Source organism: Murdochiella massiliensis (assembly GCF_900059565.1).
Taxonomy (GTDB): Bacteria; Bacillota; Clostridia; order Tissierellales; family Peptoniphilaceae; genus Murdochiella; species Murdochiella massiliensis.
This window is the reverse complement of sequence record NZ_FIZW01000002.1, coordinates 805,657-1,036,342: the sequence shown is the minus strand read 5'-3', so window position 1 is coordinate 1,036,342 and position 230,686 is coordinate 805,657. Positions and strand designations below refer to the sequence as shown.

The window sequence follows — 230,686 nt, the reverse complement described above, 5'->3', positions numbered from 1 at the left end:
ACTACATCGACGTCACTGACACGATGATTGACGAGGCAAAGGATGGCATGGAGAAAATGGTAAATTTTTGAAGTGGGGACAAAAGTGGGGACAAAGCGAAAAAATACGAACAAATGTTCAAAGGAAAAACCGCCTGAAACCATTGATTTCAAGCGGTTTTCTTCATCATCGGAGTGACAGGATTTGAACCTGCGACCCCTTGTCCCCCAGACAAGTGCGCTACCGAACTGCGCTACACCCCGTAACGTTCCTATTATAGCATAAACTTCTCTTTTTGGCGCAAGAAACACATTTCCCTTATGGTTCCCTGTTAGAATGCGAAAGAAATAGGGAAATGTAAAGGATGTGGCGCATGTTTTCCTTTTCCGGAAGCGCCTCTGACCGCTTTAGAGCCTATGGTCGATATAGAGCCCATTAAATCGCCCCTTTGATAACCCTTTATAGTGTAAGGAAGGTAAGAATGAAACTGATTGATATCATTGGAAATACAAAACTGATTCAGCTGCAGCACATCGGCGGCGGAAGAATTTATGCCAAATTGGAGAAAACCAATCCCGGCGGCAGTATTAAAGACCGTCCGGCTTACTATATGATTCGCGATGCCATCCAGAGCGGCGAGCTGAAACCCGGAATGACCATTGTGGAACCGACGTCGGGAAATACGGGCATAGCCCTGGCGCTCATCGGAAAGCAACTCGGTTATGCCGTGGAATTGTATATGCCCTCGTCCATGTCGAAAGAACGCGTCCGCCTTATGCGCTCCTTTGGCGCCAAGGTCGTGCTGACCACCGAAGGAGCATTGCAGGGAGCCGTCGACGCCGCGAAAGCGAGAGTCGCTGAAGGAAATGCCTATATGCCGGATCAATTCTCGAACCCCTCCAACCCGAAAGCGCATTATGAAACCACAGGGCCGGAAATTGCGAAGGCCTTGCCCGACGCCGCGGCTTTTGTTTCCGGATTCGGTACCGGCGGAACCATTTCCGGAACGGGACGGTACCTGAAAGAGCATATTCCGGGCATCAAAATCTTCGGTTTGGAACCAAAGGAATCGCCTCTCGTGAGCGAAGGACATGCCGGCACCCATAAAATTCAGGGCATTTCCGGCAACTTTGTGCCTAAAAATTTAGACAAAAGTCTGTTGGACAAGATATACTCGGTGGCAAGCGACGATGCGATCGCGATGGCTCGCCGCCTGGCGGCAGAAGAAGGTCTCTCCGTCGGCATCTCCTCCGGGGCGAATGTCGTCGCTGCGCTAATGGCACTGAACGAAGTACAAGGAAACGTCGTAACGGTTCTCCCCGATTTGGGCGAGCGATACCTTTCCACGGCGTTATTTGAAGAGGACTGAACATGAAAAATAGAGATTGGAAAGAGGAAGCGGAATACATCATGGCCTTGGATCCGGCATGCCGTTCCATCGAAGAAGCCACGAATTTGTATCCCATCACCGATGCGCTCAGCAGCTACGATATTGCCCACGAATTTTATTTGCGCGGCGAGTTTTATGAAGCGCGACGCATTTCCCAAAATGCGCGCAACCGTACCGGCATTGAAATTCATCCCGGCGCAGAAATCGGTCGCTGCTTTTTCATTGACCACGGCATGGGCGTCGTCATCGGCGAAACCGCAAAAATTGGCGATTATGTGCACATGTATCACGGCGTCACCCTGGGTGGTGTGGAATCCTACGACGGACAGCGCCATCCCATCATTGGCAATCACGTGCTCATTGGGGCAAATGCCACGCTTCTTGGACCGATTCATATCGGAGACGGTGCAAAAATCGGTGCCGGCGCTGTCGTGATGCAGGATGTTCCGGCCGGAGCAACGGCGGTGGGTGTACCGGCGCATATTCTGCCTGCCAAGCCGCAAGCGGATGCGCCTGCGGCGGATCGCTGCACGGCGCCGCATCATGACCGGGCGGCAAAAGAGGAAACAACGCCAAAGGAGCAACAATGAAAACCGATCAATCTCCTCTTTCGACGGAGAAAAAACCGTTAGACGTGGCCTATCCTGACGAAGGCGCGCATCCGCAGGCGATTTTTCTTCGCTTAATAAAAGGCGTCCTCGTCGGTATCGGCGCGATTTTGCCCGGGCTTTCCGGTGGTGTGCTTTCGGTCATTTTCGGCATCTATCAGCCGATGATCGCGTTTCTGGCGAATATTCGTCGCGAATTTATGCGCAATGTGCGCTATTTCCTTCCCATCGGTCTTGGCGGCCTTCTCGGCGTTTTTCTTTTTTCGATTTTCGTTGAAAAAGCATTTGGCCGATATTCCGCGCAATTTGTATGCCTGTTTTTAGGCTTTGTCATCGGGACATTTCCGAGCTTGTATCGACAGGCGGGAAAAGAAGGGCGCTCTTCGTCGGATCGCATACTACTGGCTGTCTGTGCGGCAGCAATTTTTCTGCTCATGTCGTTCGGCTCCCGTCTCCCGCAGGTTACACCAAATCCGTTGGTATGGCTTCTTTCCGGCGTCCTGGTTGCCTTCGGCTTTATCATCCCGGGCATGAGCCCCTCCAACTTTTTGATCTACTTCGGCCTGTATGACAAGATGGCGGCCTCCATAGCGGCCTTCGATTTCGGCATGCTCATTCCGTTTGCCGTCGGTGCCGTTCTTTGCATTTTCCTCTTTTCAAAAGTGGTCGCCTGGCAATTTCGTCATCACTATGCCCCGATGTTTCATATCATCTTAGGTATGGTGATCGGCTCCACGCTGGGTATTTTCCCGGCAATCATTTTTCCCGCACTAACCCCGGCAGGACTTGCCGCGGCAGAGCTTAGCCTTCCCATTGCCATTCTTTTTGGCCTCGGTATGCTCATCGTCGGTGTAGGGATCAGCTATCAATTCAGTAAACTGGAAGAAAAGGTGAATTATGAACGATGAAACACGATTTGCGGTATTGATTGACGCGGAGAACATCTCGCCGAAATATATCCAGGTCATTTTTGATGAAGTCTCTAATTACGGCGTTTCCACCTATCGTCGCATTTACGGCGACTGGACCAGCACTCGCAACAACCGCTGGAAAGAAGTGCTTTTGGACAATTCCATCACACCAATTCAGCAATACAGCTATACGGAAGGCAAGAACTCTTCCGATTCGGCCATGATTATTGACGCCATGGATATTCTCTATACGCTTTCTGTAGACGGTTACGTCCTGGTCTCCTCCGACAGCGACTTTACGCGCCTTGCCTCCCGTCTTCGTGAATCCGGCATGACGGTCATCGGCATGGGGGAAAGCAAAACGCCGAACGCCTTTATTTCGGCGTGCAATACGTTTAAGTATTTGGATATTCTTTTTGCTTCGCTCGCCAATGCGGAGGAGGAAGAAGAAAACCACGAGGAGACGAAAACGACCAAAGGGAAGTCGAACCGTAGCGCTGTTTCCGCGCAGGAACGCATGACGACACCGGCCAAAACAGAAGAGAAAACGGCATCGGCGGAAAACGGATCCGCCTCAGCATCAGCCAAAGGTGCCACCGTTCTCAGCCGCAAGGAATGGAAAAAAGATCATGCCCAGACGACAACCGCCAAGCGAAACGGAAAGCGCGAAGTCCCTCGTCCGCAGACGACCCTTCTCTCTGTACGTAAGGCGTTGCGCAGCATTGTACGTGAAAACTCGGATGAAGAGGATTGGATCTCGTTAGCGAATTTGGGCAACCAGCTCTCCAAGCGCTTCCCCGATTTTGACGTGCGAAATTACGGCCACCAAAAATTGGTAACCTTCATTGAGTCCTTCCATGAATTTGAAGTCGCTCACCGACCGGTATCCGAATTCGGTAATAAACAGCTCTTCGTGCGCCTGCGCAAGGAATAAGTTGCATGTGATCGACGGCACATTCGACTGCGCCGTTAAACTCGCTTCATCCACCCAAAAAGTTTGCCGGCGGTCTCTCCGGCAACTGCATTCGGCAGCCTTTTTTCTGCATTTCATGGAGTTTTACCAAAAGAAGATTGATGTCTGTGGAAAGCATTTTGGCCATCGTCACAATGTCGTAGCCTTCATTGGACAGGGCCTGCACCTCTTCTTCGTCCAGTAACAGGTGCGCCGCAAAAACATTCGCTTCGTACTCTTCCCGCTCGCTCATATTGAGCAGCGTAAACGGTACCAAGTCTCGCACGCCGTCCTCTTCTCCTTCGTGAAGAAGCGTATGCCCCAACTCATGCGCCAGAATAAGACGACGGCGAGGCTCCTCGAGCGAAGCATTCAAAAAGATGCAAGGCTTCCCGGCAATACGCGCCGCCATTCCGCCAAGCTGATGAAAATCGCTGCGTTCGTAAAGGCGAATGCCCATCGCGCGCGCAATCTCTTCCGGATCATTGCTCTGGTATTCGATTTTCAGGCGCTTTACGCATTCTTCAATCGACATTTTCATTCGCTTTCTACCAAAAACGATCGCTCCTCGAGCGGTCGTTCGTTTTTTCAGTTCTCTTTTCGCGCATCCCAATATGCTTCCTGCAATGCACGCATAACGGCATCCTTATCCTCTTCAGAAAGCGATCCGCCAGAAAACATGGCGCGCGCTTGACGAAGAAGACGAGACACTTCCTCTTCCTGTTCCATGGCGGAAGATGCCTTGGCAAAGGCGGATTCCTCTTCATGTTCGGTATAAAGATAATTCACATCTACCGAAAACAAGGTTGCCAACGTTGCATATACCTTTCGCTGTTTGGGATAACTCTGCCCCCGTTCGTAGCTGACTACGGTACGCGTCGAAACATGCAGACGTTCTGCCAGTTCTTTTTGCGTCCAGCCCTGTTGTTCGCGCAGAGCTTTCACTTTTTCTCCGAATGTCATGCGTTCTCCTTTCCATAGGAATCTTATCTTCTTCTTTTTCTTGACAAGCGAAGATTATTTTCCTATACTGGTTCTGCATTAGGAAGATGATCTTCCTTTATTGTATGCGTTTCCCCTGCACTGTCAAGAATCTCCTTGCGATTGCCGGTTTTCATCATCGGAAAAGAGGAAAAACGATGCGCCGTCAAATTCTTCATGTGGACATGAACAGCTTCTATGCCTCCGTCGAACAGGCTTTTGATCCATCCTTGCGTGGAAAAGCGGTGGCCGTCACCGGAGCTGCCGAAAAACGCCATGGAATTATTTTGGCCAAATCTCCCGAAGCCAAAGCAAAGGGTGTACAAACCGGTGAAGTCATCTGGAAGGCTAAACAAAAATGTCCCGAGCTCATTACGGTCGAAGCGAACTTTGAACGCTACCAGCTGTATTCCCGTCTTGCCCGAAGCATCTATCTGGAGTATACCGATCGCGTCGAGCCCTACGGATTGGATGAATGTTGGATGGACGTATCCGGCTCTTCACGGCTCTTCGGTGACGGTTGGAGCATTGCCGCAACCATCCGTGAGCGCATTCGCCGAGAGCTCGGCGTGACGGTATCCATCGGTGTAAGCGATAATAAAATATTCGCCAAGTTAGGCAGCGATCTGCGCAAACCCGACGCCCAAACGCGCCTGGATGCTTCCAATTTTCGTGCGTGCGTATGGCCCCTTCCCGTGAGCAACCTGTTCTTTGCCGGCCGACAGACAACCAAAGCCCTGCTCTCCTTCGGCATCACGACGATCGGCGAATTGGCTAACGCCGATACGCAACTTATCGCCCACCGTTTTCACCGAAACGGCATCAAACTGCAAGAAGCTGCGCGAGGAAGGGACACCGCCCCCGTTCTTCCCTACGGTGTGCGGCCGATCGCTAAAAGTATAAGCTGTGGCACCACCTTCACCCGCGATCTCTACACCGAGGCGGATATTTCCGTCGCTCTGCTTGATCTGGCAGATCACGTGCAGTCTCGCTTGGTGGACGCCGGTCTCAGCGCCGAGGGGCTTGGCGTATGGGCGCGCGATCGCCGACTTATCGTTACCCGCGCCGCCGGTTCCCTCCCGTATCCGACACAGAGCGCACAGACCCTTGCACGCTGTGCCATGCCTTTGGCCAAGTCTCTTTTTGATCCGCGGATTCCGCTTCGTTCCCTTACGCTTTGCGCCACCGCCCTCCGTCCGACCAAGGAATCCGTGCAGACGTTGCTGTTTTCAGATATTCAGCAACACGATAAATGGGAACGTGTGGCAGATACGGTGGAAGAATTGCGTGCACGCTATGGAAGGCATGCGGCCGGACCGGCTACGCTTTCATCGTTTGCGCTGGCGGATCTGGATACCCCGCGGGCACCTATGCCTCTTTATCTTTCCCTCTGTCACGCTTTACACGACACAAGAGATAAAAACAGATTGGGATATTTTTATTCAGCGCATGAAACAAAGGCCGGATAACACCACATCGAGGAAAAATGCGGTAAGATAACAAAGGAAATACAAAAAGAGAGAAATCGTCGTTGCCGGACGAGGCGATATGGCTATGCCATACGGTCGAAGCAAACGCGTTTCGCAGAAGAAAACCGAGCGAGAGGAGTCCGCTGTGATTTATACCGTAACTTTAAACCCTTCCGTAGACTTTATCCGTCGCATAGAGAATATGCACATCGGTGAAATTAATTATTCCACCGATGACCGGATGTCCGCAGGTGGTCGAGCCATAATGGTCTCCCGTATGCTACATAGGCTAAGCATTCCCACGACCGCCACCGGCTTTGTTGGTGGACACACCGGCTCCTATATCGAAGAAGAGTTGGATCGGGAAGGCATTTTACACGATTTTATTCGCACGCAAAGCAACACACGACTGAATTTATCTCTTTTTGTGGATGATGTCGAAACACGCATTCTGGGACGCGGTGGGGAAATCCGATCGGAGGAAATCAACGATCTGCTCTACTATCTTTCCCGCATTCGCGAAGGTGACTATCTGGTTGTCGCCGGATCGCTTCCCCCGGGAATGTCTACGGATATTTATGAGCGAATGTTCGAGATCGCTACGGTGAATGGCGCCACCTTTTTGCCCATTATCTCCCCCGAACCGTTAAAACAGGCGCTGGTAAAAAAGCCACTCTTAATTGCGCCGACCATGAATGATCTTCGTGCGCTCTTTTCCGTCGAGGAAATCAGCGCCAAGGAAGCGGTGGACTACGCTAAACAGCTTCTTTCCGAAGGTGCACAGAATGTGCTCATTAATCGCGAACGCATGGGATCACTTTTTGTTACGGGCGATGGCGAGGTGTATCAAGCCGAAGGGCCGGAAGGGCCCATCGTTTCGGCGACCTATACCAATATGGCGCTCATTGCTGGCTTCATCGGCAACTATATGCGCACAAACGACGCAAAAAAAGCGTTTCCTTCCGCACAGGGGTGTGCAAATGCCACCTATGGGGTCGAAACGCTGCCTTCGCTTGCCATGATTCGTCACGCGATTACCGCCGTGCAGGTCACTCGTCTGGCGTAATCGAAGAATCCGTATGGGCCGAAACAAAACGGCCGTCCTGTTCTCGAATACGTCGTACGCGTTTTTCGAATTCGCTTCGACGCATCCATTGTTTCTGGCCGCAGCCGTTGCACTGCAGGTGAATTTCCGGCCCGGTGCGCAAAATGATCCACTCGTTTTTTCCGCAGGCGTGCGGTTTTTTCATCTGAAGGACATCCCCCGATTGATAACGACGCACAAACATCCCTCCTTTATCTTGGTCAGGGCAAAACGAAGAAGGCTTCCCGATAGACCAACATCGTTGAGCCGTCCGTTTGCGGCAAAACGCGAATCAGTTCCTGTGTATCGACCGTCTCTTTGTTTTCTTCTTTCAAGGTCATGCGACGATTTTTACCGACCACCACAATTCCATTCTTTCCGGAAATTACGCGCAGCGGTGGAAAATCCAGCGGAACCGTTTTTTTGACTTTACCGTCTACCGCATAGCAGGTGAGCGCTCTGCCGTCCGTCACCCATACGCCGTCTTTGTTGACCGCCATATCCCAGCCTTCGGTCGATGGAACGGTTGCCGTTACCGCATTGTCGACCACAAAATACAACCGCTCTGCTTGTGTGACGACAAGACTGTTTTCTCCCGTCCAGAGCAGACGGGTAAACGGCATGTCGGCATTAAGCTGAAAGTGGTCCTTGAGCAAGGCATCGCCCGTCTTTTCGTCACTTTTCTCTTTCGGTTTTTCCGGTGTTGTCGCACGCATCACTAAAACGCTGCGTTCCATTTTCTTTTCTGTCGCGCGCAGCGAAGAGAATCCCGGTTCTTTTTCCACCTGACCCGTGACGGTAATGCCTTTCCCCGTTCCCTCTTCTGTCCATGCCGTGTGCGTATCCGTCTGTGCCAACAGTCCAGGCGCGCCGGCGGTTTTTTGTACTGCCTTGATGTTTCCTTCCTCGTCAAAGACAACAAAGCGATCCGCCTTGATCCCGATGACGGCAGCAGGAGAAAAGGCTTTTTGTTCCATCGCGATAAGCCCGAGCAAGCCATTTTCCTGTATCATCCGTTCTTCACGCCCGTTTTTCGGGTTCAGCACTTGGATGTGGCGATCGGTCTGCAAAAGATAGATTTTATCGCCGTAAATGGGCTTTGTGTCCGCCGCAATCGGCACTTCCCAACGCTTTCCGCCGGCATCAAAGGCAATCAGGTTTTTGCCGTCGCGAAAAAAGAAGCAACCGTCAATGGCGCCGATATCACGCCAGGAATCGGCATAATGAAGCGCCACCTCTTTCGTTCGTGTCGTATTGCCTTTCGGCAACAAAAAAAGAAGGACAAGAAGGATGACAAGCCCGGCCGCGCCTGCCATAAACAGGCGTTGCTTCTCCTTTTGACGCGGTTGTCCTCCAATGTCCTCTTTTTTCTTCGGCATAGTGACCATGAACTCTCCTCCGTCGGCCTACCGGAAACAAAAGCGAATTGCTTCGCTCCGCACAACATGATTTCCCTTCATGTTTCGCTCTGCTCAGGCATTATTCTGTTTACGTTTTATGCGTTCTTCCATCTCTTTCTTCCATGCCTCGGGATCGTATTCGATGCGCACCCATTGAATACGCTTGTTTTCGATTTTCTCAATTTTGAAGCGCATTCCTTCATATTCGATAAAGGGGCGCTCCTGGTCTTCCGGAATGCGTCCCATCAAGAAGAACAACAATCCGCCCAGCGTATCATAGTCTTCCGTCTCTTCATCAAAATCGGATTCCGTGTTGAAATTCAGTTCTTTAATGGAAAGTGTGCCCTTGGCATAATACGTATTGCGGCTAATTTTTTCAATTTCCGGTTCGTCCTGGTCAAATTCGTCGTCAATATCCCCGACAATTTCTTCCAACACGTCTTCCATGGTGACAATGCCGGAAAATCCGCCATACTCATCAATAAGAATGGCAAGGTGGAAGTTCTCATCGCGCATCTCATTAAACAGTTCGTTGACGTTCTTACGTTCCGGCACGAAATTGGCGGGACGGATGATTTTTCGCAAAGAAACCTGTTCAAAGCCGGTACGGTAGGCCTCCTGTAAATAATCTTTAATATAAAGGATACCGATTACGTTGTCGATTTCGTCGTCGTAAACCGGAATGCGCGAATAGCGCACCGAAAGCAACTCATCAATATATTCGGTGTACGGATCGTTTACATCAATCGCGAACACTTCGGTTCTCGGGGTCATGATGTCTTCTGCCGACTTGTCGTCGAAGGAAATGATGGAATTGATCATTTCCCCTTCATCGCGATTGATCATGCCCTGACTTTGACCGACCTGTACAAGAGATTTGATATCCGAAAGGGTGACTTTTTCCTCTATGGCATCCATCTCCACGCCCATCAGGTGCAAAACACTGTTGGTACACCAGGAAAGAAAATGTACAAAGGGATTGAGCAATTTGGACGCCCACCATAAAATACCAATCGCGCTGTCCGCAAAATTTTCCGCATTTTGCAAAGCTAAACGCTTGGGAACCAATTCGCCGAAAATAATGGTTAAGAGCGAAAGCAAAATCGTGATGGTGATCGTCGCTACACCCAGCGCACTCGGAACACCGAAGGAAGCGAAAGCGTCTGCGACAAACGTTGCAAGACCTGTCGCTGCACTGGCGGAGTTGAAAAACCCGGCTAAGGTAATACAAATTTGAATCATCGACAGAAAGTCTGACGGGTCTTCCAGCAGGTGCAAAATACGACGCGCCCGCTCATCCCCTTCTTCACGACGTTCTTTCAATCGATTGGTATCTACCGAAACCAGCGCCATTTCCGACGCGGCAAAAAACGCATTAACGATGATCAAAATGACCATCAATAACAACTGAAAAAGTAAGGCCGAACTCCCGGCTCCAGGGTCTGAGACACCTTGGTCCATTCTTTCCTCCTATTGCACGATGCCACACGATAGCTTGGTTTCTCAACCAACGGATACGCCATGCTCGCTATTTCGCGTGGCCATTGACGCGAATATTTTATCACATTCCAAAAAGCATATAAAGCAACAGCAGAGCGGACAAACCGATGCGATAATAGCCAAATACCTTGAAATCCTTCTTTTGCACGTAAGCCATAAATTTCTGAATCACAACATAGGCAACCACGAACGAGAGCACAAACCCCAGGACAATCAGTAACCACTGCCCTATGGTGAAGTTTCCCAGATTTTTAAGAACCTTTAAAAGGGTTGCGCCTACCATCGACGGAATCGCCATAAAAAAGCTGAATTCCGCCGCGGCAACGCGTGAACTTCCAAGAACCATCGCGCCGATAATTGTCGCGGCGGAACGGGAGGTTCCCGGAACCAAAGCCAGACACTGAAAGAGACCGATCGTAAATGCCGTTTGCAAGCTGAACTCAAGCGGATCGGCATACTGTGGCGTCTTGCGCTTTGCATTCCAACGCTCAACAACAATCATCACAATACCATAAAACAGCAACGTGAACGTCACCACCGGCATGGTCATGAGATGTTCATCAATCAGGTCATCAAAAAGGATGCCCACTACAGCAGAAGGGATAACGGCAACGATGACACGAAGCCAAAGTGCCATGGTACGCGGATTTACATGGGTCACATTGTAATAAATGCGCGTCTGTTTGTTCCACTGTGCGTAACGCTTGGGCTTCTGCGCAAAATGGGGATCTTCACTATACCAAGGATTCAGTCGTTTCCAATAAATGACAATAACCGAAAGGATGGCGCCAAGCTGAATGATGATGTTAAATGCATTCGCAAACCCCTGGGGTTCCAAGCCGATCCACTGATTGGCCAAAATCAGATGACCGGTGGAACTGATGGGCAAAAATTCCGTAACGCCTTCAATGATGGATAACAGTGTTACCTTGATAATATTTATAATGACGTCCATGCATCCTCCCGATTATAGTGTTCTAAAAAGGAATGTTTCTTTCCGTCCAACGTATAGCCCAAAATGGCGTCCAGAGCGACATTTTCGCCGCTGCGCAGAATGGATTTTTCCACATTGGGATTCACCGTTTTCAACGCTTCGATCAGCGCTTTGATGTTGCGCCGCTGGGAATCGACTTTTTGCTGTGTCACGACACAAGCGCAATCAAGGGGCTTTAATCCCGACCAGTCACGCCAGGCTATAATACTTTTCTCTTCCACAAAGTACAAGGGGCGAATGAGTTCCATGTTATCAAAATTCCGTGCCACAATCTTTGGCATCATATTCTTATAATTGGCCGACCAGAGGACATTAAGCAAAGTTGTTTCAATGACATCATTAAAGTGATGCCCAAGCGCCAATTTATTACAGCCCAGTTGTTTGGCACGATCGTAAAGAAAGCCACGGCGCATCCTCGCACAGAGATAACACGGTGCATCCGTGATTTCGTCCGCCACCTGGAAAATATCCGATCGATATACGGTCGCCGGAATGCCGAGCCAAGAGAGATTAAACAGCAGCCGCTCGCGATTTATGGGAGCATAGCCCGGATCCATGGCCAAATATTTCACGGTGAAGGGAATGGCGGAATAGCGCGCCAACGATTCAAACAGTTTTGCCAGCAAAAGGCTGTCCTTGCCGCCCGAAATCGCAACGCCGACGACGTCGCCCGGTTGCAACATCTCGTACGTCTTTAACGCTTTATGAAATTTGGATACCAATCGTCCGCGGTAGGTCGTTTGAATCGCGTGTTCAATTTCCTTTTTCGGCTTGAGCGTTTCCCCAAAAAGACGATAGGTTTCCGGATAGAGACGCGCCACCGCCTCTTCATGCGTTTCACCTTCCCGGGGTTCAACGGTTACCGTAAATTCTTCCGGCACTTCTTCTCGACGCTTTGCCCAGAATGTCTGCATGGCGGAAGAAAGTTCTTCGTTTTTTCGTTGTTGTTCCTTACGCTCTTCCTCTTCCTTTTGTTTTGTTGCGTCTTCCATGCGTTGCAGGAAGCTCTTCTCTTTAAACGTCTCCGGCATGGTTCCTCCGTTATTTGTGATACGGCTCGTGATGCAAAATCCGAAAACCGCGATAAATTTGTTCCAGTAAAATGACGCGCATGAGCGTGTGCGGAAAGGTCATGCGCGAAAAAGACAGCTGTTTTCCCAGCGCTTTGATCTCCGGTGCTAAGCCGTCGCTTCCGCCAATAATAAACGTGACTGCCGCCCCGCCTTCCACTGCCCAGCGATCGAGATGCGTTGCGAAGGAGACACTGTCCTGCTGTTTTCCTTCAATACAAAGGGAAACAATACAGCTTTCTTTCGGCAGCGCCTTTCGAATGCGCTCCGCCTCTTTTTCCAGTGCCTGTTCAATTTCTTTCGCGCTCGCTTTTTCCGAGCGCGGCTGTTCGGGAATTTCCACAATGCGCAACGTCGCATAGGGGCGCAGGCGTTTCTGATATTCATTCACCGCCTGCACATAAAACGGTTCCTTTACGGTACCGACGGCAAGAATGGTGATGTTCATCCCTGTGCTCCTTCAACAATGCCCGGTATTGGCGAAGTACAGCGGAAATCGGGATCCTGTTTCGTCGTCCGTGATGTGTTCGGCAAGCCACCAACCGTTCCGGCCGAGAAAAAGCCCGATGGTGCGCATCTCGGGGCGACACAGACGTGTACCCGACTTCCCACGGCGAAGCCGTTTTCCGTCAACATCTGCGATACGGTATGCAAGCAGCACTCCTCTGTATTGTTATTGATGGACATATGCGCCAAAAGAACCTGTTCGCCACGTCCTTCCAGCCACTCGCATAAGACCTCTCCCGATTGATGGTTGGAAAGATGCCCCACTTCCGACGCAATGCGCCTTTTCGACCAAAGCGAATACGGCCCATGACGAAGCAATAAATCCTCATAATTCGCTTCCAGATAGTAAATGTCCGCTCCGCGCATCGCATTCATCATGTAAGCGTCAACGAAACCGGTATCGGTCAAAACGGCAATTTTTTCTTCGCCGCAACGAATGGCATACCCCACCGGATCGGCACAGTCGTGATGCACGGGAACCGGTAAAATGCCGATATCCTTAATTTGAAAAGGCTGTTTATTGCGAAAGACCACATGGTCGCGATCGCGATGCCGTCCGACCTTCTTTTCCATGGCACGCCACGTTTTTTCGTTGGCATAGATGGGAAGTTGATAGCGCCGGGTAAGCACGCCGAGGCCTGCAATATGATCCGAGTGCTCATGTGTCACCAAAATCGCATCCAAGTTTTTCGGATGCACACCAACCGTACGCAGCAAACTTTCAATTCGTTTTGCACTGTATCCGGCATCAATAAGAATCGTCGCGTGATCCGATTGGATCAATACGCTGTTTCCACTTGAACCGGACGCCAGAGAACATAGTCTCATTCGTCCTTCTTTCTGCTTTATAAATGTCGGAGTCATTGTATCATACGGCGCGGCTTTGTCCCTTCTCTTTTCCCATTTCCTCCCCTTTCCGCTATAATAGAGACTGAGGGAGTAGCTTGTGAATATCGAATCGTCAACCCGACATCCTGATGTTCGGTTCGAGACCTGTGTGAGCAGGTAAGCGAGACTCAATGCGGCCTTCCGGCGCGCTACCGCGTTTTGCCGGTGTGCGAAGAGAAGTGCCGAAGAGAAGAACAGTAGCCGAACATAAAGGAGGTACCATGGAGTGGTATCAAAAGTCCACCGAAGCGGTGGCACAAGAGCTTAAGACCAGTCAAACAAACGGTCTTGCGATGCAGGAAATTCCTGAACGCCTCGAAAAATACGGGCCAAATAAACTGAAAGAAGCGGAGAAAACGCCGCTGATCGAAAAACTGATTAACCAGTTGAAAGATCCACTTGTCCTCATTCTGATTGCCGCAGCGATTATTTCCGCCCTCACCGATTCCGGCATTGAAGCCATCATTATTATTGCCATCGTTGTCTTGAATGCAATTTTGTCCATCTATCAGGAAGGCAAAGCGGAAGATTCCGTCGCCGCCCTGCAAAAGATGAGCTCACCCAATGCGAAAGCTATTCGTGACGGGCAAGTGGTCAGTGTCAAAGCCGAGGAGCTCGTTCCGGGCGATTTGGTGCTGTTGGAAACCGGCGACATTGTCCCTGCGGATCTGCGGCTGATCGATTCCTCTAATTTACAAATTGATGAATCTTCCTTTACCGGAGAATCCGTCGCCGCGGAAAAACAGGCGAAAGCGCTATTTTCGGAAGAGCGCGGCATTGGCGACCGTGAGAACTTAGCGTTTTCTTCGACCATCGTCACTTATGGACATGGCCGCGGTATTGTTACGACGACAGGACACGATACGGAAATCGGCCAAATTGCCGATACCATTCAGGCGTACGAAGAAGAAGCCTCTCCCTTACAGAAAAAGCTCAATCAGCTTTCCGGCGTATTGGGGCGCATGGTGCTTGCCGTTTCGGCCTTTGTCTTTGTCCTTGGTCTGATCAGCGGTGAACAGCCTTTGCGCATCGCTATGACGGCGGTGTCGCTTGGCGTTGCAGCCATTCCTGAAGGCATGACCGCGGTGGTTACGATTGTTCTATCCATCGGCATGAAGCGCATGGCGAATCGAAATGCTATCGTTAAGAAATTGCTGTCCGTTGAGACCCTCGGCACCACGACCGTTATCTGCTCCGATAAAACCGGAACCTTGACGCAAAATGAAATGACCGTCACCAAGATTTTTGCCAATGGTCGCGATTTAGAGGTTACGGGCATCGGCTATTCGCCTGTCGGCGACCTGCTTTTCAATGGTGAAAAAATTACAACCGAAGACGATCGTATGCTCGAAACGCTCATCGTCATCGCCGCCTCCGCCAACGATGCCAAAATTGTGCCGGATGAACAGAAGGGCAACACCACCATCGGCGATCCGACCGAAGGGGCGCTTTTGACCATGGCACATAAGGCCGGCATTGTTCCGGAAGAGCTCGCCGCCCGCAGCCCGCGCGTTGATGAGATTCCGTTTGATTCCTCGCGCAAGATGATGACCACCTTCAATGAAAATTATTTTGAAAACGCCATTGCTTCCTTTACAAAAGGAGCCCCGGATATTGTCATCAACTACTGCAACCGCATTCTTCTGGACGGCAAAGAACAGCCGCTCACACCGGAAATACGTAAAGAACTGTTGGCGAAGAACTCGGAATATGCCCGTCAGGCTCTGCGCTGCCTTGCCTATGCCTATCGCAGCTGGGAAGAATTGCCCGAAAAAGAGAGACAGACACCGGAAAATGTCGAACGGGATATGGTCTTCGTCGGGCTCACCGGCATGATTGACCCGCCACGTTCCGAGGCGAAAGCGGCCATTGAGGAAACGCGGTCCGCAGGCATCACGACCATGATGATCACCGGCGACTATCTGGAAACCGCTTATGCCATCGGTAAAGAATTAGGCATTGCGGATCACGAGTCCCAAGCCATTATGGGTGCGGAGCTCAATGATAAGAGTGAAGAAGAAATTCGGGAAATTGTCAAAGAAAAACGTATTTTCGCCCGTGTTTCACCGCAAAATAAGGTGCAAATCGTCGATGCATTAAAAGCCAACGGAGAAATCACTGCGATGACCGGTGACGGCGTCAACGATGCTCCGGCGATTAAACGCGCCGACATCGGTGTTTCCATGGGCATCACCGGCACGGACGTTGCAAAGAATACGGCGGAGGTCATCTTAACCGACGATAACTTTGCAACCATCGTCAACGCCGTGGAAGAAGGACGCATCATCTATGCCAACATCAAAAAATTTGTCAACTTTCTGCTTTCTTGCAACATTGGAGAGGTTATTGTCGTCGCCGCCGCTATGATTATTGACCTCATTCTGGTATTCTCTAACAGTGGCTTTCGCTTCCCGACGCCGCTTTCCCCCATCATGCTGTTGTGGCTGAATCTGGTGACGGATTCGTTGCCGGCGCTGGCCTTGGGCATGGAGCCGGGCGAAAAAGGCGTAATGGAGGAGAAACCGCGCGATCCGGCGGAACCCATCATCGGCAAAAAGGAGATGTCCTCGATTATCGTGCAAGCAATAGCGATCGGCGTGGCGACCTTGGCGGCCTTCGCCATCGGTTACTTCTACTTTGGCCATGGGCTCAGTGGGGAAGAAAAGTTGGCGGAAGGACGCACCATGACCTTTGCCACGTTGATCCTGGCAGAACTTTTCCGCGCCATGGCTGCTCGGTCCGAAACACAGACCATGAGCGAAATCGGTTGGTTCTCCAACAAATCCATGAATATGGCGATTCTGATCGGCGTGTTTCTGTTGCTGATCGTGCTCTACATTCCCCTCCTCGCCTCGCTCTTCCACGTGTCGTTTATGACCCTCAAGGAATGGGTGCCGACGCTGATATTGGCCACCATCCCCTTCCTGGCGACCGAAATTCATCAGGGGATGCGGGAGAAAAAGTGATTCTTCGCCCTGTTCTTTCCGACGAGGAAAAAACATTCGTTACAAAAGCGGCATCGCCGCAGGCTTGACGAAAGGAGTCATCATGAAAAAAGTAGCGTTGATCATGGGCAGTGACAGCGATTTGCCCATCATGGAAAAAGCGGTGGATATCCTGAAGGAACTGGAGATTCCCTTTGCGGTACACGTCTATTCCGCGCATCGCACACCGGAAGAAGCACGCGACTTTGCGGTACATGCGAAAGAAAACGGCTTCGGCGTACTCATTTGTGCCGCAGGTATGGCTGCCCACTTGGCCGGTGCATTTGCAGCGAACACCACGCTTCCGGTTATCGGCATTCCTTGCACTTCTCAGGCCTTGGACGGCATGGATGCCTTGCTTTCAACGGTGATGATGCCCTCGGGCATTCCGGTCGCAACAGTTGCGATCAACGGATCGAAAAATGCCGCGTTGCTTGCCGCGGAAATTCTTGCGCTTAGCGATGAGGCGCTCGACAAACGTCTGGAAGAAAAGCGCGCAAAAGATGCCGAAAACGTCCGGGAGAAAGACCGCAATATTTCTGCCCGCTTTGCTGAAAAATAAGTGTTTGCCGCTTGGCCGCCTTCGGGCAGGCCTGCGGCAATTTTGTTTTCATGTCGATTGGGCACCGACATACGGTGCAAGATGTTATGGTACAAGGTAAAAGTACAGCATAAATAAGGAGGATACCCATGGAAAAACTGGAACAGCTCTACGAAGGAAAAGCAAAAAAAGTTTACGCTACGGACGAAAGCGACAAAGTCATCGTGTCCTATAAGGATGATGCTACAGCCGGAGACGGTGCAAAGCGTGGAACCATCGTCGGAAAGGGCGCCATCAACAACCGCATGACGAACTTCCTCATGCAACTGTTGGAGAAGGAAGGCGTGCCGACACACTTCGTAAAAGAACTGGATGATCGCAACACGGTGGTCAAAAAAGTCGAAATTGTGCCGCTGGAAGTCATTATCCGTAACATTTCCGCCGGTTCCTTTGCCAAGCGCTATGGCGTAGAGGAAGGCATCGTGTTCGATCAGCCGACGCTGGAATTCTCCTATAAAGATGATGACCTGCATGATCCGCTGATTAACCGCTATCATGTGTTGGCTCTTAAATTGGCCACCGAAGAGGAACTGGACCGTATCACGGAAATGGCGTTCAAAGTCAATGATACATTGAGAGCTTATTTCAAGAAGCTCAACGTCAAGCTGGTGGACTTTAAGTTGGAATTCGGTCGTACCGCTGACGGTTCCATCGTGTTGGCGGATGAAATTTCGCCGGATACCTGCCGCTTCTGGGATGCTGAGACCAATGAAAAGCTGGACAAAGACCGTTTCCGCCGCGATATGGGCGGTGTCGAAGATGCCTATAAAGAAATGATGCATCGCGTATTCGGCGAACAGGCCTAAGCACTTCCACATCCTGCAAACGGCCGCGTCGCCGTTTGTCCGCAACAAACCTACGAACGCAGTAAGGAGTAACTATGGGCGGTTTTTTTGGCGTTGCCTCCCGGCGGGACGCCCTGGTCGATGTGTTTTACGGCACCGACTACCATTCACATCTCGGCACACACCGTGCCGGCATGGCGGGCTATGACAAGGAGATCGGACTGCAACGGGAAATTCATGACATTGAAAATTCACCGTTTCGGACCCGTTTTGAATCCATTTTTGAGGAAATGAAAGCCACGTCCGCGATCGGTTGCATCAGCGATTACGATCCACAGCCGCTTTTGATCCGATCGAAATTCGGTACCTTTGCCCTCTGCTTCATCGGCGTGATCAACAACAAAGAGAAGCTGATTGAAGAATATCTTTCGAAACCCGGCGCACACTTTGACGCCATGACCAACGGGCAAGTCAACAGCGTGGAACTCATCGCCGCCATGATGGCCGAGGAAGATTCCTATATCGACGGCATTCGCGCCGTGCAGCGGCGTATCGAAGGAACGGCTTCGTTGCTGCTGTTAAAAGATGACGGCGCCATTATCGCTGCTCGCGATTTTTATGGACGCCTTCCCGTCTTTGTAGGCGAAAACGCCGAGGGACATTGCGTTTCCTTCGAACCCTTTCCCTACCGCAAGCTGGGCTATCAAACGGTAAAAGAGCTTGGCCCGGGCGAAGCGGTGGAAATTACGCCCACCGGCTTCAAAACGGTTCTGGAAGCACAGGAAGAAATGAAAATCTGTGCTTTCCTTTGGACGTATTACGGCTATGCCAATTCCGCCTATGAAGGCAAGGGAGTGGAAAAATCCCGCTATCGCAGCGGCGAAATTATGGCGGAGAATGATCGGAAAAATAACGGCATTCCCGATATTGACTTTGTCGGCGGTGTACCGGATTCCGGTTTGGCCTATGGACAGGGCTATGCCTTTGAAAGCGGCGTACCCTTCGGACGTCCGATGCTCAAATACACGCCGACCTGGTCGCGCTCGTTTACCCCTGCACGCCAAGCGGAACGCAATCGCGTGGCCCACATGAAACAGTTGCCCATTACGGATTACATCGACGACAAGAAGTTGCTCATCGTGGACGATTCCATCGTGCGCGGCACCCAGCTTCGTGAAACGGTCGATTTTCTCTACCGCAACGGTGCAAAATGCGTCCACATGCGCTCCGCGTCGCCACCGATTCTCTTTAGCTGCAAATATTTGAACTTTTCGCGCACCAACAACGAGATGGAACTGCTTACTCGCCGTATCATCCTGCAGCTGGAAGGGGAAGAAGGCTTTAATCATCTCGACGAATACCGTGACGGTAACACCGAACGCGGGCGAGCCATGCGCGACAAGATTGCCGAACAATTTCATTTTTCCTCGCTGGAATACCAGACGCTGGAAGGAACCATCGAAGCCATCGGGCTTCCTCGCTGCCAACTGTGCACCTATTGCTGGAATGGAGAAGAATAATGGATGAGATGAATCGACAGTCCTCTTCTGCTGCCTATAAAGAAGCGGGCGTAGACATTACCGCCGGCTATCGCGCGGTAGAGTTAATGAAGGAACATATTGCACGCACAACGACACCGGGCGTACTTTCCGGCATCGGCGGATTCGGCGGGCTCTTTGCTCCGGACATTGCCGGCATGGAAAAGCCGATTCTCGTCAGCGGCACTGACGGCGTAGGCACAAAACTCAAATATGCGTTTTTGCTGGATAAGCACGACACCATCGGCATCGACTGCGTCGCCATGTGTGTCAACGATATTCTGTGCAGTGGCGCCGTACCGCTCTTTTTCCTCGACTATATCGCCTGCGGAAAAAATGATCCGGAACGCATAGCACAAATCGTGAAGGGGGTCGCGGAAGGCTGTGTCCAGTCCGGATGTGCCCTGATCGGTGGAGAAACCGCGGAAATGCCTGGCTTCTATCCGGAAGACGAATACGATCTGGCCGGTTTTGCTGTGGGTCTTGTCGATGAAAAGAACATGATTGACAAAAACAACGTCAAGGAAGGGGACCAGCTCATCGCTCTGCCTTCCTCCGGCGTGCATTCCAACGGCTTTTCTCTCGTACGCAAGATTCTGGACGGAAACAAAAATACCGACTGGACGACCCGCTATTCCACGCTCGACGACAAAACGCTCGGCGAAGCGCTTCTGGAACCGACACGCATCTATGTTAAGCCCGTGCTCTCCCTCATGAAGCAGGTAAACGTAAAAAGTATGGCGCACATCACCGGCGGCGGTTTCTATGAAAATATTCCGCGCGCGCTTCCGGAAGGTCTCGGTGCCAATATCGATCGTGCGGCACTTCGTTTGCCCTTCCTCTTCCGCTTCATTCAGGAAGCCGGAAAAATTACGACGCACGATATGTACAACACCTTTAACATGGGCGTCGGCTTCGTCATCGTCGTAGCGAAAGAAGATCTTCCCACAGCGCTTGAAGTCCTGCAAGAAGAAGGCGAGGAAGCCTATCGCCTGGGTGAAGTGGTATCCTCGCTGGAGAAGGTGATTCTATGACCGGCAAAGGGTCCTGCGTTCCCGTTGCGGTCTTTGTGTCGGGCGGCGGCACCAATTTACAGGCGCTTCTCGATGCCGAATCCGCCGGAAAATTGGCACCGGCAAAGATTTCCCTCGTACTTTCCGATCAGCCGGATGCTTATGCGCTGGAGCGGGCAAAAAACGCGAATATTCCTACCGCCGTCTTTTCCGCTAAAGATTTTCCTGGCAACGCCTGGGACGAAGCGGTTTTGGATGCATTAAAGGAAGCCGATATTGCGCTCATCGCGCTGGCCGGCTTTTTGCGCGTGCTCTCACCGCGCATGATTCAAGCCTATCCCGATCGCATCGTGAACATTCATCCGGCACTTTTGCCTTCGTTCGGCGGACGCGGCTACTACGGACTGCATGTGCATGAAGCAGTGCTTCAACATCGCCAACAGATTACCGGTGCTACAGTGCATTTCGTAACGGCCGAGGCGGATGCCGGTCCGATTCTGGCACAGCATGCCGTTTCGGTGCATGAAGACGATACACCGGAAACCCTGCAGCGCCGCGTCATGAAACAGGCCGAATGGCGTCTTCTTCCGGCAGTCGTTCATGCGCTTGCCGTGCGTTTAACAAGGGATTTGCCGAAACAAGCCATCAACGTGCCCCTTTGCGCAGCAGAAAAAGCGCCGTTCTTTGCCAATATGGGAACGGCTGCGCAAGTCAATCCCCACGTTTGTGCCCAAGCCGGTTCCCAAGTGGGAGACGATGCGCCATCTCTGGCCCCTCTTGTCGTCGGCAATCCCTATCCCGGGCGCGGTATTGCGTTGGCGCATGGCCCGCACGATGAACGTCTTGTGGCGTATTTTATTATGGGACGAAGCGCGAACAGCCAAAACCGCATCTTTGTCCAACGAGACGGCGATCTCTACACCCAAGCCCATGATCCGGCTCTGGTTGAGGATCCGAGTCTGATTATCTATCGTGCACTTTCCCACACCATGTATCGTGAAAAGCCCGTGACGGTGGTCACCAACGGGGACCAGACCGACACCATTCTTGAAGGCCTATCCCAAGGAAAGTCCTTCGATGACGCTTTACAAAGCCGTCGTTTTGAACCGGATGCTCCGCACTTTACTCCGCGTATCTCCGGCTTGCTTGGTTCCGATGGAATGCAGCTTTCGATCTGGAAGGCCTTGAATGCAAGCGGAAAACAGGCGGGCTACTACGCCTTCCGATATGAAAAAGAACCCGGATTCGGTCGCTTCCTCTCCACCTATGTGACGAATGGCAACCCACTTCCAAGCTTTCAGGGCGAACCGATGCGTTTCGCCTGGGATGGCGACGCGAAGACGTTCACGGACAATCTTTGGAAGGCGTTGGATGCACAGAATCGCATTGCGCTTTATGTGGAAGTGCAAACCGCAAACGGCTTCCAAATCTTCCAAAAGAGTCGTTTCAGCGAAGAATCGTGACCATTGCGCACATTTTGCTTTGTGCAAGGCGCTCAACCCTATTGGCTCACGATGATTTACCGTTTCTCCTGTTTTTGACAGAAAGGATTTTTCATGGACGCATACGATCGTTATCTCTCGCCCCTTTCGACGCGCTATGCCAGCGACGAAATGCAGTTTCTCTTTTCCGCCCAGCATAAATTTCATCTGTGGCGTAAACTCTGGATTGCGCTTGCCCGTGCGGAAAGGGAACTTGGTCTGGCCATTACGGACGCACAAATCAAAGAAATGGAGAAAGTGGAAGACGACATCAACTTTTCCGTTGCCGAAGCACGGGAAAAAATCGTTCGCCATGATGTCATGAGTCACGTCTATGCCTTCGGTCAACAGGCGCCGAGTGCCGCGCCCATCATCCACCTGGGCGCCACGAGCTGCTATGTGACCGACAACACCGACCTCATCATCCTGCGTGAAGCGTCCATGGTGCTATTGCATAAAGCGGCGCAGGTGTTGGTCAATTTGCGTAGTTTTGCCGATCGTTACAAGGATGTTCCGGCGCTGGCCTATACGCATCTGCAGCCGGCACAGCTGACGACGCTGGGAAAACGTGCCACGCTATGGATGAACGAGCTCGCTATGGATATGGAACAGTTGCAATTCCAAATCGACCAATTGGCCTTCCGCGGAGCAAAAGGTACAACCGGCTCTCAGGCCAGTTTTATGGAGCTTTTTGACGGAGATGCCGAAAAAGTACAGGCGCTGGATGAAAAAATCGCCGCCGCCTTTGATTTTCCCCGCCTGATTCCGGTCTGCGGTCAAACCTATTCCCGCAAAATCGACTCGTTCTTCCTTTCCGCCTTGTCCGGCATCGCACAGAGCGCTTCCAAATTTGCGAACGATCTGCGCCTGTTACAGTCTTTTGAAGAGATGGAAGAACCCTTCCAGAAAGAACAGATCGGCTCCTCCGCCATGCCCTATAAGCGCAACCCGATGCGTGCGGAGCGTATGACCGCACTGGCTCGCTATGTCATGACGGACGCTTTAAATCCTGCCTTTACCGCAGCTACCCAGTGGATGGAACGCACGCTCGATGATTCTGCCAACAAGCGCATTGCCGTCGCTGAAGCGTTTCTTGCGACGGATGCGATTTTGAACATCTATATGAATGTCACGGAAAATATGACCGTCTATGAAGCCGTGGTACGCCGTCGTGTAATGGAAAAGCTGCCCTTCATGGCGACGGAAAATATTATGATGGAATCGGTAAAACGCGGCGGCAATCGCCAGGAACTTCATGAGCTGATTCGCGTGCATTCGCATGCGGCGGCACGTGCGGTCAAAGAGGGAAAACCGAACGATCTGATTGCGCGCCTGGCGCAAGAAACAAAGATTCCCCTCACCGAAGAGGAGATTCGCGCTCATTTGGAGCCTTCCGCCTACACCGGGCGTTGCCGCGAACAGGTGGAACGCTTCCTTGCCGACGTGGCCGATCCGTTGATTGCAAAGTATCACGATAGCGATCGTAAAATCACCTTATCCGTTTAAGCCGAACGCGAAGCATAGTTCGGGAGGTTCCGTTCTATGCCGCTTTTGCTCAAGTGTATCTCGCTTGTTCTGAACCTCAGGAGGTCATCATGCAGGAATGTCCATTAAAATACGGCTGTAACCCCAATCAGGTGCCGGCACGTCTGGATCGTGCCGATGGCGGTGAACTGCCTTTTACCGTCCTAAACGGCAACCCCGGCTATATCAACTTTCTGGATGCGTTAAACGCCTGGCAGCTGGTCCGTGAATTGGACGAAGCCACCGGAATGGCGGCTGCTGCCTCCTTTAAGCACGTTTCCCCCACATCCGCTGCGCTCGGTCTTCCCCTTCCGGATGTCCTGAAACGCGCCTGTTTTGTCGAGGATGTTGACGGTCTGGACGAGTCTCCGCTGGCTTCAGCCTATGCACGGGCACGCGGCACCGACCGTCTCAGCTCCTTCGGCGACTGGGCTGCCCTTTCTCGCCCTGTCGATGCCACCACCGCGCGCTTGCTTCGCCGGGAAGTTTCAGATGGCGTCATTGCGCCGGGCTATAGCGAGGAAGCGCTCGCGCTGTTACACGAAAAGAAAAACGGCAAGTATAACGTCGTTTCCATTGATCCCGACTATGTCCCACAACCCATGGAATCCAAAGAAGTGTTCGGCATTCGGTTTACGCAGAAGCGCAACGATTGCCGCTTTTCCCTCGATGCCTTGGGCGACATCGTCACCCAAGAAAAGAACCTGCCACCGACGGCAAAACGGGATCTTCTCGTTGCACTCATCACGCTAAAGTATACGCAGTCCAATTCCGTCTGTTTTGCGGTAGACGGGCAGGCCATCGGTGTCGGCGCGGGGCAACAATCCCGCATTCATTGTACACGCCTGGCCGGCGATAAAGCGGATACCTGGCGACTTCGTCAAAGCGAACGTGTGCTGTCGCTGCCGTTTCGCAGCGATTTAACGCGCGCTGCGCGCGATAACGTCATTGACCAATATCTACATGATTATGAAGAGGATGTCACCGCCGAGGATCGCTGGCCGTTGTATTTCACATCGCGTCCCGAGCCCTTCACCAAAGAAGAGCGCGCCGCCTATCTTCGTCGCGAGGCGCATCTCGCCCTCGCCAGCGATGCGTTTTTCCCCTTTGCCGATAATATTTTGCGTGCCGCACAGAGCGGCGTGCGCTACATTGCACAACCGGGCGGTTCTACCCGCGATGATGCCGTTCGACAGCAAGCGGACGCCTGCGGCATGACCATGGTCTTCACGCATCAGCGTCTATTCCATCACTAATGCAATTTGCATGTTTAAGAGTGCCGCGAGAAAAAACGACGCAAGGCATGAAAATCCGCGCGCGCAATGCGCGAAGCACAGAAAGAGGTGTCTGATGAATGTTTTGATCTTGGGCGGCGGTGGCCGCGAGCACGCCATCATCAAGGCGTTGCGCAAAAATCCGACCATTAACCGCATCTACTGCACACCGGGAAACGACGGCATGGATGGCGGAACGCCCTTTCCCATCGCCGTCGATGCCTTTCCAACGCTGCTGCAGTTTGCCAAAACCGAGCACGTCGACTATATCGTTGTCAGTCCCGACAATCCGCTCGTAGAGGGCGCGGTCGATTACTTTACCGAAGCGGGATTCCCTTGTTTCGGCCCGACCAAAGCCGCTGCGCAATTGGAAGGTTCCAAGATTTTTGCGAAAGCCTTTATGAAACGCCACGCCATTCCCACTGCACGCTATGAAGCCTTCGAGAATGTGCAGGAAGCCCGTGACTATGTGCATGCCGAAGCAAACGCCGGACGTCTTCCGCTGGTCATCAAAGCGGACGGTCTGGCACTGGGAAAGGGTGTCGTCATCGCCGAAACCGAAGAAGAAGCCCAGGAAACGCTTACGCGCTTTATGGAGAAAGATGCCTTCGGGGAAAGCGGTCATCGTCTCATCGTGGAAGAATTCATGGAAGGGCCGGAAGTGACGGTGCTCACCCTTACCGACGGCAAGACCATCGTTCCTCTCCTCTCCTCCATGGATCATAAACGCGCCTATGACGGCGACAAGGGACCCAACACGGGCGGCATGGGCGTCATTGCTCCCAATCCGTTCTATACCGAGGACATCGCCGAACTGTGCCGAAAAACCATTTTTGAACCGACCATAAACGGTATGCGCGAGGAGGGCATCCCCTTCAAAGGCTGCCTGTACTTCGGACTCATGCTCACAAAAGATGGCCCGAAAGTGGTGGAATACAACTGCCGCTTCGGCGATCCTGAGGCACAGGCTATCCTTCCTCTTCTTGAAAGCGACCTCTTCACCCTTTTTCAGGCCGTTACCAACGAAACACTGGATGCGGATATGGTGCAGTTTCAAGATGGCGCTTCCTGCTGCGTCGTTTTAGCTTCCGACGGCTACCCCAAAAAATACGAAAAGAATGTGGAAATTACACTTCCTCGTCACCTGCGCGATAAAATTTTCTGCGCCGGAGTGCGTAAAAAAGGAAGCACCTACTATACCAACGGCGGACGCGTGGTCGGCGTAGTCGAAACGGCGCCGACGCTTCGCGAAGCGATCGATAAAGCCTACAAAACGGCGGAATTCGTCACCTTTCGCAACAAGTTCTTCCGCACCGATATCGGACAGAAAGCGCTTGAAGCGCTGGAAAGGAGCCAAGCATGATTCGTCGTGTCTATGTTGAAAAGAAGCCCGCCCATGCGCAAGAAGCACGCGCGCTTCTGCATGACCTGCAGGATTTTGTGCAGGTGCGGTCACTCAAGAGTGTACGTATTTTGCATCGTTACGATGTGGAAGGCGTCGATGATGTCGTTTTTGCCCAAGCGGTCGAGACCATTTTTTCCGATCCTACGGTAGATGAGGTCATGGAAAAATTGCCGCAATCCGATGCGCATCTTTCCGTTGAGCCTCTTCCCGGCCAATTCGATCAGCGGGCCGACTCCGCTGAGCTCTGTCTGCGCCTGCTTTCTCGCGTGGAAGAGCCGCGCGTAAAAACCGCGCGCGTCTATCTTTTTGAAGGCACGCTTTCCGAAGAGGATCAGGATCGCCTGCGGACGCATCTTATCAACCCCGTGGAAGCACGCGAAGCATCCGATGCCCTTCCGGAAACCTTGCAGTGGGCGGAAACCGAGCCAAAAGCTGTGCCTACGCTGGAGGGATTCATCCATGCTGATGCCGAGGCGCTTGCCGCCTTCCGTGAGGAAAAAGGGCTCGCCATGGATGACGATGATCTTCTCTTCTGTCAGCGCTATTTCCAAAAAGAACAGCGCGATCCGACCGAAACCGAAATTCGTATGATTGACACGTATTGGTCGGATCACTGCCGTCATACCACGTTCCGCACCATCATTGATGAGGTGACCTTTGAAGATCGCCTGTTGCAGGATACCTATGAAACCTATCTTCGCCTTCGGAAAGAAACCGGGGACAGCAAGCCGATCTGTCTCATGGATATGGCCCTCATCGCTGCACGTTACCTGCGTAAAACCGGAAAACTCACCGGTGAGGATGTTTCGGAAGAAATCAACGCCTGCACGGTACACATGGACGTGACCATTGACGGCAAAAAAGAGCCGTGGTTGCTGTTGTTCAAAAACGAGACACACAATCATCCCACAGAAATCGAACCCTTCGGCGGTGCTTCCACCTGCATCGGCGGAGCCATTCGTGATCCGCTGTCCGGGCGTGCCTATGTCTATGCCGCCATGCGCGTAACCGGCGCGGCCGATCCGCGTACCCCTCTTGCCGAAACGCTGAAAGGGAAGCTTCCGCAGCGCAAAATCGTTACGGAAGCGGCGCAAGGCTATGCCTCCTACGGCAACCAGATCGGTCTGGCCACCGGCATGGTGCATGAAATCTACCATCCGGGCTATGCGGCAAAGCGTATGGAAATCGGAGCGGTCGTCGCCGCCACGCCGACAAAAAATGTTGTACGGGAAACACCGACTCCCGGTGATGTGGTCATTCTTCTCGGCGGACGTACCGGCCGCGACGGCATCGGTGGAGCCACCGGTTCCTCCAAGGCGCACACCCTGCATTCCGTGGAAACGGCAGGCGCAGAAGTACAAAAAGGAAATGCGCCGGAAGAGCGGAAATTGCAACGTTTCTTCCGTAATGCCGAAGCAGCGCGTATGATTAAGCGCTGCAACGATTTCGGCGCCGGCGGTGTATCGGTTGCCATCGGCGAAATGGCTGATGGCATCCATATCTATCTGGATCGCGTGCCCAAGAAATATGCCGGACTGGATGGTACCGAATTAGCCATCAGTGAATCGCAGGAACGCATGGCTGTGGTCATTGCGCCGGAAAATCGCGAGCGATTTATGACCCTTGCCGCATCCGAAAACCTGGAAGCTACTGTTGTGGCTGAAATTCAGGCCATCCCCCGTCTGCAAATGGAGTGGAACGGCCAAACCATTTTGGATCTTTCGCGTGAATTTTTAGATTCCAACGGCGCGGAAAAGCACATTTCCATCCCGGCAAGAGCCGCGACGTGGCAGCCGAAACCCACGACCGAAGAAAAAGACCTCGAAGCACTCTTTACCACGTTTGCCCGCAATTTGCGCAATGCCGATCAGCATGGTTTGGTGGATCGCTTCGATTCCACAATCGGTGCGGGAACGGTCCTCATGCCCTATGGCGGAAAAACGCATTCTACACCGATTCAGGCTATGGTGCATCAAATTGCCCTCGAAAAGGGGGAAACCGATACGGCATCCTTCATGTCCTGGGCCTACTCCCCGGAAGTAGCGGAAAAGAGTCCATATCACGGCGCTTATCTTGCGGTCGTTGAGTCGCTGGCAAAACTGCTGGCAACGGGTGCCGATCGAAAACAGACGTATCTGACCTTTCAGGAATACTTTAAGCGCCCCGGAGATATCCCTGAGCGTTGGCAGGAACCGCTCGAAGCCATTCTCGGCGCCCTACAGGCACAACTGGATCTCGAAGTCGGTTCCATTGGTGGAAAGGATTCCATGTCGGGCACCTTTGAATCCATGGATGTTCCGCCGACACTCGTCTCCTTCGCCATCACTACAAACAGCGTAAAACGCGTGCTTTCCCCCGAATGGAAAGCACCGGGTCAGTACTTGACGCTGCTGTGTCCGAACCAAAATCCCGCGGGATTACCGGAACTCGCTTCGTTGAACGCTCTCTTTACCTCCATGGAAGACCTCACGCAACGTGAAGATGTGCATAGCGCTTATGCGCTTGGCTACGGCGGACTGATGGAAGCGTTGGTGCTCTCCGCTGCCGGAAACGAAATCGGCGCCTCGTTAACGAAAGAAGTCACGCCGTCGCTTCTTACGACGCCCGGCTTCGGTGCCTTCCTCATCGCATCGGATAATCCGCTTGGTGACCTTCCCGGCGTGAACGTGCAGGAAATCGGCAAAACCACGGAAGCCTATACGCTGACCTTCCCGGATGCCACAATTGACCTGAAGAGTATTTCTGCCCTGCGAAAAGAAACACTTAAGGACATCTATCCCACGACACCGGCAGCGCCACCTGCCTCGCTTTTTGCCGAAGCGAAAGATGCCGTAGAGCTGGCGAAAAAACACGCCGAGTCGCATCCCTTCCCGATCTATCACGGCACAACCTTCTCCCTGCAAAATACGGCGCCAAGCGTTGTAATTCCCGTCTTTCCGGGAACGAACTGTGAAGTGGACTCGGCGCGCTATGTTGAACGCGCAGGACTTGTTCCCCGCATTCAGCTCGTACGCAACCAAACTACGGAAGACATCTCTCGAAGCGTCGAGGAAATGGCCGCAGCCCTTCGTGAGGCACAGATCCTCTTCCTTCCGGGCGGATTTTCCGGCGGGGATGAACCGGATGGCAGCGCCAAACTCATCAACGCCTTCTTCCGCAATGCGGAACTCGCCGATGCGCTCACCGACTTGTTAGATCGTCGTGAAGGGCTGATTTTGGGCATCTGCAACGGTTTCCAGGCACTGGTAAAACTCGGACTGCTCCCCTTCGGACGCCTGATGCCGCCCAGTCCTGAATTGACGACGCTCACGTACAATACGATCGGACGTCACCAGTCGCAGATGGTGACCACGCGCATCGTCACCAATAATTCGCCTTGGCTCGCCCATGTTACACCGGGACAATGCTTCCGCGTTCCCGTTTCCCACGGAGAAGGCCGTTTGCAGATGGATGAAGCGCGCTTAAAGCAGCTGTTTAAAAATGGTCAGGTTGCTGGACAGTATGTCGATGCGCATGGTGAACCAAGCATGGATATTGCCTACAATCCGAACGGGTCCTTGGGAGCTGTTGAGGCTCTGCTTTCGCCCAACGGACGAATCCTCGGCAAAATGGGGCACAGCGAGCGCACCGGTCGCTTCCTCTATCGGAATCTGCCGGAAGTTGCGGATCTTAAGTTGTTTGAAGCGGCAAAAGAGTACTTTAACAAAGAATAAAAAATTGCGTATCGAAGTGATTCACGCCTCGGCGTGAATCACTTCGGTCGTAAACACGAGCCCGGGCATGCATTCGGCCATGTCCCCGGCGATGCGTGAAAGCGCCTCCAAGCGCATATCTATCGATGTTTCCGCATTCCCTACAATGATAAAAATAGCATTTTTGGTATCGTCATCAAATTTATAGTTTTCTCCGTCGCGTACGCCCATCCAGGCCATAATGCCGTTCGCGTCGCGATATAGATAGTCCGTCTCCGCCACATGCTTTTTCGTGGATAAGATGGGTAAAAACTCATCTTCTTTTCCGCTCACCGTAAAGGTAATCGGCTCCGTCACCTTATCCCAGTCATGGCCGCCAATTGCTAAAAAGGAACGCAGCGACTCCACATTATAAATATCGACAATGGTGTTCACGTGTGGCATCGTGCCTCGCCTCTGGATGTTGCGAATCAGCGCAGGCACCGTCGGCGGATTCTTCTTCACGCTTCGTCCAACGCTTTGCATCATATTCAGATAGCCTTTGGTAATGGGATGTTCCATCGCCTCGTCCATCGACGTCGAAAGCGCCCATTCCTCCATTTTTCTCTGCTTATTTTTCAAATTTTCCGTCAATTCGGCTTGCGGATTGACGTTTTGCGCTAATCCGACCACAATATCCGTAATGCCCAAGTCGACCAAACTGGGATCCAAGATGAGTTTCATGCGTGTCCCTTTCTAATCCGTTGAGCCGAGTTTATTCGACGCGGTCGAAGTCACCCGGCGTAAGGGCATCCTCCAAATCCTTAAACGTCGCCGTGGACGTCGCCTTCTTCAAGCGATCGGGTGTAAGCGGCAAATCCGGATAGCGTTCCTGTAAATACAGCAACGGATCCTCAATCTTCGTTTCGCGCGTTCCGTGGGGATTCGTCCATCCCGTTTTTTCCTCGGTAACCGACCCGATGAGTTCTACACGACTGGCCTCGCCCATCACCTCTACCGCATAATCAAGCAACTTTTCAAGGTCCTTCATTTTGAACCGATAGACCATGTCTTTCATCGGAACAATCGATTCATCGGGATACGTTTGGGCCAGCTCCTTCCCCGTCATTTTTCCGGTCGCCTGGAAGACCACCCGAGGTAAATCCTCACGATCGGTACCTTTGGCCAAATTCGTTTCCTGCACCGCCAACGAAACGGTATCTTTATTTTGATCCATTGTCGGCAGGATGAGTTTGTCCTGATGACGGAGCAAATCGCCATTACCTTGATTGATGATGTTTGCCACTTTCAGTCCGGAAGGCGTTGGTTCCAAAATGGCCCAATAGCCGGCGGCCGTACCCTCTTTTGAACCGGCTGTCGTGGCATGGATGAGGTATTCCGGAACATCATCATCGTTCAGATCCATTCGTCCGAACGCATAACTGGGATTGCCTTCCGGCACATTGGCACGAAGGTCTTTTCCTTCATACAGATATCCATCGGAAGAAGCCAGTAACGGCAGATTCCAATTCCATTCCACCACGGCAGGATTATCTTTCATCATAGAAACCAGTTTTTCCCATTCGGCCTGCTGCGTACCGAGCGTAACGTCCTTGGCCTCTTTCGGGGGATTTCCGATCATACCGGCGGTACTTAAGTTCTCGGCAATAAATTGCGGACTGAGCGTTTTATCCAGCATACCGTATACTTTTTGGTACCGCTCCAGATCCTTTTCCTCTTTTTGGATCACATAAAAGCGTCCGTCTTCCGCTTCGGTGAAGCGCAAGCTGTGCGCCTTGTCCGCTTTTTCCAATTCCTCTTTTTTCTTGGCATCTACAAGAGAAACGGTAATCGCACCCGGAATTTTCAAGCCTTTTTCCAGCTTCTCTTTCAACTCCTTTTCGTCCATGCCCATCAGGCTCATCATCTGACGCGGGAAGAGGACAAAACCGTCTTTGGTTGGAAAAACATACAACTGTTCCGCCATTTTTTGTTGCGTGCGCAAGTCCAATCCGAGGCTGAGCGAAGGGTGCTGATAGAAAACGACCTTCGTATTGCCCAGACGCTGGCTTTCAAATACCGGTAATTCGGCTAATGCTTTCGACGACGGCGTGGACGGTACTTTTGCCGCCGCTTCTTCGGACGCTTTGGCTAAAGCTAACGAGGATTCTTCCTCCGGTGTACGTTCACTTGTCGATTGACTTTCCTGCGCTTGCTGTGTAGAAGACGCTACTTTGGACGACGCCGGGGCCTTGCTCGATGTGTTCGGCTTAGCTTCGTTGGAGCTCGGTGCTTTTTCCGTTGTATTCGCCTTTTCGCTCGCCGGCGCTTTGCTGCTTGCCTCCTGCGTCGATTTTTGGCTGGACGTCGACGGCCGAACGACTAAATTGCCGCTCTTTTCGCTGGATTCCGGTTTGGAATTTTCCGGCAGACTCATGGAATCATACGATACGCGAGATAGTGATTCCTGCGTATCAAAGCCCGGTCCTTCAGCGATTATGGAACTTTCTACCGAAGAGGAATGGGCTTCCTCGAACGATTCCTGATAGCTTCCGGAGAGTCCATTATCGACAATGGTATTCGGTTTTTCATTCAATTTTAGAGCGCCAAAAAGCACACCTGTCCCGGCAACAAGAATGCCAACCAGTGCGCCGATCTTTTTTTTATCCTGATTGCTTAACATACGCCCTCCTTCAGCCGTTTTCTCTCCCTTTCAGTATAGCGAACGCCCACGAATATTGCACAGACGAAGAGATTTTCTTTTTTTGTTATCGTATCGAAGAGGAGTGAATAAAATGTGTCCTTTCGGCTTCCGGATACGAAATACCTTTTCAAAAAACATCTTAGTAAAAATCGTGTTCTCTGACGGGTAATTCTCTTGTTGCATAAGCAGAATGCAAATGGGTATACAGAACGGCGTTACATAAAGTAAAATCGTGATTTGCCAATCCGACGCAAGTACTAAATCCAATGCAAATAACTCAATCCGGTGCAAGTAGAAGAAGGATGCCATGCTGAAAAAACTTTATCCTTATACGAAAAATGTGCGTCTTCAGGTTTTTCTCACCCCGATGCTGATGATTCTGGAAGTATTCGGCGATATCGTCATTCCCATGATGATGGTGCGTCTTGTCGATCAGGGAATCGCGCAAAACGATCATACCTTCATTCTGCAACAATCTCTACGAATGATCGGTGTGGCGTTAATCAGCATGTTCTTTGGTATTCTCAGCTCGCGCTCAGGCGCTACCGCCGGTTTCGGCATCGCCGGTAATCTGCGAAAGGCGGCTTACAGCGCCGTTCAGAAGTTTTCCTATCACAACATCGATAAAATCAGTGTGCCTTCTCTTATCACGCGTCTGACCAGCGACATCGACACCGTCGGCATGGTCGCCATGATGAGCCTGCGCATGGCGTTTCGCTTCCCTTTTCTACTGCTCTTCGCCCTGATTTTTTCGTTTCGTCTGCATTCCAGTTTAGCGCTGATTTTCCTCGTGATGCTTCCTCTTTGCGCCATAGTATTCTTGCTTGTTTTTCGTAAAGCACTGCCGGTCTTTCTTGCGGCGCGCAAGCGTGTGGACGGCTTAAATGCGATGATTCAGGAGCAGCTTAACGGGATACACATCATCACCGCTTTTGGACGACAGAACCATGCAGCCGAACGATTTGATACACCGAATCGCGACTTACTGAACACCGAGCTTCGCCAGGTACACATCCTCAGTCTGGTGAATCCGCTCTCCAGCATATTGTTTTATTTTACGCTGCTTTTCGTTCTCTATCGGGGCGGTTTACTCATTTATAACGGTGAGATGCTGCCCGGAACGATCATCGGCTTCGTTACGTATGTTTTCCAGGTCATGATGGCCGTTATGATGATTAGTATGTTTCTCGTGAACTTTTCGTTCGGGTATACCTCGCTGAAGCGCATTTTTGAAATCATCGATACGACGTCCGAAATACAGGAATTACCCAATGCCCTGGAATCCCTCCCAGACGGTTCTGTACGTTTTGATCATGTCTCCTTTCGCTATCCCGACTACCGGGAAGATACCCTTCATGACATCTGCTTTTCTCTTGCTTCCGGCGAACATTTAGGCATCATCGGTCCGACCGGTTCGGCAAAGTCGACGCTGGTCAAGCTCATTGCCCGCCTGTATGACGTCGATCAAGGCGCTATTTATGTCGGTGGAAACAACGTCAAAAACTATTCCCTTCATGCGTTACGTGAAAATATCGGCATCGTTTTGCAAAAAAATACCCTGATTTCCGGCACCATTCGCAGCAATATGCAATGGGGCAAAGCGAATGCAACGGACGAAGAAATTATAGACGCCCTGAAAAAGGCGCAGGCATGGGAATTCGTATCCCGCTATCCCGAGACGCTGGACCATGAAGTCGAGCAAAACGGAAGCAATTTTTCCGGTGGACAAAAGCAGCGTCTTACCATCGCTCGTGCGCTGATCAAACGACCGAAAATACTCATTTTAGATGACTCAACCAGCGCCTTGGATATGGCAACCGACGCCAAGCTCCGGCGCGTCTTGCAAGAAGAGCTTACAGGAGTCACGACCATTACCATTGCCCAGCGCATCGATTCGCTTCGCTCTTGCGATCAGATTTTAGTACTCGACGCCGGATGTCTTGATGCCATCGGCACGCACGAAACTTTGCTCGCTACTTCGGCTATCTACAGAGATATTGCCGAATCGCAGGAAGGAGGAATCTCCGAATGAAGTCCTCTTCAACACATCGTCCGACATTGAATTTTCCGGTATTAAAGCGACTGTTTTCCTATTTTCGCTATAATAAGAAACTGTTTTTCGGCGGATTACTGATGGTCGTCGCCTCCACATTCTTAGGCGTTTTAGGCAATGGACTCTTAGCTCCCGTCGTGGATGCGGTGGCTGTAGATCATGATTTGCATCGTTTCTTCTTTGCTATGGGAGAGATGATCCTCGTGTTTACCTTCGCAACCATCACCGAATACTATGGTTTTCTTTGGCTGGCGCAGCTTGCGCAACGCACCATTTACCAGCTACGAAAAGAGATGAATGCGCACATGCTATCTTTGCCCGTCACCTATTTTGACCATACGGCGCACGGCAAAATCATGTCTTCCTTCACCAATGACATCGATACCTTGTCCATGACCATCCAAGAATCGCTTCCGCAGTTTCTTCTTTCCGTTATTCAGTTCACCTCGACCCTGTTGATGATGTTCTTTCTGCGTTGGCAACTGACCTTGATCGTCATCGCCTTTTTGGCACTCACGCTTCTCCTTTTGCGCTTCATTTCGTTAAAGAGCGGAAAATACTATCGCTTACGGCAAAAACAGATCGGAGAAATGAACGGCTATATTGAAGAAATGCTCTCTGCGCAGCAGGTCGTTCAGCTGTTCAATCAGCAGGATGCCGCGGTTGCAGAGTTTAATCGCCGTTCGGATGACGTGCAGCACGTAGCAACCAATGCCTCCACTTTCGGTGTGATAAGCTTCCCCATTATGGGCAACTTCTCCTACGTACTCTATGCCATTATCGCATTAGTCGGCAGCTTTTATACCATAGGAAACATCATGACCATCGGCGCACTGACCGCTTTTATGCAATATACGCGCACCATCAACCGTCCGGTAACCATGGTCGCTCAACAGCTTAACGGTGTCCTGTCCGCCATCGCAGGCGCAGAGCGCATCTTCCGGCTGATGGATGAACCCGCTGAAAATATGGACGGTGCCATTCGATTAGAAAAGGACGTACAAACACAGGAGCTGTTTTGGGTAGTCGCAGAGAACGAGGATAAAGACAAGGTGAGAAAAACACCGGTTCATGGCGATGTGCGCTTTACTGACGTACACTTCGGCTATGACGCCGAGCATCCGGTTCTCAAGGGTATCTCCCTCTATGCCAAACCGGGACAAAAAATTGCGCTGGTGGGCTCAACCGGCGCAGGAAAAACAACCATTACGAATTTAATCAATCGCTTTTATGAAATTGATGCCGGAGAAATCACGATTGACGGTTTGCCGCTTCAAGAAATTCAGAAGGAAGATCTGCGATCGCTACTTTCGATGGTATTACAGGAAACGCATCTCTTTAGCGGAACCATTCGCGAGAATATCCGCTTCGGCAGGCTCGACGCAACCGATGAAGAAGTAGAATATGCTGCAAAACTGGCCAATGCAGACAGCTTTATCCGTCAACTAAAAGATGGCTACGACACAATGATTTCCGATACCGACGAAGAATTGTCGCAGGGAAAACGCCAGCTTTTAGCCATTGCCCGTGCAGCCGTAGCCGACCCGGTCATCCTTATTCTGGATGAAGCGACCAGTTCGGTGGACACCTATACCGAGAAGCTGATCGCCAAAGGCATGGATCAGTTAATGCAGGGAAGAACCACTTTTGTCATCGCCCATCGTCTCTCCACTGTACGCGATGCAAATGCCATTATGGTGCTGGAAGACGGAAAAATTGTAGAACGCGGCGATCATGAAGATCTCCTGCGCCAGAAAGGGCGCTATTATCGTTTGAATAAGGGGTTGGAAGAGTTGGCTTAGTCTATCATCAGAAAAAAGTCATAAATAATTTTAAGTCGTGCAAAAACACTTTGTCCCTCTCATCCGTTCTATAAGTGAAGACCAAGGAAAGGAGGACGCCCATGGTTGCCGAGCTTTATACCGTATTTGGAAGCGAATTACTCTATTATTGCTGCATGATGTGCAGAAATATCGGCGATGCGGAAGATCTACTGCAGGAGACCTTCCTCAAGGCGCTCTCTCACCAAGATCTTTTGGACGGCATGGAAACCAAACAGCGCCGAGCGTGGCTCTATAAAGTGGCACGAAACCTCTTTTATGACCAATGTCGACGCCGAGCGGTAGAGAAAAAGTATGCCCCTGCATCCGATACCGAGGAAGATACCGCATATTCCGAGGCGGAGGTTGGCTTTCTGCTTTCCGTTTTGCCGTCTGATTTATCAGAGCTGTTTATCAAGCGCTATCTTGAGGGCTATAACTCAAAAGAGTTGGCGGAGCAGTACGGTTGCTCTGCTTCCGGTATTCGCGCGAAGCTTAGCCGCGCCAGAAAAATACTACGCGAAGAATGTTCTCAATAGCCATATTTCTGCCAAAAAGGAGGATCAAATGAAAAAGAAAATCATCAATTGTGCCATTTGTGACGCTCGAAATGTTTCGGAAGAATCCCTCACCGGTTATGATCAGATCATGATCAATGCCGCCATAATTTTAACTACTGAACGCGCTAAACAACTATTGGACCGCTATCCGGTCACGCTGAACGTAGCAAACGTCACGATGCTGCCGGATAATGCGGATCTCACCGAAAAAGTGGTCAACCATGAATTTTCACTCGGGCCGGAAGCGGACGGAAAAGATTGCTTGCTGGTGGTAAACGGAAGGCTCACCTTAGAAAACGGAAGTTTGGCCGCTGCGGAAAGTTTTTACCAAATTGTTGCCAACGGAACCGTCCTGATGCCCCGCAGTTTTAATGGAAAACTGCATCATTTGAAGAATAATGGAAAAATCATCTACTATCCGGATGGTGCGTCACTCCTAAATTCCACAACATCCATTGATGATCTCTTTGTACAGCGTGCACAAAACGATTTCTATTATTGTCTCGATACCTTGTTCTTCCTTGATACCTCTCCTAACACGACCAGAATAGAAGAAAAAGAACTTCGTTTTTCCGCTGAAAAAGTAGTGATTGCTGAGAGCCTGATGCCCGCTCTGTTGCCGCGGATTGAGGAAGAAACCAAAGTGATTCCTGTCCCGGACGGAACCGTATTATTAGAGGAAGACGTTGCGTTAAAACCGCGTACCATCAAAAAGTACGGCTCTAAACTTTACGTTGACGGCGACATCACCATCAAGGATAAAGAAGCGTTGGATCGCTTAGAATACCTCTATGTAACCGGAGACGCGCGCGTCCTCAAGAGCTTGGAAGACACCTTTCTTGACCAATCCTTTGTTTACGATACGCTAAAGGTCATTGATCCGGAAATCGGCTATGTATCGGAAAAAATATCGGCAAAGGTGGGACCACAACTGCTTCGCAGCTATCCCAAAGGCGTTGTTGTGGAAGAATGCGCTGTGGTAAAACTTTCCCCCGATCTTTCTCCGGCAGACATTCTGAAAAACTTAACCATTCGCGAATGTGCTACCGTCAAATGCACGAAAGAGCAGGAGGAGGCGGTCAGCATGATTGCGGAAGAAATCGCCTCCATTGATACGAATTCGGACGGCGAAGAAAAAAGCGGTCTCTTGGGTGGCTTCTTAGGAGATATTTTCCATGATCTCAAAGATACGCAGCTGATCAACGCAGCAGAGTATAAACTCTAATCTTTCTTTGAAAAGAAAAAAGGTGCTGCGTGCGAACTTGATGCTCGTTCGCACGCAGCACCTTTGCATAAAAAGACGGTTTTGCGCTTTCATCTCGTCAGCTTGTTTAATCAAAATAGACTTTCCAATGCGGATCGTCTTTTGCCGCAAAGCATTGGCGTATTGCGCGTTCATTCACGCGAGCTTCGCTAAGGCGCGGCAATTCCTCCAAACCGAAGAATCGAGCATCCGTGGTTTCCGCGTTCGGCTGAAACCCTTCTTCGTCTGTATGGATTTCCTCCGCGATGACGTAAATTTTATAGATATCAAAAGGCGTGACGTAAATGTAGTCCTCTTTTGTGGGATCTTCTATGGCGACAACGGATTTCGTACGCACCCGAAGGCCCGCCTCTTCCCATACTTCTTTTTCCGCATTTTCCGCCAGCGTCAAACCGGCATCACACCATCCTCCCGGAAGCGACCACGCATCTTTGGGGCGTTTTTCCTGCACCAGAAGAATTTGCTCTCCACGAAATACCGCCACACGCACCTCCACATTCGGCGTGCGATATACCGACGATGTCGGCGCAAAAAGTCCTAAGACCTTGCGCGTGGAAATACCTGTTTTTTTAGCCAGCATTTCATTGGCCAGTAAAGAAATCGCATCAAAGCGCTCTTTGTCGAACGGATCTTTTGTATAGGCTTGCCCCTGTTGCGCATAAAATTGCAGTTGTTTTGCCCAGGAGAGCCACGGCTCATAACGATTGGCCCACTGTAAATGCGGATCCCGGGTCTTTACCGGGTCAAGAAAACTCTCCAATTCCTGCCAGAAATAAATCAGACGCAAGCGTACCGGTTCCGACAGCGACCGGTCAGAGCATAGCGACCACGACAGCGGAACCCATTTCGCATCCACGGTCTCGCCCTCTTGCAGGCGAATGTTTTCAATGTCCACGTCGCGTGACAGGAAAAACGCATGCATCCGGGCATTCTGCTCACGTCTGGCGATAAGATTGCCTAAATAGACCAATTCGTCTTCGGCCGCCTCAATCCCTGTCTCCTCAACAAGTTCGCGAACCGCCGCCTGACGAAGTGTTTCGCCCGCCTGCACAGCGCCGCCGGTGTTTTCCCATTCGAGCGGATGACTTTTGGTTTCTGCCCGACGGGTAAGCAAAATTTCCCGCTTGCTGTTGATGGTAAAGACACACACCAGATGCAAATACGTCCCTTCGGGAATGGCCCGCCCGCGAATGTGTTTTCCAACATAGCTGCCGTCGCTTTTCCGGTACAGATCCTGATATTCCACAACATCACCCTTTTTTCTTTCCGCTTTGCATCGGAACCTTCAATTCCTGACGAAATTTTTTGATGATTTTCTTTTCAATGCGCGAAACGGTCATCTGGCTGATATTCAACTCCTCCGCAATCGAAATTTGCGTGCGTTTCTCAAAATAGCGGTAGAGAAAAATGCGTTTTTCCAGGTCATTAAGCGTTGCCGTCAGACGATCCACAACGTCGTTAAAGTCAATTTCATTGAAGCGTTCATCCTCTTCACCGATCAAATCGCCAAGGCTCATTTCCTGATCGTCAACGCCCGTATCCAACGTTTTGTCCAAAGATTGCGGCGCATAGACTTTAGAAGCTTCCATCGCTTCCAGTACCTGCTCCGTACTGACGCCGAGACGTTCCGCCACCTCGTCCACCGTCGGCTGACGTTGCAATTCTTGCGCCAGTGACAAGCGGGCAATATTCACCTTCTTTGACAATTCCTGAATGCGACGTGGAACGCGAATCACCCAGCCCTTGTCCCGAAAATGGCGTTTCAGCTCGCCGACAATGGTGGGCGTGGCAAAACTGGAAAAAGCGAAGCCTTTGGATACATCATAGCGGTCCACCGCAAAAATAAGCCCTAACGACGCCACTTGCAAAAGATCATCATATTCAATCCCGCGATTGACGTATTTTTTCGCCAATATTTCCGCAATATATAGATGATCGGTGATGATTTTTTCTCGCAGTTTCGGATCGCCCGTTTCGGCTAAACGACGGAATTCTTCCCGTTCCTCGTCGAGTCTCGCTTTACGCGGGTCTTTTCCATTTTCTCGCTCGTTCGCCATCACTCATCCTCTCAGCGTAATTTGATCAACCGCAGGGTGTCGTTGTCCGTTTCCACGCCGTCCAAAAGCGTCTCCATAATCTGGCGATGCAACATATAGCCTTCATCGCGCGTTTCTTCTCCGGTTGCAAAGATTTCAATGACCAGACGATCTTCCTCTTCCAGAAAACGAACTCGAATCTTTTCATTAGAAGGCAGAAGATAGTTTACTGCCTCGGAAACGCAGACACGCAAATCATCAATCGCTTCCATATCAAACTGCATTTTTTGTGCAATAGAAGCGGTAACCAAACGCAGTGTGGTCACGTATTCCGCCTGGGAAGGGATGCATAATTCTACCGGCTTCATCTTAGTCCTCCAACAAAAAATCCTGATCCAGCTCGGTAATCGTGAAGAGTTTTTTCACGTTCGCCTTCGCCTTTCGGATCGTAATGGAATGGCCTGCCGGTTTCGTGTTTTTCAGAATCGAAATCAAGGCGCCGAGACCGGTGGAATCCAGATAGTCTAAGCCGGAAAGATCAAAGATAATGGGCGAGGGATTCTCCTGATACGCCTCCAATACTTTTGTTTTCATTTCGGCCGCGCTGATGATGTCCAGATCACCCTTTAAGGCGATTTCCAGCGCTTCATTGTGCTCCAATTGAATGTGAAATGCCATCGTTCCCCTTACCTTTCCGCTTAGGATTCGGTCGGATCCCAGTCGTCCATATACTTGGCAACCGCCACGATCCGCTCTTCTTCCGTTTTAACGTCTTTCAGCTTCACGCCCTGGGTCGAACGTCCAAGCGTACTGATTTTCGCTACTTCCAAACGAATGAGGTCGTTATTTTGCGACATCAGCAACACTTCGTCCGCTTTATCGACCAACATCCCCGCAATAATACTTCCGGTTTTCTTGGTCACTTTATAGGTTTTCAATCCCTTTCCGCCACGATTCTGTAGGGTGTAGTGCTCAATCAGGGTCTTCTTGCCGTAGCCATTTTCACTGATGATGAGCACATACGGAAGGTCTTTAACCACGTCCATATCAATGACTTCATCCTTCTTGCCGAGCGTGATGCCCTTGACACCCATGGCAGAACGACCCACACCGCGCACAGCAGAAAGCGACGTGCGTACGGACATTCCTTCTTTCGTCACGATAAGAATTTCCCCGTCGCCTTTGGCAATGCGCACGGCAACGAGTTCATCGTCCTCCGCAAGGGTTATGGCACGAATGCCGCTTGCGCGCACGTTCATAAAGTTCGATGTCGCCGTCTTCTTGAGCGTTCCCTTTTTCGTCATCATGACAAAATACTTATCTTCGGAAAGCGCAGCACTCTTCGGGAACACCGCTTCAATCACTTCGTTCGGTTCCAGCTGCAACAGATTGACAATGGCCTGTCCGCGCGATGTGCGTCCGCCTTCCGGAATGTTATATGCCGTTAAGGTGTAGAGTCTTCCCTGATTGGTGAAGAACTGAATCTCATCATGTGTTGAGACGACATAGAGATGGCGCACATAGTCGTCATCTTTGGTCGTCATGCCACGAATGCCTTTTCCTCCGCGCTGCTGCACTTTATACTGATCCGCCGGCGTACGCTTGATGTAGCCGCGTTCCGTAAGCGATATCACCACCGCTTCCTTCTCGATCAAGTCTTCGATATCAATCTCTTCCGCTGCCGGCATAATTTTCGTGCGCCGTGCATCCGCGTATTTTTCTTTGATTTCCAGCAATTCCTGCTCAATAACGCCGAGAAGAACGCGACGACTGTTTAGAATTTCACGATAGTAAGCGATTTTTTGTAGCAGTTCATTGTATTCCGCATCCAGTTTTTCGCGTTCCAAGCCGGAAAGTCGTTTCAGACGCATATCCAGAATGGCCTGGGACTGCAGATCGTCCAAGCCGAAGCGTTTCAGGAAAATTGCCTTAATTTCGGCATCGTCATAGCTGGAACGGATGATTTTAATGATTGCATCGATATTGTCTAACGCGATACGCAGACCTTCGATAATATGTGCCCGTGCTTCCGCTTTTGCCAGATCATAGCGTGTACGACGCGTAACTACATCAATCTGATGCTCAATGTAGTAGCGAATCAGATCCTTCATGGGCAACACTCTTGGACGGCCGTTAACCAACGCCAAGTTGATGATGCCGAAAGTCGTTTCCATTTGGGTGTATTTGAATAGATTGTTAAGCACCACTTTGGGAATAGCGTCGCGTTTCAGATCAATGACAATGCGCATACCTGTACGGTTGGAGTCATCACGAATTCCGGAAATGCCTTCAATTCGCTTTTCTCTTACGAGATCAGCGATCTTAAGAATGAGCTTGGCTTTATTTACCTGATATGGAATTTCCGTGATCGTAATTCGATTGTGCCCGCGAACTTCGTCCACACGGGCCACCGCGCGCATCTTCAGGCGTCCGCGTCCGGTTTCATAGGCTTCCTGAATGCCGGTTTTGCCCATGATGTGCGCACCGGTAGGAAAATCCGGGCCGGGCATAATCGCCAAAATGTCTTCCGTCGTTAAATCCGGATTATTCATGTACGCGATACAGGCATCGATCGCTTCACCAAGATTATGCGGCGCCATGTTGGTGGCCATGCCGACGGCAATTCCCGCGGAACCGTTGACGATGAGGTTTGGAAAACGCGCCGGCAACACCGTCGGTTCTTTCTCCTCTTCATCAAAGTTTGGCTGAAAATCCACCGTATCCTTGTTGATGTCCTGAAGCATTTCCTGCGCCAATTTGGTCATGCGTACCTCGGTATAACGCATTGCTGCAGCACCGTCGCCGTCAATGGAACCGAAGTTTCCTTGACCGTCAGCCAACATATACCGGGTGTTAAACGGTTGTGCTAAACGCACCACCGCATCATAAATTGCCGAATCACCGTGGGGATGAAAACGACCCATGACATCACCGACCAAACGGGCGGATTTTCGATAGGGTTTATCGGGCGTCAACCCCAACTGCGCCATACCATACAGAATGCGCCGATGAACCGGTTTAAGACCGTCACGCACATCCGGCAACGCACGGCCGACAATAACCGACATGGAATAGTCCAGATAAGAGCTTTTCATCTCCTCTTCCAGATCCGCATCCAGTACGGTTTGTTTGGTGAATTCTTCTGCCATACTCACTCCTTCTCTCTATTCTTTGGCCGACGAAAAAGTTTGCTTAGCCGACCGTATCAATATTTTCCGCTTTCGTTGCATTCTTCACGATAAATTCTCGCCGCGGTTCCACCTTATCGCCCATGAGAAGCGTAAACGTGTCATCCACCGATGAGGATTCTTCATCTATCTTCACTTGCAACAGAATGCGATGTTCCGGATCCATCGTCGTGTGCCAAAGCTGATCGTCATTCATTTCACCCAAACCTTTATAGCGATTGAGCTTATACGATCCTTCGGGAAGGTCTTGGAGTATGCGGGCCAGTTCTTTTTCATCGTAGACATAGCGTTCTTTTTTGCCCTGTACTATACGAAATAGAGGCGGTTGCGCAATGTAGATATGTCCCTCATCAATGAGCGGACGCATCTGACGATAAAAGAACGTTAAAAGCAGTGTGCGAATATGTGCGCCGTCCACATCGGCATCCGTCATGATGATGATTTTTCCGTAACGCAGTTTCGAAATATCGAAGTTTTCGCCGATGCCCGTGCCGAAGGCCGTCACCATAGATTTAATTTCTTCATAGGCAAAAATGTGATGTGCACTGGCTTTCTCGACATTCAAAATTTTTCCGCGCAGAGGAAGAATAGCCTGTGTACGGTTGTCACGCCCTGTCTTTGCCGATCCGCCGGCGGAATCGCCCTCTACGAGGAAAATTTCATTGACGGCAAGATCTTTTTCCTGGCAATCAGCCAATTTTCCCGGAAGGGTGGTGTTGTCCAAAATGGAACGCGAGCTGCGGGAAAGATCCCGTGCCTTGCGAGCCGCTTCACGGGCACGCTGTGCACTCATGGCTTTTTCAATAATGATCTTTCCGATTTTCGGGTTTTCCTCCAAATAGGTGGAAAGTTCTCGGGACAGGTAGGCGTCTACAATACCGCGCACTTCACTGCTTCCGAGCTTGGATTTGGTTTGGCCTTCAAATTGAGGATTGGAAACTTTCACACTGACAATAGCCGTCAAGCCTTCGCGCACATCTTCACCGGAAAGATTATCTTCTTTTTCCTTGATGAGATTAAAACGCCGTCCATAGTCGTTAAGCGTTTTGGTTAACGCGGAACGAAAGCCCGTTAAATGGGTTCCGCCCTCACCGGTAATGATGTTGTTGGCAAAAGAGATGATATTCTCCGCATAGCCTGTGGTGTACTGCAGCGAAATATCCACTTCAACGCCTTCACTGGTGCCTTGAAAATGCGGTATTTCCTCAAAAAGAGGATCTTTATTGCGATTCAAATAGCGAACAAATTCACTGATACCGCCTTCATAGTGGAACACCTGCTCGCGTTGCTCTTCCTCTTCTTCCCGCTCATTGACCAGAATGAAACGTACACCGGCGGTTAAAAAGGCCATTTCACGGAAACGCCGTTCCAACGTCTCCGCCTTAAAATCCAAGGTTTCAAAAATCTCTGGATCGGGATAAAACGTAATCTCCGTGCCGGTATCTTTAGCTTCTCCAACCACTTTTAACGGCTTTACCGTTTTTCCCTGTGAAAATTCCATGTGATAAATCTTGCCGTCTCGACGCACTTCCGCGATGAGCGTTTTCGATAAGGCATTGACCACCGAAACGCCTACGCCATGCAAACCTCCGGAAAAACGATACGCTTCACTGTCAAATTTTCCACCGGCATGCAAAATGGTTAATACCGTTTCCAGGGTGGATTTTCCGGTCTGATGATGTTTTTCCACCGGAATACCGGAGCCGTTATCCCAAACACGGCAGCCGCCATCTTTTTGAAGAGTAATACGAATGGTATCGCATCGTCCCGCCAAGGCTTCATCCACCGAGTTGTCGACCACTTCATACACTAAGTGATGCAATCCGCGTTCGTCGGTGGAACCGATATACATGCCCGGACGGACACGTACGGCTTCCAGTCCCTCAAGAACGCGAATATTTTTTTCTCCGTATTCCACATTTTGTCTTGGTGCCATAAAAATCCTTTCTTCTCCCCGGCAGGAACGCAAAAAGCAGAAGTTCCGGCGTTTTCCTGTCATCATTCTTTTTTCATCAATCGTTAATGCTTTTTACATTCGTTCTACGATTGAGGTGTAATCTGTCCATTCTGTACACGATAAAAATGGGCGTCTTGTTCTTCACGGCGAAGGAAATCCACTGTATTCGTCGTCACCAAGCTTTGATAAGGACGAATCAGTTGTAATAATGCATTCGCTCGTGGCTCATCCAATTCGGAAAACACATCATCCAATAGCAATAGCGGACGCAAACCGTGTATTTTTTCCCGTATTTTCAATTCCGCCAACTTGCAGGAAAGTGTCAACGTTCTTGCCTGCCCCTGCGAGGCGAAAAGCCTTGCGGGAAGCGTATTAATCGTCATTTCCACTTCATCGCGATGTGGACCGATTTGGGTACTTTTCATTTCCATATCACGATTTCGATTCTCCTTAAGAACTTGCCGAAACATCTCTTCATCTTCCGGGCAATTAGTGACATACGCTAAACGACAGGTTTCTCTTTCATGGCTCAATACCTGATGGAGAGAACTGGTTTCTTTTTCCCATTTTTCGACCATCTCTCTTCGCTTTTTCACCAACGGAACTGCCGAGGAAGCCAATTCCTGATCATAACCGGCTAACTGTTCCGTAAACCAGGCTCCTTGCGCTTTTAACAGTTGATTACGTTGAAAAAGCGTTTTTTCATACCGTCGAAGAAGAGGACGATAGGTCGGATCCGTTGATAACAGGAGGGAATTCAAGTACGCTCTGCGCTCGGCAGGCGATCCCTTGACCAATTCCATATGCTCCGGAGCAAAAAGCACCACATCGAATTGTTCCGTCAGTTCCGCTGCCGAATCCAGTTCCACTTCGTTGATGCGACAGCGCTTTCTCTCCACCATGGAAAACTTGATTTCCACGTTTTTTTCCCGTTCCTTTTCTCGGATACGCGCGCGAATGTACGCCGAACGCTCGCCGAAACGAATCAACTTTTTATCCGTCGTCGTCTTGAACGAAGATCCTTTGGCCGTAATGTACACACTTTCCAATAAATTTGTTTTTCCCTGTGCATTCGGCCCGTAGAAGACGTGACATCCCTCATAAAATGGTATTTTTTCATAACCATAATTGCGGAAATTGATCAATACCAATTCAAGAAGGCTCACTCCTTGCTCCTTTACTTTCCTTCACCAACAGCACTTTCGTTTATTGTCCGGCAATACGCACCGGCAAAACGAGATAGAGATACGACTCTTCTTCCTCCGTCGGACGAATAATCATGGGATTGAGTGTACCGTTCATCGTAAGTGTAATGCGCTCACTTTGTAGAGCGCGAACGCCATCTAACAGATACTTAGCGTTAAAGGCGATACAACAACTCTCCCCCTGACACTCGACGTCCACAAATTCATCCACATGACCCAATTCCGAATTAGATTCGATGTGCAATCCCTCTTCCTGAAAATCCAACTTAATCAGGTGCGCGCGCTCTCCTTGTGTAAGAAGCGACGCACGTTCAATCGCATCACGAAATGCCTGACGATCAACGATGACGGTCGTCTTCTTTTCCTCGGAAATAATTTCTTCATAGTTGATGAAATTCTTATCGATCAGCCGGGAATAGAGTTTGAGCGATCCGCTTTCGAAGTAAATATGACCTGGAACCGAACGAATAACGGTTTTTTCTTCCGGTGAAAGTAAACGAGAAAGCTCAATCATACAACGCTTCGGCACGATCATCGATTCTTCAAACACTTCCTGATGCGCGTCAAGAGAAATATCTCGCACAGCCAAACGATAACCGTCAAGCGTTACTAAACGTACATTTTCCGGTCGCCGTTCATAGAAAATGCCGGTTAAGGCGATTTTCGATTCGTCAAGAGAGGTTGCAAACTCCGTTTCGGTAATGGCCTGAGACAGTACATCATTGGCGATCACGGTCGTGCGCTCGCTATTCACTTCCGGAACTTCCGGAAAATCGGCTGCATTCGGTACCTGCAAGTCAAAATGACTCTCCGCACAGCGAATTTTCAGCACACCCTGATTTTCTTCGACGGTAGCCATCGCACCGGGAAGCTTACGAAAAATATTGCCGATCATTCCGGAAGCAACAACCATAACCCCTTCTTCCAACACCTTACAAGGCATAGAAGTTTGGATGGTCAATTCCAAATCGGATGCAGTAAGCGTTAAGGTCTCCCCATAGGCTTCAAAACGAATACATTCCAAAATTTGCATGGTCGTGCGTGTGGAAATTGCTCGTTGACATTGTCCGATGAGCTTAACCAATTCATTCGGCAACACTTGAATTTTCATCTCTGCTCCTCCCTTGATAGTAGTAATACGTTAGTAGCATTAGTAGTAGGGCCTGTGTATTCTGTGGAAAAGGTAATCTTCCTCCGATGACCTCTTCCCTATCCTTTGGGACATTTTTTGTGGATAAGTTAATTTTTCCCGTTTTCCTTCCACACTTGTCCACTTTCTCAGGTATGCGTCAATTGGGTGATAAGGTTATTGACGTCTTCTTTTAGTGATGCATCTTTTTCCATAAGCGCGCGTATTTTATCTACGGCATGCATGATCGTCGTATGATCGCGCGAAAAACTGCGTCCGATTGCCACCAGCGATTCATTGGTTAATTCCCGACATAGATACATGGCGACCTGACGGGGAAGGACGATGGTTCCTTGTCTGGATTTAGATGCCATATCATGGAGGGAAAGATTGTAGTATTCACACACGCGACGAATAATTTCGTCTAAGGAAAGTTTGCTTTCCGTGTATTCCTCAATTTTCAACGCTTCTCGAGCAATAGCCATCGCTTCTTCCTGGGAAAGTTCTTCCGATCCTTCCTTGAAACGGTAATAGGCCAATACACGCAAAAGAGCGCCTTCCAATTCTCGAATATTGGCCGTGATGTTGTTGGCAATGAATTCGAGAATGTATTGTGGAAGTTTAATGGCCTCTCCTTTCATTTTATGATTTAAAATGGCCACGCGTGTTTCAAAATCCGGCTGCTGAATATCCACCGTCATGCCACCTTCAAAGCGTGTAACCAAGCGATCTTCCAGATTTTTTAATTCCTTCGGCGGCTTATCCGCGGAGAGAACAATTTGTTTTCCTGCTTCTTTTAAGTCATTAAAGGTATGGAAAACTTCCTCCATTGTCGCTTTTTTTCCTGCAATAAACTGAATATCGTCAATGAGAAGCACATCAATGGAGCGATATTTATGACGAAAATTTTCCTTCTCCACATTGGTACCATTTTCAATGACGGCAATCATCTCATTCATGAAATTTTCACTGGTAATGTAAAGCACCTTTTTTTGCGGATCTGTCTGTAAGATCTCATGAGCTATCGCCTGCATGAGATGGGTTTTTCCTAAGCCGGATAAACCATAGATAAAGAGTGGATTGTACACTTTTCCTGGAGCGCGAATCACCGCAATCGCCGTGGCATAAGCAAAATCATTGCTTGTTCCGCGAACGAAGCTTTCCATCGTATACTTTGGATTCAAGGTGTTATAGCCGTTACGACGGTGTTGCTGATCCAAAAAATCATTTTTTACACGCAATTTTCGCGTGATATCCTGCGAATTTTCATGTAAGGGAGTCGGTTCTTCCGACAAGGGAAGGACTTGTTGACGACCGGTATATACTCCTTTTTTTTCTCCGTTCAGATGCTGTTCATAGTCCGACATACTCGGATCAATGAGCTCAACATGAATTTCCTGTTCGCAAATGTAGGAAAGACAACGTTCGATATCCGTTCTGTATTTTTTTTCGACCATGGAATGAATGAACGCGCTGGTGCAATCCAAAACAAAGATATCGTCAAGAAGGAAAACCGGAATAAGCGGTTGAAGCCAATTTTTCAATTGAATGCGGTTCAATTGGATATCCAACATACTGAGGACTTCATTCCAAATCATTGTTAAATCATTCATTGCTTCCCCAATCACTATCCACCAACTTTTCCACTGTTTTATCATCTATGTTTTCGTTTGGCATTTGGTATATATCTCTCTATACCGTTCTATACCGTTGCTTTTTTATTCGGTTATGAAAAACTTATCCACTTATCCACAGTCGATGAGGGGGAAAAACTTATCCACAAGGAAAATCGACGGGCAAACGAAAAGTTCTCCCTTTTCTTCATCTTTTGCTCGAGTTTACCCACAACTTATCAACAAATGTGGATAAAGACGTTTTTAACAGGCAAAAGGACAGATAAACACATAGTAATAGTATACCATATAATGCTTTTTTTCGTCTGAAAGACGGTTATCCACAATGACGCATTTTTCTTGAAAAGCGGGCAATTTGCGCTTTTCCGTGTTCCGCATCTTGACACGATTTTGTGGGCTCAATATAATAACAACGATACTCTTCTCCTGCGAGCGACGCAGGAAAGGCGCGAGTGATGCGCCGAGAATAGGAAAGGAGGAAGAGATGAAAAGAACCTATCAACCGAATAAGCATAAGAGAAAAAAAGATCATGGATTCCGTGCCAGAATGTCGACGAAAACCGGACGTCGTGTATTAAAAGCAAGACGCTTAAAGGGTCGTAAGAGACTGTCCGCATAGGTCCGGAAATGGGCCTATTTTTTTTCGGGTGAAGAGAAGAAGGAGAAACATGGAACGTTCTTTTCGTTTACGGAAAAACGATGAATTTCAACGTGTGTATAGGCGAGGAATTCCTGCTTATAATCGCGACTTCAAGATAATCGGTTTCCGCAATCACCTGGAACACAATCGCTATGGATTCTCTCTTTCCAAAAAATTCGGCAAAGCGAATGAACGCAATCGTACCAAACGTCGTCTTCGCGAGATTGTGCGTGCCCATCAGGAAACTTTTCCCCAAAGCTTTGACTACGTGATTTTACCGAAAGAAACGGCAAAATCGCTTACGTTTTCGGAGCTTGAACAATCGTTACTACACTGTCTGCGACAGTGGAAAAAGCGCATAGATAAACAGGCTACTCGATCCGCGTCTACCACAGCACGAAAAGCATCATCTTCGCAAGGAAAAAACAACAAAAACTGCTCGGATCCTGTTATCGAGGAAAGTCGTACGTCATGAATTGGTTCGCTCAACTTCTTATTCGCGGCTATCAGCGTTTTCTTTCTCCCCTTCTGGGAAGCGGAAAATGTCGTTTTCATCCGACGTGTTCACATTATGCGCTGGAAGCATTTTCGCGCTTTCGTTTTTCGACAGCGCTCATGCTCACCCTTTGGCGAATTCTCCGATGTAATCCGTTTCAAAAAGGAGGAGAAGATCCTCTACTTCCATAAATATTTTTGGGGAGACGGGTGTCGACTCGATGAATTCCAAAACAGAAAAAGAGGTATGACTTGCAAAATATCTTTTCTCCGCTGAGTGATATTTTTGGTTGGATGATGGGACAAATCTACCATTTGTTCGCCAATAGTATCGCGGAACCGGCGCAGGTGTCTTATTTTGCCCTAACGATTCTCGCGATGGCCGTGATCAGTAAGCTGATTACTATTCCCCTTATGGCACAGACGACCAAAGCGTCGGCTAAGATGCAGGCGTTGGGGCCAAAAACCGAAGAACTCAAAAAGAAATACGGCTACGATGAGCGTATTTTGCAGCAGAAAACGCAGGAGCTTTATAAAGAAGAAGGCGTTTCCATGATGGGATGCTCCAGTTGCTTGCCCCTTCTTATTCAGCTTATGCTCATTATGGCACTTTTTAACGTCTTGCGTGAGCCGGCCAAATATATGGTCTCAACTCTCGACGACTTTTCGGCCATTGCCAAAAACTTCTTTTGGATTTCCGACTTGCTGAAGAATGATCCGCTCACCTGGTTCGGTTTGCCGCTGATTAATGCGATTTCCCAATTGGGCATTCAGCTCTTCGGTCCGATGCGCAAGCAACAGCAGCAGATGAATAAAAATATGAATATGACCTTTATGCTCATGCCGATCATGTTCTATTTTATTTCGGTGAATTGGGCCGCCGGTCTTCTGCTCTATTGGGTATTCGGCAATATACTGGAACTGCTCTACCGTGGAATAGCCGCATTGATCACACGTTCCAAAACGCATAGCGCGATAGAGGGAGGTAAGTAATGCAATCCGTTGTGAAAACGGGAAAAACCGTCGATGAAGCGGTACAGGCCGCTTTAGAGGCACTTGATGCCTCATTAGATGAGGTCAGTATTGAAATTATGGAAGAAGCCAAGTCGGGTTTTCTCGGCGTCTTCGGTTCAAAAGAAGCTGTTGTCCGCGTTTCACGAAAAGAATCCGGGTTTCGTGATCTCCTTGAGGACAATAAACCCAAAGAAGAGAAAAAAGACGTAAAGACGGCTTCTCCGAAAATGGCAGACGAGAAAAAGGATGCCCCCTCTTCCTCTGTTAAGATGGAAGAGAAAACGGAAAATCCGGTTTCAGCCGTTAAGGAGAAGAAGTCGGATGTAAAGACATCTGCGGTGAGCACCGAAAAGAACGTTGAAGCACCAACATCGGTGGAGAAAACCGAGGAAAGAAAACAGGAAACACCCAAACCCCTCCCCCGTGAAAACAAGGAAACAGAAAAGCCGACCCACAGTCTTCTCGATCGGATTCATGAAGAAGTCGAACGTGAACAAGGCAAGAAGGAAATCGCGCTGAACAATGAAAAAGAGTCGGAAACATCTTCGCCACTGATGCAGGCTTCCTCTACTGAAGATAAGGGTTCTACTGAAGATAACGCATCCGTGGTGTCCACACCGGTAGATAATCGTGTCGCGCAGGAGCACACGGTTGTTTCGCGCGAAATGGATAATGTCGAAATCATCCGCTTTACGGAAAACTGGCTCTCCTCGATTCTGGAAGAAATGCATATTTCTGCGCAGCTTAACTTTTTCATTGAGGAGGAGAACCTGCGTATCGAGCTGACGGAGATTTCCGAAACGGATATGGGTATCGTGATCGGTAGACGCGCGGAAACGCTGAATGCAATTCAGTATCTCCTGGGCGTAACGCTCAATCGAATCAGCAAGCGTCACTATCGCGTTTATTTGGATGTGGGCGATTATCGCAAGCGCCGTGCACAGAATATCACCCGACTGGCGGAACGCAATGCGGAAAAAGTAAAACGCAGCAAGCGATCCTTGAAGCTGGAGCCGATGAATGCCTATGAACGACGCATTGTGCATACCGCACTGCAGAATATGGAACACATCGAAACGGTTTCGGAAGGCCGTGAGCCACATCGTAAAGTGGTCATTCTATATAAAGAATAGAAAGGGGGCACTCCGAAGGAGTGCCTTTTTTATCGCATGACAAAACAGACCTCTACAACAGCGACGGGAAGTCTTCGTGAGGACACCATTGCCGCTATTTCCACTTCCCTCGGCCCCTCAGGTATCGGTATTGTTCGTCTGAGCGGTCCGGATGCCTTTGCTATCGTTAATCGGCTGTTTCAACCGGCAGACGGCAAGCCGTTTTCTCCTGCACATCATCGCCGTCTTCGCTATGGATGGATTGTTGCCGGTGATGAGCGAATTGATGAGGTATTGGTTTCTTGTATGCCCGGACCGCATACGTATACGGCGGAAGATGTGGCGGAAATTAATACACATGGTGGAGCCGTTTCGGTGAAGCGCGTTCTTTCGTGTGTATTGCACGGCGGGGCTCGATTGGCGGAAGCAGGAGAGTTTACGCGCAGGGCGTTCTTAAATGGACGCATTGATCTTGCACAGGCTGAAGCGGTCATGGATATTATCGACGCCAAAACGGAGCAGGCGCAGGCACAGGCATTAAACCAGCTATCCGGTGAACTTTCCGGCGAAATTAACACGATTAAAGAAAACATGCTGCATCTTTTAAGTCATGTGGAATACGCCATCAATTTTATGGAAGATGCAGAAGAAGATCTCCCCCTCCAACCGATGTTGGACGAGGCGGAGACGATTTCGAAACGAATGGCTATCCTTCTTCACGAGGCGGACAGCGGTCGTCTGATTCGAGAAGGCATTGCGACGGTGATTGCCGGTCGACCCAATGTGGGAAAATCTTCTCTCCTAAACGCCTTATTGCGCCAGGAGCGTGCCATCGTGACCGATATTCCCGGAACAACACGCGATGCCATTGAAGAGAACTATATTTTGGACGGTGTCTGTTTACGCCTGATTGACACAGCGGGTATTCGCGACACAGCGGATGCCGTGGAATCCATCGGCGTGACGATCAGCCGAAGTCATGTGGCGCAAGCCGATTTGATTTTGGCGATGCTTGACGGATCAAGACCGTTTTCGGAGGAGGAAGAATCTTTTCTTCAGGAAGTGGCGGATAAACCCGTGATTATTCTTCTCAACAAACAGGATCTTTCCCTCTCCCCGAGCATGAAAAGCGCCAAAGATCGTTGGCAAAAAGAAAAACCGGAGATTCCCTGGATTGCTCTCTCCGCAAAGGAGAAAACCGGGTTGGACAAGCTGAAGACTGCTATATTAGATCGTATTTTTCAGGGCCATGTGCCGGAACGACCGGTCATGCTTTCCAATATTCGCCATATTGATCAGTTGACTAAAGCAAGAGAGGCATTGGATGAAGCACGACAGGCTTTGGCAGGTGGTGTTGTGCTCGATGCGGCAGAAGTGGATTTGCGCGAAAGCTACAATTGTTTAGCGGATATTACCGGTGAACGCGCCGGTGAAGAGGTGTTGGATCGTATTTTTCGTGATTTTTGTGTAGGGAAATAAGGGATAGCCATGGATGAGAAACACTACAAAAGAAATAGCGTGGATGTGGTGGTTATCGGTGCCGGCCATGCCGGATGTGAAGCCGCTTTAGCAAGTGCCCGGCTCGGCATGGAAACAGTTATGCTGACGATCAGTCTTGACTCTGTGGGCGATATGCCTTGCAATCCGAATGTCGGAGGAACGGGAAAAGGACACCTGGTGCGTGAAGTGGATGCGCTTGGCGGCGAAATGGCGACCGTTATTGACGAAACCTTTTTACAATCGCGAATGCTGAATACATCCAAGGGACCGGCCATCCATTCCCTACGCGTTCAAGCGGACAAACGACGCTATCATGAAGTCATGAAGCAGCGCTTAGAAAAACAGTCAAGCTTGCAGTTGATCGAGGGCGAGGCTGTTGAACTGGTCATCGAAAAAGGAAAAGTCTGTGGTGTAGTAACCCTGCAGGGCGCCTTCTATGAAGCTCGTGCGGTGATCATCTGTACGGGTACGTTTCTCAACGGCACCATTCTCATGGGCGATGTCAGCTATTCATCCGGTCCGCATGGACTTCGCCCATCTCTTTATTTCAGCACCTCTTTACAGAAGGCGGGAATCCCTCTAAAACGATTCAAAACTGGGACGCCGGCACGCATTAATCGTCGTTCCATAGATTACTCCCAACTTATTCTGCAGGAAGGCGATCCGGAAATTGTGCCCTTCTCTTTCTTAAATCAGGACAAGGCGTATGATGCCGCAAACCAGATGCCCTGCTATCTTACCTATACGACCGATGAAACGAAGCGCATTATTGACGAAAATCTGCACCGCTCTCCCATGTATTCCGGTGAAAAACATGGTGTCGGTCCGCGTTATTGCCCATCTTTAGAAGATAAGATGGTTCGGTTTGCTGATCATCCTCAGCATCAGATCTTCTTAGAGCCGGAAGGACGAACGACAGAAGAAGTATATGTGCAAGGTGCAAGTACAACCCTTCCTGAAGAAGTGCAGATGGCTTTTTATCGGACCATCAAAGGCCTGGAAAACGTAGAAATCATGCGTTCCGCTTACGGAATAGAATATGACTGTATTGATGCACGAGCTCTGAAAAGCTCACTGGAAGCGCGTTCGTGCGAGGGGCTTTTCTTTGCAGGACAGGTAAACGGATCATCAGGATACGAAGAAGCAGCTGCTCAGGGACTGATTGCCGGCATCAATGCTGCCCGTCTATTGTCCAATGAACCTCCCCTCGTGTTGGACCGTAGCCAGGCATACATTGGCGTTCTGATTGATGACTTAGTTACAAAAGGGACGAACGAACCCTATCGCATGATGACCTCACGCTGCGAATATCGCCTGAGTCTTCGCCAAAACAATGCCGATCTGCGTTTGACCGGTATCGGTCACGCCATCGGCCTTGCTTCTCATAAGCGCTATCAACGAATGAAAGAGAAATGGGAGCGCATTGCCAAGGAAGAAGAGCGATTAAAGGCGCTCATGATTACACCTACGGAAAAAAACAACTCCTTTTTGGCGACACAGTCGTCTTCACCGATCAAGACGGGCGTTACCTTGGCCGAACTGCTTCGCCGCCCCGAATTGACGTATGACGGACTTTCTTCGCTCGATCCGGAGCGCCCCGAATTAACAAAAGAAATTCGCATGGAAGTCGAAACCCAGATTAAATACGAAGGATACATTGCCAAGCAGAATGCGCAAATTGCGCAGTTCAAGAAGTTGGAAGGTCGAAAACTTACGGCAATGGACTACACCATGGTTTCGGGTTTGAAAAAAGAGGCGGCGGAAAAACTTAATGCCGTGCAACCCGAGTCTGTAGGACAAGCCTCCCGCATTAGCGGTGTATCCCCTGCGGATATGAATGTGCTGCTGATCTATCTCGAAACACAACGCCGAAAGGAAAAGGAGCTCTCTCATGAATGAGCGGGATATGGATTTTGCAGCGCGAGCGAAGAAAGCCGGCATTGTTCTAAGCGACTTGCAGTGTAAACAGTTTGCTGACTATCGCACACTGTTGATCGCATGGAACAAAAAAATGGATCTAACCGCCATTACCGATCCGGGAGAGATCGACAATAAACATTTTCTCGATTCGCTTAGCATCCTTCGTTTCTTTCCGGATGGGATTACCGGACGCGTGATAGACATCGGAACCGGCGCGGGATTCCCCTCGATCCCCGTAAAGATATTGAACCCGCTGATGCCTCTAACATTGGTGGACAGTCTGAATAAGCGAATTGTATTTTTGCAAGAGGTTGTGAAAAATCTTGCCTTGACCGATGTTTCGTTAGTTCATGCGCGCGCTGAAGACTTTTTACGGGCACAGCCGGAAAACACACATCGCGAAGCCTACGATTATGTGTTTGCTCGTGCTGTTGCACCGCTTCCGGTACTTTTGGAATACACTCTCCCGGCCTTGCGCATCGGAGGAGAACTCATTGCCATGAAGGGGCCGAGCGCAATGCAGGAAGTTGAAGACGCAAGGAATGCTCTTTCGGAGCTGGGTGGCGAGCTGGTTGAGGCGGATGATTTTATATGGACGGAGCAACGGTTTCAGCGAGTGAACTTACGCATTCGAAAAATACGTCCCACACCGGAACGGTACCCACGCGGGAAGGGAAAAGCGAAGAAACGACCGCTATAACAACGGCCCTTATGAAAACAAGCTGAATTGAAAATCATTTTCTATGCCGCAAAATGTTTCACGTGAAACATTTTGCGGCCTTTTGTTTTTTTAAGTATAACAGAATGCATGGAAAATCAGGAGGATGTTTCACGTGAAACATTTTGAAACAGAATATCGTGAAAATGGGACGCCAATCTATTTTCCTTTGCTATAATTGTCTTGGAATGAACGCCGATGTAAAGTAAATTGTTTCACGTGAAACATTTTGGAGATCAAGATGATTGTTGAATGTATTTCTGTGGGTACGGAAATTTTGCTTGGCGATATTTTGAATACAAATGTTCAGTATCTGTCGCAACTGTGTGCAGAAGTGGGGCTGGACGTGTTCCACACGTCAGTCGTAGGTGATAATGAGAAAAGGTTGACCGAATCACTGTGCGTAGCTTGTGAAAGAGCAGACGTGGTTATTCTAACGGGCGGACTTGGCTCTACAGACGATGACATAACCAAGCGTGTGGTTATCAATTTTCTTCATCAAGGAACACAGGTTAGCGAATACAATAAGAAGACGATTGAAGGCTGGTTTGACAACGAAAAGGCGCGAAAGGACAACGAGATTGTTTATACCTTTCCAAAAAACGCGACCATTCTTGAAAACCAAGTTGGAACGGCATCGGGTGCCGTCATTCCTTTTGATATAGAAGGGAAAAAGGGATATATCGTTATTCTTCCGGGACCACCGAAAGAGATGATTCCGATGGTGGAGAAGGAGCTGCGACCGGTGCTTTACCGTTGGTCTAAGGGTGTGACGGAATCGCTTGTCGTGCGCTTTGGCATTTTAGGTGAATACCAGATAAATGAGAGATTGAGAGAAGAAATCTCTTCGGGTACCAATCCGACGATTGCGCCGTATGTGAAAGAAGATGGCGCTTTGATTCGCATTACTGCGAAGGCCTCAACCGACAAAGAAGCCAAGGAGATGATTGCGCAGGCGTATAACAAGGTGAAGGAAAAACTTGGCAAATACATCGTTGCGGTTGGCGAAGAAACTCGATCCGATGTTCTTGTACGCCTGCTGAGGGAAAGAAATGAATCCGTGTCGATGGCTGAGAGCATTACGGGAGGAATGGTCGCTTCAACCGTGATTGAATCTCCCGGCGCCTCTATTGTCTTAGAACAGGCTTTTGTAGTCTATAGTGATCGTGCAAAGCATAAGCTGCTGGGCATTCCCAAAAAAACGCTGGAAAAACATACCGCAGTGAGCCGAAAAGTCTGTCGGAGTATGCTTAAAGGCCTGGCGGAGAGAACCGGAAGCGATTTATGTATCGCGACAACGGGCTACGCGGGGCCGGAGGGAGAAGAGGTCGGACTTTGCTATATCGGCATAGGCTATCACGGAAAGAGGTGCATTTTTAAGCATCACTTACACGGGGAGCGCAACCACATACGAAATCGAGCGAAAAACCTGGCGATTGACTATGCAATCATGATGATGAAGGGTGAATTATGGGAAGAATAATCAGCATTTATAATCAAAAGGGCGGTGTGGGCAAGACAACTACCGTGGTCAACCTTGCAGCGGCGTTGGCACTTACCGGCCTGGTCAAGAAAAAGGTGTTGGTGATTGACTTAGATCCGCAGGGAAATACGACATCCGGTTTCGGTATCGAGAAGAATACGGATCATCCGGACATCTATTCGGTTATGTTACAGGAGTCTGCGCTGAACGAAGCGTGGCAGTCTGTTCGTAAGGAGACACTGAAAGTGGTACCGTCCACGGCGGATCTTACCGGTTTTGAGATTGAATCCGCAACTATGGCGGATGCGCATCAACGGTTGAAAAACGTGCTTAAACCGGTTGCTGCGCAATTTGACTACATTCTCATTGATTGTCCGCCGTCATTGGGCATGCTCAGCATGAACGCATTAGTTGCTTCGGATTCGGTACTCATTCCGATTCAGACGGAATTCTATGCACTGGAAGGGGTCAGCCAACTGGTAAAAACGCTGTCTCTTGTGCGCGAAAGTCTGAACCCCGAATTGGAAGTGGAAGGGGTACTGTTAACGATGTATGACGCACGAACCAATTTAGCACAAGATGTTCGTGCCGAGGTGAACCGTTACTTTGAAGGAAAAGTCTTTGAGACGGAGATTCCGCGCAATGTGCGTTTGGCGGAGGCACCTTCTTTCGGAGAGAGTGCAGTAACGTACGATAAGTATTCCAAAGGTGCACAGGCGTATATCAAATTGGCGAAAGAAATCAAAAAAAAGCATGGAAAAGATCATGCGGAAGATAAGGAGTGACCATGGCACGAAAAAGAGGCTTGGGCAGGGGACTGGGCGCGTTGATTCCAACGGGAACAGAGGAGAAAAAAGCGGCGGTAGAGAACGAGAAAACGACCGGAAATTCGGGAAGAACGACCGCGAATGCGGAGAAATCGACAAAGAAGAAGACCGCGTCGACGAAAAAGCCTGTCACGCCGAAAAAGGAAACGAAGCACACAACAACGAACAAAGAAGAGAAGCATACGACGGCAGAAACGGTATTGCGCTCCATTCAGCATCTGGCACTTGACCAGATTGAACCGAATCCGGATCAGCCGAGAAAAACCTTTAATGCACAATCCATGGCGGAACTGTCCGAATCGATTCGTACGTATGGCGTTCTTCAGCCGATTGTAGTGGAAAAATACACGGCTCCGGGTCATGCGCCGTATCGGATTATTGCCGGTGAAAGGCGCTATCGCGCGGCGAAAGATGCAGGATTGACCGAAGTGCCGGTTGTTCTGCGTGCCGATCATCCTGAAGAGCAGATGTTGCTTTCGGTTGTAGAAAATGTGCAACGACAGGATTTGAACCCGGTAGAAGAAGCCGTAGCTTATCAGCACATTATGGAAGAGCGAAACATGACCCAGCAGGAACTGGCCGACGCATTGGGAAAGTCACGCCCCTATATTGCGAATGCTGTTCGTTTGCTGCGATTGGATGATGCTTCCCTTGATGCCTTGCGAGAAGGCAGCCTGACTTCTTCGCAGGCGCGCACGCTGTTGGCAGAAAAAGATCTGAAAAAGCGCGCCGCCTATCTTAAACTTCTCACCGAAGGGCGAGCAAGTGTAAAGGAAGTCGAAAACCGTCGCAAGAAACCAAAAACAACCGACGCGTTTTTAGCCGATGTGGAACGCCGTTTTTCGGAAGCCTTGGAAACAAATGTAGCGGTGATTTCTCGCCGAAAAGGCTGGAGTGTTCAGATTGCCTGCTATAATGAAGAAGAGTTAAATCGACTGTTGGAACGGCTTAGTGTGCCGGACCAACATTGAAAGGAACGACTATGCCCACTATTCTTATGCCGATCCTCTTGGTCTTGGTCTTTATCCTGATGATCGGCTGCTTTTACATTGCCGGCAACATGAACAACAAACTCAATCGTATGCGTCGCCGCTACGATATGCTTCTTCGCGGCCATTCGGATATCAATTTGGAAGAGCTTCTCCTCAGCTTTTCCGATGAATTGAATGGGTTTAAAGAAGAACGAGCCAAAACGGAACAAAAACTCTATCACGTCGAACAATGGATAGCGCGCACGGATACGGATCAAACGGCGCATGTGGATGAACGCTTTGCCACCATATCACGACAAATTACGGATGAAATGCATCAGAGTACGTCAAATGTCATGCAAAACCTTAACCGCATCGATACCGAAGTCAACGCTCGTATGACGGCGGTCGAAAAAGGAAGTGCTGAAACCGTTAATCGGGAAGCGGCCGCTCTTCGCGCACAGCTCAGTGAGTTCTCGCAATCCATCGTTCGTCAGGTAAAGAAAAATGAAGAAGATGCCTTTGTCCGCTTTGATAGCTTGGAAAAGGACGCAGCAAAACAAAAAGAAGAGACGGCCAACCGTTTAGATCACGTGGAGAATGATGCGATCGTGCGTTTTCAACAGCTGGAGAACGGTCTGGTGGAACGTATTGGCGGATTACAAACCATTACCCAAAATCGCTTCCAGAGCATGGAACAAAAGACACAGGAAAACTTTGCTGCGGGTCGAGCTGAAACGGAGAAATGGTTAAAAACGTTGGAGCAGAATACCAAAGCACAGACGGAAGCGATGGGAAAAGAACTGCATCGACGGGTGGATGTGCTACAAAAAGAGACCAATGACCGGGTGTCGAATTTCCAAAAAGAGACGACGGAGAAGGTGAAAAGCGAGTCCTTGCGGCTGCGTGAGCAGTTGGCGATGGCCATTCAAAAGATTTATTTGCATCGCTATAATGCGTTTGAGGATGTAGCCGGAGAAAGCAGCTTTACGGCGGTTCTTCTGGATGAATACCGCAACGGACTGATCTTAACGACCATTTATTCCCGTGAAAACACCAACACCTTTGCAAAAGAAATTCGCTCCGGTGAACCGGTACAGAAACTTTCGCCTGAAGAGGAATATGCGCTCAGTGAAGCGATGAAGCGTTAACCCTTTGTTAGGGTAAATAGGGACAGAATGAATGGCGGGTGTTTCGCGTGAGCGAATCAAGCCGCCGGGAAGAACAAAAAGGAGAGGTTATGAGCATTGTTCAAGAAGCAACAAAAGCGATAAGGGGAAAAAATATTCGCATCGTCTATCCGGAAGGGACAGACGCACGCATTCTACGTGCGGCAGTTCGCCATGCGAAGGACGGCATCATTCATCCCATTCTGTTAGGAACAAGGGAGGAAGTCGAGAAGCTCGCCGAAGAAGAGGGCGTATCCTTAGAAGGCGTAGATTTTATCGATTATCAGCATTATGATCGCTATGGCGAAATGCTGGCGAAGCTATTGGAACGCCGCAAGGGAAAAATCGATGAGACCAAAGCGCATAAAATGCTGAATGACCGCAACTATTTTGGAACGATGTTGGTTTATATGGGAGAAGCGGACGGTCTGGTTTCCGGTGCGGATGGTCCGACAGGCGATACCATTCGCCCGGCATTACAGATTATTAAAACCAAACCGGATGCAAAACTGGTCAGTGGCTGCTTTATCATGATTTCTCCGGATGAAAAGGAACGTCTGCTGTTTGCCGACTCGGCGGTAAATATTTCGCCGACGGAAGAACAGCTTGCCGATATTGCGTACCAAACAGCGCAGACGGCGGAAATCTTTAAGATTGAGCCGAACGTGGCGATGCTTTCCTTCTCGACCTACGGCTCTGCCAGCTCGCCGGAGCAGGAGAAAATGGCGAATGCCACCAAGATTGCCAAAAAGAACTATCCGAACTTGAATGTTGACGGGGAAATGCAACTGGATGCAGCTTGGAATGAAGTCGTCGCCAAGAAGAAGGCACCGGGTTCCCCGGTCGCCGGAAAAGCGCGCGTTTTCATTTTCCCGGATCTGCAATCGGGCAACATCGGCTACAAAATTGCTCAACGTTTGGGCAACTACACCGCTCTCGGCCCGCTGCTGCAAGGAATGGCTCGCCCGGTCAACGACCTTTCGCGTGGTTGCTCCGAGCAGGATGCATACGAAATCGGCATTATCACGGCTTATCAGGCGATGAACTGATCATCAATACAAAAAAAGAAAAGAGAGACGCCTGTTTCAGCAGGTGTCTCTCTTTTTGTCTAAACGGATGATCTATGAACGATGACAGCGTGTTTCTACGGACGAATGTGCTGTTGTGTACGCGCGAGAAGGTCGTGTTTCATATCCCAGACTGCTAACGAAAGATCGACTTTGTATTCATGGGGATTATCAAAGCGCTTATACTCTTCCCATAGTGTATCCAGCTCTTTTGCGCAGTAGTCACGGCGATCCTTAAGTGACGGCAGGTCGTAAACCAATTTGCCGTCGGAAAAAATGCGTTCTCTCATCTCGCGTGCCACAAAGTTTTCCAAGCGCATACGCTTCCAGGTATAGACCGGATGGAAGAGTTCGTAAGGCGACTGATCGTCAATCTTCTCTTCTTTCATCGTAATAACGTCGGCAAGCGCCTTGCCGGTGGCTTTGTCATAGAGACGATGGAAGGTTTTGAATCCCGGGGTGGTGATTTTTTCCACGTTTTCGGAAATTTTAATGCGCGGTTCAAACACCCCGTCCTGTTCCATGCCGACTAACTTATAAACGCCGCCGAAGACCGGAGAGGATTGTGCGGTGATGAGATTTTCACCGACACCGAAACTGTCAATTTTAGCTCCTTGCGCTAAAATATCCTCAATACGATACTCATCCAGGGCGTTGGATGCAACAATTTTGGCCTCCGGATAACCCGCTTCATCCAGCATGATGCGCGCTTTCTTACTGAGATAGGCGATATCGCCGGAATCCAAGCGGATGCCGCCGGAAATTCCCTTCGGCTTGAGCACTTCATCAAAAACACGAATGGCGTTGGGAACACCGCTGGAAAGCGTATCATAGGTATCGACCAGAAGCGTGGCGTTGGTGGGGTAGGTCTCCGCATAGGCTTTAAAGGCTTCATATTCCGTGGGGAAAAGCTGAACCCAGGAATGCGCCATGGTGCCAAGAGCGGGAACGCCAAAGCGCTGGTCGGATAGCGTATTGGCCGTGCCGACACAACCGCCGATATACGCAGCGCGTGCGCCAAGCGTCGCGGCGTCCGGGCCTTGAGCGCGGCGGGAACCGAACTCCATGACAGGCCGTCCTTTTGCGGCACGTACAATGCGACTGGCTTTTGTTGCGATGAGCGACTGATGATTGACGAGCAATAACAGCATGGTTTCAATCAGGCTTGTCTGTATCATGGGTCCGCGTACGGTAATGAGCGGTTCATTGGGAAATACGACGCTGCCGTCCGGAACACTCCAAACATCGCAGGAAAAACGCATATCTTTTAAATACGCCAGGAAGGCGTCATTAAAGATCTTTTTGCTGCGCAAAAAAGCAATGTCTTCCTCGCTGAAATGCAGATCACGCAAATATTCGATCACGGACTCCAGGCCGGAAAAGATGGCAAAGCCGGCCTGATCCGGATTTACGCGGTAAAACAGATCAAAGTAACCGACGGTATTCTGCAACCCGCGTTCAAAATAGCCATTGGCCATGGTCATTTCATAAAAGTCGAAAAGCATGGACAAGTTTTCTTCCGAGCGTTTCATTTGTTCCTCCTGAACCCTACTAAGTGAAAAGCGTATCCGCCTTTATTTCCCTCATTTTAACACATTTTCCCGCATTCTCATTTGTTGTATATTCAGTATAATATTGGGAGAATAGGAGAAAATGAAGCGGGAGGAGAAACGTGAAATCAGTCATTCTTTTTGATTTAGACGGCACACTTCTCTATACGTTACCTTCCATTACAGCGGCAATGAATCGCACGTTGGAGCGATTCGGCCTGCGCTTGATTTCGCTGGAACGTGTACGTCAACTCGTCGGCAACAGTTCTCGCTATCTGGTGGAGCATGCGGTAGCAGAATGTGGGGGGAACGGATGGTCGGACGGACAGATCAAAGCTTTCCTGGATGCCTATAATGCGGACTATCTGTCGCACCCCATTGAAGGAACGACGCCCTATCCCGGAACCGAAACGTTGCTGGATGCCTTAAAGGTTCAAAAAAAACAGGTGTGGGTCTATTCCAACAAACCGGATGCTATCGCAAAAGAAATAGTGCACCATTTTTTTGGGGCGCGAGTAGACAAAATTCGGGGATATCGTGAGGATACCGCAAGAAAGCCCGATCCGGAAGGCGTGTATGCGATGCTTAAGGAAGGTGGAAAACAAGTGTCGGACGTTATATATGTCGGGGACAGTGAAGTCGATTGGAAGCTGGCACAGGCAGCCGGGTTGGATATGCTTTTACTTTCTTACGGTTTTCGTTCGGAAGAGGAATTGCGCAAAAGGACAACGGCAAAGTCTTTTATTGCCACACCGGAGCAATTGAAAAGCGTTCTGCTGGGGTATTTCTAAGCTATGTGTTGCGGCGTCGTCGCACGGGAAAGAAAGGAGAAGAAGAAAATGAAAAAGATTGATACGCAAGAATTTCGCACGCTTGTTTTAGAGGGGAAGGGCGTATGCTTGGTGGATTTTTCCGCGACATGGTGCGGCCCATGCCAGATGCTGGCGCCCGTTCTGGAAGAGTTGAGCGCAGAGGGACACACGATTTATTCGGTGGATGTGGATGAGGAAGGTCCCTTAGCCATGGAATATCGTGTTTCCGGCGTTCCGACGATGATCATTTTTAAGGACGGTGAAAAGAAGGAACAACTGGTCGGCCTGACGCCGAAGCAGACGATTCTGGATAAATTGGCCTACTATGAAAACTAACGATCAGGCGCTTTACGATGTCGCCGTGGTAGGAAGTGGACCCGCCGGACTTTCTGCGGCGCTTAATGCCGCCGTTCGACAAAAATCGGTAGTGCTCTTCGGCTCTTCCCGCAGCGAACGTCTTTTGCAGACGGAGTCCATTGAGAATTATTTGGGGTTGCCGGGTGAATCCGGAGAAACCCTATTGGAAAAATTTTTTATGCACATTGAGCACTATCCGTCCATAGTTCTTCGGAAAGAGAATGTGCAAATGATCTATGATATGGGGGAAGCCATCGGCCTTTTGTTGGCTGAAAATGAAATTGTGCGGGCAAGAAGCGTGGTACTCGCAACGGGAGTGAACTTTGGCCCGTTGCTTCCCGGAGAAGAAACCTTTCTGGGCAAAGGCGTAGGCTACTGCGCAACGTGTGATGCCGCATTGTACAAGGGACGTCCGGTGGTCGTTGTTGGCTACAATGAAGAAGCGGCAACTGAGGCGAACTTTATTGCTGAGCTGGCGTCCTCAACGGTGTTTGTGAATCGTACCGGCAGGGACTATCCTCTTATGGAAGGCATTCGGGAAACACGGCAAAAACCGCTGGAGATTTTAGGCGATGATCGTGCCCGTGCGTTGCGCCTGGAAGACGAGATTTTGGAGGCGGAAGGCTTTTTCTTGTTGCGGGATGCGCGTGCGGCAGATGCACTCGTGCCGGGGATAGCGCTAAAGGGAAGACACGTCGCGGTGGATCAAGACATGGCCACCAATCTTCCCGGCATCTTTGCGGCAGGAGACCTGGTCGGTACACCTTATCAAATCAATGTGGCCTGTGGGCGCGGCCAAATTGCGGGACTTTCCGCTGCAAGCTATGCCACTCGGCGTTTGACGAAGGAAAAGAATGTCACCTCTGAATCATGAGTTGATTTTGGACAGATAGGGACAAGAAAAGAATTCCGCATCGTTTACGAGAAGAAGGCGAGCGGAGAGGGAAAGGAAACCGATGGCTATCCGAATTATCATCGATTCAGCCAGTGACTATACGAAGGAAGAGGCGGAGAAAGAAGGTCTGCTTTTCGTTCCCATGGGGGTTTCGTTTGGGAATACGGCCTATCTTGACGGCGTCAATTTAACCAAAGACGCTTTTTATGATCTGTTGGTCGATCAGGGAGGCATGCCTGTCAGCAGCCAGCCTTCGCCACAGCATCTGATGGAAGCGTTTCAGACCGTTGTTGATGCCGGCGATTATGGCATCCTGCTCACGATGGGCAGTTCTCTTTCCGGAACGTATCAAACGGCAAAGATGATCGCCGAAGACTATGACGGAAAGATTGCCGTTATTGATTCCGAGACCATTTCGGTGGCGGAGCGTCTTTTGGTGCGCACGGCAAAACAGATTGCAGAGGAAGCGAGAACGCTGGAAGAGGCGGTAGAGACCATCCAGGAGAAAATACGCCATCTTTATCTCTTCGGCTATATGGATCAATTGGAATACCTGAAGCGTGGCGGACGCATTTCGCCGGCGATGAACTTTATGGCCAATCTCTTTTCCGTTAAGGCGATTATCTATATCTATAACAACACGTTTGAATTGTATAAACGCGCACGGGGAAAGCAAAAAGGGTGGATGGAGTTGGCCAACATTTTGCGCGAAAAAGAAGGTATTCAGCGTGACAGCGTGATTTATGGCTATACTGGCTACACGGATCGCTATCCGAAGGAATTTATGCGGCAATATCCTGATCTGGCCGTTCCTGAGGAGAGGGTCTTTCGTATCGGTTCAACCATTGGCACGCATGCCGGTCCGGGAGCGCTGGCCGTGGCCTTCTTTGCCGATCCGGACACGGCGTTGGGCCACTGATTGCGAGCAGAAACGTGAACGGAAAAGAAGGAGAGATCATGCAGGAAAAATTTGTTCCGACCAACCGAATGCGCATGGAAAAAGACGCACTGGGGGAAGTCCCGGTGCCGGAAACGGCGTATTGGGGCGCGCAGACGGAAAGAAGCCTTCATCATTTTCCGACGGATGGAGGAACGATGCCCCTAGAAGTGATCTATGCTCTGGCGCGTATTAAAAAAGCGGCAGCAGGGGTCAATGTGACGCTCGGGGCTCTGGATGAGCGACGTGCAGACCTTATCGACACCGTTTGTGAAGAAATTTTACAGGGAAAATTGGACACGCATTTTCCGCTTTCGATTTGGCAAACGGGAAGTGGTACGCAGACGAATATGAATGTAAACGAAGTGATTGCCCATCGCGGAAACGTCTTGGCCGGAGAAAACCTTCTGCATCCCAACGATCATGTGAATCGGTCCCAGAGTTCCAATGACGTATTTCCGAGTGCGATGTATATTGCCGCCAGGGAACAGGCGGAGAGACGACTTTTACCGGCTCTTTCGGCCTTAATTCAGGCCTTTCGCCAAAAAGAAGAAGAGGTTTGCGATGTCATTAAAACGGGTCGTACACACCTGCAGGATGCAACGCCGTTGACAGCTGCACAGGAGATATCCGCCTGGCGCGTGGCATTGGAAGAAAATGAAAAAGCCATACGCGAAGCGACGGAGGAACTGGGCGCTCTTCCGCTTGGCGGGACGGCCGTCGGCACCGGTCTAAATGCACCGAAAGGCTATGATCAAGCCATGTGTGAAGCGCTTTCCGCGCAGCTCGGTCTTATTTTTACACCATTGGAGAACAAGTTTTACGGGCTTTCTATGAAATCGCCGCTAAATCGGTTCCACGGCACGCTCAAGTCACTTGCGACGGATCTGAATAAAATCGCCAACGATATTCGTTTTTTATCCTGCGGGCCGCGTTGCGGTATCGGAGAATATCGTATTCCGGCCAATGAGCCGGGAAGCTCGATTATGCCCGGAAAGGTGAATCCGACTCAAGTCGAGTCGCTGACGATGATTTCCTTACAGGTTATGGGCAATGATGTTGCTGTGGGCATGGCGGCAGCCTCCGGACAGATGCAGCTGAACACTTATATGCCGTTGATCATTCACAATGTACTGACATCAATGCGCCTGTTGGCCGGTGGGATGGATTGTTTCCGTCAATTCCTGGTGGAAGGCCTTGAGGCGGATACGGCGCAGATGACCCATCTTCTTACGCAGTCGCTGATGCTGGTGACCGCTCTTGCGCCGCATATCGGCTACGACGCCGCATCCCAAATTGCCCATACTGCCCATAAGCGCGGTATAACGTTAAAAGAGGCAGCGCTGGAAAGCGGGCTGGTGACGAGCGAAGAATATGATCGTCTTGTGGATCCGGCGAAAATGGTGTAGTGCACATGCGAAATCAAAAAGAGAAGCGCCGCGGCAGGTTTGCTGTGGCGCTTGGTTTTTATAGAGGTAAGCGATAAGCGTTCGGATACGAACGTTTTGTCTTATACGATCGCTATTTGCTTTCAAAAAAGGTTTTTCCTCGTTTGCCATCGTACTTGTCAAAAATGCGGTGATAGTAGGCGACCCATTTTTCCGCAATGGCCTCTTCCGAATAATCTTGCGCAATTTTCATAGAGGAGTGCTGCGCTTGGGAATAGAAAGTGGAATCCGTTGACAGGCGCAGTAAAAGATCAGCAAAACCGGTATTATCGTTTGCACGAAGATAATCGGTAAAATAAATGACGCGATAGAGAGCCAAATCGCGAAGCACAATCGGCAAACCGCTATGTACCGCTTCCATGACCGCCATGGGAAAAAGTTCGGCATACGAGGGCATAAAAAGTACATTCATGGCATTATAAAGAGCATTCATTTCCTCGCGCGGAACGATGTCCAGGAAATGCACATTTTCCGGCGGATTCTCCATACGCTCTTTTAAATCTTTATAGCCGTCCGTAAATGCACCGAAAGAAAAGCCACCGGCCCAATAAAACTGCAACTGCGGACAGCGCTCGGCAACATCCAGAAAATCGGCCACGCCTTTTCGCGTTTGAACCTGACCGACGGAAATGACGTTAAAGGCTTCCGGATCGATGCGGTAGCGATCGTAAATAAGAGGATGCTCACCGCGTGCGGGACGAAAGGCGGAAGAATCCACCACATTGGGCATGTAAGTGATGCTCTCACGTGGCAGCCCATACTTCTCCAGTTCGTCAATAAAGTAGGGATTGACGACGACGAGTTCATCGGCACTTTTATACATTGTCATAACATAGCTGCTAAAGAGCTTATCGAAGGGCGGAGTAATCTGAATACTGCCTTCCAGCGTATCCGGCAGAAAATGAACATGCATGACCACCGGTGTTTTCGAGGCGATCATTTGGGCGTAACTCAAGGGATGAATGGTATGTACATGGGTGATTTCCGCATTTTTTGCCGTATTGCGCTGAATGCGCAGTGGTTCATGCGCATACGTTTCTAAGAGATGAATTAATTCATTCGTCGCGGATCCGACACCCTGTCCTGCGACATTGTTGCCGGGGGTTACCATGTTGATGGTCAGCATTTTTCCTCCTACTTGAAATTGACGGGAGACGGTAAAGGACGACTGCTCCTTGCTCATCGGCCCATCTTGGAATGGTTTGTTCCAGCATAGGCATTGGGCATGGTCAAATTGTGGAGAAACAGAAAGCCGGAAAGAGATGCTTGACGGCAATGCCGGAACAGAGTACCCTATGCGTGGTCAATGAACATATAGTTAGACGTTCTTTTGACAAGAAAGTCTTATCGTTTGAAAAGGATAGATAGAAGACGGAATACCCGACAGGGCAAGGATGAGGGCTTGACAAGAAAGCGTTTTTCCTTCATTGTAAATTATAGAAACGAAGATGGAGGAGTGGCGGAATGTGGCGAGCGCCTCCATTTATCATGTAGACAGGATGAACATGAATCGACCCATCGGCTTTTTTGATAGCGGCGTAGGCGGATTTTCTGTATTGCGTCGCGCCATGGAAACCATGCATAGGCCGGTCACCTACATTGGTGATACGAAGCGTATGCCCTATGGATTGCGGACTCCGCAGGAAGTGGAGACATTTACCCTACAATGCCTTCGCGAATTGGAAAAACAAAACCCCGTTGCTGCCGTCATTGCTTGTAACACAGCGACGGTGTTTGCCTTGCAACGTGCCAGGGAAACGTTCTCTTTCCCGGTCATCGGCGTGATTGACCCGGCGTGTTGCTATGCAGTTCGTGCATCACGAACAAAAAAAATCGCGCTTCTTGCAACCCGGGCTACAGTGCTTAGTGGTAGCTACCAAAAGGCTTTGGAGGCGGTTGATCCTTCGGTGGAAGTGCTCAGCTGCGAAACCTCGGATTTGGTGGTGGCCATTGAACATGGGCATTTTGATGATGAAACAGCAGAGAAACTCATCAGTCGGTATCTGGATCAGATTTCTTCTTTTCCGTATGATACGCTGATTCTCGGCTGTACGCATCTTCCCCTGGCGCTTCCTATTTTCCGGAAGTTTTTTCCGGCGGGCAGCGGCGTCACTCTTGTCGATCCGGCGGAACCTATGCTTGACGAAATCGCTCGCGTCGTTCCGAAGGCATCTACAGAAGAGGGGAGCATCGAATTTTTGGCAACCGGTGACGTTGCCGCGTTTCAACAAGTCGCCGAACGCTTTTTGGATTTGTCCGGTCGACAGGTCAACTTCAAGCAATTGAATGTTGAGTCTTTAGGAGGGAACAAATGACAGATACATTGAATCCACTGGTAGCTGCACAAGCAAAGGTAAAAGCAGCCTGCGAAAAACTGGGCGCCGATCCGGCAGTTTATGAACTGCTGAAAGAACCCCAGCGTGTGATTGAAATCACGATTCCGGTAAAAATGGATGATGGTTCGTTAAAGACCTTCAAGGGTTGGAGATCGGCACATAGCTCAGCCGTTGGCCCGAGCAAGGGCGGCGTTCGCTTCCATCCCAACGTCAACATGGATGAAGTTAAGGCTTTGTCACTTTGGATGACCTTCAAGGGCGGCGCGCTCGGTCTTCCGTATGGCGGCGGCAAGGGCGGTATCTGCGTTGATCCGGCAGAACTTTCCAAGAGAGAATTGGAACAGCTCTGCCGTGGGTATGTCCGCGGTCTGTACAAGTATCTTGGCGAGCGCATTGATATTCCGGCACCGGACGTCAATACCAACGGTCAGATTATGAGCTGGTTTGTGGACGAATATGTCAAGCTCAACGGCGATAAGATGGACATGGGCACGTTCACCGGTAAACCGGTTGATTTCGGCGGATCGCTGGGACGTAATGCAGCGACCGGCTTTGGTGTCTCCATCGTTACACGTGAAGCCGCAAAACGTTTCGGTCTGGACATTAAAACGGCAAAAATTGCGGTACAGGGCTTCGGTAACGTCGGCAACTTCACGGTTAAGAGCATCAATCGTCAGGGCGGAAAAGTTTGCGCTTTAGCGGAATGGGACCGCAAAGAAGGCAACTATGCGCTCTATAACGAGAACGGCTTAGATTATGATAAGATGATGGCGTACAAAGAAGAACATGGTACGCTCATCGGTTTCCCGGATGCGAAACAGATCTCGGAAGAAGAATTCTGGACAGGCTCCTATGACATTCTGATTCCGGCAGCTCTCGAAAACGTCATCACCGGTGATCTGGCGAAAAAACTGAACGTCAAACTCATTTGTGAAGCGGCGAACGGCCCGACCACACCGGAAGGCGATAAAGTTCTGGCCGAAAGAAATATCCCGCTGACTCCGGATATTCTGACCAACTCCGGCGGCGTTCTGGTTTCCTACTATGAGTGGGTACAGAACCAGTACGGCTACTACTGGACGGAAGAAGAAGTCGAAACGAAGCAGGAAGCGGACATGATGAAAGCCATCGAAGGCGTCTTTGGCGTTTGCGATGAATACAACGTCACTCCGCGTGAAGGCGTTTATATGTACGCTATTCAGTCGATCGACAAGGCCATGAAGCTGCGCGGCTGGTATTAATCCCTCTCGTATGGAGGCGTTATCGTACGCCAATCATGGAATTCAAAGCCCCTCGGTGCTCGCCGAGGGGCTTTTTGCATAAGGAAGTCCCGTTCCGATCCCGTCCGCTCGCCCGTTGCTTCCTTCTTATTTATCTTTGTTTTTCTCCCGTACGGCTCGGGTTAGCAAATACTCAATTTGCCCATTAATGGAGCGAAGATCCTGATCCGCCCAGCGCGCCAGTGAAAACCAGAGGGAGAGGGGAATGCGCAGCAGCACTTGCTTCTTTTCCTGCTCGCCGGCAATCAACGTTTTCTCCCGCTCCTTGAGCATCTTCTCTCGTTGCTCAAGCTCTTCAAGCCGCCTGCGCAGACGTTCTTCACGTTTTGCAAGCGCGAGTTCATCCATATCCGGCATAGGCCGTTTATCCTGCGTTGCCATCAGTAGATCGATCCGCTGTTCACGATCGGTGCGACTTCTTTGGACGCACAGAGGACGACGAGAAGATTGGAAACCATCTGTGCCTTGCGCTCCTCATCCAAGGCGACCAGGTGTTTTTCATCCAACTGTGCTAAGGCCATTTCCACCATACCCACTGCGCCATCTACAATCTTGCTGCGTGCCGAAACGACAGCAGAAGCTTGCTGGCGCTGCAACATGGCGGCTGCAATCTCTTCTGCATAAGCCAGATGCGAGATACGCACATCTTCAATAAAAATGCCGGCAACGTGCATTTTCTCCTGCAAGGCGCGCTGCATTTCATCCGCAATCACTTGCGAAGAGCCCATCAGGGTCTTTTCACTATCCGCGATATCATCAAATTCCAGATTATCGTAGGGATATAGACGCGCGATGTTACGCACGACGGAATCGCACTGTGTCGATAAAAATTCAAAGTAGTTGTCCACGTTAAATACGGCTTTGGTCGGGTCTACGATACGCCAGAACACGACTGTCTCGAGGATGACAGGGTTTCCCAGAAGATCATTGACTTTTTGCCGCTCATTATTTAGGGTCTTGACCTTGAGAGATAGTCGACCGGTAGGTATGTTGATTTCAATAGACGGTTCTGCAGCGTCCTTGCTCTTTTTCTCCGTTCCACTTTTACGAGCCGGATCGGTTACGCTGGACACAAAGGGATTAAGTAGATACAGCCCCGGTTGATCGATCGTGCCATAATAGTTGCCGAAAAGCGTGAAGACCGCTGCTTCATTGGGTTTGACGCTTTTGATGGCGATGATCAGCAAAAGCGAAACGATCAGCATGAGTGCCGCTAAAGCCATGAAGATGCCGCCACTCGGCTTCTCTTCATCCAACAGGACGGCGCCAAAAATAAAGAGCGGAATGGAACCGATGAGCATCAACCCGCAAAGAACAGGAATAAAGCCACTGATTTTGCGCGTTAAACGGCGCGGCGAAATCGTCGGATCGTGCAAAGGTTGCGGGCTTTGTGGCGCATTCGCGTCTTGCGTGGTCTGCGGGGAGGGGGAAATACGGAGATCTTTTTGGTTGCGTTCCATAATTCGTTCCTTTCTATTTTGTAGCATTATAATATCAATTTAATATCATAACGGCAAGAAGGATATGTTATTTTTCGGTTAAGCTTGATAGAAAGAATGGGTCAAAAAGGCCTCGGTGATGAAGGAAGGCGAAGTGAGCGCAGAGATCGGCAGCGTCGTTGGTTGAAAATAAGCGGAGCGCCGCTGGAAATGGCGATGGCGGCGCGGTTTTGAAGGCGGAGCGCCGCTGGAAATGATGATGGCAGCGCAGCTTGGTCAAAAAATGCACACGACCCTGGCCAATAACAAAAATGCAAATAAGCCGGGGTTGCATAACCTTGGCAAACGAAAAAACGCGCACGAGCCAGGGCTGCATAACCCTGGCAAACGAAAAAACGCGCACCAGCCAGGACCACACAACCCTGGCAAATGGTAGAAACGCGCACCAGCCAGGACTACACAACCCTGGCAAATGGTAGAAACGCGCACCAGCCAGGACTACACAACCCTGGCAAACGGAAAAAACCTGCACCAGCCAGGGCTGCGCAACCCTGACAAGCGGAAAAAACGCGCACCAGCCAGGGTCGCACGACCCTGGCAAACGGAAAAAACGTGCATCAGCCAGGGCTGCACAACCCTGGCAAACGGAAAAAACGTGCGCGAGCCAGGACTTCGCAACCCTGAAAAATGGTAAAAAAGCGCATCAGCCAGGGTCGTGCACCGCTTCATCTTCTCTATCGTCCAATTACAGCCGGGCAAGTGCGAAAAGCGACCTGGACAGCATGAGAAGAAGCCCGAGAAGTACAATAGACACCGCGAAAAGTGTGAAAAGTTGCCTTGAGAGTAGGAAAGACGGTCCGAAAGCGAAAAGGACAGGGGGATCTTCGTTCTCCTTTGCCGGCGATTCGTTTATGATAAGAAGGACAGGTAATACCAAGAGTCGCAAGCAGACTCGTCGCATGCGGACTAAAGGAGAGACGGATTGAAACTGCGGACAAAAATTATGATGCTGGTCGGTGCGGTTGTCGTGGCACTGCTGTTACTCAATCATTATCCGGTGTCGATGCGCCTGCAGGAGACGGTGACGAGAGCGAATGCCTCGGCGCTTGCCGATTTAGTTCGACAATTTGCCGAAACGGGTGCGTTGATTGAGCAACTGCAACAGCGAAAGAATCGTGAAGAGACGGAACAGAATAAAGCGGAAAGATCGGGTGAAGCGCAACGGTCGGAAGAAGACAAGAATAAGCAAGCGAGGGACAGCGCGCAGCCGGATGCAGAAATGGCCGAACTTGCCCATCGATGGGAAGCTTCCGCATATTGTTCCGGGCTTACCGTGTTGGATAAAAAGCATCATACCGTCTATACGTCGGCGGAAAAAGGCGTGGAAGAAAAAATTCTTCGCGAATTTCGTCAATATCCCATGAATGAAGAACGGCAACTGCTGCCGAAAGGGCATCGGGAAAAAGAACCCCTGTATGCAGCAGCGCCCGTATATGGTCAGGACGGACAGCTGTTGGGACAGATTATTGCCAGCTTACACTACGGAGAAGGGCAAACCGACTTGCAGGAGGCGGTACAGAAGACGCAAAGGGACCTGAACGCCATGACGATGTTGGTGATGTTGGTTGCATTGCTCATCGTATGGGATCTGACCGATAAAATTAAGGGAACTATGTTTAACTTGGAACCGGAAGAGATTGCTCAGCTGTTGGTAGAACGAAATGCCTTGATCGATGCGGTTCGTGACGGCATTGTTGCAGTGGATGAAGAGGGAAGTATTTTGCATTGTAATCGCACGGCAACGGCGTTGTGCCAACAGCATCTTGGGCAGGAGGAGATCTCGTTTTCAACGCTTATTCCGGAGCTTTCCCTGGCGTCACTGCTTTCACGAAAAACGCCGCTTTTTGATTACGAGGGGCATATCGGAAAAGAAAAGATCTATATGAATTTTATTCCCATTGTGGTCGAAAATTCCGACAAAAAAAGCTTATTGATGACGTTTCGCCCGAAGCAGGAAGTTGTGCGTTTTGCAGAGGATATTACGGGTGTGCGCAGTTATATTGAGGCTTTGCGTGGACAAATGCATGAGTTTCATAATAAATTGCAGGCAATTTCCGGCTTGGTTCATGAACAAAATTTTCCTGCGTTGCAGGAGTATTTGGACGGTTTATTGCATCTGCAAGAACGGGAAAAAGAGACGCTTCGCGGAAAAATTCACGATCCGATTCTTTGTGCATTTTTGCTCAGTAAGTTCGATCGTGCAGCAGAGAAGAAGGTGGACTTGGTTTTAACGGATAATTCTCTCATGGAACAGACAGAGAGCAACGATCTCATTCAGGATCTCGTCGTGATCACCGGAAATCTTTTGGATAATGCGTTTGATGCCGCACAAAGTTCGGCGATGCGAATGGTGACGTTGGATATCGTGGAGACAGGGAAGGAAATTACCATCTCGGTTTGGAATTCCGGAGCTCCGATTGAAGAAGAGCAAATGGAACAGATTTTTGACTATGGCGTGACCACAAAAAAAGAAGGAAACGGAATCGGTCTACATTTGGTTAAAAAAGCATGCGCACGGCACAACGGTTATGTTTCCGTGTCCAGCGATGAGCAATCGGGAACGGAGTTTGTGGCCCATCTGATTCGAAAGGAGGAAGCATGAACGACGGAATATTGATTATTGAAGATGATCCGCAGGTAGCAACCATGACCAGTGAGTTTCTGCTTCATCATGGTTACCGGGAAGTTGCCGTAGCGAACAGCGCAGAAGAAGCGATGGCGTATCTTTCCAAGCATTCTGTATCGCTGGTGCTTTTGGATATTTATCTTCCCGGTGCATCGGGACTGGACGTATTGCGCAACATTCGTCGAGAACAGGAACAAATCGAAGCGATTATCGTGTCTGCGGCAAAAGACAGCGCACAAATTCGTGAAGCATTTCGTTTTGGCTGCATTGATTATCTTTTGAAGCCGTTTACGTATGAACGTCTGTCGGAAGCACTGGATAAATTTCAGCAGCGTTCGTCTTTGTTGAAAAAAGAGCGTTTAAGTCAGACGGAGTTGGACATGCTTGCCGGTGACCTCGGCGCGAGCGCGCCCTCTGACGCGTCTTCCTTGCCGAAGGGCATTGATTTGAACACATTAAACCGGATTTGCCGAGAGATCAAAACAAAGAAGGAGGCGTTTTGTGTACAGGATATTGCCGACGTACTGGCTCTTTCTCGTGTAACCGTGAAGAAATATCTGGATTTCCTCGCAGAAGAAAAGATTTTACGAAAAACATACATTTATGGCAATATCGGAAGGCCTTTACATGAATACCGATTGACGACGGATCCGGTGGCAAAGAAGCAATTTTTTCATTGGAGCGTTTAGTTTAGTTTCAAAAAGCACACATTACTTTCATAACATGAATTCTTTGTAGGACGACGATATACTGAAACAGGTTGGTCAGGATGGCCTCACGAGTCCCATCGGGAACCCAATCGATACCGAAGAAAGGGGGCGCCTTTGCAACGACTGGAGCAATGGGGAGAACGTTTCTTTTCGCTAAAGCAAAATGGAACCTCTTTCCAGACGGAATTTCTGGCCGGCGCGACAACGTTTGCCACCATGTCCTATGTGTTGGCGACCGTTCCGAATGTATTAAGCGAGGCGGGCTTGCCCAAGGGTGCGGTTCTCACCATGCTCATTTTGATGGTGGCTCTGTGCAGTATCGCAATGGCGCTTTATACCAACAAGCCTTTTGCGATGGCTCCGGGAATGAGCTCTGTAGCGGTTGTCGGCTCCATCACACACTTAGCCGGCATTCCGACAGACGTGGCGTTTGGACTGATTTTCCTCAGCGGGTTGATTTTCTGCGTAATTTCTTTTGTCGGACTGCGTGAGTTGGTGGTAAATGCGATTCCGGCAAACGTGAAATTCTCCATCAGCGCGGGAGTTGGCCTTTTTATCGCCTTAATCGGTCTAAAGACCGGCAACATCGTCGTCACGCTTTCCGGCGGATCACTTGGCTTTGGCGACTTGCATTCGACGAAATGCCTTCTCTTTGGTGTTGGTTTTCTCGTCCTGCTGCTTTTGGAAGCGCGCCGTTTTCGGGGAAGTATGATGGTTTCCATTTTGGTGGTGACTCTGCTGGCAATTCCCTTCGGGGAAACCGAAGTGCCGGAAACAATGTTCCAACTTCCGGCCAGTCCAGTCCCGGTTCTGTTTCACCTGGATATACTGGGTGCGCTGCGGCCGGAATATTTCCCGTATCTGTTCACCTTTTTTGTGCCGGATTTTTTCGGTACGATGGGCATTATCTTAGGCATCGCCAACCGCGCAGGATGGCAGGATGAGGAAGGTAATATGCCGGGCATCGATAAATGCTTCAAGGTGGATTCGCTGGCTACCGTCGCCGGAAGTTTTTGTGCCATGCCGGTGATGACCACGTATCTCGAATCGGTGAGCGGTGTCGAGGATGGAGGAAGAACGGGCCTGACCACGTTGGTAACGAGTGCGATGTTCATATTGATGCTTCTGCTGACGCCGGTTGCGCTGATGATCCCGCCGGTGGCGACGGGACCGGTGCTGACCTACATCGGTTTGCAGATGTTGGGTGCTATGCAGAATATTCATTATGACGATATGACCGAAGCGATTCCTGCGTTTATCGCGGTAGCGATGACGGTGTTCACCAATAATATTGCCAACGGCCTGTCCCTTTCCGTGCTCTGCTACGTTCTGCTGAAGGTCGCAGCTGGAAAGGCGAAAGAGGTTCATCCGGCAATGTACGGCCTATCGGCCTTTTTGGTGTACTATCTCTCAACGCTCATTTCGTAATGCGGGCATTCGGTAAGCCCCATGTCCGAAAGAGGAATCGTGATCTTCATCCGGTGTCTGTTCGCAAAAGAGCTTCTTCGCGTGCAAAGCTCTTTCCTACTTGGTAGGCTCTACCGTGCGCGCTGTACCTGAAGGAGGAACCATGAGCAATTTAAGCACAACGTTAGATAAACGTTTCAAGCTCACGGAAAACAAAACGACGGTGCGTACTGAATTGTTGGCCGGCGTGACGACCTTTGCGACCATGTCCTACGTCTTAGCGACGATTCCGAACATGTTGGAAAAAGCGGGACTGGTGCGTGGTGCGGTGTTGAGTGCCCTAATTATGATGATCGTGGCCTGTAGTGTCGCCATGGCGCTCTATACCAATCGTCCGTTCTGCCTTGCTCCGGGCATGAGTTCGGTGGCTATTCTCAGCTCTATCGATTCGATCGGCATGTCCGTAGAAGTCGCTTTCGGCCTTATTTTTATTGAAGGTGTCATTTTCGTTATTATTTCGTTTGCGGGCTTGCGAAACATTATTGCGACGGCCATTCCCGCCAGTATTAAAATCGCATTGAGCGGCGGTATTGGTCTATATATCGCTCTGATCGGCTTAAAATCCGGCGGCATCATTGTGGCTAGTGAGAAAAATACGTTGATTTTCGGTGACTTAAGCACCGCTAAGGCACTGATGTTCGGTATTGGCTTCTTATTGGTTTTGATCTTCGAGGCAAGAAAAATTAAAGGAAGCATGATTTTATCCATCATCCTGGTTACGCTGGTGGGCATTCCGCTTGGCGTAACGAAATTGCCGACCAACTTATTCAACCTGCCTTCCGGTATTGGGGATGTGACGTTTCGCATGGATATTTTGGGCGCGCTGAAACCGGAATATTTGCCTTGGTTATTAACCTTCTTTGTACCGGATTTCTTTGGAACCATGGGCATCATTTTAGGCGTTGCCAACCAAGCCGGTTGGCTGGATGAAAACGGAGATATGCCGGGTATTGAAAAATGCTTCAAGGTGGACTCGCTTTCCACCGTTGTCGGAAGCTTTTTCTGCATGCCGGTTATGACCACCTATTTGGAATCGGCAAGTGGCGTGGAAGACGGTGGACGTACAGGCTTAACGGCGATTACGACCAGTGTGTTGTTTGCCCTGATGATTCTTTTTACGCCGCTGGCATTGATGGTTCCCGGCGTGGCCACAGGTCCGGTATTGACGATTATTGGCTTCCAGATGCTCAGCTCCATGCGCAGTATTGATTACAGCGATAAAACGGAATCTCTGCCGGCTTTCATTGCCGTCGCGATGACCATCTTGACGTACAACATTGCCAACGGCATGGCCCTCTCGATCGTTTCCTACCTGATCCTGAAGATCGCTGCCGGAAAAATCAAAGATATTCCGAAGCCCATGTTTGTAGTCGGAATCTGCATGCTCTTCTATCTGTACACGCTGATCTAAGGAACGACACTGTTGTCATAAGGAAAAACAAAAAAACGCCGCAGCGATACCCTTTGCGGCGGTTTTTCATCTTATCACTTCGCTAAGCTGCCCCATCCAGCCAAGGTGCCCCATCCGCGAGTCGCCTCTTCGACGAGTCCCGACAATAACAATGGAAAGCGTAGTGAAGGGACGAGGAGAAGCGAGCGACGAGCGGACGAGGCGGCTTGACCTTGACGAGGAGAAGCGAGTGATGAGCGGATAGGGCGGCTTGGCCTTATACGTTTGGCGTTTCTTCTCCGTAGACTTGCTTGCGCAATGCTTTACCTGTGGGTGTAGCAGCTAATCCGCCAAGTGCGGTTTCTTTGAGTGCACTGCTCATCGTATCGCCGACCACTTTCATGGCTTGCAGACATTCGTCGGCAGGAATGTAAAGAGGAATGCCTGCCAAAGCCATGGAGGCGGAAGTAAGTGCAATGGCAGCGCCGGAGGCGTTGCGTTTGATGCAGGGAATTTCCACTAATCCAGCGACCGGATCACAGACAAGACCAAGTTGATTGACAAGACTCATACCCAATGCGTCGGAACATTGCTGCGGTGTACCGCCTTTCAGCTCAACGAGTGCTGCTGCCGCCATTCCGGAAGCGCTTCCGCATTCCGCTTGGCATCCGCCTTCCGCACCGGCAATGGATGCGTTTTTAGTGATGACGATACCGAAGCCTGCCGCCGTAAAAATGGACATGACAATATCGTGTTTTGCAATCTTTTCATCCTCGTAAAGCGTAGTCAAAATGCCCGGAAGAATGCCGCAGCTGCCGGCTGTCGGCGTAGCGACGATCTTGCCCATGGAGGCATTACAGTTTGACGTAGACATAGCACGGGCAATCACTTTCGTGAAAAATTCGCCGCCAATGCCGCCATTATGTTCCTGTGCATAGCGAAAAAGGCGCGCGCCTTCACCGCCGGTAAGCGAAGAAGCGGAGCGCAAGTTGGCATCCGATCCGATGTGTGTCGATTCGATCATGACATCAAAGGATGCTTCCATCTGGTTGTAGATGACTTCTTCGGGACGATTCAACTGCAAGGCCTGGTCGTGCAAAACAACTTCACTGATTTTCTTGCCTTGTTTTGTTGCCTCATCGACAATTTCCTGAAAGGAAAAATAGTTTAACATATTGTCTCCCTTCCGTTAAAACGCATGAAAAACGGAAACGCTGCGTACATGGGGAAGCGTGGAGACATCCCTTTTCAGCGTTTCGGGCGGATCCTGATCAAATTCCAGTGTCATCAGGGCCGTGCCGCCGCGTTCCGAGCGGGTGAGATTGAAATTGCAGATATTCATCTCGGCATAGCGGCTGCTCAGCAGATTCGTGACGGAAGCGATCACCCCTGGAACGTCATCATGGACGACCAGCATAGCGGTATTGTCGCCGGTAAAGTTGACGTGCAGTCCATCAATTTCATCAATACGAATGTTGCCGCCACCGACAGATGCGCCCATCACGACACCTTCCCGGCCATTTTTCAGACGGAAATGAATGCGCGCAGTATTGGGATGGGCTCCCGGAATATCGCAGGGGACAAAAGTATAGTGCAGTCCGCGTGCTTCAGCGATTTCCAAGGCATCGCGTACTTCTTTATCATCGCTGTGAAAGCCCATGATGCCGGCAAGAAGCGCCCGGTCGGTGCCATGTCCGCGATAGGTGCGGGCAAACGAGCCCGAAAGTTCAATGGTCACTTCTTCTGGCTGTTCTTCGTTCATGATCTTGTGTGCGACACGTCCCAGCCGGCAAGCACCGGCTGTATGGGAACTCGAGGGGCCGATCATCACCGGGCCGATAATGTTAAAGACGTTCATCGTGCCTCCTTTCTCAAGCTATTCGATTTGCCGGCAAAATTGGCGAAACCCTTGCCGGCGCTATCGAAACGATGGATCGCATTGCCAGCAAAATTGCCGACAAAAAACCCGGGCAAAGCGCCACAGAAAGGTGGCACTTTGCTCGGGAAAGGGATTTATTTCACAGCAACTTTATGAAGAATGGCTTCGTCGTTATACTTGTCAACGATGGCGGCAATCGCATTATCACCGGAAACGTTGCAGGCGGTACCGAACGAATCCTGCGTAATGTAGAGCGCAACCATCAAGGCGCAAATCGGACCCTGCGGATCGCCGGCGGGCATACCGAAGATGAGATACAGGAACGGCAGCGCGGTCATGATGGATCCGCCCGGAGCGCCCGGAGATGCGACCATAGCGATGCCCAGGGTCAAAATGAATGGTACGACGGTTCCGATGGAGATGGGCAGATTATTCATCAGGCAAACGGCAGTCGCACATGCGACAATCGTAATCATGGAACCGCACATATGAATGTTGGCACACAGCGGAACGACGAAGTTGCGAATTTCACGGCTGATGCCGTTGTGCTCGGCACACTGCAGGTTGACCGGAATCGTAGCAGCGGACGATTGTGTACCGATCGCCGTGAGATAGCCCGGAATCTGATTTTTGATCATGGTGAACGGGTTGCGCTTGGTGATGCTTCCGGCAACGCTGAACTGAATCAACAGATAGACCCAGTGCATGAGAATGACAACTAAGAACACCTTCCAGAGAATGCCCAGGATGGTGAAGGTTTGTCCCGAATAAGTCATATTGACAAACGTTCCGCAGATATAGAGCGGAAGAAGCGGAATGATAATCTTGTTCAGGACACGATCAATAATTTTGGCAAATTCACCCATACCGGAATAGAGGGCATTGCCGATTTCTTTGCCGCGCATGGTGGAGATGCTCAAGCCCAAAATGAAGGCAAAGACAACAGCAGAAATATTGTCCAGAAGTGGCGGAAGGCTCAGCGAGAAGAATGGTTCCAAGCTCTTTTCTGCGGTTTCCGTGATGGTTTTGACGTCTTCTGCCGAGATGAAAGACGGGAACAGCGAGGAAGATACCAGGTAGGAAGCCGTTCCGGCAATCAGGGTCGATCCGTAGGCAAGAATTACTGTGAAAAGCAAGAGTTTTCCTGCCCCTTGCGAGATGTCCGCAATACCCATGGTTACGAAAGCAAGAATCATCAGCGGAATAACGAATTTAATCAATAAGCTGACAAAATTGGATACGGTAACTACGGTTTGCGAGAGGAACTGTGGTGCGTATTGGCCGATCAGGATACCGAGAACGATACCGATAATCAGTCGGGGGACGAGACCGAGATGCTTCTTTTCGGTCTTTTCTGGGACATTGGGATTTGTGCTGTCCATAATGCACTCCTTAGGTAATAATAGCCGGCTCACCGTAATCGGAAAGAATAAAAGAAAATAAATTTCGATTCGATGAAAACCCTACGACACCCCTAATGTATACGAAATCCTCATATTTGTAAAATGTATTCCTCGCCTGTAGAGCGGGTTTACCGATAACAGCAAAGTTCCGTTTGTCCACCGCTTTATTTCTTTCTATGCGATTTTTCAAAGCTGAATTTTATACGATATAACCGACAAAAATGACTTTTTCTATTGAATTTCCATTATGTCTTTGATAAATTGATTTTGCTACCAAAACGTTGTCTTGGAAAGGAGGGAGTGTAGTGATTCAACGAGAGATTTATATGCGACGCATTCGCCCTTTTATTGATGGAGAGCTGATAAAAGTCATGACAGGGTTACGACGCAGCGGAAAGTCGGTCATGCTGGAACTCATCAAGCAGGAATTGCGCGAACGGGGTGTTGAGGAAGAGCAAATGATTACGATCAATTTTGAGGATATGAAGTACGCCTCATTGTGTACGGCACAAGCTCTGCATGACGTAATTCAGTACCGAGTAAAAAACCTACAAAAAAAAGCATATCTTTTTTTTGATGAAATTCAGGCGGTTACTGAGTGGGAAAAATGTGTGAATTCTTTGCGCGTTTCCATGGATTGCGATATCTATCTTACCGGTTCAAATGCCAGTCTGCTCTCCGGAGAGCTTGCTACGTTACTTGGCGGACGGTATGTGGAATTTGTAATCTATCCGTTCTCCTTCTCTGAATATCTGGCATCTTATCAACCCCTCTTTCCACAGGATTCGATACAGGATTGCTTTAATCGCTACCTTCTTCTGGGCGGTATGCCGTATCTTAGCAATCTTCATTATTCGCCGGAACCCTGTCAACAATATTTAATGGACGTGTTTAACTCCGTACAATTGAAAGATGTTGTTCAGCGTAATAAGCTGCGCGATGCGGACTTGTTGGAACGCCTTTTAATGTACATCATGGCCAACGTGGGCACGACCTTTTCTGCGACATCCCTGGTCAAATTCTTCCGTAGCGAACATCGTAGCGTATCCGTAGAAACGATATTGAACTATATTAAGTATTGTTGCGAGGCTTATCTTTTTTATCCCGTCAAACGCCAAGACGTTCCGGGAAAACAGATTCTTGCCACCGGCGAAAAGTATTATATAGCGGATCACGGCTTTCGCGAGGCTGTCTTTGGAGGAAATCAACGGGATATTCAGCGGGTTTTAGAAAATATCGTATTTATGGAATTGCTGCGTCGAAATTATAAAGTGAGCGTGGGCAAGGTGGGCGAGAAAGAAGTGGACTTTGTCTGCGAAAAAAAAGGAGAAAAACTGTATGTACAGGTGACCTATCTTCTCGCCGGTGAAGAAACCATAAAACGCGAATTTGGTGTTTTGGACAGTATTCGTGACAATTTTCCCAAATACGTTGTTTCCCTTGATGAGATCAATCACAGTCGAAATGGCATCAAACATCAAAACATTCGCGACTTCTTGCTGGCGGAGCATTGGGGATAACAGAACGATTCGAGACATTTCATGCATAGATTATGGGGAATAAAACAGACGATGGTTTACGCTTTTTGTAAACCATCGTCTGTTTTATGAGGATCTGTTTCATGCAACCACCACGTCCCTGAGCCGCTCATTCTCTGCCAAGCCATCCTGTTCGCGAGTCGCCTCTTCGACGAGCCCCGACAAAATAAACGGGAAGAAGAGCGAAGGGGCGAGGAGAAGCGAGCGACGAGCGGACAGGATGGCTTGGCCTTGACGAGGAAAAGCGAGCGACGAGCGGACAGGATGGCTTGGTTTTACAGATCGTCCACCAGCGCGCCGCTCTTGGCATAGGCGGTGGAGCGGGCTTCAAAGAAATCGGTGCGGATCATGTTGGCGTTAGAGTAGTTGGAGACCCATTTCATGCTATCGGGTTCTTCCTGATAGCCGGAGAAGATGGGATCCAGACCGAGACCGGTCGCACGCAGATTGCCGAGATAGCGGATATAGTCGACGCACATCTGGCCGTTTAAGCCTTCCAGTCGATTGCCGATCACGTAGTCGGCCCAAGCCATTTCCTGCTCCGTGCCTTCTTTAATCATGCGTTGGTATTCATCCTGCAACGTGCTGCGGAAGAGTTCCGGGTTTTCGTCACGAAGCGCATGGATTATGCTGCGGAAAAGCCAAAGGTGTGTATTTTCATCGCGGTTGATGTAGCGAATTTGCTGCGCTGAGCCGGTCATGCGACCGTTGCGTGCCAAATTGTAGAAGAACATGAATCCGCTGTAGAAGTAAATGCCTTCGAGGATGTAATTTCCGATCATCACGCGCATGAAGTTGTGCACATCCGGCTGCTGCTGAAAATCGTTATAGATGTCGCCGATGAACTTGTTCCGGCGAAGTAGATGTTCATCGTTTTTCCACTGGTACAGCACCGCATCGCGCTCGTTTGGCTCGCAGATGGAATCCAGCATGTAGCTGTAACTCTGGGAATGGATGCATTCCTGGTAGGTTTGGATATGCAAACAGAGGTTGGTCTCATTGGCTGTGATGTATTGCGAAATGGACGGCAGATTGGCCGACTGAATGCTGTCCAGGAAAATCAGGAAGCTGAGGATCTTATCGTAGGCACGCCGTTCGTCTTCCACAAGCTGCGGATACTGCTTTTTATCCTGTGCCAGGTTAATTTCCTCCGGAATCCAGAAATTGTTCATGGCCTGACGATACCAGTCGGAAACCCAGTCGTATTTCATGTTGTTGAAATCGTTGAGGTTGGTGGTATTGCCGCCGATCATGCGGCGTTTTACCAGCTCCGTGTCACCATCCGGGTTAAACAACGGGTTTTTGCGCATAAGTTCCATATTGATCCTTTCTTGGCCACATACGGCTCCGTTCATCCTTCTTGCCACCCTCTCAGCGCATCGCCGCGTGCAGACGTTGTAACGCCTCGGCTTTGTTGCAGCGCTGTCCTCGTGAAATGCGGCGGCGAAATCACCTTTTTGTTATTATACCGCGCAGCTCTCACAATCCTCTACCTGCAAACTCTTGGAACGGATGTAGTAAAGGGTTTTTAAGCCGGCATGATAGGCTTCCAGATATAGGCTTAAGATCTGTCGGAAGGTAAAGTCGTTCGTGATATACAGGTTCATGCTGGTCGCCTGGTCGACATGGCGGGTGCGCACGCCGGCGGCTCGGATGGACCAGGACTGATCCGTCTGATGCGCAGCATTGTAATAGACGTAATTGGAAAGGTTAAGATCCGGTGCAACGCGTGGAATCAGACCGTTCTTTTTCTCATCATAATAGAAGCGGTTCATGACCGGATCCACGCCCGGTGATGTACCCGCAATAATGGACGTGGACGACGTGGGCGCGATCGCCAACAGATAGCCGTTGCGCAGACCATACTGCTTGACCTTCGCTGCCAGCGCCTTCCAGCGCTCATCGGTATAGTTGCGGTCGGTGAAATACGTGCCATCCTCCCATGCCGAGCCGGAAAAATAGGGATAGGCGCCTTTTTCTTTGGCGTTTTCCATCGAGGCGGTAATGGCGTAATAATTCATGTCTTCAAAGACGCGATCGGCCAGCGCCAGGTGCTCTTCCGATTCCCAGAAGACGCGCTCATTGGCTAAAAGGTGATGATAGCCGGAAACGCCGAGACCGATGGGACGATAGTTGCTGTTGTTGACCTTGGCCGCCGATACCGGGAAGTAGTTGAGCTCGATGACATTATCCAGCGCCCGAACGGCCGCCGTTGTGATGCGACGATACTCTTCGGCGTCATGAACGTTGATTTTTCCTAAATTGAGGCTTGCCAAGTTGCAGACAACGTAATCGCCCGGCGTTGTCTTGGTGACGATGATGGGATCGCCGTCGGCGGATTCCGTCGTGACGATTTCTTCATCCAGCGTTTCCGTAGCGGACATATTCTGTGCAATTTCCGTGCAGAGGTTGGAGCAGTAGATGATGCCCTTATCTTTATTCGGGTTGGCGCGGTTGACGACATCCCGGTTAAAGGTAAAGGGGGTACCCGTTTCGACGAGACTCTTGATCATCAGGCGCACCATTTCCTTAATGGGAATCCAGCGCTTTGAAATGCGCTCATCGCTTAAGCAGTCCAGATATTTTTCCGTCCATTCCTTGCCATAGGAATCTTCCAGCGCATAGCCTTTGACGGTGAGAATTTCATGCGGGTCTAATAGACCCCACTGGCCCTCCATATTGGTTTCCACTTGTTCCCAGAAATAGTCCGGATAGCAGATGGCCGGGAAGACGTCGTGGGCTTTCATGCGGTCATCACCGTTATTGGTACGAAGCTGCAAAAACTCCGGCACATCTTTGTGCCAGCAATCGAGATAGACGGCAACCGCACCCTGACGTACGCCAAGTTGATCGACGGCGACAGCGGTGTCATTGGCTAAGCGCACCCAACGGATGACGCCACCGGCCGCACCCTTAAAGCCGCGAATCGAGGCGCCAGCGGCGCGAACTTTACCGAAATAGAGACCCATTCCGCCTCCGAATTTCGAGACGTTGGCAAAATTGGTGATGGAGCGATAAATCCCCTTCAGATCGTCGGGAACGGTATCAATAAAGCAGGAGCTCAGCTGGTGGAAAGGCTTACGGGCATTGGCAAGCGTCGGTGTCGCCATGGTTACTTTCAAGGAGCTGAGCATGAGATAGAACTCTTTTGCCCAATACATGCGTCGCTCTTTTTCCGGAATGGCTAAAAATAGAGCAATGCCCAGCATCATTTCCTGGATGGTTTCCAGCGGCTCGAGGTCGAAGCTGCGTACGACGTAGCGATTGACGAGCAGATCATAGCCGGAATAGTTAAACAGCAGGTCGGCCGATTCATCGATCCAACCGGCGGCTTCTTCCAATTCCTCAACGGTATAGTGTTCCAGCACTTCGTCGCCATAGAGACCTTCGGCATGCATGGAGCGCAATTTCTCAGAAAAACGAAGCGTGCGGGGGTGGTCAATGCCGGGAACCTTTCCTTCGGCGATCCGCTTTTGCCAGGTCTTTTCCAAGCGCTGATGGTACTGAATGCCATAAAAGCGTGCGGCAATGAATTCCCAGCGGGTGGCTTCTTCATCGGTCAGCTCAATCGCAGCGTGAATCAGTGCCTCCATGCGCTCGGCAACACTTTTCCCTTCTTTATAGAAACTTTCAAACTTGTAAAGCAGATGGCGCAGATCATAGATGTCGTCACGGAAGGCGTCTTCGATGGCCAACAGTACGTCATGCAACACCGGCACTTCCGGAAAATAGCTCTCTAAACGGGAGCGGATCATGCGCTTTTTGCGCCGCTCTTCCCGATAGAGAATATAGCTCTTTGCGACTTCGTAATGGTCCGCTTCCATCAGCTGTAACTCGACGCGGTCCTGTATGGCCTCAACCGACAGTTCATGGGCGTCGGAGAAGCGCGCTTCGACATGGTCGACCAGCGCGCTGAGTTCTTCCTCGGAGATGGCCTTATTCACCTGAGCAAAGGCTTTCGCCATCGCCTGTTCAATCTTTTTTCTCTCGTACGGCACGATGCGGCCGTCTCGTTTTATGACTTGCATGGAGCATCCTTCCCGGTTCATGGTATTTGCCTCGGCATGGCCGGGCACTGTTGTTTTGACGCCGTTTTTTCGTCGATTTTAGCACGGCTTGGCCTTGGGACTTGTCTCGGCCGACGCCGTAAGCGATTGGTTTTATTCTACGATATATAGGTTTTCTTGCCAAGGTCAGAAACAAGATATGGTGGAAACTTGAGAAAGAGAGGAAAACGGGAAAGCCAAGAAGAAGCGCGTTTTCACCACCTCCTTGTTCAGAATAGACTTCGTCATTGATCTTGCGAAAAATGGATAGTCCAACGTTCGCAAGAAAACAGTTTTACACTATTGAGAAATTCGTATCACTTGTTATGATTGTTACATAAAAGGCAAAACAAAAATGCAGGTTGAACCGGCTTCTTCGCGAGCGTATACCAAATCGTATCTGGATGAGCTTCTTCCTCAAAAAGCAGTGGAAAAATGTATATTGAAAGGCAATCATATGTTAAACGCATTTAAAAAATTGTTACCCTACAATAATTATGGATGGACGTTCGGGTATATTTTTTTCAGCGTATGCAATGTTTTTGTCCTTCTGATCAATCCTTATCTTTCGCAAAAATTCATCGATGCTATTGTCGCTTCATCGTCGAATCAAGCATTATTCTTAGCTCAAATTCTTCTACTATTTTTCGTTCTTGGCCAATTCATAGGATTTGCGCAAGATTATGCAAAGGGAATGAGTGAGAGGTCAAATTGGGCAAAGACGATCAAGCAAGCCGATCTTAATGCCATAGCGTATGATCCGAAAAAGGCACAGCGGACATCTGAAGAAGTACATCAGCAACTCGGACAAGTTTATGAGATGGTTAAGGACTATTATATGGTTGCACCTGTCGATTTACTCATATGTCTTGTGCAAGAAATTGCCATCTTGATCCTATTGGCGCAAGTCTCCTTTGTACACGCTGTTTGTGTGGGTGTGTTAACTCCTTTATTTTTGCTTATTTCGAATAGATATAGTAGCCGGCTTGCTGCTTGTAATAATCAATCATTGCATGACATGAAGGAAACCCGACAGCTCGTCGCAGACAAAACAGGCTTTTCTTTAAGTGATCGAAGTCATCAACAATCCTTTTTCAAGCCGCTGAAAGCATATTTAGATAAATATTTACAGAGCAAAAAACAAGCGGTTCTGGTGAATGCAATTTTTACAAATGTTTTTTCCTATGCCTTTCTTAACATCATTATTCTATTTTCGTTGCTTCTTTCCGGCTACTTTGTACTTCAGGGAAAAATGACCTTAGGAACGCTCTATGCGATTACTCTTTATGTTTCACGGTTTTGGTCACCGATGGAGAACATTCTTGATGTCTGGAGTGACTTTGTTGAGAAAAAAGATATTATAAAGGACTTTTGTGCATTCCTGTCACCGCCGATAATGAAACGAATCACCAGCCCAATTTCTTCAATACAATTAGTTAATTATCTCTCCATAAACGAAAATGGAAATCCTCTTCATCTGCCTTTAAATGTTACGTTTACCAAAGGGAATTTATATGTACTTACCGGAGAAAACGGAAGTGGAAAAACAAGTTTAATGCTGGCAATGCTGGGTTTCAGCAACCGATTTCAGGGAGAAATCATTCCCAATCATCAAGCGCTCAATACTTCCTATCTCTACTCTCCTGCTGAGCCCTATGACAGCAGGTATTTCGAAAATAAAGTTGTGCAAAATCCATCAATGGGTCAAAAGAAGATGGCTCAATTAAAGAGAGACTGCATGGAAACGAAAGAAGTTTATTTCTTCGATGAGCCAACGAATTATCTTGATTCTGAGAGGAAGAAGCAAGCGATACGAATGATTCAATCCTTAAAACGCGAAGATCGGATAATTCTTGTAGTCACCCATGAAAAATCGTTAATCCAGCAGGCAGATGTCGTCATCTCCTTGAAACAGTGAACATGAGGATAATATAATTCAGTTGGTGTAAAAACAAATGAGCCATCTGGCCGTTAATACAAACTTCTCCGTCAAGGGGATGCAGAACGGTCGGCCGTCCATGGGGGCGATGCAAGGACACTTTTTTTGCCCTGTGCCATGAAAGGGGAAGAAGTATCGTATACTATAAGGAAAAACAAAGACCTGTAGCGTTGAAATTGTTGATGCGCCTTCGAGCAGGTTGGTGACGGACTTTTTTGTTGGAAAAACACAGCGATGGCATGAAGATGCGTCGAAGGGAACCGTAACATGGATGAGATACGACAAGCAACGATGCACGATTTGCCTGCGGTGATGGCCTTATTGGACATGGGGCGTGCGCGGATGCGTGCGGAGGGCAATAAAACGCAATGGCCTGCGGGAGTGCCTTCCGAAGAAAAAGTACGTCAAGACCTTGACGCGAAACGCAGCTTTTTGCGTCTTGTAGATGGTCAAGCCGTCGGCACGTTCTGCCTTCTGGAGACACCGGATCCGAATTATGCAGAAATTGACGGCGGATGGTTAAATACGGAGCCGTATTTTACGCTGCATCGGGTGGCGGGCGATCCATCGGTGCCGGGTCTTGCGCGGGCGATGTTTCACTTTACCGAGGAGCGGGCGCGCCGATGCGGAGTGCGCAATCTGCGCATTGATACGCATAAAGACAATGTCGGTATGCAGCGGGTGCTGGCAAAAGCCGGCTTTGTGCATTGCGGCGTGATTCGACTGGAAAACGGTGATCCGCGCGAAGCCTTTCAAAAGATATTGGAGGATGAATAACACTTGGTGTCGGCGACATCGTGCCGAGGCAAGAGGAAACGTCAACGAAGAAACGTTCTTGGATGCCTGCCGATGAAGCCTTGGCGACACCATCCCGAAAAAGGAAAGAGAAAAAGCGAGAGAGCATGGAACAAGAACAGCAAAAACGATGGACATTTCTGGAATTGAATATGGTGCGCAAGATTTTCGGCCTGGCGTGGCCGTCGATCTTGGAAAACCTGGCGACGACGATCACCAACATTATTGATACCGTGATGGTATCCCCGTTGGGACCGGCGGCGGTAGCCGCAGTCGGCATCACCATTCAACCAGTTTTCCTGTTGCTGGCGCCGATTATTGCGATGTATGTCGCGGTGGCAGCCATTGTAGCCCGACGAAAAGGCGAAGGAAAACGGGCTGAGGCCAATCAGACGGTCATGACCGTCCTGCTGCTCTCTCTGGCTATTTACGTCGTCATCGCCTTCGTCGTCAATCTGTTTTATGATCCGCTTTTGCGCTTTATGGGGTCAAATCCGGAGATCCATGACGATGCGGCGAATTATCTGCGCATTCTTCTTACCGGTATCGTATTCAATATCGCGACCATGATTATCAACGCCGGACACAGCGGTTCCGGCAATACGCGTGTGGCTTTTGTGTCGAACGTCACGTCCAGCGTGGTCAATATTACCTGTAACTATTTGCTGATCGAAGGGCATTTGGGCTTTCCGGCGCTGGGCGTAAGCGGTGCGGCTATCGCGTCGGTTATCGGCCAGGCATTCGGTTTGGCGGTCAGCATCGCCTCGCTTTTTAAACACGATAGCTTCATTCAGTTGCGCTATTGCCTGCAAAAGAAGGTGCGTCCGGCCTGGGATGCACTGAAAACGGTGGCATCGCTGGCGGTGAATATTTTCATTGAAAACCTGTTGATGCGTGTGGGCTTCATGGTCACTGCCATGCAGGCGGCAAGTCTTGGAACGGAAGTCTTCGCAACGCATAACGTGGGCATGAACCTTTTGAACTTCGGCTTTTCGCTGGCCAGCGGGATGCAGACGGCGGCGGTGGCTTCTACGGGTTCGGCCCTTGGTGCGGGAAAGAAAGAGAAGGCCATGGATTACGGCTACACCTGTCTGTTTCTGGGCAGCATTCTGTCTATGCTGTGGATTATTACGCTGTTCTTTTTCGGCGGCGCGTTCTTCCGCATCACCTTCAGCGAAGCGAGCTTCATCACGCGCGGCATTCGCATTTCGCACTACGTGATGTTTATCGTATTCTTCCAGATTGTGTCCATCGTTTGTGCAGGAGCGCTGCGCGCTGCGGGAGATGTACGCTACACGCTCCTGGTTTCGACCATTACGATTACAGTCATTCGTTCCGCAGTGACCATCGTTTTGGTGCAGACCTTTCATATGGGCATTGATGGAATCTGGCTGGGCATTCTGGCGCACCAGTTTTCAAGCGCCATTCTTATGGTGGCGCGCTTCCGCCGCGGAAAATGGGTGGAGTTGCGAATTTAACGGCAAGGCGGATGTGCCGTGGAGAGGCGAGGTATCGACGCAAAGTCGCCTTTACTGATCCGGCAAGGCGGAGAAAAACTTCCGATATGGAGAAAGGAAAGCGCATGAAAATCATTGAACGGCTTGGCGAATTTTATCTCGGTCAGCAGGTCAATCCGGAAACAGGAGAAAAGGAAGATATTCCCTTTCTCTATGCGTCTTCGGATTTGACGACACATGCGATGCTGGTTGGCATGACCGGCAGCGGCAAGACAGGTCTGGGCATTGATCTTCTCGAAGAGGCGATTGTGGACGGCCTTCCGGCCATCGTGATTGACCCGAAAGGGGATATGGCCAATCTTCTGTTGGCTTTTCCTTCGCTAAGCGGAAAGCAGCTCTTGCCGTGGATTACGCCGCAGGCTGCGGAGCAGGCGGGGATGTCTGCCGAAGCGTATGCCGAAGAGGAGGCGAAGCGCTGGCAGGAAGGACGAACGGCAGCCGGCATGGATGCGGCACGCGTTGCTCTTCTTTCACAGGCAGATATTACGGTCTATACGCCGGGCTCACGTACGGGTGAGCCGCTATCCGTGATGGATGTAGCGCAAATGCCGCCGGAGGCGATCCTTGCGGAGGAAGAGAGTTTTAACGCTTACGTTTCATCGACCGTGGCGGGGCTTTTGGCCTTGGTGGACGTGGATGCGGATCCGCTGACCAGTAAGGCACATCTTCTGTTAAGCGCATTGCTTTCTACGCGCTGGAAGGCCGGAGAAGCGATGGATTTGCCGTCGTTGATTTCCGCTATTCAGCAGCCGGGAATCGACAAACTCGGCGTGATGCCGCTTGAAGCGTTTTATCCGGAAAAGGAGCGCCTGGCCTTGGCAATGCGCTTTAACCAACTCTTTGCGTCGCCCCAATTTGCCACCTGGCGAGAAGGCGTGGCGCCGGATCCGCAGCGTTTGCTCTACACGCCGGAAGGTAAGCCGCGTGTGGCAATTCTTTCGCTGGCCCATTTGAACGACCGGGAGCGGATGTTTGTGGTTACGCTCCTTCTCAATCAGGTGGTGGGTTGGATGCGTCGTCAAAGCGGACAGTCCGCCTTGCGTGCGCTTCTCTATATGGATGAGGTGCAGGGCTATTTTCCGCCGGTGGCGAATCCCGCCTCGAAAGCGCCGATGATGACGCTCCTGAAACAGGCCAGAGCGTTCGGCCTCGGCATTGTATTGGCCACGCAGAATCCGGCGGATCTGGATTACAAAGGTCTTTCCAACATCGGCACTTGGTTTATCGGCCATTTGCAAACGCAACAGGATCGCGATCGTCTCTTGGACGGCATGGATGCGGACGGGACGCTCGCACAAAACCGAAGCGAATTAAACGTTCTGCTCTCTCGCCTGCCTAAGCGCACGTTCTATGTGCATAACATTCACGCCCGCGCGGATGCACTGTTTTCCACACGCTGGACGATGTCCTATCTTGCCGGTCCCTTGACGGGGATGCAGCTGAAGGCATTGACGAAGAAGACGGACGAAGCGGGGACGGCTACGCCAGAGGCTTCGGTCGCGTCGGCGACGGTTTCCTCGGCTCCCGGTATGGAACAGGCTTCCGGCGTGTCATCGACGTCAACATCGGTGCTTCCGGCTTCCGCTATCCCGGAGGCGGCGAACGAAAGTGCCACGACAGGAGCGGCAGCTTCGTCGACATCCGCTTCGTCGACAGTTGCTTCGCCGACAGTCGCTTCGCCGAAGGCCACTGTGCCGCCGCTGTTGCCAAAGGGCATTGCAGCTTATTATCATCCGGCTGTGGGAGCGGCGTCGTATACGGCATACCTTTGCGGCAGCGCGAAAATCTTTTATGAAGACGAAAAAGCGGGAATCGCTTCCGAAAAGGCGTGCTACTATTTGACGGCGATTCCTGCGCCGCCGGCAGGCGCGGACTGGCAGAATGCGCAGAGAGAGGACCCGGCATCTTTCACCTTGCAGGCGGATGTTCCGCAGGGGGCTGCGTTTCAACCTTTTGCCTTTGAGGCATTGGTCGGAGATGTGATGAAAAATGCGAAAACGTCATTGAAGAATTTCGTTTATGCCAATGAGCGTCTGCGTGTCCCGTTCCAACGTTCGACCGGCATTTATGGACGACCCGGCGAAGAAGAGGAATTTGCAATTCGCGTTGACGCTGCACTTCGCGAAGCGCGCGATCGGGAGATGCAAAAGATCAAGGAGACCTATCAAAAGAAGCTCAATACGATGCAGGAACGCATTCGCAAGGCGGAGCTGGCGGTACAGCGGGAAGAAACGCAGGCGGAAGCGGCCAAGCAGAGTACGATGGTCAGTGTGGGTTCGGCGCTTTTAGGCGGACTCTTCGGAAGTAAGAAAATCAGTTCGTCGCTGGTGACGCGTGTGGGAAGTTCGGCGCGTTCGCTAAGTCGTCAACGGGCACAGGAGGACGATATCCGCCGTGCTGAGGCAAATGTGGAAGCATATCAGCAGGAGTTCCAGCGTCTGGAAGAGGCGCTTGCCGCAGAGCTGGAACAGGTGAGTGAACGGTTTTCGACGGAGCGCGATGAAGTCGAAGAGGTGGATATCAAGCCGAAAAAGACCAATATTCAGGTGCAGGATCTCTTCCTGATATGGATGCCGGATGGGCAATAACGGGGAGAATAGAGAGATTAGATAAATGCCTTGTGTATGGCGGATGCCGGACGGGCAATAGCGGGAAGGTAACGTAGAAAAGAGGAAGTCATGAAGTTTTCCCAACGCAGTGAAACGCTGAAAGCCTCACCGATTCGCAAGTTTTCAGAGGCGGTAGCCCGCGTGGAGGCTTCGGGTGTCGAAGTTATCCCCATGAATATCGGGCAGCCGGATATTCCAACGCCGCCGGATTTTCTGGAAGCTGTGCGTCACTATGATGTAGACGTGTTGGCATACCAGAATTCGCGGGGGATGAAGCGTACATTGGAAACGATGCAGCTTTACCTGCACAATTATGGCCTTGAGTTTGCTCTGGATGAAATCTGTATTACCAACGGGGCAAGTGAAGGATTGAATTTTGCGTTGGCGCTTACTTGTGATGCGGGCGACGCGATTTTAGCGATGGAGCCGTTTTATACGAATTACAACAGTATTGCCGAGGTACAGGGCGTAAGCATTGTCGCGGCGACGACCTATGCCAAGGACGGCTTCCGCGTGCCTTCGCTTGCAGACTGGGATCGTGTGATTGCCGAGTCAGGCAAAGCGGATCGCCTGAAGGCGCTCATTCTTTCTTCGCCGGCCAATCCCACCGGGCGCGTATATACGGAAGAAGAGATGCAGATTCTGGTTAATCTTGTGCGTAAATATGATCTTTGGCTGATTGCAGACGAAGTCTATCGTGAGTTCAACTACACTTCCCGTCCGTTCCATTCCTTTGCGGAATACGAAGAAATCCGGGATCGCGTCATTTTAGTGGACAGCATTTCTAAAAAATATTCCGCCTGTGGGGCGCGCATCGGCTCGCTGGCATCCAAGAACAAGGACTTCAATGAGAAGGCGCTTCGCCTTTGCCAGACGCGTCTCTGTGTTTCGACCCTTGACCAGATCGGCGCTGGCGCCATGGATATTGTCGATGATGCCTATGTGGAGGATAATCGCCGCACCTACCGTCATCGTCGGGATGCTCTCCAGAAGCGTCTGGAACAGATGGATGGCATTATTGCCCCGGTTCCGGAAGGCGCTTTTTATCTCATCATTAAGTTGCCGGTCGACAACGCGGAAGATTTTGTACGCTGGACGCTGGAACATGTGCGGGTGAACGGCAAGACCGTCCTGATGACGCCTGCCGAGTCGTTTTATGCCACGCCAGGCCTGGGTGTCGACGAAGTGCGCCTTTCCTACTGTGTGAAGACCGAGCGCCTTCTGGAGGCCATGGACATTCTCGAAATTGCACTGAAGGAGTATCCGGGAAGACGGAAGTAAGGCGGGCTGCCCCGACATCCTTCCTTGCATCGCCGGCTTCTCCTCGGCTGGGTTGATAGGGAGTCTACCTTTCCGGCTCGTCGAAGATGCGGTGCGCGGAAGGATGCCGGGGCGAAAAGTGGTGCAGCGCTGGGAATGGCGGTGGTGGCGCGGTAATAGAATACAAAAGTAGTGCGACCCTGGCTGGACGAAATGAAGCGTTTTTGCCAGGGTTGATTTTTGTGCTTGAGCCCTGGCTGAGGAAATTGTCGAGCGCCAGCCAGGGTTGCCCGGGGGCATCTCGACCCTGGCTGGACGAAGTGAAGCGTCTTTGCCAGGGTCGGTTTTTGTGCTCGAACCCTGGCTGCGGAAACTGCTGAGCGTCAGCCAGGGCTGATTTGTTTTCGTCCGACCCTGGCTGTGCGAAGCAGAATGCCATAGCCAGGATTTTTTTCGTTGTCTGAACCCTGGCTGCGGGAAATGCCGTGTGTCAGCCAGGGTTGATTTGCCTCCGCCCGACCCTGGCTGTGCGAAGCGGAATGCTATAGCCAGGATTTTTTTCGTTGTCTGAACCCTGGCTGCGAAAAATGCCGTGCACCAACCAGGGTCAACTGCCTCCGCCTAACCCTGGCAAAGTCATAAAACGTTGCCCAGCCAGGAACGACGAAAAGGATCGCCGCCTTTGGCGGCGTTTTCAAACCGCCGGCCGGAGGCCGGCTCCTTTAAGGCACCGCTTTATTGCGAGGGCGGTGCCCAACTGCCGAGTGCAGGTCGGCAGCATCTTTTTGAACTGCTGATTGACGCTCGATACGGCTAAAGGCCGGTTAATAAGTTCGCTCCTCCTTCTCTGCAAAGCCGCCCCGCCCGCGAACCGCATCTTCGACGAGTCCCGACGAAAAAATCGGAAACGTAGTGAAGGGACGAGGAGAAGCAAGCGGTGAGCGGGCGGGTGGCTTTGCCTGAACAGGGAGAAGTCGGCGTCGAGCGGGCGGGGTGGCTTGTTCTGGCATCTTAATGATTTTTTAAGAAGTACGGGCGAAATGCCCCTTCCGACACGATAGAATAAGATAGAGCAAAAAGGAGGGGACGATGAGCGAACAACGACTTCACATTCTTGTCTGTGACGATGACTTTGAAATTGTGCAGGCAATACAGATTTATCTGGAACGCGCAGGATATATCGTGCATCATGCCTACAATGGAAAACAGGCACTGGAAGTCCTGGAAAAACAGCCCATTCATCTTGTTTTGCTGGATATCATGATGCCGTTGATGGACGGAATGGAAGCCTTAACCCGTATTCGAGAAACGCGCTCCTTGCCCGTTATTCTGGTATCGGCAAAAGGCGAGAGCAACGATAAGATAGACGGTTTGCTGGGCGGGGCGGACGATTATATTACGAAGCCCTTTAATGCAAAGGAACTGGTGGCACGTGTCAAAAGCCAGCTTCGCCGTTATGTACAATATCGTTCCTACGATCCCCGGCAGGATCTTGAGGGCGTCGTCCTCCGGCAAGGCACACTGATCCTTAACCGACGTAAGCAAAGCGTGGAGGTGGACGGCATGCCGCGGTCGCTCACGCCGCTGGAATTTTCGATTCTCTGGCTGCTGATGGAACATCCGGGAAGGGTGTATTCCAGCGAGGAAATATATGAATCCGTTTGGCAGGAAGATTCCGCGGGATCGGTGGCAACTGTCGCCGTCCATATTCGCCATATTCGTGAAAAGATAGAGATTAATCCGCGGGAGCCGCGCTATTTGAAGGTGATTTGGGGAAGAGGTTATCGTCTCGAACCGCAGTCGGATCCGAAGCAGGCGGAGAAAAATACGGCGACGCCGAACCAACAAAGTGTTGCGCCGTCGGACTCTCCACTGGATTCGCAAGAGGAGCAAGACAACGATACGGATACCGAGAAAATAGAGAAAGGAGGACAGCATGAATAAGCACATCCAAAACGCGATGCAGCAGATGAAAGAAGCCCTTGTCGGCTTGCATGCAAAAGAAGATTCGGCTCAGGATGAACCAATGCAAGACACGCAGGACGCATACACGGACACCAGCCGTCAGTCGTACCGGGACACGGTCGACGATACCCGCACGAACACTGAGGGTGGCGCGAAGAAGGATCGTGACACATACCAGGACGACTTCATAAAGCAGTCTGCAACGACGAAACACAAGGAACGCAAAACGCCTACGGACGAATTGCCGACGTTTCGGCGACGCCGAATTTGGCCATATTTAGTGTTGAATGTGTTGGCTGCGGTTGTGCTGGGCCTTTCTCTTTATGCGTTGCTCCAATTGCAGAATGACCATTTGAATGATTGGAGCCGAGAAGGGAGTGAAACGGGCGGCTTTGCCCGGACGGTACATGATGAGGTGGGCAGTATTGTTGGCAACACGCTGATGTCCCAGAGCTGGGCGGAATTGGACCAGTTACCCGCGGACATGCCGATTCCGCATACGTTCGGTTCGTGGCCTGCCATACGGCAACTGGACTACATGGCGAGCGTTTCAACAAAACGTACAGAAAAAGAGAGACTGGAAGCCGCTAAGACGTATCTAAACGAAAACGTTAGAGGAGACGATACCTTTCCTTCGTCTTCCGTCGTTTTTTATACCAAAGCGGATTTGCAGCATTGGATGAAGGCAGGACTAAAAAAGGAAACGGCTCCGGTAGAATTGCGTTTCGGTCGATACACGGAATTTCGATCCAGGACGAAAGAACCATCCGATCGGAAGGCAGAAGAATCGTTGAATGCGAATGGTGAAGAAAGGATGAACTCGAACAACGCCCCTTCCTATTCGCAAGAAGATTGGTTGCCGAATGATTATGACGAAGGAGCCTATTTTGCAGACGGATGGACAAAGGACATCATTGAACAGGCGATAGAGATCGTAAAACCGTTGTCCGCCGACTCGCTGCTTGTGGCGGCACAAGGCAATCTCGAAGTATATCGTGAATCCATGAGACAACTACAATACACGTTTGATTTCCTGAAAATCAATCCGAGCACGCGCTATCACGTGAAAGAAAAGCCGAGTAATCTGGAGTATACGATTTCCATCCTGGATGGAGCGAAGAAATTTTCGAACGTGAATCGGGCAAAGAGTAAAACTCCGGCATGGAGCGCACCGCTCACGGTAGAAAACGGCTATTGCACGGTTGGCACCGGATTGTGGAGCGACAAATTGATGGACGGCACTCCACCGATCAGTGTTCTGCTGGCCCAGGACGATAGCCTCAATGCGCCGGGCATGAAAATCACGTTGCGTCTGGACACCACCATGCAGGAAGCCGATGATCTGCAGCTTTTTATGCAGACATTCCCGCTTGCGCAGAAAGTATCCAAAATCAGCACCATCGCGGCGGTCATCGCCGGCATTGTCTGGATTGTGACACTGTGCGTGACACTTGCTCGCACCACTAACGTTCATATGCCGATTGTGCGCAAAATCGAGGGTGCGATTCCGCTTGAAGTCGTGCTGGTAGCCTGTGGCCTATTCCTTTGGCTAACGATGGGGCTGGCTTGCGAAGTTGTTCATACCATTGACGGTCAGGCGATGGCTCTTTTGCGCGACTCCTTGCACAATCCGATTTGGCTTCTCCTCATTCCGGTTTTGATGGCTCTTGATCTGGTCGGTTGGACGCTACTTTCCATGTTGTTCCGCAAAGCCCGTCAGGGGCGCTTCTTCCGAGGAAGCATCATTGGTGGCGTTGGCGGTGGAATTCACAAGCTGTATCGCGCGTATCAGGACGGCAGAGCTGCGAAGCATCGCACGCTGGTAAAGGTGTTGCTGTTTTACCTCATCATGGGATTTTTGTTCTGGTTCATCGCGATATTCCATGCGGATTTCTTCTGGGTACTGCTTTTGCTTACGGGAGTCACGTTGCCCATAGCCTTTTCCTTGCAGCAGGATCGTAATGATGCTCGCATTTTGCAATCAATGCAGCACATTGCCGACGGCGATTGGCATGAGCGTTTGGATGAGGAGTCGTTTCATGGTGCGCATCGCGCGATGGCGAATCAAATCAATCGTTTTGACCAGAGCCTGCAGCATGCCGTCGATAAAAGTCTGAAGAATGAGCGGATGCAGACCGAACTCATCACGAACGTGTCGCATGATCTGCGAACACCGCTGACCTCCATCATTAACTATGTGGATCTTTTGCGCAGCCCGGATGCGACGGAAGAGGAACGCGCGCAATACCTGGATGTGCTGGCAAAGAAGGCGCAACGCCTCAAGACGCTGATGAATGATCTCATCGACGTGTCGAAAGCGACGAGCGGTGCCGTTCAGTTGAATATGGAAATCATTGACTATGCCGAAGTAATCCGACAGAGTCTTGCCGAAGCGGATTCCGGCTGGAAAAAGAGTGCGCTCACACCGGTAGTGGATCTGCCGGAAGATCCGCTGTTCATTGAGGCGGATGGGCACAAGCTCTCACGTGTGCTGGAAAATCTCTTTAGTAATGCGCAAAAATACAGCCAGGACGGTACGCGCGTCTACATTCAGCTGGAAGCGCAGGACCATCACGCGCTCTTTACGATCAAGAATACGTCGCGCTATCCCCTCAACATGTCTCCGGAAGAACTGTTGGAGCGTTTTAATCGCTCGGATAAGTCGCGTACCACGGAAGGCAGCGGCCTTGGCCTTTCGATCGCCGAACAGCTGGCCAAGCGCATGGGCGGCCGTCTCACCCTCGAGATCGACGGCGATCTTTTCAAGGCATCGGTAGATTTTCCGCTGCACTGAGCAGAGCCGCCCCGGTATCCTTCCTTACGCCGCCGGCTTCTCCTCGGTGGGGCTGATATGGAGTCTACCTTTCCGGCTCGTCGAAGATGCGGCGCGCGGAAGGATGCCGGGGCGGAGGGGTGTGCCGGCGGGCACCTTATCTGGTAGAGGGGAATTGCAGAAAAAGGCGAAACCCCTCTACCGCTATCCGTTGTTTGGTAGAGGGGAATTGCGGAAAAAGGCGAAACCCCTCTACCGCTATCCGTTGTCCGGTAGAGGGGAATTGTCGAAAAAGGCAAAACCCCACTACCGCCATCCGTTGTTTGGTAGAGGGGAATTGCGGAAAAAGGCAAAACCACTCTACATCTCCCTGCACAACGGTAGAGGGGTTTTGCCTTAATTACAAAATAAACACGATTTCTATGACACGCGAAGAAAAAAATGGAGCGCCGCCGAAACCATTATTGGCGGCGCGGTTTCATAAGGAAGCCGCCTTCGGCGGCGTTTTCAAACCGCCGGCCACGGGCCGGCTCCTCTCGGCGCCGCAGCAGCACAAAAGCGGCGCCGTTTCCATCACTTACAGCGTCTTTTATACAGCCGAAGGCCGGTCAAACCCTCGCCCGCCAGCCCGCTTTTCCTGCAAGCCCTTCTCCCTCGTAAAGCCGCCCTCGTCCGCGAGCCGCCTCTTCGACGAGCCGGGAGCAAATTTTCCGCAGAAGCTGTGCCGAGGCGAAGCGAGCGGCGAGCGGACGGGGCGGCTTGACAGGCACATCCCGATAAAGAAAAAACATGGTATCATAGAAAAAAATAACTTTCGGCAGGAAAAACGAGAGAAGTAGCGATGCTTTTGGTAAAAGCGGAAGCCACGTTTAGGCATTTTGCAAGGTTGCCTTTTTAAAGCTGTTTGCCGGGAGACGAGATAAGGGGTTAATAATGATTGATGTCTGTTTGTTAGGTACGGGGGGCATGATGCCTTTGCCGGGGCGCCATTTGACGGCGCTTCTGCTGCGCCATCAGGGGCATTCCGTGCTGATCGATTGCGGAGAGGGCACACAGGTGGCCATCCGCAAATATGGCTGGTCCATGCACTCTATTGATGCCATTTTATTTACGCACGTTCACGGGGATCATGTTGCCGGCATCAGCGGGCTGCTGTCTTCAATGAATACCGAGGGGCGCCGCGAGCCGGTGCATATTTATGGCCCGGATGCCGTGGAAGAAGTGGTAGCAAGCCTTTGCGTGGTCGTTGGTGTGAATTTTGAGGTGCATTTTCATCGTGTCGGCAAGATGCCATTTTCCGTCGGCACGTTGCAGGTGACGCCGTTCCCGGTAAAGCATAATATCACGTGCTACGGCTATCGCGTAGACTTACCCCGACGTCCGAAGTTTTTGCCGGAAAAGGCCAAGGCGCTGAAGATTCCGATTACGGATTGGCGTAAATTGCAGGCAGGCGAAAGTGTCATGGTCGGCCTGCGCAGAATTCGTCCGGAAGAAGTCAGTGGACCGGCACGTCGGGGATTATCGGTAGTATATTCTACCGACACGCGTCCATGCGCAACTTTGGAACGGGCGGCAAAGGACTGCGATCTTTTGATCACGGAGGGCATTTACGGCGATCGGGAAAAAACGAAAGGTGCGGAAGAAAAATGCCATATGACCGCGTGGGAAGCCGCGGATCTTGCCGCACGTGCCGGAGCGAAGGAAACTTGGCTCACGCATTACAGTCCGTCGTTTCGCAATCCGGCGCAGTATGCAGATGAAATGGCCAGAAAGAATTCATCCGTGCGCTTCGCTTCCGATGGATGGAAGCGTGTGCTGGATTTCGAGGAAGACTGATTTTTCGTGCACATGTTGAAGCGGCAGCGATACTCTACGAAACGTATATGAGAGGATCGTTCCTATAGTTGAGACGCCGAGAGAAAACGTCCATGCTATGCTCCTTTCATGGAGGACAAAGCATGAACGTTTTTTTTATTTCCATGGGTTGGCTGTTGCCGGCACTCATCGCGGTTGGTGTGTGGGATGAGCGATATCGACGCATACCCAACCGTGTTTTAGCGGTGTTATGTCTGCTCTATTTGGCGGCTTGGCCCGTTCTGGCGCATAAGCTGGACAATATTTTTCCGGACGCCTTCCTGCCGCTTTTTCTCAAGCGCCTTGCGGAAGCAGCCGGAATACTTCTTGTTTCCGGCCTTTTTTCTCTGTGGCGACCGGAAAGTCTGGGGATGGGGGATTGCAAACTGATGGCGGTCGTGGTGCTCTATCTCGGCTTCATGGAAGGCGCTACGTTGCTCTGGCTGGCGTTATTTTTCACCGGATTGCGTGGACTAATTCAACGCATTGGGCAGAAAGAAAAAAAGATCCGGACATTGGCCTTTGCTCCGCAGGTTGCAGTAGCCGGGATTCTGTACTGCTTACTCCATCTGGTATGGAAGATAACATAGAAATGTAATTCACCAGCCTCTAACGGAGAAATCAGGTATTTCTCCCATTTTTGATACTACTGATGCGAGAATGGCGATAGAAACAGAAATACTCATGAATTTATCGGATTATGGGAAGTTCTTAATAATCCGAAATTTAACCGTGTACAATTCGACACGTTTAGAACGGAACAGGACTAAACAGATTTACAATGACGCCGATCAAATGGATAGGATCAACAGAAGCGATTGGAATCGATGGCTCTTTTTTAACGGATGTTAACTACCTAAGGGCCGCTTACGACAAGTTTTTTCAAGGGATTGTAAGGCTTAAGTGCATAAACGTTTATTCAGCGAAAAGTGGTGGTGATTTAGCGAAAACGCATTTCCACCACCATCGCCGCATATGGGGCTAACTTGCAGTGTCGCTTTCCTTGCACAGACATCCCTCTATATTTTTCTCTTTTTGGTATCACATCAATTGTATCGCTACAGAACACAGTCAATGCAATGCGATTTTGCATTGCGCGCGAACAAAAAACATGACACAATAGTTGCGTATGTTAACCGCAACCTAAGGAGGCATCATGATCGAACTGCAAGGCATTACGAAAACATTCGGCGACAAGGTCGCCGTTGACCATCTTTCCCTGACGTTGGAACCGGGAACCATTACCGGTTTTATCGGCCCGAACGGTGCCGGAAAAACGACTACTATCCGAATGCTTTGCGGCATTCTTCGCCCGGATGAAGGGAAAATTACCATCAACGGCATTGATCTTAAACGTGATCCCATCAAGGCGAAGGAGCAGTTTGCGTATGTTTCCGATGATCCCGATCTCTTTACGGCGCTAAAAGGGACGGAATACATTAATTTTATCTGTGATATCTATCGCGTACCGAAAGAAGAACGTGAAGGACGTCTTTTGGAACTGCTGGACACGTTTGAGATGCGTGAGGCGATCGGGGATCGTATTTCCTCGTATTCTCATGGTATGCAACAGAAGATTCATATCATTGCCGCTCTAATGCATGAGCCGAATATTTGGATTATGGATGAGCCGATGACCGGGTTGGATCCGCAGGCATCCTTCCTGCTCAAAAAACGCATGAAGGAGCACGCGGCGAAGGGCAACATTGTGCTGTTTTCGACGCACGTCCTTGAAGTAGCGGAAAAACTTTGTGACCGCATTGCCATCATCAATAAAGGACAGATGAAATACACCGGAACGTTGGAAGCCTTGCAACAGCAATATCCGAACCTGACGCTGGAGCAGATCTTCCTGCGCGTGACGGAATCCCGTGTTTTGACAGAAGATGGTCAAGATGCGCAAGACGGTGGAAACCCTGCGACCGGGCAAGATGCACAGAACGAACAGGAACTGCAGAAAGAACAGGAACCGCAGGAAGGACAGGAAGCATGAGCCGTTTTTGGAGTTTGGTGAAAATCAACGTCATCCTGTCGCTCAACCGCAGCGGCCAGACGCTAAACCGAAACAAAAAGTCGAAAAGCAACGGCCTTTTGGGAACGGTTGCGATCTTCCTCTTTGCCGGCGCAATGTTCTTTATTAGCGGCTTCTCAATAGCAAGAGAATCTGCGCGACAAGGGCTGATGTCGCCGTATTTTGCGTATGGTTGCGTGATGGGCCTGGCGATGACGACGACAGTTATTTTTTCCTTTGCCTCCTCAACGCTATTTTATTCGTCGGATGCGAAGGTTTATTTAGCCATGCCTTTATCGCCAAGAGAGATTTTAGGCGCTAAGCTCGTCAGTCTCTTGCTTCAATCCTATTTGATGCAACTGCTCGTCTTTTTGCCGATTGCTCTTGCCGGTATTGTTTCGGCATTTTCTGTGCAAAGTCTCTTGGCTTGGGTGATTGTTTTCTTTCTGTTGCCCGTTGTTCCGGTATGTCTGGTGACCGTTGTCCTGCTGCTGTTGCTGCAAGTCGCCCCTTTTTTACGCAACGAAAAACGTCTGACGTTTTTTACCGGCATTATCACAATGATCGGTGCTATCGCGGTGTCCCTTTCCATGCAATTCTCTACACAATTGGCGAATGTAAACGGTATATCGCAGACGACGCCGAAATGGCTTGGCTTTCTCTTTCCGGTCATCCGTTATGGACAGGATATGGCGTTTGGCGGGTCGGAAGCCGTTGCCGGTGCGTATGGCATGATGTTTCTGACCAGTGTTCTCTGGATGGGCGTGACGTTCTTACTGGCTTCAAAGCTGTACTTTCCCATTCTCCTTTCCCTGCGAGGAGCAGACCATGGTAAAGCACTCTCTGCAGAAGCCCTGCAAACCTCTACAAAAAAAGAACGCGGCGCCTTGTTGAGTTTGATTTCCCGTGAAGCCAAGGGCATTTTGCGTGTTCCTGTCTTTGTACTCAATGCGGTTATCATGCCCTATGTCATGATTGGGGTAACGGCAGGCGGTGCGATTGTCGGACTTGTACGTAGCGGACATTCCGCTGATTTGTCCATCCTTCGTGAGTTGTTTCTCACCTTTACGGATACGCCCTCGACCGCCTTTAGTATAGGAATTCTTGCAGGCCTGTCGATTGCCCTCTTTGGTACAATGGGAGCGCTTGTTTCCACGACCATTTCGCGTGACGCTCGGCATTTGGATTTTCTTAAATCGGTTCCGGTACCGGCATTTACGCTTTTCATGGGCAAGTTCCTGGGAAGCGCAATCTTCGGCTTTGTGCCGATGGTTCTTTTGTGGATAGTCTGCTTTGCTCTGTTTCCGTTTGTACCGTTGGTGCATCTTACCCTGGCGGTCGTGTCTCTTTTTACCGGCTACGGAATGCTTATGTGGGATTTGTGCATCGATATCTATTCGCCGAAACTGGATTGGATGGATGAGTTGGCCGTAATGAAACAGAATAAAAATGTAATCCTTTCCCAAATCAAGACCTTTGCGATGATGATGCTGGCGATTCCTCTGATCGTCACCGGTCATTTGCAGGCAGCAGGTGCGGTTTTTGCCGGCCTTTATGTGCTCTCGGGTTTTGTCCTGACGATTCTGCTCAAAAACAATGCAGATAAACGGCTCATGCGCATTGGCGAAGGAAAATAGGAAGGCGATAGGGAAAGCCGACAGAACGCCAACACAAGGTCTACATGAAGGCGATATAAGATGAACACGAAGGCGAACAAAGAGACCGCCGTAAGCGTTAGGATAATCGTCGGTGTAAAAGTCAATAACTTAGTTGGCAAATGCGATATAAAAACGAAGAGATCAAGGAGGGGCAATGCTTTCGGTAATCATTCCTGCATATAATGAACAAGCAGGGTTGGCCGTCACGTTTAAAACATTGGAACAGACGCTTTCTCCTCTGGATATGCCCGTTGAGCTGGTGTTTGTGGATGACGGCTCTGTGGATAAAACGTGGGAAATTATTCAACAACTCCGCCCGGTGAATAATGAAAACCGCGTGCGAGGGATTCATTTCAGCCGCAATTTCGGTAAAGAGGCGGCAATTTTTGCCGGTCTTGAGGCGGCAAAGGGCGATTGCGTTGTGGTTATGGATGCCGATCTGCAGCATCCCCCGGAAAAGATTTTGGATATGGTCGCATTGTGGAAACAGGGCTATGAAGTGGTGGAGGGGATTAAAGAAGACCGCGGGGAAGAAACCGGCGCGCATCGCGGCTTTTCCAAGCTGTTTTATCGTTTGATCAGTCGCTTCTCGGGCTTAAATATGGAAGACAGCTCCGATTTTAAGCTGTTGGATCGCAAGGTGGTTGACGCCTTAAACCGCATGCCTGAGCGCAATACCTTCTTTCGCGCGATGTCCTTCTGGGCCGGCTATTCGCGCGCGACAGTGTACTACCGCGTGCAGGATCGCCAATACGGCGAATCCAAATGGTCGACGTTTTCACTTTTCCGTTATGCTATGCGAAACATTGCATCCTTCTCCGTTCTTCCCATGCAGCTCGTTACCTTCATGGGGGCCATTTTCTTTGTTTTTGCTGGCATTCTCTCGATTATCGCGCTCGTACAGAAGCTCTTCGGTCGCGCTCTGGGCGGATTCACCACCGTCATTATTCTCCTGATGTTTACCGGCAGCATCATCATGTTCAGCCTCGGCATCATCGGCTTTTACATTGCCCAGATTGCGGAAGAAGTCAAACGGCGTCCGCGCTATTTGGTGTCGGAAGAGTATACGTCGGAGGAGTAAAAATCCTCGCATTCTTTTTTATCCTGTTGAAACCGGCGATAATGGTTTGATTTGGAAAGCAAAATACGTATAGCTCTGGCCGACAACATGGTTGCCGACCAGAGCTTTTTCTGTCCTCGACTATCTTCGCCCCTGGTTGGAGAAGGAATAGTCACTGAGCCAGGGCTAAATTTTATCTCGATGATTCGCGTGACCCTGGCTGGGAAGAAAAAACATTGCTGGCCAGGGCTAAATTTTTCTTCACCGATCTCGGGGACCCTGGCTGGACGCAGAAAAGTTAGTCAGCCGGGGCTTGGTCACCTCCGGAGAACCCTGGCTCTCGGAAGAAACGTATGACAGCCAGGGACGGAAAGCTTAAGAAGACCCTGGCTGGACGGAAAAAACATTGCCAACCAGGGCTCAACATCCCTGTGGAACCCTGGCTCGCGGAAGAAACGTGCGCAAGCCAGGGTCAGAGGTACTCCTTTTGACCCTGGCACGCAATAACTACGCTCGCAAGCCAGGGCTTGGTCACCCTTGTGGAACCCTGGCTCGTGGAAGAAGCGTATGCCAGCCAGGGCGGTAAAGCTCAAGAAAACTCTGGCTGGACGCAGAAAGCGTTGTCAGCCAGGACCTGGGCGCTCTTGGCGAACTCTGGCAAAGTGATAAAATGTTTACTAACCACGGAGGGGCAGAAAAGTGCTGATGCAACAGCAGTTGCCGACATACGAAAAAAAGAAGGAAGCGACAGCTGCCCGTCGCTTCCTTTTGATTTGCGAGAAAATATTTCCTTCTCTCTGTTACTTCAGCACTGACTTTTCCCAGCAATCCGGCTTCTCATAGCCCATCAGCTCCACGACGGTCGCAGCGATGTTGGCGAGGCCGGCGCGGTTGGACACGGATTCGTCGAGAACGACGTCGTTGTCGGGGCTGACCGCGATGAAGGGAACGGGGTTGAGGGAGTGAGAGGTTTTCGGCTCGAGTGTGCCGGCTTTGGTTTTTTGGAGCATGTCATCGGAGTTGCCGTGATCGGCAGTGATGAGAACGGTGTAGCCATGGGCAAGCGCGACGGGCACGACGCGGGAAAGGGCAAGGTCGACGCTTTCGATGGCAATTTCAGCCGAACGGAAGACGCCGGTATGCCCGACCATGTCGCCGTTGGCGTAGTTGACACGCAAGAAACCGTATTGTTCGCTTTGAATGGCTTTAAGGAGCTGATCCGTCACTTCGGCGGATTTCATCCAGGGGCGCTGGTCGAAGGGAACATTATCGGAAGGCACTTCCACCCAGGTTTCCAGCGTTTTGGAAACTTTTTCGGAATTGTTACCGTTCCAGAAATAGGTAACATGACCGAATTTTTGGGTTTCTGCACAGGCAAATTCGTTGATGCCCTTGGAAACGAGAAATTCCGTCAAGGTATTCGTGATTTTCGGCGGATTGACCAGATAGTGATGCGGAATGTGCAAATCGCCGTCGTATTCCAGCATTCCGGCATAGTAGACTTTCGGCTGCACCCCGCGATCAAAGGCAGTGAAGTCCTCCTCTTCGAAGGCCATCGAAACCTCAATGGCACGATCGCCGCGGAAATTATAGAAGATCACACTGTCGCCGTCCTGCATAGCGCCGACGGGTTGTCCGTTTTCACCGATGACAAAGGCGGGAAGATTCTGATCCACCTCGCCGGTTTCTTCGCGCAGCGTGCGGTAGGCGTCAAGGGCGGAAGGGAACAGCCGGCCGTCCGCAGTTTTTCCGTGCACCTGGGCATCCCAGCCGCGCGCAACCATGGACCAATCCGCTTTGTAGCGATCCATGGTCGTTGTCATGCGACCGCCGCCGCTGGCAATGGCTCCGTGAAACGTGTCGTCATTAAGCGTAGCCAGGAAATTTTCCAGTTGGGTGAGATAGGTTTCACCGGAGGTCGGTGGCACATCACGGCCGTCCAACAGGGCGTGAATAAAGACACGCCGAATACCGGCAGCTTTTGCGGCGGTAACCATTGCCATCAAATGATCCATGTGGGAATGGACGTTGCCGTCCGAAAGCAGACCGATGAAATGCAGCGCGCCGTCATGCGAAAGCGCATAGGCAAGCGTCTCCTTCCACGTGGCCGAGGAAAACAAGGAACCGTCCGCAATGGACTGGTTCACGAGCTTTGCTCCCTGCGCATAAATCTGGCCACATCCGATGGCATTGTGGCCGACCTCCGAATTGCCCATGTCGTCGTCCGTCGGAAGACCGACCGCTACGCCATGCGCACGAAGCATAATCCAGGGATACTCTTTGCGAAGCTCATCCAACATGGGCGTATGCGCGGCTTTTACCGCGTCGCCGGCTTCTTTATCTACAGGGCTGATGCCCACACCGTCCATGACGATGAGCACTACTTTTTTCTTCGGTAATTCCATACGTTGTGGATTCCTTTCTATCTATTTCACTGCGCTGCGTTGGCATGGCGCAGGGCTTATTCCCCGATATGCGAATAGTAATTCACGTTGTCGGTTTCCGCATGGGCGTCCAGATTCTCCGCCATGGCCTTGGCCAGGGCGCGGAGTTGTTCCAGATCCTCTTGTGTCGCAGCGCTCTTCGCCTCAACGACGGGCTCGATGACTTCAAACGGCTGTTTTTCCAACCATGCCTGCATTTCCTTTACGGCGCCGCCGCTCCAGGAATAGTTGCCGACAATGCCCACGGTTTTGTTCTGCATCTTGTTTTCGGCCAAAATGTCGAAGAGCGTGCGCATGGGCAGGAACAGCGCGTTGTTATAGGTCGGTGCGCAGGCGATAAACCCGCGATATTTCCAGACATCCGTCGAGATTACCGACGGATGCGTTTTTGTCACATCATAGAGGTGAATGTTTTTTACGCCCTCTTCCGACAGGAAGCGCGCCAGCATGTCCGCCATGTGCTCGGTGTTGCCGTACATGGAACCGAAAGCGATAACGACCCCGTTCTGAGAACGCCAATTGGCCAGGTTGGTGTAAAGCGCCATGATGTGTTCCGGATGCGTACGCCAAATGGGGCCGTGCACCGGACAAATCATGTTGATCGTCAGGCTTTCCAGCTTTTTCAGGGCCTTTGCGGCCATACGGGAATATTTGCCGACAATATTGGTGTAGTAGCGGCAGGCTTCCGCATAGACGGTTTCAATGTCGCCGATCTCATCGTCGAAGATCTTTCCGTCCAGCGCCCCGAAGCCGCCGAAAATATCTTGCGAGAAGAGGATGCCGTCGGTTTCTTCGTAGCTGACCATGGATTCCGGCCAGTGCGTCATGGGGGTCATGTGGAAGGTGAGGGTGTGTTGGCCAAGAGAAAGCGTATCGCCTTCGCCAACCACGAGCGTATTTTCTTCATCGATGCCATAGAACTGGTTGAGCATCGTGAACGTCTTTTTATTCCCAACAAGCGTCACATTGGGATAATAGCGACGAACCAGTGGAATGGTCGAAGAATGATCCGGCTCGACGTGATGGATGACGAAGTAATCCAGCGTGCGATCGCCGAGGGCGGTGCGCACTTTCGTCATGAAATCATCCGCCTGATGGGCATCCACCGAATCAAGCAGAGCGGTCTTTTCGTCTTTTGCCAGATAGGCATTATAGGCAACTCCTTTCGGAAGCGGCCATTGGTTTTCAAATAAGGGTTTGAGACGATCATTCACGCCGACATAGGCCAGCCAGTCCGTTACGGGTGTACAATAGGTACTCATGAATCCTCCTACATGGTTTATGCACGAGCCGCAAGGCTCGTCGGTTCAAATTTCCTTCTTTATTGTAGTGCATATACCGAGGAAGGGAAAGAGACGGAAAATGGGTAAAAATTACATACTATGGGCATAGCACTTTTCCCTGTACGGGTATATGATGAGCCCATACCATAATAGAAAGAACAAACTGTACAACCGTCGGAAAGACGGAGAGGGTTGCCGAAGATGGATAAGGAATGAAAGGTTTACCCTTCGACCCTTCGGAATTTTGGAGTAGAGACGAGGAAATATGCTTTATCACGCAGGATTGGATGTGGGATCGACTACCGTGAAGGTCGTCTGTCTTGACGAAGAAGATCGGATCTGTTTTTCGGTCTATCGTCGACATAAAAGTGACGTCAAACGAACAGTGGAGCAGGTCATGCAGGAATTGCTGGACGCCATCGGCAATTCGCCGATTCAGCTTGCAGTCACCGGCTCCGGAGGGATGTTTCTGGAGGACTACCTTGGAATTCCCTTTGTACAGGAAGTCATTGCCGAAACGAAGGCCATCCGCGCACTTCTTCCCCATACGGAAGTGATCATTGAACTGGGCGGGGAAGATTCCAAGATCACGTATCTATCCGGCAGCGTCGAGCAGCGAATGAACTCCATCTGTGCCGGAGGAACGGGTGCATTCATCGACCAGATGGCGAGTTTGTTGGACACGGATGCTTCCGGGCTCAACGCCATGGCCTCCGCATACGAAAAAATCTATCCCATTGCCTCGCGTTGCGGCGTATTTGCCAAGACCGATGTTCAGGCGCTCCTCAATCAGGGCGCATCCCATGAAGACATTGCCATGAGCGTCTTCCAGTCCGTCGTTAACCAGACCATTTCCAATCTTGCCTGTGGACGGCCCATTCGCGGCAACATCACCTTTTTGGGCGGCCCGCTGCACTTTTTGGATCAGCTACGTGTGCGCTTTATCGAAACGCTCGGCAGCGAAAACAACACGTTTACCACCCCGGAAGACGGACAGCTCTTTGTCGCTCGCGGGGCGGCCCTTCTTGCGCAGGAAGAAGCCGATATCCAGGATCTGCAACGGATTGTAGATCGTTTTTCGTCGGGAAAAGAGCTCGTCACCGAAGAGCGCAAGCTCATGGAACCGCTTTTCACCTCTCCGGAAGAGTACGAAGCCTTCCGCAAGGACCACGAGACCAATAAGGAAGTTTACGGATCGCTTTCGGACTATCACGGACCGACGTATTTGGGCATCGACTCCGGCTCCACCACTGCCAAAATGGTGCTCATCGGCGAAGATAACCAAATTCTGTATACGCATTATTCCTCCAACCGCGGACGACCGCTGGAGCATATTATCGAACATTTGCAGGAAATTTATGCGCGGTTGAATGATGATGCCTACATCGCTTGTTCCGGTATTACCGGCTATGGCGAGGACTTTATTCGGGCGGCGCTTGCAGTGGATACCGGCGAAGTGGAAACTATCGCGCATTATACCGCCGCACACTACTACGATCCCGACGTCGATTTCATTCTGGATATCGGCGGCCAGGATATGAAAGCCATGCACATTTCGGATGGCGTCATCGATTCGATTCAGCTTAACGAAGCGTGTTCGTCCGGCTGTGGTTCGTTCCTCTCGACCTTTTCCGCCTCCGTCGGGATGCGCGTAGAGGAATTTCAACAGGCGGCACTTTTTGCCGAGAAACCGGTGGATCTGGGAAGCCGTTGCACGGTGTTCATGAACTCCAAGGTCAAGCAGGCACAAAAAGAGGGCTCCGATGTGGGCGACATTGCCGCAGGACTCTGCTATTCCGTTATTAAAAATGCCATTCAAAAAGTCATTAAGGTGCGCGATCCCAAGAGCCTGGGCAAAAATTTGGTGGTTCAGGGCGGCACGTTCTACGGGGATGCAATTCTGCGCGCCTTTGAAAAAGTAACCGGACGCCATGCGACGCGCCCGGCGATCGCCGGCTTGATGGGTGCCATGGGCATGGCGCTGATTGCGAAAAGTCGTTCCACGGGAGAGAGCGGGATCAAGACGGCTCAAGAACTGGCGGATTTCACCTATACGCAAAAAATGGCGCGTTGCGGGCGCTGCACCAACAACTGCGCACTCACCATCAACGTCTTTTCCGACGGTACGCGCTATATTTCCGGCAACCGCTGCGAGCGCGGAGCGGGTGTGGTACGCAAGGAAAAGGGATTGCCGAATCTTTACCAATATAAATACGACAGACTTTTTCACTATTACAGTAGCATCGGCGAAGAACAGGCTAAATTCCCGACCGTGGGCTTGCCGCGCGTGCTGAATATGTATGAAAATCTGCCGTTCTGGCACACGTTTTTCAGCCGTCTGGGTTTTCCGGTTGAACTTTCGGGAGAAAGCTCACGTGCAATGTATGACAAGGGGCTGGCCTCCATTTCGTCCGAAACCGTGTGCTATCCGGCCAAACTCGTGCACGGTCATATTGAGGATCTTGTGGAGAAGGGCGTGCGCCTGATTTTTTATCCGAGCGTTTTCTATGAAACCAAACAGTTTGAAAAGGCGGTAAACCAGATCAACTGTCCGGTTGTGATCGGCTTTCCGGAAGTCATCAAAAATAACGTCTCCGCGCTGGAAGAAAAAGGGGTGACGTATCTGCATCCGTTCCTGTCCTTTGCAGATGAGCGAACCCTTACAGAGCGCCTGATACAGGTCTTCGCGCACTTCACCGTGGACGGCCAAACCATGGAAATTCCGGCGGCTGCCATTCGACGCGCCGTTTCCGCGGCCTGGGAAGAACAGAAAAATTATCATCGCGACATTCGTCGGGAAGGGCAGGCCGCGCTCGAGTGGATGAAGGAACATCATGCAAAAGGTATCGTGCTCTCCGGCCGTCCGTATCATGTGGATAAAGAGGTCAACCACGGCATTCCGGAGCTGATTAACGGCATGGGACTTGCGGTGCTCAGCGAAGACAGTATCGCCATGAATCAGCAGGATGTTTCCGAGGATTTGCGCGTGCTGGATCAATGGGTGTACCACAGCCGTCTTTATCGCGCGGCGGAATTTGTTACGGCGCATCCCGATCTGGAAATGATTCAGCTCAATTCCTTCGGATGCGGCCTGGATGCCGTCACTTCCGACCAGGTGCAGGAAATTCTCGAGAGCAAAGGAAAAATCTATACCCTTCTGAAAATTGACGAAGTGTCCAATCTCGGGGCGGTGAAAATTCGTATTCGTTCGTTGTTGCAGGCGCTTTCCGGCACAGACCGGGAGGAAAAACGTGAGACGTCTCGCCGTAACGATTCCTATGCACCGGCGAAGGCCTCGTTTACCAAGCAGATGAAAAAAGACGGCTACACCATTCTGGTGCCGAATATGGCGCCGGATCATTTTGCTATTCTGGAGCAGGCGTTGGCAGGAGAAGGCTACCATTTTGACTTTCTCACGCGCGTAGATCAGTCGGTGGTGGATGCGGGCTTAAAATACGTGAACAATGACTCGTGCTATCCATCAATTACCGTAATCGGCCAGATGCTGGAAGCACTGGAGAGCGGAAAATACGATCCCGATCGAACGGCGTTGTTGATGACGCAGACCGGCGGCGCGTGTCGTGCATCCAATTACGTCGGCTATATCCGCAAAGGCTTGGCCGACATGGGCTATCCGCAAGTGCCGGTGATTGCTCTTTCGGTGCAGGGAATTGAAGTATCCGAAGGATTTTCTGTCGGCCCGTCGCTGTTGAACAAAGCCGGCTATGCCCTGGTTGCAGGCGATCTTGTCATGCGCTGCGCCAACGCGACAAGACCCTATGAGAAGAACGCGGGACAGACCGATCGCTTGAAAGACAAATGGATTTCGCGCTTTGCGGAATTTGTCGTTCGACCGCACCGATCGCTCTTTAAGAAACTCTGTGTGGACTGCGTCGAAGAATTTGATACGGTTCCCCGTGTTGCGTGCGTCTGCCCGAAAGCGGGCATCGTCGGCGAAATTTTAGTTAAATATCTGCCGGAAGCGAACAACCACTTGCAAAAGCTGTTGGAGGATGAAGGCGCTGAGGTCATCGTTCCGGACTTGATGGACTTTATGGTGTACTGTTTCCGTAATGCGAAACACAAGAGCGATTTGCTCGGCAAGAGCAAGTTGTTGGGCTTTATTTCGAGCGGGCTGGGCGTATCGGCCATCGAATACTATCGAAAACCCGCCAGAAAAGCGCTGCGCGCCTCAAGACATTTTCAGGAACCGCCCTATGCGAAGCAGATTGAAGACTATGCGCAGGAAGTCGTCTCGCTGGGCCATCAATACGGCGAAGGATGGCTTTTGGCCGGTGAAATGATTGAGCTCATTGAACAGGGGGCACCGAACATTGTCTGCATCCAACCGTTCGGCTGTCTGCCCAACCACATAACCGGCAAGGGCGTGATGAAGGCCGTGCGTGAAGAACATCCGGAAGCCAACATTATCGCGATCGACTATGATCCGGGTGCTTCCGAAGTCAATCAGATCAATCGTGTCAAGCTCATGATGAGCTCCGCTTGGGAAGTTGTCGGCGGACGGGGAGACAAAAAAGCGATGCACCACACGGAAGCGCACCGCACGACGGATGCGGACAGCATTGATCCGCCGGTCATCCTGCGCCGGGAAGAAGAAAATGGGGAGGAGAACTATGCGCAAAGAACGCAAAGATGAACACATTGAACAGGTGTTGCGAACCGAACCGTATGGCGGAACGCTCCTGGATCAGGTCGTGCTCGAGCCGGTATCCTTTCCGGAACTTGCTCTTTCCGACATTGATACTTCGGTGGAATTTTTCGGTCGCACCATTCCAGCACCGCTCATGATTAACGCCATGACGGGCGGGACCGATATGACCAAGGGTATCAACCGCGATCTGGCGCAGATTGCCAAGGATTTCGGTTTGCCCATGCAGGTCGGCTCGCAGGTCATCGCGCTCGAAGATCCGGAAGCGGTGGATTCCTTCCACATTGTGCGCGAAACGTTGGGGCAGGATGGCCTCATTATCGGCAACGTGTCGGCGGGCGTTTCGGTGGATCAGGTTGCGCGCGCGATGGAGATGATCGATGCACAGGGCATCGGCATACACGTCAACCCTTCGCAGGAAATGGCACAGGAAGAAGGGGATCGCGATTTTCGCGGTCTGTATGATAATCTTCGGCGCATCGCCGAGGCATTTCCCGGAAAAGTGATCGTGAAGGAAGTCGGATTCGGCATGAGTCGTCAGGACGGGCGTCTTCTTCGCGATATTCCTGTGGAATACATTGATGTATCCGGCTCAGGCGGAACCAATTTCATGGAGGTGGAGGATCAACGCTCCATGCACCGTGATCTTACGGAATTTTATTCCTGGGGCATTCCGACGGCGAAGGCCATTTGGAATGTGCATAAGGAATGTCCGAACACCAAGCGTATCGCTTCAGGCGGCATCACCACGGCGACGGATGTGTTGCACGCGCACGTGCTGGGTGCAGATATGAGCGCAATTTCCGGAGAGCTTCTGCGCTACCTGATGCACGGTTCACTGGAATATGCCGAAGAATATCTGCAGGGCGTCCTGGATAATATTGCTATGGGGCTTCTGCTTTTGGGCTGTCGGACGATGGCGGATTTGCATCGCATTCCCTACCTGATGGTCGGACGCCTGAAAGAACTGGTGGACGCGGAGGAACGCACCGAAGGACGAAAGGGAAGAGTATGAGCGAGGAAAATACGCGAAAAAAGCCGGTATTTTATAAGGATCCCCATGAAAAGAGCCGAATCGGCCACGTGATTGCGATCATGTCGGGAAAGGGCGGCGTCGGCAAATCCATGGTGACGACGATGTGCGCGCTCGCCATGCAGCAGACCGGCCGGAAAGCGGCAATTCTCGATGCTGACGTGACCGGCCCTTCCATTCCCCATGCCTTCGGTCTGGAGGGAGGACTGGAACGGAAAAATGGCATCCCCTATGCGCGACGTACAAAGAGTGGCATTCAGATTGTTTCCACGAACCTTCTTTTGCCGCACGATACCGATCCCGTGCTCTGGAAAGGAGCGCTCGTCGGCAGTGCGATTCAGCAATTCTGGACGGAAGTGGTCTATGAAGACGTGGATTATCTCTTTGTCGATATGCCGCCGGGAACCGGCGATGTGCCCTTAACCGTATTTCAGATGATTCCCGTTGACGGGGTGCTCATCGTTACCTCTCCGCAGGAACTGGTCAGCATGGTGGTCGAAAAAGCCATTAACATGACCAGGATGATGAGCCTTCCCGTTTTTGGTATCATGGAAAACATGAGTTACTTTGAAGCGCCGGATACAAAACGACGCTATGACATCTTCGGCAAGAGCCGCATCGACGAAGTGGCCAAACGCTATGGCCTTCCCGTGCTGGCGAAGCTTGCCATCAATCCGAACTTAGCCACCTTAATTGATGAGGGCCGCGTCGAAGAAGCCGATACGCGTCCGTTTGCCCCGACCATTGCGGCCATTCTGGAAAACGAAGTCGAACAGCATCTTAAGTAGAAGGTATCTCCAAAAGGAATCGCATTTTGCGCAAGGAGGAAACATGAAATCCATTGAACAGCTGGCCATTCAAACGATACGTATGTTGAGTGTCGACCAAATCAATAAAGCCAACTCCGGTCACCCCGGTCTGCCGCTGGGCGCGGCACCCATGGCGTATACGCTCTGGACGCAGTTTTTGCGGCAAAATCCGAAAAACCCGGACTGGTCAAACCGCGACCGCTTTGTGCTCTCGGCCGGTCACGGCTCGGCACTGCTTTACAGTATGCTGCATTTGTCGGGATACGACCTTTCTCTTGACGATCTGAAACAGTTTCGTCAGCTAAATGCCAAAACGCCGGGACATCCGGAAGTACACCATACGCCGGGAGTAGAGGCGACCACAGGCCCGCTCGGCCAGGGATTTGCCAACGGTGTGGGCATGGCCATGGCCGAAGCGCATTTGGCCGCCAAGTTTAACCGTGACGGCGAAACGCTCGTGGACCACGATACCTATGTCCTTTGCGGAGACGGCGACCTCATGGAAGGCGTCAGCGCAGAAGCGGCGTCCCTTGCCGGTCGTCTGAAGCTCGGCAAACTTATTGTCCTTTATGATTCCAATGCTATTTGTCTGGATGGCGAGACCGAACAGGTCTTTACGGAAAACGTGGCAGAGCGTTTCCGTGCCTACGGCTGGCAGGTGCTCGATGTTGCCGACGGTAACGATACTGAAGCCATTGCCGAGACGATTCGCGAAGCACGTGCCGATAAAGAACGTCCGACGCTGATCGAAGTACACACCGTGATCGGTTACGGTGCACCAAAGGCCGGTACCAACAGCGTGCACGGCGCACCGCTTGGCGAAGAAGCGACGGAGTCCTTAAAAAAGACGTTGGGCTGGGACTATCCTGCGTTTACCGTTCCGGAAGAAGTGAAAGCGCATTTCACCGATACGGTCATGAAACGTGGCGAAGAGGAGGAACGCGCTTGGCAGGAACGCTTTGACCGACTGGCCGAAAAGGATCCGGATCGGGCACAAGCCTATATCGATGCGTTTGCCGGAAAACTACCGGAAAACTGGGCGGAGGAGTTACCCTCCTGGAAAGAAGGCGACAAAGCCGAGGCAACACGTGCCACATCCCATACGGTAATCCAGGCCATTGCGAAAGCGGTACCGAATTTCTGGGGAGGATCCGCAGACTTATCCAGTTCCAATAAGACGCAAATCGGCGGAGAAGGCGCCTTCCGCGTGGAAGAGGATGCCAATCGAAATATCTGGTACGGTGTGCGCGAATTTGCCATGGCCGCCATTAATAACGGTATTGCATTACACGGCGGCACGAAAGTATTCGGCGCCACGTTCTTTGTCTTCTCCGATTATTTCCGCGGTGCGGCGCGTGTGGCCGCCCTGTCGAAGCTACCCGTGATTTACGTGTTGACCCACGATAGCGTGGCGGTCGGCGAAGACGGCCCAACGCATGAACCGATTGAACAACTCGCCAGCTGGCGCGCCATGCCGAACTTGGATGTTCTGCGTCCGGCGGATGCCAACGAGACCGCGCAGGCTTGGCGGCTCGCAGTAGAGAGCACCGATCATCCCACGATGCTCGTGTTAACCCGCCAGAACATTCCGGTACTGCCGACGACGGACGAAAAAGCGGAGGAAGGCGTTGCCCGTGGCGGTTATGTGCTTTCCCCGTCGAAAAAAGAGATACCGGACGGCATTTTGATGGGTACGGGTTCAGAAGTCCAATTGCTCATCGAAGCGCAGAAGATGCTTGGCGAAGACGGTATTGATGTTTCGGTGGTTTCTCTGCCGAGTACCGCGCGTTTTGACCGTCAGGATACCGCCTACCGCGAGAAGGTGTTGCCTTCGGCGGTGCGCAACCGCTTGAGCCTCGAAGCGGCGACCACTTTCGGGTGGGAACGCTACGTCGGATTGGATGGTGTTGCCTTGGGCATTGATCGCTTCGGTTTGTCTGCTCCGGCGGAGGAAGTACTGCGTGAATTGGGTATAACTACGCAAGCGGTGGTCAAGGCATACCGCGACACGTTCACACGATAAGTCGCAGCCTCGCCGAAGGGCGAGGCTTTTACGTAGGAAAGAGGAAAACATGTCCGCATTACTGGAACTGAAAAACTTACATGTTGGTGTTGATCAGAGCGACATTTTGAAGGGCATCGACTTAACCATTAACCCGGGCGAAATTCATGTCGTGATGGGACCAAACGGTGCCGGAAAATCGACGCTTGCCAACGCCATCATGGCGCACCCCCATTATCACGTGCATCAAGGGGATATTCTTTTTGAGGGAGAGAGCATTCTCGAAAATAGCGCGGATGAACGCGCCCGAAAGGGCATCTTTTTGAGCTTTCAAACGCCGCAGGAAGTGCCTGGCGTAAGCGTCGAGGATTTTCTGCGCACGGCGAAAGGGCAGTGCGACGGAAAAACGCCATCGGTTCTGAAATTCAAGAAAGCGCTCGCAGAAAAGATGGAAGAACTGTCTATGGCACCGGAATATGCAGAACGCTATTTGAATGTCGGCTTCTCCGGAGGCGAAAAGAAAAAGACGGAAATTTTGCAGATGCAGGTGTTGGATCCAAAACTGATTCTGTTGGACGAAACCGACTCCGGCTTGGACGTGGACGCTGTGCGCATTGTCAGTCGGGGTGTCGCCGATTTTCTGGATGATTCCAAGGCGTGCCTCATCATTACGCATATCAGCGGTATTTTGGAATATCTGCATCCGGATTTTGTGCATGTGGTGATTGACGGCAGAGTCGTGAAGAACGGCGGCGCAGAATTAGCAGACCGAATTAACCGAGAAGGATACGAATGGATTCGCCGTGAGATGACCGAGGAGGTCACCGATGAACAGAAATGACGACGCCGCGCTGCGCCATGCGCGGCGAAAAGCGGAACGGGAAGCGCGTCTGGCGGCCGGTGAATTTCAGGCGGCGGAAAAATCTGACGTTAAGGAGCTTCCGCGCGGCGTATACGATCAGAAGAATGCGTTTGAGTACGATGTAAAGGTAGAGAACGGCTTGACGGAGGATATTATCCGCGAAATATCCGCCAATAAAGAGGAGCCGTCCTGGATGCTCGACAAGCGCCTCGAAGCACTGGAGATTTTTAACGCCTCAGAGAATCCGAATTGGGGACCGGATTTGCACGCGGTCGATATGAACCGGATTTCGACGTATGTGCGTCCCAAAGCACAAATGGCAAGAGATTGGCAGAATGTGCCGGACGAGATCCGCGACACCTTTACCAAGTTAGGCATTCCCGAAGCGGAGTTAGAGTCGCTTGCCGGCGTGGGCGCACAGTATGATTCCGAAGTGGTTTACCACAATATGCGCAGTTATCTTTCGGAACAGGGGGTAGTGTATACCGACTTTGAATCGGCGGTGCGCGAGTATCCCGATATTATTAAAGCGCATTTCGGAAAACTCATTACGCCGCGTCTACATCGCTATGCTGCGTTGCATTATGCCGTGTGGTCGGGCGGATCGTTTGTTTATGTGCCGAAGGGCGTGGACGTGGATATTCCGCTGCAAAGTTATTTTCGTCTGAATGCGCCCGGAGCAGGACAATTTGAACATACGCTCATTCTGGTCGAAGAGGGTGGATCGGTGCATTTTATCGAAGGCTGCTCCGCGCCAAAATACAATACGTTAAATCTCCATGCTGGCGCGGTTGAACTGTATGTCAAAGAAAATGCGCATCTGCGCTATTCCACGATTGAAAACTGGTCGCGAAACATGTATAACCTCAACACCAAGCGCGCACGGGTGGAAAAAGGCGGTTCCATTGAATGGGTTTCCGGTTCGTTCGGTTCGGCTTGTTCCATGCTCTATCCGTCAAGTCTCTTAGTCGGGGAAGGCGCACGCAGCGAGTTTACCGGCATCACTTTTGCCGGCAAGGGACAATATCTCGACACCGGCGCACAAGTGATGCACTATGCGCCGAACACCTATTCTACGATAAACTCCAAATCCATCTCCAAGTCCGGCGGTGTCGCCATCTATCGCGGTACGGTGGATGTCAACGAAAAAGCAAAAGGGTCGAAATGTTCGGTTTCCTGTGAATCGCTTATGTTGGACGCAGAAAGCCGTTCGGACACCATCCCTGCCATTCGCATCGCTACCGATGACGTGGATTTAGGGCATGAAGCGAAAATCGGGCGCATTGATGAAACAGCTATCTTTTACCTGATGAGTCGCGGCATTCCCGAAGAAGAGGCGAAAGCCATGATTGTGCGTGGCTTCGCTGAACCGATTGCGAAAGAGCTGCCGATGGAATATGCAGTAGAAATGAACAATCTGATCACTTTGGAACTGAAAGGAGCGATCGGATGAGCGTTCTTCATACGGAAGAGACACGAAAAACCAATATTCAACAAGATCGGGGAAGCGAGCTGCCCGCAAGAACTTGTCGGTGGCTCAAAGTCAACGATGTCCTGACCCAGATAGAAGAGTATCCGAAAACGGTTCCTTTTGAAGGCGTAACGACCGAAGGACTTACCGACGCGCAGCGTACAGAAGGAAAAGTCCAAGAGCAGAACGGTGTCGATTTCGGCAACGTGGGACACGATGCACAGGGTATTTCCGAAGCCGTAGCAGCAAAAAATGCCCAGGAAGCGAACGTATCCTATTCGTGGGCAGTAGAAGATGGCGCAGTGCAAACCCTGCATTTTGCTCTATCGAAAGAAAATCCGGTTCTGCAGGATCGGCTGCAGCTGCGCGTACCGTGCGGACATTGCGCAACGGTCGTGTTGGACGTAAAAAGCGACGAGAATACCGAGGTTGCCCGAAACGGTATGCTGGATATTGCGGTGGAAGAGGATGCCGATTTACAGCTTGTGCTAATTAATCGACTCAATAGTAACGCCATAAGCAATCAGCGTGTTGCCTTTACGGTAGCCGATGGCGGAAACCTTCGGGTTGCCCATGTAGAATTGGGCGGCGCACGAACGAATTATCATCTGTCCGGTGATCTGTTAGGTGTGGAAGCGAAGATGGAAGAGTATGTCGCCTACCTCGCCCAAGAGCAGGAGAAGATCGATCTTTTCTACCATGTCCGTTTTCATGGTTTGTATACCGAAGGGGTAATTCGCGCAGATGGAGCGCTCCTTGATCAGGCGTACAAGTCTTTCCGCGGAACGTTGGACTTTTTAGAAGGTGCGCGCGGCGCGGTAGGCGACGAAGAAGAGGTTACGGTTTTGATGAGCGACGAAGCGCATTCGGTCGCGGTGCCGGTTCTGCTTTGTCATGAAGATGCGGTCGAGGGAAATCATGCGACCTCTGCCGGGCGCGTGGATGAAGAGCTGCTTTTCTACCTCATGAGTCGCGGTCTCAGCCGACAGGAAGCAGAAGGCATGATTGTGGAATCGCGCATGGCGGAAACGCTGGATCGCATTCCCGATGCCGCTTTGCGTGAAAAGATTCGCCAGGCCATTCACGATCGCTTGATGAAGAGAAAGAGATAACGATGAACGAACAGCAACGACAACGATTGCGCGATCCGGGCTTTTCGCTCGACGCCGTGCGTCGTGATTTTCCCTATTTGGACGAAGAACATCCTGTCATCTATTTGGATAATGCGGCGACAACCCAGCGTCCGCGGCCGGTGCTGGAGCGCATGCAACAGTTTTATGCACACGAAAACGCGAATCCGCTGCGCGGTAATCATCGACTGTCGCTTTACGCTACGCAAGCGTATGAGAAGGCGCGCGAACATGTTGCACGCTTTATCGGCGCTAAGCGTTCCAAAGAGATTATTTTTACGCGCAATGCGACCGAATCGCTCAACCTTATTGCGTATGATTATGCACTTCGCATCTTAAAGCCGGGCGATGAAGTGTTGATCACCCGCATGGAACACCATTCCAACTGCGTGAACTGGCAGTTTGCCTGTCAACAATCCGGCGCTATCCTGCGTTATATCGAGCTGGGCGAAGATTTTCAGCTGGATGAAGCGGACTTTGAAGCGAAGCTAAGCGAGAAGACCAAAGTATTGGCATTTAGCGCCGCTTCCAACGTTATTGCCACCCTTCCGCCGGTGAAGGCGATGATTGCCAAGGCACACGCCGTCGGCGCAACGGTCGTCGTGGATGGCGCACAGTATGCACCGCATAGCTCCGTGGATGTGACGGATTGGGACTGCGACTTTTTTGCCTTTTCGGGACATAAGATGGGCTCTCCCTTTGGGATTGGCGTTCTGTATGGAAAAGAATCGCTCCTGAAGACCATGTCGCCGTTTTTGTACGGTGGGGAAATGATCGAGTACGTTGAGGATACGTCCTCTACTTTTGCCGAATTGCCTTATAAATTTGAAGCAGGAACCATGAATGTCGGGGGCGCAGTGGGACTGGATGCGGCAATAACCTATCTCGAAACGATTGGCTTGGAGAATATCGAAGCCTATGAAAAGGCATTAGCGGCGTATCTTGCCGAGAAACTGGAACATCTCGGCGGCGTAAGCATCTATCGTCCTCGACAGCATGATTGCGGCACGATGGTCGCCTTTAATCTGAATGGCGTACATCCGCATGATGTGTCCACGATTATGGATGCCTCAGACGTTGCCATTCGTTCCGGTCATCACTGCACGCAGCCGCTGCATCGCGGCTTGCGCATTAGCGCCAGTTGCCGCGCCAGCGTCGCCTTTTATAATACGGTTGACGAGGTGGATGCGTTTATCGAGGCAGTCAAAGAAGTGCGCCGCGTGATGGGCGTTCCGGCGACCGAAACGCAAACGCCGTACAGCGAGGAAATTTAAGATGGATATGAAACAGATCTACACGCAAATCGTCATGGAACATGCCCGTGCGTCGGCGCATCGCCATGATTTAGCGGATGCGACAGCGAGTGAACGCGGTCATAATCCGAGCTGCGGAGATGATATTACGCTGCACATCAAACGGGAAGAGAATCGCATTGAAGAGCTTTCTTTTACGGGGCATGGCTGCGCCATCAGTCAGGCATCAACGTCCTTGCTTTGCGAATTGGTCGAAGGAAAAACCGTGGAGGAAGCAAAAGATGCCATTGAAACGTTTTTAGCGATGATTCAGGGCGAAGAACAGGATGACGAGATTCTGGAAGAACAACTGGGTGATGCTGTCGCCTTAAAAGATATTTCACACATGCCCCAGCGCGTGAAATGCGCTGTTTTGGCATGGCGCACATTACGTGATATGTTGGAAAAGGAGAAAGAAGGAGAATGATGAAGAGGCAAACAAAGATAGGCATTCTGTGTCTCGCACTGCTCTTTGCGTTGAGTGCGTGTGGAAAGTCGCCGAATCCGGAAAGCAGCGCAAGCGAAAGCGTCTCGACGGTGCAGGAATCCTCTGCATCCGATTCGATGGCATCAAGTGAAAGCGCTTCGCAGGAAGAGAGCATTTCCGACAGCACAGACGAATCCTCCGAGGAATTGACGGAAGAACAGAAAACGTATGAAAAGATTATTGCAACATATCCTGCCATCACCATGCAGGATGTCAATGACGCCATCGAGAGCAAGAAAGAACTGCTTTTTTACGCCGGACGTGTCACCTGCCCTTACTGTGTAAAGTTTACGCCGACGATGCAGCAGATTGTCAGTGACAACGCGCTGTCTCTCTCGGCGCTCGATACAACGAGGGATCCGACTTTCCTTGACTTTGCCGACAAACATGGCATCGAGTACATTCCGGCGCTGATCTATATAAAGGACGGAGAGGTGCGCCCGGTTAAAATGGACGATCCCTACCCGCGTGCGGATGTCGAAGAAAGTATGAAAGCAGTAGGTGTTTCGCTAAAATGAATTTTCTTTCATTGCGGTGATTGATATTGCACTTGAGAAGAAATAAAGAATAGGTTATAATTACAGCAATTGCGGAACGTTTTCAGAGAGGTTGTTTTTTCTTTGAAAACGAGGAGTCGGCAAATGTCGGTCGTCTTCGGGATTCTCTAAGACGGTGGTACCGCAGTTAAGTCGTACTGTTGTAGGAAAGAAGAACCGGTAACCAAGGAGAGTAGGAGGAGAAAGATGAACAGCAAGAAATTTGCTGCCCTGGGTTTGGCCCTGTTATTGGGTTTAACCTCATGCGGAGCTCCGGCCAACAATGATTCACAAGCCGGCGGTGATGCTTCGGCAAGTGACACCTCGGGCGCAGGACAGACAGGCGAAATGTTGGAATCGGCGGACAAGGAAATTACCGTTGCGACCAACCGTGAAGTGCAGACGATGGACTACGTCGTCACCGCACTTGCCAGCGACCATGAAATCAATGTCAACTTAGTAGACGGTCTTTTGGAAACCGACCATTACGGAAAATTACAGGCTGCTTTGGCGGAATCCTGGGAATCCAACGAAGATAAAAGTGTTTGGACTTTTAAGATTCGTCCGGGCGTCAAATGGGTCACCAGCCAGGGTGAAGAATTTGGCGAATTAAAAGCAGAAGACTTTGTCACTGGCGTTCGTCACGGCGCAGAATTCGTTTCAGCAGCAAAAGAGCTGTTGCAAGGCGTTATTGACGGCTATGAAGAGTATTTGAAGAGCGATTTCAGCGACGCTGCCTGGGAAAAGGTCGGCATCAAAGCAGTGGATGATTCCACGCTGGAATTTACCATGCAAAAAGGCGAAGACGGCAAACCGAAGTCTGTGCCGTACTTTGACTCCATGACCACCTATACCGTTCTCTATCCGATTAACAAGGAATACCTTGAATCCAAAGGAAACGGCTGTAAACTTGGCGCACCGAACAAAAAAGACTGCAAATTCGGTTCTAAGGAATTGGATTCGATTTTGTATAACGGACCGTTCATCCTGAGCGAGAACGTTGAGAAGTCCAAAGCGGTTTTGGTAAAGAATGAAGATTACTGGGATGCCGATCATGTATATGTTGACAAAGTAACCCGTATCTATGATGGCGGACAGGATCCCTATTCGACGATTAACGGTTTTGAAAAAGGCGTTTACTACGCTGCTGCGTTGAATCCGTCATGGGAGAACTTTGCGGACTATACAAAGAAGTATGAAGGCAAAACGAGCTACAGTCTGCCGAACGCGACGGTATTCGGTGTCGTATTTAACTACAACCGTAAGTCCTTCGAACACACCAACTACGCAACCGATCAGGCACAGGCGAAAGCCACGCATGAAGCTATTCTGAACGACAACTTCCGTAAAGCATTGCGTGCGGCCTACGACGTAAAATCCTATTTGGGCGTTGGTATGCCGGAAGAATTGGCAATTCAGAGTATGCGTAATATCGATAATATTGCGGGCGCCGGTACCACTTCGGACGGAAAGAATTATCATGACTTGGTTACGGAAGCCTACAAAGAGGCGACCGGAGAAGATCGTGACCTGCACGACGGACAAGCGCCGTTCTATGGCAAAGAAGAAGCCATGAAGTACATCGAAGCGGCGAAAGCAGAAGGCGTACAGTTCCCAATTCATCTCGATAACATGGTTAACAGCACCTCGGATCTTCAGACGAAGAGAGCGCAGTCGATGAAAGACTCCGTCGAAAAGAATACCGAAGGCAACATCATCATTGAATTGGTGCTGCGCGATGAAGACACCATCAATGCCGTCGTCTATGAGAACCGCGATCCGGAGAAGATGGACTACGATATCTCCACCTACACCGGATGGAGTCCGGATTATCATGATCCGAAGGCGTTCGTTGACATCTATAGCCCGACGACCGGCTACTACATGGAAGCCTGCGGTTTGGGTTCGGTTGGCGACGATGGAAAGATTATGAACGAAGACATCAAAGAGAAGGTCGGCTTCATGGAATACGAGAAGCTGTACCGCGATGCGGATGCCATCTCTGCTAACTTGGATGATCGTTACAAAGCATTTGCTAAAGCAGATTCCAAGCTGATTGAGCGCTGCTTGTTCATCCCGACGCAGATGCAGACGCGTTCGTTGCGTATCACCAAAGAAGTTCCGTTCTCGCGCGTGATGGGCGATTACGGTCCGTGCGAATACAAATACAAGGGTCTGCGTACGCAGGCGGACTTGGTTACGACAGAACAGTTCGATGCCGCATTTGCGGAGTATGAGAAGAACAATAAATAAGAGAGAAGAATGGAGAGGGAAGGGGATGAGAAATCTCATCCCCTTCTTTTCATAGTAAGGAGATAATATGGCAAGGTATATCATTACACGTCTCATTAAATCCGTAGTCTCCGTTCTTGTCGTTGTCAGTTTAGTCGTTCTCATTGTTTTTGAGTTAATTCCGAAGACGAAGTCTTTTGCGAAAGACAGCGGCTGGCAAAAAATGTCGGGAAACGCGAAGACAATTTACTACTACGGAAAATTGGAATCTCTTGGTTATTTGGAATTTATTCCCAATAACAAGATTTTCAGCGATTTGAAACCGGAAGAAATAGGCAATGACAAAGAGGATAGTCCCGCACAGAAAAAAGTCATCGAGGATTTAGAGAAGCGTGGATTTACCGTAGAGACTCTGGACAAGTTTGATGCGCTGAGAGGGGAGAGAATTGCCTATCGCTATTACAATCCTCTTGAGCTGATTGGAAATTTCTTTGGCCGCTTAATTGTTCGCGACCATAAGAACTATATTCAGGACCCGGAAAATCCAGATATGGAGCGCGGGTATCGCATCGAGAAAGACCATAATGGGCTTCCGGCACTTGTCGGCTCCGGCACCTTGCATAAATATATGATTTACTTGGACGGTCATTTTCCGTTCATTCACCAGAACTTTTTAACGCTGAATTTTGGAGAATCTTTTCCGGTACATCCCGGTGTGATGACGTTGGATGTTATCACCAATGGGCAAGGCGGCGATAAGAAGATTGAGCAGACCTTCCCCACGGGCGTAAAGATGAAGTCTCCCATTAATCAGCACACGCTGAAGTACAAGTACAAACTGACCGCGATGGACACGAAACGGTTTACGGATCACTATGCGGATGCCAAGACGTTCAAAGAATCGATGTCCATGGTGCAGGTTTCTTATTTCTTCGGCATCATTTCGCTCCTCATTACCTATGGCTTTTCCATTCCGTTCGCGGTGGCTATGTCCAAAAAGCCGGGCGGATTGTTAGATAAAATCGGAATCGGTTACATTAACTTGCTGATTTCGGTACCTTCTTTGGCGTTTATTTTCTTCATGAAGTACATCGGGATTAATCTCGGTTTGCCGGATATGTTCACGCATCTGGGTCCGCATGATCCGCGTTCGTACATCATGCCGATACTCATTCTCGGTTTGCTGAGCACGCCTTCCTTAATGATGTGGATTCGCCGTTACATGGTTGACCAATCAACTGCCGATTACGTGAAGTTTGCAAAGGCGAAGGGGCTTTCCGGCATAGAAATTTCACGCCGTCACATTTTCAAAAACGCAATGATTCCTATTGTCAGCGAGATTCCGTACTCGGTCATCTTGGCGATTTCCGGTGCGGTATTAACCGAAACCGTTTTCGGTATTCCGGGCATGGGCAAGATGCTGCCGGATGCGATTACCGCTGGGAACAACAATATGATTATCACCTTGACGTTTATTTTCACGTCGTTAGCGGTTGCGGCGGTCTTTATCGGCGATATTCTCATGACGATTGTGGATCCGCGTATTTCGCTGCAGGCGAAGAAAGGAGGCCGTTAATGGAGACGAAGAGTACCTCTGTACAAGAAACGAAGGAAACGGCTGTAGCCTTGGATTCGATTCCGGAGCTTCCACCAGATGCATTCGAACCGCATGTGGTGGACGAAACGGCTTCTGAACACATTGTCGCCCCCGCATATTCCTATTGGCGAAGCGTATTTCGTAAGTTTTTCTCCTCGAAAGTCGCCATCGTCATGCTCATCATTATGTTGGCGGTATTCCTGCTTGCGTTTATTCAACCGATGCTTTCCGGTTTTCACAACATGGACGCCCCGAATATCAATAACCGCGAAGCATGGTACCAGCGACCTTCGTGGCAATATCCGTTCGGCACGAACGACATCGGACAGAACCTTTTTGATGCGGTTTGGGCAGGCGCGCGCACCAGTTTGTTCATCGCCTTCGTGGCGACGGCAATTGTTATGGTGATCGGAGTCATTGTTGGCATGTTTTGGGGATTCTCTAAAAAGATTGATGCCGTAATGATTGAGGTCTACAATGTCATCTCCAACATCCCGTTTACGTTGGTGGTCATGGTATTGGCATACACCTTCGGAGACGGTATTTGGTCTCTGATTTTCGCCATGACGTGTACCACATGGATTAGTGTGGCATACTTTATTCGCGTGCAGGTCATGATTATTCGTGACCGCGAGTACAACTTGGCGTCGCAGACGCTCGGCTCCAGCACGCCAAAGATTATCCGCAACAATATCCTGCCGTACCTAGTATCGGTTTTGATGACGCTTCTTTCGCGTTATGTACCGATGTTTATCTCCACGGAAGTGTTCTTGAGCTTCCTTGGCGTCGGTTTGACATCCGCAATTCCATCTTTGGGACGTATTGTGCAAAAGAACGCGCTCTATATGACTTCTGCGCCGTATTTGTTCCTTATTCCACTCGCGGTAACCGCGTTAATCTCGGTTTCGCTCTATATTGTCGGGCAGACCCTGGCAGACGCCAGCGATCCTCGCAATCACATGGTATAGGAGGAACATCATGACCAATAACATCCTGTCCATTAAAGAATTGCAGGTAAAATTTAAGGTGCGTGACCGTGAATTGACCGCGATTCGGCATATTTCTCTCGATATTGAAGAGGGAAAGGTTCTTGCTATCGTTGGGGAATCCGGCTCCGGAAAGTCCGTTTTTACGAAGACGTTTACCGGAATGCTGGAAAATAACGGGCGCGTTTCAAACGGTGAAATCTGGTTTGAAGGCAAAAATCTGATGGAACTAAAGTCGGATAAAGACTGGGAAAAGATTCGCGGCAAAAAGATTGCGACCATCTTTCAGGATCCGATGACTTCTTTGGATCCAGTGCGCACTATCGGCTATCAGATTAGCGAGGTCATCATCAAACATCAGGGCAAAAGCAAGAAAGAAGCGAAAGCGCTGGCGATTGAATTGATGGGTCGTGTCGGTATTCACGACCCGGAAAAACGCTACGATGAGTATCCATTTATGTATTCCGGCGGAATGCGGCAACGTATCGTTATCGCTATTGCGTTGGCGTGCCGACCGAAGATTCTTATCTGTGATGAACCGACGACCGCGTTGGACGTGACCATTCAGGCGCAGATTATTGAGCTGATTAAAGAGCTTGCACAGGAATATCAATTTACGACCATCTATATCACGCATGACCTCGGCGTGGTCGCGAAGGTGGCTGATAAGGTCGCGGTCATGTATGCCGGCCAGATCATTGAACACGGCACGGCGGAAGAAGTCTTCTTCGATCCGCGTCATCCGTATACATGGGGTCTGCTTTCGTCACTGCCGCAGCTCGGTACGGGACAGAAAGATCTCTATGCGATTCCCGGTACACCGCCGTCTCTTTTTGAGACAATCAAGGGCGATGCGTTCGCACCGCGTAATCAGTACGCCATGAAGGTGGACTTTGAGTTGGAGCCCCCGATGTTTCAGGTTTCTCCCACGCATTTCGTCAAGTCATGGCTCGAACATCCGGATGCGCCGAAGGTGGAGAAGCCGGCGGTCATTCAAAATCTGCACGAGCGCATGGTGCAAATGACCTCGAAGGGAGGAGACTACAGTGACGACAACTATTGATAACACGAATCAGCCGCAAGTGAATAAGCCGGATGATGATCGTGAAATTCTCCTCGATGTCCGCGGATTGGAAGTGACGTTCCGCAATAACGGCAAAAAGTTTCGTGCAGTAAAAGATGTTTCCTTCCAGATTTTCAAAGGAGAAAAATTCTCTTTGGTCGGAGAATCCGGTTCCGGAAAAACGACGATCGGACGCGCGATCATCCGCTTGCATCCTACGTCCGCAGGCGAGGTGTATTTTAAGGGCAAGAAGATCAACGGCAATCTGTCGCGAAAGGAACAACATGATCTTGTTCGTGACATTCAGATGATTTATCAGGATCCGGCTGCATCGCTTAATGAGCGCGCCACCGTAGATCACATTGTTGCTGAGGGTCTCGATAACTATAAGCTCTATAAGGATAGTTCCGAGCGGGCGAACAAGGTGGATCAAGCGTTATCGTCAGTCGGTCTGTTGCCGGAACACAAATCGCGTTACCCGCATGAGTTTTCCGGCGGTCAGCGTCAACGTATTGGCATTTCACGTTCCATCGTCATGCGTCCGGATTTCATCATCGCGGACGAGCCGATTTCGGCGTTGGATGTGTCTATTCGTGCGCAAGTGCTGAACCTCATGAACAAGTTCCGCGAAACCGAGGGCATTACGTATCTCTTCATTGCTCATGACCTTTCGGTGGTTCGATATTTCTCCGATCGTATCGCCGTCATTCACAACGGCCGCATCGTGGAAATTGCCGAAACAGAAGAGCTTTTCGCGCATCCGATGCATCCGTATACGCGCTCCCTTCTGCAGTCGGTGCCGATTCCGGATCCGCTGATTGAAAAGGACAAGAAACTTGTCATCTATGATGAAAGTTCACGTGACTTTTCCGGCGAGAAGCCGAAGCTGCGCGAACTCGTTCCCGGCCATTTCGTCTTTATGAATGACCGTGAAAAAGCCGAATATCTCATTTCCTACGAAAAGCGTACCAAGAATTTGCAATAATAGTTTCGTACGAAATCGCTCATCGTAATCGTGAAAGCCGCCGAAGTCATGCTTCGGCGGCTTTTGTTTGTTCGAAGGTATTTGATGAAGGGGGTGACATATGGGTCGACGTCTCTTACAGAACCTAATAGCGGTTATAGAGTGGTTTCAATAAATTCGGCAAAACCACTCTACCGATGCTGGACTTTCGGTAGAGTTGATTCTGTAAATCTGGCAAAACCACTCTACCGATGCTGGACTTTCCGTAGAGTGGTTTCAGTAAATTCGGCAAAACCACTCCACAGGTGTCGGACTTTCGGTAGAGTTGGTTCTGTAAATTCGGCAAAACCACTCTACAGGTGTCGGACTTTCGGTGGAGTGGTTTCAGTAAATTCGGCAAAACCACTCTACCGATGCTGGACTTGCGGTGGAGTGGTTTCAGTAAATTTGGCGAAACCACTCTACAGGTGTGGATATTGTTGTAGAGTTGATTTTATGAAATCAGCAAAACCACTCTACAGGTGTTAGACTTGCGATAGAGCTGATTCTATGAATTTAGCAAAACCACTCGACAAAGATGCGACTGAAGTAGAGCGGAATCTATGGCATTGACGAAACCGCTCTACCAGAGTTCTGTGGCGTATTCTTTCTTTTCGTAGTTACGCTGATATGGAGAAAATATGCAGGAAAATACGAAGGACTAATTTTCATACATTATTTACTATTACTTAATTTTTGACAGAAAATGTGACCCTATATGAGGTAGCATGAAAAAATATATCCACAAGAAAAATAATAATTATCACAGGATGCCGGGTAACCTTCCATTGCGTATTCTGACCTGCTGAATGCGGGACGAATGTCAAGCGCTTATCGATAATTTGTTTATCCACAGGAATGTGGATAACTTGTTGATAAAAAAGGCATGATTCAGGCGAAAACTGGCTTTTTCCACCATGGATTTCCTATTTTGTCCACATATCCACACTCGGTGAAGGATGAATAGTGAATGGGAAAAGAAACCATATTTATTCAATCGTTGCGATAGGGACATAAGACGAAATGAAATATACACTTATTCATTCCGGGAAAAGTTTTTCAGAAAGCGAACGTTTTCATGAAATTGGGGTAAACAGGTCATAACGAGGAAGGGGGGAAGTCATGAAGATTACGTATTACGGAAAAAACATCAATTTGCGCGACAACACGAAAAAGGATATCGATAAAAAAGTATCCCGCCTGAACAAATATTTCCAGGACGATGTGGAGGCAAGGGTTACCGTCTCACAAGAAAAATCCGGAATGCGGTGTGAAATAACCATCCCCATTCCCGCATCAGGAACCATTCTTCGTGCCGATCAGGTAGAGGATGAGTTGCTGGATGCGGTAGACGCCTGCATCAGTGCCCTGGTTTCGCAAATTCGCAAATACAAGACAAAACTGGAACGTCAGCGCTACGCTAAGAACGCCATCCGCTTTGCTGAGGTAGAGGAGCCCGCGCCGGAAGAAGCAATTCCGGAGGGTGTGGATATTGCACGTACCAAGGAAATTGACGTTCTGCCCATGAGTGCCGAGGAAGCGGTGGATCAGATGGAACTGCTGGGCCACGACTTTTTCCTCTATCTGGATATGGATCGTGATCGCATCTGCTGCGTCTATAAGCGCAAAGCCGGCAACTACGGATTGTTGGTTCCGACGAAGTAAGTGACCGGTCAAAAAAGGGAAGTACCGAAAAAAATCGAAGTAGACGATAAAAGTCGAAAAGTATCGCTAACGATGAACAAAAGTCGCTCGGAAAGCAAGAAGGCGGGCGTTAACGAAAGAGGAGCACCGGTCAAACGACCGGTGCTCCTCTTTGCTGTGGTGGAGTTCATCTGTTCCGTGCGAAAGAACATATTTGGTTGAATTCACGCAAGGGTTGAAATTGTAAAATGTCTTTGCTGTTCCGCGCGAAATTCATTTGCGTATCGGCGATCAGCCGATGCCGCCGAGAATCGCACCCGCAATGAGCGCGATTAAGGCCGCTGCACAATAGAAATATTTGCCCAGGGGATAGAACCAGTTGCCGATGGGTTTTTCGCTGCCCTCATTGACGGCATGCAGCGCGGTTTCTTTCTTGAGCACCCAGAAGAACATGATGCCGGCCAAGAGCGCACCGAAGGGGCAAAGGTAAATGGAAACCATATCCATCCACTGGGATGTCCAGGGTTGAATCATGATAGCGACGATTGCCCCGAGGACGCCGATGGTGACAACGGCAGGCAGGCGCTTGAATTTGAATTTTTCCTGTAGGAAGGCAACCGGCGCCTCATAGAGATTGATCTGCGAGGTGACACCGGCAAATAAAACACAGATGAAGAAGATCATTCCTACGATGCGGCCGCCGGGCATGCCGTTAAACACGTTCACGAGATAGATGAACATGAGTCCCGGCCCGCCATCGACGTTGTTGATTTCGGATCCGAGCATAACCGCCATGGCCGGAATGATGACGAAGGCAGCCAGGTGGGCGGCGATGGTATCAAAGAGCGCGACGTTGAATGCCGAGGAAGGAATGGATTCTTTCTTGGACAGGTAGGAACCGTAGATGACGGAACCGTTGCCGGCAACGGAAAGCGAGAAGAATGCTTGACCGAAGGCGAAAATCCATACCTTGGGATCGGCAAGGCCTTCCGGATTCAGAGTGAAGATGAATTTGTAGCCTTCGCCGGAACCGGAAAGGGTTCCAATATAGATCGCAAGACCGACAAAGAGAACGAAGAGCAACGGCATCATGATCTTGTTGGCTTTTTCAATACCGCCGGAAACACCCAGGCTCATAATCGCGAGGGATACAAAGAGGCCGAGTAACAGCCATATCCCGTTACCGACGCCGAAAATGCCGCCGGAGACCATCATCTGAATGGCTTCACTGAAGGTTTCCGCTTCGGGAGCAATGGAGCCAAAAGAGCCACCGATGGCCGACATTTCCGTTCCCAGCGCGTAGAGATCTCCGTTGATGCCCATCCAGCAATACTTGAAAATCCAGCTCATGACGACGGTATAGCCAATGGCAAGCATCAAGGCGCCAACGATGGGGATGGCGCCAAACACTTCGCCGAGACGGCGGTTGCCGGTACGTTCTTCGGTAGCCATGCCGAAGGCTCCCACCGGACCGGCTTGGGCCATACGTCCAAGCGCAAACTCCTCAATGATGCCCGTAGAGCCGATGAGCAACACAAAGAGCAGATAGGGCAGAATGAACGTCAAGCCGCCATATTTCTGTACCAAAATCGGGAAACGCCAAATGTTTCCCATGCCCACGGCGGATCCGATACAGGCGAGGATGAATCCCCAGCGAGACACAAATCCATCGCGTTTTTCGACCTGAGCAGCATGCGTTGTGGCATTTGGGTTAGTCATAAGACACCTCTTTTTTCTTCGCTATTTTTCTTCGTTCGGATACGGTTCGAGGAAGGCATGGAAGTGACGCATGGGCAGGTTGTGTCCCCAGGTGATGCGCATATTCGGGATGCTTTCCCGGTCTTCATAGAGCTGTTTGACGGCGGCAATCACGTAATCCAGATGTTCTTGGGTTAAGCGACTGCGGTCGATGGCAAAACGCACGACGTTGGCGACTTCGGCCTGTTGTTCCGGAGTCTTGAGGTCGTATTCCATCGAGAAATCGCCCAGCTCGGCCACACGGATGCCGTAGCGACGGATGAGTTCCAGGGAGAAGCCTTCACCGGCAAACGATTCATGATCGCGTTTGCCGTCAAAGAAGGTGTCCATATTGATGTATACGGCATGGCCACCTGCCGGCAAAACGACGCCTTTTACACCAGCATTGTAGAAGCCCTGTGCCAGATATTCGGCTTGCGCGACGCGTTCCTGCATGTAATGGAAATCGCAGCTTTCATAGAGTCCGACCGCCAGCGCCATGATGTCGTGGCCACTCATTCCGCCGTAGGAGTCGTTGCCGTAGCAGGAGATTTGCTTTACTTTCAGCAGGACACCGACGTCCCTTTTGACGGATCCGTCTTCGTTGAAGTCGCAGAATTTCTGCCAGAAAAGGCCTTTGTCGCGGAAGGCGAGCATACCACCCATGTTGGCATGGCCGTCTTTCTTGGCGGACATAGCGAAGACGTCGCAATACTGGAACATTTCGGTTGCAATTTCGGCAATGGACTTGTCGGCATAGCCTTCTTCATTCATCTTGATGAAATACGCATTTTCCGCCCAGCGTGCTGCGTCGAAAACGACCGGAATCTCATAGGAATGGGCAACCTCGTTAATGGCCTTGAGGTTCGCCATCGAGACCGGCTGTCCGCAAACGGGGTTGTTCGTCACACAGCAGAAGACCAAAGGGACATTTTCCGGTCCGACGCCTTCAATGAGCCGCTTTAGTTTCTCGATATCCATGTTGCCTTTGAACGGATTCTTTTCGTACTTTCCACCTTCCGGCACTTCCCACAGCAGTTCCTTGTTGTAGAGGTTTCTCGGGATGGAGCCCATTTGTTTAATATTGCCTTCGGTGGTGTCAAAATGGCCATTGGACGGAATGGTGAATTTCTTTCCGGGATGGCGTTCGTTGAGAATATTTCGCACAATTTCCATCAACACCGATTCGGCTGCGCGTCCCTGCTGGATGATAAAGCTGTTCGGACGCTCCATTTGTGCGGCGCCGCCGTTAAAGAAATTGCCTTCGTACTCCTGCAGATAGACTTCGTCCATCATCTTTTCGACGTCTCGGCAATCTGTGCGCACCAGGTCGAGCACTTTTTTCCAGTTCTTTTCTCCGCCACGTTCGAAAATATCGCGGAACGTATCCAACAGCACATAGTAACCGGTGTTGCGGCCATAGGCCTCATCACCGAGAAAGAGCGCCGCCCACTGGGTATTGGTCATTGCCGTCGTACCGGAGTCGGACAGCATATCGACGCTGAGCATTCCTGACGGAAACGCGAATTCGTTGTAATGCGTAGCCTTTAATGCCCGTTCACGTTGCTCGACAGTCACTTCCGGCAGATCACGAACGACATAGGAAAAATGATGCGGTGTGGGAACAGATAATTCATACTTTTTCATAGGAAAATACCTCCAGTTTGACGCATGGCGTCGTGTGCGGAGGTACCCCGGTCATCGCGGCCCGTAAGTTTCGGGACGGTCGACTGGCGGACAGTACCTGATAGAATAAAAAAACAATCCCTGTCCAACGCGTGTGGCCTTTCGCGCGTTGCAGGTTGCGTGCCGGCCGATAGATAGTGTAGTCGGCTTTGTGTGCTGTGCGCTCATTTCACGGCATTAAGCACGTATTGAGCGCAGGGTTTCCGGCACATCGTTCGCGCAGATGATTCGAGCGCAGGTTGCGAGAATCGTTCGAGCGAATGGTTGCGCGAATTGTTCGAGCGCATGGTTGCGCGAATTGTTCGAGCGCAGGACAGCGCGTTGAATGCGTAGGGGAAACGATTTCCCCTTGATAGTAAGCCTCCTTTCCATGTGCTTTTGACCAAGATTTCACGATTTCATTTTAGTCCATCCGGAATTCCTTCGTCAATAAAGTCAGGTATGGCTCTCAGCCGTTTGTCACTGGCTTTTTCGCGTCCGGAAAAAGCCGTACCGTTTACGTGCACCGACTCCTTCGCACCTGGGTAAAGCCGTGCGGTTTACGTGCTCTGACTCCTTCTCGCCCGGATAAAGCCGTGCCGTATATGTGCGCCGACTCCTTCTTGCCAGGGTAATGCCGTCCCCTCTACTTGTCGCCGACTCCTTCTCGTCAGGATAATGCCGTCCCCTCTACTTGTCGCTGACTTCTCCTCGCCAAGGTAATGCCGTCCCGTCTATTTGTCGCCGACTTCTCCTCGTCAAGGAAAAGTCGCCCCATCCGCTCGCCGCTGGCTGCTCCTCGTTCCTTCGCTGTGCGTCCTATTTCTGCGGTCGGGACTCGTCGAAGGAGTGGCTCACGAACGGGACGACTTTGCAGGGCGAGCGTCGCTGGGAGTGGGGTTGGCTGTGCGGCTTTAGCCCATAAAATATGCGCGACCCTGGCTGGACGGAATGAAATGCAGTAGCCAGGGTTGATTCTTGTAGCTGAACCCTGGCCGGCAATAAAAAAGTTGTTCAGCCAGGGTTGATTTTCATTTTTGGCCCCTGGCTGGGAGAAGCAAAGAGCCGTAGCCGGGGTTTCATTTTACTCGTCAGACCCTGGCTACGGAAAACAATGACATGTCCCCCAAAAAGTAGAGCCTTAACGAACAAAAAGATACAATGAAGAAAGGCTTAAGGAGGATGACATGACACGGCGGAGATACACGAAATCTTTTCGAAAACGCGTAGTGGAAGAGGCGCTAAAGCCGGAATTCGAAGGCAAAGAATTCCTTGTTGCAGAGAAGTACCATATCCAAACCTCAACGCTTTTGCGCTGGATAGATTTATATCACAACTACGGGGAGATGGGCTTAGCGGATAATATCCAACAGTTTCACAAGAAAGAGAGCACATTAACCCGTGCGCAGAAGCAGATGGAAGCCGCTAAGGACAAAGAAATCGCGGAATTAAAAGAGGAGATTGCCATCTTAAAAAAAGCCGCGGCCTTTCTAGCCAAGATGCCCCGAGACTAAAGTTTGCATTCATGTATCGCTTTCGTCATGAACATGCAATTGCTAGAATGGCCAAAGTTATCGAAGTCTCTGAAAGTGGCTATTACAAGTGGAAGAACGCACAGAACGCGCAGACACTGCGTCAAATTGAAAACATGCAGCTCTCAAAAGAGATCGGAAAAATTTACGATCAGAGCAAAGCCGTTTATGGGATACGAAAGGTCACAGCGGAGTTGAATTTCCAACGACAGAAGGTAGGAAAGTCGCCGGTGAATCACAAGCGTGTAGAACGCATCATGCGGGAAAATCATTGGCATTCCCGGGTACGGCGAAAATTCCTCGTCACCACCGACTCTTCGAAAACAAGGAAGCCGGCCGACAATCTCCTCCAAAGAGATTTTGTGGCCAAAGCGCCGGGAGAGAAGTTCATCAGCGATACCACCTATGTCCCAACGCCACAAGGAACCCTTTATGTTGCGGTAATTTTAGACCTTTATGGACGATACCCGTTGGGTTTGGCCATGAGTACAAAAAACAACAAACAATTAGTGATGGAATGCCTGGATGATGCGCTGGCAAAGCATACCTTAAAGCCGGGCTGCATTGGCCATTCCGATCGGGGGTCGACCTATGCTTCCGAGGACTACCAAAAGCTTCTAAGAGAGAACAATATCCGCTGTAGCATGAGTAGGAAAGGAGACTGTTGGGACAATGCAGCGATGGAAAGCTTTTTTGGTAAGATGAAAACCGAATGGCTTTACAAGATGCCACAAACCATTCGCGAAGCAAGGAAGCTAATCTACGAATATGTATGGGCCTTCTATGCGAAAGAAAGAAGGCATGCGACAAACGGATACCAAACCCCTTACGAGGCTTATTACGGATGAGGTAGAAATGATAATTCTACACTCTACCATTTGGGGGACAGTTCACAACATGCGCCAGCCAGGGGCAGGTAAGCTATTTTGAGCCCTGGCCGGCAATAAAAAAGTTGTTTAGCCAGGGTTGATTTTCATTTTTGGCCCCTGGCTGGGGGAAGCAAAGAGCCGTAGCCGGGGTTTCATTTTACTCGCCAGACCCTGGCTACGGAAAAAAACATGCGCCAGCCAGGGGCAGGTAAGCTATTTTCAGCCCTGGCTGCGAGGAATAACATGCGCCAGCCAGGGTTGAGCACCTTATTCTGGCCCTGGCAAGGGGATGTAATTTTTCGCAGCCAGGGTTGGGTAGCGGTGCGCCGCAAAAAAAGGATATTGGCGGCGCGGTTGAAGAAGTGGAGCCGCCTTCGGCGGCGTTTTCAAACCGCCGGCCGTAGGCCGGCACCTTATTAACTCGCTGCGGATAACGAAGTTTGGCCTATAAAATATGCACGACCCTGGCTGGCTGAGGTGAAATGCGGTAGCCAGGGCTTCATTTCACCGCAAAATCCTGGCTAAGTGAAAAAAAGTTTCTCAGCCAGGGTTGATTTTCCTTCTTGGACCCTGGCCGGGTGAAATGAAATGCGGTAGCCAGGGTTTCTTTTTGCTCGCCTGACCCTGGCTATGGAAAAAATATGCGTCAGCCAGGGTCGATTGGGTTCTATTTTACCCTGGCTGGGTGGCATGAAAAGTCGTAGCCAGGACTACTTTTCGCTGCGCGACCCTGGCTGATTGAAAGGAAAAGCTGCAGCCAGGGGCGGGTAAGCTATTTTGAGCCCTGGCTGCAAGGAATAACGTGCGCCAGCCAGGGCTGGGTACCCATTTCCGATCCTGATAGAGGGATCAAATTTTTACCAGCCAGGGTCAAGACGGGAGGTACGCCGCAGAAATAAACAATCACTACACACTTGACGCCACAATAGGACATAAGTGGCGCCTTTACCCTTCGCTCTCCAAGTCTTCTTATGATTTCAAGCCGGTAAAACTTTGCTCCGTCTCACAGCGAAACCAAGCCATTCACACGGCGCAGTGCGGTTAGACCTCCCGATCAGTCCACTTAAAAGCCTCCTCCCTATACGGCCGAAGGCCGGCTAACCCCTCGCCCGCCACCTCGCAAAATCGGCCCGTCCGTGAGCCGCATCTTCGACGAGCCCCGACTGAAAAAAGGAAGCGTAGCGCAGGGACGAGGAGAAGCCAGCGGCGAGCGGACGGGGCAGTTTTGCCTTGACGAGGAGAAGCCGGAACCTCGCGCACAGGATGATTTTGCTTTTCTCCAAAGTCTTTACACGAGAGGGCGCTAAAATGCTATGATAGGAGTGTTGTAATGCAACGTACAAGGGAGTAGATATGGGCTTATTTGATTTTTTAACGAAATCCTTCAGTGAAAAGGAAATTGATAAAATACGTCCTCAGGTGGACGCGGTGCTGGCGCTGGAACCGGAGATGGAAAAACTCTCGGACAGCGAGCTGCGGGCGAAAACAGAGGAGTACAAGAAGCGCTATCAGGGTGGTGAGACGCTCGATGCATTGCTGCCGGAGGCGTTTGCCACGGTTCGGGAGGCGGCATGGCGAGTGCTGGGGATGAAGCCGTATCCCGTTCAGATCATCGGTGGAATCATTCTGCATCAGGGGCGCATCGCGGAGATGAAGACCGGTGAAGGAAAAACGTTGGTGGCTACGATGCCGGCGTATCTGAATGCATTGGCGGGTGAAGGCGTGCACATCGTTACCGTTAACGACTACCTGGCACAGCGCGACGCCGAATGGATGGGAAAAGTACATCAGTTCCTGGGTCTCAACGTGGGGGTGGTTTTGCAGCCCATGGAACAGGAAGAACGTAAGCATGCGTACAATGCCGACATCACCTATGGTACCAATAACCAGTTTGGTTTTGACTATCTGCGTGATAACATGGCCATTTATAAATCCGGCGTGGTGCAAAGAAAACTGCATTATGCCATCGTCGACGAAGTCGACTCCATCCTCATTGATGAGGCGCGTACGCCATTGATTATCTCTGGCATGGGCGATCCGTCCACTGAGATGTATTCGCGTGCAGATGTGTTCGTGCAAACATTGGAAGGACGTGTGCTGGATCCGAACGAAGAGCTCAACAAGCTGGATTCACTTTTGGAAGAGCATAAGCTGGAAACGGTCGACTATGTGGTGGATGAAAAGCGCAAAACGGCAAACCTTACCGAACAAGGAAACGGCAAAGCAGAAGCCTATTTCCATGTAGAAAACATCTCCGATCCGAGTCACATGGAGCTCATGCACTACATCAATCAGGCACTGAAGGCGCGAACCACGATGCGCCGCGATATTGACTATGTGGTCGACAACGACGAGGTCAAAATTGTTGACGAGTTTACCGGTCGTATTATGGAGGGACGTCGTTATAGTGAAGGTCTTCATCAGGCGATTGAAGCCAAAGAAGGCGTTACCATCAAGAGTGAGTCGAAGACGCTTGCGACGGTTACCTTCCAGAACTTCTTCCGTATGTATGAAAAGCTGGCCGGCATGACCGGAACCGGTCTTACCGAAGCGGATGAATTCAGCGAAATTTATCACATCGATGTGATTGAAATTCCAACCAACAAGCCCATTGCTCGCATTGACCGCGAAGACGCGATCTATGCCCATGAAGAGGAAAAATTCCGCGCCATCGTGCGGGAGATTCAGGAAATTCATGCCACGGGGCAACCGATTCTGGTCGGCACCGTCGATATCGAGACGTCCGAAAAGATCTCCAAGATGCTCAAGAAAGCCGGCATCAAACATCATGTTCTTAATGCCAAACAGCATCGACACGAAGCGGAGATTGTCGCGCAAGCTGGTCGCTTCGGCGAAGTGACCATCGCGACCAATATGGCCGGTCGTGGTACCGATATTGTGTTGGGCGGCAATGCCGAGTGGATGGCGAAAAAACAGATGGAAAAAGACGGCGACAGTGCGGAGCTCATCGAATGGGCAGACAGCTTCCGTCATGTCGAGCCCGAAGAAACCTTCCCGGCGAATAGTGCCGGCGAAGAGAGTGAAGAAGAGGCCTGGATTACCGGACGCGAAATTCTGGATGCCCGGGAAAAGTTCCAGCGCCTGAAGAAAGAATTTTCCATCGAAACCAAAGAAAATGCGGAAAAGGTGAAAGCCGTCGGCGGACTGTTCATTCTGGGTACTGAGCGCCACGAGGCAAGACGTATTGATAACCAGCTGCGCGGTCGATCCGGACGACAGGGCGATCCCGGAACATCCCAATTCTTCATCTCACTGGAAGATAAGCTCATGCGCCTCTTCGGCAGTGAGCGGATGCAGAAATTCGTGGAATCGGGAGCTTTCCCGGAGGATGAACCCCTCCAGGCGGGTATCCTGACGAAATCCATCGAACGAGCACAGAAGAAGGTGGAATCCAACAACTTTGCTACTCGTAAACAGGTGTTGGATTACGACAACATCATGAACATGCAGCGCAACACCGTCTACGGTGAGCGCAACCGCGTACTGAACGGCGAAGATATGCGCGACGAAATTGTCGAAATGATTCACGGTGTGGTTTCCGATGCCGTTGACAGTTTCTGTGGAGTAGATATACCGCCTGAACAGTGGGAAATGGAAGGCTTGTTTAATTATCTGAACAACATTTTTCTGCCCAAGGGCGCGGTGGCCGTTGGCCAACTCCAAGGCATGAAACCGCAAGATCTCAAGGATCAGCTCATTCATATTGCCGACGATCTCTACGCCCGCAAAGAAGAGGAAATTACGCCTTCTGTCATGCGTGAGGTGGAGCGCATGGTGCTTTTGCGTGCGGTGGATACCAAGTGGATGGATCACATCGATGCGATGGATCAGTTGCGCAAGGGCATCGGCATTCGTGCCATGGGCAACGAAGATCCGGTGCGTGCCTATGCCAATGAAGGCTACGATATGTTTAACGCGATGAACGAATCCATCCGCGAAGAGACGGTGCGTGTGCTCTATCACATCGAACCGCCGAAGCGTGAGGTGGTCCGTACCGCGGTGGCGACCCCGACGCGTGCTATCGGTGCAGGCGACGAAGCCGAGCCTGAAAATCGCACCTTCGTGCGCAAGAACAAGAAGATCGGACGCAATGATCCCTGCCCATGCGGCAGCGGCAAGAAATACAAGAACTGTCACGGTCGTTTTGACCGGTAAAGAGAAAACCGCTGCCGGCGCGATAGAATCAATGCGTGTGAGCCGTTGGTGCGGTATTTAATCGTTTTACGCTACGTTGTAGCAACGAGCCGGCCGCGGCATTGCCGGACGCAACGATTTCGGCAACGTGGCCATAGCGAAGGAGGAAGCATGGAACTGTATGAAATGCGACAGCATCTGGAAACCGTCCGGGTGCATTTGAGTGAGTTAAGGAGTTCTCTTTGACATTGCCGGCTTAGAGGAATCCGTCAAAGCGTTAAGCCAAAAGACAGTAGAGACCGATTTTTGGAATGACTCCGATGCGGCGCAAAGCGTGATGGTGGAGCTTAACGGCAAAAAGGCGAACGTCGATGCCTATCAGGAAATCGAGACAGCCTATGAAGATCTGAACGGACTGGTGGAACTCTTTAGTGAAGACGAATACCAGGAAGAAAAAGACGATTTGACCGACGCGTTGGCGCAGATGGAAAAAAAGCTGGAGGCGCTCTCCAAAAAAGCGCTGCTTTCCGGCGATTACGATGCCAACGACTGCTACCTTTCCATTCATGCCGGATCAGGGGGTACCGAAGCTATGGACTGGGCCGGAATGCTTATGCGTATGTATGAGCGCTGGTTCCAGACCAAGGACTGGAAGGTGACACTAACCGACATCAATACGGAAGAAACGGGCGGTATCAAGTCAGTGCAATTTGAGATTAAGGGCTACGATGCCTATGGCTATTGCAAAGGTGAAAAGGGGGTACATCGCTTGGTGCGTATCTCGCCGTTTGATTCGCAAAGCCGCCGCCATACCTCGTTTGCGAGCGTGGACGTCTATCCCGTTCTGAAGGACACGGGCGAAATTCAGATCGACGACAAGGACATCAAGGTGGATACCTATCGTTCGTCCGGAGCCGGCGGTCAGCATGTCAACACCACCGATTCCGCCATCCGCATTACGCATTTGCCGACCGGTGTGGTCGTCACGTGTCAAAATGAACGTTCCCAGATTCAGAACCGTGCCAAAGCGATGGAGATGCTCATCGCCAAGCTCGTACAGATTAAGGAAGAGGAACACCGCGAAAAGATCGAGGATATTCAAGGATCCTATAAACAGATCGCGTGGGGATCCCAGATTCGTTCCTATGTGTTTCAACCGTATACGATGGTAAAGGACCATCGTACCGGTGAGGAGACGGGCAACATTGAAAAAGTGATGGACGGCGATCTCGATCCGTTTGTGGACGCGTACCTGAACTGGCATGCCCAGCAGGAAGCGAAGGGAGAATAACATGAGAATGAAACGCTTCTATATGCCGACGCTGCGCGAAGTGCCGGGGGATGCGGAAGTCCCCAGCCATCAGTTGCTTCTGCGTGCCGGCATGATTCGCAAAGCCGCTTCCGGCATTTATACGTATTTGCCGCTTGGCTATCGTGTCGTACGCAAGATTGAAGAGGTGGTACGCGAAGAGATGGATCGGGCGGGCGCCCAGGAAATTCGCGTATCGAACTTGCAGCCGAAAGAGATCTGGGAAGCCTCCGGTCGTTGGGACACCTTCGGCCCGGAAATGTTCAAGTTGACGGATCGCCACGAAAAGGAGTTCGCTCTCGGCCCCACGGCGGAAGAATACTTTACCGACTTAGTAAAAGAAGAATTGCGCAGCTATAAACAGTTGCCGCTCAACCTCTATCAGATCGGCTGGAAATACCGCGATGAGAAGCGTCCGCGCTTCGGCATCAACCGTTCCTGTGAGTTTCTGATGAAGGATGCCTACACCTTTGATATTGATCAGGAAGGGCTGGAAGCCGCCTATCAAGTGATGTGGGATGCCTATGTACGTGTTTTTGATCGTCTGGGCATCAACTACCGCGTCGTGCAGGGCGATTCCGGCGCCATGGGCGGCCGTGTGTCGCATGAATTTACTGCACTTTCGGAAATCGGTGAGGGCGTCATCGTCTATGCGGAAGGCGGCTATGCCGCGACAGATGAAAAGGCGTCTATGCAGAAGCCGACGTATCCGGCGGAAGAACCCTTGCCGGTCGAGTCGCTTGACACACCGAATGCCCATACGATTGAGGAGTTGGAAGACTTTTTGCACATCCCGGCGCACAAGATGATCAAGGCCATTTGTCTGCGCGTTAGCGGCGAACCCGTGTTCGTCTTTATGCCGGCGGAGCGTGAACTCAATATGTCCAAGCTCATCGCCTATTTGCACAAACCGGAGCATGAAATTGAGATGCTCGACGATGAAACCATCGAACGTGTGACGGGCGCCCCGGCAGGCTTTACCGGTCCGGTCGGTCTTCCCGATACGGTGCGCACCATTTTAGATGCCGCCGTCACGACGCGTGCAAACCTCGTCTGCGGCGCGAATAAGGCGGATACACACCTGAAAAATGTCAATTTCGGCCGTGATTTTGACGGTGAAATTGCGGAGGATCTCTGGATGGTTGCCGAAGGTGATCTCGACCCCGTTCATGGCAATCCGCTGCAGTTTGCCCGCGGCATCGAAGTGGGCAACATCTTTCAGCTCGGAACAAAATATTCCGAAGCCCTCGGCGCAACGGTATTGGACGAAAACGGCGTCGCGCGTCCGCTCGTGATGGGCTCTTACGGCATCGGCATAACCCGTGTGGTTTCGGCCATCATCGAACAAAATCACGATGAGAAGGGCATGATTTGGCCGCTCATCGCTGCTCCGTATCACGTGATGATTACCGTGATGAAAACCAAGGATGATGCCCAGATGCAGCTTGCCGACGCGCTCTACGAGCGCCTTGAAAAGGAAGGTGTCGAGGTTCTTCTCGACGACCGTGACGAGCGTCCGGGCGTGAAATTCAATGATCGTGACCTCATCGGGATTCCGCTGCGCATCACCGTCGGCCGCAACGCCGCCGATGGCATGGTGGAATACTCCACTCGCCGTGAAATGACCAACGAGGATGTGTCGGTGGAAGAGGCTGTTTCGCGCGTGGTTGCTGCGGTCAAAGAGATGTAACGTTGGAGAAACCACGGCTTCGCACGTTGCGACGGTGAGAGGTAAGCCTTAGAGAAGGCTGCCATTTCTTGCGTCGTTTTCACCATGGAGGCGCTACAAAAGTAGAAAAAGCGGAAAGAATTTATCCATTAAAAAGGAGCCATTAGCTAAACTGGCCTCCTCAAGTTAGGCTTTTTGGTCTAACATTGGGGGCAGTTCAAACACGGCTCCTTTTTCGTTCCGTTTCTTCGATTCTGAATCGCGTTACGGGATCAGCAGGCTGAACGTGTAACTCACCAGATTGGCAATTACGGCATAGCGAACGGGATGCTGTTCTTTCGGCAGTTTTCTGCGGTAGAGAAAAGCTTCGATGCCGAGGACAAGGGCTTCCAGGGGAAGCAACAAGACAGGACGCATGACCTGCATGATGCCGGTTGTCCCCAGTCGGAAACCGATGAACCATAAGCCGAGATGGAGAAGCGCCTGCGTGCCGAGATTCACAAGCGCGATGTAGCGGAGTGACGTTGCCTTTCGGATTCCCAGCAGGTAGGCGACGGCGAGCTCAATCAGGATCGTGCCGACGATCAGCGCCAGAAGCTTCGGAACATCCGCCAGATAGTCATAGCGGAAACGAATGTCGGTGATGCGGTCTTCTTTTACGGTGACGGTATACTCATTTTGTAAAGCGTGGCGCGTGAGCGGCGCACTCAGCAAAAAATGATCCGCTTTCTCGTCATAAAGGAGGATGCGAAAAGTTTCCGGCGGATAGTAGCCCCAACGAAAATCGCGAGGGGCCGCTTCCGCTACATAGCCTAAAAAATAATAGTCTTCGGGAAGTGAAAACTGCTGGAATTTTTGCTGAATGGAATCCGGCGCATCGGTGGTCCAGACCTTATTCGCTCTCCATGGACCATATTCTGCAGAGGAAGATAACAAGGTTGCGTAGTAGCGCTTGTCCGATCCGGTAATATGCACCGAGACGTAGGGCTTAGGCCCCATATCGGCGTGGGATAGGGAAGGACACAGCAGAAATAGAAGCAGCAACACAACAAAAAAGCGACGTTTCACGGCAACCTCCTTTTCCGCATTTTTAAGATCATTATATCCGTTTTTTTAAGATCATTATAACGGAAGGGAAACATGGAGAAAACCGAAAACGTCGCGGTTTCTTAGTTTGTTCAGGCGCGCGCGTTGGACGCATCAGTTCGCTGCTTCATGGGCAGGGCAAGAGCTTCCGGTTTCGGCAGACGCAGCTCAAATTGTCCGACCACAAATGACGAGATGAGGGTCGTAAGAAAGGACCACAGCAGGTTTTGTGCCGGCAGGTAGACGAAGAAGGATAGGCCAAGGACTACCGCGTCGCTGATGAAGTACGCTCCGCTTAACGATAGTGATGTGCGCTTTTTGAGGATCAAGGCAAGGCAGTCGTCTCCACCGGCAGCGCCGCCTCGGGTAACAACAAGACCGCATCCTGCGCCAAGAAGCAATCCACCGACGATGGCCGCCAGATAAGGCGCATTTTCAAGGGACGGTAAAACCGGACCGATCGCGGAAAAAATCTTCAAGGAAGCGGCATAGGAAAGTGTGGAAAACACAGCCTTTTTCAAAAATCCGCGTTCCAAAAGAAGAATGCCCAGCCCATAAAGGGTAAAGTCCAAGACAACGCTCAAAATGGCCGGATCCAGCCCGAAAGCCTTATTCAACAGGACAACGCCACCAAGAACACCGCCTTCGGTAATTCGGGACGGTATATGGATGTTATAGAGGGCAAAAGCCATAGTCAGATTGCCCAGAACCATTAAAAAAAGATCCGAAACGGATAAGTTCATCCACGTCGCAAAACGACGTAGCAGCTGCATGGGCTGATTTCTCCATGACTTTTTCGACAAGAATTTCATAAAGACACCTCGCATTCGCGGACACGGTGTCTTCCGAACCAAAAAAAGATTGCCTTGGCCGTGAGAAGACTCCGTGCTGTACAATCGTGTGGTGGTTGATGCTGTTGTTTGAAATTCTTTCTTGTAAGAACTCTGTCTCCCTCGCCGTTTAATGATTCATCGTGCCACATCAGACAACGCATGAACCCGCTCACAGCCAGGTGTTCAGATAAAAACTACCGCTTAGCGGCACCCACAGGATGTTGCTCATTTCTGTTACGAGAATAGTATAGCACAAATTTATATTATGGAAAAGTGGGGAATTGCGCCGGCATCCGTTCGCGCGCCGCCGGCTTCGCCTCGGCGGGGTGCTTGTAGATGGCATATTTCCGGCTCGCCGAAGATGCGGTGCGCGAACGGATGCCGGCGCGTGGGAGTGCGGGGAAGGCGTGCTGCATGGCGCGGGGGTTGTGTGGTGAAGAGGGCGAGATCTGCTGCGTGGTGCGTCCTTATGGGCAAGGGATGTAAGCGGAGCGCCGCTGGAAACGCTGTTGGCGGCGCAGTTAAAGGCGGAGCGCCGCTGGCAATGCCGTTGGCAGCGCGCGTTTGGTTCATAAACTCTGCGATCCTGGCTGGATAAGATGTAGTGCCTTTGCCAGGGTCAAATTTTTCGTCAAAACCCTGGCTAGTAGGAAAGAAGCTTATCAGCCAGGGTCTACTTGATCTCTTCCGCCCCTGGCTGGAACAAACGAACTGTTGTAGCCAGGGCTTTTTGACATCCGCATAGCCCTGGCCGCGGAGAGCAATGTGTGCCAGCCAGGGTTATGCACGTTGCTCCAGCCTAGCCAAGAAGCGGATCTTTGTCCAGTCAGGGTCGACGAAATGGAGCGCCGCCGGGAATGCTGTTGGCGGCGCCGTTATCGAAGTGGAGCCGCCTTCGGCGGCGCTTTCAATCCGCTGGCCGTAGGCCGGCTCCTTTTAGAACCGCTAAAGCAGGAGATAGTTTAAACTGACGATCATGGATTGGCCTTTATTGATATTTATGGAGTGGAGTTGCCAAAAACGAGGGAAACCCACTACCGTCATGCGCAAACCGGTAGAGGGTTTTTGCTGAACATGAGGAAAACCCACTACCGTCACAGGCGCAAGAGTAGAGGGTTTTTGCCAAAAACGAGGGAAGCCCACTACCGCCATGCGCAAACCTGTAGAGCGTTTTTGTCGAGAATGGCAAAACCACTCTACACACTCTACACCCGATCGTACCATTTTTGCATGACTTGATTTGCATGCTTTAAATGGAAACATGAAGAACACAAATTGAGACGGAAAGGAACCGAATTTTTGAACCAAATCCTTTATACTCTAATTGGCACGGGGTGTACGCTGTGCATGAAGGAAGCATCCGTAGAAAAAGGAGTGAACATGATTGGTCTGAGCGAGCAATTGATAATCTTAGAAAGAAAATACCGCTTCCTTCAGAGAAGTCTTAGGAAATTCCAGCAGCCGAAAAACCAAGGTTGGCTTGAAATCCGTTTGAAACATCATCGCCCTTATTATTATCACTGCTATCACGATGAGAAAAGAGGAAAGTTGACACGAAAATATATTCGTCTCGCCGACATCTCCCTCGCCAAAAACCTTGCCGGCAAAGCGTATTATAAAAAGTTGGAACACCTGCTTGCCGAGCATATTCCGCTGCTTCATCAACTGAATCAAGTCTTTCGCGAGGATGAAATCGATCGGCTTTATGACAACCTGCATGAGGCACGAAAAGATCTATTTTCTCCTCTTCAACCCACGAAAAAGCAAATCCTTGCCCGGTGGATTAAGCAGCCCTTTTCGCCGAATCCGATACCGAAAGCTTCTATAGAGATGAAAACAAAGCGCGGCGAAGTTGTCCGCTCTAAGACGGAAAAGATATTGGCAGATATGTTTTATGATGCCGGTATTCCGTACAAATATGAATGCCCTCTATTTATTCAGAAAGATCGCCCAATTTATCCCGACTTTACGTTTTTGGATCCGATGACCATGGAAGAGATTTATTGGGAACATTTCGGACGGATGGATGATCCGGATTATGCGAACCGCACGCTGGAAAAAATCAAACAATATGAAATAAACGGCATTCATTTAGGCGATCGGTTGTTGGCTTCTTTTGAATCCGGCAAGGTATATTTGAACTACGAATCGGTACGGCAAATTATCGCCAAACGACTAAAATGGTCGGAATAAAATGGAATCGCCGGCCGCAGGCCGGTACTATCAGCCGGCCATGGCCGGCGTCACCTTGGCAATGCTGAGGACATGGACAGTACCAGATGATGCCGACACCATCAGCCGGCCGCAGGCCGGCGTAACCTTCTCGATGCTGAGGACATGGACAGTACCAGAAGATGCCGGTACTATCACTCGGCCCCAGGCCGGTATGACATCCAACATGAAATTAAAAGTCGGCACCTTATCCGACTTTAACCGGATGCAGAAAAACAAAAAAAAGAGAGGATCCGGCTATTACACCGGTATCCTCTCTATAGGGGCTGCTTCTTCAACAACCCTCTCTATTACTTATTATTTTTTTTCTTGTTAAGAACAAAAGCCAAGGCACATATACCGGACATCGCTGCTGCGCCGAGAATGCCGACGTCGCCCGACTTCGGCGCTATTCCTTTAGAGGGATGAGTCGGGGTTGGCGAAGCCGGTTTATTCGGCTTCGATGGTTCACTCGAATCGCCGGGCTTGTTCGGATTCGGTTTATCGGGGTTCGGCTTATCCGGATTCGGCTTATCGGGATTTGGTTTATCCGGATTCGGCGTGTCCGGTTCAGGCGGATTCGGTTTATCCGGATCCGGATTGGGCAGATCGGGTTTGCCCGGTCCTACCGGCGGTGTCGGTTTCTTGTACGTATTCGTAATCACCGGATTATTGTCCTGCGCCTTGGCGACAAGATTACCCTGTCCGTCATTTGTGACGACCACTGTAATGGTATACGCTTTGGTGTCGTAGGTCCAGCCGGAAGCGTGTCCTTTGTTTTCTCGCAGCGTAAAGCGGAACGTTCCTTCTTTCGTAAAGGTAATTGCGTCAAAGCGAAGCTCTTGCTTTTCCCCATCGTTAATGGTTCCGTTCGTTGCTACCGTTTTTGAGGCAACCAAATCGCAGCCTTCCGGATTCGAAGCCTCGGCGGTCAGCACAAAGGAGAATTTTTCCGAAGCATTCTTGCCCTTTACCATTTTGGTGACCGCAAGCGCCTGATCGCCGTCCAATGTTACCGGCTTGGGCGTATCCGGCTGAGGCGGATTCGGATTCTCCTGGTAGCTGTTTACAATGGTCGGATTATTCCCTTCTACTGAGGCTTCCAGCTTGCCCTGCGCATTCTGTGTTACGGTAACGGTAATGGTTTTTTCCGCTTGATCGTACGTCCAATTTGCAGGGGCTGTTCCCGTTTCTTTGACGCTAAAGGTGAATGTGCCTGCCTTCGTGAATTCAATGTCCGCAAAAGGCACTTCTTGTTGCGCATCCTTGGCAATCATGCCCTGCGTCGTCGCCGTCATCGCCTGCAAAGTCGTTCCTTCCGGATTATTCGTCGACGGCGTAAGCGTGAAACTATAGTCCGCTTCGCTGTCATGCCCCTCGACTTTCTTCGTCACTTTCAGCGCATTTTCGCCACCGAGTGTGATGGGATCCGGCGTCCATTCATCCCCTTTAAGCCCCAAAAGGTCAATGTATGCCCCTGCCTGTGTCTTTACGCCAGCATGACGGTGAATATAGTCTGCTAACGACACCTGGTTCATGCCATTCTGAATAACGTCAGCGTCGTTTCCGACCGCCATAACATTCCCAAAAGTCGTAGCAAGAAGATAGGCGAAATTCTTTTCGGCATCGCCGATGGCATATTCGCCAATTTCCTCATTCCAATACGTATCCTGGAAATCGCGCTTGGCGATAAAACCGGTGCCCTCCGAAGCGTCGGTCTTTGCCACGACGCTCACCATCTTATCCTTGACCTGAATTTCCTTTTCCGCCGTGGTAAACACTTTACGGTTGGTGTGCAACTCGCCGTCTTTCTTGCCGACGACCGTGACAAAGTTATTTCCGCTTCCCGCAGAAACATTCGCGGTACGATACAGCTCGTTATCGGCGTTTTCTTTATCGACCAGTAGCGTGGAATTTTTAATGGTCGGCTGGTTCACCTTATGCGCTCCTAACAAAGCAGACCAATACATCGGATTGGGCTGATTCACGTAGTGCGCTATGCCATCCAGGGTTCCACCGTTGGAAAAGCCTACAAATACGCCCCAGTCGTTAAGCAACAAACTTCTCGTGTTGGTAATCGTGGAATTTGTATTGTATGCCATAAATCCGCCGAACACGCCTTTGTTGTTTTGTGCAACAGTATTTTTCCCATTAATTTGATAGTCACAGTTGTCAATCTTCATGCCGATCGCGCGACCGAAGAATCCGCCGGCATACTTATCTTCACCTGTCTCAACGAGGAAATCTTTATCGATAAAGACGGAAGAATTCTTCAGCTCGCCATTTTTACCGAATGCGACTCCCATGCCCACATACAGTGTTGTTTTCGACGCATTGGCTATAGAAACATTGCCGACATACGCACGGCAATTGGTAATCGTCCCTTGCTGATAAGCGGCAATACCGGCGATCAACGGCGTGCCTTTCGCTGCCGTCGCATCGGTCATTTTTACGTCAAGTGACTTTGCCTTCACCACACAGTCTTCCATCGGCTGATCCGCTTCCTGCGTTCCCGCCATTAAGGAGACACTGCCAATCTTCTTTCCGGTGAGCTGGATATCGCCAAATGTCAGACGATTTCCTTTGGTTACACAAGCGTGGGGCGTGTTCTTCGGATTCGTCGCACGCAATTCGCCAAGACCGGAAAACTTCACATAATCGGCATTTGCCGTAATATTGCCGTATGTCACGGTGTTGTCTTTGGCGTTCGTGGCTTCCATCATAAAGGGATAGAGCATCGTATAGGCGTTTGGCGCATTGATGTTCACATCCCCGACGGTAAGGGTGTTTTCTTTTGCACTTACTTCGGGAAGTGTCGGTCTATCCGCGTGCGTTTCGTTTCCGGCATAGGCTTTTTGCGCAAGACCGACAAAGGCAACCTGCGTACTCTTGTCATTCTTGATTTCGACGCCACCCACGGAAATCGTATTCTTTTCCAGAACCTGCAGAAAATCGACGCCGTCTTCTCCATTGCTGCTCCATCCATTCCCAAAGCCAAGCCCCATGGTATTCTTAAATGGCGTATTCATACTCATCTTGCCTTTGACCGTAAATTGGCAATTCGATAGATTTTCATACCAGCCTTTGCTGTTCGTAGACGCACATACATACATCGTTGCAAACCGATCCGTTTGTGGCATAGCGGGATCGGCTTCTACACGAATGTTATTGACTTCAAGGGAAGAATTCATGAACACGCCGATTTCATCGCTGATTCCACTCGCTGCGGGAGCCCCCGCAAACGCCGGATTTGGATTGCCGGCATTCAGCTTGGTCACGATATCCCCATCTACCTTGAGATGCAGGTTCTCCACCCAAGCTTCACCCAAGTCATTCGAAACACCCCAGGCATAGCCGTGCGAATATCCGGTGGCTTGAATATTTCCGCCCACGTGGATGTTGACATTCTCTATATATCCTGCCTGCTTCAGTTTGCTTGTATCCTGTTGTTTATGAATCGCATCGTCTGACGGTGTGCCCGGCGTCGGCATCTTCTTGCCCCAATGGAATGTCAGACCGGCAGCGCCGGATTTCCAATCGACTTCTTTGGGCAGCGTATCCGACCCGATATTGCCGGTTACCTCCAAATCAATGTCTTCCAAAGTCGTTTTTTCCAGATACCACGAAAGGCCGGCGGCAATTTGCCCCTCACGAAATTGATTCACAAAATGGTTGTCGCTATAGATGGTTCCCCACACCTCATCGGATTCAATATTTCCATTGACCTTCACCTTGATGTTTCTTATCAGGGCGCTATGGATATCAAACCCGTTCGCATCCGTTGGGAACTCTGCAAATAAAACCGCTTCGCCGACCAGACCATAGCCTTTAAGGCTTCCCGCGTACTCCACCTGAAGATTTTCCAACGTAAATGCGTGTGCGCGAATCCCCTGGAACAACGGAACCTGCTTTGTGCCGGTAAATGAGATCTTATGGTTATTCCCATTAATGGAGAATTCGCCTTGCTTGTCGTCAAACGACAGCAAGCCATGCGCAATTTCGTCCTGCTTATCGGCAAAATAGGCATCCGATACATCAATGGAAATATCGTTTTGCAACTCGTACTTGCCGGCTTTCAGGAGCAGCGCTTTGGGCTTTGGATTGGTAAAATCGGCAGCATACTCGCCTGTCGTCAAATACGGTTTTAAGTCTTCAAACGAAGAAATCGTAATGGGCGGATCTTCCGCTTTTGCTTGTTGCGGAAAAAGACCAATCAGAAATAACGCGAAAAACGCGCAGAGCAATCCATGTATAAGATTCCGTTTATTATACATGGGAGGGGGGGTACTTTTGCGATTCATTCTAATTCCTCCTTAAAAATATACAGAAATTCTAATGTACACCTCATATTATAGCCCATTTTCAGCCACGTGAGGACAAGGAAAGAAGTATTTGTCAGAGAGAATGCGCACCTCAACGAGTACCCCACCTTGCGTCGCCAGTTTATCCTTGGTGAGGCCAATGTGGTTGTCTAATTTCCGACTCGTCGAAGATGCGACGTAAGGCGGAGCGCAGCCGGGAATGCTGCTGGCAGGGCGGTTGAAGATGGAGCGCAGTCGGGAATGGCGCTGGCGGCGCGGTTGGAAGGAGGAGCGCCGCTGGGAATGGCGTTGGCGGCGCGATTTTGATTCACAAACTATGCGCGTCCCTGGCTGGAGCAAACGAAGAGTCGTAGCCAGGGCTGCTTGACGTTCACCAAACCCTGGCTGCGAAGAATGATGCGTGTTAGCCAGGGTCAAGCATGCTGTTTCGAGCCCTGGCTGGAACAAACGAAGTGCCGTAGCCAGGGCTGCTTGACGTCCGCCGAGCCCTGGCTACAAGGAATGATGCACGCCGGCCAGGGTCAAGTACGCTGTTTCGAACCCTGGCTGGAACAAACGAAGTGCCGTAGCCAGGGTTTCTTGACGTCCGCCGAGCCCTGGCTACAAGGTAATCATCTCACTAGCCAGGGCAAGCCCTCTTTGCTTGAACCTAGCAAAGAGACGAAACCTTCCACAGCCAGGGTCGGCACCATCTGGCGAAGCTGAGGACATGAACGTTGCCTTCATCCGGCCACAGGCCGGTAACATTCTCCAAATGAAATTGCCTGCCGTGCCTTTCTTCCAGACACCGCAGGCTATCGCCCGCCTCCGCCATCAATCCGGCAGCAGCCCGACAACACCACCAATCTGGCCGTGGCATAGATTTAGACATAGAAAACCGGCAGCGCCGCCCGTAAGACGGGCGGCGCTGCCGGTTAACTTTCTTCGACGTTGTATTACTTTTCCTGCTTCTTAACCGAAGCGACAATGGCATCGGCCAAAGCAGCAAGCTCTTTGTCGGTGTTCTCATCCGGGGAGGACATGAACGAAACTTCAGAATCGAGATAGTAGATTTCGAACATCTGATCCAAAATCTTCTTCATCTCTTCACCCGAGGTCGGTGCCCAGGTGCCGTTCTCGATGATGCCGACGGTGCGCTTCTGCATATTGAGGGCGACCATGTCGTTCAGGAAATTCTTCATCGGAGGATAGACGCCCAGGTTGTAGGTCGGGCAGGCCAGAATGATATGGCCGACACGGAAGGCTTCCGAAATGAGATAGGACATATGCGTGTTGGACACATCCCAGACCGTGACATCGGTGATGCCGCGCTGGACGACTTCCGAAGCAAGCTTCTGTGCGACTTGCTCGGTGTTGCCGTACATGGAGCCGTAGGCAATCATGACACCATTATCTTCCGGCGTGTAGCTGGACCATTTGTCGTACTTGTCGATGATGTAGCCCAGGTTCTTTCTCCAAATGACACCGTGCAGCGGGCAGATAACCTTAATCGGAAGTGTTGCCGCCACCTTCAGGACAGCCTGAACGTAGGCGCCATACTTGCCGACAATGTTTGTCAGATAACGACGTCCCGGCTCAAGGAAATCACGATCCCAATTCACTTCGTCATCGAAGAGTTTGCCGTCAATCGCCTTGAACGAGCCGAACGCATCGGCACTGAAGAGCACGCCGTTGGTGGTATCCAGCGTTGCCATCGGTTCCGGCCAGTGAACCATCGGCATTTGTACGAATGCGAAGTTGTGTTCGCCGGAGCTGAAGGTGTCGCCGGTGCCTACCGTGATGCGCTTATCGCAGTGATAGTTGAACTGGGACATGAAGTAGAAGCCTTTTTCCGTCGAAATAACGGTGGCCTCCGGGTGACGCAGGATGACTTCCTGGAACGTCGAGGCATGATCCGGTTCCCAGTGGTTGATGATGATGTAGTCCAACGGACGATCGCCCAGAACATAGGCCAGATTGTCCAGGAAATACGGTGCAAACTCAAAGTCGACCGTATCAAACAGGACCGTTTTCTCATCCAAAAGGACGTAGGAGTTGTAGCTTACGCCTTCCGGAATGGGATGAATTCTCTCAAAAATATCGGTACGGTGATCGTTGACCCCGATCCAATACAAATCTTTTACGACTTCACGAACATTTGCCATGCAAATCCTCCTTAACCTTTCTTTTTGTGCGTTCTTGATCGGTGCAGTTTGTTATCGGGATCGACTAATCTTCAATCGAGATGTAGCCGCTCTTCGGGTCACCGCACTTCGGGCACAGATAGGTGTCCGGAAGCTGATCAAACGGCGTTCCCGGAGCGATACCGCTGTCCGGATCGCCCTTGGCCGGATCATATTCATGACCGCAACCGTTGCAGACATAGATACCGGATTTCGTACGCGGATCCTGCGGGACGTTGCGCTTTTTCTTCTCGAAGGTTTCGGCCGGATGACGTTCCTGACCCTGCTCCAGCGCTTCTGTCAACAGCGGCATGATTTCCATGATGTCACCCACAATGCCGTAGTCGGCATTCGCAAAGATCGGCGCGCTCGCATCGGTGTTAACCGCCACGATGGTTGCCGCTTCCTTGATGCCACGCAGATGCTGGCCGGCACCGGAAATGCCCATGGCAAAGTAGAGGTTGCCCTTAAATTTCTGTCCGGACATACCGACGTAGCGTTCAATCGGCAGATAGCCAAGCGTTTCGGCTACCGGACGGGAGCTCGAAATGGCACCGCCGACCGCAGCAGCCAATTCTTCGGCAACGGCCAAGTTTTCTTTGTCGCCAATGCCTTGGCCAACGGAAACGAGGCGTTCGACCTCATCCACCGGAGCATAGACATCGACGGTTGTATCAAAGGCATAGCCGTCTTTCTTGAGTGCTTCAACGAGCTGTTTTACCTGCTCTTCCGGCGTGCCTTCAAACATGATGTTCTTGCGCGGTCCGGTGACGGCGCCGGCTTTGCCGGTATCCGCTACCATCGCGGCTTTCTTCTTGCGTCCGATGCGGCCGATGATTTGGCCGGCAATGACGACACGCATGATTTCGTTGGTGCCTTCATAGATTTGCGTAATCTTGGCATCGCGGAACATACGTTCTACATCGAAGCCCTTGATGAAACCGTTGCCGCCGTGCAGCTGGATCGCTTCCGTGGTGACCCACATCGCCGTATCCGAAGCGAACATTTTCGCCATCGCCGCTTCTTTGGTGTATTTTTCGTGTTTGGTCTTGAGCTCGGCCGCCTGATAGATCAGGTGACGGGAAGCCTCGATACGCGTGGCCATATCGGCAATCTTGAAGCTGACGCCTTGGTTTGCCGCGATCGGTTGCCCAAACTGGATGCGCTCACGCGTATAGTTGACGGTTGCTTCGAATGCGCCTTGCGCAATACCCAGCGCCTGAGAGGCGATACCGATACGCCCGCCATCCAGCGTTGCCATCGCAATCTTGAAGCCTTCGCCTTCTTTTCCGAGCAGGTTCTCTTTCGGAACGATGACGTTCTTGAAGCTGAGCTCGGAGGTTACCGAGGAGCGAATGCCGAGTTTGTCATACTGTGTCGGGAAGGTAAAGCCTTCGAAGTCTTTTTCAACAATGAAGGCGCTGATGCCGTGGTTGCCTTTTTCCGGGCTGGTAACCGCAAAGACAACGTAAGTATCCGCACGATAGCCGTTCGTAATGAAGATCTTGCCACCGTTCAATACGTAGTGATCTCCCTCCAAGACAGCCGTCGTCTGTGTTCCGCTGGCATCCGAGCCGGCATGCTCTTCGGTCAGACCGAATGCGCCGATTTTCTCGCCTTTTGCCAGAGGAACTAAGTATTTTTGTTTCTGTTCTTCGGTACCGAATGCCCAGATCGGCCATGAACCGAGGGAAGTATGTGCCGAGCAGATGACGCCGACACCACCGTCCACGCGGGACAGCTCTTCTACGGTAATTGCATAGCTGGTCGCATCCAATCCCTGGCCACCATACTCTTTTTCGTACGGAATGCCCATCAATCCCATTTCGCCCATGTGCTGGACGACTTCTTCCGGAAATTCCTCACCCTGATCCAGTCGGAAAGCAATCGGCTTGATTTCCTTTTCCGCAAAATCACGAACGATCTTACGGAGCGCTTCGTGTTCCTGTGTCAGCTGATATCCCATACTTCCTCCTTTTTGCCTACTCCTGCGCGCGAACAAAACGTTTTCACGTTCCCATCGTTTCGCCGCACGCTTGACAACATTTGAATCTGTTGCACTTCCCCTACATTCTAATCCAATTATTCGGTGTATGCAACTAATTCCGATGAAATTCGTCGGAATTAGAATGGCGGAAAATGCACGTTTTCAAGGCCTTCTTCTCCGATTATCCCGATTGGCCGGCAATTGGACCGTCATGTGTCAAGGATGGTCATCGGAGACACAGTCGGTCATGTGTACTTGGAACGGTCATGGTGGCACAGTCGGGCATGTGTCTGGAACCGTCATGTGGCGGCTACGCCCAGTCCTGCCTTGACCTTGACTTTCCTTTACCCATTTGCGAAAAATCGTCGGCCAAGGCAGAGCGAAATCTTAAAACTTTTTTTCGATTTCATGAATTTTCGCAAAATCGGCCTTGGTAAAATGAGACGTAAGCAATTTGGTTGGTGGTACAGGCTAAACAGCGGTGGAGTGTTTTGCTCAACGCCAAGGCCTTAATGCCAAGGTCTTAATGCCACGGCCTTAGAGATGGATTGGATTTCCGCATCGATCATGCTCTCGCCATTGCAGGTGATTAGTCCAACGTCAAGGGCTTAGGGGCAGCACAGAGATTAAACGAATACCATCGGTCGACAGAAAGGGGAATAGGGATGAGAGAGAGTGGGAGCCGAAAAAAACGGCATTCCCGGCGCAGAACACGATTTGTTTTTCTTTTCGTTTTTCTGTTTGCCGTCAGCGGTTTTTTATTTTACGCGGTGCAGCCGGAGCATTTTCGCGATTGGAAAGATGAATTTTCCGCTTGGCGTTATCGACAAAGCGCAGGTGCGAAAAACGGATATAACGCGAAAGCGATGATCTTGGTTGATCGAAGCAACAATTCCGTTTTTGTAGAAAAGCAGAAAACGGAGAAACAAAGTCCGGCAAGCCTTGCTAAGTTATTTACGATTGAGTATGCACGTACAATTGCATCGCCGGACACGCTGATCACCGTCGAAGAGGAGTCCTTGCTTCACGTTAAAGAAGGTTCTTCCTTGGCATACCTGCAAGCCGGAGAAACCTATACTTTGCGGGATCTTTTTGCCGCTATGCTCGTTCCGTCGGGAAATGACGCGGCGTATGTTGTGGCGGATTATATTGGCGGAGTCCGGCATCCGGACGCAACAAACAGTGACGAACGGATTCGTCTGTTTCTGGACGATTTGCGCGCGCATTTGCAACAAAAAGGTTGGAAGGACACCTGTCTGTTTGATCCCAGCGGTTATGATTTTGAGGGGAGTACGACCGCCGTCGATCTGCAACACGTTTGTGAGACTTTGTTAGAGGAATCTTGGTTTCGTGAAATCATTTCGCAGTCCACGTATGTGGCGACATTGGCAGATGGAACGACAAAATCCTGGAAAAATACGAACCGATTCCTCGACCCGAATGATCCCTATTACAACGAAAAAGTGGAAGGAATTAAAACGGGGTCTTTGGCAGGCGACTACAACCTTGTTGTCCTTTACCGCACAGGGGAAAAAGAGTTTTTGATCGTAAGTATGGGCTCCTCCTCCGACGATTCTCGCTACGATGACCTTTCCTATCTTCTCAAGACGATCGAGGAGAGCGATTTTCTTAAGAAATAGCTCGCGTAAAGGGTGTTTCTACATCTGGCTTAGCGTTTCTCGTTTCCAATTCGTCGTCGGCGCGGACGAGGACGCGACCGGGCGGTGTTGTACATCTGGCTTAGCATTTCTCGTTTCCATTTGCCGGTGATAAAAGTAGAAGGCGCTGGGATGGGCGTAACGTATTCGGTTCAGCGTGCGCAAAGCCGCAATTCATAGTGATCAATGAGGTCTTGAACACTACGGCTATCCAGAATAAGACTATCCCCTTCGAAGGTGGCAATCAGTCGGTCTCCAAGAAAAATACCATTTCGTTCATACGTGCGAATTTTGCTCGCAGATCGTAACGCATATTCCGGCAGATCCATTCGTCCGAAATGTTCCCAGTAGATTTCCTGCTTGCGCCTCGGATGGTAAAAGGTAAAGTCAGGATAGAAGATTTTTTCGTCGCGCAAAAACAACGGACACTCATATTTATAAAAAATTCCCTGGGCAAGAAAGAGATCGGCCAAAATCTTTTCCGACTTTGATCGCACCCGTTCATTATTATTGGTCAGAATGCCGTCCGGGTCGCCTTCCCGAAATGTCAACCCCCGGTACGGCTGCGCCTTCCATGCGGAAAACTGTTGCTCGGCGGTTTCTTGCACAGGAACCACGAGCGCCTGCCGCAAGGGATGTAGATTTTGGTACACACGATCAATCGTCCACTCGATTTGCCTGTAGGACAAGCATCGTTTTTTCGATAAGGCGTTCAAAACTCGTTCTATTCGATTATTGTACGTCTGCTGCGCGAGCCGCTTCACCTCCTCTTGCCGGGCTTTTGGAATGTACTCGCGGCGCTTAACGCCGCCCTCTCTTGTGCAGTAAAAGTATTCTGGCCGCTTACCATTCGTTTTTATTTCCAGTTTTCCGGGAATCTGCTCAGATTGCAGCTCGGTAAGACGCCGCTTCAATTCTTCCAAGTATTCGGCAATCTCGTTTGATGATTTTTTATCTTTTGCAGTTTTTCTTTCTATTGTGGTTTTTCTTTCATTAGATACTTTTCTTTCTTTTGTAAATTTTCCCTCTTTTGATGTTCGTTGGCCATTCATGATTCACCTCTTCGCAGGTAATTCGCTCTGCCTTTCATTGCTCCTTTATTATCGCATAAGCTTTGTTCCACCTGTGTTCCAAGCCACTCCATTTGGGTGTTCGGCAGCGGTGGCTATTTACTGGTAGACTGGGGCCGAGTGAATGCTGAAAAGCCCTGGCTGGACCAAATGCTGCTCGCCAGCCAGGGCCAAGCAGGCCACAACGAACCCTGGCTGCGTTAAATTCCGCTCGCCAGCCAGGGTCGGGCAGGTCCCAAGAAACCCTGGCTGGATGAAATGCTGCTCGCCAGCCAGGGTCGGGCAGTCCCAAGAAACCCTGGCTGGATGAAACTCCGCTTGCCAGCCAGGGCTGGGCAGTCCATAGCGGACCCTGGCTGGATCAAATGCCGCTTGCCAGCCAGGGTCGGGCAGTCCCAAGAAACCCTGGCTGGCTCAAATGCCGCTCGCCAGCCAGGGCCGAACAGTCCCGAACAAACCCTGGTTGGACCAAACGCTGCTTGTTAGCCAGGGTTAAGCAGGCCCCAACAAACCCTGGCTAATCGCAATAGTGCCTATCAGCCAGGGCTACGGGCGCATTATTGATATCTTTTCTTGTGTCAGGAGATAAGTTTGATGCGATCGGGTAAAGTATGAACATAATTCTGCTGGCGCAGCGTCCTCGATTATGGCAGAGTGATGCGCAAAGGCATAAACGTCAACCATGCCGGCGCTCCGGCTTCCGACGTGCCGGGGCAGAAACGCTATCGAAGTCGTGAAAGTCGGCAAAATCGGGAACGCTCCCACATCCGCAAATGACGGATAAGCCTGGAACGCCACAAACCCAGGAACCCCCACAAACCATACGCGTCAGCAAAACTGGAAAGGCAAACAAAGCAAAAAAACACATAGAAGCCCGATTTACGAAAGTAGAAAAAATGTTTCAAGGAGAAAATATGTATCAAGGAGAAAATATGTTTCGTCCCCTGCGAAGAAAGAAAAATGAACGGACAGTGGATCAGGCGAAAGCGTTGTTACACAGTGCCCGACGAGGGGTTCTGGCGGTTAACGGCGACGAAGGTTATCCTTACGCCATTCCGATCAATTATTGGTACGACGAGGAGAAGCAACGGATTATTTTTCACAGCGCAAAGGCCGGCCACAAAGTCGATGCGCTGAACGCCTCCGATAAAGTATGCTTTACGGTTTACGGAAACGAAACCATACGAAAAGAAGAGTGGGCGCCCTACGTAGAGAGTGTCGTTGTCTTTGGTCGATGCCATGCCATTGAAGAGGAGGAGTCGGCAAAGGCGGCGCTTGTACAATTTGCTCGCAAGTATTATCCGAGTGAAGACCTGATCATCCAAGCCATGGAAAGAAGTTGGCGCGGCGTTCGGATGTATCAAATCGAAATCGAACACCTCTCCGGCAAAGAAGTGCAGGAAAGATGAGCGCCTGGACGGGAAAAACACTCCCTGTTCACACGCAACACAAAAGGAGACCACATGAACATCCAATTGAAAATTCCGAGGGAGGAAGACCGGGAAGAGTTAAAGAAAGTCTGTAATGCCGTCGATCGGACGTATTTGTCGGATCGCCTTCCCCATCCCTATACGGATGAATCTGCGGATTGGTGGATCAATATGGTGGCAGAAAACGAGGGAAAGACCGGTCTGTGGCGCCTTATTGTGGTGGACGGCAAAATCGTCGGCAACATTTCCGTAGAAAAAGGGGAGGGCATGTCCCGTCGGGATGCTAATATCGGCTATATTCTGCTCACGCCGTATTGGGGAAAAGGAATTATGACCCGGGCGGCAACCGAAATGTGCCGACTGGCCTTTGCGCAGCTGGATATTGTGCGCATCACCGGACTTTATTATGAACCCAATTGCGCATCCGGGCGCGTGTTGGAAAAGGTGGGCTTTCGACTGGAAGGAAAGAAAATCAACGCCGTCACCAAGGGGGATTTCACGTATAACCTCTGCATAACGGGGTTGCTTAAGGAATAAAGAGATCGCACCATCCGCACGATCAGAATAAGAAGATCGCGTCATCAGCATCACTAAAAATAAGGTAATTATATTAAAAAGGAGGGGACCATGACCACGGGAACAACCACAAGAGCAGAAATGGAAAAAAATGCACCCGAGGCGGTCGCGCCGCTTTTTACGCCGTGGAAGATCGGCAAGGTGGAAATCAAAAACCGCATCGTGCTCACCTCGATGGGCGGTACCAATCTGCTGGGATGGATGGAAAAGAATCACTTCGACGAGGTCGGCGCGCACTTTATTCAGACGATCGCAGAAAACCATGTGGGACTGGTTCTGCCGGGATGCCAGCCGGTGTATAACCCCATGTATGGCCAGTGGTTGTATAAAAATAAGCGGATGTACGACGATCTGGCAAAATGGTTGCCGAAATTCCATCAAACAGGCGCCAAACTTTTCGTACAGCTGACGGCGGGATTCGGCCGTTCTTTCACGATTTCTCCCATGATGGAGAAACTTTATACGAATCCGGTTTTGCGCTTCCTTTCCAAGCCCGTCATGAATCTGGACAAGATTACCGCCTCGGCATCGGCTGCGCCCAACCGCTGGTCGGACAAAGTGCCTTCCCGCGCGATGACCGTTGAGGAAATCCAACAGATGGTAGAGGCGTTCGGCAAAAGCGCAAAGCTCCTTAAGGATGCCGGTGTGGATGGAGTAGAAGTGCATGCCGTCCATGAAGGATACCTGCTGGATCAGTTCACGCTCAAGTACGTCAACAAGCGCACGGATGCCTACGGTGGCAGTCGGGAAAACCGGTATCGTTTCCCGGTGGATATTGTCCGGGAGATTAAGCGCGTCTGTGGCGATGATTTTCCGGTTTCTCTGCGCTATTCCGTGGAATCCAAGACCAAGGGATTCCGTCAGGGAGCCCTTCCCGGGGAAGAATATACCGAGGTCGGCCGGGACATGGAAGAGTCCCGTTGGGCGGCACGTTATTTGCAGGATGCCGGCTATGACATGCTCAACTGCGATAACGGCACCTATGATGCCTGGTACTGGTGCCATCCGCCGATTTATATGCCGGAAAACTGCAATTTGGACGAGGTCAAGGAAATCAAAAAAGCCGTGACGATCCCCGTCGTTCCGGCCGGGCGCATGGATCCCTACGTGGGCGCGAAGGAAGTTGCAGCCGGCACAATTGACGGTGTCGGCTTTGCACGTGCGTTTTTGGCGGATCCGGAGTGGGTGACGAAGTTGCTGGAAGGACGAGAGGAAGAAATTCGTCCGTGCATTCTGTGTCACAATGCGTGTTTCAATATGAGCAAGTGGAAGGGAACGCCGAATATGCAGGCACTGCAGGATTCGCTCCATTTGGCGCGTTGCGCTGTGAATGCGGAAACCATGCAGTGGGACAAGCATTACATTAAAAAGACGGATGCACCGAAAACGGTTCACATCATTGGCGGTGGCGTTGGCGGCATGGAGGCGGCACGCGTGCTCAAATTGCGCGGTCATAATCCGGTCATTTATGAGCAAACGGATCGCCTCGGCGGTGTGGTCATTCCGGGAGCCGCCGAGTCTTATAAGAAACCCATGCGCGACCTCTTGGCCTGGTATCGTCAGGAAATGGATCGTTTGAACATTCCCGTTCATCTGAAGCAGACCATTGCGCCCGACCACGACTTCGGTACGGATCCGGTCATTGTCGCCACCGGCGGAAAGCCCATTACCCTTTCGCGCGTTCCGGGCTTTGACCGCACGATCGAGGCTACGGATTTCCTGCGTGCGCTGGAAGCGCACCGGGAGGAAGAGACAAACCGCGGTGAAGAGGATGGCCGGCAAGGTGATCAGCAAGGCAGCGGCGCGGCGGTCAGGAAAGGCGTAGGCGACATGATTGCAGAGGCGACCGACGCTGCAAACGCCGGTGCTACGGAAACGATCGGAAATGCAGCAACCGCCGGTGCTACCGATGTCGCTGCCTCTGACGACGCTGCTGTTGCGGAAACGATCGGAGACGTTGCAACCGCAGGTGCCGCTGCCGCGGAAACCACCGCTGACGCTCTCCGCGTCGGCCAACGTGTTGCCGTCATTGGCGGAAGCCTTACCGGCTGTGAAATTGCCTACGAGCTGGCATTGCGGGGCAAGGAGCCGTTTATTCTGGAAATGAAGGAAGATCTGATTGCCACGGAAGGGGTTTGCTTGGCCAACTCCTCTTATCTGCGGGAATGGTTCGCACTGCATAAGGTTCCGGTTTTCCTGGAATCCACTTTGGTCGAGGTGAAGGTGGATGCGGTCACGTATAAGGACGCATCCGGCGTTCTGCACGATGTGGCTTGTGATTCCGTTATTTCCGCAGTCGGTTATCGTCCCGATCCATTGATGGACAAGGCTCATGCAGGCTCGCAAACGTATTTTATCGGCGACTGCGCCGCCATCGGCAACATCAAGACGGCCGTCTGGCAAGCCTACGAAACGGCGATGAAGATTTAATGCGGCAAAAGAAGGAGCGCCGCTTGAATTGCTGTTGGCGGCGCGGATTCGTTCATAAACTATGCATGACCCTGGCCGGATGAGATGTAGTACGTTTGCCAGGGTCGATTTTTTCGGCAAAACCCTGGCTGGCAGGAAGAAAGCTTGCGAGCCAGGGCTGGTTTTTGCGGTGGAACCCTGGCTGAGTGAAACAAAATGTCATCGCCAGGGTTTCTTTTTGCTTACCAAGCCCTGGCTGTAGAAAACAATGTGCGCCAGCCAGGGTCGGGTACGCGGTTTATAGCCCTGGCTGGCCAGTACAACTTTTCCCAGCAGGGTTAATTTTTGTCGTGGAACCCTGGCTCGCGAAAGAGAGGCGTGCCAGCCAGGGACAGGTCGCCCTCGATTAACCCTGGCTCGCGGAAGAGTGACATGTCCCCCAAAAAGTAGAGCCTTAACGAACAAAAAGATACAATGAAGAAAGGCTTAAGGAGGATGACATGACACGACGGAGATACACGAAATCTTTTCGAAAACGCGTAGTGGAAGAGGCGCTAAAGCCGGAATTCGAAGGCAAAGAATTTCTTGTTGCAGAGAAATACCATATCCAAACCTCAACGCTTTTGCGCTGGATGGACTTGTTTAACAACTATGGAGAGATGGGCTTAGCGGATAACATCCAACAGTTTTGTAAGAAAGAGAGCACATTAACCCGTGCGCAGAAGCAGATGGAAGCCGCTAAGGACAAAGAAATCGCGGAATTAAAAGAGGAGATTGCCATCTTAAAAAAAGCCGCGGCCTTTCTAGCCAAGATGCCCCGAGACTAAAGTTTGCATTCATGTATCGCTTTCGTCATGAACATGCAATTGCTAGAATGGCCAAAGTTATCGAAGTCTCTGAAAGTGGCTATTACAAGTGGAAGAACGCACAGAACGCGCAGACACTGCGTCAAATTGAAAACATGCAGCTCTCAAAAGAGATCGGAAAAATTTACGATCAGAGCAAAGCCGTTTATGGGATACGAAAGGTCACGGCGGAGTTGAATTCCCAACGACAGAAGGTAGGAAAATCGCCGGTGAACCACAAACGTGTGGAACGCATCATGCGGGAAAATCACTGGCATTCCCGGGTACGGCGAAAATTCCTCGTCACCACCGACTCTTCGAAAACAAGGAAGCCGGCCGACAATCTCCTCCAAAGAGATTTTGTGGCCAAAGCACCGGGAGAGAAGTTCATCAGCGATACCACCTATGTCCCAACGCCGCAAGGAACCCTTTATGTTGCGGTAATTTTAGACCTTTATGGACGATACCCGTTGGGTTTGGCCATGAGTACAAAAAACAACAAACAATTAGTGATGGAATGCCTGGATGATGCGCTGGCAAAGCATACCTTAAAGCCGGGCTGCATTGGCCATTCCGATCGGGGGTCGACCTATGCTTCCGAGGACTACCAAAAGCTTCTAAGAGAGAACAATATCCGCTGTAGCATGAGTAGGAAAGGAGACTGTTGGGACAATGCAGCGATGGAAAGCTTTTTTGGTAAGATGAAAACCGAGTGGCTTTACAAGATGCCACAAACCATTCGCGAAGCAAGGAAGCGAATCTACGAATATGTATGGGCCTTCTATGCGAAAGAAAGAAGGCATGCGACAAACGGATACCAAACCCCTTACGAGGCTTATTACGGATGAGGTAGAAATGATAATTCTACACTCTACCATTTGGGGGACAGTTCAGAGAGGCATATCCGCCAGGGATAGGTCGCCCTCGATTAACCCTGGCTCGTGGAAGAGAGGCATGCCCGCCAGGGGCAAGCCGCCAACGATCAGCTCTGGCTTGTGGAAGGAACACGCGCCAGCCAGGGTCGGGCAGAAGGTGCGCCGCTGCAAATGACGAGGCGGCGCGGCGGAATACGGAGCGCCGCTTGAATTGTTGTTGGTGGGGCGGTTTCAAGGTAGGCACCGATGGAGCTGACGAAGATGGCGCGGTTTTTAGAAGAATCTTCGCCTTCGGCGGCGTTTTCAAACCGCCGGCCGTAGGCCGGCTCCTTCTTAGCGCCGCCATAGTATTAGGCGGCGCCCAATCGCCGACCACAAGTCGGCACCGCCTTGATGTGATAGTGGTGGAGTTTCGTTTAGGAAACAGTTCCATTTCGTGTCACAAACAGGGTTGATGATCCCTGATGACTGGCTGCAGTTGGATGTTTAACAGGGACGCCACCCCTGACGAATGGCTGAAACGAAATGTTATCAGGGCTCGCGTCCCTGATGAAGGGTAAATTTCGAGTTAACGTCAGGGCCCAACGGACCCTGACGAATGGCAGAAATGAAATGTTATCAGGGCTCGCGTCCCTGATGAGTGGTAAATTTCGTGTAATGCCAGGATTGATGATCCCTGATGACTGGCTGCAGTTGGATGTTTAACAGGGACGCCACCCCTGACGAATGGCTGAAACGAAATGTTATCAGGGCTCGCATCCCTGACGAGTGGTAAATTTAGCGTAATACCAGGGGTCGTTGAACCCTGACGAATGGCTGAAACGAAATCTTATCAGGGCTCGCACCCCTGATGAGTGGTAAATTTCGTGTAATGCCAGGGTTGATGGCCCCTGATGACTAGCTGCAGTTGGATGTTTAACAGGGACGCCACCCCTGACTAATTGCTGAAATGAAATGTTGTCAGGGATCGCGTCCCTGACAAAGTGTGAATATGTGTTAACACCAGGGTTCTACGGCCTCAGAAGGAGCGCCGCTGGAACCGCTGATGGCGGCGCGATTAACGAAGAAAGACAATCGCCAACACCCGGCGCTACCGCAAACCCCAGCACCCCAGCGCCAAAAGCGCTACCGCAAACCCCAGCACCCCAGCGCCAAAAGCGCCGCTGCATAACCCCAAGCAACCCAACCAACCCCGGCACACCCCAGCGCCAAAAGCGCCGCTGCATAACCCCAAGCAACCCAACCAACCCCGGCACACCCCAAGCGCCAAAAGCGCTGCTGCATACCCCCCCCAGCGCCCTCAAGCGCCCAAGCGCCCCTGGAACCGCTGATGGCGGCGCAATTAACAAAGAAAGACAATCGCCAACACCCGGAACCACCCCAAACCCCAAAATCAGAAGCGTTCAAAGATGGCTTTCGCCAATGCGGAGTAGGTGGCGTAAGAATCGATGCCGTTGCAGAAAATGGTGGGGATGGGGCTGCCGGCGATGTTGAAGTTGGAGACAAGAAGGTCGTAATCCGAAAGATCCATGGTTTCCAGAAAAATGGGAGCTATTTTGGGCACACTTACCTCTACCAGATTTCCAAAATAGAACAGAATTTGGGACCGAAGGGAGAGCGTATGGAAATAGGAAAATCTGCTGACGACAAGAATCTTGATTTTTCGAGGCTTTTGGATGAGTTGATTGCTCAGATTCTCCCATGTGGACCAGATGACATAGAAAAGGTAGCCCACATAATCGGCATCTACGGGAAAATTGAATAGTGCATTTTGCGAGCGGATAATATCCAGAATCTGGTTGCAAACGGCAGGAAATTTCGTGCGAATCGATTCCTGATAGATGCGATAGGGCGAATAAAGAATGGAACGGCTGACCGTTTTGCCGAAGGTGCCGATAAGCGCATTGTAGAGGGCAAGCGTCAAATCGCTCTCATTGTCGAGTTCGATGGGAAACTCTTGGCAGACATTGGCAATGAGCTTATTGATATAGATAAATATGGTATTCACGAGAGGATCTTTGGCGGTTAAGTCCAGGAGAACCGTAAAAGATTCGGCATCTCGGTCGCCGACGAAAGGAACCAAAAGCTCCTGATAAAAGCGAACGTCATCTCCCCAGCGGTCATTTTCCCGACGGTCATTTCCCTGGCGTTCAATGGGAAAAGAAGGAAAGGGATAGTGCGCCTCCTTTGACGCAAACGCCTCTGCTGTCGCAAGCGCACGCGCGTTATGCGCAAGATGTTCATCCGCAAGGCGAAAACCCTGAGAGAAACGTTGAAGGCTGACTGCCAACTGGATGTGAAAACACTCATAATAATTAAGGAAGTTTTTAGCGTATTTCATCGGCAGGGCGTCATCAAGAAACAGCGAAAGCTCCTGTTTGGAAATAAAGGAAAAAGGCCATTCATAAAACGAATAGCGTTCCTTAAAAAAGCTGGTGTAAAACGAACGCACCTCGGCTTCATCACCGAGCAATACTAAGGGGTGTGTCTCAAGATGAACCGCATAGGAATCCGCTACAACGGCGTTAAATTGTTCCACCCAGCGATAGATGGTGGAATTGGAGACATAGAGATCATTCGCCATGGCGTTGACGTCCATTTGGGGATGAAAGAACACCTTCTCCAACAGCGAGCAAATCGGATCCTGCTTCATCACCAGCGAAAAAGCATCCGGATAGGACATTCCATCCTTATAGATAATTTCAAGGTTATTTTCTCTGCGAATCTCAAGAATCGAAGAGAAGAACGTATTGGCTTGCATAACATCCATCAACAGCGCTGTTATCGGGCGATTCAACTCACGGGATGCCGTATCCATGTCCAATTGTCCGTCATGAATTTCAAAACACGTGATCAAATCCAAAAGACGTTCAATCTTTTTACTGACCAGTCCTTTCATACGAAATAGCCCTCCTCGTGCATTTTTGCTTTGGCGGCGATGGCATGGCGAAGCGAAAGCCCTTCCTTTTGACTGGGATAGAGATTATAGAGCACCAATTCGCTCGCTTCTTTGCTCCAGGGGTTCCCATTTCGATCCGTTTCCCGATCCGGAATGGAAAAATTAGACCAGACGACATCATAACCGGAATGAAGCAGCTCTGCGCCATCCAGGCGAAGTCCGGAAAAAATATCGACACGAAGCGGAGCATCAATCTCCATGCGAACCATATCGCGAAGCGTCTGCGCATGTTCCGGACCGATAGAGGAAACGATGAGAAGAGATACCGGCTCGGCGGGCGAAAACTGCCGATAGAGCAATCGCCCCCATTTTACGAACACATAGAAGACGCAGCTCGTTACAAGCGGCTCAATTACGGGAAGATTCATGTGTATAAAGTACCCCCGTATTTTTTCCTTCAAGTCCAACGGAAGGCCGGTTATGCTTCGACGTAGCCAAGCTTGAAAATTATCATCCATCATCGTAAAAAAGGGGGCGGTATCCGGCTCCATATAGCGGCAATATAAGGTGTTATGCAGTTCGCGCAGGATTTTATGGCGATTTTCCGGTTTGATTCCGTAGTCTCGTTCCAGCTCATCCAATACTTTAGTGAGATAGAAAAACGACTTATTGATTTGCGGATCCACGACCGCCTGATCCAAAAAGGAGCGGTAATGGAGAAAAAAGCCATCGCGGAAGAAAAAGGAAAAGAGATAGATAAGCGACGGCAAGGTCATCGGAAACGAAAAGATCGGTTCATAACGTTTCACCGCATCCAGTGTATCCTGTAAGTGGGGAAGAGACGCAATCACATCCCGCGCGTGTCCTTCGGCTAAGATGTCCTCCAGGCGCGGCGTTACGGACAGCCCCTCTGCTTCACCGAACGCTTTTGCCCAAATCATCGACAATACCACATAGAACGTTAACATCCGAAATTCGGAAAAAGGGACAGAAACACGGGTAGCATCGAAAAGAAATGAGACGAGATCCTCTACTTCCTTTTGGGGATAGTCCGCAAAAGGCCAGTCGTCCATGCGATTTTGCTTAAAGAGGAAAATCGAGGAAAAGAGAAGAAGATCTGGACGCTCACCATCCAGACGAAACGGATTGGAGGCGATGGAAATGCCGAGCCGGGGGAAGAGGGACGTATTGAAGAACTTGACATGGCGGTAAAGAGAAGCCTCCGACATCGTGGCTTCCTTTGCCAATTCGGATGTCTCTAATCCGGGATGCAAAATCAGGGCGTGAAGCAGGCGAAAAATCGGCTCGCGCCCTAAAATCAGGCGGTAAATATCCCCCATATTAAAACCCGGCCGATAGACGAGCGAAACAATATTTCCCGTCACCGTGATCTCTATGGCGTGCCAACTTTGATTGATGATCTGAATGTCATTGGCGAGCGTGCGACTATTGGTATGCAAATCGCGCGCCAGATCCTCTATCGGTTGCGGTGAAGCCAGACTGGTCAGTCTTTCGACTAAAAGCAGCCGCCGATCTAATACAGGACTTAACAGGTGATGCATCATATTTCCTCCTCACGCAGGCAAGTGGAAAAAGCCTCTCAAAAATTAGGTGGGGGGGGTATCGAAGCAGTTGAAAACCCTCTCTATGCCTTATGATAAGCCATTCTCACATTTTTGTAAATTGTAAAATTATTTAGAGAACGTCAATAATTTGCGCGATTTTTGACGGAGAAAACCGATAAAAAACCTCAATTTTCCCACACAATTGCAGCGGTTTTCATTTTCTGTCAAAATAAAATAAAAATTAGGAAATACGAGACTTTTCATCGACTATAATTTTTATATACATCTAATCCAGAGATTGTTTGTTTTTCCGGTTAGCGCAGTAAGACGCGCGTCGTAAAACAAACGAACACGTTAAAAATCACGCACAAGCCAAAAGCCGGTTAGCCAAAACGTCGGCAAATGTGTTAACAAGGTGCAAAATGTACAGGTCAAAGGGGATTATCATGAAAAAGGGAGAGAGAGTTCTATCATTATTGCTCGCCATACTACTGCTCCTCACCGGTGTTCCGGTGGGTGGGTTCGGTACTGTCAGTCAGGCCAGACGACCGGATGAATGGGATGACGCACAGATTCGGCTTTTCGCCGAGGAAAGCGCCGAAGCCCTGCCAACCCTGACCGAACGCCTGTCACCGACAGCGACTCCGGAAGAGGAAGCGGGGCAACCTGAATTTTCAGGATCGGAATCGCAAACCATCGTCACCGGCTCCGACATCTCTTCCACATCTTCCATGAGCGGAGAGCAAAACGAAGAAGGCCAAGAATCCCTGCCTTCCTCCGCAAAAAACCAGCCGGAATCGGCAACGACCCAGCAGGAATCCCAAGCAAAGAATCCGGAAGAACAGGCGGAGGAAACCTTGGAAGCCGTTCGCCGCGAAATGGAAAAGAATCCGCTGGCCGGCGGAAAGGCTCTTCCCGTTCAAGACGTGAATTTGAATGGAACCAAGAGTTTAGCCCGTGTCAATTACATAGTGAACCGTGACACGGACGGCCTCCCCGAATCCATTTCATGGATTTTGACCTATTATGCTCCCAAAGAGAAAACTGTTCATCAGGCGTTCGTGGTTGCCAATGGCGACAACCTGGATCAACCGGTGATCACAAACCCCACCTATGCTCCCGGCGAAGAAGCGGCCATGAAGGCACGCGAAGCCGCGCGCGCTCGTCAGACCGACCGAGCTCCCCTTTTCCTGTATGATATTGAAACCAAAGAAGCCAACCAAGACGGCTTCTTCTTAACGACCATTACGACACCCATTCATCGCGACGAAGCGATGGTAGCGAAGATTAACGCTGCCAAGACGGCGAAGGTCGTCGACCAAAAAGCGCTTGATGATGTGGCCAATACGCTGGAAGAACGTGTCTATACGCTGGACATGATTTCCGTCTTTGGCGAACAGAAAATCACGAAACGCATTCAGGTGAATGGAAAAGCGGAACTCACCGCGACGGATGAAAACACGGCACCCGTCACGCATGTGTTCTCGCAGAAACAGAATAAAGAAAATCTGCAACAAGAAAAAGAGAATCAACAAAAGGAACAAGAAAAGCGCGTTCTCTTTGTCGCGCCGAATCAGGATAAAAAAGAAGCCGCCTATCAGGCGCCGAACTTTAACGCATCTGATGCCAAACAAAAAGAGCAAGCGCAGATCCTGGTCTATGATTTCGTGTTGTCCCAAAATGGGTTCTACGATTTCATGGCCGTGGATCAGCGTTCGCTTGTTGAATATGAAAAACAGTTAACGGAAGTCGAAGAAAAAGGATTGACCGGTGAAGCATTGCAGGACGCCCGAAAAGCGGCCACGCTTTCGATTGAACCCGGCCAGTTTGCCATCACCCTGATTAGCGAAATCGTGAAAGCGGATGAAAAGAATGCCGCTTCCGAAGCGACCAAAAATAACAACGAGACAAAAACGTCCGAAAACGCGGCGCTCTCTTCCGCCGAAGAAGGCGAGGAGAGAGCCGCATCCTCCGGTACAACGGCCCAAGAAAGTGCAGAAAAAGCCCCTTGGCTCATCGACGAAGCGGCGGCAAAAGAAGCGGAACAGGCCGCTGCAAAGACCGCCGAGCTCCTTCCGCTGGGAAAAACGCTTGAAGCCAATGCAACGCTGCGCAAGACGGTGGAAGAGGGGAACATTACCAATCTGCTGCAACCCATGGGAGCACCGGTCAATCCGTTTGCGGCGAACCGTCCCATTATTATTGAAGTGGTTGACCGCGACAACAAGGGCGTGAAGATTCCGGGCGCAGTGGTACGTGTTACCGGTCCGGACATGATCAGGGAATTAACGACCGGTGAAAACGGTCAGGCCGTGCTTGAAAATGCCAACGTGGGCAACTACGAAGTCGTTCAGGTTTCCGCTCCGGAAGGTTATTTCCCGAATCAGACCAAGATTGCTTTTCATTTCTCCGCGATTGAGACGACGAAGTATGTTCGTATCGACAATGCGAAGAACTATGGTACCAAGCTCTACTTTATCGAAGGCACCGTTGCGGATGAAGAAGACCATGATAAATTCATCGCTGGTGTGGAACTGGAGCTTCGCGCTTACGAGAACAACCACGGCGTAAAAGGTAACCGTGTTTCGTCCATGAACCGCACGGCGTATACGAATGACGAGGGAAAATTTGTCTTCAACGATTTGCTGCCCCAGTATATCTATGAAGTCGTCATCGTGAACGCGCCTTACACGTATTCTTTTGCCCCGAACAGCAAACCGACCGTGGAAAACGGGCGAATCAAAACCGATATTAAATTTGTCGATGCCGAAGGACAGCCGATTGTCGAAGGTGATGGCGTAAAGTACAAGGAAACGCTGCCGATCTATCTGTCCAAGAGCACCTCGAACCGCGCGGAAGTGGTGGTGTTCAACCATGAGACGGGCGACCAGCAGGTGTCCATCGTTGGCTCGGCTTTCCAAGTTTTGGACGAACGCGGAGAAGTCATTAAGGAAATCGGCATTCTCCGTACCGATGGGCAAGGCAAGATTTCTTTTATGCTTCGTCCCGGACAGTATACCATTCAGCAGCTGACGACCGATCGCGATCACTTGATTCCGAACGACATGACCCCCATCGTCGTTGCACCCATTCCGCACGACACCGTTGAAGATGTATATCTGATTCCGAATCCGTTGAAGGATATCGGGTCGGTTACGTATAACATGGATGCGGTAATCAATTGGGGGCGTCTCGAGCCGGATTCGGAGGCCAAGCTCATTCTCAGAAAAAACGGCGAGGAAACGGAAGAGATGCCGCAGAAGATAGGAGAGTTCTATCGGTTCAGCAATCTGCGTAAATACGATGATAACCACGAACAGATTTCCTATCGCATTGAACTGAAAGACCATCCGGAATACTACGCCACCTATAGGATTGTGAATGGCGTAGTCAATATTGACGTACACGAAATTTCGACGCCGGAAGGTCCCGGTGGAACGGTTACGGTAACCGGTAACAAAGTCTGGTACAACGACAGCAAGGATATTCTCAAGCGTCCGGCGACGGTGCATGTGGTGCTTTTGGAAAATGGAAAAGAAACCCGCTACAGAGCGACGGTTTCCGAAGCGACGGATTGGAAATACAGCTTTACGAATTTGCCGCGTTTTGATCAGGCGGGCAAAGAAATCACCTATACCGTAAAAGAAGTACAGATGGCGGAAGGCGGATCCATTGACGGCTATCGTATGGACGAGACGATTCTCGGAAAGAACGTTTTAAATACCAAGATTGATCACAGCAAAATCGGCGGAGAATTTACGCTCGAAAAAACCGATGAGAACAAAAAACCGCTCGAAGGCGCGCAGTTTACGCTGTCGGGCACGATGGACAACGGGAAAGAATTGACCCCGCGTTCCCTGAAAACCGATGCGCAGGGTAAGTTGACGTTCAAAGATATTCCCTCCGGTACGTATACCTTAAAAGAAACCTTAGCGCCCGACCGCTATGAGCCTTCTACGGCAACATGGCAGGTACAGGTCTTTGACGATGGTAAGACCATTCTGGTCGGCAACGGCAAGATAAAGAATGCCGCCCAGGGTGCATTCCCGGAACAGCTGCAGGCGAATGAGGAATTTGTCAAGGACGGCGAAGGATCGAGCGCAAGAACTATCGAGAATGAGAAAGCGCGCAATCCCATTCCGTTCAAAAAGACCATCTATACGCAAGATAATCTTACGCCGGCGGAAAAAGCTGAGGAGAAAAACCAGGTTGGGGATATTTCCAAGCGCATCCTCAATACCGTGGACAAGAATCTCAATGAATATCAAGTGGAGCTAACGGTCGAGGGACGTGGTCGTTCGTCTTTTGCAGGCGGCGAAACCACGGATATCGTCTTAGTTGTGGACCACTCCGCTTCCATTAGAAAATCGCGTAACGAAGATCAGGTGCGCAGCCAGGTGCGCAATATTGTTTCGGCGTTCTCCAACTTCAGCAACGTGCGCATGGGGTATGTAGAGTACGCCGGTATTGCGGCGGATATTGGGAAGAAACTACAGCCGCGTGATGATAACTTTAGCGATTATAACTATTGGAATTCGTATGAATCCAACGATACGTACGAGAGAGATCCGGCGGTTCGCTCCAGTGTCGAGCTGACGACTCCCGGACAACTCGCTTCCGATCCGAAATTCAATACCAATCGATTTGACGGCGGTACGTTTACCCAACGCGCCCTTTTGCGTGCCAAGGAAATTCTCGATAAAGGCGATGCAAAGAACAAGCACATCATTTTAATCACCGACGGTGGTCCGACACTTTCCTTCAGTGCGACCGGATCAAAACCGAACGGAAAACGACCGGATGAACCGGATGGAACGCCTGGAACGGCATGGGAACCGATCTATAAACCGAATCCCAACATTCCAAACGATCATGCACCGGTGCACAGCTATGATACCTATAACGGCAGAGCCTCCGGATTCCGTTACGATACCCTCCGTGGCGACGGTTTGTACTATCAATTCGGCACGTCCATAAACTATACCGATCAGTTGGCCTATTCCTCTTATCAGGCGGACAACGAAACGATTCTGGACAACGTCTATGCGACCATTTCGACTGTTCGCGATCTGACGGATGACGGCGTGCGGATTACGACGGTCGGCTACAACCTCGTAACGCTCAACAATTCCGGCTGGTTTAATGGACAGGAAAAGTATTTCTTCCCCATGATGGCATCTACGCCGGACGACTACTCCGGTATTAGCGATGTCAATAGTGCGGACAATGCGGTAAATAAGATTTATGATGAAGTCTCCAAACAGTTCTACTTGAGCCAGCAGAACTCGACAACGCCGACGATTAACAAGGCGACCGTCACCGACCCGATGGGCGAAGGCGTGGATCTTTACGTCGGTGAGGACGGCGTTTTCAACGAGAAGGACTATGTTCTTGTCGCTTCCGACGGCTCCATCTATAAGGATGGCATCGCTCCGAAGGAAGGATTACTGAAAGACGTTAAGCTGGAATACGACCAGACTGCCCGTCAATTTACCATGAAGGGACTGACGCTCGGCAAGGGCGAGTCGGTTTCCCTCTATTATTCCGTGCGCCTGAAAGAGGAATACCGTGACGGCAATTTTGTTGACACCAATAAGCGCACCACCATCCAAAATGGAGACCGAACCGATGATTTCCCGATTCCTGCCATTCGCGACCGGTCGGAAGTCTCGTCGCTGAAAGTCAAAAACCAGGCGTACACGAGCAATGGACGATTCCGCATCATCAAAAAGGACGAAAATAAGAAACCTTTGGCAGGTGCGTATTTTGTGTTGCGCAACATTGACACGCAAGAAGAAGTCATGATCCAGCCGTCTGGAAAAGACGGTACGATTAACGTCAACAATCTGCCGCAAGGCACGTATACCTTAGAAGAAGTCGAAGCGCCTGCCGGATATGTTGTTTCTGGATTCACCTGGACAATCACGGTGGACGCAAACGGCAAGACGACGATTACCCAAAAATCACAGCTTCCGCCGCAAAAGGCGCCCTATGCACGTTCAGCAGATGCCGAAGCGATGGGCGACTTGCTGGAGATGGGTCCTCGTATGGGGTTGGCTGCGGTACGCGCTCGTGCGCCGCAACTGAACCGCTATAAGATTACGGCAAAGACGGAATTTACCGATGACGGTTTGGGCAACAAGATGTTTACCGTTCATCACGAATCGACCGGTAAGACCATCCAGAAGGAATTGGATCTGTACTTCCTCTTAGTGCCGGAATCGCAGCAAGATCTTACGACCTTCAATAATCACATTCGCGATTACAGCGATTATCTGGCACAACGGGGTTATCAGGGCATTATCAACGTGATTTATGGCGGTTATGATGAACCGTCCACACAGTACACCTACTGGCGAATCGGCAATGCGCCGGATCTGCTCACCAATGTTCCGGTCGGCAGTACGCCGAACGGCGCCTGGATGGATCGCGCGCTCTTTACGGCGAACGATATCCTCTATCGTCACCTTAATGACGGTACGGTGAAGTTCGTTACCTTCCTCTCCAGCGGTCGCGATTTTGCCGTGACAGACAAGTATTATACGGACAATCTTAAGACGATGATCGAGTCCCATGCGGTTTCCCGCTACATCAACCTGGTGACTGATCCGGACAATCGAGGGAAGTTGTTAAGGTACTTAAACGACGATTCCAACCCTCTGCCGCCAGCAGATCGTAAGGAAATGAGGGACAAACTGGATACGAATCTGGTTTCCGGCGAGTCGGCGGCGCAATTCGAGAGCAGAATTAAAAGAATATACAACCAATTTACCGGGGATAATACGGTAAGTAACGAGAGTTTGGTCATCCCTCTGGCGGAATACATCCGTTTGGTAGAAGGATCGCAGAAAGCGGAAATTGTCAACGATCGAGGCGAGCACATCAAAGACGTCACGATCAACGCGACCACTGATCCGGTGTCGGGTCTTACGACGTTGCAAAGCGAAAAAATTACGCTTGGATCCGGGCAGCATTTGCTGGTCGATTATTCGGTTACCTTGAAGGGGGATTATAAGCGTGCGATTTCTTATCCGGTATATGCGACGGGTGCAGTAGAATGGCAAAAACCCGGTTCGAAAAAAGACGCCGGCATCAAGGCGGCGTATGTTAGCGACCCCGGACAGAATCTGCAGATTGACGTGCGCGGTTTGGAGGGCTATCCGAATCCGGTTGACGTAAACGTCACGACGAATAGAGCGGAAGAAAGCGAAAAGTTCTCTTTAAAGAATAATGAGTCTGCGTCAAAGACGATTTTGACCTTCGATGCCGACGGCAATACGCAAGGACAGAATGCCGTTACCCTGACCGCGGATCCGGCTCCGAACGGCAACTACCAAGGACCGACCATCGACAAATCAGACTATCCGATTCTGCGTGTTCTTTATGAACGCAAAAAACTGAACCTTACGGTTCGCAAGGTCTATAACAACCGTGTGCCGGAACCGGGCGAATCGCTTGACGTGACCTTGCTTGCCAAGGTGGATGGACAAAAGGTAGATTTGGTGACCTTAGGCTATAACCAGCCTGCTACCCGTACATTGGCGCAGAAGACCAACGCCGACGGTCAGCAGGTTGTGGGTGTCTACGAAACCGTGTATGAAGGTTTGCCGTTGCAATGGGACGGCAAGGAAATTGTATACGAGGTGGATTCTACCTCCAGTGAGCCGGATCCAGACAACCCTATCACCGTCATCCGCGAAGAAACCGTAACCAGTTATCGTCCGGACGAGGACTTGATTCAGATTGAAGAAACCGAGCTTCCCGTTCTGACCGTCATCAATACCACCAACAAATTAGAGTTCAAGAAGGTGGGCGAGAGCGGACAGAAGAAGGACGACAATGGCAACCTCATTTTCGGACCGGACGACAAACCCATCATCAGTGAAGTTCCTCTGGCGGGTACCGAGTTTGAGCTTCGTCGTGAAGTTGGCGGAAACTCGTACACCGTGGAAGGCTACGAGAAGATCATTTCCGGACCGAACGGTGAGTTCGGCTTTAAGAACCTACCGCCGGGAGATTACGGGGTCTACGAAAAGAAGCCGGTTTTGGGCTATGAGCTGCCGGTGCAGGCGGTGGCGACCTTTACTATCGATGCCAACGGAAAACCGATCAACGTCAAGTCCTTCAAAGATAGAACGAATAAGGATGGCGACTATATCCTCGGTATCCAGAAGACGCTTCTGAACAATGTTTCTGTAGAAACCGCGATTACCCAGGTCGAGGCAACCGACCACAACCAGGGCAACCGTAAGATGCTCTATACCCAGCGCATTTACGTGAACCGCAATGAAGAACGTATGACCGAAGCCAATTTCTCGGTGTTCTCCGCCGCGGCGGACAACCCGATTGTCAACGGCTCATATAAGATTTGGAAGGTCACTGGCCCGAGGAAACCGGATCCAATGGACTTTAACAAGCCTCTGGACACGAAAAATTACGATATCGAGTTGGTGAAAGAGGTGGATGCCCCCGCGAACCTGTCAAAGATTACCATCGATAATTTGCCCAGCGATGCTTTCTATCTCATTGAAGTTAAAGGTAAGCTGGAAATCCATGATGAGAAGTTCACCAGCAAGCTGAATTTCTTTATCTCGGCAACCGAAGGACACGGCGAAGGCAGTACGCATGGCATCCCCGGTTTTAAACCTTCGGATGATGGAACCATCATTACCGGTTTCCGTAAAGGGCAACAGGGTGACGATGCCGACATCATGGTCGATGCTTCCAAAGACCCGGATTCGGGCGCATATCTGGTCAAGAACTATCGTGGCTCCACGTATTTCTCCGTGCAGAAGACTACGGAAAAAGAAGACGGAACGCCCGGCGATCCCTTGGCAGGCGCAAAATTTAAGCTGTGGGCGGCATTGGGCAAGAACTTTGAGATTGTTGAGACCGAGCATACGACGCAGGTAACGACCGGCGCCGAGGAAATTACGGACGAGAACGGTATCATTACCTTCGACAACCTGCCCACGAACTACAACTTCTATCTCGAAGAAACGAAAACAGCGCCGGGCTTTGCTCTGCCGAATTATCTGTGGATTGTCCAAATTCGTCCGGTCGCTACCCTCGAATCGCTGCAGGCCAAGCCGAGAGACTGGCGTGCGTATTTGCCGGATGGTAAGACCGAAGCGACGGCTACCGATGCGGAAAAAGCCAAGGCGCAGGCCGATGCGGCTTCGGTTGCCTATAACCAGATGCTCTATCCCTACGGTGGCCCGTATACGAACGATGCCGACGGCGTGGCACAGGAAGCCATCGATAAGGTCGCAAAAGAGCGCGGATTCAAAGTCTTCGTGTATCAGACGGATGGGCGTAAGCCGCTGATTATCCACCCAAAAGATGAGAATGGTGCGGATTTACCGGCGGATACCCTTCCGAAAAACTATAAGCGGGATAAATACGACGATGTGATTGCCGAGCAATCCTACGGCGAACATCCCACCATTAAAGGAATGTGGTACCGTAAAGGTTGGGTGCCGTACAGTCCGCAACCTGCCACCGAGCCAAAAGGGCAGATGATGCCGATTAATGAATACGGTCAGCCGATTCAAAAGGCATGGACCGATCCGAACCGCGGTTGGCTGGGTGAGACCCTTGACGGTGTTTCCGGCGCAACCATCCGTCCGTTGATTGTGAAGGACTGGATTCAGACGGCGCGCAAGTTTGACGATCATCAGGCAAACCCGGAGTTCCCGCACTCGGCTGAATATGACCAGCTGGTCAAGGACTTTAGAAAGCGCATCTTGCCTGCTCAAGATTTGACCATCAAGGAGCAGACCATTCCGAGCGTTTTGGGCATTACCAATGCACGTACGGAATTCTTCATCAATAAGGTGGACGAAAAAGGCGCACCTCTTGAAGGCGCAGTTTTCGAGCTCTTTAAGTTGGATGATGCCGGCAATGAACTTCAGCCGAGTAAAAAACCGGCCCGTATTGCCGCTAACCAGTTTATCTTTGACGAACTGGAACCGGGCAAGTACCACTTGCGCGAAATGGAGGCTCCGGAAGGCTATCAAAAGTCGACAGTGTATTGGGAAATCACGGTTGACGCCAATGGAAAGGTGACCGGCAGGAAAGAGATACCGGATACTCCGCCACAGAAAAGCCCGGCGGTACATCCGGCCCAAGCGCCCGTGCAAGCGCCGGTGCAGGCTGTCCTGACGGCACCGCAGACGATGACGCCAAGTGAGGAAACATCCTTACTCGCGCCCGTTGCCCTGCCACTGCTTGCGTCTTTGCCGAGGAATCTCGACTTGGATCCCACAGTTTCTGGAAACCCATTTAACAGCTTATTGCTCCAGTCTGTTGGTGGAGCACCAGACTTCTACGCCGTGGATAATGCGAACCAACCTACCCAAGGTGACTTCATAGCGGCTAATCCGAAGGATGATGTTCGCTTAGGTGTAAAAATCACCTCGATTAGCGACATCAATAAGGAGACCGGAGAAGGAACATTCAAGGCGATCGCTTTTGTGGACGGCAAGAACTACGCCTCCATGCATGCAACAAATAAAGCTGGTGCTGTTCTCGAAAGATATTTGGCGTTGACTTTGAGTCAAGGCGTAACCTTGACCAATGTCACAGTTTTCAATATGCCTGATTCTTTTAGAGAATCCGTCGACTTTTCCTTTAATCCGTATCAAAACAATGGGAACCCGAAATCCGGAATCACCAGAACGTACCCCATCAGTAGTTTCCCGATAACTGAGAATACGCGTATAAAGCTCATTGAAGGGAAACGCTGGGTTCAACATTTCATTGAAATTGAAGGAACGTACGATAATGGAGAGATGACGCCTATCACTTTGGGTGCTTCCTATGACGGGGATGTAATTACTCAGAGTAAGGGACAAGACCGGAGCCAAGCCCAAGCCACCAGCCAGGTCTATCACTATGACCGCTATCGGATCATCTACGACGGAAACGGTGGAACGCCGGCTTCAAGCGAAGAAACGGTTCGTTTTGGAAGAAGTATCACTCCGCCGAACGTAACCAAAACCGGTAATAAGCTTACAGGGTGGAAGGAAGACGGCTCGGCTGTTCAGCTCAGTGACCCCGCTTTCACCAGTGTCACCCAAGACCACACGTTGGTCGCTCAATGGCAAAAAACGGAATTCACGGTTTCCTTCTATGAGGAAGAGGGAGGCCGACTGGTATACACGAAAAAGGTGGCGGATGGTGACTATCTGGGCAAGATTCCGGGGAAAGAAGTGATAAGCCAGAGCATCATTGACAGCTATAAAAACCAAGGTAAACAGTTTGTCGGTTGGCAAAGCGTGGGTACTTCTTATGACGAGAATAGTCCCATCACCGCAGACGTAAGCCTCTATCCGGAGTGGGGGATCATTACGCACTGGGTAAACTTCTATGACCATAATGGAGACTACAAGTCCTCTATAGAAGTTGAGCATGGAAAAACCATAAAAGATAAAGGAGGTATGCCGGATCCGGGTCAGCGTACAGGTTATGTCTTTAAGGGATGGGAGGACTACTACGGCAATCCGTTTGATGAAAATCAGCCCATCACCCGCAACAGACAGATTTATCCCATCTGGGAGAAAACAGACGGAGTGCGACTCAGCTTCTATATGCTGAATCGGAATTTCCAAAGACAGTTAGACACCGTACAGGTGAAAGTCGTACAGCGCGGAGATGGACTTCCTACGAATCAACTTCCGAAGCCCGTCCCGGAATCTATGGAGGGGTATACCTTCACCGGCTGGCAGACCTATAATTATTACTCTGGGCAGTATGAGGATGTGGACTTTGAACATGAAAGCTTTTCAACGGATGAGAGTTTCTACGGCCGTTGGGTTGCCAAAAAGTACGAGGTACAATTCCTGGATGAGAAAGATGAACTCGTCAAGACCGTCAAAGACATCGAGCACGGAACCCGCATCACTGCGCCCGGCGTTAACGCCCAAGAGGGATATACCTTCCTCGGCTGGAAGAACATTAATGACGATACATTCTTTGACGCTACCAAGCCGGTCACGGCAAATGCAACCTACAAGGCAACGTGGAAGAAGATTACAGAGGATCAGGTCGTTGTCTCGTTTGATACACAGGGCGGAAGCGCGGTTCCCAACCAGGTTCTGAACCATGGAGAGCAAGCAACGAAACCGAACGATCCACAGAAAGCCGGATGGGCGTTTGCCGGTTGGACATTAAACGGTGAGCCGTATGCGTTCGATCAGAAGGTGAACGAGAATATCACGTTGGTTGCGCTTTGGACGGAAGCCCCTGACCCCGGCACATTGAACGAGCTGACGGTCCCGAATAAGAAGAAGGATTTTGAAGGGAAGTTCACCCTGGATAAATTCCATAAGATCGATGGCGAAAACCGTGCAAAATTAAGCAACACCTTCTTCAAGTTCACGAAGCATGCCAGCGCGAAGAAGCCTGACGCGTTTGATGCGGCAGCGTACGCGAAACAATACAATAATCCGTATTGGGATGTCGATTCCGGCTGTTTCAAGACGGACAAGAATGGACAACTGATTCTGGATCACCTGCAACCGGGCGTTTACGACTTGGTTGAACAGACGCCGCCGGGCGGCTATCTCGCGAATCCGACGAAATATGTGGTCGTCGTCAACGAAATCGGCAATACCGTCATCGTTCCGGAAGACGGGTATGATCCGGAGAAGTATCCGATCGAAGTCGAGCAGGAACAGAATCCGGGTGAGAATCCGGATCTGCCACAGAAGCGCATCGAGCCGAAATCGCTGGATGATGAAATCGTGGTGAAAGACTACCGCTTGACGCCATCGCACGAGGCGGGGATTGTTCGTCCTCTGTCCGATCAGCGGCTTTCCATGGAATACACCATCGAGCTTCCGGAAGATGTGATTAAAGGGGATACCTTCACCATTACGCTGGATAAGAACCTGAACTGGCATGGTCTGCAACTGGACAAGACGAGCCTGGAGGATATTCTCAACGAAAATGGACAAGTGGTGGCGACTACGGAAACGAAGACCCTTGATGTGAATGGCAAGCCGGTATCCCAGGTGACCTATACGTTTACGGATTATGTGACCAACCGAAGCAACATTGAGATTCACCAAATCGTACCGGTTCATGTCGATCCGGATCAGGTGCGTACTTCACAAGGCTTGCGCTTTACCAATATCATCGGCAATAAGGCGCAAGAGCCCGTGAACATTTACGTCAATTACAATCCGTATTTCGGCAGTACGCCCATGAACCCCGGATATGCCTATCAACTGGGTGGACGCAATCAGGAGTTGCGCGATTATCTGGGCGGTCGGTTCTATGAAAACCGCGAGAACCATGAAATCGAGATATACTATTATGTCTTCGGTTACAATTACAGTTTGAGAGGAGAAGAAGGGTATCCGAACCTTTACAATTTGGAGCTGAAAGCCAAAGGACCCTATGGGGAAGCTTCCGATGTGGTACTTGATGATCCGGAGAAACCGGTAAAAGTTTCGGTCTACAAGACGGACGCCTATACGACAGATGGCAACTATAATACGCAGAATATGCCGCCGAGTTATGGAACGGCGTCTATGGATCTACAGCATTTGCTTGGCGAGGCGGATAAAGCGTATACCGCTAAAAACGGCAAGATCACCATTCCTCTGGATGTTGAACATGACTATCCGCAAGGACGCTATGGCTATATTGTAAAGGTCACCGCTCCGTTCAAGGCCAAGAATGAAGTGGATCTGCGTACGGAAGCAACGCTGGTAAGCCAGAACTACTTCACGAATGGGTACTACACTTATGGACCTTATGAAAATCGTTCCAGCTATTGGAATTACCTCCATCGCTACGAGGACAAAGGTACCGGAACCGGTCAGGATCTGATCGAGATTGTTTTGACCAAACGCGGGTTAACCGGTGGACCGAACGAAGATAAGTACACGGCGAACCTCCTTGCCGGAGCGGGCTTTAAGCTCACCAACAACCGGGGCTATCAGGACTACGTCGTGACCGATGCGACAGGAAAGCTGACATTCAGCCATCTGAAACCGGGCGACTACTTCCTGGAAGAAGTCCTCACGCCAAAGGGCTATACACCGCCTTACGTGGTTTGGGATATTCACGTGGCAGAGGATGGCCAGGTTACGATTACCAAACAGGGGGGCGACAGTCAGGGAGCCGACGGTCTCATTGAAGGCGGAGCGAAAGCCCTCACGGTATGGAACAACAAGACGAAGGTGAACGAACCGGTTCTGCAGTTCCCCAACATCCCCAACCGTGTAGAGTTTACGAAGTTCGGGGAGAGTGAAAATACGTTGGAAGGCGCAGTCTTTGAGCTACGTAAGTTGGATACGGCGGATGGAACCTATAAGGCATTGACAGGAACCACCAGCGGGCCAAAGACCTCCGGAAAAGACGGTAAGTTCTCGTGGAACAGCTTGTCGCCGGGCTTCTACCAAGTGTGGGAGACGACAGCGCCGGAAGGCTACGTCAAGCCGAGCAAAGAAGTAGCGACGTTTGAGGTGGATAAAGACACCGGCAAAATCGTTAATCTGAAAATCGAAGGACGTGATCCGGTCGGCGAGAACATCATCCATAACCGACCCCCCATGTCTATCGAACTGTTAAAGATCGACGAGAAGCAAAAGCCCATCGGTACCGGTAAAGTCGTCTTCCGCCTGGAAGCGGTCGATAATAATACGCCTGCAGTTCCGGAGGCCTTCGAGTTCATCACCTTGGATTTAGCGAATGGCGGTCCTTACCTGGTGGAGATTCCGGATAATCTGAATGGCGAGTACCTGTTAAGCGAGGTTACATCGCCAAACGGCTATATCAAAACGACCAACCGCTACCACATTACGATTGACCGGACGAACCGCACCGTTCGGCTCACGAAAGTGACAAACGATCAGGGTACGGAAATCGCGTATCTTGACCGGGGTCTTTTAAGTCAGAAGCCGATTGACCTCTACACCGATAAGATGGTCGATCGAGTCAAGCTGCAGGTGGAAAACCACCTGTACTACACCCTGCCGACCACCGCAGGTCCGGGCACCTTCCTCTTCACCCTGGCAGGCGCCTTCCTCCTGGGTCTGGCCTTCAGCCTGTTCCGACAGACCAAAGGCCCGTCCGGTCGGCCCCGAAAGCGTCTCCCTTTTTTGCGGAGACAGTTGGAATGATCTCCTTGTCGATAGATCCTTGGGGCAAACGCCCCGCCCGTCCACCCGTAGCCGGCCGGAAACGGCCAAGAACCTGAAAAGAAAAGAGGAATTATGATGAAACAGTTGAAAAAATGGGCAGCTGTCTTACTGGCGTTCATGCTGGTTGTGACGCTAATGCCGGCAAATTCCATTGCCGCCGAACCAACGTCGAAAATCATCGTGCAGGGCGTTGAAGACGGTGCAACCGTAAACGCCTATAAGCTTACGGAGGCAACTTTTTTAGCCAACGGTGACTTCGACAAATACCAGAACGTTGGAGCAGGAGCATTTGCTGACCCGGCAGTGCCGACCACGGCAGAATGGTCCGAATTGATCAAAAAGCCGGTTGCTGATTTGGGAACAGCAATTCCCCTCACGCAGGCTGCAGCTGGTAAAGATTATGAGTCGGCTCCACAAGGCGCCGGTCTTTACATGATTTTGGTTACTTCCAAAGAAGGCAAGGTATACAATCCTATGCTGGTCGGAATTAGCTATGATAAGGCTACAGATGGTACGGAATCGGCAAAAGGCGGTACCATTAGTGTACCGGCCGAATTCAAACTTGGTGAGGATGCTGTTCTTTACCTGAAGAAGAGCGAAGTAAAGATTACCAAGACCACCGAAGATCCTTCACCGGAGGATCAGTCTACCAACGATTCTGATCATGGCAATGGCTTAGGTCTCAATGAGAAGCCGTCCTTCAAGATTAACACCACCATTCCTTCTTATCCGACGACGGATAAAAATCTTAAGTTCACCATTACCGATACCTTGGATCCCGGTTTAACTCCTCCGGCAGTGGATGACATCAACGTTACTGTTGCTGGGACTAAAGTTACGGCGGATCAAGCTACGGTTACCGTTGCAGGCCAAATCATCACGATTGAGTTTAAGGATGCTTACTTAAAGGGCCTGAACGGAGCCACCAAAGACGTAGAAGTGACCTATAGCGCTACGTTGAACGATCAGGCTACGGTGAACTTTGCAGCAAACAAGAATACGGTTAAAGTGGAATACACACATGATCCGAAGACTGGCGATACATCCACACATGAAGACATCACCTACCACTATACCTTTGATATCGATGGTTTGCTGAATGGTAAAGGGTCTGAAACTTCCCATGAGCTCACCAAACATGGCAAAATTGATGGAGAGACTAAGTGGTATACCAAAGATAGTGGGTTGCAGGGGGCTGAATTTACGCTTTACTCTGGTGACCCGACAGGCAAGAAGATTGTCGAAGGAAAGACGTTGAACGAACTTCAAGCGGATGAAGTTTTGAAATATCAGACGGTCACGACTACGGACGACGGTCGTATGAATTTCCAGAAGCTGGATGAAGGCATCTATTATCTCAAAGAAACCAAAGCGCCCAACGGATATAGCCTGAATAATAAGGTCTATAAGGTAGAGATTAAAGCGGATTACAATACGAACGGAACGCTGAAATCTTATTCCATCACCATTGATGATCAGGCAACCACGACCTTTAAGGCGCAGAATGAGGAGCAAGCTCCGGATACCACGAACAATCCTGATGCGAAGCAGGATGGCGTAGTTACTGAGACGGATGCCCCGACGTTGATCGAGAACACCAAGATCCCCGGACTGCCCTCCACCGGTGGTATGGGTACCTACCTCTTCACCGGCATCGGCGTTGCTCTCTTGGCCGGCGCAGCGGTGATGGTTACGGTCCTTCGCAAGAAGAGCGCCCAGGCTGCACAATAGGCGGAATAAGGATCAATCGATTGTTAGATGAATAGTAAGAGCGTCGCCCCGGAGGGCTCCGGGGCGACCCCTCTTATTTCTTGTGGGATCTTCGGATCCATCGGCAGAAAGAGCGGATATGGAACAGAAAAAGAACCCGGAATCCGGGGAAGATAGGACCAAAACGAATGAGGAACCCGACAAAGGGTCAACCGGGAAAAAGGATCGAAAACTCAGGATCCTCGCGGTCGTCCTTTTGCTTGCCGGAATTTTGGTTCTGCTGTATCCGACCATCAGTAATCGCTTTAACCAGTGGCGTGCGGAACAATTGTCCACGACATACCAGGAAGTGGTTAAAGCCATTCCCGATGATCATTTTGCCGAAGAGTTGGAAAAAGCGCGAAAGTATAATGAGAAGCTGACGGGGGAAAGCGTGCCGGATGTGTTCGCGCTTCGGGAAAAGCATGATGACCCCCTCTATGATTCGCTTCTTAACGTGACCGGCGACGGGATGATGGGAGAAGTGGAGATTCCGGCCATTAACGTCAAAATCCCTGTTTTCCACTACACGACGGATCAGGTGCTTCAACAAAACGTGGGGCATCTGGCAGGCTCTTCCTTACCCGTCGGAGGAAAGGGAACGCACGCCGTTCTCTCGGCGCACCGCGGATTGCCCTCGGCAAAGCTCTTTACCGACCTCAACCTGCTGAAAAAGGGCGATCTGTTCTTCATTCGTGTGCTGAACCAGTTTTTAGCGTATGAGGTGGATCAGATGATCGAGGTGGAACCGACGGAAACCGCGTCGTTAGCCATCGACCGGGACAAGGATTTGTGCACGCTCTTTACCTGTACGCCATACGGCGTCAACACCCAGCGTCTTCTGGTGCGGGGACATCGCGTGGACTATACGCCGGAGGAGGCCGAGAAGGCTTATGAAGGTGCCAAAGATCTTCGTGTGGATACCACGCGCCTGAGCATTCATTTGTTGGCGGCCGCCATCGGAATCACGGTCGGGCTTACCCCCTATCTGCTCTGGCGAAAGAAGAAAAAGAAAAAGGAGGCCGGGCGTTCATGAGAAGAGCATCGCATCGACGCTTCTGGATTCTCCTGTGCATCCTCATGATTCTGGGAGGGCTGGGCTTTCTCCTGTATCCTCCGGCCTCGGATCTATGGAACCGTTACCGAAACAGCAAGTTAGTTGACGTCTATTCGAAGGCGGTGCACGATCTTACGCCGGATAAGACCGAGGCCATTTGGACGAAGGCGCACGAGTATAATGAAAAGCATACGACGAACACCATCGTGGATGCCTTCAAGGACGAAGAAGAATATGTACTGACCGCTCCCTATGATCAGTTGCTCAATCCTTCTGGGGATAATATCATGGGGACGATTGAAATACCGAAAATCCAGGTGAAGTTGCCCATCTTTCATGGGGTGGGCGAGGAATCGCTGCAGCGCGGAGCGGGACATCTGGAAGGAACGTCCCTTCCGATTGGCGGAAAATCCACCCATTCAGTCCTCTCGGCGCATCGCGGATTGCCTTCGGCGATTCTCTTCACGGATCTCGACCAGATGGCTAAGGGCGATCTCTTCTATCTGCACATTATGGATGCGGTCTTCGCCTACCGCGTGGTAGATATACAAACGGTATTACCCCATCAGTCGGAACTCTTGGCGATTCAACCGGATCGCGACCTTTGTACGCTGCTTACCTGTACGCCCTATGGCGTGAACAGTCACCGTTTGCTCGTGACCGGCGAGCGAACCACCTATATCCCCGACGAGGCTACACCGGTCGTGGAAAAAGATGTGGCCGTTTTGGACACGGTCATTGCGAACTGGAAGATCACCTTAATTGGCGTTATCGTCTTTCTCTTCTTTCTTTTCGGGCTTCTCCTACGAAACCGACGAAAGAAGCAGAAGGAGAGGAAAGAACAGAATGCGCGAAATGAGAAAAATGAGCCGAAGGAACAGCAGGAACAGAATGAGCGTCAAGTCGCGGAACGCAATAAGGAATAAAGGAGTAAACCATGTATAAACATCGTAAACAAAGACATCGGCCCAATGTGTGGGCTCGGCTCCTCGCTTTTGCAGGCGCCTTCCTCATCTGTCTGGCGACCCTCTTTCCCATGGACGCGCGGGCACGGCGAGACAATCCCATGGTACGCTCCTACAACGAGACAAAATGGGGTTCGCTTACCTTGAATTTGACCTACACCAAGGATAAGGGCCAAACGTCGATTCCTCTCGACGGGGCGAAGCTTCGTCTGGTTCGCATTGCGGATCTTTCGATGGAAGCCGATGGCCCCCACTATACGCTTCGCTCGGGACTGACGAGTTTGCATTACGACTTTACCAAGATGACGTCCGGGGATCTTCGCCGGGCTGCTCGGGACATCGCGGCCTATATTAAGGCGCATCCCGATGCGTTAAAGTCGCTGGAAAACGAGGCAAATCCCAACGTTAAACCGGAAATTGACGCGAACCATAAGGCGGTTCGCACGGACACGTCGGATGCGCAGGGAAAGGTTTCTTTTGACCATCTGGTGCACGGCGTGTACCTTGTCACGCAAGAAGGAAAATCGGGCACGGCTTTGCAGTTTGCCTCCATGTCTCCGGTGCTCTATTTTGTCCCCGAGTATCTGAAAACGAACAACACCGGCACATGGGTCTATGATGTTGAGGCGAACCCCAAGTATTCGCCGAACAAGCCGCCGACACCGCCGGAATCCTCTTCGACGCCGCCGGAATCGTCTTCCACTTCGTCGGAGTCTTCGTCGACGCCACGGGAGTCTTCTTCGACGCCACCGGAAACTCCGCCAACGTCGTCGACGCCGACGCCCCCGACGCCGCCTACTCCGCCGAAGACGCCCACACCGGGTACCGGCGATAAGATTCGTTTAGGCCTTTGGATTGCTACCGGCCTGCTCGCATTCGTGGCGTTGCTTTTGCTGCTTCGCCGGAAAAACAAGAAGGACAACGAATAATATCGCTATTGCGGACCCTGTCCGATCTTCCTTTTGACCGGGCAGGGTCGTTTCTGACCATTGATCAATGTTGTATTCACTCGAGATTCATAGGGGGGGGTACGATGAACGTACAACATAGAAAGAAACGTATCACGAAACTTTTGGCCATGTTGCTCGCTTTTTTCATGGTTCTTGCTTTTGCGTTGCCGAGTAACTCGGGAACTTCTTTTGCCGATGCTAACGATGCCGACGAGGCGTCGTTGTTTTCGTTATTGAATAACGGAAAAATGAACGACGGTGAACCAAGCGGCGTGACGGATGAGGAAAAGGCAAATGACGGGGAGGCTCTCTTTGGAGAAGGACTGACCCGGACGCAAATTTTGGAAGAGGGGGGGGTAAAACAAAATAGCGCGCCAAATGAGCTCAGTGCCCCAAACCTTACGCAACAGGCCGCAGGAACATACATCACGGTGAAGGACCAGTACGGGAGGGCGGTCGATAATATTTATTTTACTATCACCAGAACCTACGACGGCATAAACTACCGTGCAAAGGCGGTAAGCGGATCGCTGTATATTTTTAACTCTGCTACCAATCAGTACGAACGAAAATCAGTAGAAGCGGCCGGTTTTTATGAGAACTATTTTCACCAAATCACGGTCAGTGCTACTGAGGGCGATGCGGCAAACTATACGTTAGATTCGAGTGCCGTTCTCACAAAATTCTATATTCAAAATGGTATGGCGATCCTGGATTCCGGTTCGTTTGCCATCACCTTGCAAAGCAAGGCACAGCCGCCCGCCCCTGCCGGTACTACGATGACCGCCAAGGACACAAAAGGAAACCCGGCGCCGGGCATCGCCTTTCTGCTGTATAAAGAAGGGGAGCCCAATATTCAGGCGAACCTGCTTTCCGATAGTAACGGTGCCTTGGTTTACACAGCCAATTCGGAGGTTTTTGATCCAAAAAAGACTTTGGCCGCCGGTACGTACACCGTAAAAGTTACGCCTCAATCTTCAAGCGATACCGCCAAAGCGACCTATGTCATGGATTCCACGAAAACCTATGCCACGTTTACCGTGACGGATGACGGCGCAGGAAATAAAACGGTGACGTTTATCCCGGCAAGCAGCCAAAATCTTGTTTTTCCATTGCTTGCGGATCTTCCCAAGGGAGAGGCGAAATTAACGGTCAACAAGACGGATGAGAAAGGCGATCCCCTTTCCGGCGTCACCTTTCAGCTGCAAGGCCCTGTGGATAGCGCTGCCGCTGGCACGAGGACGTCCGGTCCGACGGGAGCCGATGGAAAAACTACGTTCACAAATTTAGCCTATGGGGAATATCTATTGACGGAACTTTCGGCTCCGGACGGTTATGTGGTCAGCAAACAGGTTATCCATGTCATGCTGGGGAAGGATGCGGATACGCCCATCGTGGGCGGAACAGATGTGACCAAGGGTCTCACGCTCGATTCGGTTACCTGGAATCCGCCTCATGTAGAAAATGGTGTCAATACCATCTATCCCAATCAGGCGGAATCCTTGTCTGTGGATGCGGTGATTCAGGTGCCTGCAACGACACACCTTGCGCCCGGCGATTTCTTTACCATCCAGCTTTCCGATAACGTAGATACCTATGGTCTGGTGCAATCCAAAGAGCAGGGATTGGACATTTTTGCCGATGGAGGAAAGCTCGCCGAAGGCAAATTTGATCCGACCACGAGAACGATCACCTATACGTTTACGAATCTGGTCAAGACCTTTACAGCCAATCAGATCAAGCTCCATACGGTGCTTTTCATTGACAAGGTGAAGGTGCCGCAGGAAGTGAAATCGCCTTCCACGGTCACCCTTTCGTATGGCCTTGGTCAAACGACGCCGTCTACGTCGTCTTTTCAAGTGCTTTACCGTCCTTATTACTATCCGCAACAGACGGGTGGCTCCAATATCGGAACCATGTATTCGATCTACAACCCGGATAAAAAGACGGCGACCACTTATATTTACGTCAACCCGCTTACCAACAAGCTTAAAAAGGGAAAATTGGAAATTTCCGGCAAGGGATCTGTGCTGATTAATGCCCTGACCGATGTGAAGGTTTACGACGGCGGAAGCGGCAGCACGGATACCATGGTGCCGTCCTGGGGTGTCGTTCCGGCCAACTTGACGGAAGTGAACGGCCTTTCGCCGGTTATTGACGGCAATGCCAACAAGGTCACTATCGACTTTGGTGATCGGCTCGATACGGGAAGTCAGGCGTATATCGTCAAGGTGACCACCGGGTATGATCCTTCCTCGACGGAGGATTTGGGCATGGTGGCGAAGCTCTACGGCTATTTCAATGGCTATTGGAGCCAATACTACAATTATTCTTACTATGACTATGACTGGGCTGCCGCACAGACGTACATGAAATTTTATGAGCATGAAGGGACGGCGACCGGCATAGGCTTTGACGCTGAGGTCACGGTCTCCAACCCCAAAAACAGCATTGAGTGGACCAAGGTGAATGAATCCGGCCTGCCCCTGGAAGGGGCGGAATTTCGTTTGGTACGTGTTCAGAATGGCTCCGGACAGGACGGTTCTGAGCAAACGGTGATCGACAAGCTGGTTTCCAATCGGGATGGGCGCTTGTCCGCTTCGGGCCTGGCGCCGGGTTCTTATAAGCTCTATGAAACCAAAGCGCCGGAAGGCTATGAGATTCCCAAGGATGACACGGGAAAGGATAAGCCTTTGGCCACTTTTACCGTGAACGAGAAAGGCGAAATTAAAAGTCCGGATCCTGCGGATGGCAAAATCGTAAATGGCCGTCTGGAAGGTCGCTTCTCCGTCCACAAGACGGACAATGCGGAGAACGAAGCGGATCGCAAGCCGTTGAAGGACACGGAATTTACCCTGACGCCGTTGAAAGAAGATCCTGAGCATCCCGGTTCATGGATTGTCGATGATACTAAGAGTCCGATCACCAAGACGACCGATGCGGAGGGAAATCTGACCTTCTCCGGTCTTGCCATAGGAAAATATCAACTGAAAGAAACCAAGCCGTCGCCGGGTTATGTTTTGCGTGATACCACCTGGACAGTGGAAGTGAAGAAAGAGGTCGTCGATGAGGCGCATCCGGAGATCGAACGGGTGGTAACCACGGTCACCGAGGACGCTTCGCCGTCGCTTGCACGGTCTGCCGCCTTCGGGTCTGCTTCCGTCTCTTTCGGAAGAGAGCTCGTCCCCACGTCCACAAAAGACACCTACCTCGCGCCGCTACTGGATCATACCATGCAGCGCCTGCAAAAGACGCAGACGCTTCTCTCGTCCGATGCGCAGGAAGAGGAAACGTCTTTTGCCGACGGTATGCTGTATTCTGCCGATGCTCCCTTGCGCTCGGAGGGCGTTCCTTTGCGCTCTGCCGGTGAGGGGAAATACCAGTACTACAATCCGGTAGAGGTTAACGGGACGAAATGGCCCGCCAACGTGGAGGAAATGGACGTCGACGGGGATGGTAGTGCCGACTACAAGATCACCCAGACCATGGAACCCGACGGTACGACGCCGGGTCAGTACAAGGTGAATGTAAAAGTGGAGAAGATGCCGGAGACGTTGGAGCTGGTGGTGTTGATGGATAACTGTGCCGCCTTTAGCCAGCTGACCGGAAGAAAGACGGACCGTTTTCAATGGGCAGGCATGACCAGTGGTACGCTCCAAGATTACCCGACGGTGGAAGACTGGCTGAATTATTATTTTCGAGGGGTTCGGAATTCTTCTAATCAAGTGACCCAGGAAGGCCGTATCACCAGCCTTCTCAAGACGATTCGGCAAAGCTATCCCAATGCCAAGGTAACCCTGTTGGGTGCCGGTGGAGCGACAAGTACCGTTCAATATTGGACAACCAACCCGTATACGAGCCTGCCTATTGCGGATGCAATCAACATGAATCATGCGCTCAAGGCAAGCGGTGTCTATAATCCCAATGTTGCGCCACCGAAATGGGAATTTACCGGAGGCTGGGGACGTGCCGGTCTAAAAGAGGCCATGCAGCAGGCCTATAACACCCTCAATTCTTCCACGGCGCAGAAGAAGGCTTTCTTTCACTTACAGGGCGTGCCGACCTTTGGTATAAATAAAGGTACTGCGCCTCTTTTGCCGTTTTGGGATCAGGGCACGACAGAAGATGCCAGACGAACATTTGCGAAAATTCAAAATATCGCTCGGGTCAGTTGGTTGGTGGAATTGGATCCTTCGGCTTATGATGAATATTTCTTCCGACCTTCGGAATATCTGGCCAATGGGCTTCCGGATCCGAGTCAGGTTCATATTCTACAAAATGCGTCGAGATATTGGCTGGATAAGGATCAGTACTGGAACCAGGTTGATGCGGCGGCGATGGAAAGTGCCTATAATGTGGCGATGCCTGCCATTGCGCAGGAGATCACCAACGGCGCGTCGAGTAATGCAAAACTCAATCTGCAAATTCAGCTGGCGGACAATGTGCTTTGGCGTACGGCGCCATCCGGCGACACCTCGATGACAACAGCCGGGGTGAGCTACCATGCGGCGACGGGGTCATTAACGAAGTCGAATTTCACGATGACCTCCGACAAGCCGCTGGAATTCTCCTACTATATAAAGGCGAATTCGCAGGCATCCGGCGCTAAGCTCAATGTTTTTGAGAACATCAATCAGGCCAAGACCAGCGGTCTTCAAGTGAACACGACGAAGCCGGATGGTACGGTGGAAAGCACGACGTCCGCCATTCCTATTCCTCAGCTTCGGATTCCGGGCTGGGAAACGACGGTGAAGAAATATTGGTACGGTAATTCCGATGCCGATAACGCGAGCTTTCAGACTTTCCCGGAGACGGGAGCAACGCCGCCGACGGGGCCGACTTCGCCCTTGGATCCGGCGAAGAGGAAGGCGTCTCAGGTTCTTATCTATTCCGATACGGCTTATTCGGATGATCCGGAGACCAAGATTGGTCTTGGGCAAAAGCTGAAGAGTCCCTATGAGTCGTTGCGCTTTGCCCGGGCTCTGCCTTATTACGACAATAATGGAATGCCCATTAATTATCAGGCAACGGAGTACCATGATCCGATTTTCCACACGAAAATGAACCTGGTCAAGAATGACGCCACGCTGAAGCAGACCTTCTATATTGGCGCGCAGATGGATCCGGTCGTGGTGAAGATGGACATCCGGGTGACCAAGCAGTGGGGAAGCGGGACGACGGATGCGGATAAGGTGCCGGTGACGGCCAAACTTCTGGCCTTCCGTGTGAATGTGGACGGGAGCGAGACGCCGCTGACGGATGCGGAGATGAAGGCTTTGATCGGAGCCGGAAAGCCGACCACGCTCAGGTTAGATGCGGATGGACGTTGGACGGGAGACTTTACGGATTTGCCCACCAGTCAGGTGGTGAACGGCCAGGCGACGGAAATCGTCTATCGCGTGAAGGAAGTGCCTCTTCCGGGCTTTGATGTGTCGTATCTGTATGATTCGCAAGAGGTGACACAGCCGGACGGCACAACCAAACCCACACACTACGTGACGATTGTGAACCAGAAACATACGCTGATTTCGGTCACCAATGTACCCAACGAGGTGGATTTTTACAAGGTGAACGGAAGCGGCAAGGCGTTGGCCGGTGCCACGTTTACGCTCCGGAAGGAGACCGAAACGCCGGGCACATGGGCGGATGTTGCCGGTTACGTGGATATAACGACGACGCAGGTCACGGAGAACGGTGTCGAACGCGCGAAGCTCCATTTTGAGAAGCTGGATCCGGGCAATTACCGTCTTAATGAAACGACGGTTCCGGCCGGCTATGAGGAGCCGACGAATCCCGTTGCCACCTTTACGGTTTCCGAAACGACGGGCAAGGTGGAAAATGTCCAGGCGTTAAACGCGAGCGGTGTTCTTGTCGAAGGCACCTCGGGCGTCGCTATTTATAACGTGTCAAAAGACCGTCCGCCGGTTGAGTTCTATCTTGATAAACTTGGCGGGGTGCAGGGAGAAACGCTGCATCGGCTGACCTCGGGTACGTTAGACATGAAGCTGGAAAAGACGGACGACGCGAATAAAAGCAGGACGGTGACGTTTGATCTTTCTCAGGACTACGAGAACATTTCCAACACAGGAACAAGAGGCCTCAAAATCACCATTCCGGCCGATTGGCCGGCCGGCGACTATGCTTTGACGGAAGTGACGGCTCCGGCAGGTTATCAGAAAATGGCCGGTACCATTACGCTTCGCTACACTGTGCCGGCAGATCTGTCTTCGACGACGGGGCGGACGCTCGCCGTGGTGGATGCCCAGGGCAACGTCCAAAGCCCATATCTCTTTGAGGAAACGCAGATTGACGGTGTCTGGACGCCGATGTATGCTACGGGCTATGCACCCTTAGCCATCGAGAATTATGTGTTTGTCCTGCCCTCCACGGCAGGCCCCGGCACCTTCTTCTTTACCTTGGCAGGCGCCTTCCTGCTGGGACTTGCGATGAGCTTGCGAGGCGCCAGCTCGAAACCGCGGCCGCGGACGAAGTGTCACGGCTGAATAGCTGGCTCAAAACCGCGGCTGCGGAGGCGCAGCTGAAGGCGCGAGCACTGCCGGGAATGCTGCTTCGTTGCTTGAATTGTGGCCTGTTGGCGTTGTGGCGTGGCTTTATGCGGAGCGCCGCTTGGAATGATGTTGGCGGCGCGGTTTGAAGAAGGAGCGCCGCTTGGAATGACGTTGGCGGCGCGGTTTGAAGAAGGAGCGCCGCTTGGAATGATGTTGGCGGCGCGGCTTGAAGAAGCGGAGCGCCGCTTGAATCGTCGTTGGCGGCGCGGTTTGAAGAAGGTGCGCCGATTGGAATCGCCGTTGGCGGCGCGGTTTTAGCATAATAAATTATGCGCGACCCTGGCTGAGCGGATTGAAGTGCCGCAGCCAGGGTCGTTTTTTTTGGCTAAACCCTGGCTGGTGACAAAGGCGTATTGTAGCCAGGGTCTCTTCACGTCTGTGGAACCCTGGCTGCGGAAAACAATGCGTGCCAGCCAGGGTCAAGCACGCTCTGTCGAACCCTGGCTGGAGAAAACGCCTTGTTATAGCCAGGGTCTCTTCACGTCCGCGGAACCCTGGCTGCGGAAAACAACGCAAGCCAGCCAGGGTCAAGCACGCTCTGTCGAACCCTGGCTGCGGAAAACAACGCAAGCCAGCCAGGGTCAAGCACGCTCTGTCGAACCCTGGCTGGAGAAAACGCCTTGTTATAGCCAGGGTCTCTTCACGTCTGTGAAACCCTGGCTGCGGAAAACAATGCGTGCCAGCCAGGGTCAAGCACGCTCTGTCGAACCCTGGCTGGTCAAAACGTTTTGTTATAGCCAGGGTCTCTTCACGTCTGCGGAACCCTGGCTGCGGAAAACAATGCGTGCCAGCCAGGGCCGACATTCTTTTTTCGACCCTGGCAAAGAGAGAAAGCTTTTTTCCGCCAGGGACGGCGCTTCTATCCAACGAAACAAACGTACGCCAGTCAGGGGCGAAGAAGCGGAGCACCGCTGGAATCGCCGTTGGCGGCGCGGTTTGAAGAAGAGGAGCCGCCTTCGGCGGCGTTTTGATCCGCCGGCCGCAGGCCGGCTCCTTATAGAGAAACACACCTTAAAAGTATTGCGAAACGCAATACTTTTGCATACAATTTAAAGAGGAGGTGATGGGTCATGAAAGATGCAACCGTTAGTGTTCGTGTTGAAAATGAGGTCAAAATGCAGGCAGAAGACATTCTTAATAAGCTGGGCATCCCGGTTTCTGTGGTGATTAATTCACTATACCGCCAGATTATTTTTCAGCGCGGCATTCCTTTTGCGTTATCTTTACCTACGACTTTGAGGACGCAGGATGAGATGCATGAGGATGAGCTTTCCGCAAAATTGCTGCATAGCTATGAACAGTCTGTTGCAGAAGAAGGCAGGCCGTATCCATCTGTTTTTGATGAACTCGAGAGCGAGTTGTAAATGCAGAGCTTCAACGTACTTCTTACTCCGGATGCAGAGAAAGATTTACGAGAATTACGAGAATATATTGCTTATATCTTGCAGGCGCCGATGACGGCAAAACAATACATCCATTTTCTTCGGCAAGAAATCGAACGACTTTCCTACATTCCGGAAGGATTTCCCCTGGTCGAAGATGAACCTTGGCATACGCGTGGAATTCGACGGCTCGTAGCCAAAAACACTTTAGTTTACTATCGTATTGATTATGCATCACAAACTGTTTATGTTCTCAATTTTATTTATGCAAGACGAGATCAACTTGACGCTCTTCATCGCATGAGTGACTAATATGGCTAAGCAGAGCGCCGCAGGAATCACTGCTGGCAGCACGATTTGCAGAAGGAGCGCCGCTGGAACCACCGTTGGCGGCGCTATTGCCGAAGAGGAGCCGCCTTCGGGCGGCGTTCTGATCCGCCGGCCGCAGGCCGGCTCCTTCTGGCGCTTTGGCGCCGCGATGTTATATAAACGTCTATTTTGTTTTGACGACGCATATAGCGGTTAGGAAAATACGGTATATTGTGTCCGTAATTCCATAAAGCGCAAAAAAAGGACACAGTAATCTGGCTTGATCGAGTAAAACTGTGTCCGAAAACGCGAAAAACGAAAAAGAAGGATACAAAATTGGCAAATAAAGCATAGATTTGTGTCCGTAATTCCATAAAGCACAAAAAAAGGATACAGTAATCTGGCTTGATCGAGTAAAATCGTGTCCGAAAACGCGAAAAACGCAAAAAAGGGACACGCTTTATCGACTTGAACGCATTAACCGTGTCCGAAATCACGAAAAACGCAAAAAAGGGACATGAATGCTGGCTAAAGAAGCATGAACTTGTGTCCGCAATTTCAGAAAGTGCAAAAAAGGGATACAGTTTTCCGGCTTTAACGCGAAAACGTTGTGTTCCAAAATTCAAAAAGTGAAATTGCGGGCGCAAAACGCTTCTCTTGCTATAAGCCAGTGCCGACAAAATCGGTCTCCGTCGTTGCCTCAATTTTGCTGCGCTGCCGCTCCGCCATTCGCGTTCCATCATGCAGGCGCATCCGGCTGCTCCGCCATCCCGTACCACACCACGCTCCATGCCGCGCCATCTCGTATCATCACCATCCCCTTCCCGCCATGCCCTCCATGTCGCCCAACTTAGCACGCGTTCCTGCCGCACCGCGTCATCCTGCCGCTCCGCCATCCCGCACCACACCACGCTTCATGCCGCGCCATCTCGCATCATCGCCATCCCCTTTCCCGCCCAATCCATACGCCGTCGCGGTCGATTCATACGTCGCTACGTTACACCATTCTGACTGATTTATGCCCATGGCATTTCCGAACGAAGCACCTCTCGAATCCGCTATAATGGGAGGGAACAGGAAGGAAGGGACGATGACGAAGAAAAAACATCCGGTGGTGGACGTGCGAATTGAAGAGCTGGCGTATCCCGATCGAGCGAGTGGCGTGGTGCTGTCGCCGATTCCGCATGATCCGGTGGGGGAGATGCTGGAGCTGCCCGTGGATCACAGCAAACGCGAAGCCGTCGCGCCCATGCGCATGAAGGGTGGCTTGCCGGGGCAGATTTGGCGTTGCCGCGTGAAGCGCTCGCATGCCGGGGTACGCGAGGTGGTGCCTTTGCAGCTGCTGGCACCGTCGTCCATGGAACATCGTCCGACTTGCCCACAGGCAGGGATCTGCGGAGGCTGCAATTACCAGAGTATCAGCGTGGAAACGGAGCTGTTGCTGAAAAGTCGGCAGCTGCGGGAGTTGTATGCGCCGCTGGGACTTTCTTCCGCCATTTCCCTCTATCGCAGTCCGTTGCTGGAAGGTTATCGCAGCAAGATGGAGTATACCTTCGGCGACAGCACGCCCGGAGGGCCGCTGACGCTGGGGCTTCATCGTCCGGGCCATTTTTATGACATTTTGCCGACGCCGCTGTGCAATATCGTCCCGGAGGACTTTAATTCTTTGCGCAAGGCGGTGGAGCGTTTTTGCCGTGAGCGCGAGTGGACATTCTATCATCGTGCGAAGAAGAGTGGCTATTTGCGCCATCTGGTGCTGCGTGCAGCCCTTACGACGGGGGAGCTGATGGTCAATCTTGTAACGACCTCGGAGCACGACTGGACGGCGCTCGACACGACGGAATTTCTGCGCCTACTGCGCAGCCTTTCTCTTTCGATGCGCCTCGTCAGCGTCTTCCACACGACCAATGATAGCGTTGCGGACGTGGTGCAGGCGGATGCCCTCGATCTTCTAGAAGGACGTTCTTATCTTGAGGAGCGCCTTTTTGACCTCTCGTTTCACGTGGGGCCGTTTTCCTTTTTTCAGCCCAACGTCATGGGCGCCAAGAACCTCTATTCCAAGGCACTTGACCTTGCCGGCGATCTGCGCGGAAAGACCGTCTACGATCTCTATTCCGGCACGGGAACCCTCGCGCAAATTGCAGCTTCACGCGCCCAGCGCGTCATCGGCGTCGAGATTGTGGAGGAAGCCGTCGAAAAAGCCCGTGAAGCCTGTCAACGCAACGGTCTTGCGAACGTGCGCTTTGTCGCTGCAGATGTCCTTGCCGAGCTTACCCGTCTTGCCGACATCGGCGATCGTCCCGACGTTGTCCTTCTCGATCCGCCCCGCCAGGGCATTCATCCCAAGGCCATCGCCCACCTTCTCGCCGCCGCCCCGGAGCGCATCGTCTACATCTCCTGCAATCCCACCACCCAGGTTCATGACCTTTCTCTCTTCACTGCCGGCGGCTACCGTGTGGAGCAAGTGGTTGCCTTTGACCAGTTTCCGCGGACGAAGCATGTGGAGACGGTAGCACTTTTGTCCAAACTTGATGTCGATAAGCATATAAATATTGAAATTGAGCTGGATGAGCTTGATTTGACCAGTGCTGAAAGTAAGGCAACATATGCTCAAATCAAAGAATATGTTTGGAATAAATTTGAATTAAAAGTTCCGACATTATATATTGCACAGATAAAGAGGAAATGTGGAATAGAATTACGAGAACATTACAACAAGTCTAAAAAGGAGAAACAAATTATTCCACAGTGTACACCTGAAAAAGAAGAAGCTATCATGGATGCCTTGAGACACTTCAAAATGATTGAATAGAAAAGAATGACAGCATATGACTTTCTGCATTTATGACATTTCTACTTGGTATAGGAACAGCTATTATTCCTTTCTTGCAAGGTATCAATGAGAAAATAGACTCAATATAAAGATTGATAGGATCATTTTTATATTTAAAGGAGCGTTGAAATGATTGATAAAAGCAATAAAAAATTTTGGGATAAATTTGCTAAGCTATATGCTCCTTTCATGAAAAAAGACAAAGGAGTATATGATAAAGTTTGCGAATACATTCGTCCTCATTTGAATAAAGACATGGAGGTGCTTGAACTTGCTTGTGGCTCAGGACAATTATCGTTTAATCTTTCAAAGCATACGAAAAGTTGGATTGGCACAGATTTTTCCGAACAAATGATTAAGGAAGCTAAAAAGCGTGGGGAATACGAAAATCTTACATTTGAAACAGCCGATGCAGTAGCATTATCCTATTCGCATGAAAAATTTGATTGTGTGTTAATTGCTAATGCACTTCATATTATGCCTAAACCGGATGAGGCGATGAAAGAAATATATAGGGTGTTAAAACCTAATGGGACTTTGTTCGCCCCGACTTTTCTATGGAAAGAGGGAAAACAAAGAAAAATGATAAAAAGTTTGATGTCTATTTTAGGATTTAAGATGTATCAAGAATGGGATAAAAAGGAATTTGAAGATTTTATTAAAGAATATGGATTTTCAGTAGTTGAAATGAAATTGGCACATGGAGGTCTTGCACCGATTGGTGTGATGATTGCTCAAAAAGTGATTTAACAGATTCTATTCTTATGATTTAAAAAATTTCATCAAAATGGTAACCAAAGGCGATAGAAAAACTATCGTCTTTTTCTTTGCAAATTTTTTGGAAGGAGGTGAAGCGATGGACTTTGACTATTTCTATAATCGTGAAGCAGAGAGATTTAATTTTCTTAAAGTACCGGAGATATTAGTTGATGGAGAAGAATTTAAGGGGTTGTCAGCAGAGGCAATTATCCTTTATTCCATGCTTCTAAAACGAACGGGAATATCTTTTAAGAATAACTGGATAGACAAAGAAAATAGAGTATTTATCTATTTTACCGTTGAAGAAATTATGAGAAGAAGAAATATCTCAAAGCCGACAGCCATAAAAACATTGGATGAGTTAGACAGTAAAAAAGGAATCGGACTGATTGAAAGAGTAAGGCTTGGACTTGGAAAACCTAATATCATTTATGTAAAAGACTTTATGAGTGTATTTCAAGCAAAAGGAAATGACTTTCAGAAGTCAAAAAACTTTACTTCAGAAGTAAAAGATGTTGACCTCAGAAGTAAAGAAAATGAACTTCAGGAAGTTAAAAATGTTGACTCTAACTATATAGAGAATAATAAGAGTAAGTATAGTAAGAGAGAATATAGTTTTTGCGAAAACGGACTTGGAACATTTCAAAATGTATTTTTAACTGATGAAGATATTTCTGATTTACAAATTAAACTAAATGCACAGCTTGATAATTACATTGAACGCTTATCTGCATATATCAAAAGCACCGGAAAGACCTATAAAGACCATAAAGCGACGATCCTTTCTTGGTTTTATAAAGATCAGGGCAAAAGCAAGCAGCCGAAAACATCAAATGTCCCGACATGGGAAGAATATAACAAAGGAGAACATTTATGAAAAGAGAATTGGAAAAAATAATGATAGAGGATGTAGAATTTGCCTATGATTCTGAAAAAGAATATATCAAAGATGGACACGCATATTGCAAAGTCTGCCACGAAAGAAAAGATGGAAAAGTGATGGAGTTTTTTGGCAGTAAGAGGATATTTAAGATTTCTTGCAAATGCGATAGAGATAGAGAGGCAAGAGAAAAAGAAAGACAAAAGCAGATAGAGATTGAACGATTAAAAAGTAGCTGCTTTAACTCTATTATTCAATGGTCATATACCTTTGAAAACTATCAGGGAGAAGAAAATAAAAGCCTGATCATTGCTAAAAACTTTGTCAAAGACTATGAGGAAATGAAAAAAGAAAATATCGGACTGTTATTTTACGGCTCTGTAGGAAGCGGTAAGACCTATCTTGCATGCTGTATCGCCAATGCCTTAATTAAAGAGTATCGAATAGGTGTTAAGATAAGAAATTTTGCACAAATTATCAATGAACTGCAAAAGGGAGGTTTTGATTTTGATAAAAACGCATATATTGAATCCCTTGTAAATACTTCCGTTCTTATCTTAGATGACTTGGGAATTGAAAGGGATACAAGCTATGCTAAAGAGCAGGTATATAACATTGTCAATAGCAGGTACCTAAAACAGAAACCAACAATTTTCACAACAAATCTTTCCTACGACACAATTCAAAACTGCAAGGACAGTGTTGAATATCAAAGAATCTATTCAAGAATTATTGAAATGTGTATTCCCGTTATGGTTGTAGGTGAGGATTTCAGAAAGTTTATTCAAAGAGATAAGCTAACTCGCAATAAAGATAGATTACTGAACGGAGGTGAGAGAACTTGATTAATGAAGAAATTGCAAGAAAAACGCTCAACATGGAAGTGAGAGCCTGCAAAGTAACAGGCAAGATACTTTTGGATTTGATAAGGAAGTTACTGAAAGAATCAGAAAAAATCGGTGGACTTGAAAAGCTCGTTGGGAGTAAAGGGAATGAAGTAAAACTAAAAGATATGGTTAAAAAGGGACAGCTTGAAGAGATACCAGTAGAAGAAACAGAATTGAAGGAACTGAAAAAAGAACTGAACAGATATGGAGTTAAGTTTTCGGTAATGAAAGATAAAGAATCAGGTAAATACTCAGTGTTCTTTCAAGCAAAAGATATGAAAGTGATGGACAAAGCATTTAAGCACGCCCTTTCAGAATCAGAAAAGAAAACGGAAAGGAAAGAATCTATTCATAAAAACATTGAGAAGTTTAAGGAAATGGCTAAAAATTCTGTTTCTAAAGATAAAATCAAGAACAAGCAAAAGGAGCAGAGCCTATGATAGAGAAAATACTAAAGGACATCAAAGGCTTGTTTAAGGTGCAGGATAAGGCAAAGTTTCTAAAGCAGAACATTCCCTATCTTGCATTTTTCTATGTTGGCAATATCTTCTCTCACCATATACGAGCCTATACTGGTGGCGATGTAATAGACAAAATCTTTCAAGGGATATTAGAGCTTAACACCATCAGCTTTATTCCAAGCATTCATCCAACTGACATTCTAATAGGCATAGGAGTAGCAGCTTTAATTAAATTCATTGTCTACAGCAAAGGCAAAAATGCAAAAAAGTTCAGACAGGGAAAAGAGTATGGTTCAGCAAGATGGGGAACGAGAAAAGATATAGAACCATACATGGATGAAAAATTCCAGAACAATATCTTGCTTACACAAACAGAACGATTAACTATGAACGGCAGACCAGCTAATCCAAAGTATGCAAGAAATAAAAATGTTTTGGTTATAGGTGGTTCAGGCTCCGGAAAGACAAGATTTTATGTAAAACCGAACTTAATGCAAATGCACTCGTCATATTGCGTGACCGATCCTAAAGGAACAATAGTCCTTGAGTGTGGCAAGATGCTTGAAGATAATGGCTATGAGATTAAAATTCTAAATACCATAAACTTCAAAAAATCCATGAAATACAATCCTTTTGCATATATTCGTTCTGAAAAAGATATTCTAAAGCTTGTTCAGACAATTATCGCAAACACGAAGGGCGAGGGAGAAAAAGCAGGTGAGGACTTTTGGGTTAAAGCTGAGAAACTCTACTATACGGCACTTATCGGCTACATCTGGTATGAGGCTCCAAGAGAAGAAAAGAACTTTGCAACACTACTTGATATGATAGACGCTTCAGAGGTAAGAGAAGATGATGAAACCTACATGAATCCGATTGATAGACTCTTTGAAGCATTGGAAAAGAAAGAACCGACACACTTTGCGGTGAAGCAATATAAAAAGTACAAATTGGCTGCTGGAAAAACTGCCAAGTCTATTCTAATATCTTGTGGAGCAAGACTTGCCCCTTTTGACATAAGAGAGCTCAGAGAACTAATGAGTGAAGATGAACTTGAGCTTGATACACTGGGAGATAGAAAGACAGCACTCTTTGTTATCATCTCCGATACAGATGATACTTTTAACTTTGTGGTATCTATTATGTATTCTCAGCTATTTAACTTGTTATGTGATAAGGCAGATGATGTGTATGGAGGAAGATTACCTGTTCATGTAAGATGTCTACTTGACGAGTTTGCAAACATCGGCTTAATTCCAAAGTTTGAAAAACTGATAGCGACAATCCGTTCCAGAGAAATATCAGCAAGTATAATTCTTCAAGCACAATCTCAGCTAAAGGCAATCTATAAAGATAATGCTGACACAATTGTGGGCAACTGTGATAGTACCTTGTTTCTTGGTGGCAAGGAAAAGACCACATTAAAGGAACTTTCCGAAACACTGGGAAAAGAAACGATAGATTTATATAACACATCGGAAACAAGGAGTAATCAAAAGAGTTTTGGACTTAATTATCAAAAGACAGGCAAGGAACTTATGAGCCAAGATGAAATTACAGTCATGGACGGTGGTAAATGTATTTTTCAGCTTCGTGGTGTCAGACCTTTTCTATCGGATAAATTCGATATTACAAAGCATAAGAACTATAAGCTGCTTGAGGACTATGACAAGAAAAATTTATTTGACATAGAAAGCTATATGAAGCGAAAAGGAAAAGCAAAGCTGAATAGGGAAACAGTTATTACAAGAGTGCAGTAAGTCTAAAGAACATAGATTTGCTGCTTTTTTATTACTCAAAGTCAGGAGGTAAGATGATAAGAATACGAAGTCCCACTAAGAAAAAAGTAAATAGGATGACCATCAGCGATTGGAAAAGAAAAAACTCCAATCGCTTTTTTATTGAAAGAAAAGGAGAAATTTTTAATGAAGCAAGAAATGATTAACATCAATGCCAATTTATTGGCAGAGCCCACTTTTTCAAGTTTTGACAAAGAGGGAGAAACTGTTGAGGTTGCAAACTTCACGCTTGTAAAAAAGTACGGGAAAGGCAAGGAGTATATCAACTGTGCAGCCTATGGAGAAAAATCGGAGAAAGCAAAGGACTTTGAAAAAGGCGATTTGATTCATATCTTTGGCTACTTTAAGAAGCGTGAAAAAGAGGGAAAGACTTACAAAAACTTTGTAGTGAAGTCATATAACAAGATTGAAAAGAAAGAAGAAAGCGAGGAGGAATAAATTATGGAATTTTTTACACAGGCAGTTAATGTATTAAAGATTTTGGTAATGGCAGTAGGTGCAGGACTTGGAGCATGGGGTGTTATCAACCTGATGGAAGGTTATGGGAATGACAATCCGGGTGCAAAATCTCAAGGTATTAAGCAGCTTATGGCAGGAGGCGGTATTGTCCTTATCGGACTTAAGCTGATTCCACTTCTTGCCAATGTACTCAAGTAAGAAGAAAAGGAGAGCTTAGATGTTTGGAATATTCGACAAGATAGAAGAATTTTTTAAGGAACTTCTACTGGGCGGTATCCAAGCAAACTTAGAGTCCATGTTTCTTGACATCAACGATAAAGTTGGTGCAGTTGCAACAGATGTAGGAAAAACTCCCATGGGGTGGAACGGAGATGTATTTGCCTTTATCAAAAGCATTAACGATTCCGTCATTATTCCCATAGCGGGACTAATCATCACAGCAGTCCTTTGTATCGAACTTATCAATATGGTAATGCAGAAAAACAATATGCACGATACAGATACCTTTGAATTTTTTAAGTACATCATCAAGATGTGGATTGCTGTATGGTTAGTATCTCATGCTTTTGAGTTTTCAATGGCAGTCTTTGATGTGGCACAACATATGGTAAATAAGGCGGCAGGGGTGATAAATACCTCTGCCACCGTTTCCGGAGATCAGATAGTGGCAATGATGGATACCTTAAAAGAAAAGGGGCTTGGAGAGCTTGTCATGATTCTCTTTGAAACCTCACTCATAAAGGTTGCCATAGAGGTAATTTCTATTGTAATCATGCTTGTGGTTTACGGAAGAATGTTTGAGATTTATGTTTACTCATCGGTTTCAGCCATTCCATTTGCCACAATGGGAAACAAAGAGTGGGGACAAATTGGAACAAACTATATCAAAGGACTATTTGCACTTGGGCTACAAGGACTCTTTTTAATGGTTTGTCTTGGAATATACGCAGTATTAGTTAAGACAATAAAGATAACAGATATACACACAAGTACCATGACGATACTTGGATATGCGGTTTTGCTGGGACTAATGATGCTAAAGAGCGGAACTCTGGCCAAAAGCGTATTAAATGCACACTAACAGAAAGGAAGGATAGGATGATCAAAAGAAAAACAGTATTTACAGCAGTAGTAATCGGAGCAGGTGTTATAGCGGTGATTGATAGAATCAAACTTTTTAGCAAGATTAATGACTTGGAAGAAAGAACAAAAGACATCGGTCGCTGCCATAATGACTTTTGTATTTTGCAGGAAAGATATAACAAAAATACAGATAAACAGATAGAAAGCATTCAGGAAGAAATCGGCTCCGTATATGAACATATAGCCGAGCTTTCAAAGGGAAAAGAAGATGGGAGGTAAGTTATGGCGTATGTACCAATCCCAAAAGACCTAAAGAAGGTAAAGACAAAGGTAGCTTTTAACTTAACCAAAAGGCAGATGATAGGCTTCACACTCGCAGGACTGGTAGGAATACCAGTCTATTTATTTATGCGAAAGGTCGTTCCAAATGATATAGCCGTCATATTTCTCATTGTGTCCACACTCCCTATATTTTTCATCACTCTTTTTGAAAAGGACGGACTGACCTTTGAGAAATATTTTAAATATATTTACCTTCATAAGTTTTATCAGCCACAAAAAAGAGTGAGAAAGGAGGTTTACCTTGAAAGACAAAAGAAAGATTCAGCAGGTAAAGTTAGAACAAAACAAAAAGATGTTAAGAAGTCAAAGACAGGACTTAAAGCAAAATAAGGGAAAATCTAAAAAAGATAAAGGCGGGCTACTTGACCTTATTTTTAGAAAAGAACCAAAAAGATATACTGTCGAAGATACCATTCCCTATCTTAGGCTCTTAAAAAGCGGTATATGTCAGCTTGACGAAAAGCACTTTAGTAAAAGCATAGCCTTTCAGGATATTAACTACCAACTTGCCTTAGATGAAGATCGAGACTTGATTTTTAATCAGTTTGCAAATTTTCTAAACTCCTTTGATCCAAGTATCAGTATTGAGTTTTCATATATCAATCAACTTGGACGAAACGAAGAAATGAAGTCGGCAATTCAGATACCGGATAAAAAGGACGGTTTTGACGATATACGTCTTGAGTTTAGAGAGATGCTTAAAAGCCAGATTGTAAAGGGAAATAATGGACTGAAAAAATCAAAGTATGTAACCTTTACAGTAGAAGCGGATAATTTAGAGCAGGCAACATCAAAACTTGAAAGACTGGAGATAGATATATTATCTAATCTCAAAAGTATGGGGGTTCGTGCTGAAAGTCTTGCAGGAGAAGAAAGATTAAAGATACTTCACGATATATTAAATCCCAATAAGACCTTTGAGTTTTCATACAAAAATCTGAGGAAAAGGGAAAGCACTAAAACATACATTGTACCTGATGAATTTAACTTCACGCCTACAAGGTGCTTTAAGTTTGGAAAATTTATCGGGGCAGTCAGTCATTTTCAAATTCTTGCAAGTGAGCTTTCAGACCGTATGCTTGCCGAGTTTTTGGATATTGATGATAATATCAATATTTCCTTTCATATTAAGGCAATCGACCAATCGGAGGCTATTAAAATGGTAAAGAGAAAAAATACCGATATTGACAAGATGAAAATTGAGGAAAATAAGAAAGCGGTAAGAAGCGGCTATGATATGGACATTCTTCCATCGGACTTAATCACCTATGGAGAAGATGTAAAAAGCCTCCTAAAGGACTTACAGACAAGAGATGAGCGAATGTTTGTGGTAAGTATTGTCTTTATGAACTTTGCAAAAACGGTGCAAAAGCTTGATAACACAATCTCTCAGATAAGTTCCATTGCAAATAAGCATAACTGTAAGCTGAAAAGACTTGACCATACGCAAGAACAAGGACTTATCAGCGTGCTACCTCTTGGCGTAAATAAGATTGAGATAGATAGAGGACTAACCTCATCATCTACGGCAGTTTTTATGCCCTTTACCACAGAGGAGCTTTTTATCAATTCAAGTAACAGTCTTTATTACGGACTAAATGCCTTAAGCCATAACCTGATTATGGCAGATAGGAAAAAACTCAAAAATCCAAACGGTCTAATCCTCGGAACCCCCGGAAGTGGTAAATCCTTTAGTGCTAAAAGAGAAATGGCAAATGCAATTTTAGTAACGGACGATGATGTGATTATCTGCGATCCGGAGGGCGAGTATGGAAACCTTGTAAGACAATTTAATGGAGAAGTCATTAAAGTCAGCAGTAAGTCCAAAGATTACCTGAATCCCCTTGATATAAATATGAACTATGGCGATGGGGATGCGCCACTGAAAGACAAAGCAAACTTCATTATGAGTATGCTGGAGCTTGTAGTTGGTGGCAGTGGTCTTACGGCAGAAGAAAAGTCCGTTATAGACAGGTGCTTACCTAAGATTTACGAAAGGTATTTTGAAAATCCAGAACCTTGTAATATGCCTATACTTCAAGACCTATACGATATGTTAAAAGGACAGGAAGAAAAGGTCGGTAAAAAGCTGGCAACGGAGATGGAAATCTATGTATCAGGTTCCCTTAATGTTTTTAATCACAGGTCAAATGTGGACTTAAATAAGAAGCTCCTGTGCTTTGATATTAAAGAGCTTGGAAGCCAGTTAAAGAAAATAGGAATGCTTGTTATTCAGGATCAGGTATGGAATAAAGTATCTCAAAATAGAGGAAGCAAGGCTACAAGGTACTATATAGATGAGTTTCACTTGCTATTAAAAGATGAGCAGACAGCATCTTATTCTGTGGAAATATGGAAGCGTTTTAGAAAATGGGGAGGTATTCCAACAGGTATTACGCAAAATGTCAAAGACCTACTTATGAGTAAGGAAATTGAAAATATCTTTGATAATACCGACTTTGTCTTAATGCTAAATCAAGCGTCAGGAGACAGAGAAATTTTAGCAAGAAAACTTAAAATCTCACTTCCTCAGCTTAGATATGTTACCAACTCAAATGAGGGCGAGGGACTACTGTTCTTTGGAAATACCATTGTTCCTTTCCTTGATAAGTTCCCGAAAGATACAATTCTCTATCAGAAGATGACTACCAAGCCTGAAGAAGTGAGGTAGCCTATGGGAAAAAAGCTGAAAAAGGATTTTAGGGAAAGGCATAAGGCAAGTCTTGAAAGAGAAATGATCCATAGTGAAACATTCACTACATCTGAAGAAAGTAAGTTAAAGCACAACGATGATTACAGAGGAAAAATCGTCCATGACAAAGACAGATTTCAGGACAAGGTTCATAAGAAAATAAACAAGGTAAGTTCTGATAATGAAAAGGCTTATGGAACATCCAAGAGAAACGCAAGATATAGAGCTTCTGATAAGGATAGTGTAGCTGCTGTAAGTGAAACAGGAAGATTGGATTATATTACGGAGGTAAAGGATGGAAAAATCTATGATCCTTTAGGAAAAGACATTGATAATGACGGGATTATAGACAGATATGATAATGACTTTAGGGACAGCGACCACTTTGAATCGACCTATGATGTGGATGATAATCTCCATAAAAAAGATGAGTTTTTTGGAAGTTCCTCTATAACTCATGAGGCTAAAAAGAGAAAGTATAAGAGGAAAAACTACACCGAAAGCCTTTATACAAGAAAAAAAGAAGATGTGTCAAAGGAAAATAAATCTGAAGGTAAAAAGACTGGAAAAGATGCTGCAAGCGAAAAAGTTCATAGTAGCCTTTCTAAAGAGCAGAGGAAAAAGCTAAAGAAAGATATGGTAAAGGTATCTGCCCTTTCAGGACTTGCCAAAGGAAGTGAAACCGTAAGGGATTATCTTTCTCATGGAAGTGATGAAAATAAAGGGGTAGAGGCAGGAGAAAAGACAGCGGACGCAAGCTCGAAACTCATTCATGGCATAAAGAAATATTCTGATAAGAAAAAGGCGAAGAAAGGATACGATCTTACAAATAAGGACTATAAAATCAGGAAGCGAAAATCGAAGCTTGAATTTCGTGATGCCAAAGAGAACCTGAAAAAGACGAATGAATATAAAAGAGCAAATGCCTATAAAAGATTTCAAAAGAAAAATCAGGTAAAGGCAGCCATTCGTCGTGAGAATAAGTCAAGGCTCAGAGATCGGATTAAAGAAAACCTCATTGGCTCGTTGAAAGGCTCAAAGAGATTTATATTAAGAAAAGCAAAGGGACTTATGATTATTTTCATAGGTCTTATTATTTTGGGAACTTTCTTTATCAACTTTGCAGGAACGGGAATGACAGGCTTTATGAACTCCACAAGTTCTATTCTGACAACAAGCTATTTGTCAAAGCCAAATGTCCTAAATGAAATCAATCAGAGCTTTTCTGCTATGGAGAGTGAGCTTCAAAATGAGGTTGATCATGTCAAAAATAATTATCCCGGCTATGACGAGTACATCTTAAATAACACAGAGTATATTGGTCATAATGTCCATGAGCTTTTATCCTACATTACATCAAGATGTGGAGAGGTAAAGAGTGTATCGGAAGTAGAATCCATATTAAAAGAATTATTTGAGTCCATGTATGACCTTGAATATAGGGAAGAAGTTGAAATCAGATACAGGACAGTTACAGACACCTATACCGATGAAGATGGCAACGAATATACCGAAAGTCATGAAGAACCTTATGAGTATAAAAAGCTCATTGTAACGCTGCATAAAAAAGAGATGGACAGCATTATCCGAAAGATCTTTGCAAACTATCCAGACAACCTAAAGCATTATGAAGCCTTATTTCTTGCACAAGGAAATATGGGAGAAGCCTTTGGAAATTCTGACCTTATCAGTGCAAATGGTGGCGTAGGTGGTGGAGTTGAGTATGAAGCATCGAGTGAAGTTCAAAAGAAGATTGTTAATGCTGCATACATCACGCCATCTCCAGGTGCAGGCTGGTGTGCCATGTGGGTTTCACAGGTCTATCAAAATGCAGGTCTTGGATATATTGGCGGAAATGCCTGCGATATGTACAGAAACTATACTTTTACATCAGACAGGTCAAAACTCAAGGTGGGAATGCTTGTAGCGGTGGAAAGCAGTAGTAGTGGAAGCACAGCAGGACTTACCTATGGTCATGTAGGAATTTATATTGGAGATGGTAAAGTTATGGATAATATTGGACGAATAAGAGTAACTACTTTAGACAATTGGATTGCGTCTTTCTGCAAGCATCATCCCGTAGGATTTGGATTCCCACCAAACGTAAAGAAATAGGAGGTAACAATGTGAAACGAGAATTAACGGTAGTGAAAAACAAAATAAAGAAGTTGAAGGATAAAAAGGCTCTGATTGATGAAGAATTGGAGCCTTTATTTATTCGTGAAGAAGAACTTGAAAACGAAGAAATCATTGCCATTTGCAGAAAGAACAACATTACAATCAGTGATTTGATGGCAAAGGTAAACAGACAAAGAGTAGAAATGAAAAAGGAGAAGTCAAATGAAAACCAGTTGGGAAAAGAATAAGAAGTTTTGGACAGCAGCACTTGCAGTCGTTGTAAGCATAAGCTGCCTTTTGGGCCTTTGGACAGTTGTTTATGCTCATGAGCAAAACTTAGCGGAAGCACCTACAAGCGATAAAGCTGTCCAAACACAAGTGGAAGTAAATGTAAAGTATATCTTTGAAGATGAAAAAGTTTATAAGGAAGAAAAGATAAAGGCTGAGAAAGGACAGCTTCTTGACAGCGGCGATCTGCCGATGCTCCCTGATAATATGAAATTTATTGATGAGTTTCTATTTTATGAAGTAAAAGGCGATGGAAATGATGAAATTATCCGAAAGGTAGCAAAGACTGAGGCTAAAGATAAAGAGACTCAGACAGAAGAAGAAAAGCCGAAACAGGATGAAAGCTCGCAGACGAAAACTCCAAAGACGGAAGATAAATCAACGCAGACAGAGCTTTCTAAAAATGATATTTCCAAAATGGAAAAAGATGCTAAGGAGCTTCAGGAAAAACTTGATAAGTTAAATAGCGAAATGAAGGATAAAGACAAATTAAGCGATAATCAGAAAGAAAAAATCAAAGAACTTGAAGCCCAGATTGAAAGCTTGAAAGAAAAAACAAAAAAAGATAAGGAAAATAAGGACTTATCAGAAGAAATGAAGAAGGAAATGGATAAGCTGAATAAAAAGATTAAAGAGCTTGAGGAAAAGGCAAATGAAGCAAACAAGGCTCCCGTAATATCTAATCCGTCTGCACCGAACAGCCCTATTTCCGGAATTAAGACAAACTCAGACATTTCAAATCAAACACATGTAAACAACACAGGAAAAAGCACAACTACACAGGCGAGTTCAGAAAATACTGTAAAAGATACAAGTAATTCTGAAACGAAAGAGAAAGATATTCGCTATCCTAATAAGCTGACACCGAAAGCTCCTGCCAATAACAATCAGGATTCATCTATGGACGGGACAAGTAAGACTGTAAATACCAATAAGGGAGTAGCTTCTGCTCCGTCAAAGGCAAGAGGAACCGTTACGGAAAATAAGGACAATGCGAATAAGGACTATCCAATTCATCATGGGGATAGCGGCGATAATAAAGAAACGGATCAGTATTCTGCTGATGCAAGACAGTTTATTACCTTTCAAACGAAAAACGGTAAGACCTTCCATCTCATCATCAACCACGATGAGACACAAGAAAATGTAATGCTTTTAACGGAAGTATCTGAAGATGATCTTCTAAATATGGTTGAAAAGAAAGAGGCTCCGAAGCAGGAGATTAGCAAAGAGGAGCCAACTAAGGAAGAAGTAAAGCCTGAGAAAAAAGAAGAAAAGAGTAATTTAGGAACATACATTATTCTGCTTCTTGTTATAGGCGGAGCATTAGGAGCAGGTTATTACTTTAAGGTCGTAAAAAAGAAAGAGGATAAGGAGCTTGAAGCATTAGAGGAAGAAGATGATGATTTCTTTTCGGAAGCAGAAAGTGAGGAAGAAATAGGAGAAGCAGAAGTTGAAGATGAAGAATAAATGCATCTTAAAATATATTGTTATGGGTGCAAACGCAGGGCGAGAGAGTAAAATCTTTCGCCCTTTTACAATGAAAGCAGGAGGAAAAATATACATGGAACATATACTTGTGTTAGCGGAAAAACCGAGTGTAGCTATATCAATTGCAAAGGTAATAGGAGCTACAAAAAAGAAAGATGGATACTATGAGGGAAATGGATATAAGGTATCTTGGTGCGTAGGTCATCTAATTCAGATGGCAAATCCGGACGCTTATGATGGAAAATACGCTAAGTGGAATATATCGGATTTACCGATTATTCCGAAGCAGTACAAATTTGAAGTGGCAAAGGCTACAAAAAAGCAGTTCAATATCCTTAAAAAACTGATGAGTGATAAGGAGATTGATACAGTTATCAATGCGTGCGATGCGGGAAGAGAAGGAGAAAGTATTTTTAGACTGGTATATAACGAAGCTAAATGCAAAAAGAAAATGCAGCGTCTTTGGATTTCGTCAATGGAAGATAGTGCTATCAAAGAGGGATTTTCCAATCTAAAGAATGGTGAAGATTACGATAAGCTCTTTGAATCGGCACAGGCAAGAGCTATTGCAGACTGGCTTGTCGGAATGAATATCAGTAGGCTCTATTCTTGCCTGTATAAGCAAAATTACAGTGTCGGGAGAGTGCAAACCCCAACACTTTACATGATTGTAAAAAGAGATGAAGAAATAAGTAATTTTAAGAAAGAAAAATACTACACCGTAGAGCTTTCTATGAACGGCTTTACATTATCGACAGACAAAATTGGTGATGAAATAACCGCAGAGCAGCTTATTAATTTAATAGGCGATAATATTGAAATAACTGATGTCATTCAAAAAGAAAAGATTACAAAGCCGGATTTACCCTTTGACCTGACAACACTTCAAAGAGAGTGTAATAAATATTTTGGATATTCAGCAAAGCAGACGCTTGATTATGCTCAAAGCCTATATGAAAAGAAACTAATTACCTATCCAAGAACAGACAGCAGATGCTTAACGGAAGATATGATTGTAAGTACGGTCAATAACATTTTAGGAAAAAATGATTTTGATACAGAGCGTATCAAGACGGTATTTAACTCTAAAAAGGTTACAGACCATCACGCTATTATTCCGACAGTAAGCTCGTTAAGTGAAGATTTATCGAGTATCCCTGATAGTGAAGCGAAGGTATATAGGCTTATTTCTAATAAGCTTCACGCAAGTGTAGGTTATCCATTAGTGGAAAACACAACGAAGATTGTAGCTGAATTTGACGGATTTGAATTTACAAGTTCAGGAAGGGTAATTAGAGACGAGGGCTTTAGCAAATACCTTAAAGAATACAAGTCCAGGAAGAATGAGTTCATAGAGCTTCCTGATGTAAGTATTGGTAATGTTTTAAGTATTGAAAATAAAGAGATTAAAGAAAAATTTACTCAACCTCCCAAGCACTTTACTGAAGATACGCTTCTAAAGTCTATGGAGATTGCAGGAAATGAAGCCTTAGAAAAAGGTGTAGAAGTGGAAAGAAAGGGACTTGGAACACCCGCAACAAGGGCAGGAATTATTGAAAACTTAATCTATAAGGGTTTTGTCGAAAGAGATAAGAAAAATTTGATTGCAACACATAAAGGGATCAGCCTTGTAACAATAGTATCCGATACCTTTAAGTCAGCGAAAACAACTGCAAAGTGGGAAATGGAATTAGCGGATATTGCCAAAGGGAAATCTTCCAAAGAAAAATTCCTGAAAGATATTGAAAGCGAGATACAGGAGGCGGTTTTGAAATATCGCAAGTAAGTGCCTGCTGATTTCAGAGTGGAGAAAATCCTCTGGAAATGGTATAATATACAGATAAAAATTTTGAAAAGAGGAGGTATTATGCAGCTTTTAGATATAAAAAGAATGGCTCATAACATTCTTGAAAATCAAAACATAGAAAGCAGTTTTATCGAATATAAAAAGTCGGCAAATTTTAAAGATAAAATTCTAAAAACTGCTTGTGCCTTTGCCAATAACTATATGAACAATGAGATAGGCTTGTTGTTTGTTGGTATTGAAGAAGTCGATGATAAAGAAACGGGAGAAAAAGCAATTCCTAAAAGACCGATTGAAGGGATAAAGGAAGCAAAATTAGAGGGAATAGAAAATGAACTTAAATCGCTCCTTGCCAATATTCATCCTAAAATCAACTATCACATTATTACGGATCAAATTGATGATGAATACTATATCGTAGTTGCGGTAGAAAGTGGTAGTAACGGTCCGTTTCAAACAAGTGAAAGGGCAGAAAAAGATAAAGATATTCGATTAAAGGCAGGAAGATATATTAGAGTCGGTAGAGATTCAAGGCTTCCAAATCCAACCGAAGAATTTGAACTTTTGAAGAAGTTTGCAAACTTTTCTTTTAGCTCAAACTTGAACGATACAGCTACCATAGATGATTTAAGCTATGAATATATGAAAGAATATTTGCTTCAAACAGGAGCAAAAAAAGATATTAGAGAAATGTCTAAGCTGGATATGGCAAAGAGTATGGGGCTTGTCAGTGAAAGTGAGTATGGCGGTTATAGAGCTAAAAATTTTGCTGTGCTGATGTTTGCAGATACACCAAATAAATTTATTCCAAATGCCCATGTTGAAATCATAAGAGAAATTGATGGAACTGATAAAATGGAATCAAAGAAATTTGATGGTCCGGTTTGGATACAGGCAAAGCAAGTCAGCAAATATTTTGAAGATAATATTATGGCTTCATATACCATAAGGGAAGCGGATAAAATCGAGCATAAGATTGTCTATAACTATCCTCTTACAGCATTTGAGGAACTTGCTACAAATGCCATTTTGCATAAGGAATACGATACGCCTGAATATGTTGGGATATACATTTACAAGGACAGAATTTCTTTTGTGAATCATAATAGACCGCTCCCTCCTGTAACCATTGAGGCTCTTAACAGGGATAGAACTTTTGATCGAAGGCAATATCTTAACAAAGAACTTAAAGATATGTTCTTTTCACTTAATTTGATAGAGTCTTACGGTTCGGGTATAAGGCGTGCAAAGGATGCACTATTAGAAAATGGTTCTCCTGAGCTTAAGTTTTATCCGGATAATGAAGAAGATAACTATACCAACGCAGTTATGGGTGTGAATAAAGAATTTTTGAAAGAGTTTAATGGTAGTAATGATGAAAAAACTACCATGAAAACTACTACTAAAACTACTATGAAACAGGAAGAGATTATTAAGATAATAGCTGAAAATCCTCACATAAGTGCGAAAGAAATGGCAGAAAAACTAAACCTGACTGTTGATGGTGTACGTTATCATTTAAATAAAATGAGGAAAGCAGGACTTATTCGATATGAAGGCTCAACGAAATTAGGTCAGTGGGTAATTATGAAGTAGTGGTAAGTTGCAATACACAGAATTAAAAGGTGATTAGAGTAAAATCTAACCGCCTTTTTTGTTTGGAAAAACGAAGGAGGTAAAAATGCGAATAAATGATTTTCATAACATTTTGGAGCTTATAAAACAAGATGTGCTTCATAGTGAAGCAGAGTATCTGAAGCTCTTAAAGGTTGTCGGAAACAATCAAAGATATGACTTTAGAAGTCAATTAAGTATCTATGATAAAAATCCTGAAGCAATAGCTTGTGCCAAGTTTGACTACTGGAGGGAACGTTTTAATCGAACAGTAATGCGAGGACAGAAAGGGATCCCCATTTTAGAGGACTATGGCACATTCAAGAAAGTGGACTATATTTTTGATATAGGTCAGACAGTTTCAAGAAACAGAGATGTCAACGAAGTAAATCTTTGGAAGTTTGACAAAGAAAATCATCAAGATGTGTTAAAGGAAATGATTAAAAGCGAGGGCTATGAGGAAAGTAAAAGCACACTTGAAAACATCTTTTCTTTAAGCAGACTCTATGGTGATGAAAAAATAGATACCTTAATGAATGAACTTAGAGTAGCGGATGAGGATAGAATATCCTTTACGAAGTTTGTAAGGGACTCGGTAAGCTATGCGGTAGCGTCAAGATTTAAGTTAGATTATTCGATAGATTATGAGCTTTTAAGAGAGAATTTTCAAAGACTTGACAGCATATCTCTAATGAGTCTTGGTGAAAGCGTATCGGATATTAGCGGAAAGATTATTGATGCGACCATTCAAAAAAGCAAAGAACTTGAGCTTCAAAAAGAAGTGTTAAGAGGTAAAGAAGCAGGATATAATAAAATTAGAGAAGAATTAGAGGAGGTAGAAGAAAATGTACTTCGACGAGATGATCAGGAAAGAAATGAAAACGAGCGAGTTCTCCGAAATGGAGAGTACAGACGAGATAATAGAGAAAATCAGGGAGAATACGCTAAACAGCTTGGAGGAAGAGACGGACTTCATAAGGAAGTATCCAAATCCGACCTACGCAGTGATGAGGCTGGAGTTTCTTTCACAGAGCGAGGAGCAGAGCCACTTCGAGATGTTAGTAGATCTATACAAGGAGAAGAAGTTGACAGGACACCTGATGGACATTCAGAAACAGGCGATAGAATTTATGAGAACAGAGAAACCGAAACTGATGGCAGCTTGGAAGATAGAGGACGAGAACAATCCTCAGTATGGGGCGATGATTTCAGCTCTCAAAGAAATGACCATCAAGGAAGTAGTGGAAATCTAAAAGAAAATACTGAGGCAGAGATAAGAGAAGCTGAAAAGGCTTCTTTTTCTTTACCAGAAAACTCCTATGGACAGATACGCCTTACGATTCCGCTAACTGAGAATGATATAGATACCGTCCTTATTAACGGAGGAAATCACGATGGCGGTAGACTTCCTGTTATTGCTGAGTTTTCCAAAGAAAAAACAGTAGAAGAATTGGGAGAATACCTCAAAGACACCTTTAAAGGCGGAAACGGGTTTTACATTGATGAAAGAGAAGTATCTTCCTGGTATTCGGATAAAGGCATTCATTTAGCCTATGGAACTTCTGCAAGAGAAGATGATACGCACGTCTTAAACTGGAGTGATGCTGCAAAGAGGATAAATGAACTTCTTAATAGTGGGGAATTTGCTACAAATGTAGAGCTTTTAGAAGCTCTTGATTATGAAAGAGATCGGATTTCAGAATCTCTATGGTATCTATCTCATGATTTAAGTGAAGAAGGAAAAGAGCAAGGATATTTTGAACTTTTTGAAAGAGGCGGGGGCTTTCCGGAAGAAACAAAAAGATTATCTGAAGCATTAAAAAATCCTGAGTATCTGAAAGAAACAATCAGAGAATATGACAGATTTTTAGAAGGATACAAAGAAAATAGGAATGTACTAAGGTTTCACTATCACAAGGTAGATAGCCTTTATCAGAAATTACAGGAACTTGAGCTGCCACGAAAGGAATATATCACCAATTTGACAGAACTTCCGAAGGTAAAGTCCTTTATTACAGAAGATGAAGTCCTTGAAAGTCTTTCAAGAGGAAGTGGCGTTGATAGAGGAAAAGAACGAATCACCAATTTTTTTAAAGAAAATCATACGCTTCAGGAAAAAGCGAATTTCTTAAAAGACGAATATGGAATTGGAGGACATTCCCATGCTGTTTCCGGAGCAATGGGAAGTGATGAATGGCACGATGCTAAAGGACTTAAATTACAGAAAAATGATTGTAATGATGTGTTTCTTACCTGGACAAGTGTTGCAAAGCATATCGACGAGCTGTTTTCTAAAAATCTTTATCTTGAAGACAAGGAAACAGAAAACAAGTCAGAGATTGAAGAACCACAATATTATTCCAAAGATGATCCTGAAAACTTAATGACTTATGAAATGCTTGAAAGAGTGCCGGAGCTTTACGCACAGGAGGATGTAGCATTAGCGGATAAAGAGGTTCATGCTGCATATATCATTCCTTTCCGTTCTAATTGGACTTGGTATATGACGGAATATGACAGAGAAAGCGGTGATGCCTTTGGACTTGTTCTTGGGATTGAGCCTGAATGGGGATATTTTAATCTTGAGGAGCTGAAGGAACTAAACGCCCAGAGGCTTATTTTAGAGGATTTCCCAAAGACCTTTAGAGAGCTTAAAGACAGTGAACTTAAAAAGCAGATGGATGAGCAGGAGCTTCAGTCTGTCTTTAACGGAGAACTTAGCTTTGTAGAAGAAGAACTTGAAGCACCTGAAGAAACAGAAGAAGTTAGAAGGGCTGACACAGTTCAAGCTACCTTATTTGATTACCTAAAGGATAGAGAAGAAGTAGAGCTCAATGAAAAAGAGGAAAGCCCTTTAGAGGATTTTGCAGTTAAAGCAGGTGATACCGTCTACTTTCATCATGAAGAGTACAAGGTCAGAGAAATTTCTAAAAATGAAATCACAGGAAGAAATGACTTATGGCTTGATCCGGTAAGAAGTGGTAATCATCAAATACCGATTGTAACATTTGATGATAATGAGGACTTATTAGAGCAGGTAAGCCTTGAAAGACCAAACTTTATCGTTGGAGATGAAATCAGATACAAGGATAAAGACTATACCATTACACGCTTTGATGATATGGGAAATAATCTAAAGACGGTAACGGTTAAGGACAATACAGAATATCTTGGCGGTATGATAACAGGCTCCGATGTGATTCCTTATCGTCTTGAAAGCGACCTTGAGAGGATATTTGAACATCTGACATATCAGAGTCCTGAAAAGACAACTGAAGAAATTGAAATAAAGAAAGCTGAGGCTCATAACTTCCAAATTAAAGAAGAAACGATACCTGACAAGTTATCTCCAAGTGAGAGATTAAACAATAACCTTGAAGCAATCTCGATGTTAAATCGAATTGAAAGAGGTGAGAGAGATTTAGATATTACCGCTCAGGAAGTTTTAGCAAGGTATGTAGGCTGGGGAGGACTTGCTGATGTATTCGATGAAGAAAAAGGCGGACAGTGGAAAGAAGCGAGGAGCTTTCTAAAAGAGAACTTATCTCAGGCAGAATATGAAGCTGCAAGAGAATCTACTTTAACGAGCTTTTATACACCGAAAACAGTGATTGACGGAGTGTATAAGACGCTTTCGGATATGGGATTTAAACAGGGGAACATTTTAGAGCCAAGTATGGGAATAGGGAACTTTATAGGCAATATCCCTGATGAAATGAATAAGTCTAAGTTTTATGGTGTAGAGCTTGACTCTGTAAGCGGTCGAATTGGAAAACTCTTATACCCTGAAAGTGATATACAGATTAAGGGGCTTGAAGAAACTTCCTTCTCCAATAACTTCTTTGATGCGATTATCGGCAATGTACCCTTTGGAGAATATAAGGTAAATGACAGGGAGTATAACAAAAATAACTTCCTTATCCATGATTATTTCTTTGCCAAGTCCATTGATAAAGTAAGAAACGGCGGTATTATTGCCTTTATTACATCAAGCGGAACGATGGATAAAAAGGACGAAAGTGTAAGACGCTACCTTGCAGCAAGAGCAGAGTTTTTAGGAGCGATAAGACTTCCGAACGATACATTTAAGGGCGTAGCAGGAACAGAAGTAACCTCAGATATTATTTTCCTAAAGAAAAGGGACAGTATCAGAGAAAGGGATGAGGACTGGATTCACCTTGCTGAAGATGAAAACGGGCTTTTATATAACAAATACTTTGTTGATCATCCTGAACAGGTGCTTGGTTCTATGGAAGAAATATCCGGAAGATTTGGGAATACAATAGCTTGCCTGCCAAAAGAAAACACAGACTTAAAGGAGCTACTGACAAAAGCAAGCGAAGAAATCTCTAAAAATGCTAATTATGAAGAAATAGAGCTACTTGATGATGAAATTACCTCAATTCCTGCCACAGATGATGTTAAAAACTTTTCATATACCATTATTGATGATGATGTTTATTACAGAGAAAACTCCCTATTTGTAAAGAAAGAAGTAACGGATAAAAACAAGGAAAAGATTAAGGACTATCTTGAGTTAAATGCTGCCTTAAAGGATGTTATTTACAAACAGAAAGAAGATTTTTCAGATGATGAAGTAAAGAAAGCTCAGGAAAAACTAAATGAAATTTATGACAGCTTTTCTAAGAAGCATGGATATGTCAATAACCTTTCTAATACCAGAGCCTTAAAAGAGGATAGCAACTTCCCGCTTGTTTCTTCCATTGAAATCCTTGACGAAGAAGAAAACTTCAAAGCAAAGGGAGATATTTTCTCCAAGCGAACAATCACAAAGGCGAAGGTTATCGACCATGTAGACACTTCTCTTGAAGCTCTTGTTTTATCGGTATCAGAAAAAGGATATGTGGATTTTGAGTATATGGGAAGCCTTACAGATAAAGACAGACCGACTTTGATAGAAGAACTTAGAGGGGAAATCTATCTAAACATCAGAGAAGAGCAAAACTTTTATAGACCATTATCTTTTAACCTTGAAGATGGAGATCTACCTTTTGCCTGTGCAAACGGCAGTAATTCATATAAGTACGGCTATGTAACAAAGGATGAGTATCTAAGCGGAAATATCAGAGATAAGATTGCTATTGTAGACAGCTACCTTGCAAAGTTAAGACAAACCGAAAGAGAGTTACCTCATCTTGGCTATGCGGAAGATGGCAAAGAAAAAGAGTTGATAAGTTATGAGATGAACCGTTTGGAATATCAAAAGGCAGAGCTTACAAAAGTTCTTCCAAAGGAACTTGAAGCAAGTGAAATCAATGTTCGTCTTGGTGCAACTTGGATACCGATTAAAGATATTGAGAAATTTATTTTTGAAACGTTAAAAACTCCAGGATATGCCAAATGGGATATTAAGGTTAAATTTTCAAATCTGACAAGTGAATGGAATGTTGAAGGAAAGAGCAGGGACAGAGGAAATGACCTTGCAGAGATGACCTACGGCACCTCAAGGGTAAATGCCTATAAGCTGATTGAAGATGCATTGAACTTAAAAGAAACAAAGGTATTTGATCAGATTGTAAATCCGGACGGCTCGAAAACTTCTGTATTAAATAAAAAGGAAACGCTTCTTGCAGGACAAAAGCAGGAGCTTCTAAAAGAAGAATTTAAGAACTGGATATTTAACGATCAGGAAAGAAGAAACCGTCTTGTAAAGATATATAACGAGCGTTTTAACTCTATCCGCAACAGAGAATATGACGGAAGCAACCTTTCTTTTGAGGGAATGACCACAGAAATTGATTTAAGACCTCATCAAAGAAATGCCATAGCAAGAAGCCTTTATGGAGGAAATACCTTGCTTGCCCATGTGGTAGGTAGTGGTAAGACCTTTGAAATGGTGGCGTCTGCGATGGAAAGTAAAAGGCTTGGAATGTGCAGTAAGTCCTTGTTTGTTGTCCCCAATCACTTAACAGGTCAAATCGGTCGTGAGTTTATGCAGCTATATCCGTCAGCTAACATTATGGTTGCAGATAAGAAAGACTTTGAGCCGAAAAATAGAAAAAGATTTATCGGAAGAATTGCCACAGGAGAGTATGATGCCGTTGTAATCGGGCATACACAGTTTGAAAAGATCCCGATGAGTAAGGAATATCAGGAGAAGCATATCCAAGATCAGATTGATGAAATTATAAACTATGTGGAGGAATATAAGCATGACAGAAATCAGAATTTTACGGTAAAGCAGCTTGAAAAAACAAAAAAGAAGCTGGAAACAAGGCTTGAAAAGTTAAACGATGATTTTAAAAAAGACGATGTCATTACCTTTGAAGAATTAGGTGTAGATAAGCTCTTTATTGACGAGGCACATAATTACAAAAATCTCTATCTTTACACCAAAATGAGAAATGTAGCAGGTATTGGACAGTCTGAAGCTTTTAAGTCCTCCGATATGTTTATGAAGTGCAGATACATGGATGAAATGACAGGTGGAAAAGGTATTGTCTTTGCCACAGGAACGCCTGTCAGTAACTCGATGACAGAGCTTTATACTATGCAGCGTTATCTTCAGTATGAAAGCCTTAAAAAGAATAATTTGGAGCATTTTGATAGCTGGGCTTCTACCTTTGGTGAAACGCAGTCAGCATTTGAATTATCTCCTGAAGGTACAGGGTATAGAGTAAAGACAAGATTTTCCAAGTTCTATAACCTTCCTGAACTAATGTCTATGTTTAAAGAAGTTGCGGATATTCAGACAGCAGATATGCTAAATCTTCCAACGCCTGAAGCACACTATGAAGTTATTAAAACTTTGCCAAGTGAGGAGCAAAAGGAAATCTTGAAGAGCTTATCTGAAAGAGCTGATGATGTAAGAAACAGGGTAGTAGAGCCTGACGAAGATAATATGCTTAAAATTACCAATGACGGCAAGAAACTCGCCTTAGATCAGCGTTTAATCAATCCACTGCTTCCGGATAATCCTGACAGCAAGGTCAATGTGTGCGTGAAAAATGTCTTTTCCATTTGGGATAAGACAAAAGAAAATAAGTCCACACAGCTTCTTTTCTCCGATATGTCAACTCCAAAAAAAGATGGAGAGTTTAATATTTACGATGATATTAGAGAAAAACTTGTGGCAATGGGAATACCGAAAGAAGAAATAGCCTTTATCCATGAAGCAAATTCCGATAAGCAAAAGGATGAACTCTTTGCAAAGGTAAGAAAAGGCGAAATTCGTATTTTGATGGGTTCTACACAGAAAATGGGAGCCGGAACGAATGTGCAAAACAAGCTGATTGCACTTCATGATTTAGATGTCCCATGGCGTCCTGCCGACCTTGAGCAGAGAGCCGGAAGAATTGTAAGACAGGGAAATGAAAACAAAGAAGTCAGCATATACAGATATGTAACGGAGAATACCTTTGATGCGTACCTTTGGCAGACCATCGAGAATAAACAGAAGTTCATTTCTCAGATTATGACAAGTAAAACACCTGTAAGAGTGGCGGAAGACGTGGACGAAAGCTCCCTTAACTATGCAGAGATTAAAGCCCTTGCTACAGGTGATCCGAAAATCAAGGAAAAAATGGATCTGGATAATGAGGTTACAAAACTTAAAATGCTTGAAGCAAACTACAAGTCCAACCGTTACAGATTAGAGGATAAGGTTGCTAAAAACTATCCGGAAGAAATAGCAAGAACGGAAAAACTCATAGAAGCTGTCAAGAAAGATATATCAGAAGTTGAACCTAAAGCGGAAGGAGAGGAAAAGTTTACTTCCATTACCATTTTAGGTGAGGAATTTACTGATAAGAAATTAGCCGGAGAAAAGCTGCTTGAAGCGATTTCTAAAGTAAAAATCAATGAAAGCAAAGTTATCGGTAAGTATAGAAACATGGATTTAGAGGTAAGTTACAACTTCTTCACCAATGAACATAACTTCAGCTTAAACGGTGCTGCAAAGCATTCAGGAGAGCTTGGAACGAGTGCGGACGGTAATATTACAAGGCTTGATAATGCTCTTGAGAAAATGCCTGAGAAATTAAAGAGGCTTGAAGAAAAGCTCTTCAGCACAAAAGAACAGCTTGAAAATGCAAAAGAGGAATTACAAAAGCCTTTTGAAAAAGCTGATGAACTAAAGGATAAGGTGCTTCGCTTGGCAGAACTGAATAAGCTCCTTGATATGGGAGAAGTGGAAGAAAAGAGAAATGATAATCCCCTTGTAGAAGATGTAAAACGAGCCATCATTGACTTCTGCAACAGAGAGTATGAAGAAAATCATAGTTATGATGAGTTTGATACTCTATATCCTGATCTAAAGCACATCGGCATCGCCTATACCAATACACCTGACGAAAGACACGGCATCCAATATGAGCTTAATTTAGAAGCTAAAACATGGACACAGTATATTGATGATACTCCAATCAAAACAGAGAGCTTCGACTATGAAAACAAGGGAGAAAATGAAGCTCTAAGGAATATGAAAAATGAAATAGAGCTATCCTCTTTTGAAGATTTAGTCTATGTGGATTCCGAGGACTTAAAGGCAGCTCTGGGACTGGACATTGATGATGAAGGTAACTTCTATGATCCACTTTCTAAAGACCTTGATAATGATGGAATTGCTGACAGATATGACAATGACTTTAAGGACAGCGATTATTTTGAGTCAACCTATGATGTTGAAGATAATTTGCATACCAAAGAGGAAGCCACACAGAAAACGGGTGATAAACCATCTATCTTAGGACAGATAAGAGCCTATCAGGAAGAAAGTAAAACAGAAGAAAAACAAACTGCAAAAGAACAGGAATATGTACGATAAGGGAGGGAAACCTCCCTTTTACCATGAAAGGAGATAAAAACATGGATTACAAAACAATTAGAAATCAGATAGAAGATATGGTAAGTGATAACCACAAGGACTTTGTTAAGGCGGTTATCAGCATGGAAAAAGGTATCAACGATGAAAGTGCTTTGGATAAGCTCTATGAGGCTTATATGGACAATGACACCGTTAATTTACTGCATGAGGAATTTGATTACATGATTGAAGATTTAAGAGAACAGGGGCAGATTAAAGATTTTCCTTATGTTCAAGAGGAGAAAGATAATCTTGTCAATATCGTTGGAAATATTGTAGGAAAGATCGATGTAGTTGAAAGAGAAAATAAGAACGGAGAAGCCTTTAAGGTAGTAAACTTCTCTGTGGCATCTAAAGATGATGAGGGGAATAAGGTATATCATAATTGCTCCGCATACGGAGAAAAGGGTGATATTCCAAAAGACTTTAAGCAGGGAGATTTTGTAAAACTCTTTGGACAGATCAGAACTTCCGTTGACGATAACGGCAAGGAACATACTAACGTCAGGATACTTTCTTCAAAGCTCTTAAAGGCAAAAGAACAGATGAAAGGTCGAGATGAAAAGAAAGAGTCTGTGCTTGGAGCTATCAAAAAATATCAGGCTGAAGATAAGGAAAAGCCTAAAGAAAAGAAAGAAACATCAAAAGAAGCTGAGAGATAAACTTATGGTCGGTGTGGTCTTGGGACTGCACCGACTCTTTTTTTTATTTGGGGAAAAA

General features: G+C 49.2%; 163 protein-coding genes and 1 tRNA gene (1 of these 164 cut by a window edge). 120 read left to right on the top strand and 44 right to left on the bottom strand.

The window, feature by feature from the left end; translation table 11 throughout:
* Window positions 1-71 carry the 3' portion of a tyrosine-type recombinase/integrase gene (locus tag BN3910_RS06230; RefSeq protein WP_066925472.1) on the top strand. 1,057 nt of this gene lie to the left of the window's left edge, so the window shows 71 of its 1,128 coding nt (coding positions 1,058-1,128); the start codon falls outside the window, past its left edge; its stop codon occupies window positions 69-71.
* A 97-nt stretch (window positions 72-168) separates the two neighbouring features.
* Here the strand turns inward: BN3910_RS06230 and BN3910_RS06225 are convergent.
* Window positions 169-242 (bottom strand) — tRNA-Pro (locus tag BN3910_RS06225).
* A gap of 218 nt (window positions 243-460) precedes the next feature.
* Between BN3910_RS06225 and cysK the strand changes: the two genes are divergently transcribed.
* From cysK to BN3910_RS06205, 4 genes are read left to right on the top strand one after another with little or no spacing between them, the layout of a single operon-like run.
* A complete protein-coding gene (gene cysK / locus BN3910_RS06220) occupies window positions 461-1,348 on the top strand; it encodes a cysteine synthase A (protein ID WP_066925468.1) in 888 nt (295 codons plus the stop codon).
* A 2-nt stretch (window positions 1,349-1,350) separates the two neighbouring features.
* Window positions 1,351-1,959 carry a serine O-acetyltransferase EpsC gene (gene epsC / locus BN3910_RS06215; protein ID WP_082790341.1) on the top strand — a complete coding sequence of 203 codons (609 nt, stop codon included), beginning with the start codon at window positions 1,351-1,353 and terminating at the stop codon, window positions 1,957-1,959.
* Window positions 1,956-2,885, top strand: coding sequence for a DUF368 domain-containing protein (locus BN3910_RS06210; protein ID WP_082790340.1), 930 nt, complete (start codon window positions 1,956-1,958; stop codon window positions 2,883-2,885). Before epsC ends, BN3910_RS06210 begins: the two co-directional genes overlap by 4 nt.
* Window positions 2,875-3,822 carry an NYN domain-containing protein gene (locus BN3910_RS06205; protein WP_066925465.1) on the top strand — a complete coding sequence of 316 codons (948 nt, stop codon included), beginning with the start codon at window positions 2,875-2,877 and terminating at the stop codon, window positions 3,820-3,822. Before BN3910_RS06210 ends, BN3910_RS06205 begins: the two co-directional genes overlap by 11 nt.
* A 46-nt stretch (window positions 3,823-3,868) precedes the next feature.
* Here BN3910_RS06205 and BN3910_RS06200 read toward each other — a convergent pair whose 3' ends face one another.
* Window positions 3,869-4,375 (bottom strand): ImmA/IrrE family metallo-endopeptidase, encoded by a 507-nt coding sequence (locus BN3910_RS06200; RefSeq protein WP_075968054.1) that lies wholly within the window; start codon window positions 4,373-4,375, stop codon window positions 3,869-3,871.
* Window positions 4,376-4,428: 53 nt separating this feature from the next.
* Window positions 4,429-4,803, bottom strand: coding sequence for a helix-turn-helix domain-containing protein (locus BN3910_RS06195; RefSeq protein ID WP_066925459.1), 375 nt, complete (start codon window positions 4,801-4,803; stop codon window positions 4,429-4,431).
* Window positions 4,804-4,979: 176 nt separating this feature from the next.
* Between BN3910_RS06195 and BN3910_RS06190 the strand changes: the two genes are divergently transcribed.
* Together BN3910_RS06190 and BN3910_RS06185 are read left to right on the top strand one after the other, a co-directional pair.
* A complete protein-coding gene (locus tag BN3910_RS06190) occupies window positions 4,980-6,290 on the top strand; it encodes a DNA polymerase Y family protein (RefSeq protein ID WP_187367695.1) in 1,311 nt (436 codons plus the stop codon).
* Window positions 6,291-6,369: 79 nt separating this feature from the next.
* Window positions 6,370-7,356: a 1-phosphofructokinase family hexose kinase gene (locus tag BN3910_RS06185; protein ID WP_066925453.1), complete on the top strand. Its 987-nt coding sequence runs from the start codon at window positions 6,370-6,372 to the stop codon at window positions 7,354-7,356.
* On the opposite strand, the gene BN3910_RS06180 is transcribed toward BN3910_RS06185, so the two are convergent.
* The 7 genes from BN3910_RS06180 to BN3910_RS06150 all read right to left on the bottom strand — a co-directional run bounded on the left by BN3910_RS06180 (window position 7,340) and on the right by BN3910_RS06150 (window position 13,673).
* Window positions 7,340-7,573: a DUF951 domain-containing protein gene (locus BN3910_RS06180; protein ID WP_075968052.1), complete on the bottom strand. Its 234-nt coding sequence runs from the start codon at window positions 7,571-7,573 to the stop codon at window positions 7,340-7,342. The two genes, BN3910_RS06185 and BN3910_RS06180, sit on opposite strands and share 17 nt — an antisense overlap.
* Before the next feature lie 22 nt (window positions 7,574-7,595).
* Complete coding sequence (locus BN3910_RS06175) at window positions 7,596-8,762, bottom strand: hypothetical protein (RefSeq protein ID WP_066925447.1); 1,167 nt, start codon at window positions 8,760-8,762, stop codon at window positions 7,596-7,598.
* Window positions 8,763-8,846: 84 nt separating this feature from the next.
* On the bottom strand, window positions 8,847-10,235 hold the full coding sequence (locus BN3910_RS06170; RefSeq protein WP_066925445.1) for a hemolysin family protein: 1,389 nt from the start codon (window positions 10,233-10,235) through the stop codon (window positions 8,847-8,849).
* 100 nt (window positions 10,236-10,335) lie between these two features.
* Window positions 10,336-11,229: an undecaprenyl-diphosphate phosphatase gene (locus tag BN3910_RS06165; RefSeq protein ID WP_066925442.1), complete on the bottom strand. Its 894-nt coding sequence runs from the start codon at window positions 11,227-11,229 to the stop codon at window positions 10,336-10,338.
* A complete protein-coding gene (locus tag BN3910_RS06160; RefSeq protein WP_316244692.1) occupies window positions 11,214-12,299 on the bottom strand; it encodes a tRNA 2-thiocytidine biosynthesis TtcA family protein in 1,086 nt (361 codons plus the stop codon). Before BN3910_RS06160 ends, BN3910_RS06165 begins: the two co-directional genes overlap by 16 nt.
* A gap of 10 nt (window positions 12,300-12,309) precedes the next feature.
* Window positions 12,310-12,786 (bottom strand): 23S rRNA (pseudouridine(1915)-N(3))-methyltransferase RlmH, encoded by a 477-nt coding sequence (gene rlmH / locus BN3910_RS06155; RefSeq protein ID WP_066925439.1) that lies wholly within the window; start codon window positions 12,784-12,786, stop codon window positions 12,310-12,312.
* Entirely contained in the window at window positions 12,783-13,673 is an 891-nt protein-coding gene (locus BN3910_RS06150; RefSeq protein ID WP_066925436.1) for an MBL fold metallo-hydrolase, read from the bottom strand. The genes rlmH and BN3910_RS06150 overlap by 4 nt, the downstream gene beginning before the upstream one ends.
* A gap of 281 nt (window positions 13,674-13,954) precedes the next feature.
* On the opposite strand from BN3910_RS06150, the gene BN3910_RS06145 reads away from it, so the two are divergent.
* From BN3910_RS06145 to BN3910_RS06100, 10 genes are all read left to right on the top strand, one after another.
* Window positions 13,955-16,699 (top strand): cation-translocating P-type ATPase, encoded by a 2,745-nt coding sequence (locus BN3910_RS06145; RefSeq protein WP_066925433.1) that lies wholly within the window; start codon window positions 13,955-13,957, stop codon window positions 16,697-16,699.
* Between the two features lie 82 nt (window positions 16,700-16,781).
* Window positions 16,782-17,279, top strand: a complete 498-nt coding sequence (gene purE, locus BN3910_RS06140) for a 5-(carboxyamino)imidazole ribonucleotide mutase (RefSeq protein WP_066925430.1) — start codon at window positions 16,782-16,784, stop codon at window positions 17,277-17,279.
* A gap of 128 nt (window positions 17,280-17,407) precedes the next feature.
* Window positions 17,408-18,124 (top strand): phosphoribosylaminoimidazolesuccinocarboxamide synthase, encoded by a 717-nt coding sequence (purC, locus tag BN3910_RS06135; protein ID WP_066925427.1) that lies wholly within the window; start codon window positions 17,408-17,410, stop codon window positions 18,122-18,124.
* A gap of 74 nt (window positions 18,125-18,198) precedes the next feature.
* Window positions 18,199-19,623 carry an amidophosphoribosyltransferase gene (locus BN3910_RS06130; protein WP_066925423.1) on the top strand — a complete coding sequence of 475 codons (1,425 nt, stop codon included), beginning with the start codon at window positions 18,199-18,201 and terminating at the stop codon, window positions 19,621-19,623.
* A complete protein-coding gene (purM, locus tag BN3910_RS06125; RefSeq protein WP_082790337.1) occupies window positions 19,623-20,675 on the top strand; it encodes a phosphoribosylformylglycinamidine cyclo-ligase in 1,053 nt (350 codons plus the stop codon). The genes BN3910_RS06130 and purM overlap by 1 nt, the downstream gene beginning before the upstream one ends.
* The gene (gene purN, locus BN3910_RS07600) at window positions 20,672-22,117 is read left to right on the top strand and encodes a phosphoribosylglycinamide formyltransferase (RefSeq protein ID WP_075968004.1); all 1,446 of its coding nucleotides are present in this window, start codon (window positions 20,672-20,674) and stop codon (window positions 22,115-22,117) included. The genes purM and purN overlap by 4 nt, the downstream gene beginning before the upstream one ends.
* 93 nt (window positions 22,118-22,210) lie before the next feature.
* Window positions 22,211-23,641, top strand: coding sequence for an adenylosuccinate lyase (gene purB, locus BN3910_RS06115; protein ID WP_066925420.1), 1,431 nt, complete (start codon window positions 22,211-22,213; stop codon window positions 23,639-23,641).
* Between the two features lie 89 nt (window positions 23,642-23,730).
* On the top strand, window positions 23,731-24,915 hold the full coding sequence (locus tag BN3910_RS06110; protein ID WP_066925416.1) for a phosphoribosylaminoimidazolecarboxamide formyltransferase: 1,185 nt from the start codon (window positions 23,731-23,733) through the stop codon (window positions 24,913-24,915).
* A 94-nt stretch (window positions 24,916-25,009) separates the two neighbouring features.
* The gene (gene purD / locus BN3910_RS06105) at window positions 25,010-26,296 is read left to right on the top strand and encodes a phosphoribosylamine--glycine ligase (RefSeq protein WP_066925413.1); all 1,287 of its coding nucleotides are present in this window, start codon (window positions 25,010-25,012) and stop codon (window positions 26,294-26,296) included.
* Window positions 26,293-30,051, top strand: a complete 3,759-nt coding sequence (locus BN3910_RS06100) for a phosphoribosylformylglycinamidine synthase (RefSeq protein WP_066925410.1) — start codon at window positions 26,293-26,295, stop codon at window positions 30,049-30,051. The genes purD and BN3910_RS06100 overlap by 4 nt, the downstream gene beginning before the upstream one ends.
* 21 nt (window positions 30,052-30,072) lie before the next feature.
* On the opposite strand, the gene BN3910_RS06095 is transcribed toward BN3910_RS06100, so the two are convergent.
* The gene (locus BN3910_RS06095; RefSeq protein ID WP_066925407.1) at window positions 30,073-30,753 is read right to left on the bottom strand and encodes a B3/B4 domain-containing protein; all 681 of its coding nucleotides are present in this window, start codon (window positions 30,751-30,753) and stop codon (window positions 30,073-30,075) included.
* A gap of 31 nt (window positions 30,754-30,784) precedes the next feature.
* Window positions 30,785-32,692 carry a hypothetical protein gene (locus BN3910_RS06090; RefSeq protein WP_066925404.1) on the bottom strand — a complete coding sequence of 636 codons (1,908 nt, stop codon included), beginning with the start codon at window positions 32,690-32,692 and terminating at the stop codon, window positions 30,785-30,787.
* Window positions 32,693-33,020: 328 nt separating this feature from the next.
* Between BN3910_RS06090 and BN3910_RS06080 the strand changes: the two genes are divergently transcribed.
* The 4 genes from BN3910_RS06080 to BN3910_RS06065 all read left to right on the top strand — a co-directional run bounded on the left by BN3910_RS06080 (window position 33,021) and on the right by BN3910_RS06065 (window position 38,371).
* Complete coding sequence (locus tag BN3910_RS06080; RefSeq protein WP_066925397.1) at window positions 33,021-34,745, top strand: ABC transporter ATP-binding protein; 1,725 nt, start codon at window positions 33,021-33,023, stop codon at window positions 34,743-34,745.
* Window positions 34,742-36,568, top strand: a complete 1,827-nt coding sequence (locus BN3910_RS06075) for an ABC transporter ATP-binding protein (RefSeq protein ID WP_066925394.1) — start codon at window positions 34,742-34,744, stop codon at window positions 36,566-36,568. Before BN3910_RS06080 ends, BN3910_RS06075 begins: the two co-directional genes overlap by 4 nt.
* Window positions 36,569-36,669: 101 nt before the next feature.
* A complete protein-coding gene (locus BN3910_RS06070) occupies window positions 36,670-37,125 on the top strand; it encodes an RNA polymerase sigma factor (RefSeq protein WP_066925391.1) in 456 nt (151 codons plus the stop codon).
* Window positions 37,126-37,153: 28 nt separating this feature from the next.
* Window positions 37,154-38,371 carry a hypothetical protein gene (locus BN3910_RS06065; protein ID WP_066925387.1) on the top strand — a complete coding sequence of 406 codons (1,218 nt, stop codon included), beginning with the start codon at window positions 37,154-37,156 and terminating at the stop codon, window positions 38,369-38,371.
* A 106-nt stretch (window positions 38,372-38,477) separates the two neighbouring features.
* Here the strand turns inward: BN3910_RS06065 and BN3910_RS07690 are convergent, their stop codons facing one another.
* The 9 genes from BN3910_RS07690 to dnaA form a co-directional block, all read right to left on the bottom strand.
* Window positions 38,478-39,656 (bottom strand): NUDIX hydrolase N-terminal domain-containing protein, encoded by a 1,179-nt coding sequence (locus BN3910_RS07690; protein WP_066925383.1) that lies wholly within the window; start codon window positions 39,654-39,656, stop codon window positions 38,478-38,480.
* Window positions 39,657-39,660: 4 nt separating this feature from the next.
* Window positions 39,661-40,467, bottom strand: a complete 807-nt coding sequence (locus BN3910_RS06055; protein ID WP_066925380.1) for a SigB/SigF/SigG family RNA polymerase sigma factor — start codon at window positions 40,465-40,467, stop codon at window positions 39,661-39,663.
* An 11-nt stretch (window positions 40,468-40,478) separates the two neighbouring features.
* A complete protein-coding gene (locus BN3910_RS06050) occupies window positions 40,479-40,814 on the bottom strand; it encodes an ATP-binding protein (protein WP_066925377.1) in 336 nt (111 codons plus the stop codon).
* A 1-nt stretch (window position 40,815) separates the two neighbouring features.
* Entirely contained in the window at window positions 40,816-41,124 is a 309-nt protein-coding gene (locus BN3910_RS06045) for an STAS domain-containing protein (RefSeq protein ID WP_066925374.1), read from the bottom strand.
* Between the two features lie 20 nt (window positions 41,125-41,144).
* Window positions 41,145-43,595 (bottom strand): DNA gyrase subunit A, encoded by a 2,451-nt coding sequence (gene gyrA, locus BN3910_RS06040; protein WP_066925371.1) that lies wholly within the window; start codon window positions 43,593-43,595, stop codon window positions 41,145-41,147.
* A gap of 43 nt (window positions 43,596-43,638) precedes the next feature.
* Window positions 43,639-45,570, bottom strand: coding sequence for a DNA topoisomerase (ATP-hydrolyzing) subunit B (gene gyrB / locus BN3910_RS06035; RefSeq protein ID WP_066925368.1), 1,932 nt, complete (start codon window positions 45,568-45,570; stop codon window positions 43,639-43,641).
* Window positions 45,571-45,674: 104 nt separating this feature from the next.
* The gene (gene recF, locus BN3910_RS06030; protein ID WP_066925365.1) at window positions 45,675-46,757 is read right to left on the bottom strand and encodes a DNA replication/repair protein RecF; all 1,083 of its coding nucleotides are present in this window, start codon (window positions 46,755-46,757) and stop codon (window positions 45,675-45,677) included.
* Window positions 46,758-46,797: 40 nt separating this feature from the next.
* Complete coding sequence (gene dnaN, locus BN3910_RS06025) at window positions 46,798-47,907, bottom strand: DNA polymerase III subunit beta (protein WP_066925362.1); 1,110 nt, start codon at window positions 47,905-47,907, stop codon at window positions 46,798-46,800.
* A gap of 167 nt (window positions 47,908-48,074) precedes the next feature.
* Window positions 48,075-49,538, bottom strand: coding sequence for a chromosomal replication initiator protein DnaA (gene dnaA, locus BN3910_RS06020; protein ID WP_066925359.1), 1,464 nt, complete (start codon window positions 49,536-49,538; stop codon window positions 48,075-48,077).
* A gap of 505 nt (window positions 49,539-50,043) precedes the next feature.
* Between dnaA and rpmH the strand changes: the two genes are divergently transcribed.
* The 13 genes from rpmH (at window position 50,044) to pta (ending at window position 62,457) form a co-directional block, all read left to right on the top strand.
* Window positions 50,044-50,178 (top strand): 50S ribosomal protein L34, encoded by a 135-nt coding sequence (rpmH, locus tag BN3910_RS06015; RefSeq protein ID WP_066925356.1) that lies wholly within the window; start codon window positions 50,044-50,046, stop codon window positions 50,176-50,178.
* A gap of 49 nt (window positions 50,179-50,227) precedes the next feature.
* Window positions 50,228-50,674 carry a ribonuclease P protein component gene (rnpA, locus tag BN3910_RS06010; protein WP_066925353.1) on the top strand — a complete coding sequence of 149 codons (447 nt, stop codon included), beginning with the start codon at window positions 50,228-50,230 and terminating at the stop codon, window positions 50,672-50,674.
* On the top strand, window positions 50,671-50,886 hold the full coding sequence (yidD, locus tag BN3910_RS06005; protein ID WP_066925350.1) for a membrane protein insertion efficiency factor YidD: 216 nt from the start codon (window positions 50,671-50,673) through the stop codon (window positions 50,884-50,886). Before rnpA ends, yidD begins: the two co-directional genes overlap by 4 nt.
* Window positions 50,887-50,946: 60 nt before the next feature.
* Window positions 50,947-51,687: a YidC/Oxa1 family membrane protein insertase gene (locus BN3910_RS06000; protein WP_066925347.1), complete on the top strand. Its 741-nt coding sequence runs from the start codon at window positions 50,947-50,949 to the stop codon at window positions 51,685-51,687.
* Window positions 51,687-52,841 (top strand): RNA-binding cell elongation regulator Jag/EloR, encoded by a 1,155-nt coding sequence (jag, locus tag BN3910_RS05995; RefSeq protein WP_066925344.1) that lies wholly within the window; start codon window positions 51,687-51,689, stop codon window positions 52,839-52,841. Before BN3910_RS06000 ends, jag begins: the two co-directional genes overlap by 1 nt.
* Before the next feature lie 36 nt (window positions 52,842-52,877).
* Window positions 52,878-54,299: a tRNA uridine-5-carboxymethylaminomethyl(34) synthesis GTPase MnmE gene (mnmE, locus tag BN3910_RS05990; RefSeq protein ID WP_066925341.1), complete on the top strand. Its 1,422-nt coding sequence runs from the start codon at window positions 52,878-52,880 to the stop codon at window positions 54,297-54,299.
* Window positions 54,300-54,308: 9 nt separating this feature from the next.
* A complete protein-coding gene (mnmG, locus tag BN3910_RS05985) occupies window positions 54,309-56,219 on the top strand; it encodes a tRNA uridine-5-carboxymethylaminomethyl(34) synthesis enzyme MnmG (RefSeq protein ID WP_066925338.1) in 1,911 nt (636 codons plus the stop codon).
* Window positions 56,212-56,940 carry a 16S rRNA (guanine(527)-N(7))-methyltransferase RsmG gene (gene rsmG / locus BN3910_RS05980; protein ID WP_066925335.1) on the top strand — a complete coding sequence of 243 codons (729 nt, stop codon included), beginning with the start codon at window positions 56,212-56,214 and terminating at the stop codon, window positions 56,938-56,940. The genes mnmG and rsmG overlap by 8 nt, the downstream gene beginning before the upstream one ends.
* Before the next feature lie 259 nt (window positions 56,941-57,199).
* Entirely contained in the window at window positions 57,200-58,441 is a 1,242-nt protein-coding gene (locus BN3910_RS05975; RefSeq protein WP_066925332.1) for a competence/damage-inducible protein A, read from the top strand.
* Window positions 58,429-59,226, top strand: coding sequence for a ParA family protein (locus tag BN3910_RS05970; protein WP_066925330.1), 798 nt, complete (start codon window positions 58,429-58,431; stop codon window positions 59,224-59,226). The genes BN3910_RS05975 and BN3910_RS05970 overlap by 13 nt, the downstream gene beginning before the upstream one ends.
* A 2-nt stretch (window positions 59,227-59,228) precedes the next feature.
* Window positions 59,229-60,239, top strand: coding sequence for a ParB/RepB/Spo0J family partition protein (locus BN3910_RS05965; protein WP_066925327.1), 1,011 nt, complete (start codon window positions 59,229-59,231; stop codon window positions 60,237-60,239).
* 11 nt (window positions 60,240-60,250) lie between these two features.
* Entirely contained in the window at window positions 60,251-61,390 is a 1,140-nt protein-coding gene (locus tag BN3910_RS05960) for a DUF4446 family protein (protein ID WP_066925324.1), read from the top strand.
* Window positions 61,391-61,479: 89 nt separating this feature from the next.
* Window positions 61,480-62,457: a phosphate acetyltransferase gene (gene pta, locus BN3910_RS05955; RefSeq protein ID WP_066925320.1), complete on the top strand. Its 978-nt coding sequence runs from the start codon at window positions 61,480-61,482 to the stop codon at window positions 62,455-62,457.
* A 95-nt stretch (window positions 62,458-62,552) separates the two neighbouring features.
* On the opposite strand, the gene BN3910_RS05950 is transcribed toward pta, so the two are convergent.
* Window positions 62,553-64,007 (bottom strand): nicotinate phosphoribosyltransferase, encoded by a 1,455-nt coding sequence (locus BN3910_RS05950; RefSeq protein WP_066925317.1) that lies wholly within the window; start codon window positions 64,005-64,007, stop codon window positions 62,553-62,555.
* Between the two features lie 140 nt (window positions 64,008-64,147).
* Between BN3910_RS05950 and BN3910_RS05945 the strand changes: the two genes are divergently transcribed.
* The 5 genes from BN3910_RS05945 (at window position 64,148) to BN3910_RS05925 (ending at window position 68,435) form a co-directional block, all read left to right on the top strand.
* Window positions 64,148-64,816 (top strand): HAD family hydrolase, encoded by a 669-nt coding sequence (locus BN3910_RS05945; protein ID WP_066925314.1) that lies wholly within the window; start codon window positions 64,148-64,150, stop codon window positions 64,814-64,816.
* Window positions 64,817-64,864: 48 nt separating this feature from the next.
* A complete protein-coding gene (gene trxA, locus BN3910_RS05940) occupies window positions 64,865-65,173 on the top strand; it encodes a thioredoxin (RefSeq protein ID WP_066925312.1) in 309 nt (102 codons plus the stop codon).
* On the top strand, window positions 65,163-66,068 hold the full coding sequence (locus BN3910_RS05935) for an NAD(P)/FAD-dependent oxidoreductase (protein ID WP_066925309.1): 906 nt from the start codon (window positions 65,163-65,165) through the stop codon (window positions 66,066-66,068). Before trxA ends, BN3910_RS05935 begins: the two co-directional genes overlap by 11 nt.
* Before the next feature lie 82 nt (window positions 66,069-66,150).
* Complete coding sequence (locus tag BN3910_RS05930; protein ID WP_066925306.1) at window positions 66,151-67,008, top strand: DegV family protein; 858 nt, start codon at window positions 66,151-66,153, stop codon at window positions 67,006-67,008.
* 38 nt (window positions 67,009-67,046) lie between these two features.
* On the top strand, window positions 67,047-68,435 hold the full coding sequence (locus tag BN3910_RS05925) for a class II fumarate hydratase (RefSeq protein ID WP_066925303.1): 1,389 nt from the start codon (window positions 67,047-67,049) through the stop codon (window positions 68,433-68,435).
* Window positions 68,436-68,547: 112 nt separating this feature from the next.
* Here the strand turns inward: BN3910_RS05925 and BN3910_RS05920 are convergent, their stop codons facing one another.
* On the bottom strand, window positions 68,548-69,657 hold the full coding sequence (locus BN3910_RS05920; RefSeq protein ID WP_197457230.1) for a glycosyltransferase family 4 protein: 1,110 nt from the start codon (window positions 69,655-69,657) through the stop codon (window positions 68,548-68,550).
* A gap of 322 nt (window positions 69,658-69,979) precedes the next feature.
* On the opposite strand from BN3910_RS05920, the gene murI reads away from it, so the two are divergent.
* Together murI and BN3910_RS05910 are read left to right on the top strand one after the other, a co-directional pair.
* The gene (gene murI / locus BN3910_RS05915; protein ID WP_187367694.1) at window positions 69,980-70,789 is read left to right on the top strand and encodes a glutamate racemase; all 810 of its coding nucleotides are present in this window, start codon (window positions 69,980-69,982) and stop codon (window positions 70,787-70,789) included.
* A complete protein-coding gene (locus BN3910_RS05910; protein ID WP_066925297.1) occupies window positions 70,786-72,051 on the top strand; it encodes a Glu/Leu/Phe/Val family dehydrogenase in 1,266 nt (421 codons plus the stop codon). Before murI ends, BN3910_RS05910 begins: the two co-directional genes overlap by 4 nt.
* Window positions 72,052-72,177: 126 nt before the next feature.
* Here BN3910_RS05910 and BN3910_RS05905 read toward each other — a convergent pair whose 3' ends face one another.
* On the bottom strand, window positions 72,178-72,447 hold the full coding sequence (locus BN3910_RS05905; RefSeq protein WP_231862190.1) for a hypothetical protein: 270 nt from the start codon (window positions 72,445-72,447) through the stop codon (window positions 72,178-72,180).
* Window positions 72,448-72,470: 23 nt separating this feature from the next.
* Entirely contained in the window at window positions 72,471-73,550 is a 1,080-nt protein-coding gene (locus BN3910_RS05900) for an SPFH domain-containing protein (protein WP_082790334.1), read from the bottom strand.
* 961 nt (window positions 73,551-74,511) lie between these two features.
* Between BN3910_RS05900 and BN3910_RS05890 the strand changes: the two genes are divergently transcribed.
* The 4 genes from BN3910_RS05890 (at window position 74,512) to BN3910_RS05875 (ending at window position 79,803) form a co-directional block, all read left to right on the top strand.
* A complete protein-coding gene (locus BN3910_RS05890) occupies window positions 74,512-76,191 on the top strand; it encodes a sensor histidine kinase (RefSeq protein WP_066925291.1) in 1,680 nt (559 codons plus the stop codon).
* A complete protein-coding gene (locus tag BN3910_RS05885) occupies window positions 76,188-76,904 on the top strand; it encodes a response regulator (protein WP_066925288.1) in 717 nt (238 codons plus the stop codon). The genes BN3910_RS05890 and BN3910_RS05885 overlap by 4 nt, the downstream gene beginning before the upstream one ends.
* 135 nt (window positions 76,905-77,039) lie before the next feature.
* Window positions 77,040-78,353, top strand: coding sequence for an NCS2 family permease (locus BN3910_RS05880; RefSeq protein ID WP_075968002.1), 1,314 nt, complete (start codon window positions 77,040-77,042; stop codon window positions 78,351-78,353).
* Between the two features lie 142 nt (window positions 78,354-78,495).
* Window positions 78,496-79,803, top strand: a complete 1,308-nt coding sequence (locus tag BN3910_RS05875) for an NCS2 family permease (RefSeq protein ID WP_066925285.1) — start codon at window positions 78,496-78,498, stop codon at window positions 79,801-79,803.
* A gap of 256 nt (window positions 79,804-80,059) precedes the next feature.
* Here the strand turns inward: BN3910_RS05875 and sdaAA are convergent, their stop codons facing one another.
* From sdaAA to BN3910_RS05860, 3 genes are all read right to left on the bottom strand, one after another.
* Entirely contained in the window at window positions 80,060-80,956 is an 897-nt protein-coding gene (gene sdaAA / locus BN3910_RS05870) for an L-serine ammonia-lyase, iron-sulfur-dependent, subunit alpha (protein ID WP_066925282.1), read from the bottom strand.
* A 15-nt stretch (window positions 80,957-80,971) separates the two neighbouring features.
* Window positions 80,972-81,640 carry an L-serine ammonia-lyase, iron-sulfur-dependent subunit beta gene (gene sdaAB / locus BN3910_RS05865; protein WP_066925279.1) on the bottom strand — a complete coding sequence of 223 codons (669 nt, stop codon included), beginning with the start codon at window positions 81,638-81,640 and terminating at the stop codon, window positions 80,972-80,974.
* Between the two features lie 155 nt (window positions 81,641-81,795).
* Window positions 81,796-83,043 (bottom strand): dicarboxylate/amino acid:cation symporter, encoded by a 1,248-nt coding sequence (locus BN3910_RS05860; RefSeq protein WP_066925276.1) that lies wholly within the window; start codon window positions 83,041-83,043, stop codon window positions 81,796-81,798.
* 326 nt (window positions 83,044-83,369) lie between these two features.
* On the opposite strand from BN3910_RS05860, the gene BN3910_RS05855 reads away from it, so the two are divergent.
* Complete coding sequence (locus tag BN3910_RS05855) at window positions 83,370-84,584, top strand: ATP-binding protein (RefSeq protein WP_066925273.1); 1,215 nt, start codon at window positions 83,370-83,372, stop codon at window positions 84,582-84,584.
* 293 nt (window positions 84,585-84,877) lie between these two features.
* Here the strand turns inward: BN3910_RS05855 and BN3910_RS05850 are convergent, their stop codons facing one another.
* Together BN3910_RS05850 and BN3910_RS05845 are read right to left on the bottom strand one after the other, a co-directional pair.
* Entirely contained in the window at window positions 84,878-85,921 is a 1,044-nt protein-coding gene (locus tag BN3910_RS05850; RefSeq protein WP_066925269.1) for a ribonucleotide-diphosphate reductase subunit beta, read from the bottom strand.
* A gap of 144 nt (window positions 85,922-86,065) precedes the next feature.
* Window positions 86,066-88,630 carry a ribonucleoside-diphosphate reductase subunit alpha gene (locus BN3910_RS05845; protein ID WP_066925265.1) on the bottom strand — a complete coding sequence of 855 codons (2,565 nt, stop codon included), beginning with the start codon at window positions 88,628-88,630 and terminating at the stop codon, window positions 86,066-86,068.
* A 373-nt stretch (window positions 88,631-89,003) separates the two neighbouring features.
* Here BN3910_RS05845 and BN3910_RS05840 point away from each other — a divergent pair, with 373 nt between their 5' ends.
* The 15 genes from BN3910_RS05840 to BN3910_RS05775 all read left to right on the top strand — a co-directional run bounded on the left by BN3910_RS05840 (window position 89,004) and on the right by BN3910_RS05775 (window position 108,904).
* Window positions 89,004-90,566 (top strand): ATP-binding cassette domain-containing protein, encoded by a 1,563-nt coding sequence (locus BN3910_RS05840; protein WP_066925262.1) that lies wholly within the window; start codon window positions 89,004-89,006, stop codon window positions 90,564-90,566.
* 288 nt (window positions 90,567-90,854) lie between these two features.
* The gene (locus BN3910_RS05835) at window positions 90,855-91,364 is read left to right on the top strand and encodes a GNAT family N-acetyltransferase (protein WP_066925259.1); all 510 of its coding nucleotides are present in this window, start codon (window positions 90,855-90,857) and stop codon (window positions 91,362-91,364) included.
* Between the two features lie 125 nt (window positions 91,365-91,489).
* Window positions 91,490-92,860: an MATE family efflux transporter gene (locus tag BN3910_RS05830; RefSeq protein ID WP_187367693.1), complete on the top strand. Its 1,371-nt coding sequence runs from the start codon at window positions 91,490-91,492 to the stop codon at window positions 92,858-92,860.
* A 104-nt stretch (window positions 92,861-92,964) separates the two neighbouring features.
* Entirely contained in the window at window positions 92,965-95,487 is a 2,523-nt protein-coding gene (locus tag BN3910_RS05825) for an ATP-binding protein (RefSeq protein WP_066925252.1), read from the top strand.
* A 90-nt stretch (window positions 95,488-95,577) separates the two neighbouring features.
* Window positions 95,578-96,789: a pyridoxal phosphate-dependent aminotransferase gene (locus BN3910_RS05820; protein ID WP_066925249.1), complete on the top strand. Its 1,212-nt coding sequence runs from the start codon at window positions 95,578-95,580 to the stop codon at window positions 96,787-96,789.
* A 1,068-nt stretch (window positions 96,790-97,857) separates the two neighbouring features.
* Complete coding sequence (locus BN3910_RS05815; RefSeq protein WP_082790333.1) at window positions 97,858-98,712, top strand: response regulator transcription factor; 855 nt, start codon at window positions 97,858-97,860, stop codon at window positions 98,710-98,712.
* Window positions 98,705-101,527, top strand: coding sequence for a sensor histidine kinase (locus tag BN3910_RS05810; protein ID WP_066925246.1), 2,823 nt, complete (start codon window positions 98,705-98,707; stop codon window positions 101,525-101,527). The genes BN3910_RS05815 and BN3910_RS05810 overlap by 8 nt, the downstream gene beginning before the upstream one ends.
* A 121-nt stretch (window positions 101,528-101,648) precedes the next feature.
* Window positions 101,649-101,906, top strand: a complete 258-nt coding sequence (locus tag BN3910_RS07825; RefSeq protein WP_148417344.1) for a hypothetical protein — start codon at window positions 101,649-101,651, stop codon at window positions 101,904-101,906.
* A 22-nt stretch (window positions 101,907-101,928) separates the two neighbouring features.
* Window positions 101,929-102,345, top strand: a complete 417-nt coding sequence (locus BN3910_RS05805) for a hypothetical protein (RefSeq protein WP_066925243.1) — start codon at window positions 101,929-101,931, stop codon at window positions 102,343-102,345.
* Window positions 102,346-102,439: 94 nt separating this feature from the next.
* The gene (locus BN3910_RS05800; RefSeq protein ID WP_066925240.1) at window positions 102,440-103,342 is read left to right on the top strand and encodes a ribonuclease Z; all 903 of its coding nucleotides are present in this window, start codon (window positions 102,440-102,442) and stop codon (window positions 103,340-103,342) included.
* Between the two features lie 122 nt (window positions 103,343-103,464).
* Window positions 103,465-103,950 carry a prepilin peptidase gene (locus tag BN3910_RS05795; protein WP_066925237.1) on the top strand — a complete coding sequence of 162 codons (486 nt, stop codon included), beginning with the start codon at window positions 103,465-103,467 and terminating at the stop codon, window positions 103,948-103,950.
* A 566-nt stretch (window positions 103,951-104,516) separates the two neighbouring features.
* Complete coding sequence (locus BN3910_RS05790) at window positions 104,517-105,353, top strand: ABC transporter ATP-binding protein (protein ID WP_082790331.1); 837 nt, start codon at window positions 104,517-104,519, stop codon at window positions 105,351-105,353.
* Window positions 105,350-107,008 carry a hypothetical protein gene (locus BN3910_RS05785; protein ID WP_066925234.1) on the top strand — a complete coding sequence of 553 codons (1,659 nt, stop codon included), beginning with the start codon at window positions 105,350-105,352 and terminating at the stop codon, window positions 107,006-107,008. Before BN3910_RS05790 ends, BN3910_RS05785 begins: the two co-directional genes overlap by 4 nt.
* 175 nt (window positions 107,009-107,183) lie before the next feature.
* Window positions 107,184-108,110: a glycosyltransferase family 2 protein gene (locus BN3910_RS05780; protein ID WP_066925231.1), complete on the top strand. Its 927-nt coding sequence runs from the start codon at window positions 107,184-107,186 to the stop codon at window positions 108,108-108,110.
* A gap of 533 nt (window positions 108,111-108,643) precedes the next feature.
* The gene (locus BN3910_RS05775; protein ID WP_066925228.1) at window positions 108,644-108,904 is read left to right on the top strand and encodes a hypothetical protein; all 261 of its coding nucleotides are present in this window, start codon (window positions 108,644-108,646) and stop codon (window positions 108,902-108,904) included.
* Here the strand turns inward: BN3910_RS05775 and gpmI are convergent.
* The gene (gene gpmI, locus BN3910_RS05770; protein ID WP_066925225.1) at window positions 108,890-110,494 is read right to left on the bottom strand and encodes a 2,3-bisphosphoglycerate-independent phosphoglycerate mutase; all 1,605 of its coding nucleotides are present in this window, start codon (window positions 110,492-110,494) and stop codon (window positions 108,890-108,892) included. The two genes, BN3910_RS05775 and gpmI, sit on opposite strands and share 15 nt — an antisense overlap.
* Before the next feature lie 56 nt (window positions 110,495-110,550).
* The gene (locus BN3910_RS05765) at window positions 110,551-111,795 is read right to left on the bottom strand and encodes an FprA family A-type flavoprotein (RefSeq protein ID WP_066925222.1); all 1,245 of its coding nucleotides are present in this window, start codon (window positions 111,793-111,795) and stop codon (window positions 110,551-110,553) included.
* Between the two features lie 286 nt (window positions 111,796-112,081).
* Between BN3910_RS05765 and BN3910_RS05760 the strand changes: the two genes are divergently transcribed.
* The 15 genes from BN3910_RS05760 (at window position 112,082) to BN3910_RS05690 (ending at window position 132,970) form a co-directional block, all read left to right on the top strand.
* Window positions 112,082-116,473: an acyl-CoA dehydratase activase-related protein gene (locus BN3910_RS05760; protein ID WP_075968001.1), complete on the top strand. Its 4,392-nt coding sequence runs from the start codon at window positions 112,082-112,084 to the stop codon at window positions 116,471-116,473.
* Window positions 116,451-117,500, top strand: coding sequence for a type 2 isopentenyl-diphosphate Delta-isomerase (gene fni, locus BN3910_RS05755; protein ID WP_066925219.1), 1,050 nt, complete (start codon window positions 116,451-116,453; stop codon window positions 117,498-117,500). The genes BN3910_RS05760 and fni overlap by 23 nt, the downstream gene beginning before the upstream one ends.
* On the top strand, window positions 117,497-118,306 hold the full coding sequence (locus BN3910_RS05750) for an Mrp/NBP35 family ATP-binding protein (protein WP_075968000.1): 810 nt from the start codon (window positions 117,497-117,499) through the stop codon (window positions 118,304-118,306). The genes fni and BN3910_RS05750 overlap by 4 nt, the downstream gene beginning before the upstream one ends.
* Window positions 118,307-118,349: 43 nt before the next feature.
* Window positions 118,350-120,350: a transketolase gene (tkt, locus tag BN3910_RS05745; RefSeq protein ID WP_066925216.1), complete on the top strand. Its 2,001-nt coding sequence runs from the start codon at window positions 118,350-118,352 to the stop codon at window positions 120,348-120,350.
* Between the two features lie 49 nt (window positions 120,351-120,399).
* Window positions 120,400-121,170, top strand: coding sequence for a Fe-S cluster assembly ATPase SufC (sufC, locus tag BN3910_RS05740; RefSeq protein ID WP_066925213.1), 771 nt, complete (start codon window positions 120,400-120,402; stop codon window positions 121,168-121,170).
* A complete protein-coding gene (gene sufB, locus BN3910_RS05735; RefSeq protein WP_082790329.1) occupies window positions 121,157-122,644 on the top strand; it encodes a Fe-S cluster assembly protein SufB in 1,488 nt (495 codons plus the stop codon). Before sufC ends, sufB begins: the two co-directional genes overlap by 14 nt.
* A complete protein-coding gene (locus BN3910_RS05730) occupies window positions 122,641-123,774 on the top strand; it encodes a SufD family Fe-S cluster assembly protein (protein WP_066925210.1) in 1,134 nt (377 codons plus the stop codon). Before sufB ends, BN3910_RS05730 begins: the two co-directional genes overlap by 4 nt.
* A gap of 2 nt (window positions 123,775-123,776) precedes the next feature.
* Window positions 123,777-125,066 carry an aminotransferase class V-fold PLP-dependent enzyme gene (locus BN3910_RS05725; protein ID WP_066925207.1) on the top strand — a complete coding sequence of 430 codons (1,290 nt, stop codon included), beginning with the start codon at window positions 123,777-123,779 and terminating at the stop codon, window positions 125,064-125,066.
* Between the two features lies 1 nt (window position 125,067).
* Window positions 125,068-125,511, top strand: a complete 444-nt coding sequence (gene sufU, locus BN3910_RS05720) for a Fe-S cluster assembly sulfur transfer protein SufU (RefSeq protein ID WP_066925204.1) — start codon at window positions 125,068-125,070, stop codon at window positions 125,509-125,511.
* On the top strand, window positions 125,508-126,089 hold the full coding sequence (locus BN3910_RS05715; protein ID WP_148417343.1) for a thioredoxin family protein: 582 nt from the start codon (window positions 125,508-125,510) through the stop codon (window positions 126,087-126,089). Before sufU ends, BN3910_RS05715 begins: the two co-directional genes overlap by 4 nt.
* 225 nt (window positions 126,090-126,314) lie before the next feature.
* A complete protein-coding gene (locus BN3910_RS05710) occupies window positions 126,315-128,360 on the top strand; it encodes an ABC transporter substrate-binding protein (protein WP_066925198.1) in 2,046 nt (681 codons plus the stop codon).
* Between the two features lie 67 nt (window positions 128,361-128,427).
* Window positions 128,428-129,915 carry an ABC transporter permease gene (locus BN3910_RS05705; RefSeq protein ID WP_066925195.1) on the top strand — a complete coding sequence of 496 codons (1,488 nt, stop codon included), beginning with the start codon at window positions 128,428-128,430 and terminating at the stop codon, window positions 129,913-129,915.
* Entirely contained in the window at window positions 129,915-130,904 is a 990-nt protein-coding gene (oppC, locus tag BN3910_RS05700; RefSeq protein ID WP_148417342.1) for an oligopeptide ABC transporter permease OppC, read from the top strand. Before BN3910_RS05705 ends, oppC begins: the two co-directional genes overlap by 1 nt.
* 10 nt (window positions 130,905-130,914) lie before the next feature.
* On the top strand, window positions 130,915-131,985 hold the full coding sequence (locus tag BN3910_RS05695; protein WP_066925192.1) for an ABC transporter ATP-binding protein: 1,071 nt from the start codon (window positions 130,915-130,917) through the stop codon (window positions 131,983-131,985).
* A complete protein-coding gene (locus tag BN3910_RS05690) occupies window positions 131,969-132,970 on the top strand; it encodes an ATP-binding cassette domain-containing protein (RefSeq protein WP_082790328.1) in 1,002 nt (333 codons plus the stop codon). Before BN3910_RS05695 ends, BN3910_RS05690 begins: the two co-directional genes overlap by 17 nt.
* 124 nt (window positions 132,971-133,094) lie before the next feature.
* On the opposite strand, the gene BN3910_RS07820 is transcribed toward BN3910_RS05690, so the two are convergent.
* Complete coding sequence (locus tag BN3910_RS07820; RefSeq protein WP_148417341.1) at window positions 133,095-133,295, bottom strand: hypothetical protein; 201 nt, start codon at window positions 133,293-133,295, stop codon at window positions 133,095-133,097.
* A gap of 815 nt (window positions 133,296-134,110) precedes the next feature.
* Between BN3910_RS07820 and hpf the strand changes: the two genes are divergently transcribed.
* Complete coding sequence (hpf, locus tag BN3910_RS05685; RefSeq protein ID WP_066925189.1) at window positions 134,111-134,653, top strand: ribosome hibernation-promoting factor, HPF/YfiA family; 543 nt, start codon at window positions 134,111-134,113, stop codon at window positions 134,651-134,653.
* Window positions 134,654-134,923: 270 nt separating this feature from the next.
* Here the strand turns inward: hpf and BN3910_RS05675 are convergent, their stop codons facing one another.
* Both BN3910_RS05675 and BN3910_RS05670 read right to left on the bottom strand, forming a co-directional pair.
* Window positions 134,924-136,351: a sodium-dependent transporter gene (locus BN3910_RS05675; protein WP_066925183.1), complete on the bottom strand. Its 1,428-nt coding sequence runs from the start codon at window positions 136,349-136,351 to the stop codon at window positions 134,924-134,926.
* 21 nt (window positions 136,352-136,372) lie between these two features.
* Entirely contained in the window at window positions 136,373-138,016 is a 1,644-nt protein-coding gene (locus BN3910_RS05670) for a tryptophanase (RefSeq protein ID WP_066925180.1), read from the bottom strand.
* A gap of 1,205 nt (window positions 138,017-139,221) precedes the next feature.
* On the opposite strand from BN3910_RS05670, the gene BN3910_RS05665 reads away from it, so the two are divergent.
* The 5 genes from BN3910_RS05665 to BN3910_RS05645 all read left to right on the top strand — a co-directional run bounded on the left by BN3910_RS05665 (window position 139,222) and on the right by BN3910_RS05645 (window position 147,589).
* Entirely contained in the window at window positions 139,222-139,548 is a 327-nt protein-coding gene (locus BN3910_RS05665) for a transposase (RefSeq protein WP_066925177.1), read from the top strand.
* Window positions 139,549-139,559: 11 nt separating this feature from the next.
* Window positions 139,560-140,414: an IS3 family transposase gene (locus BN3910_RS05660; protein ID WP_082790327.1), complete on the top strand. Its 855-nt coding sequence runs from the start codon at window positions 139,560-139,562 to the stop codon at window positions 140,412-140,414.
* Window positions 140,415-141,788: 1,374 nt separating this feature from the next.
* On the top strand, window positions 141,789-144,611 hold the full coding sequence (secA, locus tag BN3910_RS05655; protein WP_066925174.1) for a preprotein translocase subunit SecA: 2,823 nt from the start codon (window positions 141,789-141,791) through the stop codon (window positions 144,609-144,611).
* Between the two features lie 150 nt (window positions 144,612-144,761).
* Window positions 144,762-145,881 (top strand): peptide chain release factor 2 gene (prfB, locus tag BN3910_RS05650; protein ID WP_148417339.1). Its coding sequence is split into 2 segments (ribosomal slippage): window positions 144,762-144,833 and window positions 144,835-145,881, totalling 1,119 coding nucleotides; the frame shifts between segments, so codons are not numbered across the junction.
* A gap of 1 nt (window position 145,882) precedes the next feature.
* Window positions 145,883-147,589: a proline--tRNA ligase gene (locus BN3910_RS05645; RefSeq protein WP_066925168.1), complete on the top strand. Its 1,707-nt coding sequence runs from the start codon at window positions 145,883-145,885 to the stop codon at window positions 147,587-147,589.
* 243 nt (window positions 147,590-147,832) lie between these two features.
* Here the strand turns inward: BN3910_RS05645 and BN3910_RS05640 are convergent, their stop codons facing one another.
* The gene (locus BN3910_RS05640) at window positions 147,833-148,636 is read right to left on the bottom strand and encodes a hypothetical protein (RefSeq protein ID WP_066925166.1); all 804 of its coding nucleotides are present in this window, start codon (window positions 148,634-148,636) and stop codon (window positions 147,833-147,835) included.
* Window positions 148,637-148,746: 110 nt separating this feature from the next.
* Window positions 148,747-149,427 carry a YitT family protein gene (locus BN3910_RS05635; RefSeq protein ID WP_148417338.1) on the bottom strand — a complete coding sequence of 227 codons (681 nt, stop codon included), beginning with the start codon at window positions 149,425-149,427 and terminating at the stop codon, window positions 148,747-148,749.
* A 1,608-nt stretch (window positions 149,428-151,035) separates the two neighbouring features.
* Between BN3910_RS05635 and BN3910_RS05630 the strand changes: the two genes are divergently transcribed.
* Window positions 151,036-151,680, top strand: coding sequence for a hypothetical protein (locus BN3910_RS05630; RefSeq protein WP_148417337.1), 645 nt, complete (start codon window positions 151,036-151,038; stop codon window positions 151,678-151,680).
* A gap of 1 nt (window position 151,681) precedes the next feature.
* Entirely contained in the window at window positions 151,682-152,035 is a 354-nt protein-coding gene (locus BN3910_RS05625) for a hypothetical protein (RefSeq protein WP_066925160.1), read from the top strand.
* Here the strand turns inward: BN3910_RS05625 and BN3910_RS05620 are convergent.
* The 3 genes from BN3910_RS05620 to BN3910_RS07580 all read right to left on the bottom strand — a co-directional run bounded on the left by BN3910_RS05620 (window position 152,010) and on the right by BN3910_RS07580 (window position 160,148).
* On the bottom strand, window positions 152,010-155,999 hold the full coding sequence (locus BN3910_RS05620; RefSeq protein ID WP_066925157.1) for a Spy0128 family protein: 3,990 nt from the start codon (window positions 155,997-155,999) through the stop codon (window positions 152,010-152,012). The genes BN3910_RS05625 and BN3910_RS05620 overlap by 26 nt on opposite strands.
* A 956-nt stretch (window positions 156,000-156,955) precedes the next feature.
* The gene (locus BN3910_RS05610) at window positions 156,956-158,164 is read right to left on the bottom strand and encodes an FprA family A-type flavoprotein (protein ID WP_066925152.1); all 1,209 of its coding nucleotides are present in this window, start codon (window positions 158,162-158,164) and stop codon (window positions 156,956-156,958) included.
* A gap of 64 nt (window positions 158,165-158,228) precedes the next feature.
* Window positions 158,229-160,148 (bottom strand): acyl-CoA dehydrogenase family protein, encoded by a 1,920-nt coding sequence (locus BN3910_RS07580; protein ID WP_075967998.1) that lies wholly within the window; start codon window positions 160,146-160,148, stop codon window positions 158,229-158,231.
* Between the two features lie 686 nt (window positions 160,149-160,834).
* On the opposite strand from BN3910_RS07580, the gene BN3910_RS05600 reads away from it, so the two are divergent.
* Window positions 160,835-161,809 (top strand): D-alanyl-D-alanine carboxypeptidase family protein, encoded by a 975-nt coding sequence (locus tag BN3910_RS05600; protein WP_066925149.1) that lies wholly within the window; start codon window positions 160,835-160,837, stop codon window positions 161,807-161,809.
* A gap of 170 nt (window positions 161,810-161,979) precedes the next feature.
* On the opposite strand, the gene BN3910_RS05595 is transcribed toward BN3910_RS05600, so the two are convergent.
* On the bottom strand, window positions 161,980-162,879 hold the full coding sequence (locus BN3910_RS05595; RefSeq protein ID WP_066925146.1) for a hypothetical protein: 900 nt from the start codon (window positions 162,877-162,879) through the stop codon (window positions 161,980-161,982).
* A gap of 932 nt (window positions 162,880-163,811) precedes the next feature.
* On the opposite strand from BN3910_RS05595, the gene BN3910_RS05590 reads away from it, so the two are divergent.
* The 5 genes from BN3910_RS05590 to BN3910_RS05570 all read left to right on the top strand — a co-directional run bounded on the left by BN3910_RS05590 (window position 163,812) and on the right by BN3910_RS05570 (window position 169,005).
* Complete coding sequence (locus BN3910_RS05590; RefSeq protein WP_231862189.1) at window positions 163,812-164,306, top strand: pyridoxamine 5'-phosphate oxidase family protein; 495 nt, start codon at window positions 163,812-163,814, stop codon at window positions 164,304-164,306.
* A gap of 54 nt (window positions 164,307-164,360) precedes the next feature.
* Complete coding sequence (locus BN3910_RS05585; RefSeq protein ID WP_066925143.1) at window positions 164,361-164,864, top strand: GNAT family N-acetyltransferase; 504 nt, start codon at window positions 164,361-164,363, stop codon at window positions 164,862-164,864.
* A 90-nt stretch (window positions 164,865-164,954) separates the two neighbouring features.
* On the top strand, window positions 164,955-167,333 hold the full coding sequence (locus BN3910_RS05580; protein ID WP_082790325.1) for an oxidoreductase: 2,379 nt from the start codon (window positions 164,955-164,957) through the stop codon (window positions 167,331-167,333).
* Between the two features lie 479 nt (window positions 167,334-167,812).
* Complete coding sequence (locus tag BN3910_RS05575) at window positions 167,813-168,139, top strand: transposase (RefSeq protein ID WP_066925140.1); 327 nt, start codon at window positions 167,813-167,815, stop codon at window positions 168,137-168,139.
* A gap of 11 nt (window positions 168,140-168,150) precedes the next feature.
* Window positions 168,151-169,005 carry an IS3 family transposase gene (locus BN3910_RS05570; RefSeq protein ID WP_082790324.1) on the top strand — a complete coding sequence of 285 codons (855 nt, stop codon included), beginning with the start codon at window positions 168,151-168,153 and terminating at the stop codon, window positions 169,003-169,005.
* Window positions 169,006-170,425: 1,420 nt separating this feature from the next.
* Here the strand turns inward: BN3910_RS05570 and BN3910_RS05560 are convergent.
* Window positions 170,426-171,931 (bottom strand): helix-turn-helix domain-containing protein, encoded by a 1,506-nt coding sequence (locus tag BN3910_RS05560; RefSeq protein WP_066925134.1) that lies wholly within the window; start codon window positions 171,929-171,931, stop codon window positions 170,426-170,428.
* A complete protein-coding gene (locus BN3910_RS05555) occupies window positions 171,928-173,496 on the bottom strand; it encodes a helix-turn-helix domain-containing protein (protein WP_066925131.1) in 1,569 nt (522 codons plus the stop codon). The genes BN3910_RS05560 and BN3910_RS05555 overlap by 4 nt, the downstream gene beginning before the upstream one ends.
* A 446-nt stretch (window positions 173,497-173,942) precedes the next feature.
* On the opposite strand from BN3910_RS05555, the gene BN3910_RS05550 reads away from it, so the two are divergent.
* The 10 genes from BN3910_RS05550 (at window position 173,943) to BN3910_RS07810 (ending at window position 201,849) form a co-directional block, all read left to right on the top strand.
* Entirely contained in the window at window positions 173,943-188,630 is a 14,688-nt protein-coding gene (locus BN3910_RS05550; RefSeq protein WP_066925128.1) for a SpaA isopeptide-forming pilin-related protein, read from the top strand.
* 93 nt (window positions 188,631-188,723) lie between these two features.
* Window positions 188,724-190,382, top strand: coding sequence for an isopeptide-forming domain-containing fimbrial protein (locus tag BN3910_RS05545; RefSeq protein WP_066925125.1), 1,659 nt, complete (start codon window positions 188,724-188,726; stop codon window positions 190,380-190,382).
* A gap of 118 nt (window positions 190,383-190,500) precedes the next feature.
* Window positions 190,501-191,436, top strand: a complete 936-nt coding sequence (locus BN3910_RS05540; RefSeq protein WP_082790322.1) for a class C sortase — start codon at window positions 190,501-190,503, stop codon at window positions 191,434-191,436.
* Window positions 191,433-192,383 carry a class C sortase gene (locus tag BN3910_RS05535; RefSeq protein WP_066925122.1) on the top strand — a complete coding sequence of 317 codons (951 nt, stop codon included), beginning with the start codon at window positions 191,433-191,435 and terminating at the stop codon, window positions 192,381-192,383. The genes BN3910_RS05540 and BN3910_RS05535 overlap by 4 nt, the downstream gene beginning before the upstream one ends.
* Window positions 192,384-192,394: 11 nt before the next feature.
* On the top strand, window positions 192,395-193,351 hold the full coding sequence (locus BN3910_RS05530) for an isopeptide-forming domain-containing protein (RefSeq protein WP_066925119.1): 957 nt from the start codon (window positions 192,395-192,397) through the stop codon (window positions 193,349-193,351).
* Window positions 193,352-193,455: 104 nt separating this feature from the next.
* Window positions 193,456-199,875, top strand: coding sequence for a SpaA isopeptide-forming pilin-related protein (locus tag BN3910_RS05525; protein ID WP_066925115.1), 6,420 nt, complete (start codon window positions 193,456-193,458; stop codon window positions 199,873-199,875).
* Window positions 199,876-199,977: 102 nt separating this feature from the next.
* Window positions 199,978-200,199, top strand: a complete 222-nt coding sequence (locus BN3910_RS05520) for a hypothetical protein (protein ID WP_148417335.1) — start codon at window positions 199,978-199,980, stop codon at window positions 200,197-200,199.
* An 812-nt stretch (window positions 200,200-201,011) separates the two neighbouring features.
* On the top strand, window positions 201,012-201,305 hold the full coding sequence (locus BN3910_RS05510) for a type II toxin-antitoxin system RelB/DinJ family antitoxin (RefSeq protein WP_066925105.1): 294 nt from the start codon (window positions 201,012-201,014) through the stop codon (window positions 201,303-201,305).
* On the top strand, window positions 201,306-201,635 hold the full coding sequence (locus tag BN3910_RS05505) for a type II toxin-antitoxin system RelE/ParE family toxin (protein WP_066925102.1): 330 nt from the start codon (window positions 201,306-201,308) through the stop codon (window positions 201,633-201,635).
* 1 nt (window position 201,636) lies between these two features.
* Entirely contained in the window at window positions 201,637-201,849 is a 213-nt protein-coding gene (locus tag BN3910_RS07810; protein ID WP_148417334.1) for a hypothetical protein, read from the top strand.
* A 659-nt stretch (window positions 201,850-202,508) separates the two neighbouring features.
* Here BN3910_RS07810 and BN3910_RS07805 read toward each other — a convergent pair.
* Window positions 202,509-202,658 (bottom strand): hypothetical protein, encoded by a 150-nt coding sequence (locus BN3910_RS07805; protein ID WP_156469879.1) that lies wholly within the window; start codon window positions 202,656-202,658, stop codon window positions 202,509-202,511.
* Between the two features lie 64 nt (window positions 202,659-202,722).
* Here BN3910_RS07805 and rlmD point away from each other — a divergent pair, with 64 nt between their 5' ends.
* The 20 genes from rlmD (at window position 202,723) to BN3910_RS05405 (ending at window position 230,628) form a co-directional block, all read left to right on the top strand.
* The gene (gene rlmD, locus BN3910_RS05495) at window positions 202,723-204,444 is read left to right on the top strand and encodes a 23S rRNA (uracil(1939)-C(5))-methyltransferase RlmD (RefSeq protein ID WP_066925096.1); all 1,722 of its coding nucleotides are present in this window, start codon (window positions 202,723-202,725) and stop codon (window positions 204,442-204,444) included.
* A gap of 150 nt (window positions 204,445-204,594) precedes the next feature.
* On the top strand, window positions 204,595-205,215 hold the full coding sequence (locus BN3910_RS05490; RefSeq protein WP_066925093.1) for a class I SAM-dependent methyltransferase: 621 nt from the start codon (window positions 204,595-204,597) through the stop codon (window positions 205,213-205,215).
* Between the two features lie 106 nt (window positions 205,216-205,321).
* Window positions 205,322-206,101, top strand: coding sequence for a replication initiator protein A (locus tag BN3910_RS05485; RefSeq protein ID WP_066925091.1), 780 nt, complete (start codon window positions 205,322-205,324; stop codon window positions 206,099-206,101).
* Window positions 206,098-206,949 carry an ATP-binding protein gene (locus tag BN3910_RS05480; protein WP_066925089.1) on the top strand — a complete coding sequence of 284 codons (852 nt, stop codon included), beginning with the start codon at window positions 206,098-206,100 and terminating at the stop codon, window positions 206,947-206,949. The genes BN3910_RS05485 and BN3910_RS05480 overlap by 4 nt, the downstream gene beginning before the upstream one ends.
* A complete protein-coding gene (locus BN3910_RS05475) occupies window positions 206,946-207,431 on the top strand; it encodes a PcfB family protein (RefSeq protein ID WP_066925087.1) in 486 nt (161 codons plus the stop codon). Before BN3910_RS05480 ends, BN3910_RS05475 begins: the two co-directional genes overlap by 4 nt.
* Complete coding sequence (locus tag BN3910_RS05470; RefSeq protein WP_066925085.1) at window positions 207,428-209,212, top strand: VirD4-like conjugal transfer protein, CD1115 family; 1,785 nt, start codon at window positions 207,428-207,430, stop codon at window positions 209,210-209,212. Before BN3910_RS05475 ends, BN3910_RS05470 begins: the two co-directional genes overlap by 4 nt.
* Before the next feature lie 53 nt (window positions 209,213-209,265).
* Window positions 209,266-209,397, top strand: coding sequence for a hypothetical protein (locus tag BN3910_RS08010; protein WP_025194605.1), 132 nt, complete (start codon window positions 209,266-209,268; stop codon window positions 209,395-209,397).
* A complete protein-coding gene (locus BN3910_RS05465) occupies window positions 209,378-209,689 on the top strand; it encodes a single-stranded DNA-binding protein (RefSeq protein WP_000807041.1) in 312 nt (103 codons plus the stop codon). Before BN3910_RS08010 ends, BN3910_RS05465 begins: the two co-directional genes overlap by 20 nt.
* A 3-nt stretch (window positions 209,690-209,692) precedes the next feature.
* Complete coding sequence (locus BN3910_RS05460; RefSeq protein ID WP_000394208.1) at window positions 209,693-209,908, top strand: Maff2 family mobile element protein; 216 nt, start codon at window positions 209,693-209,695, stop codon at window positions 209,906-209,908.
* A 19-nt stretch (window positions 209,909-209,927) separates the two neighbouring features.
* The gene (locus tag BN3910_RS05455; protein WP_000466906.1) at window positions 209,928-210,791 is read left to right on the top strand and encodes a VirB6/TrbL-like conjugal transfer protein, CD1112 family; all 864 of its coding nucleotides are present in this window, start codon (window positions 209,928-209,930) and stop codon (window positions 210,789-210,791) included.
* A 17-nt stretch (window positions 210,792-210,808) separates the two neighbouring features.
* Window positions 210,809-211,072 (top strand): conjugal transfer protein, encoded by a 264-nt coding sequence (locus BN3910_RS05450; protein WP_066925083.1) that lies wholly within the window; start codon window positions 210,809-210,811, stop codon window positions 211,070-211,072.
* Window positions 211,073-211,075: 3 nt separating this feature from the next.
* On the top strand, window positions 211,076-211,465 hold the full coding sequence (locus BN3910_RS05445) for a PrgI family protein (protein WP_066925081.1): 390 nt from the start codon (window positions 211,076-211,078) through the stop codon (window positions 211,463-211,465).
* A complete protein-coding gene (locus BN3910_RS05440; protein WP_148417333.1) occupies window positions 211,377-213,806 on the top strand; it encodes a VirB4-like conjugal transfer ATPase, CD1110 family in 2,430 nt (809 codons plus the stop codon). Before BN3910_RS05445 ends, BN3910_RS05440 begins: the two co-directional genes overlap by 89 nt.
* A gap of 3 nt (window positions 213,807-213,809) precedes the next feature.
* Entirely contained in the window at window positions 213,810-215,942 is a 2,133-nt protein-coding gene (locus BN3910_RS05435; RefSeq protein ID WP_066925077.1) for a CHAP domain-containing protein, read from the top strand.
* A gap of 11 nt (window positions 215,943-215,953) precedes the next feature.
* Window positions 215,954-216,193: a conjugal transfer protein gene (locus BN3910_RS05430; protein WP_066925075.1), complete on the top strand. Its 240-nt coding sequence runs from the start codon at window positions 215,954-215,956 to the stop codon at window positions 216,191-216,193.
* Window positions 216,168-217,703: a CD1107 family mobile element protein gene (locus BN3910_RS05425; protein ID WP_066925073.1), complete on the top strand. Its 1,536-nt coding sequence runs from the start codon at window positions 216,168-216,170 to the stop codon at window positions 217,701-217,703. Before BN3910_RS05430 ends, BN3910_RS05425 begins: the two co-directional genes overlap by 26 nt.
* Window positions 217,704-217,797: 94 nt before the next feature.
* On the top strand, window positions 217,798-219,510 hold the full coding sequence (locus BN3910_RS05420) for a DNA topoisomerase 3 (RefSeq protein WP_066926251.1): 1,713 nt from the start codon (window positions 217,798-217,800) through the stop codon (window positions 219,508-219,510).
* Window positions 219,511-219,591: 81 nt separating this feature from the next.
* Window positions 219,592-221,124, top strand: coding sequence for an AlbA family DNA-binding domain-containing protein (locus BN3910_RS05415; RefSeq protein WP_034433749.1), 1,533 nt, complete (start codon window positions 219,592-219,594; stop codon window positions 221,122-221,124).
* A gap of 85 nt (window positions 221,125-221,209) precedes the next feature.
* The gene (locus BN3910_RS05410; protein ID WP_066925071.1) at window positions 221,210-229,927 is read left to right on the top strand and encodes a helicase-related protein; all 8,718 of its coding nucleotides are present in this window, start codon (window positions 221,210-221,212) and stop codon (window positions 229,925-229,927) included.
* Between the two features lie 41 nt (window positions 229,928-229,968).
* Window positions 229,969-230,628 carry a single-stranded DNA-binding protein gene (locus BN3910_RS05405; RefSeq protein ID WP_066925069.1) on the top strand — a complete coding sequence of 220 codons (660 nt, stop codon included), beginning with the start codon at window positions 229,969-229,971 and terminating at the stop codon, window positions 230,626-230,628.
* The last annotated feature ends 58 nt before the right edge of the window (window positions 230,629-230,686 follow it).

What these genes read in the sequence shown, in the direction of transcription:
- cysK (WP_066925468.1), top strand. Translation starts at nt 461, where the DNA reads ATGAAACTGATTGATATCATTGGAAATACAAAACTGATTCAGCTGCAG.
- epsC (WP_082790341.1), top strand. Translation starts at nt 1,351, where the DNA reads ATGAAAAATAGAGATTGGAAAGAGGAAGCGGAATACATCATGGCCTTG.
- BN3910_RS06210 (WP_082790340.1), top strand. Translation starts at nt 1,956, where the DNA reads ATGAAAACCGATCAATCTCCTCTTTCGACGGAGAAAAAACCGTTAGAC.
- BN3910_RS06205 (WP_066925465.1), top strand. Translation starts at nt 2,875, where the DNA reads ATGAACGATGAAACACGATTTGCGGTATTGATTGACGCGGAGAACATC.
- BN3910_RS06200 (WP_075968054.1), bottom strand. Translation starts at nt 4,375, where the DNA reads ATGTCGATTGAAGAATGCGTAAAGCGCCTGAAAATCGAATACCAGAGC.
- BN3910_RS06195 (WP_066925459.1), bottom strand. Translation starts at nt 4,803, where the DNA reads ATGACATTCGGAGAAAAAGTGAAAGCTCTGCGCGAACAACAGGGCTGG.
- BN3910_RS06190 (WP_187367695.1), top strand. Translation starts at nt 4,980, where the DNA reads ATGCGCCGTCAAATTCTTCATGTGGACATGAACAGCTTCTATGCCTCC.
- BN3910_RS06185 (WP_066925453.1), top strand. Translation starts at nt 6,370, where the DNA reads ATGGCTATGCCATACGGTCGAAGCAAACGCGTTTCGCAGAAGAAAACC.
- BN3910_RS06175 (WP_066925447.1), bottom strand. Translation starts at nt 8,762, where the DNA reads ATGGTCACTATGCCGAAGAAAAAAGAGGACATTGGAGGACAACCGCGT.
- BN3910_RS06170 (WP_066925445.1), bottom strand. Translation starts at nt 10,235, where the DNA reads ATGGACCAAGGTGTCTCAGACCCTGGAGCCGGGAGTTCGGCCTTACTT.
- BN3910_RS06165 (WP_066925442.1), bottom strand. Translation starts at nt 11,229, where the DNA reads ATGGACGTCATTATAAATATTATCAAGGTAACACTGTTATCCATCATT.
- BN3910_RS06160 (WP_316244692.1), bottom strand. Translation starts at nt 12,299, where the DNA reads ATGCCGGAGACGTTTAAAGAGAAGAGCTTCCTGCAACGCATGGAAGAC.
- rlmH (WP_066925439.1), bottom strand. Translation starts at nt 12,786, where the DNA reads ATGAACATCACCATTCTTGCCGTCGGTACCGTAAAGGAACCGTTTTAT.
- BN3910_RS06150 (WP_066925436.1), bottom strand. Translation starts at nt 13,673, where the DNA reads ATGAGACTATGTTCTCTGGCGTCCGGTTCAAGTGGAAACAGCGTATTG.
- BN3910_RS06145 (WP_066925433.1), top strand. Translation starts at nt 13,955, where the DNA reads ATGGAGTGGTATCAAAAGTCCACCGAAGCGGTGGCACAAGAGCTTAAG.
- purE (WP_066925430.1), top strand. Translation starts at nt 16,782, where the DNA reads ATGAAAAAAGTAGCGTTGATCATGGGCAGTGACAGCGATTTGCCCATC.
- purC (WP_066925427.1), top strand. Translation starts at nt 17,408, where the DNA reads ATGGAAAAACTGGAACAGCTCTACGAAGGAAAAGCAAAAAAAGTTTAC.
- BN3910_RS06130 (WP_066925423.1), top strand. Translation starts at nt 18,199, where the DNA reads ATGGGCGGTTTTTTTGGCGTTGCCTCCCGGCGGGACGCCCTGGTCGAT.
- purM (WP_082790337.1), top strand. Translation starts at nt 19,623, where the DNA reads ATGGATGAGATGAATCGACAGTCCTCTTCTGCTGCCTATAAAGAAGCG.
- purN (WP_075968004.1), top strand. Translation starts at nt 20,672, where the DNA reads ATGACCGGCAAAGGGTCCTGCGTTCCCGTTGCGGTCTTTGTGTCGGGC.
- purB (WP_066925420.1), top strand. Translation starts at nt 22,211, where the DNA reads ATGGACGCATACGATCGTTATCTCTCGCCCCTTTCGACGCGCTATGCC.
- BN3910_RS06110 (WP_066925416.1), top strand. Translation starts at nt 23,731, where the DNA reads ATGCAGGAATGTCCATTAAAATACGGCTGTAACCCCAATCAGGTGCCG.
- purD (WP_066925413.1), top strand. Translation starts at nt 25,010, where the DNA reads ATGAATGTTTTGATCTTGGGCGGCGGTGGCCGCGAGCACGCCATCATC.
- BN3910_RS06100 (WP_066925410.1), top strand. Translation starts at nt 26,293, where the DNA reads ATGATTCGTCGTGTCTATGTTGAAAAGAAGCCCGCCCATGCGCAAGAA.
- BN3910_RS06095 (WP_066925407.1), bottom strand. Translation starts at nt 30,753, where the DNA reads ATGAAACTCATCTTGGATCCCAGTTTGGTCGACTTGGGCATTACGGAT.
- BN3910_RS06090 (WP_066925404.1), bottom strand. Translation starts at nt 32,692, where the DNA reads ATGTTAAGCAATCAGGATAAAAAAAAGATCGGCGCACTGGTTGGCATT.
- BN3910_RS06080 (WP_066925397.1), top strand. Translation starts at nt 33,021, where the DNA reads ATGCTGAAAAAACTTTATCCTTATACGAAAAATGTGCGTCTTCAGGTT.
- BN3910_RS06075 (WP_066925394.1), top strand. Translation starts at nt 34,742, where the DNA reads ATGAAGTCCTCTTCAACACATCGTCCGACATTGAATTTTCCGGTATTA.
- BN3910_RS06070 (WP_066925391.1), top strand. Translation starts at nt 36,670, where the DNA reads ATGGTTGCCGAGCTTTATACCGTATTTGGAAGCGAATTACTCTATTAT.
- BN3910_RS06065 (WP_066925387.1), top strand. Translation starts at nt 37,154, where the DNA reads ATGAAAAAGAAAATCATCAATTGTGCCATTTGTGACGCTCGAAATGTT.
- BN3910_RS06055 (WP_066925380.1), bottom strand. Translation starts at nt 40,467, where the DNA reads ATGGCGAACGAGCGAGAAAATGGAAAAGACCCGCGTAAAGCGAGACTC.
- BN3910_RS06050 (WP_066925377.1), bottom strand. Translation starts at nt 40,814, where the DNA reads ATGAAGCCGGTAGAATTATGCATCCCTTCCCAGGCGGAATACGTGACC.
- BN3910_RS06045 (WP_066925374.1), bottom strand. Translation starts at nt 41,124, where the DNA reads ATGGCATTTCACATTCAATTGGAGCACAATGAAGCGCTGGAAATCGCC.
- gyrA (WP_066925371.1), bottom strand. Translation starts at nt 43,595, where the DNA reads ATGGCAGAAGAATTCACCAAACAAACCGTACTGGATGCGGATCTGGAA.
- gyrB (WP_066925368.1), bottom strand. Translation starts at nt 45,570, where the DNA reads ATGGCACCAAGACAAAATGTGGAATACGGAGAAAAAAATATTCGCGTT.
- dnaN (WP_066925362.1), bottom strand. Translation starts at nt 47,907, where the DNA reads ATGAAAATTCAAGTGTTGCCGAATGAATTGGTTAAGCTCATCGGACAA.
- dnaA (WP_066925359.1), bottom strand. Translation starts at nt 49,538, where the DNA reads ATGAATGATTTAACAATGATTTGGAATGAAGTCCTCAGTATGTTGGAT.
- rpmH (WP_066925356.1), top strand. Translation starts at nt 50,044, where the DNA reads ATGAAAAGAACCTATCAACCGAATAAGCATAAGAGAAAAAAAGATCAT.
- rnpA (WP_066925353.1), top strand. Translation starts at nt 50,228, where the DNA reads ATGGAACGTTCTTTTCGTTTACGGAAAAACGATGAATTTCAACGTGTG.
- yidD (WP_066925350.1), top strand. Translation starts at nt 50,671, where the DNA reads ATGAATTGGTTCGCTCAACTTCTTATTCGCGGCTATCAGCGTTTTCTT.
- jag (WP_066925344.1), top strand. Translation starts at nt 51,687, where the DNA reads ATGCAATCCGTTGTGAAAACGGGAAAAACCGTCGATGAAGCGGTACAG.
- mnmE (WP_066925341.1), top strand. Translation starts at nt 52,878, where the DNA reads ATGACAAAACAGACCTCTACAACAGCGACGGGAAGTCTTCGTGAGGAC.
- mnmG (WP_066925338.1), top strand. Translation starts at nt 54,309, where the DNA reads ATGGATGAGAAACACTACAAAAGAAATAGCGTGGATGTGGTGGTTATC.
- rsmG (WP_066925335.1), top strand. Translation starts at nt 56,212, where the DNA reads ATGAATGAGCGGGATATGGATTTTGCAGCGCGAGCGAAGAAAGCCGGC.
- BN3910_RS05975 (WP_066925332.1), top strand. Translation starts at nt 57,200, where the DNA reads ATGATTGTTGAATGTATTTCTGTGGGTACGGAAATTTTGCTTGGCGAT.
- BN3910_RS05970 (WP_066925330.1), top strand. Translation starts at nt 58,429, where the DNA reads ATGGGAAGAATAATCAGCATTTATAATCAAAAGGGCGGTGTGGGCAAG.
- BN3910_RS05965 (WP_066925327.1), top strand. Translation starts at nt 59,229, where the DNA reads ATGGCACGAAAAAGAGGCTTGGGCAGGGGACTGGGCGCGTTGATTCCA.
- BN3910_RS05960 (WP_066925324.1), top strand. Translation starts at nt 60,251, where the DNA reads ATGCCCACTATTCTTATGCCGATCCTCTTGGTCTTGGTCTTTATCCTG.
- pta (WP_066925320.1), top strand. Translation starts at nt 61,480, where the DNA reads ATGAGCATTGTTCAAGAAGCAACAAAAGCGATAAGGGGAAAAAATATT.
- BN3910_RS05950 (WP_066925317.1), bottom strand. Translation starts at nt 64,007, where the DNA reads ATGAAACGCTCGGAAGAAAACTTGTCCATGCTTTTCGACTTTTATGAA.
- trxA (WP_066925312.1), top strand. Translation starts at nt 64,865, where the DNA reads ATGAAAAAGATTGATACGCAAGAATTTCGCACGCTTGTTTTAGAGGGG.
- BN3910_RS05935 (WP_066925309.1), top strand. Translation starts at nt 65,163, where the DNA reads ATGAAAACTAACGATCAGGCGCTTTACGATGTCGCCGTGGTAGGAAGT.
- BN3910_RS05930 (WP_066925306.1), top strand. Translation starts at nt 66,151, where the DNA reads ATGGCTATCCGAATTATCATCGATTCAGCCAGTGACTATACGAAGGAA.
- BN3910_RS05925 (WP_066925303.1), top strand. Translation starts at nt 67,047, where the DNA reads ATGCAGGAAAAATTTGTTCCGACCAACCGAATGCGCATGGAAAAAGAC.
- BN3910_RS05920 (WP_197457230.1), bottom strand. Translation starts at nt 69,657, where the DNA reads ATGAGCAAGGAGCAGTCGTCCTTTACCGTCTCCCGTCAATTTCAAGTA.
- murI (WP_187367694.1), top strand. Translation starts at nt 69,980, where the DNA reads ATGAATCGACCCATCGGCTTTTTTGATAGCGGCGTAGGCGGATTTTCT.
- BN3910_RS05910 (WP_066925297.1), top strand. Translation starts at nt 70,786, where the DNA reads ATGACAGATACATTGAATCCACTGGTAGCTGCACAAGCAAAGGTAAAA.
- BN3910_RS05905 (WP_231862190.1), bottom strand. Translation starts at nt 72,447, where the DNA reads ATGCCGGATATGGATGAACTCGCGCTTGCAAAACGTGAAGAACGTCTG.
- BN3910_RS05900 (WP_082790334.1), bottom strand. Translation starts at nt 73,550, where the DNA reads ATGGAACGCAACCAAAAAGATCTCCGTATTTCCCCCTCCCCGCAGACC.
- BN3910_RS05885 (WP_066925288.1), top strand. Translation starts at nt 76,188, where the DNA reads ATGAACGACGGAATATTGATTATTGAAGATGATCCGCAGGTAGCAACC.
- BN3910_RS05875 (WP_066925285.1), top strand. Translation starts at nt 78,496, where the DNA reads ATGAGCAATTTAAGCACAACGTTAGATAAACGTTTCAAGCTCACGGAA.
- sdaAA (WP_066925282.1), bottom strand. Translation starts at nt 80,956, where the DNA reads ATGTTAAACTATTTTTCCTTTCAGGAAATTGTCGATGAGGCAACAAAA.
- sdaAB (WP_066925279.1), bottom strand. Translation starts at nt 81,640, where the DNA reads ATGAACGTCTTTAACATTATCGGCCCGGTGATGATCGGCCCCTCGAGT.
- BN3910_RS05860 (WP_066925276.1), bottom strand. Translation starts at nt 83,043, where the DNA reads ATGGACAGCACAAATCCCAATGTCCCAGAAAAGACCGAAAAGAAGCAT.
- BN3910_RS05850 (WP_066925269.1), bottom strand. Translation starts at nt 85,921, where the DNA reads ATGGAACTTATGCGCAAAAACCCGTTGTTTAACCCGGATGGTGACACG.
- BN3910_RS05845 (WP_066925265.1), bottom strand. Translation starts at nt 88,630, where the DNA reads ATGCAAGTCATAAAACGAGACGGCCGCATCGTGCCGTACGAGAGAAAA.
- BN3910_RS05840 (WP_066925262.1), top strand. Translation starts at nt 89,004, where the DNA reads ATGCAGGTTGAACCGGCTTCTTCGCGAGCGTATACCAAATCGTATCTG.
- BN3910_RS05835 (WP_066925259.1), top strand. Translation starts at nt 90,855, where the DNA reads ATGGATGAGATACGACAAGCAACGATGCACGATTTGCCTGCGGTGATG.
- BN3910_RS05830 (WP_187367693.1), top strand. Translation starts at nt 91,490, where the DNA reads ATGGAACAAGAACAGCAAAAACGATGGACATTTCTGGAATTGAATATG.
- BN3910_RS05825 (WP_066925252.1), top strand. Translation starts at nt 92,965, where the DNA reads ATGAAAATCATTGAACGGCTTGGCGAATTTTATCTCGGTCAGCAGGTC.
- BN3910_RS05820 (WP_066925249.1), top strand. Translation starts at nt 95,578, where the DNA reads ATGAAGTTTTCCCAACGCAGTGAAACGCTGAAAGCCTCACCGATTCGC.
- BN3910_RS05815 (WP_082790333.1), top strand. Translation starts at nt 97,858, where the DNA reads ATGAGCGAACAACGACTTCACATTCTTGTCTGTGACGATGACTTTGAA.
- BN3910_RS05810 (WP_066925246.1), top strand. Translation starts at nt 98,705, where the DNA reads ATGAATAAGCACATCCAAAACGCGATGCAGCAGATGAAAGAAGCCCTT.
- BN3910_RS05805 (WP_066925243.1), top strand. Translation starts at nt 101,929, where the DNA reads ATGACACGCGAAGAAAAAAATGGAGCGCCGCCGAAACCATTATTGGCG.
- BN3910_RS05800 (WP_066925240.1), top strand. Translation starts at nt 102,440, where the DNA reads ATGATTGATGTCTGTTTGTTAGGTACGGGGGGCATGATGCCTTTGCCG.
- BN3910_RS05795 (WP_066925237.1), top strand. Translation starts at nt 103,465, where the DNA reads ATGAACGTTTTTTTTATTTCCATGGGTTGGCTGTTGCCGGCACTCATC.
- BN3910_RS05790 (WP_082790331.1), top strand. Translation starts at nt 104,517, where the DNA reads ATGATCGAACTGCAAGGCATTACGAAAACATTCGGCGACAAGGTCGCC.
- BN3910_RS05785 (WP_066925234.1), top strand. Translation starts at nt 105,350, where the DNA reads ATGAGCCGTTTTTGGAGTTTGGTGAAAATCAACGTCATCCTGTCGCTC.
- BN3910_RS05780 (WP_066925231.1), top strand. Translation starts at nt 107,184, where the DNA reads ATGCTTTCGGTAATCATTCCTGCATATAATGAACAAGCAGGGTTGGCC.
- gpmI (WP_066925225.1), bottom strand. Translation starts at nt 110,494, where the DNA reads ATGGAATTACCGAAGAAAAAAGTAGTGCTCATCGTCATGGACGGTGTG.
- BN3910_RS05765 (WP_066925222.1), bottom strand. Translation starts at nt 111,795, where the DNA reads ATGAGTACCTATTGTACACCCGTAACGGACTGGCTGGCCTATGTCGGC.
- BN3910_RS05760 (WP_075968001.1), top strand. Translation starts at nt 112,082, where the DNA reads ATGCTTTATCACGCAGGATTGGATGTGGGATCGACTACCGTGAAGGTC.
- fni (WP_066925219.1), top strand. Translation starts at nt 116,451, where the DNA reads ATGCGCAAAGAACGCAAAGATGAACACATTGAACAGGTGTTGCGAACC.
- BN3910_RS05750 (WP_075968000.1), top strand. Translation starts at nt 117,497, where the DNA reads ATGAGCGAGGAAAATACGCGAAAAAAGCCGGTATTTTATAAGGATCCC.
- tkt (WP_066925216.1), top strand. Translation starts at nt 118,350, where the DNA reads ATGAAATCCATTGAACAGCTGGCCATTCAAACGATACGTATGTTGAGT.
- sufC (WP_066925213.1), top strand. Translation starts at nt 120,400, where the DNA reads ATGTCCGCATTACTGGAACTGAAAAACTTACATGTTGGTGTTGATCAG.
- sufB (WP_082790329.1), top strand. Translation starts at nt 121,157, where the DNA reads ATGAACAGAAATGACGACGCCGCGCTGCGCCATGCGCGGCGAAAAGCG.
- BN3910_RS05730 (WP_066925210.1), top strand. Translation starts at nt 122,641, where the DNA reads ATGAGCGTTCTTCATACGGAAGAGACACGAAAAACCAATATTCAACAA.
- BN3910_RS05725 (WP_066925207.1), top strand. Translation starts at nt 123,777, where the DNA reads ATGAACGAACAGCAACGACAACGATTGCGCGATCCGGGCTTTTCGCTC.
- sufU (WP_066925204.1), top strand. Translation starts at nt 125,068, where the DNA reads ATGGATATGAAACAGATCTACACGCAAATCGTCATGGAACATGCCCGT.
- BN3910_RS05715 (WP_148417343.1), top strand. Translation starts at nt 125,508, where the DNA reads ATGATGAAGAGGCAAACAAAGATAGGCATTCTGTGTCTCGCACTGCTC.
- BN3910_RS05710 (WP_066925198.1), top strand. Translation starts at nt 126,315, where the DNA reads ATGAACAGCAAGAAATTTGCTGCCCTGGGTTTGGCCCTGTTATTGGGT.
- BN3910_RS05705 (WP_066925195.1), top strand. Translation starts at nt 128,428, where the DNA reads ATGGCAAGGTATATCATTACACGTCTCATTAAATCCGTAGTCTCCGTT.
- oppC (WP_148417342.1), top strand. Translation starts at nt 129,915, where the DNA reads ATGGAGACGAAGAGTACCTCTGTACAAGAAACGAAGGAAACGGCTGTA.
- BN3910_RS05695 (WP_066925192.1), top strand. Translation starts at nt 130,915, where the DNA reads ATGACCAATAACATCCTGTCCATTAAAGAATTGCAGGTAAAATTTAAG.
- hpf (WP_066925189.1), top strand. Translation starts at nt 134,111, where the DNA reads ATGAAGATTACGTATTACGGAAAAAACATCAATTTGCGCGACAACACG.
- BN3910_RS05675 (WP_066925183.1), bottom strand. Translation starts at nt 136,351, where the DNA reads ATGACTAACCCAAATGCCACAACGCATGCTGCTCAGGTCGAAAAACGC.
- BN3910_RS05670 (WP_066925180.1), bottom strand. Translation starts at nt 138,016, where the DNA reads ATGAAAAAGTATGAATTATCTGTTCCCACACCGCATCATTTTTCCTAT.
- BN3910_RS05665 (WP_066925177.1), top strand. Translation starts at nt 139,222, where the DNA reads ATGACACGGCGGAGATACACGAAATCTTTTCGAAAACGCGTAGTGGAA.
- BN3910_RS05660 (WP_082790327.1), top strand. Translation starts at nt 139,560, where the DNA reads ATGTATCGCTTTCGTCATGAACATGCAATTGCTAGAATGGCCAAAGTT.
- secA (WP_066925174.1), top strand. Translation starts at nt 141,789, where the DNA reads ATGGGCTTATTTGATTTTTTAACGAAATCCTTCAGTGAAAAGGAAATT.
- BN3910_RS05645 (WP_066925168.1), top strand. Translation starts at nt 145,883, where the DNA reads ATGAGAATGAAACGCTTCTATATGCCGACGCTGCGCGAAGTGCCGGGG.
- BN3910_RS05635 (WP_148417338.1), bottom strand. Translation starts at nt 149,427, where the DNA reads ATGCAGCTGCTACGTCGTTTTGCGACGTGGATGAACTTATCCGTTTCG.
- BN3910_RS05625 (WP_066925160.1), top strand. Translation starts at nt 151,682, where the DNA reads ATGGAATCGCCGGCCGCAGGCCGGTACTATCAGCCGGCCATGGCCGGC.
- BN3910_RS05620 (WP_066925157.1), bottom strand. Translation starts at nt 155,999, where the DNA reads ATGAATCGCAAAAGTACCCCCCCTCCCATGTATAATAAACGGAATCTT.
- BN3910_RS05610 (WP_066925152.1), bottom strand. Translation starts at nt 158,164, where the DNA reads ATGGCAAATGTTCGTGAAGTCGTAAAAGATTTGTATTGGATCGGGGTC.
- BN3910_RS07580 (WP_075967998.1), bottom strand. Translation starts at nt 160,148, where the DNA reads ATGGGATATCAGCTGACACAGGAACACGAAGCGCTCCGTAAGATCGTT.
- BN3910_RS05600 (WP_066925149.1), top strand. Translation starts at nt 160,835, where the DNA reads ATGAGAGAGAGTGGGAGCCGAAAAAAACGGCATTCCCGGCGCAGAACA.
- BN3910_RS05595 (WP_066925146.1), bottom strand. Translation starts at nt 162,879, where the DNA reads ATGAATGGCCAACGAACATCAAAAGAGGGAAAATTTACAAAAGAAAGA.
- BN3910_RS05590 (WP_231862189.1), top strand. Translation starts at nt 163,812, where the DNA reads ATGTATCAAGGAGAAAATATGTTTCGTCCCCTGCGAAGAAAGAAAAAT.
- BN3910_RS05585 (WP_066925143.1), top strand. Translation starts at nt 164,361, where the DNA reads ATGAACATCCAATTGAAAATTCCGAGGGAGGAAGACCGGGAAGAGTTA.
- BN3910_RS05580 (WP_082790325.1), top strand. Translation starts at nt 164,955, where the DNA reads ATGACCACGGGAACAACCACAAGAGCAGAAATGGAAAAAAATGCACCC.
- BN3910_RS05575 (WP_066925140.1), top strand. Translation starts at nt 167,813, where the DNA reads ATGACACGACGGAGATACACGAAATCTTTTCGAAAACGCGTAGTGGAA.
- BN3910_RS05570 (WP_082790324.1), top strand. Translation starts at nt 168,151, where the DNA reads ATGTATCGCTTTCGTCATGAACATGCAATTGCTAGAATGGCCAAAGTT.
- BN3910_RS05560 (WP_066925134.1), bottom strand. Translation starts at nt 171,931, where the DNA reads ATGAAAGGACTGGTCAGTAAAAAGATTGAACGTCTTTTGGATTTGATC.
- BN3910_RS05555 (WP_066925131.1), bottom strand. Translation starts at nt 173,496, where the DNA reads ATGATGCATCACCTGTTAAGTCCTGTATTAGATCGGCGGCTGCTTTTA.
- BN3910_RS05550 (WP_066925128.1), top strand. Translation starts at nt 173,943, where the DNA reads ATGAAAAAGGGAGAGAGAGTTCTATCATTATTGCTCGCCATACTACTG.
- BN3910_RS05545 (WP_066925125.1), top strand. Translation starts at nt 188,724, where the DNA reads ATGATGAAACAGTTGAAAAAATGGGCAGCTGTCTTACTGGCGTTCATG.
- BN3910_RS05540 (WP_082790322.1), top strand. Translation starts at nt 190,501, where the DNA reads ATGGAACAGAAAAAGAACCCGGAATCCGGGGAAGATAGGACCAAAACG.
- BN3910_RS05535 (WP_066925122.1), top strand. Translation starts at nt 191,433, where the DNA reads ATGAGAAGAGCATCGCATCGACGCTTCTGGATTCTCCTGTGCATCCTC.
- BN3910_RS05530 (WP_066925119.1), top strand. Translation starts at nt 192,395, where the DNA reads ATGTATAAACATCGTAAACAAAGACATCGGCCCAATGTGTGGGCTCGG.
- BN3910_RS05525 (WP_066925115.1), top strand. Translation starts at nt 193,456, where the DNA reads ATGAACGTACAACATAGAAAGAAACGTATCACGAAACTTTTGGCCATG.
- BN3910_RS05510 (WP_066925105.1), top strand. Translation starts at nt 201,012, where the DNA reads ATGAAAGATGCAACCGTTAGTGTTCGTGTTGAAAATGAGGTCAAAATG.
- BN3910_RS05505 (WP_066925102.1), top strand. Translation starts at nt 201,306, where the DNA reads ATGCAGAGCTTCAACGTACTTCTTACTCCGGATGCAGAGAAAGATTTA.
- BN3910_RS07810 (WP_148417334.1), top strand. Translation starts at nt 201,637, where the DNA reads ATGGCTAAGCAGAGCGCCGCAGGAATCACTGCTGGCAGCACGATTTGC.
- BN3910_RS07805 (WP_156469879.1), bottom strand. Translation starts at nt 202,658, where the DNA reads ATGGGCATAAATCAGTCAGAATGGTGTAACGTAGCGACGTATGAATCG.
- rlmD (WP_066925096.1), top strand. Translation starts at nt 202,723, where the DNA reads ATGACGAAGAAAAAACATCCGGTGGTGGACGTGCGAATTGAAGAGCTG.
- BN3910_RS05490 (WP_066925093.1), top strand. Translation starts at nt 204,595, where the DNA reads ATGATTGATAAAAGCAATAAAAAATTTTGGGATAAATTTGCTAAGCTA.
- BN3910_RS05485 (WP_066925091.1), top strand. Translation starts at nt 205,322, where the DNA reads ATGGACTTTGACTATTTCTATAATCGTGAAGCAGAGAGATTTAATTTT.
- BN3910_RS05480 (WP_066925089.1), top strand. Translation starts at nt 206,098, where the DNA reads ATGAAAAGAGAATTGGAAAAAATAATGATAGAGGATGTAGAATTTGCC.
- BN3910_RS05470 (WP_066925085.1), top strand. Translation starts at nt 207,428, where the DNA reads ATGATAGAGAAAATACTAAAGGACATCAAAGGCTTGTTTAAGGTGCAG.
- BN3910_RS08010 (WP_025194605.1), top strand. Translation starts at nt 209,266, where the DNA reads ATGATAAGAATACGAAGTCCCACTAAGAAAAAAGTAAATAGGATGACC.
- BN3910_RS05465 (WP_000807041.1), top strand. Translation starts at nt 209,378, where the DNA reads ATGAAGCAAGAAATGATTAACATCAATGCCAATTTATTGGCAGAGCCC.
- BN3910_RS05460 (WP_000394208.1), top strand. Translation starts at nt 209,693, where the DNA reads ATGGAATTTTTTACACAGGCAGTTAATGTATTAAAGATTTTGGTAATG.
- BN3910_RS05455 (WP_000466906.1), top strand. Translation starts at nt 209,928, where the DNA reads ATGTTTGGAATATTCGACAAGATAGAAGAATTTTTTAAGGAACTTCTA.
- BN3910_RS05450 (WP_066925083.1), top strand. Translation starts at nt 210,809, where the DNA reads ATGATCAAAAGAAAAACAGTATTTACAGCAGTAGTAATCGGAGCAGGT.
- BN3910_RS05445 (WP_066925081.1), top strand. Translation starts at nt 211,076, where the DNA reads ATGGCGTATGTACCAATCCCAAAAGACCTAAAGAAGGTAAAGACAAAG.
- BN3910_RS05435 (WP_066925077.1), top strand. Translation starts at nt 213,810, where the DNA reads ATGGGAAAAAAGCTGAAAAAGGATTTTAGGGAAAGGCATAAGGCAAGT.
- BN3910_RS05425 (WP_066925073.1), top strand. Translation starts at nt 216,168, where the DNA reads ATGAAAACCAGTTGGGAAAAGAATAAGAAGTTTTGGACAGCAGCACTT.
- BN3910_RS05420 (WP_066926251.1), top strand. Translation starts at nt 217,798, where the DNA reads ATGGAACATATACTTGTGTTAGCGGAAAAACCGAGTGTAGCTATATCA.
- BN3910_RS05415 (WP_034433749.1), top strand. Translation starts at nt 219,592, where the DNA reads ATGCAGCTTTTAGATATAAAAAGAATGGCTCATAACATTCTTGAAAAT.
- BN3910_RS05410 (WP_066925071.1), top strand. Translation starts at nt 221,210, where the DNA reads ATGCGAATAAATGATTTTCATAACATTTTGGAGCTTATAAAACAAGAT.
- BN3910_RS05405 (WP_066925069.1), top strand. Translation starts at nt 229,969, where the DNA reads ATGGATTACAAAACAATTAGAAATCAGATAGAAGATATGGTAAGTGAT.